Below are 222,814 nucleotides of genomic sequence, written 5' to 3' on the forward strand. Positions count from 1 at the left end.
GTTCACGCAACAGAGCTTTGTCGAGTTTCCGGATCTGTGGGCCAGCAACCTGCGCTTGCAGTCGCCACAAAAAATCAGCAATGCCAATCCGCAGCAGGCCCACTACAACTGGGGCAAGCAAGAGATGATTGAATATACCAGCCTGGATGGCAAGAAGCTGAAAGCCTTGCTGGCCAAACCTGAGAATTTTGATCCGGCAAAAAAATATCCGATGATGGTCTACATCTACGAAAACATGTCGGACAATCTGTATCGTTATGTCCCACCTGCACCGAGTCAAAATATCAATGTCAGCCGTTATCTGAGCAATGGCTATATCGTGCTGCGCCCGGATATCGTTTACAAGACCGGCCATCCAGGCAAGAGCGCCTATAACGCCGTGATACCGGCGGTACAAAAAGTGCTGGCGCAAGGCTATGTTGATCCCAAGCGTGTCGGCATACAGGGACATAGCTGGGGTGCTTACCAGATCAATTACCTGATCACGCAAACCACTATGTTCCGCGCGGTGGAAGCTGGTGCATCCATGGCAAACATGATCAGTGGTTATGGGGGCATACGCTGGGGTACCGGCATGAGCCGCGCCTTCCAGTATGAAAAGCAGCAAAGCCGCATGGGTGGTGCGCCCTGGAACAAGACCGCAGAATACATAGAAAATTCACCGATATTCCATATCGACAAAGTACAGACGCCGTATCTGACCATCCATAATGATGATGACGATGCAGTGCCGTGGTACCAGGCCATAGAATTTTTCACCGCCTTGCGTCAACTCGGCAAGGAAGCTTACTGGTTTAACTTCAACGGTGAAAAACATGGTTTGAAAGAGCGCGACAACATGAAATATTACACCGTGCACATGGCGGAATTCTTTGACCATTATTTGTTGGGTAGCCCGCGTCCGGAATGGATGGATAAACCAGTGCCTTATCTGGAGCGGGGGAAGAGGGATGTGATGGGGCAGTTCAAGCCTGTGGGGGCGAAGGCTGAGTAGTCAGCGTAGTGCGCTTATGCTGGCATTACCCGTTGCGATTGAAGTTGTGCAATGGATGCGTTGGATGTTTTAACCCCTTCCCCTTCAAGGGGAAGGTTGGGATGGGGATGGGGCTCAATCGATAAACGGCAATCAAATTATCGTCGCTCCACCGGGCTGGCGCTTCAGCGGCGTTTGTTGCATACCTTCGTCGTTAAATAAAACGATTGCCCTTCGTGGATACAAGCCGGGTCTCGGCCCGGCGGCCGAATTCCTTTCTTTGCTTCGCCAAAGAACGGAATCAAAGAAAGACGACCGCAGACTTGCCCTTCGGGTGCTTGCGCTACGCTCCAGCTGTAGGTTGGGCTACGCTTTATCAGCCCAACACTGTGCTTATCAAACACGTATTCGTCATTTTCTCTCTCCTGCGTATGGGCAGGAGGCCACCGGGCTGCGCTCCAGCGGCATTCGTTGCATGTCGTACTTTGATTAAGAAATTGCCCTTCGTGGAACCAGGCCGGGTCTCGGCCCGGCGGCCGAATTCCTTTCTTTGCTTCGCCAAAGAACGGAATCAAAGAAAGGCGACCGCAGACTCGCCCTTCGGGTGCTTACGCTGCGCTTCAGCATAATTTGTGCGTCACAAAAAATGGGAAGATCCGCAACTCGCTTCGCTCAAACATCGGATCTTCTTTTTCCATTTTCTGTGACGCACAAATTACATCGTCCCAAGCGGATTAAAGTCCAAAGCAACAGCAACAGCAGCAGCTTCCTTGCCATGACATTAAACGTCAGTGCAAGCACCATCCTTCTTGATCACATACCGACGCAATAATCCAATTTGAGCAGTATGGATTTCCAGCAAAAATCTTGCAAATAAAATACTGACTCCTAAAAAAGTCGAAAAATGTCGTAAACGTACAATACATCCGACAATGAAGCGGGTAGCATCCACAGCATGCATAAAACTGACATGAATCCCCAAGCGCAAACGCATATCTGGCCGGCCAGTGGGCAGGTGGCTGAGCATGTGTTGATGTATGTGGTGCGGGATACCCGTGGTTGTGGTTTGGATGAACAAGATCAGTTGAATCGCTTCCCTGCCTCGCCGTTTTGTTGCATCACCTGGATGCTGGAAGGTGAGCTTTGCCTCATGCAGCAAGGCAAAGCCAAGCGTGATCAGCGTTTGCCGCAACTATTCCTGGCTGGCTGCCAAAGCCAGTATGGGGTTTCCATGAATATCGGTGAGCGGCATAGTTTTATGGCGGTGTTTTATGCAGATGCCTTTCATGCCTTGTTTGAACTGGATTTGTCGACAGTGCAAGACCGTTTTGTCGATGCCCGGGCAAGTATGAATTCGCAAGGCCTGGCTTTGCTGGAAGCGGTTGCCTTGGCAAGCGATGATGCAGAGCGGCGTCAGCTTATTGAATGTCATGTGATGCAATATGCCAGCCCTTTGTATGCCAACCCATGGTCGCGCTTGCGCAAAATGGGCCAGAATCTGAGCCTGCGCCTGAGTTGCAGTTTGTTTGGTGTAGGTGCGCGTCAGGTACAAAGACGGGCCAGAAAGGAAGCGGGTTTGCCTTTATTGGGTTTATCCCGATTATGGCGCGCCAAACGCAGCCATCACCAGGTCTTGCTTGGCCTGGCGCAGGGGCATGCACCGAATTGGGCTGAACATGCAAGTACCCAGGGGTATGCCGATCAATCTCACCTGATACGGGATTGCAAAGATATTTCAGGACGCAGCCCACAACAATTGCTGAACGATGCCAGGAACAGTGAGAGTGACTGGATGTATCGTTTACAACAGCCCCTAAGCCTTGAGAGCAGAAAACTATGAATACAAATCAACGTCTGCATTCTCTCGATAATCTCAGAGCCATCATGATGTGGCTGGGCATTGTGGTACATGTGTCGGTCAATTACATGGAGAGTCCCGCACCTACCCCATGGCGTGATAGTCAGACCAGTTTGCTGGCAGATTTGTTGATTGTTTTTATCCACGCGTTTCGCATGCCGGTGTTTTTCATATTGGCAGGTTTTTTTGTGGCCATGCTGGTTGCCAGACGTGGAATCGCCGCTATGTTGCAGCAACGGGTGCGCAAGCTGGTGTGGCCTTTTATGTTGTTCTGGCCTGTGCTGTTTATTGGCATGGCTTTGCTGATGGCAGTGTATGCACATTTGAATGCGTATGGAACAATAGGTGTGGACTTTAGCCTGATCCCGCAAATTCCGGGCCGGGCCAAAGTATCGCTGCTGCATTTGTGGTTCATCTATTATTTGTTTTTGTATTGCCTGGTGTATGCCTTGTTGCTGCGCTTGTCTGCCAATATACCTTCGGGCTGGCAGGAAGGCTTGGCCAGGAGCTGGAAAATACTTGGCACGAACTGGTGGGGCATACTCTTGCTGAGCTTGCCACTGGCTGTGGCGGGCGGTTTTTATCGAAACGGTATGGTGATACCGCTGGGCTCGTTCTTGCCTGACATTGCAGAGTTTATACATAGCGGCCTGTTTTTCACATTTGGAATTTTCCTCGATCGTTATCAGAGCGAGATACTGGAAAATTTTACGCGTAAGAGCTGGCTTTATCTGATTGCCGGCCTGCCTGTATTCTTCCTGTTTTTGAAACTGAGTAAAAGTTTTGGCAGTGCAGAGTCGACCGGCTATGGTCTGCAGTGGGCGATGGCGTATTTATATAATGGCGTCAGCTGGCTCTGGAGTTTTGCCCTGATTGGTTTATTCCTGCGCTATCTGCCAGGCCGGAATCGCGTGCTCACTTACATGGCCGACAGTTCTTACTGGGTCTATCTGGTACATATGCTGGGAACGATGGGATTTGGTATTTTGTTATATCACAGCCCGTTTGGCGCCATTGGAAGAATGATTTGCAATATCTTGCTGACGACATTGTTTTGTTTGCTCAGTTATCATTTGCTTATTCGTCACCGTTTTATGGGACGTTTTTTAAATGGTAGTACGAAAAAAACCACCGCTGGTCCGGACGCCGAAGCAATGCATTCAAACCTGGGAGCTCAATAAGAGTCCCCATGCCCCATTCATCCAGCCTCGCGTTATGAGGTAAACGCATGTGCTTCTATTACGAAATGAGTTCTAATAGCAGCGGCTTTGGTGCATGATGTAGTCATCAATATACAAGCTTGGAAGGGTAGGTAATAAGGATATGCAATCTTCAACTAACAAGACCGCTACACCGACATTACCCAGTGGGCATGGCGCGCGCTGGTGGAAATCTTTTGGGCCGCAGATCGTGGTTGGCCTGGTCGCCGGGATAGTGGTTGGCCTGGTGGCGCGTAACATGGGAACACAAGGGGCGGAAGCGAACTGGTTACAGGTTGCGCTGGGGGCGGTCGGCAATGCCTATGTCGGCTTGTTGAAGCTGATGATTCCCCCCTTGATTCTGACGGCAGTAGTCAGCAGTATCGCCAATCTGCGCCGCTTGCAAAATGCGGCACAACTGGCAACACAAACCTTGATCTGGTTTGCCATTACGGCTTTTATTGCGGTTGCCATCGGTCTGGCGATTGGCCTGCTGGCTAACCCTGGTGCCGGTGCCGTGGTCGATGCAGCCAAGGCCGGTGCGCCAGCCCGAACAGGTTCCTGGTGGGCCTTTTTAAATCAACTGTTGCCAGGGAATATCCTGGGTATGACAGCCAGTAGTTCAGTCAAGCTGGTGGGTGAGAAGGCGGTCGCCAGCACACAGCTTGGTTTCAACGTCTTGCAGTTACTGGTGATTTCCATTGCCGTGGGTATTGCGGCAATCAAGATTGGTGAGCGTGCAGAACCCTTGCTGCGTCTGGTGGATGCAGTTGGTGGTGTGGTGCAGAAAATATTATGGTGGATCATACGCCTGGCGCCGATAGGCACACTGGCATTGTTGGGGGATGCAGTCGCCAGTTACGGCTGGGATGCGCTGGGTTCACTCGCCAGTTTCAGTGCATCTGTGTATGTCGGTTTGCTGCTGGTACTGTTTATTGTGTATCCGGTGCTGGTGCGCCTGCATGGGCTGTCAGTGCGCCAGTATTTCAGTGGTGTCTGGCCGGCAGTGCAACTGGGATTTGTTTCTCGTTCATCCATGGGCACCATGCCGCTGACTGAACGTGTCACCGAGCGTTATCTGGGCGTGCCGCGTGAATACGCAGCTTTTGCGGTACCCTTGGGGGCGACCACCAAGATGGATGGCTGTGCCTCGATTTATCCGGCGATCTCGGCTATTTTTATTGCGCAATTTTATGGCTTGCATCTCGATGTTACGCAATTGGGATTGATTGCCCTGGTGTCCGTACTTGGCTCTACCGCAACTGCGGGCACGACCGGTGCAACCGTGATGTTGACGCTGACTCTGTCTACCGTTGGCTTGCCGCTTGAAGGCGTGGGCCTGCTGCTTGCCGTGGAACCGATCATCGATATGGGGCGTACCGCCGTCAATGTCGCCGGTCAGGCCCTGGTGCCGACCATCGTCGCCAAGCGCCTGGGTTTGCTGAACCTGGAACTTTACAATGCTGAGCGCACGGCAGAGGCGCTGGAGGCAGAACCGGCAGCACTGGCCGCACATTAATCCCGTTTGCCTGAGCAGGGGGGCACTTCTTCCCCCGCCTGATGGCAGCGGAGATGCAAGACGGTGGCCATAGCTGCAAACATATTGTCGATCAAAGAAAATGATTGATTTGGTATGTCAGAGTAGTAATATTTTATGCAGAAATTGCTGCTCTGCATCTGCACTGCAACATTTTCTCAAGTAGGGCTTGTCAGTCGCCAGGTATTGTTAAATACTGAAACTGAGCTGGTTTCATAATCTCCGTCTTTATCTTTATAGAATTCATTCCAGACATGGAATGAATTCTATAAACTCTTGATATACCAGACGAAGTGCCAGGTTTCATTTGAAAGCCGTCGATCGTGCGTGCAATTCTTTTGTTGCTTTTGTTTTTTGCCTGTACTGATGTGCGTTCCCGCCAGCAGACCAGGGAGCGCGAGGTTTTGCATTTTTCTTCTTCTCTTAGCGAAGCCGGTGAAGCCTTTGCAGATAGCAAGCGCCTGTTGGAAAAACTCTGTCATCAACATGGCTTGGTGTGCAGCCTGGCAGCTTATCCATCCGGTCGGGCCATCAAGATGTTGCAGGATGGTGAAACCGCCGGCGAATTGCCACGGTTTGAAGAATTTCAAAATATGGCACCTACGGCGATTCGCGTGCCTACAGCTTTGGGGCAACTGAGCTTTAGTGTGCTGACCCACGATAAGACACTCATCGTCAAATCCCTGAATGACCTGAGCAGGCACAAAGTATTTTATGTGCGCGGCAATGCTGCTATTGCAGCACACAAGGAAGTGGAACAATTGATCGCAGTCAACTCGGAACAGGATTGTGCCACCATGGTGTTGAGAAAATTGGGTGATGCCTGCATCATGACCAAGTCCATGGCGCGCAAGGTTCTTGAAGACTACCATCAGGCGGCAGAGAGTTATTTTCTGCAAGACCTGTTTATGAAGCCGGTTTATATTTACCTGTCGCCACGTTATAAGTATTTGCAAGATATCTTTGATCAAAGCCTGAAGCATTTGCGGCCGGAAGAAAAAATCGCACAATAAGTCAAATTCAATACAAAGGTATTTACCTAAGTATTAATCTGGGCTATATTGATGAGCATGTCTGCTCATCCTATGTAACCCGACATGCAAATCAACACGCAACTCGACCAACTATTTTCTGCCCTCGGTGATACTACCCGGCGCGCCGTACTGGCACGTCTGTGCCGTGGGCCGGCCGCGGTGAGCGAACTGGCGCAGAATTTCGACATGGCGTTGCCATCGTTTACCCAGCATTTGCGGGTACTTGAAGATTCTGGTCTGGTGATGTCGGAAAAAAAAGGCAGGGTCAGAACGTATCAACTGGCACCACAGACTTTGAAAGAGGCCGAGATTTGGCTATCCCAACAGCGTAGCGATTGGGAAAGCCGCTTTAATCAACTTGATCACTATCTGAACAAGATAAAGGAGAAACACGATGTCTGAAGTCATTACAGAAGAAAACAAATTCGATCTGGTGCTGGAAAGAATAGTCGATATCCCGCCATCGCTGGTCTGGGCTGCCTGGACTACCCCTGCGCATTTGCTTGAATGGTTCACGCCAGCACCCTGGAAAACCGTAGACTGTGAAATTGAACTGAAAGCTGGCGGCATCTTTCGTACGGTAATGCGTTCACCCGAAGGTGTTGATCATGACAATACGGGCTGTTACCTCGAAGTCATTCCTGGTCAGAAGCTGGTATTCACCGATACCCTGGGCCCTGGTTTTCGTCCTACCGGTAATTCCTTCATGACGGCTATCATCACATTTGAAGCGCATGATGCGGGTACCAAATACAGGGCGGTCGTCCTGCATAAAAATGCAGAAGACAAACAAAAACATATGGACATGGGATTTCATCAGGGGTGGGGAACCGCGCTCGATCAACTGGTCGCCCACATGAAAAAACTCAATTGATGGAAACCGGCTGTATGCAGCACGAGCTCGCTTTTTTACATACCTCGCCAGTGCATGGTGCCAGCTTTGAAGCCCTGGTGCAGGAAATGGCACCGGGACTGAAGGTGCATCATCAGGTAATCCCATCCTTGTTGACAGCTGCCCAGCAACTGGGGCTTGCAGATGTGAGTGTGATCAGGGATGTAGAGCATGCGATGCAAGAGGCCGCTGCCAGTGGTGCACGCATGGTCGTGTGTACATGTTCTAGCATAGGTGCTGTGGCAGAGCGTATGGCCGGGCATACGGGTTTTCAGACCGCCAGAATAGATCGTGCCATGGCTGACAGTGCCGCCACATTGGGGCCGCGTATTTTACTGGTAGCTGCACTGGAAACCAGCTTGTTACCAAGCACCGAATTGCTGATGGAGTCAGCCCATGTTCTGGGTAAGCCTGTCAGCATCAGCAACTTGCTGGTCAGTGATGCATGGGCGCATTTTCTGCAAGGGGACAGCGATGCCTATGTGCAGGCAATCAGCAAGGCAGTCAGGATTAAAATGCTTGAGCAGGCTGCCGATGTGGATGTCATCGTCCTGGCACAGGCATCCATGGCAGCGGCAGCACTGGCATTGTCTGACATAGACAAGCCAGTCTTGTCCAGCCCCAGACTGGGCGTGGCACGCGCCATCGGTTTTTTGCAACACCGTTAAGCTTGCGAAGCTGGGGTATCATTCCTGGGGCTGCATCTGTTTTTTATGCGACTAGCTTTGCTGATAAATCGCAAACACAGCACCTTGCGGGTCAGCCAGGACCGCAAAACGACCAGTATTGGGAATATCTGTGGGCGCTACATACGTGGCAGCACCTAGCGCCTGGGCTTTGGCGGCGGCGGCGTCACAGTCGTCCACGTTGAAATACGCCAGCCAGTGTGAGGGTGCCATGACGCCATCCGGCAAGGCCATCATGCCGCCTATGGGCGTGCCATTCTGCTGCCATTCCGTATAGGTCATGCCACCACCGGTACCAGTGCTGGCAACCCAGCCAAACAAGGCCGTGTAATACGCTTCTGCCTTTGCCGTATCACTGCTATTGAGCTGGCCCCAGCAAAAGGCTCCGGCCTCATTCTGCACGCCGATGCCGGTGTTTTTACCAGGCTGCCAGATATTATGAAATGCACCGGTGGGGTCTTTCAATACCGCCATGCGGCCCAGGTCAAATACATCAAATGCAGGCATGACGATTTCCCCACCCAGTTCTGCACAGCGTTTTGACGTTGCTTCCGCATCCTCGCTGGATATATAAATTATCCAGTGCGGTGGTATGCCAGCCTGGCGTTCAGCATGCAGGGTATAGGCAGCAGCAGCGTCATTTTCCTTGAGCTGGAAAATGGTGTACACGCCTTCCGGCCCCATGTCCTGGTCATTGGCAGTCCAGCCGAAAAGTTCGCCATAAAATGCCTTGGCGGCCTTTTGATCATTGGTAGCAAGTTCTACCCAGCAAAATGCACCGGGTTGGTGTGAAGTGATGATACTCATGCGGATATCTCCCTCAGGTTGGAAGCAGGATGTGGACACAGTTTCAGCGGCGCAGAAGCGCTGGTAGAGCTTACGGAATTATATGCTTCCAATGCAGGATTGGAATATTTATCTGTAGATTCCTGTCTGGAAATTTGATAGCTACACAAAGTGACAGCCTGGCTCACCATGCTGCCGTGTGCAACGTAAAAACCTGATGGTATGCTACGTCCTTGATCAGCACTTCAGATACGTCCATTCCAGATGAAATTATTCCGCCATTACCTCTCCGTGTTCAGTTATACCTGTGCGTCTGCACTCTTGCTTTTTGCTGGCAATGGCCATGCACAAACAGTCGCTTTCACTTTTGATGATGGCCCACAGTTGGAGCAAACACCTAAGCTCAGCCCCCAGCAACGCAATCAAGCCATGCTGGATGCTCTGACCAGGCATGGTGTCTCTGCAGCCTTGTTTGTGACCGCTGCAAATGGGGCGAATCAACCCGCCGGTTATGCGCTGGCCAAAGCCTGGTCCGATGCCGGACATGCGATAGGCAACCACAGCATGACGCATCCTGATCTGCATAGCGAAAAAGTCAGTCTGGCCCAATACCAGCAAGAGATACTCGATTGCGACAAGATCATCAGCACCTTGCCTGGCTACCAGAAGTGGTATCGCTATACTTATTTGCGTGAAGGCAACACACCAGAAAAACGTGATGGCATGCGCAGTTTTTTAAAACAGCACGATTACAGGAATGCCTATGTCAGCCTGGATACCAGCGACTGGCGTTTAAATGAAAAGCTGACAGCCGTGTTGAAGAAAAATCCGCAAGCTGATGTTAGTCCTATCAAGCGGGCTTATCTTGCCCATGTGCGGCAGCGAGCAGAAGCGTATCGTGCCTTATCCTGGCAATTGCAGGGGCGTGATATTGCGCAAGTCATGCTGATGCACCATAACCTCATCAACGCACTGTGGCTGGATGATGTGATTCAACAGTTCCGCGACATGGGTTGGTCCTTTATTACACCAACTGTCGCGTTGAATGATCCCGTGTACCAACTGATGCCAGAACGTGCGGCGGCAGGTCAGAGTCTGTTACTCTCCATGGCAAAAACCTTGGGACTGGGCAAGTTTGCCGGATGGGAAAGGCTGGTTGATGATGGCGATTTTGAAATTGAGGCTTTGAAGCAACAGGGTCTGTAGTGAGACAGGTGGAACTCAGGCATCATGTAAACTGACTTTGGTATATGATGGCTTGGCACAGTGCAACACACTGTTGTCACCATGCAATGTACTGTCAAGCCAGATTCTTGCAATGATGTTATTGCTTGGCAAAATATCTGCTTGTGCAGTGTATTTCTCACGATGGATGCCTGAGATTGATCAGCTTGGATACTTCGTTTGAAAGCCAGAATAACAAGCCACATGACAGCCAGCATGTGCTGGCGCTGTATCGTCTCATTTTGTCGGGCATTGCACGTAAAACCCCTTACGATGAACTATTGCAACAGTTGCTTGACAGTCTGGAACAGCAATATGCGGGTTGCATGGCGATCCTACTGTTGGCAGGCACCGGTGAAGACCAGCCTGCCGAATTGTTTGCTGCCAGCCTGTCCCCGGGTGAACTTTGCAACATTATTAATCACTCAACTGCGCAAGACATTCTGGCCTTTTTAGGGCAATCGGCAGAGGGCGTATTGGGGGCAGATGCCATGCTGGAAGCTGGCGTTTTTCAACAGACATGTTTGCATGGCGGCACCGTTACGCCGCAGTTATTGCCCGTAGCTTGCCTGTCTGTCCGCAGCGCCGGGCAAACCTTGTTGGGCGGGCTTATACTGCTGCAACAGGAAAATCATCAATTCACTGCATTGCCGGTACAAATCCTAGCCGAACTTCCTGGCATGATTGCCTCCATCGTTGAATATCGTGCCGACCAGAAAAAAATACAGGCTGCGCACGATGCTTCGCGCAAAAGCCACGCCAATATGATGCGCATGGCACTGGCGATAGAAGGCAGTGCAACCGGCATCTGGGACCGGGATGTCCAGTCTGGTGAAATTCATTATTCACCCGGCTGGAAAGCCATACTCGGTTATGCTGACAATGAAGTATCCAACCGCATAGAAGATAGTTATACGCGTCTGCATCCGGAAGACCAGGCCTATGTGCAAGCCAGCATGCAGGCGCATTTCGAAGGCGAGACAGAAAGCTATGCGGTTGAACACCGCGTGCGCTGCAAGGATGGCAGTTATAAATGGATATCCAGCCGTGGCAAAGTGGTCAGCCGGGCGGAAGATGGCAAGCCCTTGCGTATGCTGGGTACGACGACAGATATCACCGCCATGCGCACAATGTCAGAACGTCTGCAGCAAAGTGTAGACCTGGTGACCTGTCTGACCAATGAAGTACCTGGCCTGGCTTATCAATACCGTATGCTGCCGGATGGGGACGAATGTTTTTCCTATGTCAGCGAAGGCATACGCGATATCTATGAATTGACACCGGCGCAAATCAACGAATGCGTGGCCTTGATTCATGAGCGCATTCACCCTGACGATTTTCCGACTTACCGGGCGGCTATCCTGGCGTCGTCAAACCGGCTGGAACATTTGCATCACGAATACCGTGTTAACCTGCCGCAGCAAGGCATGCGCTGGCGTCAGATGGATGCGCGTCCACGGCGCTTGCCAGATGGCGAAACCTTATGGCACGGTTTTATTACCGACGTTACCGAACACAAGCGCATAGAGCAGGAATTGCAGGAACTGGCAACCATAGACTTCCTGACACAAATCCCTAACCGACGCAGTTTCATGGGACGCATGGAAGAAGAACTGGCCCGCATACACCGCGGTGCTGGCAACCCATCTGCGGTATTGATGTGTGACCTGGACAATTTTAAGATCATCAACGACACGCATGGCCATGCCGCAGGCGATCTGGTGCTAAGACATTTCGCCAATATCCTGCATGACGAACTGCGCAAGACAGATTACGCCGGTCGTGTCGGTGGCGAAGAATTCGCCGTTGTCCTGGCTGGGGCGAATGTGGCGGAAGCGACAGTGTTTGCGCAAAGGATACAAAAACAAATGCGCGAGACTCCTGTCAATGTAAATGGGCAAATTGTCCCTGTCACGGTCAGCATCGGCATCGCTGTCATGCAGGCCAGCGATATCGATGCCGACGTATCACTGTCACGCAGCGACATGGCCTTGTATCAGGCCAAGGAAAGTGGCCGCAACCGCATCATCGTTGCGGTAGATGGGTGATTTGGCTCCGTTAAATTTGGCTTGGTTAAATTTGTTTGTGAGTTGTTTGTGCGTCGGGCTTGAGTCAGTCATGAGTCAGCCATGAGTCAGACGCGATTCAGCCAGTCTTCACGACGCATCACATATACTGCCGTATCCATGTCGTACCAGCGTTCTATGCCGCGATACTGCATGCCCAGTTTTTTCATGACATGGGCTGATGCCAGGTTTTCCTGATGGCAGACCGCAAATAAGGAATCACCCTTGACGGTTTCAAAGGCAAATGCCGCCATCGCCTGTGCCGCTTCTGACGCATAACCCAGATTCCATTTATCCTTGCGCAAGCGCCAGCCTATTTCCAGCGGATTAGCCGGGTCGCGTCCCAGGTATTGTATGCAACCGGCACCGATGATTTCATTGGTGTCGAGTTCGATAAAGCTCCACCAGGAAAAGCCGAATTCTAACCAGCGCCCCTTGACGCGTTCTATGACCGCCAGGGTTTCTTCCGGTGTTTCCGGTTTGCCTGTGATGTAACGCATGACCTCAGGCTCACTGTTCATGCGCGACAGGCCCTCAAAATGGCTGTCAGTAAACGGTTCCAGGCGCAGGCGTGCAGTCGTGAGTATGGTCATGGTTTGATCAGTTCTGATGGACAGGCGATCAAGTGTAAACCTGAACGTCGGCGGTTTCAAGCGCCCGGATGTCCCTACATGCTTTACCAGGAAATAAGCAAATCCTCAGGCACGCAGCACATCCCTGACAAACACGGTAAGGTCGCTGGATTGCGGCATGACGCCAGCCTGGTACATCATGTCGCCGACAAAACCGCGGTGGTAAGTGGAATGATTGACGACGTGCAGCAGCATTTCCTGGCAACTCATGACACCCTGGCCACCACCGATAAAATTGAAATGGATGACGCGTTCCAGGTCAGCCTCACTAAGTTCTTGCGTAAAATCCCGGTACCACTGATCCATATTTTTTACGGCATTCCACAGCTCATGCAAGGGTGGGGTGCTGGCCGTATTGCGATCCTGATAGCCATGCTGCTGCCCCAGTAAATGCGCACGAAACACGTCATCGATCACATGGATGTGATTCATGGTGTGCAGCATATTGCCAAAGCGCGTCGCTCTGGGACGCAATAACTCTTCCTCTGGCAAGGCACTCAGCATGGAAAACATCTTGTCATCTGCCCAGGCTTTGTAGTGGGTCAGCATGCGACTATTCGATAATGCGGTCATTGCTTTGCTCCGTTTTTTTGAGTCAGCAACCAGAATAAGCTGTTTAAGACAAGGGAAATAGATACAGATCTTTGCAATTGAGAGAGATACACGGGGTGGTGTTATTTGTATGTGGGCAGCCATGGCCATCGCTATTGACCAGGCGCTACCATAGCTGAAAATAAAAAAACCACCTGATTTCAATCAGGTGGTTTTTTGTTTCGCCAAGCAGACAGTAAGCAGACAGTAAGCAGGCAATGAGCAGATAAGCTTTATTTCTTGAACTTCGCTTCCGCAATACGATCAGCAACAACGCTGGTGGGCAAGCCTTCGGCATCGGCGCGGGCAAATATTTCTGCCAGGGTGTCACCGATGCGGCGTACGTGCGCAACCATGCCGTCTTCCGGTGTGTTCAGGTATTCGTAGCACACCTTGATAATGCCACCGGCATTGATCACAAAGTCAGGTGCATACAGTATGCCTTTCTGGCGGCAGATTTCACCCATGTCGGCCGTGGCCAGTTGATTATTTGCACCACCGGCGACGATCCTGGTTTTCAGGCGTGACAGCGTGTCCGGGTTCAGGGTGGCACCCAGGGCGCAAGGGGCATAGATATCGGCTTCCACATCATAGATGGCATCAATGGCCACGACTTCTGCACCCAGTTCTTCCTGAGCGCGTTGCAGTGCTGTCTGATCAATGTCGGTGACGATGAGTCTGGCACCGGCTTCTTTCAACTGGCGTGCATAGTCATAACCGACATGCCCCAGGCCCTGCAGTGCCACGGTCAGGCCATCGAAGCTATCACGCTTGAAATGGTGTTTTACTGCAGCCTGGGCACCGACAAAGCAACCCAGTGCCGTAAACGGCGATGGATCACCACGGTCACCCAGACCGGCAACGTAATTGGTTTTGCTGGCGACATGGGCCATATCGACAGGGCTGGTGCCGACATCTTCTGCCGTCACATAACGGCCGCCCAGGCGCTCCAGGGCTTCACCCAGGGCTTCAAACAGGGCCGGGCTCTTGTCGGTTTTAGGATTGGCGATGATGACGCTCTTGCCGCCGCCGATAGGTAGGCCGGCAACTGCATTCTTGTAGGTCATGCCGCGCGACAGGCGCAAGACATCGCGTACAGCTTCTGCTTCATCTGCATAATTCCACATGCGGCAACCACCCATGGCAGGGCCGAGGTTGGTGTTGTGGACGGCGATGATGGCTTTCAGGCCGGATTTGGCATCGGATGCGAACACGACTTGTTCGTGGTCGTCAAAATTGATTTCATTGAATACAAAGGCGGTCATGCTTATGGCTCCGCGCGGATTAACCAGGCGATCTGCCTGATCAGGCAGATGCGGTCGTACCGCAAAAAAGTTAATAAATTGAGTAAGTTTTTGGTACTGGCCTGCAAATAAAAAGAACCTTTGATCACGGGTTGGTGTAAGCAAAAGCGTGGGGCGGTGATTGTGTCACGCGCTGCGCAGTATAGGGGAAGAGGGGTGGAAACTCAATCTTGCCAAGTGGCTATGGACTATGAACTATGGGTAGCGATTCAGGCAGCCGCACTGACGTGTGTCAGATCAAGCAACTCTTGCAGATAGTGTTCCTGGGTTTTCAGGCAAAAACCGCTGGAGTAGGGATTCATGAAGCCATGCTTGCTGCCTTTGACCAATTCTGCCACATGACCGCGCTGACGCAAGTCACTGACCAGTTCTGCCGGCTCAAAGGCCGCTTCCTGTTCGGCAAAAATCAGGCGCAGGGGGCAGGCGGGTTGTATATCACGGTGATCGCGTATGCGTGAACCATAAAACAGTATCGCCTGTTGCAGATTTGCCATGGCAGGATTCGCGCTATTGAGCCATAGCGCACTGGCACCAGCACTGAAGCCGATGGCATACCGCAGACTGGACTGATGATTCTGAATAAGCTGGGACAACCTGTCTGCATAGGCGGCAACCCCACCCCGGGCGATAAACGCATGATAGGCCAGGGTTTCTGCAGGGTACTGTATGGTTTCACCGCTAAACGGCGAGGCAATCAGGCAGGGTAAGGGAAATTGCCGTGCAAAGCTGGCAATCGCCGGGGTATTACCAAAAACATCCGTGACGATCAGTAAGACAGGTGCAGCAGCGGGTGATGCAGATACAGGCACAATAAGCAGCAGGATGAACGCGAAAGAGGGCGCAGCCTACCGGACTTGCGACAACATTGCAAGAAGTACCGGGCTCAGTTCCAAGTATTTCTTGCGGGAAATTCAGACGGTGATGCGTGATTGACATCGCATGGCCTGCTCATGGATACTGCGTAGCATATTGGAACTTTTTGTTACAAATCAGATTCCTACCGCCTTATTCCCATGATTATACGGAGATTCACCATGTTGCGACCCAGTCTTCTGCGACCCAGTCTTATGCGACCCAGTCTGATTGTCTTATCCCTGGCCCTGGCTTTGAGTGCCTGTAGCAAAGGGAATAAAGACAGCAAAGAATCAGATCAGGCAAAAGCTGCCAAAGCATTGGACAAACCCTTGCTGGTGACGGAAGAGGATTTGCAGCCTATACAAAACAGTGCCCTGTCTTCCGGCCCGGTGATTACCGGTTCGATACAGCCTGAACGCAAGGCAGATTTGCGCTCCGAATTATCGACCGTGGTCTTGCAGGTACTGAAAGAAAATGGCGAGACAGTCAAACGTGGTGATTTACTGGTGCGGCTGGATGATACTTCCATCCGCGACAGTCTGAATTCGGCGGAAGAAGCAGCGCGCGCATCGGCACAGACACTGGAACAGGCAGAACGTCAGTTCCAGCGCCTGAAAACCCTGCGCGCCTCGGGCATGACATCGACGCAATTACTGGAAGATGCAGAAATCCGTCGCAATAATACCCAGAGTGACCTGGTCGCGGCCAAGGCGCGTTCTGTGCAGGCCAGGCAGCAATTGCAACGTACCGAGGTCAGGGCACCGTTTGACGGTGTCGTCAGCGAACGCAAGGTGTCTGCCGGTGATACTGCCCAGATCGGCAAGGAACTGGTGAAAGTGATAGACCCGACCAGCATGCGTTTTGAAGGTTTGCTGTCTGCCGACAAGGTCAACAATGTCAAGATCGGGCAAATGGTCAGCTTCCGCGTCAATGGTTATGGTAATCAAGGTTTTACTGGCAAGGTCAAGCGTGTCGATATGGCGGCAAATGCCACCACCAGACAGGTTGAAGTGCTGGTAGCATTTGCTGACAGCAATCCACCACGCGTGTCTGGCCTGTATGCCGAAGGGCGGGTTGAGACTGGTACCAGCCAGACGCTGATGATCAAGAGTACCGCCCTGTTGCGGGATGGTGACAAGGCCTATGCCTGGCGCGTCAAGGATGGCTTGCTGAAGAAAGTCAGCCTGACCATTGGTGAGCGCGATCCGCGCCGTGGCGATTTTGAAGTCCGTAGCGGCTTGGTCAACGGTGACAAGGTGGTACGTAATCCGGTATCCACCCTGATAGACGGGCAAAAGGTGCAGATGATTGCATCCGTTGCTTCGAATGTCCCCACTGCAAGCGCTGCAACTGCTGCAACCGCAGCCCCCACGTCAGCTTCAGCCACAGCATCCACGCCACCAGCCGGGAAATAAGCCATGTTCCTCTCCGATTTCAGTATCAAGCGCCCGGTGGCGATGATCGTGATCATCATCACCCTGATGTGTTTGGGCTTGCTGGCACTCAAGAAACTCAAGGTTAACCAGATTCCCGATGTGGAAGAACCAGTGCTGTCCATAGGTATACCCTACCCGGGTGCATCACCGGAAACAGTGGAGCGCGAGATCATCAACCGCCTGGAAAAATCACTGCAAAGCATTACCGGCGTGTATCAGGTACGTTCCACCGCCAACGAAGGCAGCGCCAGCATCACCATCGTCTTCAACTTCAACAAGAACATGATTGAAGCCTCGGAAGAGGTCAGGAATGCGATTGCGTCGATACGCTACAAGATGCCGGTGGAAATGCGCGAGCCTGTGATTGAAAGACGTGATCCCTCGGCACAGCCCATCATGCAACTGGCACTGACTTCGGATGGCTTGACCCATGCAGAAATTTCACGCATGGCTGAAGATGAATTGTCCGACAAATTTCGTGCCATAGATGGGGTCGCAACAGTTTCCGTTGACGGTGCCCTGAAACGGGAACTGACCGTCTTGTTGCGTGCGCAAAAACTGCGTGAATACAATGTGTCAGTGGCAGAAGTAGTGACCGCCTTGCGCAACCAGAACACCACGGCACCGGTGGGCAAGGTCAAGGGGCGGCTGGATGAACAAAGCATACGCCTGATAGGACGCATAGAATCACCCGCCGAATTCCAGAACATCGTCATCAAGCGACGCGGTAATGAGCTGGTCAGGCTGGCACAGGTGGCCGATATTGCCGACAGCTTTGCTGAAATCAATGGCTTCAGCGTACGCAATGGCCAGCCGAATGTGGGTATCTCCATCACCCGCTCACGCGATGCCAGCACAGTCACGGTGGCCGGCAAGGTGCGTACCCTGGTTGCTGACATCAACAAGACTTTACCGGCTGGCACCAAGATGGAAGTCACCCAGGATGGCGGCAAGGATGCGCAAAGCAGCCTGAATAATGTGATCGAATCGTTGATGTTCGGTGCCGTGCTGACGATTTTTGTGGTGTATGTATTTTTGAATTCCTGGCGTTCCACACTGATTACCGCGATGAGCTTGCCAACCTCGGTGATCGCAGCCTTTATCGCGGTCTGGCTGTGCGGCTTTACGCTGAACTTCATGACTCTTCTGGGCTTGTCGCTGGCGATCGGTGTACTGATTGATGATGCGATTGTGGTGCGCGAAAATATCGTGCGGCATATGGAAATGGGGTCCGACCGGCGCACGGCTGCCAGCAACGGTACCAAGGAAATCGGACTGGCAGTGGCAGCCACGACCTTCTCCATCATTGCCGTGTTTATCCCTGTGGCTTTCATGCCAGGTGTGTCGGGTGAATGGTTCAGGCCCTTCGCGTTGACGGTGGCCAGTTCGGTGCTGGTCAGCCTGTTTATCTCGTTCACGCTGGACCCGATGTTGTCGGCTTATTGGGGCGACCCGATTGGGCATCATCTGGAGCCCAAACGTGGCATCAGCCGGATATTGGCTAAATTCAATACCTGGTTTGATCATCAGGCCGACCGCTACGGCAATGTGATTGCCTGGGCCTTGCATCACCGCGTCTGGATGGCCATCATTGCTGCGTTGAGTCTTGTGGGGGCACTGGCCTTGCACATAAGCAAAGGCGGTACCAGCTTCTTGCCGACGGCTGACAATGGCACCATCATGATTGATATCCGCACGCCATCCAGTTCCAGCCTGGAATATGGTCGCCTGAAAGTGGAAAAGGCTGCCGAGCTGGCACGTACCATCAAGGAAACCAAGGTCACCAACAGCATCATCAACAGTACCGGTGGCCGGGTGTACGTGGATATCGGCAAGAGCACCGAAAGAGCGCGTTCAGCGGTAGAGATCGCAGTCGAATTGCGCAAGAAAGTCGGTAGCATTATCGGTGCCGAATATGTTGTGCAGGACGATTTGCAAAACGGTGGCCGCAAGCCGGTACAGATACAGTTCTCTGGCCCTGATTCGCGCAAGCTGATGCAGATCGCCAATGATTTCATGGAAAAACTCAGCAAGGTCAATGGTGCCGTTGATGTCGGTTTGTCCGAGCAAGACCCGAAAGATGAATTACAGATAGAGATGGATCGTGGCCTGGCGAATTCCCTCGGTATTTCAGTCAATGATGCAGCGCAGGCTTTGCGCGTGGCGTTTGCCGGTGTCGAGATCGGTGACTGGGTTGACCCTACCGGGGAAGCACGGGATGTCGCAGTGCGTCTGCATCCGGAAGACCGCGTCAGTGCTGAAAACATAGAACGCCTGCCGATTGCCGTGGCTGGTAGTGACAAGATGGTGCCACTGGAGCAGATTGCCACCATCACCATGGGCAAGGGACCGGCCAAGATTCAGCATACCGATGGCAAGCGCATGATTGCCGTGTCCGCAAATGCTCAGGGCAGGTCGCCTGGTGAAGTGACGGCAGATGCCTTGAAGATCGCCAAGGCGATCAATTTCCCTACCGGTTTCGGTATCGAACTGGGTGGCGCTGCGCGCTCGCAAAAAGAACTGTTTACTGAAATGACGATTGCCCTGGTATCCGGTATCGGCCTGATGTACCTGATCCTGGTCATGCAGTTTGGTTCTTTCACGGCACCTATCGCCGTCATGCTGTCGCTGCCCCTGAGCTTGATTGGTGTGGTGGTGGCCTTGCTGCTAACGAACGGTACGTTGAACCTGATGAGCTTCATCGGCATTATCATGCTGATGGGGCTGGTGGCAAAAAATGCGATTCTCTTGCTGGATTGCGCCCGCAAACGGGAAGAAGAGGGTTTTGAACGTGAAGAGTCATTGATGTACGCTGGCCGCAAGCGCCTGCGCCCCATCCTGATGACCACCTTTGCCCTGATTGCCGGCATGCTGCCGGTGGCTATTGGTTTAGGTGAGGGCGGTGAATTCTACCGTCCACTGGCGATTGCGATTATTGGCGGCACCATCACGTCAACCTTTCTGACTTTGTTGGTCGTGCCGACTTTCTATGACAGCATAGAAATCAGCTTTGACCGCATGATGGCAAAATTCCGTCGCCGCGAAACGCGCTGGAATAGCCTGTTTGCCTTCGTGCTGACCTTCATCGAGGCTTTACTGACCTTGCTGATGATACGGTTTATTTACCGTCTGCCTTTCAAGGCCTGGCGTTTAATGAACGGACGCCCGGCAACGGCATAGTTGCCGCGTGGATTGCCTGAAGTAAATACCCATCTTGCTGGTGGGTATTTTTTAGCAATTCCAAAATCGCATGGCAAAATTTTTTAAAGATTTAAATTGTTTGGCAAAAACCATACACAACCATATTGTTTTACATCCATAAGTTTTTCGCATTTTGCGTGCCGCAGCATCAGTATCTGTGCGAGTTTTCACCCGATTGACCATTCTGCGGCTTAGCTATTTCAATAGCTATCTGCCATCATTTTTCTTCTGCTGAAAAGGACGCCGGGTGGTGCGCAACATGCTTCCTGATTTCATCCCATTTTCAGGCTTGACGGCATCCTCGCAAATACGGATACTTCGCCCACTGTTTTTCTGGTTGATCGTCACATGAACAGCCAGCAAAACCTGTCTACTTTCCATCGCAAATAAATCCAGCCTTTAAAAAAGGCGGTTTGTCATGGTGTGATAAAAACAATTGAACAGGAGAGACGAATGACTCAATCCGCGACTATGGACAGTGCCGACCAGGCGCGCATGCCAAAACAGATACCGTATATTATTGCTAACGAAGGCTGTGAACGTTTCAGCTTTTATGGCATGCGGAATATTCTGACCCCATTTCTGATTACCAGCCTGCTGTTGTCCATGCCGGAAAACATGCGTGCCGGTATGGCAAAAGAAGTTTTTCATACCTTTGTCATCGGCGTCTATTTTTTCCCATTGCTGGGTGGTTGGCTGGCTGACCGTTTCTTTGGCAAATACAATACGGTGTTCTGGCTGAGCCTGGTGTATTGCGGTGGCCATGCCTGTTTGGCGATCTTTGACGATAATCGGAACGGTTTTTATACAGGACTCTTCCTGATCGCACTGGGGTCGGGCGGTATCAAACCGCTGGTGACGTCCTTTGTCGGTGATCAGTTTGACCAGTCCAACCGGTCGCTGGCGCAAAAGGTATTTGACGGTTTCTACTGGATCATCAACTTCGGTTCTTTCTTTGCCTCTTTGCTGATGCCTATCTTCCTCAAGAAACTGGGTGCCAGTATTGCGTTCGGTATCCCCGGCTTGCTGATGTTGATTGCTACCATAATTTTCTGGTCTGGCCGCAACAGGTATGTGCATGTAAAACCGGCACCGCGTGATCCACATTCTTTCCTGAATGTCGTGCGTACTGCCTTGACCACCGATGTGCCGGGTCAGGCAAAGAGCGGTTATTACATGGCCGTGCTGGGTGCCTTGCTGGCAGTCGGCTCCCTGTTCCTGATTCCTAAAGTCGGCATCGTTGCTGCTTTGTGCCTGGCGCTGGTGCTGGTACTCGGTTTTGGTGGCATGGGTGCGTGGATGCAACTGGAGCGCGCACGTGGCATCCATCCGGATCATGCGGTCGATGGGGTACGTTCTGTATTGCGCATACTGGTGGTGTTTGCCCTGGTGACACCCTTCTGGTCCCTGTTTGATCAAAAGGCCTCAACCTGGGTATTGCAGGCAGACAAAATGACCAAGCCGGAATGGTTTGAACCGGCACAGATGCAGGCCCTGAATCCCTTGCTGGTGATGTTGCTGATTCCATTCAATAATCTGGTGCTGTACCCGCTGCTGAAACTCAGGGGTATGGAACTGACGGCCTTGCGTCGCATGGGCCTGGGGATTGCGTTTTCCGGCCTGGCCTGGATCGTCGTCGGCTTCATGCAATTGGCTATTGATGGCGGTAATGCGATCGAAATCACCTGGCAAATCCTGCCGTATGCCTTGCTGACTTTTGGTGAGGTACTGGTATCGACCACCGGTCTTGAATTTGCGTATAGCCAGGCACCGCTGGCGATGAAGGGTGTCATCATGAGCTTCTGGAATCTGTCAGTGACGATAGGTAACCTGTGGGTCTTGCTGGCCAATTCCAGCGTCAAGAGTGATGCCGTGACCGAACAGATCAAGAGCACGGGCATGAGTGTTACCGCCTTCCAGATGTTCTTTTTTGCTGGCTTTGCCTTGTTGGCGGCTTTCCTGTTTGCCCTGTATGCAAGGGGCTACAAGATGCAAAATAATTATCGACAAGCTGGTTGATGCCGTACTCCGGCTAGCCCGGTCAGGAAAAAGCCGCATGATCAATAATCATGCGGCTTTTTCTATGGGCAACCCGGTTGCGTTGACAGTCTTAACGCAGGGTTTCTGTCAGTACCCGGCCTTCTGAACCTGAAGGCGGACGTACTCTCAACAAATGCGCCAGAGTAGGGGCAATGTCCATGACTTCTGCATATTGACCATAAGCGCCCGGTTTGAACCATGGTTTGCCCATGAAGACCAGCGGCACATTGGTGTCATAGCTGTACGGCGAACCATGTGAAGTGCCATGTGCGCCGCTACCAAAATACCAGTAAGGTTTGGTGACCAGCATGATGTCGCCAGAACGCTGCCTGTTCCAGGCCCTTTGCATCAGTGTGCTCAGCCTGTTTTGGGGCAGGGTACCGTTTTCAAACTGGGTGCGGGTAAAGCTGTTGGCGATGCCGGGTACGGTCACAGCAAATCTGGCGGCTGCGGTTTCTACTTCTTCACGTTTCAAGCCTTTTTGGTCAATCAGTTTGTAGTCGAGCAGGATGCTGGGATTGCTCCAGGTCGTCGCCAGTTTGTCCTGGCCAAATTTCTCGGACAAATGCTTGTTCATGGCTTCCAATATTTTCTTGCCATCCAGTCTTTGCGCATCACGCTTGATCGCTTGTGAGAATTCAGGCACGTTGGGGAAACCATGGTCAGCCGTCAGCACCACCATGGTGTTGGCCAGACCTACTCGTTTATCCAGGTAACTGAAAAAACCTGCCAGCAAGCGATCCAGCCTTTGCAGGTGGTCATGTGACATGCGGCTTTCCGGACCAAAGCTGTGGTTCACATAATCATGGCTGGACAGGCTGATACCCAATACGTCAGGCACACCGGCACTGTTCTGTCCCAGTTTTTCACCTTCTACGGCGGCGCGGGCAAAATCCAGGGTCATTTCATCCAGGAAAGGACTTGTGTTCAGCTTGCCGTAATAGTCGGCATCGGGTTTGCCTGATTTGCTGGTGTAAGTGAAAGGGAAACGCTTGTCCTCGGCATCTGCATCACTTAACAGATTGTCGTTGGCGTCATTGGCATAGGCAGCATCTGCCAGCAAAGGACGCCATTCCTTGCCGTAGAAACGGTCTTGTGGCTTGCCCGCCTGGTATTGCTGTACCCATTCAGGATGGTTTTTCATGTAATAGGTGGAGCTGGCAAAATTACCGGTTTTTCCCATATACATATAGGCCGTGCCGGTCTTGCCTGCCAACAGGATCGCACCCCTGTCCTTGCCGGATACGGTGATGACTTTACTACGTTCACCGCTGGCATAACGCAATTCATCGCCCAGTGTGCTGACACGCAGATTGGCAGGGGAGGTACCGTCACTGGCCTTGGTTTCTTCACCTATATACGTGTATGCCGTATCTTCAGTGCAGTAGACGGATGCCAGCGTTACTGGGTCTGTCCAGGTGTTGGCAATGATGCCATGCTGGTAGGGATAGGCACCTGTCAGCACGGCCGAGTGCCCGACTGCGGTGACCGTGACGCCATGAGCCTGATGGGCATCGCTGAACCAGGCGCCCTGCTCCAGCAGACGGCGAAAGCCGCCCTGGCCGAATTGTTCACGGTAACGCACCACTTGTTCTTGTGGCAAGCCATCAACTACCAGCACCACCACCAGTTTTGGTTGGGCCGGCTTTTCAACTGCATACATCGGCGCGGCACACAGGGTGCTGGAGGCAGCAAGGCAAGTCAGTAAAAATAATCTACGCATGGGATGCGTGGCGCGCAAGGCGGCTGGCAATAGTGTCTTCATGATCGATGAGATAGCTTCCTGGTGGGTTACAAAATGAATTGCAAAATGAATCAAAAAATGTCTTGCAAAACGAGTCAATGAAACATGTCAGAGCAAGTAAATTGGCAAAAAAAAACCGACTATGGTTCTGGTCGGCATGGCAGGGGCGGTTGGCTACAGCGTACACTATGCAATGGTCGCGAAAGCAAAGCTACTGACTGGCTAACACTATCTTGCGTCAGCGCAAATCCAGCAATGACAATACAGTCTGGAATTGCCATAGCGACAGCTATTTGTGTTGCGAAGCAAAAACATTCAATCAAGATTTGTATTTTATTACTTTACACCCAGTTACCTGGCGGTAAAATGAATTTGCAAGCTTGATTTTGTAAAGCTTTAACATTGCCAGAAATCGAGTAATTCTTGAGCGACGATACTTCCGACACCTACCTGTTTGACATCACGCCGACTGCCATTGTAGTCATCATTAATGACAAGCTGGTGAAACTCAATCAGGCAGCGGTGTCTTTACTTGAAGCCAGCGATGAACAGAGTTTGTTAGGTCGCTCCATCAATGACTTTATTCATCCGCTGGACCAGCCGCGCTCTCAGGGACGCCTGAGGAAACAGGGCGAGGCCTGGACCAATGCACCCAGCAAGTTTCGCATACATACCAGCAAGGACAATTACCGCATGCTGCTGGTCAGCAGCCGCGCCATTCATTATGACGGCCAGGAAGCCGTCATGATCAGCGGCATGGATGTCACCGAACACAATGAGATGGAAGAACAGTTGCGCCTGAGCGAATTCAATTTCCGGCGTTTGTTTGAAAATATGCAAGATGTCTACTACCGCACCGATGTCAGGGGCATAGTCCAGAAAGTCAGTCCTGCCATACGCAAGGTACTGGGCTATGAGCCGGAAGAGATAGAAGGACACGAGGTGGAAGCCTTTTATCCAGCCACAACCGACCGCGATACCTTCATGAAGGCAATACTGGAATTCGGCATGGTGACCGATTTTCCTGGACGCATGCTGCGCAAGGATGGCACATTGATAGACATCTCCATCAGTAGTCAGGCGCTCTATGGTGATGAAGGAGAGTTTTCCGGCATTGAAGGTATATGCCGTGACGTTACTCAGCGCAAAATGCTGGAACGTGAACTGCAGCGACTGGCCACGACAGATTCGCTGACTGGCATTGCCAACCGGCGTGCCTTTCTTGAGTATGCCGAGCATACCTTCAAAAGTTGCCAGCGTTACCAGACACAAATGACCTTGCTGATGCTGGACCTGGATTTTTTCAAGAACATCAACGACCAGTACGGACATCAGTGTGGTGACCAGGTTTTGCTGCGCTTTGCTGAAACCGTCAAGGTGGAATTGCGCGAGTCTGACCTGTTCGGCAGGCTGGGAGGCGAAGAATTTTGTGTCATCCTGCAACAGGCCAGCCGCAGCGAAGCCATGCTGGTGGCCGAACGCATACGCAGCAATGTGCAGTCGCTGGTGCTGACATCGGCATCGGGTGACTTCATTCTGTTGACAGTCAGTATAGGTATCGCCACCTATAGAACCGAAGATGACCGTCTTGGCCGCTTGCTGGAACGATCCGACAAAGCCTTGTACCAGGCAAAAAGCAACGGCCGCAACCAGATCAAATGGGAAGCCTGACAGCCTGCGTATTAAACACTCATCGTCAATACCAGTACTGCATAGATGCACAGCGAGCATAAGGCAACAAATAACAGCGCGACAGTGCGCCACAGGCTGGCCCCCGTGCCCAGTTGATAGGCATGTTTAAGCTGGCTGAACATATGTAGGGGCGGCACAAAGACAAATACCAAGGCACCGATCATGCCAAAGCCGAATTTAGCCAAGATGGCCACGCTCATCAGCAATATACTCATGAAACACAATGAATACAAAGAAAACACGGCATGATCAAACATCACATATTTACGTTTGAAAATAAATAGCAGCCACAAGAAGGGCAGTGAAATCGGCATCAGCATGAAAGCGAATTTTGATGCATTGCTTTTCATCTTGTAGACGGTCAGCTCAGGGTTTTTGATCGCATGCTGGATCTGTTTTTCTATGCCTGGAATAATCGACGAAGACTTTCCTTCGGCGATTTTGCGGTCGATTTTCTTGAGGACGTCATTGACCTTGTCACCCTTTTTATTCACGTCTGGCGTGGTATTGCTTTCTTCGCTGGCTGCTGAAATAGCGGACGATGCAGGTACCTGGTCTTTGTTTTCTTTGCTCTCAAGTCGTTTCAGGGATGCTTCCAGTTCCGCGATATCGCTAGCCAGATCTTTGATTCCATCATTCATGTCTTCCCGCCCGTCGTCGCCAGCGGGCAGCAAAGCCTTCGCTGCTTCCAGTGTCGCCATTGCCTCGCGATTTTTCTGTAATGCCTTGGTGATTCCGGTTTTAGTCTGCGGCTTGTCTGAAATGCTGTCGACCGGGTTACTGGCTGTCAATGACAACACAAAGAACATCACGAAGATCAAAAACAAAAACAGCGCCAGTGGTGAAACATAGCGGGTGCGTTGTCCCTGAATATAATTGCGCGTCAATTGTCCTGGCTTGAAGATTAGTGCCGGTATGGTGCGCCATGCCTTGGTTTCGAAATGGAACAAGCCATGCAATAATTCTTCGGCCATATGCAAGAGCGAACGGTGGATGTGGGCAGCTTGTCCGCAGGCGTGACAATAGGCACCTGTCAGGCTGGTGCCGCAATTGGCACAACTGCCATGTGCATGGCTAGCATGGGAAGTGCCGGCTGTTTTTTCCACTTCATTGACCACCAGTGCCTCTGCTATGACATCTGTGGCGATTTCTATTTCCATACTCATGCCGCTTCTCTCCTCAAAGTATCGTGATTGTGCATGACAACGAAGTTTTCCCCAAGTCCGCTGATTTTTTTATTGCTTGAAACGCCACAGTACAGCGTGTTTGAATTTGGTACGCCAGAATTGCAAATGGTACTTGCCAGTATAAGGACTGCGACCATGCAGATTTTCTGGCGTGTATTCAGACCTCTAGAACAACCCATGCATAGGAATGCAATCAACAGTAAGTCGGACCAAGGTATTTTAAGTGATATTTCTGATAACTTGAAATTTGCTCTGAAAAAATTCCTGAAGTCATATCGCACCGCAAAAAAAAGCAAACGCGTCGTGGATGCGATGCGTTTGCTTTTACTGTAAAGCGACTGTGGCCGGGATTACTTCATACCTTGATACGCCCGCGTAATTCCTTTACGGCAGCCAGCCAATCCTTATAGTTGTTGCTGTCTTCCCATAGCTCTTTTAGTTCGGAAGGAGCGGTGACGATGCGGTCCAGCGCTTTCACGGCTTTTTCTGCCAGGGCTTTTGAGACTTTCAGTTTTGCCTTGCTTACCCATTCATCCAGCGATTCTGAATACACATCGCGCAAGCCGAAATGGCCTTGCAGGCGTGCTACGGCTTCGGCTGCAGCGATGGCTTCGGAGGCATCTCCGGCATCAACCTCCTCGTCACCGGCAGACAATACCGTATCCAGGGTATCTTCTATCAATCCCGGATCATCTTCCTCTTCCAGGCCATACAGCCAGTCGCAGGCTGTGTCATTACCAAATGATTCATGTGACCATGCACCCATTTGTTTTCTCCTTTGAGACTCAAGATCGCGAAAGCATGTAATTTTAGCAAAGCTACTGTACCTGATTTTCCAGAAATAGTGTAAGAACCTGTTTGCGATCTTACTGCGCGAGCGTGATCGGGACTCATGCGCTGCTCAAAATGCTCATGGTCTTAGTGTACATTCCGCTTTTTGCGCTGCTCTTCATCCCGCTGACGTTCGCTCGCTACAGATCGTAAACACGTTCTGATGATTAATGCAACGTCTATAACCAGCCCGTCTTGCGGAAGCGATAGTATAAATAGCCGCATACACCAAACATGACAAACAGCGCCATAGGATAGCCGTAATGCCATTCCAGCTCGGGCATGGCCTTGAAGTTCATGCCCCAGATGCCAGCAAACGCAGTGGCAACCGCAAAAATCGCAGCCCACGCAGCCAGACGCTTATTGACTTCACTTTCATCAATGGCAACCATGGACAGATTCACCTGTATTGCCGTGCTGATAGTGTCGCGTATGGTTTCTATGGATGTATTCAGGCGGTACAGATGGTCATACACGTCGCGGAAATATTCCTGGGTGTTCATGCAAAGACCCGGCACACGGCCACCAAACAGCTTGCTGCTGGCTTCCATTAATGGCGTCACCGCATGTTTGATCACCATGATCTTGCGTTTCAACTGGTACAGGCGCTGGATATTGGCACGTTCACTGCCTTTGGTGAAGATCTGTTCTTCTATCAGTTCCAACTCGTTTTCCAGGGCTTCAACTACCGGAAAGTAGCGGTCAACAACGGCATCAATCAAGGCATAAAAGACGAAGGAAGAACCATGCTTGAGCAGATGTGGTTCACGCTCACAGCGTTGGCGTACCCCCAGAAAATTCTGTTGGCAGCGGTTACGCACGGACAGTACATAATTTTCACCAACGAAGAGATTCAGTTCACCGATGTGCAACTCACCGTTGATCATTTCCACAGTGTGGATGACAGCGAACAGGGAATCCCCGTATTCTTCTATCTTCGGCCTTTGATAACCGTGCCGCGCATCTTCGACGGCCAGTTCATGCAAGTCAAATTCGACCTGCATTTCCTGCAATTCTTCATCCGAGGCATCCCGCAAGGCTACCCAGACGAACTGGTCCTTATGCTGTACATAGTCGCTGATTTCTGCCACGGATATATCGGACAGTTTGCGACCTTCCTGGTAAGTGACACAGTTGATTAACATAGATGGTGTAGCCTGGATTATCGGATTGACTGATACAGATTTTAATGTAGCGCCATCGTACTGGCAAAACTATATTTTCAGTACCTCTTAGAACCTGTTTACGATCTGTAGCGAGCGTCAGCGGGAGTAAAGGTAACAAAAACGCAGCGCAAAAAGCGGAATGTACACTAGTACATGAGCATTTTGAGCAGCACATGAGCCCCGCGTGGACTCCGATTACGCCCGCGCTTAAGATCTTAAACAGGTTCTTATGCGTCATACTGTTGGCTCAGCGTCAGGAACGGGTGGTAGCAGGCGCTGGTATTCTTTGCGGACCACTTCATAGCATTCACAGACGCGGGCTTCCATTGCAGGCCGGTCCATCACTTTGATATGACCACGCCTGACGGCAATCAATCCATCCTTTTGCAATAGGCCAATTGCTTGCGTCACGCTCTCGCGACGTACTCCCAATAAATGGGAAATCATTTCCTGGGTGATCACGATATCTTCCGAATGCAATCTGTCCATACTCATCAACAGCCAGCGGCACAGTTGCTGATCCAATAAATGGTGCTGATTGCAAACGGCGGTTTGTGAGGTCTGACAAATCAGCGCCTGCGTATACAGCAAAGCGTACTGCTGCAACTTGCCACCCAGGGCAAATTCTCTTTTCATGATCTTTCTGCTGAGCTTGTATGCCTTGCCCGTGCTTTGGACTTCCGTGCTGGATGGCATGCTATCGCCACCCATGAAAATGGAAATACCCACCATGCCTTCGTTGCCTACCAGTGCCACTTCACTGGATGAACCATCTTCCAGCGCGTAGATCAGCGAAACGATGCCAGAGATAGGAAAATATAAAAAGTGTACATGGTCACCAGATTCCAGCATGGTCCACTTTAAAGGAAGAGGAACCAATTCCAGATCGGGCAATATGCGTTCAAAATCTGCCGCCGGTAGTGCTGCCAATATGCTGTTTTGCTTTGGATTTTCAGACCATGCTGCCTTGCTGTTTTTTTTCATACGCGCCTTGAGTTTGGTTGTTCTTTCTATCGCAGGCCTGTCTAGTCTGTAACATCGAGTGACTTTACATGGTTTTTCTTCCAAACAACAGGCGATATTGCCGGGATGGGAGAAATAAGGCCGCTGTTTTTCAAATATTACTATGCGCTGCCCATGTGTATCTATTTGCCAAGAACTGAATCCAGCGATGAGTGCTGTGTAGATCGGTAAAGAGCGTGCCCTAGCACGACAACAGTGCGTCATAGATGATCAAAAATGGGACCAAGTCATAATTCCTGAAGAGGTGCATGCTAGCTAGACCAGAACCAAGTCAAGGCAGTGATCGAGATGCTGTCGAGATGCTGTCGAGATGTATATAAATGAATTCGACTCAAGCAGATGCATCACTCGCCAGGGCCTGTACCAGGGCTGCTTTGAGGGCATTGGCAGCAAGCGGTTTGTGCAATAAGAGGGCGGCATGCCCCTGGGCTTCGCGCAGGCGTTCTGGATGGGTGTCGCCAGTGACGATGATGGCTGGCAAGACCAGTTTTTTGTCTGGCGTATTGTGGCTGATAGCCTGGCGTACGGCACGGATGATGTCACCGCCGGTGACGCCGCCGCGCAGGCGATAGTCGGTGAGCAAGACATCAGGCAGCTTTTCTGCGGTTCTTGTCAGAGCGGCTTGCATGTCCTCCGCCAGGCTGACCTGGCAACCCCAGCTTTGCAATACGGCATGCAGGCCGGCTCTGACGGCTTCATCATCGTCTACCACCAGCACGGCAATGCCTTGCAAGAGCAAGCAGTCTGGCTCGGTATCGGCATCGATGCAGGTCTGATCATCCGGGCTGGCATGACGTTCCATCTTGCGCATGCCTTGCAGCGGCAGCACCAGCGAAAACACTGAGCCCTTGCCGGGCCGGGAGGCGACTTCTATGCTGGCTCCCAGATTGCGGGCCAGGCCCTCGGCTATGGCAAGCCCCATGCCCAGACCCTTGCGGTGATCCCTTTCCACATTCCCCAATTGATGAAACTCTCGAAAGATTTCTTCATGCTTATCCGCTGCTATACCTATGCCCGTGTCCCACACTTGCAGCAGGACATGCTGTTGCCTGCGGCGTGCAGCGACCAGTACGCCACCGCTGTGCGTGTAACGCAAGGCATTGCTGACCAGGTTGCGCATGACCAGTGCGATCAGTTGCGGATCGCTTTCTATCCAGATGTCGCTGGACCGACTGCGGTAGAGCAGGTTTTTCTTGTAGGCTTGCGGGCCAAATTCTTCACCCAGTTTATCCAGTATGCTCATCAAGTCCATCCGTCTTTGCTGGGGATTCAGGACACCCGCTTCTATGCGTGAAAAATCAAGCAGGGTTTGCAGCATTTCACTGGCGGCAAGATTGGCTGCACTGGCATGCTGCACCATGGTGGCCTGCCTGGTATTGAGGCCAGAGCTTGCCAGCGCATCAAGGAACAGACTCAATGCATATACCGGCTGGCGCAGGTCATGACTGGCCGCTGCCAAAAATCGGGTCTTGGCCATATTGGCCGATATGGCCAACGCTGTCTTTTCTTCCAGTTGCTGCACCAGCAAGGTATTTTGCAAACCCAGGCGGATGGAAGCAATGATGGTTTTATGGTGGTTGCGAGCAAATACCAGTTGGCTCATCAATAAAATCAGCATGCCAAAACCTATCCCCCAGTAATAGGGCCCGCCCCCGCGCAGCCAATACAGACTGATCTGGGTCAGGAAGGGCGGGGTGATCCAAAGCCAGTACAAAGGCAGTGATGCCGACAGGATAGGTACAGAAGCTGCCGCCAGGCCGCCAAAAATGGTCAGCATGAACATCGAAAAAGCAAAATTTTGCGGATCAAAAAACAGCACAGGCACAGCTACCCACAGCAAACTGAAACCGCAGACAGAGAGCGCGTAAATGCGTTCCAGTACCCGATAACCGGCAGCAGCATAGCGGCGTCGCACCAGCAGGAAAAGCAGCGAGTAAGCCGAGCCAGTCGCCGCCCATTGCCATGCCAGGCTTTGCTGCGAGGGCAGCATCAGGCTGATGGTCAGGCTCATCAGCATCATGGTGACCCAGTTGCAGCCCATGAGCCAGTTGATGCTGGGGGCAGCATGGGCATGCAAGGCCTTTCTCACACTGCCTGGTGGCAGCCTTGGCGTGGCGCTGATGGCGGTGCTCATGAGCGGCCGCTTACTTCAACAGGCCCAGATCGCGTGCCCGCCGTATGGCTTGCAAGCGATTGACCACACCCAGGCCGTTGAGGAGGGCTGTCACGTGATTCTTGACGGTTTTTTCTGCCAGGCCCAATTGCAGGGCGATATCGCGGTTTGTCATTCCTTTTTCCAGCATCAGCAGTACGTCGAGTTGCCTTGCCGTTAGCTGGCTTAATGCTGCTGATGTGTCTGCGCCAACCTGGCGGGCGCTAGCCGGTGCACCGCCAGTCAGTGCCAGCTTGATGGCATTGATCACCTCGGACGAAGTCCTGCTTTTTGGCACGAAAGCTGCTGCACCCAGCGTCATCACACGCTGTATGGTGGCATCGGATTCATCGGCTGATACCACGACCACGGGGGCGCGGCCACTGCGTTGCGACAGGGCGCGAATCAGGCTGCCACCGTCGGCATCGGGCAGGCCACAGTCGAGCAGGACCACGTCCAGCGGTGCATGGTATTCGGCCTGTTCCAGTGCTTCGGTAGCCGTGCCCGCCATGAAGATACTGGCACCGCCAGGCAGGGCCGAGACCAGCATGGCCAGACCTGCGCGCACCAGGGCATGGTCATCAACGATCAGGATTTTGTAAGGCATGGCAGGCTTTCATGAAGACCTACAAAGTGCTCTGGCGCACAGGCAACAAATGCATGCTTTTCATTCCGGGCCAGTTCAGTTTTCATCATAAGGCAAGGACTCCTTGCGCCACCTAAAGCAGGACTTTGGTCCCGGTCACATGGCAAGGGAAGGCGCCGGTTCTACTATTCACCCTGCGTCATCAAGTGCTCACGCCGTTTTTTCGGTCCGGCTTTGGGCAAGATGCTCTGACGCATTATAGGCGATTCTATATCTGGCTATTTCAAGAAAATTCCTTAATGGGGGCACATTATGAGTACACAAACACACAGCACTTTTACACAGCAAGATTGCCAGTTGCAACTGCAATCCTCGCTGGAGCCATTGCTGGACGCAGGCTTTATATCCCACGATTGCTATGCAAAAGTCTATGCCGAGCTTGATCAGTTTTATGCACTACTGCGCGCAGAAGATACCGATGATGACGAATACTGGAAAGAATTCCAGCGACAGTTTGATTTCGTCGATGAAAGCTTCGGCCCTGTCAAGGTGCCGATGAATGCCGCCAATCTTTGCCCTGAGCCACGTCACCTGTTGATTGCTGCCAGTAATCTGAGGTTTGAACTCAACCGCAATGTCGCGCAACAGACCCGGATGCGCGGTGGCCTGCGTGCCCGGCAGTTTGAACAGACCCGTAAAGCACTGGCTGATAGCCTTGGTATCAAGGATGCCAAAAACCTTGCCATCGTTCGCAATGCCAGTGAAGCCAACAATGCCATTAATGGCGGCTACCGTAATTGGAACAAGCTGGGTAATGACAGCGCAATAGACAATATCGTCTTGTGGGACCAGAATCATCCAACCAATCTTGCTGCTTGGCAATTGCGTGGCGGCAGAATAGTAAAGGAACCCACTCACGCTTCAGGCGGGGACGGGCATGTGTTTAATATCCACATGGTCAGCTTGCCTGACAAGATAGCGCCAGAGCAGGTGGCGGAGCATTTCATCAAGCATATTAATGCACGTACCCGCTTCGTTTCTTTCTCTGAAACATCCAATGGCAACGGGATGCGTATCCCTGAAGTGGCGATACAGCGTATCTGGAACCATGTACAGAACAATACAGCGCTGCACAACTGCCATATACACATAGATGGCACCATGGCTTTTGGCGCACGCCAACTCGACTTTTCCAAACCCTTCTGTCATAGCTTCGTATCCAGCTGTCATAAATGGTTTCTGGGGCCGAAAGAAACCGGCATCCTGTATGTGGATCCGACCAAGGCAAAAAATTTTGAACCCAATATCTTTGCCTATGACTACAAGATAGACATACTGAAATGGAACGAGTTGCCTCACACTGCTGAGCGCTTTGAACTGCTGGGCCAGCGCGATGACGTCAACATCATCACCTTGTACTGGACAGAATTAATGTGGAAGAACATAGGATACCCACGCGCATACAGACGGGTAAAACAGCTGGCGGATGCACTGATGACTGGCCTGAAAGAAAAGAAATGGAAAGTCACTACCCCGGATAACTCTGACATGAGCCTGGGTGTGGTGTGGGTTGAGGTGCCGCCAGGGCGGCAAATCAAAAAACTCAGCGACGAGCTTTACGAGCAAGGTATTGCGGCTTCATTTTCTCCATCAACAGATCGTCATAGTGAAACCAGAGTCAGGCTGTGCCCACATATTTACAACACCATGGGGGACATCCAGACTGCTATCAATATCATGACTAAATGGCGTGGCCCTGTTGCTTGATCATGCGCATAATCAGGGTTGGGTTCCAGCGGTAAAAAACGCGCTTAGGTATGGCTCACTATGGCTCACTTATGGCTCGCTTGATGAAGGCGAGCCATATCCGAATATCGAGAAAATTGAACGTCTGTTAATCGAGGACAGTCCCCAAAGGATATGACAGATCAAGCTTTCTTATGCGCCGACTTATCCACTTTTCTCTGCAAGACAAAAATAGGCTGCGCCCATTCGGTATCCTTTTTCTTCTTGCTGGTGATCAGCGTCAGTTCAGACGGGTCGTAGACGTCGGTATTGTGTGTCAGCGGTGTGGTCATCAGGTACTGGGCATCTGTATTTTTCAGGAACTCACCGACCAGTTGAATATTGCGTATATCCAGATGGGCGAAGGGTTCATCGATGAAGACAAAGCCACCAGAGCCATCGTCAGATTTCAGCAAGCCTATCAGCAAGATCAGTGACTTCATGACTTGCTGGCCACCGGATGCTTCACCATCATTCATGCCTATCGGGCCTTTGCCATCAAACTTGAAGCGCACGTGCAAGCCAGCCTGGGCCAGTTGTATGTCGTCATTCTCCAGCTTGACTGGATCGGTGTGCACTTCTATGCCTGCCAGCTCACCCAGTTGCTTGATGTTCTTGCTGTACGACTTGATCGTGAAGCGCAGCCTGTCCATATACGCAGCACGGGCATTCACCGTGGCTTCTATGGCCCGGTTATTCTGGTAGCGACGTTCATCGGTTTCTGCCTGGCGGCCTTGCAGCAGGGCATTCAGGCGGGTGTACTGATCGACCACGGTGGAATCAGTTTCCCAGTCATCACGCCCCAGGTTATTCGTCAGGCTGCGTATGCGCAGTTCGATCTGGTGGACATTTTCATGCTCGGCCACCAGTTCCTTGCGGTGCGAGGCACGCTTCCAGTTGTGCGGCAGGGTATGCCAGGTATCGCGCATGGCGCGCAGCGTTTCAAACTGGGCTTTGCGCTCATCGGCATGGCGTTTTTCTGATGCACGTAGCTGGGCTTCAGCATCGGCAATTGCGGCTTTGGCCTGCTCCCATTTCAGATGGGCTACGGAACGTTGTTCGGTGGCGGCTTTCAGCAAAGGCGCGATTTCACCCAGACGGCCACCGACTTCCATACGCTGTTGTTTCAGTGGCTGGGTATTGCGGCTGGCTTCTTCAAATTCGGCATGACGGGCACTCAGTTCCTTGGCAGCATCGACACCTGCCAGACGCGCTTTGTAGGCGCTGATTTCACCTGCCAGTTTGCTGATTTGCATGGTCAGCACATCTTCCTGTGATTGCAGGCGAGGCAATGATTTCAGCAAGGCTTCCAGGCGCTGGGTGCGGCCAGCATTACCAAAGCGATAGCGCGATACTTCGACAAATAGGGAACGGCCACCACGACGCTCGAAATGATAGGCGTCAGGTGTAATCCATTCCTGGTTCTTCGACAACTTCATACCCAGCTCAATCGAGCCTACCGTATCGATGCGCTGCAATTGCTCGATCAGCCAGCCCGGTGCCTGGCCAGTGAAGTTGACGACAGACAGCAGGCTCTGGTCTTTGACCACGGGCGCGCTGATGCGGTCTGGCACGATGAAGTGGCTGTAGCGCTGCTTTTCACCGATGCGGTAAGCGGCTGCTGCATCAGTCGCCTTGTCCAGCAGGATGACTGAAGTATAGCCACGCAACACGCCTTCTACCGCCGCCTGCCATTTGGGGTCAGTGACTTCGACGATCTCTGGCAACATGCAATGCGGGATATTTGCATCTGTCAGCGCACGGCGCATCTGGCGCACGTTTTCCGGGTCTGGCAGGGCAGACTTGCCTTGCAGGGCAGCGATGGTTTCCATCTCACCGGCAATACGCTGGGTCAGCGCATCACGTTCCAGTTTTTGGCGTGACAGCTCGGCTTCTTTTTTCTCCAGATCGTCGGCGATATTGGCGACATCGGCGTCAGCTTCAGCGGCCAGTTTTTGCAAACGGGCTTTTTGTTCCAGCAGGCTTTCTTGTGGCTTGAGTTTGCTGTTGATCTGCTGCAGTTTTTCACGCAGTGATGATTCTTCGGTTTCCAGTGCGGCTTCAGCCTGCTTGGCATCTGTGACTTGCTGCGCCTGTTGCGCCAGATGCTGGCGACGATCAGACAGCGCATGATCTTGCGTTTTCAGGAAGCGTTTGCTGGCGCGCAGAGCCTGGCTGGTGCTGCCTGCCTGTTCCAGTGCTTCATGGTATTGCAGGGTCGGCAGTATTTCTTCCTGCAAATCGCGTTTTTCCTTGTTCAGGCTTTCGTACTGGTGATAATTGGCAACGCGCAGCCGCAAGCCTTCCAGATTGGTTTTTGCACCTTCGAGTTCGGTTTCAAAACGCTGCAATTCGGTTTCGGTATCACGCTGATGGCGTTTCGCGTCATCGTAGGCGTCCAGCACTTCCTTGTCGCCAAACACCTGGAACACCAGGTCCAGCAACTGGCGTGGCGCGTATTCACACAGCTTGTCGGTTTCGCCCTGTTCCAGTGCCAGCACCTTGCCCATGGCATTCGATAAACCGGCATGTGACAGGCGCTTGCGATAGCTTTCCACACCCAGCCAGTCATTGGCTTCCTGCACTTCTTCTATCTCGGTTTTGCCGCTGCGCATCAGGTATTGCCGCTTCCAGTCGCCGCCGTTTTTTTCTATCTTGCAAAACAGCGTGACTTCATCTTCATACAGGCCAGACATGCGGAAAGGCCGGTTGGAAATCTGCGGCCCGACGGCACTGTTATCGACCACTGCACGTATCCATGCCGTTTGCTGGCCAGAGTGGCGGGCATAATGTTTATACGAACGCCCCATCGAACATTCCAGGCCAAACAGGGTGCGCAAGGCATCCAGCAGCGTGGTTTTACCCGAGCCATTTTGCCCGGCGATGGTGATGATCTTGGCATCCAGCGGGATGTTCTTGATGCGTTGCCAATAATCCCAATGCACAAGTTCCAGCGATTTGATATGAAACATGGTTCTTATTCTTTTCCGGTATGGGTGTTGAGATCAGCATTGCTGTCTGCAATGGTATCGGCTGTGGCGTCATCTTTGGCATCAGCTTCTGCATCAGTGGCAGTTTCTACTGCATCGGCTTCGCTTGCTGCGACAGCGTGTATGGCTTCTGCAGGTTCGATGATGGCCGGTGTACGCGGTGCCGGGATCTGGAAGATGTCCGACAGCGCGCCATTGATGATGCGGTCTTTCAGGGTATCAGTATCCATCAGCAAATCCAGCAGCGGGCCTTCCAGAATCAGGTCTGCCTTGCGTTCGATAAAACCGACACGTGCCAACTGACCCAGGTTCATGTCCATACGGGTTTTCTTGCCCAGCTTTTCACCAAAGTCAGCCAGCAGGGCGCGGTAAGAAATACCTATCGAGGTATCTTCTGCGCGCGGCATCGGTTTATCTTTACCGAACATATCATTCTGGTTTTCTTCAGCCAGTTGATGGGCTTCCTGGCGTTCACGCTTGGGCAGGATAATCAGCGACCACAACACCACCAGCAAGGCCACACCGTCACGTGCCAGGCCAAAATTATTGTTTTGCCAGGTTTCCTTGGTACCGAATACTTTGGATTCACTATCGCGTGTCAGCGCCAGGGTGACATAGTCGGCATACACGTTATCGACAAACTTCATGCCACAGGCTTTCAGGCGGGTGTCGATTTCTGTGCGGAATATTTCATCTGACAGCGCGCGTTTGACCAGTTTGTCTTCGCGGCGCAGGGTCTGGTGCGCCAGCAAACGGGCGATCAGGATTTGTGCATCTTCGGTCATGGTGTTTCTCTCGTTGGTGCTGAGGTGGCAGAAGGCAATGGCTGTTCCGGGGCAGTAGCCACTTTTACCCTGGCAGGCGGTGTGCTGGCCGCAAGCGGTATGGCGCTCAGGCTGGCGATGGAAATCGCAGCTACATGGTCATCATGTACCTTTTGCATTTTGTCTTTGGAATTGAACACCAGCGGCAGGCGGGCCAGGATAGCCGTGGCACCCTGCAAGGAAGATTCATTGGCATCCCCCAGCAACGGCAGCATGGAGGCGCGATAAGAAGCAATCGCAAAGCTGGATGGCAGCAAGATATCCTGCAAGGCTATCGGCTTGTCGCTGGCATCGGCTGCAGTCAGCAAGGCCAGCCAGTGATCCAGTTCATGCAGGGCATCGCTATCTTCATTGGCGACCGATGGTGCATTTTCACCAGCAGGCAAGGCACCCACCAAGGCCGATACGCGGTGGCTAAGCAATTCACTTTCTGCCACGTCTATCATTTCTGATGGGGTAATAAACATCGGCGTCACCGGTTTTGCCAGAGCATCGTCGGCCAGCGCTGCCAAGTCTTCTTTTTGCAAGAGCCAGGTCTTGATATCTGTCGTCGACAGGCCAGACTGCCCCAGATGCACGCGCTGGCGTTCGATCTGGTTCAGGGCCCGCGAAAACATGCCCTGCATGTTCAGCAGCGCACTCTGGGCGCGTCCTATCGCCTGTGCCGCTTTGTGGGTGGCAGAATCGGCCCGGCTGTCATTGGTGATGGCATGAATGATCTGCGAGCCTTTTTCTACCCAGTCGCAGGCGGTATGCCATTTTTGCTGGGCCGTGCGCAACTGGAATTCCGAACCCGAGGCAATCGCATCTGAAAATTCTTCCGTCAGCTCTATCAGCCTTCCCAGCAGATGATGCAACTGCTCTACCGACACGCCACCCACCGCCTGTGCACCGGCGACCTGGGTCAGCATGTAACTCATTTCGGCCTGGTCATTATGCTCTTCGATATGCAGCAGCGATTCCAGCGCCGCCAGCACATTCCTGGCGGTCGGGGTGATGCGATACACAGACTGGCTGGCATCCCAGATCAGCAAACCGGTGGTGCGCAGGCGCGACAGCACAGTCTCCAGCGCATCCGGTTCCAGATAGGCCAGTTTGGTATTGATATCAGCACGGCTGAGCGACGGTGTTTCCACGTCGGCGGTCAGTTCACGCAAGACCAGCAGGCGCAACAATACACCGTTGAACCCGCCATGAAACAGCGCCGTGAATGCCTGCAATACAGGCTGGGCACGTCTCAGGGGGAATACAGCGGAAACGTCGTCAGGAGTGATGCCAGTTTTGAAATACGTCTGCAGAGCGAGGTCTTCCCCGGTCTGGACGTGAGCGTCGTCACTAAAATTTTGCATGCGGCATTTTAACCGCTTGCAGCTTACTTGAGTATTGTCAGGATTTTAATTTTTGACGTCTGCAACAGTCGGGCAGTATCAGAAAATAAACTTGTCGGCGTGGCGCAGCAGATCGGGCGCTGATAGTAACTGTATGCTTGATGTGAGAAAGATAAGTATCCCTGTCATGAAATTCAACATGACAGCGAAAATACCTAGATAAAACAGTTCAGTGCAGACGTTTGTTATCGTAGCGAAATTCCACGATTTGCTGATGCAAAGCTTCGCGGTCATCCGGTTTGGCGTGCAATAGCCTGGTAACGGCCTTTCTTTGCACCCGGAAGTAACGACGGCGATTCTGCCGCATGTCCAGGGTGCGCCAGCCTTTTTCGGTCAGCCAGTCCCATTGCTCATAGTCGATGGAAACGATCAATTGCATTTTCAGGCGTTCGAGCACGATGGTGCTGCCAAACGGAGGTTTGGGTCCAGGAGGTGTCACGGCACGCTGGTTGCGTACCCTGAAAATATTTCTGAGACCGTTTTTTATGACGTCGATTAGCATGGCGTTTTAATTCAATAACAGAAAATTGATCAATACTGCGCAAGCAGCAAACTTTGTACTGAACTCGTACTTCATGAATATGCGCTTTTTCAAGAGAAAATACGAGGAATTTTTGCCGAAAAGCAAGAAAATAGGGTTCAATATTCTATGCGTATATTAAATTTAACCCTATAAAGGGTGGTGTAATTTTTTGTAAGTTGGCGGTATTGAGGTTACATTTCCGGCACTGATGGTTCCGCGCCACAGACCAGACTGGCTTCAGGCCGCATTGGGTGCCAGAAAACTTCCCAGCGCCTCTATCGCGGCTTGTACTTTTTGGGGTTGCAGGCCACGTTTGAGGGTGACGGCATAAATCCCGGCGAGCGGCAGTGTCCAGTCTGTCAGTACCGTAATCAAGCTGCCTTCGCGCAAAGCTTTGTCGATTGCATGGCTGGGCAAGCGCGCCAGACCAAAGCCGCTGATCGCCATTTCTGACGACAATCGCACGCTGTCTGTCATGGCGGCAGCAGGCAGACTGATTTTGACCGTATCGTCCGCGGCATTTTTCAAGCTCAAGGTGCAGGGGTCATTCAGTCTTGTCATGGCAATGATGCGATGCTTCAGTAAATCATCTGGTGTCTGCGGAGTACCCAGTTTTTGCAGATAGGACGGGGCTGCCACCAGTACCTCGTGCAAGTCTGCCAGCTTGCGAGCCACCAGTGAAGAATCCCGCATCCAGCCCGAACGTATCGATAAATCGATTTGCTGTGCCGCCATGTCCACGATATTGTCGGCTACCTGTATATCCAGCAAAAGCTTGGGATGTTTCAGCGTCAAGGGCGCCAGCGCCGGCAGCAAAATATGGTCGGCAACATCTGACGCCGCAGAAATGCGCAGCCTGCCAGCAATTTCGCCAGAGCTTTCTGCGATCAGGCTTTGTGCGGCTTCGGCAGACGCCAGCATATCGGTGCAGCGGCTATAAAAATCCTGGCCCAACTCTGTCAGAGACAGGCGGCGGGTGGTCCGGTGCAGCAGGCGCACGCCCAATTCGTCTTCCAGTTGTGAAACTGCGGTACTGAGGACCGAGGTGGCAATATCCATTGCCCTGGCAGCGGCCGAAAAAGAGCCGTGCCGCACAACCTGGGCAAACAGGGCCATGCGACGTAGTTGATCAAAATGCATTGTACGAAGAATTCACGATGATTGTTCTGTTTTTCAGAAAAATGATTTTTATCATACGCGCTTTTTCTGGTATCTGGTAATGTATACAATAGCAACATCATTTAAATTAAGAGGACACCGGCATGGGAGCCAGATTACATATCGTGTTTGATCCACTGTGTGGCTGGTGTTATGCCGCCAGCCCCTTACTGCGACAATCGCAAACACATTTTGGCGAGCGCCTGCCCATGGTGCTTCACCCAGGTTTGCTGTTTCCTGAAATCAATATCATCCCTGCGGCATATCGCGAACATATTATTTCTGCCGACCAACATATCGCCAAGCTGTCTGGTGTGCTGTTTGGTTCTGCTTACCTGAACAAGGTAAAAACCATTGCTTCACTTAGTTATTATTCCGTACCGGCAGCTACTGCCGTAAGCGGTGTGGCTGCCCTGGCTGCTGTCGGTGAAATCGCGGCGGATGCAGGGCTTGGCATGCTGGAAAAAATTCAACATGCCCATTATGTGGATGCCGCCGATGTCAGCGACCTGTGGTTGCTGAGTCAACTGGCAGCCGGGCTGGAGGTTACGGCAGAGATGTTCAAGGATTGCTATGCCAAGGCGCAGGCAGATCTGCCCGGGCAGACCAGGCTTGCCCATCAATTGTTGCGCCAGGTGGGCGCGCAGGGTTTCCCTACATTCATACTGGAAGCCAACGGACAATTCCGCCGGCTCGATCACAGTGTCGCCTACCAGGACAGCGGACTTTTTATCACGCAGATAGAACAGGCGCTTGCCTGACCGTATCAACGCGGGCCAAAGTGCAGACCAAAAAGCCAGGGTGACGGCGGCAGACTTCCTGTAAGAACCTGTTTACGATCTGTAGCGAGCGTGCGTCAGCGGGAGTAAGGGTAACAAAAAACGCAGCGCAAAAAGCGGAATGTACTTAAGACCATGAGCATTTTGAGCAGCACATGAGCCCCGATCACGCCCGCGCAGTAAGATCGCAAACAGGTTCTAAGTGTAAGAAAATGATGTTCATGACGACTAATCAGTCTTGACAGGGAGAACGTAATGAATGCGACATCAACTGAATTTGCCACATTGGGCGGCGGCTGTTTCTGGTGTACCGAGGCGGTATTCCAGCAAATCCGTGGCGTATCGAAAGTGGAATCCGGCTACGCTGGTGGCAGCGTGCACCAGCCCAGCTATGAACAGATCTGCACCGGCAGGACCGGTCACGCCGAAGTCGTGCGTCTGACTTTTGACCCGGCTGTCGTCAGTTACCATGATTTGTTGCAAATATTCTTTACCATTCATGACCCGACGACGCTGAATCGTCAGGGCAATGATGCCGGTACCCAGTATCGCTCAGTCATTTTCTTCCATGATGAACAGCAACAGGCAATGGCTAAACAGGTTGTGGCAGACATGACCAAGGTCTGGGACGACCCCATCGTGACAGAAATCAGCCCGGCACCGGTGTTTTACCTGGCAGAAGCGTATCACCAGAATTATTTTCGCCAGAACCCGCAACAAGGCTATTGCTCATTCGTGGTGGCCCCCAAGGTGGCAAAGGCCAGGAAACTGTTTGCCAGCAAGCTGATCGCCTGAACATCGCCATGCTGACGCCGACGATATTTGAAAGACTGATGTTGGGCGACTTACCCTGCGCCATTGTGTATGAAGATGAACTGGTGTTTGCCTTCATGGATGCAGGGCAAGTCAACCCCGGGCATGTGCTGGTCGCCACGCGCCAGCCCTACCAGACACTGATGGATGCCGACCACTGACAGCAACAGCAGATCGCTGAAACCATCACCATACATGCCCGGCATGGGTTTGCCTGACTACATGAGTATTCATGTGCGTATTGCTGCAAGCAGCTTAAAAAATTGTCATACTGGTTTGTTTATTTGATATGATTCTCACAGTCTGTGCATAGGTGCTGAATACCTGTAGCTGAATAGCGGTCTTAGAACGTGTTTATGATCTTACTGGGCGAGCGTCAGCGGGGTAAGGGTAACAAAAGCGCAGCGCAAAAAGCGGAATGTACTTAAGTACATGAGCATTTTGAGCAGCGCATGAGCCCCGATCACGCTCGCCCAGTAAGATCGTAAACAGGTTCTGAGGACGCAATTCACGCTGCCTTTCGTCCCTGCATGGCTCACCCATGCCAATGCCAATAACAGGGAGAAAAAAATGGCGCTTCGTGACGTGAATCCGGCAACCGTCGATCTGGTCAAGCAATTTGAAGGCATACCAGACGGCAATCCTGCCACCAGCAATATCGACCCCTATCTGGACCCCGTCAGTATCTGGACCATAGGCTGGGGCCATGCCATTACCTATCAGGGCCGTTTCCTGAAGGGGCAGGCAGACAGCCTGCAAGTAAAGGCCTTGTATCCGAACGGCATTACCCTGGCTCAGGCAACCAGTTTGTTGCAGGCTGATCTGATGAATGCCGGTCGTGATGTGCTGTCGGTGGTGACGGTTCCCCTGAACGATAATGAATACGGGGCATTGACCAGTTTTACCTTTAATCTGGGCATAGGCAATTTGCGCAGCTCCACGCTCCTGAAAAAACTCAATGCCAATGATAGGGCAGGGGCTGCTGACCAGTTTGGTCGCTGGACCATGGCTGACGGCAAACCCTTACCGGGATTGGTCAAGCGCCGCGCGGCAGAACGCGCTTTGTTTGTATTGCCAGTAGCAAACTGAAGGAGAACAAGATGCCGCTGATGTTTAAAAAAATACTGCTTGGTATGCTGCTCTTGGGTATTGGTCTGGCACAGGCAAGTGATGTCATCAAACCGGGTGGACCGATAGACATCAACTTGAGTGTTGATGTCGACATCCCTGCCCCTGGCGTGTGTGCGTCACTGGCAACGGATCAGTTTGATCTGGTTGAATTGCGTATCAATGGCGTACTCAGTCAACGGAAATTGAAAGACTGTGATCCTGACCCTGTCATGAACAAGCTGGTCTTTCATTTGCCACAATCTGATATTGACAATTCTGCGTTGGAGCGTGAGTCGTTGATGGGCTCCCCTTGGCAAGAGCTGCGGCACAACTACCACCGTGACCTGCCGTTTAACGTCAGCTTCAAAAATGGTGGGGGCACGAGCATATTGGTGAGTGGTATCCTGCGTTTTCAAATTTTGAAACCGGGTTATGTCGTGTTTGGTTTCGGGTTTATCGCTGTAGTTGGGTACGCATTATTCCGTCTCGGAAGAGATTCGGGTTTGCTGCGTGATAGTTCGACCTCAGCGATCAATGAACGCACTTTCAGCCTTGCACGGGTACAAATGGCCTGGTGGTTTTTCATTGTGCTGGTGTCGTATATCTGGCTGTGGATAGTCGCTGAAGGCATTCCCACCGTTTCACCCCAGGCCCTGGGCCTGCTTGGTATAGGCAGCGCTACTTACCTGACAGCTGCGGGCGTGGATGCCAGCAAACAGAACCAGTTTGGCGAAAGCAAGGGCTTCTTTAAAGATATCCTCAGTGATTCCCAGGGCCTTACCTTGCATCGTTTTCAAATGCTGGTTTTCAATGTGCTGATCGGTGTGTTGTTCCTGGTCTACGTAATACAGCATTTCAGCATGCCTGTATTTGATGGCAATATCCTGACACTGCTGGGTATGAGCGCCGGTACTTATGCAGGCTTCAAAATTCCTGAGCAACAGAGTAAGGACGCGCCAGAGGATCCCAAGGCTGCGTATGGTGTAGAGACGTAAGGTCTGCAAAAATATACATCAGATGTCAAATCAGATGTCAAAACGGGGAATCGCAGATTCCCCGTTTTTGTTATTGCCAGCAATTCCCCGCTATCCGCTATCAACTATCAGCGCAGCTTGTTTCTTAATGCATCCATCATCTTGGGTATGCTGTCCTTGCTCATGCTGTCAACGATCCAGCCCAGCCCCATGGGAACTGGCCCCGGATCGGTAAACACCTGATATTTGACGATGGTTTTATTCGGGTTGCCAGCCAGCGTACTCAAATCCCAATACCCGGCGGTATCTGCAATGGTTTCTTCCTGTTTCAAGCCTTCCCATGGCTGCAGTTTCCAGCTTAGATAGCAAGTGCCGGGGCCAGCCTTGGGGATCATTTTCAGGCGGTATTTCTTCACTTTGCCCAGCGGCAGGTTCAGTGTGAAATCCACCAGCGCAGATTCATCCGGCTGGCGTGCTGCTTTGGCTCTGGTGGTATTCGGCATGAAGCTGGGGTAGTCTTCATATGCCTGCAGGGTTGCACACACCTTGCTGACAGGCGCATTGAGTATGGTGCCGGCGACAAAGGTTTTGCCATTGCTGTCTGGCTTGCTTTGGTCCAGCATTTGCACTTCGGTGTCGTTGAATTTGCTGACATCCAATTGTGCTGCCCCAGCCTGAGCATTTGCCAGCAGGCTGATGATGAATAGTTGTCTTGTGAATTTCGTGGCGAATGTCTTGGCTAATATCATGGCTGAACCACACCTTGTCGAATTTTTTCTATATCCACTTTACGCAGATATTCGGGAATGTTTTTCCACAGGCTGTGGTAGCCATAACCACCCTTGGTCAATTCTTCCAGTGCCTGATCCTTGCTCCAGCCCTGGTTCAGGATGCGGTACATGGCCGTCACCAATCCGGTGCGGTCGGCACCATGCAGACAGTGTAAAAGTACCGGGCCTTGTTGCTCGGCTGCCTGCAATGCGCGCAGGGCGGCAATCACATTCTTGTCGTTGATGTCCCAGGTATTGATACCTATGCGTTGTAGTTTGATGCCGGAATTTTTCAGTATCTGATCATCAGAATGGAAGGAACGCAGACTGACCACCGTCTTGATGCCCAACGACTGCAACAGCACCAGGTCTTGGCTTTGTAATTGGGCGCTACGATAAAACGTCGGTGTCACGCGAAACAGATTCTGCGTGCTGGCTACCGGGCTGGCCCATTCAGCTGGGCGGGCTTCTTCGGCGGTGACTGTGGATGGCAGCAGCGGCAGGCTGATGCTGAGTGCCGCCATGCATGCCAGCAGTGGCGACAGCGGTTTTTCCGGTGGCTTAGAGTTGTACTTGCGCATGGGTCTTGTAAGAAAAACGGTAGAGAAAAAATCCGGCGATCAGGCCTACCCAGTAATCCACCGGGAAGCCCATTAACCAGTGGACATGCCACTTTACTTCCTCAGGCGTAAAGCGGGCAAATCCGTAGGCCGGATTCAGGATGAACCACATGAAATCTTCGACTATCCAGAAAGTAATGATACTGGCAATGGCGCGACATTCGAGCTTGGCCGTCCATTGCTGTATCATCACAAACGGAAAATGGAAGAACAGGGCGATGAAGGGAAACACCCAGGCGTGGTAACCCGTCATGGCGCGTCCACCCCAAAAAATATCCAGCAGCCAGTGTTTTTCTATGCGCCAGGTCGGCAGGTTGGCAGCCCAGCCTGCGCTACCTTCTATCTGTATTTCTACCTGGGCAAAAAACACCGCCAGCAAAGAAGCATAGGCGAATGCCAGCAAAAAAGATTTAATTGAAGATTTCATCATCCAACCTTGGCTTATGAAGGCTGGCCGAGAATCCGCTGCAAGACCTGGCTGGCGGCATGGGGTTTGCCCAGTGCCATGGCCTTGTCATGCATATCCCTGAGCTTATCCGGATGCTGCAACAGATAATTGACCCGGTAAGTCAGGCTGACATCATCATAAGCCTTCATTGCCACGCCCTGTTCCAGCAAGAAATCGGCATTGCGTTCTTCCTGTCCGGGTATCGGTGAATTCACGATCATGGGCAAGCCCATGGCCAGGCATTCTGAAGTGGTCAAGCCTCCTGGTTTGGTAATCACCAGATCAGAGCAGGCCATAAGGCGCTCTACCTTGTCTGTAAAACCCTGGGGTAAAAGACGACCGGGGTAGCGCTGCGCCAGTTGTTGCAAGGCTTGCAGTGCAGGCGCGTTATTACCGGCCAGTACGATCAGTTGGAAGTTATCCGGCAACGACAACAGGCGCTCAGCCACCTTGTCCAGCCCGCCCAGGCCGGCACCGCCACCCATCAGCATGAAGGTCTGGCATGCCGGGTCCAGGCCAAATTCCTGGGCGCAGGCAGTCCGGTCAAGTTGCTGGGTAAAGGCGGGCATGATGGGGATGCCGGTCACATGAATGTGTTCGGCGGCGATGCCATTCGCCCGCATGCGGTCAGCGACTTCTTCGCTGGCGGCAAAATAGCCGGCCATGTGTTCATGTACCCACATGCGGTGCAAATCAAAATCGGTGACCTGTACCCACACCGGACAATGCAGTCTTTCCTTGCGCAACAGGCGCGACAGCATTTCTGCCGGCAAAAAATGCGTGCAGATGATCACATCTGGCTGGAAATCGGCAATCGCCTGCAACAGTGGCCGTGCATTCAGGCGCTCTATGCCACGCCTGAGTTTTTCCATGGTGCCGTCGGCCTGTGCTTCATTCGACGCATGGTACAGATAGCCCCACAAGGTCGGGGCCTTGTTGACCAGTTTGATATAAAAATCGGTATACACTTTACGAAAACCGGCTGTCACAAAATCCATCACATCAAGGTGACTGACTTCCAGTTCATCTGACTGCTGCAACGCAGTTGCCCGTATTGCTTCAGCGGCCCGCTTGTGACCGGCACCAGCGGAAACGCTTAATAACAAGATCTTTTTCTTCTGCATGGACATCGGCGTTATGGTGAAAAAACACCGAGAATACCATGCTCCGCAAGACACCCGACAAAATCGGGGCCCTGCAGACAAACATCGTTATGGCTGCAGGCGCACAATGCGCCAGTTATCGTTGGTAGTGCTGGTATTGCGGGTATCGCGGGTGTACACGATGCGATCATGCAGGCGCGAGCTGCGGCCTTGCCAGAATTCGATTTTTTCCGGCAGCAGACGGTAGCCCCCCCAATGCGCCGGTCTTGGCGGCGCATCCCCGAACTGGCTTACCACGGCAGCCAGTTGTTGTTCCAGTATTTCCCGGCTGGCAATCGGCTGGCTTTGTTGTGACGCATGCGCGCCCTGCTGGCTACCCAACGGGCGGCTGAAGAAATAGGCATCGTTTTCTGCATCCGTCAGTTTTTCTATGCGGCCCTCTATGCGCACCTGTCTTTCCAGTGCAGACCAGAAAAACAGCAAGGCCGCATAAGGGTTCTGTGCCATGTCCTGGCCCTTGGCACTCTCGTAATTGGTGAACCATGAAAAACCGCGCTGATCAAATTCCTTGATCAGTACAATCCGTGAACTGGGGCGACCATCTGCATTTACTGTAGACAAAGTCATGGCATTCGGTTCGGCGACATCGGCTTTTAAAGCCTGGTCGAACCAGTTGGCAAACTGGGTAAAGGGGTCGGCGCTCACATCCGACTCGGACAGGCTGGCCTGGCGATAGTCGGTGCGTATATCGGCGATGGACATGTTTTTCCTTGATCAATGAGAAAATTTAAACTTTGATGCCACGGCGTGCCTGCATGGCAGCACCCAGGGTGCTCATCTGCGCATCAGAAAACAAGCGTTTTGCCATGGGGGCAATCTGTGTTTCTTCGATCTGCATGTGTTCGTCGTACAAGGCATTGAAGGCCTGTACATCGGCAGTAGAAAGGCTGGCCGGCGCACGGTCAGCGGCGGCGACGATGGCCTGTAATTGTTTTTCCAGTTGCTGCCATTGCACTGCCATGATTTCATGCTGAGCAAGAATTTTAGGTAGCAAGCCAGCCAGCAGATCTGCATCGCCACCATCAGCAGTCTGCTTTAATTCCGGCAGCAGATTCAGTTCTTCATCTTCATGATGCAAGGGGGCGGCTTTGGTGAAATAGTTCAATACCGCCTGTGCCGCCTGTTTTGCATCCTGATCCGCGCCATGCTCTGGCAAATGCACCAGCATTTTGTTTAGCGTAGTCAACTGCTTGCGTATGCGGTCATGGCAGTGCTTCAGAACTGCCAGAGGCTGATCAAATCCCGGTGCGCTGTCGAATAAGTTGTTCATGCTGTGTTGTCCGTGTTGGGTGGCAGGGATACGGCTTGCGCTTCCTGCCCTCATTATGCAATAGACACGGTGTACGCGCTTGCGACATATCAAGAGGGGACGCAAAGACGCTGATAGACATTTCATTTCAGGCAACAACAGCAAGTTCGCTTATTATCCGGGTGACGGTAACAGTCTACTGATATGAGATGTGAAACCAGCTGCAGGCTGCTTCAAGTAAAATAGCGCCTGCTCTTACTGTCAGCCTTACCGGCCAGATCTTCACCATGCAACAAGAAACAGATATTGATTTTGATCGCCGCTTTGGTGGTATTGCCCGCCTGTATGGCGCTGCTGCGCTGGAACGTTTCAGGCAGGCCCATGTTTGTGTCATCGGGGTTGGTGGAGTTGGTTCCTGGGTGGTGGAAGCGCTGGCGCGCAGTGCCATAGGCCAGATCAGCATGATCGATCTCGACAACGTTGCCGAATCGAATATCAACCGCCAGATACAGGCCAATACCGATACCGTAGGCAAGGCCAAAGTCACAGCCCTGGCAGAACGCATAGCCCTGATCAATCCGTATTGCCAGGTCAATCAGGTGGAAGATTTTGTTACGCCTGACAACCTCGACGACATGCTGGGCAAGCCCGGTTTCGATTACGTGATCGATGCCATAGACAACGTCAAAGCCAAAACTGCCCTGATCGCCTATTGCCGTCAGCATGCCATCCCGCTCATCACCATTGGCGCGGCCGGTGGCCAGACTGATCCGGGGAAAATCGAAATCCGTGATTTGTCGCGTACCGAACAGGAACCCTTGCTGGCCCTGGTGCGCAAGCGCCTGCGCCAGAATTACGGTTTTCCGCGCGGGGCAAAAAGCAAGTTCGGGATCGATGCCGTATTTTCCATGGAAGTGCTGAGCATGCCGGAAACTGCAGAAGCTTGTGAAGTCGGGGCCGATGCTGATGCCAATACCAACGCCGGCGTTAGCGGCCTCAACTGTGCCGGTTTTGGTTCTTCCATCGTCGTGACCGCTTCTTTCGGCCTGATGGCCGCAGCCCAGGTCTTACGCAAGCTGGCAACCGTCGATTGAGGGCAGAATTCTGAAGGCAGAATGAAAAATCACCCCGGTCAGGGGCGATTACAGTAAGAAAAACTGCAGCACAAACAGCATGCAAACTTACAGACCTGATGCATCAGGCCTGAAGCATGATTATCTTGCGCTTAGTTATCCAGCTTGAAATTAAATTCCAGCATGGTGGTTTGCGGTTTGGAGATAGGTGCATATTTCCATTGAGACGCAGCGGCAATCACTTCCTTGTCAAAATGTTTGGGTGGATTTGCCTTCACAATATCCACTTGTGACACCTTGCCATCGGCGTCGATATGAACGCGCGCACTCACCACCCCCGAAGTGACACCGGCACGTACGGCACCGTTAGGGTATTTGGGCTGAACGCTGGAAACGACTTTCAAGACGTTATTTTCTGTTGCTGCCGCCGCTACTGGTGCCGGTGTCGGGGCTGCCTTGGAGGCGGCCGCTGCGACCACTGGTGGCGGGATATCAACAGGCTTGGTCGCAACCGGTGCTGCAACCACAGCAGGTGCCACTTTCACAGGCTCACGCGCTTTGGATGCCAGTAACTTGGCATCTGCCGCCGCTTTCGCGTCTGCTAAGGCTTTTGCATCCGCTGCTGCTTTCGCGTCTTTGGCCTCTTTCGCTGCTTTTTCTTCTTTGGCTATTTGCGCTGCTGTCTTGTTTGACGCCATGTCCATCCACTTGGTGACGTCCGCCGTGTCAGAGTGTTTCACCGGGTTTTTTACCAGGCCCGTAGGCATGGGCGCATTGGAAGCGGGCGTTTCTGGCGTACTCGCTGCTGTCTCTGAAGGGCTTTTTTGACATGCTGTATTCAGCAGCACGCAAGCCAGCATACTCAAAGTCAGAATTGATAACTTCCCTCTTTTATTATGGACAACTGTTTTCATATCACTCCAGACAACACGATTTTAAAGCTTAAGTTAAAAGAGCACTTCAGAGCACCTGCCGACCCAATTTGCTTGCAATGAAACGGTGCATGGCAGATATTCTTGCCATTTTTCAGTGCAAAGCCAATTGGCCAGGTACCAAGAAAATTCTCACTATTGTGAGAGACTATGCTGCCATGGATGTAACCGCAAGGCAATAATCAAATCACTGAAGTGATTAGAAAATGTGAAAATACTGGCGTTAATTTCACAATTTTGTTGGTTTCCATGCAGGAACTATGCCAAAACCCGCGTAAATTGTTTTAACTGCATAATAGGAAGCTAACTAGGAAGCTAACGCGTTACGGGAAGAGATGTGAAAAAGCCAAGCTTTATTCAGCCTGGCTTCCATGTCTATGAAATGAGAGGAAATGCGAAGAAATGCGATGAAAGATTCAGCGCAGAGTGGGGGTAAAAAACCGGGGCATCAAGATTTTCCGAACACTTCATTCAATTGCTGGGTCACGCGTATGAAGGTGGTGCGCTTGGTCAGTTCCTTCAATTTATGCGCGCCCACATAGGTGCAGGCAGAACGTACACCGCCCAGAATATCCTGTAACGTTGCTTCAACCGGACCGCGATAAGGGATCAGCACTTCCTTGCCTTCCGACGCGCGGTATTTGGCAACGCCACCCGCATACTTATCCATGGCAGCACGGCTGCTCATGCCGTAAAAGCGCTTGAACTGCTGGCCATCGCGCTCGACCAGATCACCGGCACATTCATCATGCCCCGCCAGCATACCGCCCAGCATGATGAAGTCGGCACCGGCACCATAGGCCTTGGCCAGGTCACCTGGCACCACACAACCACCGTCGGCGCAAATCTGCCCGCCCAGGCCATGTGCTGCATCGGCGCATTCTATAACAGCGGACAACTGCGGGTAACCCACGCCCGTCATCTTGCGCGTGGTACAGACCGAACCCGGACCTATGCCCACCTTGACGATATCGGCACCGGCCAGTATCAGTTCTTCAGTAATGTCACCAGTCACCACATTGCCAGCCATGATGGTCAGGTGCGGGTAGGTGGTGCGGACTTTCTTGACGAAATTGATAAAGCCTTCCGTGTAGCCATTCGCCACGTCTATGCAGACGTATTCGATGGCGTTGTGCGCCCTTGCCATCACAGCCGAAAATTTTTCAAAATCGGATTGCGTGATACCCATGGAATAAAAAGCAGTAGATTTCTTTTGCAAGGCAGAAAAATAATCAACCAGCACATCTTCATCATAATGCTTGTGCAAGGCCACCGATAGCTGGTGCTGTTCCAACGCCGCCGCCATTTCCATGGTACCGGTGGAATCCATGTTTGCAGCAATGATGGGAATACCGTGATAAGTCTTGCGGGAATGATGGAAAATAAATTCGCGCTCCAGATTGACCTGGGAACGGGAAGTAAGGGTGGAACGTTTGGGACGTATCAACACATCCTTGAAATCCAGCCTGAGTGTTTCTTCTATATGCATGACGACCCCTGTATGCGTCTGGCGGACGCGGGAAATGACGACTTGTCGCAGCCAGGCAATCAAGTCGTTGAGCCGTACTTGAGTATAGTCGAAAAATTTTCTTTAGCCTGATCCGATTCGTAAATGAGGCTTATCACAGCGGACGTATACTGACACCAGTCAGTAATTCCTTTATTCCATCAATGGCAGCTACCCTTGCCCTTGTCGGTAAAACTCTCTCCGGGTACCGGTAAAAACTCCCATTCGTAGGATTTGTCATGCAGGCTCAGCTTCAATACGCCATGGGTGGAATTGTCGCGGATTTCAGTTGATTCCTTGGGTAAAAACATGGGCGTCAGTTTGGCGCCACCCGTACCAACCACAAAGCTGCGTATGCCTTGCTTGTCATCACGGTCGCCATTGGCGTCCAGCGGGGCAAAGCGTTCGTAATCATTGTCATGCGAAGTCAGCACGATATCGGCCTTGGCTTCAACCAGCATTTTCCAGGCAGCCTGCATGTTTTCATTGTTGCCATGGCCGCCCGAGCTATAGACCGGGTGATGCCAGAACGCCAGTGTGCAGCTTTGTTTGTGGTCGGCCAGTTCACCCTTCAGCCAGTTCAGTTGGGCCTGCATCTGTGGCTGATCCAGATTGCTGTTGAGCGACAGGACCTGCCATTTACCCAGTTGCGTCGCATAGTAGCCACGCCGCTCGGGCCCGGCCAGGTCACCGAAATAATTGAAATAGCCTAAAGCCTTGGGCATGCCGTAGTCATGGTTGCCGGGTGAGGGCAAGGTCTTGTCCTTGAAACGGCCCCAGGTAGGGTCATAACATTTGGTGAATTCAGTAGGGCTACCGACCGAGTAAGTGTTATCACCCAGGGTGATGGCGCGGGCGGTCTTATCCTTGTCCAGCCCGGCAGCGACCAACTCCGCCGTTCTTGCCGCCATACTTTCTTCAGCAGGATTTTTTCTGCAATCAGCAATATCACCGGCCACATACACCGTCACACTGACAGGTTTTGCCAGCGGCTTTTTGCCAGCTTGCCTGGTATTCCCGGTGGCGTGGGCAGGGTAAAGGAAGAGGGCAGAGAGACAAAAAACCAGTATGGAAAGACGCATGAATTTTTCTTGTTAGGTAGGCAATAGCAGAGACAGGCGCGTATTTTACCTGTTCCTGCTGCAAGGCTCGATTTGTCGCAAAAAATAACAGGATTCCTGCATCGCCCCCCCAATATCCACTATCGGCTATCCTCTCAAGCTGGCTATAGTTTCGCCTTCCGCAAACGTAGTGCATTGCTGATCACCGATACCGAACTCAGGCTCATCGCCGCACTGGCAATCATGGGGCTGAGCAAAATGCCGAACCACGGATACAAGAGACCAGCAGCCACTGGCACACCGACAAAATTATAGATAAAGGCAAAGAACAGGTTTTGCCGTATATTTTTCATGGCTTGCTGGCTGAGGGAGCGTGCTTTCACGATGCCGCGTAAATCACCTTTCACCAGCACCACATGGGCGCTATGCATGGCAACATCGGTGCCACTGCCCATGGCAATGCCGACATCGGCCTGTGCCAATGCCGGGGCATCGTTGATACCGTCACCGGCCATGGCAACCACCCGACCTTGTTTCTGCAATTCCTGCACGATGCGGAACTTGTCTGCTGGCAGCAGGTCAGCGCGGACGTCGTCCAGCCCCAGTTGCTTTGCCACAGCCTGTGCCGTGATGGCATTGTCACCCGTCAGTACGATGACATGCATGCCCTGTTGCTGCAATTGCGCTATCGCTTCCTTGCTGTTGGTCTTGATCTTGTCCGCCACACTCAGAATGGTCACGGCTTTTTGATCGACCGCCATCAGCATCACGGTATGGCCCAGTGCCTGCCATTCTGCGACTTGTGGTTCAAAATCTTGCATGGCTACCGCATGTTCTTTCAGCAGTGCCGGATTGCCCAGCAATACTGGCTTGCCATCCACTGTGGCACTGACACCCTTGCCGGTGATGGAAGTAAAATCACTGATGCTGACCGGCTGGCTGCCATGTGCTTGTGCATAGGCGACGATAGCATGGGCGACCGGATGTTCACTGCGCTGTTCCAGCGCCATTGCCAGGGCCAGCAAATCGGCCTCCGATTCGCCAGCAGCAAGTTTAAAGTTTTGCATGCTGGGCTTGCCCTCGGTCAGGGTACCGGTTTTGTCTATGAGCAGGGTGTCAATTTTTTCCAGTCTCTCCAGCGCTTCGGCATTCTTGATCAGTACACCGTCATGCGCACCCCGACCTATGCCTACCGTCACCGATATCGGTGTCGCCAACCCCAGTGCGCAGGGGCAGGCAATGATCAATACCGATACCGCAGCCATCAGGCCGTTGGCCAGGCCTGGTGCTGGTCCCCATACTGCCCAGCCTATAAAAGCCAGCACGGCAACAGCAATCACACCGGGTACAAACCAGCCAGATACCTGGTCTGCCAGCTTTTGTATTGGTGCGCGTGAACGCCCGGCCTGGTTGACCAGATCGATAATGCTGGCCAGTAAAGTATCCTTGCCTATGCGCTGTGCCTGCATGCTGAAACTGCCTTGCTGATTGATGGTGCCAGCGCTGACCTTGTCACCTGCCTGCTTGCTGACGGGCAGTGGTTCACCTGTCAGCATGGCTTCATCAACATTGCTGTGGCCGTCCAGCAGCACTCCATCAACCGGGATATGCGCCCCCGGTTTCACACGCAAGTGATCACTGACCAATACCTGGTCAAGAGTGATTTCAGCCTCGCTACCATCGGCAGCAATCCGTATCGCTGTGGCGGGCGTTAAACCCAGCAAGGCTTTGATCGCTGTATTGGTTTGTGAACGCGCACGTAACTCAAGTACCTGACCCAGCAAGACCAGGGTGATGATGACGGCAGCCGCCTCAAAATACAGCGGTGGCATACCGCCCATCTTGAAAGCGGTGGGCAACACATCCGGCAATAACAGGGCCACCAGACTGAACAGGTAAGCTGCAGCGGTACCAATGCCAATCAGGCTGAACATGTTCAGGTGCATGCTCTTGAAGGATGCCAGCGCGCGTTCAAAGAATGGTAGCCCACCCCATAGTACGACCGGTGTTGCCAGTATGAATTGCAGCCAGTTGTAGATCGTCATACCCAGCAGGCTGTGAAAAGATACGCCCGGCAGCATGTCGCCCATGGTCATGACCAACAGCGGCAAACTCAGTACCAGACTGATTTTGAAGCGGCGCAGCATATCGTCAAGCTCGCTGGTGTCTTCTTCCATGCTGGCTTCTTTCGGTTCCAGCGCCATGCCACACAAGGGGCAGGTGCCAGGACCGACTTGCTCAATCTGCGGATGCATGGGGCAGGTAAAAATCGTATCCTTGGCCACAGTCTTGGGAGCGGGGCGTTTGGCCGGGTCCAGCCAGACAGCAGGGTCTTTGCGGAATTTTTCCAGGCAGGTATTGCAGCAAAAATAATAGCTTTGACCTTCGTGCACCAACTGGTGCTGGCTGTCAGCATTGACGCGCATGCCGCACACCGGGTCCTTGTGCTCACCATTGGCATCACTTTGCATGGCGTCGCTGCCGCCACAGCAAGATGCTGCTGTGGCGCTTGCCGATGGTGTGGTAGTGGCAGTGGTAGTAAGTGTGCCTACGCTACCCAGCCCGATGACTTTTTTTGCCTTGACATAATTTTCAGGCGCAGCATTGAACTTGCTGACGCAGGAATTGCTGCAAAAATAGTAGGCAATGCCCTGGAAATGGGCCATTTTCTCTGGATTTTTGCTGACTTGCATGCCGCAGACCGGGTCGGTGTATTTCTTGTCCTGTGCTGGTGCTGGTTGTGAGTCATGCTTGTGTCCGCAGCAACTGTCACCCTGCTGGTGGTTTTGATGGTCTTGAGTCATTTTCATTCCTCCGCTACATAAATCGTTTGATTGCCTTATCATAGGTTCCGTACCCAAGAACAGAGTCAAGGACTTTTTAACGATGTCTGATACAGATCATGATCCAGATCAATATACGATAGGGCAATTGGCCAAGGCAGCCGGGGTTGGCGTCGAAACCATACGTTATTACCAGCGACGTGATTTGCTGCCTGTACCCGAGGTTGCTACTGGCTTCCGGACTTATCCAGCCAAGCTGGTTGAGCGCATACGGTTTATCAAGCGGGCGCAGGAGCTGGGCTTCAGTCTGGATGAAATCGCCAATCTGCTGATGCTGGAAGATAGTAATGACAAGCAAGCCATACGTGATGTAGCACAGGAACGTTTGACGCAGGTGCAGGCCAAATTGACTGACTTGCACCGCATGGAAGCTATGTTGACGGGTCTGATACAGCAATGTGCATCATCTGAGCAGTTGGCGCAGTGCCCCATCATACAGGCGCTGGCAAGCAGCAAGCCAACTGACGGTAAGGCATGCCATAGCTAAGGCCTCTGAGTAATTACTCTCCGCCGGCGACCCAATCTGGTTTTTCCGTGCCTATATAGTGTATCAAGGCTTCCACCACTACCGGATCAAACTGCGTGCCGCTGCGGGCCTTGATGTAGTCGATGGTGTCCTTCAGTGACCACGGTTCCTTGTAAGGGCGGCGGTGCAGCAGTGCATCAAACACATCCACCACGGCAACAATCCGGGCTGACAGCGGGATATCCGTGCCTTTCAGGTGGCGCGGATATCCTTGGCCATCAAAGTGCTCATGATGGCTGCCGGCGATCTGGGAACCATAAGTCAGGTAACTGACGCCGTCCACCATGGTGGCGGCGCGTGCCAGCACGGTTTCGCCAGCCAGTGCATGGTATTCCATGATCTTCCGTTCGGTGCTGTCATGGCTGCCAGCTTTCAGCAACACAGCGTCCGGCGTCGCCACCTTGCCGACATCATGCAGGATGCTGGCGATGCCCACCATCTCCATGAACTGCGGTGTCAGGTCAGAAGGGAAACTGTCACGCCGTTTCAGCTCTGCCGCAATGGCATTGGTCAGCTTGCAGACGCGCTGCACATGGCCACCGGTATCGGTATCGCGTGATTCAGCCAGATCGGTCAGGGCCACCACCGAGGCTTCCTGGGCTCTTTGCAATTGCTCGTTCAGGTAGCGATTATCAAAGGCGGCGGCAATGCGGTCGCAGAATAATTCCAGCAAGTCACGCTGCATTTGCCCCAGCGGCCAGGGTGGCGTCACCAGGATGGCAAATTCATGCCCCTGCCGGGTATGGATGAACAGCACGTCAACCGGATGCTGGAACTGGCTTTTCTTTTCGACAAAGGCTTTTTCAACGATGGCCGTCCATTCACAATCAGGTGGCAACTGATCCAGGCCGGCCCAGTCACTGTAGCTGCCGGTGGCGGCAATGATGCTGGTGTTGAGGGCCCCGCCGTTGCTGCCGGCTGGAATGCTGCCTGGGGCAGCACAGGCCGAATTGCGGGACAGGCACAACACCCCGTCTGCCCCCACATCAAGAATGGCACCGATCTGGTTCAACACACCAGACGCAAATTCCTTCAGTGATTTCAATTCATACAGATTGGCCGAGGCCTGCAGGATGCGGGTCAGGCCCACGCGGCTGCGTTCTATCGACAACAGGCCCTCATAGGCACGCAGCGAAGCAATCACAGTGGTAAACAGGCGCTGTGTTGTCAGCTCGGTCTTGGTTTTATAGTCGTTGATATCGTAATCGACGATGACACTTTTTTCTGGCGCCTGGCCCGGCTGGCCGGTGCGCAGCACGATGCGCACCATCTGGTTCTTGAGTTCTTCGCGTATGCGTTTCACCAGGCGCAGACCGGCATCTTCGGTTTCCATCACCACATCCAGCAATATCAGGTTGATGTCGGTTTCCCGGTTGAGGATTTCAAAGGCTTGTGCCGCGCTATGCGCAGACAGAATATCAAGATGACGTCCCTTGAAGACGATATTGTTCAGTGCCAGGCGGGTGACGGCATGGATGTCTTCTTCATCGTCAACAATCAGCAGGCGCCAGGGGCGGGTTTCAAAAGAAGCATCAAGCTGTTCTTGCGACTTGTCATGCACGTCATCTTCAATGATCCAGTCTTCTTCTGATGCCTGTTCGTGATTCATACACTCCCCCGGTCATGGTTCGTTGCCTGCTGCTGAGTTTGCTAGTCTGAATCTGTGCTGAATGCGTGTCTGGAGGCTTTGCCAGCCATGTGGGCCTGCAGATGGCAAAGGTGACTGTAGGTGTTACTAACATCCTGCCACTCTTGTTGATGGCTGGCAAGTCTTGTTCACAATTGTTGACCGTGTTGCAAATATCTCTTATTAAAATAAAAATATCTGCTTCGATAGAGCAGACATCAGAGCAGACATTTGTATATGGAAAATGCAATTTTTCAAAATCAGCAAACGTGATTGATCACCATTTCCACGATCATTTTTTCTGCTTCCTGAAAATCATTTTCATTCAAGGGGCTGTGGCCCAGTACCAGACTCATCTGGGCGGAAAAATCGGCATACGATTGTGTCATGGCCCAGATGGCAAACAACAGGTGCGTGGTATTGACGGCGGCGATCTTGCCAGCCGCCATCCAGGCTTCAAACACTGCAATATCTTTTTGCAGTAGCGGCAAAATCTTGTTACGCATGGTTTCTGCATACACCGGTGCACCACTGATGACTTCCATCGCATACACGCGCGAAGCCTGCGGCTGTTCACGCGAAAAACGTAGCTTGGCACCGATATAACTGCGCAATAGTTGCGCCGGGTCCTGGTCCGGGTCGGCCAGGATATTCATGCGTTCCAGCCACTGGTCCAGCACCTGGTCCAACACCTTTTCATACAGGATCTGCTTGGTAGAAAAGTAATACAGCAAATTCTGTTTGGAGATACCCGCCCGTTCAGCGATGGATGCCAGCGAGCTACCTGCATAACCGGCTTCGGCAAACACCTCCACCGCTGCCTGCAGTATGCGCGCTTCCAGGGCGTCGCGCGAGCGCGTCAGTTTGTCTGGTGCTCTATCCATGGCGCTGCTTCATCAAAAAGTTTTTCAGTACATCCGCATCGCTATACGCGATATTGAAACGGAACCACGGGTGTTCACTTGCATGCAGGCTAAAGAATTCATCTGGTGCCAGCAAAATACCTACCTGCAAAGCCTGGCGTGCGATATCGCTGGCATTCGCCTTGCTGTCCAGCCAGCCGGCACTGATGAACATGCCGCCACGCGGCACGGCCAAAGGCGTCAAACCTGCCGCCAATAACATGTCCATGCTGGCATTGCGTGATGTTTCCAACTGGCGTTTGAGTTTTTCCAGCATGCGCCGGTACAGGCGTGAACTGATCGCATGCAGCACGGCGCGCTCATTGATTTCGGAAGTGGTCAGGCCCGCCAGCATTTTCACCCTCAGCAATTCACCTATCAGCGAATGCGATGCACAGACCGAACCAACGCGCAGCGTAGGTGACAGGGTTTTGGAAAAACTGCCAACACGTATCACTCGACGCAAGCCATCCAGCGCCGCCAGCGAAGGTTCCGGCCGGGGGCAGAGTTCACGATAAATATCATCTTCCACCAGCCAGAAATCAAACTGTTCCGCCAGCGCCAGCAAACGGTGTGCCTGGTTCGGCGTCAGGCTGGTACCCAGAGGGTTTTGCAGCACCGTGTTGACAAACATCAGCTTGGGCTGGTGCAGCAGGGCTTTTTCCATCAGGCTGTCGAGATCCAGGCCTTTTTCATCCCGTGCGATGCCTATCGGTATGCAACCGTGATGGCGTATCAGTGACAACAGATTGCTGTAACCGGGGTCTTCAACCAGTACCGTGTCACCGGGTTTGCATAGCGTGCGCAAGATCAGGTCAAAACCATGGGTGGCACCATGGGTCAGCAAAATCTGTTCTGAATCAACACTGAACAATTCTTGCGACAGGCTGCTGGCCAGGTGCTGGCGCAGGCTGGGGAAACCCAGTGGGTTGCCATAGCCACGCAGGCGTTGGGTAGGGATGCGCATCGATTGCTTCAGGGCGTCCAGCAAAATATCATCGCCATACCATTCTGGCGGCAACCAGCCTGACCCAACGGGCAGGGCGCTGGACACGCCTGAATACAGATCAGGGCTCAGCGCATCCAAAGCGCTGGGTGCCGCCACATGCGCTAGCGGCTGTGGCGCGCAGGCCGGTTTGGTGACAAAATAACCAGAACCACGGCGTGAACTGAGCAGGCCCAGGGTGATCAGGCGTTCGTAAGATTCCACAACTGTAAAGGTACTGACGGCATTGCATTTGGCAAACTGACGTACCGAAGGCATCTTGCTGCCCTGTGGCAAGTCATTCAGGCGCACCAGACGTGTTACCTCCTGCACAATCTGGTCGACCAGACTGGCCTGGCGGCTACGCTCCAGCGCCAGTTGCGGCCAGACAGGGCTGTGTTCTACTGCCTGCACTTCTTTTACGACGTCCATGCCTTGCTCCTCGCTGAACTGTGCTGTTCTGGTCACCAATACGGTTGGATGAAATTAAACTGGCTGTATATGTCATTACTGCATATGCTTATTTAGCATTTCAGCATATTTTTACCACTTGGTAAATTGTTTTCAGGAGAAGCCCATGCTCAACAAACAACAACTGAATTCCTATTGGATGCCTTTCACGGCTAACCGTGACTATAAAGAGGCCCCGCGCCTGGTGGCATCTGCCTCTGGCATGTATTACCGCGACCAGAACGGCCGCGAGATACTCGATGGTACGGCAGGTTTGTGGTGCGTGCCACTGGGCCATTCTCATCCCACTGTGGTGAAAGCGGTACAAGATGCCGTGGCCACCCTGGATTACGCCCCGGCTTTCCAGATGGCGCACCCGGACGCGTTCGAGCTGGCTGCACAGTTGATTGACTATACCGGCAACAAATTCGGTCAGGTGTTTTATACCAATTCCGGCTCGGAAGCAGTCGATACTGCCATGAAAATGGTCCTGGCCTACCACCGCAGCCGTGGCGAAGCCCAGCGCACCCGCTTTATCAGCCGCGAACGGGCTTACCACGGTGTCGGTTTTGGCGGTATGTCGCTCGGCGGCTTGCCTGCTAACCGTAAACAGTTTGGTACTTTGCTGGCGGGTGTTGATTACCTGCCGCATACGCATAACCTGGAAAAAAATGCCTTTACCCGTGGCTTGCCAGAATACGGCACCCATCTGGCGGATGAACTTGAACGCCTGATCGCGCTGCATGATATTTCCACCATCGCTGCGGTCATCGTTGAACCGCTGGCCGGTTCTGCCGGCGTCATCCTGCCATCAAAAGGCTATCTGAAGCGCCTGCGTGAACTGTGTGACAAACATGGCATCTTGCTGATATTTGATGAAGTCATCACCGGCTTTGGCCGCATGGGTACCCCGTTTGCATCTGACTATTTTGATGTCACACCAGACCTGATGACCACTGCCAAGGGCCTGACCAATGGTGTCGTGCCCATGGGCGCCGTATTCAGCAATCAAAAGATTTACGACGCCTTGATGGATGGCCCGGCAGGCATAGAACTGTTCCACGGCTATACCTATTCCGGCCACCCGCTGGCCTGCGCTGCTGGCCTGGCTTCCCTGAAAGTCTTTAAGGAAGAAAAAGTGCTGGAACATGCACAAAGCATGACCGCCTATTGGGAAGATGCCCTGCATTCATTGAAAGGCCTGCCGCACGTCATCGACTTGCGCAATGTCGGCCTGATCGGCGCGATCGAACTCGAATCCATGCCAGGTAAAGTCGGCGCACGTGCCATGGCGGCCTACAAGAAAGCCTTTGCCGAAGGTGTACTGGTGCGCACGACAGGCGACATCATCGCCATGTCACCGCCATTGATTCTGGAGAAAAAACATATAGACCAACTGTTCGGCAAACTGACCGACATTCTGAAACACCTGGATTAACTGGCGACCATCATGACCCACTATCAAGTAAATCATTTCATCAACGGCGAACTGCATCAAAGCGTGCAGCCACGCTATGCCGACATCTATAATCCGGCCCTGGGTTCCGTGCAGGGGCAAGTGGCACTGGGTACGACACAAGACGTGGACATTGCCGTGGCCGCTGCCAGCAAGGCATTCCCATCCTGGTCAAATACACCTGCATTGTCACGCGCCCGCGTGCTCATGGCTTATTTGAATTTGCTACAGCAGCACACGGATGAATTCGCCAATTTGCTGACGCAGGAACACGGCAAGACCCTGGCTGACGCCAAGGGTGAAGTCGCACGTGGCATAGAAGTGGTGGAATTTGCGATAGGTATTCCACAGCTATTGAAGGGTGAATATTCCGAACAGATCGCCCGTGGCATCGATGCTTGCAGCATGCGCCAGCCGCTGGGTGTCGTCGCCGGTATCACGCCATTCAACTTCCCCGTCATGGTGCCGATGTGGATGTTCCCTATCGCTATCGCCTGCGGCAATACCTTTATCTTGAAACCGTCTGAACGGGATCCTTCTGCATCTTTGCTGCATGCAAAATTGCTCAAGCAGGCGGGTTTGCCAAATGGCGTTTTCAACGTCGTACAAGGCGATAAAACTGTGGTCGATGCGCTGCTTGATCATCCAGAAGTACAAGCCATCAGCTTCGTTGGTTCTACCCCGATTGCACAGGCAATTTATGCACGCGGTTGTGCCAATGGCAAACGCGTACAGGCACTCGGTGGCGCAAAAAATCACATGGTCGTCATGCCAGATGCGGATCTGGAAATGGCAGTCGATGCCCTGATGGGCGCAGCCTATGGTTCTGCTGGCGAACGCTGCATGGCCATCTCGGTCGCGGTTGCCGTTGGTTCTGCTGCTGATGCTTTGGTCGATGCCATGGCGGCACGTGTTAAATCTCTCAAGATCAATAACGGCCTGGCACCAGATGCTGAAATGGGTCCGGTTATTACCCATGCTGCCAAACAACGCATAGAAAGCCTGATCGGCGACGGCGTGGCAGAAGGTGCCAAACTGGTGGTAGATGGCCGCAATTTCAGCGTGCCTGGTCACGAAGAGGGCTTCTTCTGCGGCGGTAGCCTGTTCGATCACGTGACGCCAGAAATGACGGTCTACAAACAAGAAATTTTTGGCCCGGTCTTGTGCGTGGTGCGTGTGCCGGATATGGCAGCGGCAGCAGACCTGATCAACAAACATGAATACGGCAATGGCGTCGCCGTCTTCACCCGCGATGGCGGCACAGCGCGTGAATTCGTGCGCATGATACAAGTCGGCATGGTCGGCGTGAACGTACCTTTGCCTGTACCCATGGCCTTCCATAGTTTTGGTGGCTGGAAGCGCAGCCTGTTTGGTGATCATCACATCTATGGCCCGGAAGGCGTGCGTTTTTATACACGCGTCAAGGCAGTCATGCAGCGTTGGCCGGATAGCATTTCTAAGGGGGCGGAGTTCTCTTTCCCTCAAAATAAATAGAGATGAACTTGCGCAAATCTGCACCAATTGCGTAAGGTTTTTGAGAGGTTTAGCTGTCACGAAACTTGCTTAGATAAATGCAGTAAAAACGAATTTAGTAATTAGAGATCGATTGGAGCCACCATGTTGGAAGCCCTTAAGCATTTACCTCAGGCAGAAGAAAGTCAGGAAACGCTGCGTTTGCATTTCACTGATTTGAATCCGGCACTGAACCAGCGCCAGGCAGCGATAGAAAGTGATCGCTGCCTCTATTGTTACGACGCTCCCTGCACACGCATCTGCCCGTCAGAAATTGATGTGCCCAGCTTTATCCAGAATATTGCTGTTGGCAATATCAATGGTGCGGCCAAAGTCATCCTTGATCAAAACATCCTCGGTGCCAGTTGCTCGCGCGTTTGCCCGACCGAGATTTTGTGTGAACATGCCTGCGTGCGCAATCATGATGCAGAAGGTGCACCAGTCAAGATCGGCCTGCTGCAACGCTATGCACTCGATAATGCAAAATTTGAACAGCATCCTTTCCAGCGTGCTGCCAGTACTGGTAAAAAAATAGCCATCGTCGGTGGTGGCCCTGCAGGTTTATCCTGTGCGCACAGACTCGCTACCCTGGGCCATGATGTCGTGATTTTTGAAGCCAAACAAAAATCCGGTGGTTTGAACGAATACGGCATTGCCAAATACAAACTGACTGAAGACAGCGCCCAGCGTGAAGTTGAATTCCTGCTGCAAATCGGCGGTATCACCGTCAAACATGAACAAGTCCTGGGCAAGAATCTGCATCTGGTAGATTTGCGCCGTGATTATGATGCAGTCTTCCTTGGCATTGGCCTGGGTGCCAGCCGCCAGTTGGGCCTGACAGGTGAAGATGCACCCGGCCTGATGGCAGCGGTCGATTACATTGCTGAACTGCGCCAGGCAACAGACCTGAGCAAATTGCCTGTACCGAAACAATGTGTGGTCATCGGTGCCGGGAATACCGCCATCGATATGGCAGTGCAAATCGCTCGCCTTGGTGCAGAACAAGTCACCCTGGTGTATCGCCGTGGTGCAGAACATATGTCTGCCACCCATCATGAGCAAGACATCGCCAAAGCCAACCAGGTACGCATCGTCACCTGGGCGCAACCGCAAGAAATCTTGCGCGATGCTGAAGGCAAGGTCAGCGGCATGCGCTTTGCCCGTACCAAAGAGGTAGGTGGCAAATTACAGGCCAGCGGCACAACGATAGACATCCCGGCACAAGCCGTCTTCAAGGCCATCGGCCAAAGTATGGACAGTAGCAGCCTGTCGGATGACCTGGCAAAAGACCTGCAAAAGCAGAATGACAAAATCCATGTTGATGCGCAATACCGTACCAGCGTATCCGGCATTTATGCAGGTGGCGATTGTATCGCCGATGGGCAGGATTTGACGGTACAGGCAGTCCAACATGGCAAGCTGGCAGCGCTGGCGATTGATAATGATTTGAAAGCGAAGGTGTAATATGGCTGACCTCTCGATTAATTTTGCTGGCATCAAGGCCCCCAACCCGTTCTGGCTGGCTTCTGCACCGCCGACAGACAAGGCGTATAACGTCATCCGCGCTTTCGAAGCAGGCTGGGGCGGCGTGGTCTGGAAAACCCTGGGTGAAGATCCACCGCCGGTCAACGTCTCTTCGCGTTACTCTGCCCATTTCGGTAAAAACCGTGAAGTACTGGGTTTCAATAACATAGAACTGATCACCGACCGCAGCCTGGAAATCAACCTGCGTGAAATCACGCAAGTCAAAAAAGACTGGCCAGACCGCGCCATGATCGTGTCCCTGATGTACCCCTGTGAAGAAGAAAGCTGGGCCCGCATCCTGCCACTGGTTGAAGCCACAGGCGCAGACGGCATAGAACTCAACTTTGGCTGCCCACACGGCATGCCAGAACGCGGCATGGGTGCAGCCGTAGGGCAAGTGCCAGAATACGTGGAAATGATTACGCGCTGGTGCAAAAAATATTGCTCACTGCCCGTCATCGTCAAGCTCACACCCAACATCACCGATGTACGCATACCAGCCCGCGCCGCCTTCAACGGCGGTGCCGATGCTGTGTCGCTGATTAACACCATCAACTCCATTACCTCTATCGATCTCGACCAGATGATCGCCCGCCCCATCGTCGGCACACAAAGCACGCATGGTGGTTATTGCGGCAGCGCCGTCAAGCCGATTGCCCTCAACATGGTGGCAGAAATTGCGCGTGACCCGGCCACCAAGGGTTTGCCTATCTCTGGCATAGGCGGTATAGGCAACTGGCGTGACGCGGCAGAATTCCTGGCGCTGGGCGCAGGTTCGGTGCAGGTATGTACCGCCGCCATGCTGCATGGCTTTCGCATCGTCAAGGAAATGACAGACGGCCTGTCACGCTGGATGGATGAAAAAGGCTACGAACGCATCAGCGACTTTTCCGGTAAGGCAGTGGCCAACACCACAGACTGGAAATACCTGGACATGAACTATGCCGTCATTGCCGAAATCGACCAGGACAAATGCATACAATGCGGCCGCTGCTACATCGCCTGCGAAGACACATCGCACCAGTCAATCGCCCAACTGATCGCCGACAATGGCACGCGTAAATACGAAGTCATCAAGGAAGAATGCGTAGGCTGCAACCTGTGCCAGATCACCTGCCCGGTAGAACAGTGCATCACCATGGTGCCCCAGGCAACAGGCAAGCCATATATGAACTGGACCCAGGACCCACGCAACCCGCGTGCAGTGTTGAAATAATTGCTTGTACTTGTAGGGGAGTGGGGGTATAAATTCTGTTAATTTAGCGGAAATTAAAAACCTTAAGACCATTAACCACAGAGGCACAGAGACACAGAGAAAAGCAAAAGAGAGTATTTGTTTTTCTTATGGTTTTCTCTGTGTCTCTGTGCCTCTGTGTTGAGAGGTCTTTACGATGTACCCCTTGGAATAAAGTTTGCTTCAGCTTTTGTACCTGAAATTTTTTCGAATATTCCACCTGGAGAAGAGTATATGCAGACACAAAGCGGGCAACTTTGGAATGAAGATTTAGCACCTACTTCAGAAGCACAGCGTACCTGGCGCTGGTATCACTTTGCCGCTTTGTGGGTAGGTATGGTCATGTGTATCCCGGCTTATACCCTGGCTGCCAGCCTGATTGAAGGTGGCATGTCCGGTTATCAGGCGGTCTGGACCGTGTTTCTGGCGAATGCCATCGTGCTTGTCCCCATGTTGCTGATAGGCCATGCCGGTGCCAAATACGGCATACCTTATGCCGTGCTGGCGCGCACTTCCTTTGGTGTCCGCGGTGCCCGTTTGCCAGCACTCATGCGTGCCATTGTCGCTTGCGGCTGGTATGGCATACAAACCTGGTTTGGCGGGCAAATGATTTATACCCTGGGTGGGGTGTTACTTGGCCATCCTCTGGGTGGTGAGAATATTGCCGGTCTGGGCATCAATGCTGCACAACTGATCTGCTTCCTGATTTTTTGGGCCATACAATTCTGGTACATCTTCCACGGCATGGATGCCATCCGCAAGCTGGAAACCTATACCGCACCGCTGAAAATCATTATTTGTTTCGTCTTGCTGGGCTGGGTCTATAACAAGGCTGGCAGCTTTGGCCCCATCCTTGATCAACCGTCGCAATTCGTTGAAGGCGGTAAAAAAGCCGGGCAGTTCTGGACCACCTTCTGGCCTTCACTGACTGCCATGGTCGGCTTTTGGGCCACGCTGGCGCTGAATATTCCTGACTTTACCCGCTTCGCCAAATCGCAAAAAGACCAGATACTTGGCCAGACCATAGGCTTGCCTGCACCCATGGGCTTGCTGGCCCTGCTGGCGGTGATTGTCACCTCTGCCACGGTAGTTTTGTACGGCAAAGCCCTGTGGGATCCGGTAGACCTGGCCAGCCGTATGACGGGCGTTGCCGTATTGATCGCCTTGCTGATCTTGCTGATAGACACGGTATCCGTCAACCTGGCCGCCAACTTGGTTGGCCCGGCTTATGATTTCTCGGCCCTGAACCCCAAGCTGATTTCGTATAAAACCGGTGGCTATATCACCGCCTCCATCGCCCTGATCATGATGCCGTGGAAGATACTGGAATCTACCCAGGGCTATATCTTCACCTGGCTGATCGGCTATTCGGCCTTGCTTGGCCCTATCGCCGGTATCCTGATTATTGATTATTACTTCATCCGCAAGACAGAAATTGATGTCAATGCCCTGTATCAGGATGAAGGCAAGTACAGCTATAAAAATGGCTGGAACATGGCCGCCGTGATCGCTTTCGTGATCGGCGTCTTGCCGAATATCCCGGGTTTTTTGAACGCGGCTTTCCCTGCCAGCTTCCCGGCTATTCCAGAAGTATTAAAAATCATCTACACCTACGCCTGGTTCGTCGGCCTAGCCCTGTCCGGTGTGGTGTATATGGGTTTGATGAGTGGTAAAAAAGCTTGAATTTTGAATGTGCAAAATCATGGAGCAGGTTGCAAGAACGTAGGTTGGGCATCGCTTTATCTGCCCAACATTGGGCCTCAATTAACGTATACGTTGGTTAAGGCTGAGTGTTGGGCTGGTGAAGCGTAGCCCAACCTACGATGCTTCGACCAACCTACGAGAAGCGACCTCCCTGATCTCGCACACCCAATGAATTAATGAAGGAACTGCCATGACCATCCTGATACGCGGCGGCACTGTCGTCAATGCAGACCGCGAATTTAAAGCCGATGTCCTTTGCGACAACGGCAAAATCCTCGCCGTAGGCGACAAGCTGCAAGCCCCGGCTGGCGCTGAAATCATCGACGCCGGTGGCCTCTACGTCATGCCCGGCGGTATAGATCCGCATACCCACATGCAATTGCCTTTCATGGGCACGGTCACGCAAGATGATTTCTTTACCGGCACTGCCGCTGGCTTGGCTGGCGGTACCACCAGCATCATCGACTTCGTCATCCCCAACCCGCAACAAAGCCTGATGGAAGCCTTCAACACCTGGCGCGGCTGGGCAGAAAAATCTGCCGGTGACTATTCCTTCCACGTCGCTGTCACCTGGTGGGATGACACCGTCCATGCCGACATGGGCAAACTCGTCAACGAACACGGCGTCAACAGCTTCAAGCATTTCATGGCCTATAAAAATGCCATCATGGCCGATGATGAAGTATTAGTAAAAAGTTTCACTCGCGCGCTGGAACTGGGTGCCATGCCCACCGTGCATGCAGAAAACGGTGAACTGGTCTACATGCTGCAGCAAGAAATGCTCAAGCAAGGCAAGACCGGGCCAGAAGCCCACCCGCTGTCACGCCCACCGGTGGTCGAAGGCGAAGCCGCACAGCGCGCCATCGCCATCGCCAATGTACTCAACACCCCGTTATACATCGTCCACGTATCCTGCATAGAATCACTGGATGCCATCACCCGTGCTCGTGCTCACGGCCAGCGCGTGTTTGGTGAAGTGCTGGCAGGCCATCTGGTCGTCAATGACAGCGTTTACAAGAACAAAGATTTCGTCCAGGCCGCAGGCCATGTGATGAGCCCACCTTTCCGCAGCAGCCAGCATCAAGAAGCCTTGTGGCAAGGCCTGCAAGGCGGCAACCTGCATACCACCGCCACCGATCACTGCACCTTCTGCGCTGCCCAAAAAGCCGCAGGCAAGGACGACTTCACCAAGATACCAAATGGCTGCGGCGGCATAGAAGAACGCATGATGGTCTTATGGGATGCAGGCGTCAACACTGGCCGCCTGACGCCATCAGAATTCGTCAAGGTCACCTCCGCCAACTGCGCGCAGATTTTCAATATCTACCCACGCAAAGGCGTGATTGCCGAAGGCGCAGATGCCGACATCGTCTTGTGGGATGCCGCAGGTACCAAGACCCTGTCCGCCAAAACACAATTTTCCAAAGGCGACTTCAATGTCTTTGAAGGCCGCCAGGTCAAGGGCATACCAACGCACACCATCAGCGGTGGCAAACTGGTTTTCAAACAAGGTGAATTAATGGCAGAGATGGGGGCAGGGCGCTATATCAAACGTCCATCCTTCTCGCCCATGTTTCATGCGCTGAACAAAATGCGAGCCTAAGAATTAAGATGAAAAGCAAGATGAGGAGTAAAAAATGAGTACAGAAAATTTACGCATCAATGGTGACCGCCTCTGGGCCTCATTGATGGAACTGGCACAAATCGGTGCCACACAAAAGGGTGGCGTCAAACGCCTGGCCCTGACTGATCTCGACAAACAAGGCCGCGACCTCGTCGTCTCCTGGGCCAAACAGGCTGGCCTCACCGTCACCATAGACCAGATAGGCAATGTGTTCATGCGCAGGGCAGGCAAGAACCCGGCCCTGCCACCCATCATGTCCGGCAGCCATATCGACACCCAGCCCACCGGCGGCAAGTTCGACGGCAACTACGGCGTGCTGGCCGCGCTGGAAGTCGTACGCACCCTCAACGACCACAACATCCAGACCGAAGCCCCGATAGAAGTCGCCTTCTGGACCAATGAAGAAGGCTCGCGCTTCGTCCCCGTCATGATGGGCTCAGGCGTATTCTGCGGCGCATTCACGCTGGAGACAGCCTATGCCGCCAAAGACACCGAAGGCAAAACCGTAGGCGATGAACTCGCACGCATAGGCTACAAAGGCACAGAAGTGCCAGGCCAGCACCCTATCGGCGCCTACTTTGAAACCCATATAGAACAAGGTCCGGTACTCGAAGATGCCGACAAGGTCATTGGCGTTGTCCCCGGTGTGCTTGGTCTGTCCTGGTACGACTGCATTGTCACCGGCATGGAAGCCCACGCCGGCCCCACCCCCATGGCCCTGCGCAAAGACGCCCTGCAAATCTCCACCAAAATCATGCAAGAAGTCGTCAACATCGGCAACCGCTACCCGCCCTATGGCCGTGGCACCGTCGGCATGGTCCAGGTATTCCCCAATAGCCGCAACGTCATCCCCGGCGAAGTCAAATTCAGCATAGACCTGCGCAATGTGTCGTCCGAATTGCTCGACACCATGCACAATGAAATCCTCGCCTTCGTCGATAAAACCAGCAAGGACAGTGGCCTCAGCATCAGCGTAGAACGCGTCTCCTACTACCCCCCATGCCCCTTCCACCCAGACTGCGTCAACGCCGTACGCGAAGCCACAGCCACCCTGGGCTACAGCACCATGGACGTAGTCTCCGGCGCAGGCCACGACGCCATCTACACCGCCAGACTGGCCCCATCCGGCATGATCTTCGTGCCCTGCAAGGATGGCATCAGCCATAACGAAATTGAAGATGCGAAGTCAGAACACCTGGAGGCGGGGTGCAATGTGCTGTTGCATGCGATGTTGGGGAGGGCTGGGGTGGGGGTGTAATCGATATTTGTTGTCAACATTTTTTATATATTACATATAGCTGGGAAGTAATATATCCAAATCCGATTATGAACTCAGAACTTCGAAATCTCCTTGATCGTATGACGGTCAAGGAGACCGTAACAAATTCAGATCAATCACAGTCATGGCATGCACATCGTGAGGCCGAACGCCTCGTTGATAATACGTATATAGAGGAACTTGATGTGCTCCTTTCTGTCAGTAAATCTAAAGATGAACGCCGGGCCGCCTATTTTATACTTGGGGCTATTGGTGCAAATACTGGTGCCGTTCGATGTGCCGAGATACTCTTGAAACGTGTGGACTTTGAGAAAGACAAGTATGTTCTCAGTAGCTTGCTTGATAGTTTTTCTAAAATTGATAAACCCGCGGATATTTCACTTGACGCAATATTTCGCTTGCTAGACGAACCCAGATGGCTAGTACGCCATTCCGCGATTAGGTCATTGCGGAATACAAACTCGCCTGCGGCTGAAGATTACATCTTGGCACACTTGCTCAAGACAGATTCACCTTTCGACGTGACCTACTGTCACTCAACTCTTAATCAGATTGGAAGCTTACGATCTATTCCGCAGATAAGTAAGAGTGTTGGCTCACGAAAGCGCGACGTAAAAATATCCGCTGAAGCAGCAATACGTTCAATTCAAATGCGCAATGATAAAAGTTCAAACGAGTTGTGATTTATTGCTGGACGAACTATGTTCCGATTTTCTGCAATGCTGTCAATTAACGAATGGAACTATGGCATTTGGTAATAGTTCGTATGCTTCTGTTTAACATAATGAATTGAGCAATATCTTTTAGTTTTCAATAGCATTATTTATGCAATCCATACCGCTGCTTTTTTTTCTATAGCAAGATCACAGGCGCGGATAATATTACCCAGCCGATGGCTGTACGGGTAGGCATTATCTAAAGCATGCAGTAATATAGTGACCTCTTTCTTCAATGCAATAACGTCGCTACCTTGCACCAGGATATCTTCATTTTTGAGCGAACATAATAGAGAAAGCCCAAGCTTTGTGCTTTCGGGGGAGCCATATACTGAGTTCCGCCACCGTTCGGGACCAGCTAAATCGTCACCTTGCGATAGAGGGATTTCATCTAATAATTTCCCTGTCAACTCATCCACATATACTACAGAAACAGTAAGAGTCATTTTGGCCGATATTATAAATTTTCGTACATTGTGTTGTCTGCGGGTTTACAAGAGTAAGTTAAATACGAAACCCCAACCGCGTCCACATCACCCCAATATGCCGGTTCGATTCCTGAACAGACTCAGTCCGCACATTCAGTATCGACTCCAGTCCTCCGGCGGCTGCGAGCCGTATAGTCTCCACCGCAGACACCTCAAACATGCGCCGCCCATGTGGAACGGGGCCGTGTCTGAGGGACATGATCAACAAGCCGGATTCAGTTAATAGCGATGCCAGCCTGGGCATGGCCTGTGTCCGGTGTTGTTCATCCAGATGCATCCAGACTGCGCTGAGCATGATCAGGTCGAAGCGCTCATCTCTGCTATGCAGCACAGATAAATCAGGCAGGCTGTCATCCAGCCAATCGATATGGTCTGAGTCGTGCAGGGCGATGGCTGCTGTGCGGAATTCTTTTATTGGTTCAACGGCGATGACCGTGTGGCCCATGGCGGCAAGTGCGGCAGCGTCGGTTCCTATGCCTGCGCCGATATCAAGAACCTTGCATGGCTTTACCGGTATCAGATGCATGACCGGTGCATGCTGATCTGCAAAAGAAATTACCTGCCATTTATCGATCAGGACGTCGGCGGCTTCTGCATAGCCTTCGATTCCACTTACCTGTGACATATCCATGCTGCTAGCGGTTGTAGGTTTTACCACCGGTAGATATGCTGTACAGCCATGGGCTGTAAGGCAGGCGCAAGAGGATTTTGGAATTTTTGATGACGCTACCCATCATCATGCCGCGACAAAACAGGCTGACGCCATCCTGTATTCTTTCGCACATGGCATCGGGGCTGTCAATGAATGCGGTTTTTTCAAAGCGGGTGATGATGACGGTCTTCCCTTCAGGCAGCAAGCCTATCGGGGGAACGACAAAGATGGTGATTTGTGTGTAGATGGTGATTGCCAGGATGACTACTACGGCGAGGCTGATTTTTATGCTTTTTTTCATGGTTGTATTGAAGAGTATGAAATACGTTCTAGTGACTGAGTTCTAGCGACTAAGTTCTAATGACTGAGTTCTGGTGATGATGGCTGTGCATCTGCCTGGCTAAGGTATTTTTCGATAATTTGTTTGCGCAATTTTTCCAGCTCGCCACTGGCTTGCATGCTTCTGATGACTTGTTCGACTTTGGGTATCAAGTCTTTGTGCTTTTCATTTAGAAAATGATAAATCTCGGTTCTTTGTAGAGGTGGCGTCAGTAATCTGATTTTGTTTTCCAGTCCCAATTTTTTGATGGCTACCATACCACTAAATGCGTCTGACACGGCAACATCCATGCGATTTTCTGACAGCATGATCATGAGTTGCTCCAGGTTGTTTGCCGTGTACACGGTCTTCATGCCTTTGGTACCGTCTTCTGATGTGCCAACGCCCCGCACGATGCCGATACTATAGTCTTTGATGTCGTCCCAGGCTTTGATTTCGAATTGATATTTCGCAGAGAATACCGAGGGCTCAATATAATTGATGGCGGGGCGCACTATCTTTAGCGTGGGGTACTGGCTTTCGACATGGATGTTTCTTTGTACCTCGCCATCCAGCACACCGGCACTTGATTCCATGAGCGCTCGCTTTGCCGGGCGATCAACCAGTTCAATCGGAATATTCAAGCGTTTGTAGACGACTTTGAGGATTTCGCCACCGACGAACTGATCCGGAATTTTTTCAATACGGGCAATATGCAGCGGGGTTTGGGCCCTGGCAGTCAGGCACAAGGCAAGTGTCAGCAAGATTGCCCAATTGGTAAACATTGCTTTCACTCCAATTCCTTCACATCGAATGGTTGAGGAACGGGCATCGTATCGATTATTTGTGACAAAACTTTGATTGCGGCTTGTATTCAAGCCAGTATTCGAGCTTGTATTTAGCTTGTCTCTAAGTTCGTCTCTAAGAACGTGTTTACGATCTGTAGCGAGCGAGCGTCAGCGGGAGTGAAGAGCAGCGCAAAAAGCGGAATGTACTGTAGTACATGAGCATTTTGAGCAGCACATGAGCCCCGATCACGCTCGCGCAGTAAGATCGTAAGCAGGTTCTAAGTCTCCATATGTCTTGATTCTAGAACTGATTGACGTGCATTGCGTGGTTTATTTAAGTAAAGGCTTAAGCCAGGTCAATATTTTTGTTTTCATGTTCACTCAGATAAGAAGAACGTATAGTCTGAACAATACATATATTTATAGCAAGTAATGATGGCCAGACTTAAAAAATTCTGGTTTCCGGTATTGCTATTCCAAATTCATATACTTCTGCGTAGTTAATTCATTTTTTTAATCAGAACTGCCGTCCTACACTCATGACTTCACTTATTACGCCATTGCGTCATGAAAATCACAAAATTGACTACGTATCGACTGCCTCCAAGATGGATGCTGCTGAAGATTGAGACCGACGAAGGGGTAGTTGGCTGGGGCGAACCGGTTATTGAAGGGCGCGCCCGTACTGTTGAAACGGCGGTCCAGGAATTTGCCCATTTCTTGATCGGCCAGGATCCGGCGCGCATCAACGATTTGTGGCAGGTCATGTACCGTGGCAGTTTTTATCGTGGGGGCGCAATTTTGATGAGTGCCATGGCCGGTATTGACCAGGCTTTGTGGGACATCAAAGGTAAAGTGCTGGGTGTGCCGGTCTATCAATTGCTGGGTGGCCTGGTGCGTGACCGCATGAAAACCTATAGCTGGGTGGGCGGTGACCGTCCTGCAGATGTGATTGCCGACATTCGCCGTCTGCGCGAAGCCGGTTTTGACACCTTCAAAATGAATGGTACGGAAGAATTTGGCATCATTGACAGTGCTGCGGCAGTCGATGCTGCCGTTGGCCGGATTGCAGAAATTCGTGAAGCGTTTGGTAGCCAGATTGAATTCGGCATTGATTTTCATGGCCGGGTTGCTGCGCCCATGGCCAAGGTCTTGCTGCGTGCGCTTGAGCCGTATCGGCCTTTGTTTGTGGAAGAGCCAGTATTGGCCGAACAGGCAGAATACTATCCACGCTTGGCAGAAAGCACTTCTATTCCGCTGGCTGCCGGCGAACGCATGTATTCGCGTTTTGAGTTCAAGCGCGTGTTCGAACAAGGTGGGATTGCCATTGTGCAACCTGACCTGTCGCATGCTGGTGGTATTTCTGAATGCCACAAAATCGCTGCAATGGCAGAAGCCTATGATATTGCATTGGCACCGCATTGCCCGCTGGGGCCGATTGCACTGGCAGCCTGCCTGCAACTTGATTTTGTAGCCCATAATGCTGTCTTGCAAGAACAAAGCATGGGGATTCATTACAACAAGGATGCAGAATTGCTGGATTATGTCATCAATCGCGAAGATTTGCGCATTACCGACGGCTATATCAAAGCCTTGCCGAAACCTGGTCTGGGTGTGGAAATTGATGAAGAGCGTGTGATCGAGGCCAGTCGTAATGCGCCTGACTGGCGTAACCCCTTGTGGCGTCATCCTGATGGCAGCGTTGCAGAATGGTAAGCATGAACACCCCGGTTGCGAATAGCGATGTATCGGTTGCTTCCCTGTTGCTGCCTTAATTGATGTGGGTTTAATCGGCATCATCGCCGCACAGCGTGCAAGAAATATTCTGAATAATGGAAACAATCAATGACAAATACCTCAGCAATTTTTGATCAGGCATTCGCAAAACTGCCCTTGATCGCTATTTTACGCGGCATTCGCCCTACAGAAATTGAAGCTGTCGCAAGCACACTTTACACAGAAGGATTTCGTATCATCGAAGTGCCACTGAATTCACCGTCGGCGCTGGAATCGATAGCGATACTCAGTCGCTGCCTGCCAGCCGATGCATTGATAGGCGCAGGCACTGTACTCAGCACGGATGCAGTACGCCAGGTGCGTGATGCAGGCGGGCAACTGATAGTGATGCCGCATGCCGACACTGCAGTCATCCGTGCCGCCAAACAGGAAGGTCTTATCTGTGTACCAGGCGTATGCACGCTGACAGAAGCATTTGCAGCGGTACATGCTGGTGCGGATGCGGTAAAACTATTCCCGGCTGAATTGATCACGCCACAGATTGTGCGTGCCATGCGTGCAGTGTTGCCGCCTTCATTACGACTGCTGCCTGTGGGCGGAATTACGCCTGACAATATGCATGACTATCTAAAGGCTGGCGTTGCCGGTTTTGGCCTGGGATCAGCTTTGTACACACCGGGGCTGGATGTCGCCGCCGTGGGCCAGCGGGCCCGGCAATTTGTCAGCGCACTGGCACTATCTTAAGTACCGACGGCTACAACCACGAAACGGCAATGCATAATAATATGAGACAAAACGTGAGACAAATCGTGAGACAGAACGCGAGACAAAACGGTATCAACAACACATCTGCTGCAACTGGTAAGCGTACAAAAATAGCGATTGCCTTATTCTCACTCTGGGTGGCATGCGCGCAGGCACAAGCGGCTAATGTGCTGACGATAGACGCCAGTGCCTTAACCCCGGACCCGGTATCTGGTCATCTGAAAATGGGTACTGCACTGTCACCCAAGGGTGAACGGCTGGGGGCAAATAACCAGTACCTGACGCGCAATGGACAAGCCTGGCTACCGGTGATGGGCGAGTTTCATTATTCACGCAGCCCGGCAGCCAGTTGGGAAGCCGAACTGCGCAAGATGAAGTCGTCCGGTATTGATATCGTCGCCAGCTATGTGATCTGGAATCATCATGAAGAACATGAAGGCCAGTTCAACTGGAAGGGCAATCGTGATTTGCGGCACTTTATTCAATTGTGCGGCAAAGTTGGCTTGAATGTGGTGGTGCGTGTTGGCCCCTGGGCGCATGCAGAAGCGCGCTTTGGTGGTGTGCCAGACTGGGTTGTGGATGCTATGCCAACGCGTGGCGATGATCCGCAATACATGCATTTTGTTGAACGCCTGTATGCCCAGATAGGGCAACAAATGCAGGGCCAGTTATGGAAAGACGGCGGCCCTGTCATTGGAGTCCAGTTAGAGAACGAATACAATTTGCGTGGGCCGGGCGAGGGCGAAGGGCATATCCTGGCGCTCAAACGCCTGGCGCTTAAAGCCGGGATGGATGTCCCTTTATATACGGTAACGGGCTGGGATGGTACTGTTTATCCGTCGGGTGAAGTAACGCCGGTATTTGGTGGTTACCCCGATGAACCCTGGGGTGTCAGCACCAAAGAATTGCCGCCCAAGGAAACGTATGCATTCCGTTTCGATAGCCGTGTCAGTGGCGACCTGGGCGCGCAAACCGCAGCCACTGCGCCTGGCACAGCAGAAACCGACATTGCACTCACCCCTTTCCTGGGTGCCGAATATGGCGCTGGCCTGCCCGCTATGTATCGTCGCCGTACCCTGGTATCGCCCGACGATATTGCATCCATGCTGCCTGTGCAGTTAGGTTCCGGCGTGAACCTGATGGGCTATTACATGTATCACGGCGGGCGCAACCCGGTCAGTCAGCCATCGATGGAAGAAAGCACACTCAGTGGCGGCTATAACGACACACCAAAGATTACCTATGACTTTAATGCCCCCCTGGGGCCTGACGGCCAGCAACGCCCTGTATTGACGCGCTTGCGTCCATTCCATTATTTCTTGCATGATTTTGGACCACGCCTGGCACCGATGACAGTGCGCAAGCCAGAACTGGTACCGGCATCAGCGCAAGAATTGAGCACCCCGCGTTTCTCGGTAAGAAGCAAGGGTGACAGCGCGTTCTTGTTCGTGAACAACCACGTGCGCCAATATGCAATGCCTTTGCAATCCGGCTTGCAGTTTTCCGTTAAATTGCCGCATGAAACGCTGGTTTTCCCGCAGCAGCCGATTGATGTTGCGGATGGCAGTTATTTCATATGGCCGATTAATTTGGATCTTGACGGTACTTTGTTGAACTACGCCACAGCACAGCCGGTAGCCCGCCTGGATAATGGCAAAGACGGCGTGCTGTATGTGTTTTCTGCCGCCAGGGGCATACCTGTAGAACTGGCGTTTAATGCCGATGTAGCGCAGTATGTGCAGGCACCCTCTGCCACACTGAGCAAGCAAGCTAATCGCCTTATTGTAGATAAAATCACCCCGGGAACATCGGCAACACTGACAATCAATCGTCCCGGATCGAAGCCAGTGACGATTCTGGTACTGACGCCAGAGCAGGTACAGCAATTGAGTATCGGCGTGCTGGGTGGCCAGCGTCGCCTGGTCATGAGTGAACAAGATGCGTATTTTGATGCGGGCAGCTTGCAATTGCGATCTGCAGGGCAAGAAAATTTCAGGGTAGCGATTTATCCTGCCCTTGTCAGCAAACCTGCAGCCAATCAGGCGCTGACTGCGGCAGCGAATGACGGTGTGTTTCAAGTGTTTGAAGCACACTTTTCAAAATTGAATGTTGACGTCAGCATCAAGCAGACCAGGGCCGCACGCAAAATGCCTGCGGTAATGATAGGTGGCCTGGCCAAGGCGGCAATGCAGCCAATACCAGAAAACTTCAGCCATGCTGCGACCTGGCAAATAGCGGCACCCAAAGCACAGTTGAAGGGCTTGGACGATGCCTTGCTGGAAATCGATTTTGTGGGCGACATCGGACGATTGTTTGCTGGCACACGCATGCTGGATGACTGGTATTACAACGGTCAGAAATGGCAAATCAACTTGAAGTCGCTCGGTGCGTCCCTGGATCAGGGCTTGACCTTAAACGTACTGCCATTGCGTTCTGATGCGCCAATTTATTTACCGAAAGAGCATCGTCCTCAATTTGATGGACAGGCACAAATCGCCAGCTTGCGCAATTTGCGTGTTATTCCCGTCTATCAGTTGCGTTTGAGCGCGAAGTAATGAACTGGCTTGGTTGGTAACTATCTTCATTAGCGTACCTGACACGCCTTTGAAGATAGTGATGATGGTAATGTAGAAGTGGTTGAAATTTTTCCCTCAAAACAAATAAGAGACAATGATGAAAACAAGCATGGTACGAACTATCTGGTCCCGCCTGGTTGCCAGCACGCTGACTGCCGCATTTTGCACTCTTGCTGTGAATTCGCCGGCACTGGCTGCTGATCCAGTGAAAATCGGTTTCCTGGTCAAGCAGGCAGAAGAACCATGGTTTCAGGATGAATGGCACTATGCAGAGCAGGCAGCCCACGAAAAGGGTTTTACCCTGGTCAAGATAGGTGTTCCCAATGGTGAAAAAATGATGGCGGCGATTGACAATCTTGCCGCACAAAAAGCACAGGGCTTTGTGATTTGCGCACCCGATGTCAAGCTGGGTACTGCGGTGGAACGTACCGCCAAGCGCAATAACCTGAAAGTGATCTCTGTTGATGATCAACTCATAGACGGTAGTGGAAAAGCGATCAGCTCAATCCCGCACATGGGTATCTCTGGATATGACATAGGCAAGCAGGTCGGGCAAGGTTTGCTCAATGAAATCAAGGCGCGTGGCTGGGTGCTGTCTGAAGTCGGTGCGATGCGTCTGGCATTTGATCAATTACCGACTGCGCAACAGCGCACACAAGGTGCTGCAGATGCGCTGAAGGCGGCGGGTCTTCCGGCTGCCAATGTGTTCGACGCCGCGCAGGCAAAAACGGATACAGAAAGTGCCTTCAATGCCGCCAATATTGTGTTCACCAAACAAACCAAGTTCAAGCATTGGGTGGTCTTTGGCCTGAATGATGAAGCTGTGCTGGGAACAGTACGTGCAGCTGAAGGCCGCGGATTGCGCAACGATGCCGTGATTGGTATTGGCATTGGCGGCAGCAAGGCCGCACTCAATGAATTTGCCAAGCCTAACCCAACCGCGTTCTATGGCAGTGTCTTGATCAGTTCCAAGCGTCACGGCTATGAGACGACTATGAATATGTATAAGTGGATTACAGAAAACAAATTGCCAGCAGCAGTGACATTCACCAGCGGTGTTTTGATGACGCGCCAAAATCAGGCTGCTGTGCGCGCTGATTTTGGACTGTGAGATGGTAGCTGCCATGTCGCCTACGAAGCCAGCGTATCTGCAATTTAACAATGTATCCAAGTTTTTTCCGGGGGTAAAAGCACTTAATGGCGTCAGTTTTGACGCCCATGCCGGCACGGTGCATGGCCTGTTGGGTGAGAATGGCGCTGGCAAATCCACCTTGTTGAAAATACTCGGTGGACAATATCGGCCTGATGGTGGCCATCTGCTTGTTGATGGACGTCAACGCCATTTCACTTCCGCTGGTGATGCAATCGCGGCGGGCATTGCCGTGATTCATCAGGAATTACAGTACGTGCCGGAATTGACCGTTGCAGAAAACCTGTTGCTTGGTCGTTTGCCGCAGCGACTCGGTTTTGTCAATAAAGCCGAGGCCAGTCGCCTGGTGAAACAACGCCTGAGCCTGATGGGGGTGGACCTGAACCCGGAGGCCAAGTTGTGCGACCTGTCGATAGCCCAGCGCCAGATGGTAGAGATTTGCAAGGCCTTGCTGCAAGATGCACAGGTGATTGCATTCGACGAACCGACCAGCAGCTTGTCTCATCGCGAAAGTGAAATTCTGTTCCGCCTGATCCATGATCTCAGGGCAGCAGGCCGCACGATTATTTATATTTCACATCGACTTGAAGAGTTGTATGCCTTGTGTGATGCTTGCACCATTTTCCGTGATGGCTGCAAAATTGTGACGCATCCGGTGATGAGTGAAGTGCCGCGTGATGTATTGATCAAGGATATGGTGGGGCGCGACTTAAGTGATATTTATGATTATCGCACCCGGCCCCTGAGTGGCGAGCGCCTGATAGTAAAAGGATTGAAAGGCGCATCATTGACCGAGCCACAGGAATTCAGCGTTCGTGGCGGTGAAGTACTTGGTTTTTTTGGCCTGGTTGGTGCCGGGCGTAGCGAATTGATGCGCTTGCTGTATGGTGTCGATAAACGTACTGGTGGCGCACTGGTAACACTGGATGGCGTCGCCGTTTCTGACAAGGGACCATCAGCCGCAATCGATGCAGGTATTGTGTTGTGCCCGGAAGACCGTAAAGAACAAGGTATTTTGGCGCAGGCGTCAGTATCAGAAAATATTAATATCAGTTGCCGTCGTCATGATTTGTTGGGGGGATTATTTTTGCGTCACAAGCGTGAAGCAGAACTGGCAGACCAGTTTATAAAACGATTGAAAATAAAAACACCAAACCGTGACCAGGAAATTCGCCTGCTGTCAGGTGGCAATCAGCAAAAAGTCATCCTGGCCCGCTGGTTGGCAGAACCGCATTTGAAAGTGCTTATACTGGATGAGCCGACACGGGGGATCGACGTCGGGGCAAAAAATGAAATCTACCGCATCATCCATGAAGTTGCAGAACGCGGATGTTGTGTCATCGTCGTATCGAGTGAGTTACCCGAAGTCTTGGGGGTATCCGACCGTGTCATCGTCATGCGCGAAGGGCGCATCAGTGGACAGCTTGAACGCGCGCAGGCAAACGAGGCAGCGGTACTCAATCTGGCGCTGCCAGATAAATAATCAAATTAATTTTTACAGGAATATTCCATGACTTCCCTCAGTTCCACACCTGCTGAAGACACCGCAACAGCAGTAGTGCAAAACCATGCTGCCGGCGACAGTGCCCAGACGCGCAGAAACCGCTGGCTGGTAGATCAAAGCATGTCAATCGGGTATGCCATATTGTTTGTGTTACTGGCATTTACCGTGGAGAATTTTTTCTCGACAGCCAATATTGTCGGTCTGATGCTGTCCGTTGCGCAAATCGGCATGGTGGCATGCACCATGATGATGTGTCTGGCGTCGCGTGACTTTGATCTTTCGGTTGGCTCGACCATTGCGTTCTCTGGCGTGCTGGGTGCCATTATCCTCGAGCATACCCAAAGTGTGACGCTGGCCGTCGGCGGTGGCTTGTTGGCCGGTGCGCTGATTGGCGCGGGCAATGGCGTCCTGATTGCCTATATGCGCGTGAATGCGCTTATCGCGACATTGGCCACCATGCTGATGGTGCGTGGCCTGGCATTTATTGTTTCAAAAGGGCAGGCAGTGGGCATTGCAAATGACAGCTTCATCAGTTTTGGTGATGGACGCCTGTTTGGCTTGCCGTATCCGGTCCTGGTGGTGGCGATTTGTTTCATTGTGTTTGGGGTCTTGCTCAATCACACAGTCTTTGGCCGCAATACATTGGCGATAGGCGGTAATCCGGATGCCGCGCGACTGGCAGGTATCAAGGTGGAACGTTTGCGTGTCTGGATTTTTTTGCTGCAGGGTTTGGTCACTGCTGTCGCAGGTTTGATCCTGGCGTCGCGCATTACTAGCGGCCAACCTAATTCTGCGCAAGGTTTTGAACTCGACGTTATTTCTGCCTGTGTTTTGGGCGGGGTGTCTTTGCAAGGTGGTAAGGCACGTATTTTCGGTGTCCTGATCGGTGTATTGATCATGGGTACGGTTGAAAACGTGATGAACCTGATGAATGTTGATGCCTTTTATCAGTATCTGATGCGTGGTTTCATTTTGCTGGCTGCTGTCTTGCTGGACCAATTAAAAAGCCGCAGTACGCGCGGTTAAAAAAACATATCCGGAGCAGAATCCCAGACGCAAGCGTGTTTGGGATTCTGGTTTGCTGACACTGTTTCCATGTGAATTAGATTTACGCATGGATACGCCGGACAATAAAGCCAGAAAACAACAGCGGCTGTTTCCAGGCGCACAGACCAGGTTCTATATTTTGCGTGATTTACGTTGAAAGCTCGTGCAAAGTAATTGGCGGTAGCACTAATTATTGCATCCATCCTCATTCGGTTTTGTTGCTCGTCATCGCCTTGAAATTAAAAAAGGTGTATTTTTCCACGCGCACAAAACCAACTGTCTGAATCAACTCCCCCATAGCTAGTCATTCAAAAAAAAGTAAATCATTCGACGTTTGAATGACTTTGCTTTTTCACTTTCCCTTCATTCACTTCTATCGTTTTTTGACATCGAAAAATAAAAATGAGATTTGATGTGAATCATTTTCTCAACGGTGGTCAGACAACAGTTCTCTGTCGCATATATCGCCAACATATTAACTATATGAAATTCGTATATTGTTTGCGAAATAATTCATTGGAATGCAATAGTGTCAATCAATAAGATGATTAGAACTCATCCCGATATATGAAATGAGTGCTAAAGCTCTGGAGTTAGAAAGAGTTAGTCGCTGGCCTTATTCCGGCAGCGCTTCAAAATATTAATGGAGACAAAATGAAACAAAAGAAAATCAGCTGGCTTATCCATGCCTTGTACGTGATGCCAGCAATCAGCGCGACCGCCTTTGCCCAGGAAAAGCCGGCAGTGCCAGCTACAAACGAAGTACAACTAGTTACAGTGAGTGGTATTCGTGCGTCCCTCAGCTCTTCCCTGGTGACCAAACGTGTGCAAGATGGGGTGGTTGACGCGGTGTCTGCTGAGGATGCAGGTAAATTCCCTGATACGAATATCGCTGAATCCCTGCAGCGCGTCACCGGTGTGCAAATTCAGCGCAACAACGGCGAAGGCCGCTACATCTCTGTGCGCGGCTTGGGGCCTGAGTTCAACAATGTGCTCGTCAATGGTCGCACCATGACCAGTGACACCGGCGGTCGCGAGTTCTCCTTCGACCTGCTGTCTCCCGACCTGATCTCGAAAGCGCTGGTCTACAAGACGTCGCAGGCCTTCTTGCCAGAGGGGGGTATCGGTTCAACGGTGGATATCCAGACCGCGCGGCCGTTATCGGGCAAACTGGGTCATACCTCGGTGGTCAATGTCTCGGACTCCTACGATTCGAATTCCAAAAAGAATACACCCAATATCAGCGGCATGTATTCGTTTGCCAATGACGACCGGACCTTTGGCGTCACCGGCTCGCTGTCCTACAGTGACCGCGCGTCCAAGCAAAACAAGGCTATCACGGACGCCTGGAACTACCGAGATGTTTCTATGATCAACGGCAATCTCAACTCCAAGGGGTTGACGATGGCTGATGTGACTACCAAAAAGCTCTATATGCCGCAGAGCTATGGCTTTCAGCAGGAGAATGAAAGTCGCAAGCGACTGGTTGGCAATCTGACGGTGCAATACAGTCCATCCCCGACCTGGAAGCTGACCGCCGACGCCCTGTATTCGCGTCTCGATCAAAAGAATGACGTGATCGCGTTCAGCGATTGGAATAACCCCGTGCAGCTCGGCGTCAAGTACGACACTAACAACCAAGTCACCAGCTTTCTGCGGCCTGGCTCGACCTTCTATGCAAATAATCCGGCGCTGGCCGGTAGCGGTCAACTGCTGGGCGAAGCCAATTCGAACGACATGATCGTCAAAGGTGGCGATCGCCTGTCTACCACGCAGGCGTTTGGCCTGAACTCGAAATGGGCACTGGCACCAGAGTTGAAACTGGAAGGCGATATTTCCAGCTCCCGCACTAACTCCAAATCTCCGAATATGTGGATTGTGGCCGGCATGGTGCCGAAGAATGGCGATGTGCTGACCTTTGGCAGCAGCCCCGGTCTGGTGTTCGGCGATGGCATTGCTGATCCGACCGCAGTGCGTGCCCACGCCGTATCATATGGCGATATCCGCAATCTCGATGACCTGCAGGAAGGGCGGGTCAATTTATCGTGGAATCACGAGATCGGCTACTTCAAGGGGATCGATTCCGGCATGGGTTACTCGCAGCGTGATGTGGAACGGAGGCAGTGGAACAACGATGCCTGGAATGCCTTCAGTGGATATCACGTTGCCTTGCCATCGTCCTTGTTCACCGTAACGCCTATGGATAACTTCATGGGCAATGGCGCACAGATTCCGAGCGCCTATCTCCGCTTCGATCCGTATGCCTACATGAATTACTTGAACCAGCCTTCGCTGTTGGCGCAATCTAATGATCCTGCACTGTATCTGGATAAAACCAAGTATCCGAATGGTCCGATGGCGATTGATTACACTAAACCGGATATGTGGGGTGTCAAGGAGAAAGTATCGAGCTTCTTCCTGAACTCCAAATGGGAAGGCGCGGGATGGTCGGCGGATGCTGGCATGCGTGTGGTGCACGTGAACTCGGCTTCGACTGGCATCAGCCGCATTTTGCTGTCGGCGGTGAAAAGCCCTAACGACACGACCTATATACTGAACTGGGGGGCAGCCAGCACAAACACCGTCAGCAACAGCTACAACAGCTTCCTGCCATCTGCCAATCTGAAGTTCGACCTGACTGCCGACATGCTGCTGCGTTTGGGTGTGTCCAAGACCGAGACACGTCCGACCTTGAACCAGATGGGTGTGAACAATTCTTACGGGGGGCGTTTTGGCGATGTACAAACCGGCGGCGGCAATCCCTATCTGAAACCTATGCAGTCGAAGAACTTCGATTTGTCGTATGAATGGTATATGTCGAAGACCAACTACGTCAGCGTAGCCGTGTTCCTCAAGGATGTCTCCGACTTTCTGGAGACCAGGATGGTGGATATAAAAATTCCCCAGTATGTTGAAGTGGTCCACGACACGCGCGTTCGTAACGGGCAGAAAGGCAAGATCAGGGGCATGGAATTGGCAGGGCAGTATGCCTTCGACAATGGCATCTCCTGGCTGAAGGGATTCGGCGTGGCCGCCAACTATACCTATGTGGACGCGAGTGCGACCCGCGATACCGTTACCGATAGCAGCGTGCCGACCTGCGGTTATCCTGGCTTGTCGCCGCAATCCTATAACGGCTCGGTTTTCTACGAAAATGACAAACTACAGGCACGGATGAGTTATAACTGGCGTAACAGCTTCTCGGTCGATTGTGGTGGCGGCAGCACCTTGCCGCGCAACCGTGCGGCCTATGGCCAGACCGATGCTAGCCTGCGTTACAACCTGACGCCGAAGATGGCTTTGTACGCAGACTTCATTAACCTGAGCAACTCCAAGATGCACGAATATGCCAGCAACGAGTCGCAATTCCTTACCTTGGAAGATGTTGGTCGCCGGGTTAACCTTGGCCTGCGGATAGCGTTCTAAATGATGCGCGCGAACCTGCCTCGCCGTCGTCTGCTGCAAGGTGCCGCTGCCGTTGCCGGCGGCATCTTGTTGCCTAACCATGCTGGCGCTCAAGCCAAGTCGCGCTTTGCTGTCGGTGCCAGTGATTTTCTCATCGACGGCAAACCGTTCCAGATCCGTTGCGGCGAAATGCACTTCGCCAGGGTGCCACGCGAGTACTGGTCCCATCGCCTGAAAGCCATTAAGGCGATGGGTTTGAACACGGTGTGCGCCTACCTGTTCTGGAATTATCACGAATGGAGAGAAGGGAAATTTGACTGGAGCGATCAGCGCGACGCGGTGGAGTTCTGCCGTTTGGCGCAAAAGGAAGGGTTATGGGTGATCCTGCGCCCCGGTCCTTACGCCTGTGCCGAATGGGAGATGGGCGGCCTGCCGTGGTGGCTACTCAAGAAGCATCCCGGCGACGCTTTCCTGCGTACGCGCGATCCTGCGTTTGTCGATCCGGCGCGGCGCTATCTGCGTGAAGTCGGTCGTGTGCTCGGGCCGATGCAGGTGACCCAGGGTGGCCCTATCCTGATGGTCCAGGTGGAAAATGAGTATGGCTTCTTCGGTGAAGACCTGGACTACATGCGCGTGCTGCGCCAAACGCTGCTCGATGCCGGTTTCGACGTGCCGCTATTCCAGTGCAACCCCACCAATGCGGTTGCCAAGACCCATCTGGCCGGTATGCTTTCGGTGGCCAATTTCGGTAGCGACCCGGCGGGCGGCTTCAAGGCGCTCGCCGCAGTTCAGGAAGCACCGCTGATGTGCGGTGAATACTACTCGGGCTGGTTTGACACGTGGGGCAATCCTCACCGCCGGGGGGACAATATGTCTGCTGTCGTCGACATCCAGGCCATGCTCAAGGCGAATGGCTCGTTCAGCCTTTACATGGCGCACGGTGGTACCACCTTCGGCCTGTGGGGCGGCTGCGACCGTCCCTTCCGGCCGGACACCACCAGCTACGACTACGACGCACCGATCAGCGAAGCGGGGTGGACTGGTGCTAAGTTCAATGCTTACCGCGAAGGCATGCGTCCCTTCCTGGCATCGGGCGAAGTGCTGCCCGAGCCGCCATCACGCCTTCCGGTCATGCACATCGACGCGTTTGTGCTGACCGAGACGGCACCGGTACTGCTCAATCTGCCGCAGCGAGCGATCAAGGCCGTATCGCCGGCGCCGATCGAACAGTACGACATCAGTCGCGGTCTGGTTTCCTATCGTGTGCAATTGCCGGCCGGGCCGACGGGGCTGTTGGCCGCCGCCAAAGTGCGCGACCTGGCCTGGGTGTATGTCGACGGCAAGCAAGTGGGAACAATGGATACACGCCATCGCCGTTTTTCGGTCGTGGTACCCGCGCGCAGCAAGACCGTGACGGTGGAAATTCTGTTGTATACCATCGCACGGGTTAACTTCGGGCTCGAAGTTCACGACCGCAAAGGCCTGCATGGACCGGTGACGTTCACGGCAAAGGGCAGCGCCGCGCGGACGTTGGAGAACTGGGAAATCCGCGCCATCGATTTTGATGCCGACGGCGTGCTGCCGCCTCTGTCGTTCAAGCGCGGACGCGCCAAAGGTCCCGCCTTCTGGCGTGGCGGCTTCGAGGCCAGCAGGCAGGCAGATACCTTCCTCAATATGTCCAGTTGGGGACAGGGCATCGTGTGGATCAATGGTCGTTGCCTTGGCCGCTATTGGAGCATTGGACCGACGCAAACCATGTACCTGCCTGGTCCATGGATCAGGACGGGCCGCAACGAAGTCGTGGTGCTCGACCTCACCGGCCCACGCAGCGCCCGTATTGCCGGGCTCACCGAACCGATACTCGACCAGCTCAATCCGGAGCTGGACCTGGTGCGTCCACCCAGCACGGTCAAGCCGGCGCTGGAAGGCGTTATGTTGGCACAGGAGGGCGAATTTGCAGCAGGAAGCGCGACCCAGGATGTGCTGTTCGCCGCACCGGTCAAAGGCCGCCAGTTCTGCCTGGAGTCGCTGAGCGCCTTCGACGGCAAACAGTACGCGGCGGTTGCCGAGATTTCGCTACTGGGCAAGGACGGCAAGACCATCAACCAGCAATCGTGGACCATCGCCTACGTCAGCAGCGAGGAGTTGAAGAAGGAGGACGGCTCGGCGCTCAATGCGATCAACGGACAAGCGTCGGATCACTGGCACACCGCGTTTTCTGGTGGGGCAGGCCACCCGCACCAGTTGATCATCGATCTGGGTCAGCAGGTGGAGGCGGCGGGAGTGCGCTACATGCCACGCCAGGGGCCTGACACCGTTACCGGGCGTATCAAGCAATACCGCATGTATGTCGCTGATAAATTGGTCAGGGAATAATAAAATAACAGCTTAAAATAACAGTTTTTTTTAGGACTTACGCAAAATTGTTCCAGCAAGGTCTCAGCGACGAAGACAGTACTTTAGTACATGGTCTTAGTAAATGCGGGGGCTGCAAGGCTTTGGGGCGATTTTGCGTAAGTCCTATTTTTTTGATGTTGAAAAATAAAACTAGATTTGTTGATAATTATTTTTTCTCAATAGTGGTCGGACAACAGTTTTCCGACGGATATATAGCCACCCAATTAGCTATATGAAATTCGCATAGTATTCGCGAAATAAGACATTTGAATACATTTGCTTTAATCAATAGGATGATTGGAACTCATCGCGATTAATGAAATGAGTTCTTAAACTCTGGAGTTAAAAAGAGTTACTCGCTGGCGTTAATACGGCAGCGCTTTAAAAAAATACAGGAGATAAAATGAAACAAAAGAAAATCAGCTGGCTTATTCATGCCTTGTTCATGATGCCAGCAATCAGTGCGACCGCCTTTGCCCAGGAAAAGCCAGCAGCGCCAGCGACTGACGAAGTGCAACAGGTGACAGTGAGTGGTATTCGTGCTTCGGTACGCAATGCCCTTGCCAGCAAAGAAGCATCCAACAGCATGATCGAAGCGATTGCTTCGGAAGATATTGGCAAGTTGCCGGATACCACCATCGCAGAATCCCTGGCACGACTGCCAGGACTGTCGTCAGGATTGGATCGCGGTAATGCAAGCCAGATTGTGGCGCGCGGTATGGGCCCACGCTTTATTGGTGCGACCCTCAATGGTCGTGAATTGGCGTCGACTGAACCCAGCCGTGCAGTGCGCTTTGAACAATTCCCTTCAGAATCTTTAAGCGGGGCAACGGTATACAAAACACAATCTGCTGAAATTACAGAAGGCGGGATTGCGACGACCATAGATTTGCAGACAGTACAGCCACTCAAATTCAAGGAACGCCAGATTTCCCTGAAGGCAGATGCCTTGTATTATCCGATGGGAGATCAAATTCCGGGTGCTAAAAGCAGGACACCACGTCTTGGCGGCATCTACATCGACCAATTCAATAATAATACCTTGGGTGTCGCACTGGCTTTCAGTTATCAGGACCAGCCTTCACTCCAAAAGAATATAAGACACTGGGGTTTTAACGAAGACCATTCAGCCGATTTGAATGGTGACGGCAAGATTGATAAAACGCCATGGGGCTTTGGTGATGATGTCAAACGCGGTACTGATAAACGCACCAGCCTGCTTGGCAAAGTCGAATGGAAAGCCAGTCCCAATGCCTTGATTACTGGTGATGTTTATTATGCAAAAGCGGCCATCGATGAGCCTGGTTTGCAACACTGGACGGGTGATGTCGGTAACTGGGATGGCTGGCAAAAAGCCAACTACAGTAATCTCGATATCCGCAATGGCTATGTGGTGGGCGCTACTGTAAAAGACGTGGGCCTGACCACCAATGATTATAAGTGGGTGCAAGACAATACCAATGTGGCCGGTGGTCTCAACGGCAAGTTTACGATAGGCGATTGGAAGGTCGAGACCGACTTGTCCACTTCGCGTGCGAAACGTGACAGCCAATGGCGTGACTTGCGCCTGTTTGCAAAAAACAACGGCACACTCACCTGGTCGTTTACCGGGGATGATCGCCAGGTATACACCTTGGGTCAGGATTCGGGAAATCCGGCAGCGTTTGGCGCACCAACCATGTATGTTGATACTGATGGCCACTTAAAAGATGAATTGAATGGCTTCCATGTGAACGCATCCCGTGGTGTTGACTGGGGTGCTGTAAGTCGTGTCAAGTTTGGTGCCCGCTTCACCGACCGCGAAAAATCGTATAGCCAAACGACATGGAGTGTGTCCCCAACAGGAACGATACCTGATTCGGCCTATGAAACCATACGCGTTGACGGCTTTGCTCCATTTATTGCGCTGAAAAATTTTGATGCATCTTCTTTCGCTGCCTTTGGCGCCAATGTATTCAGTTCTAACGGTCGTCCACAAACGCAGAATGATTTACTGTCCGGCTGGAAAGTAAAAGAACGTAGTTCATCACTCTATGCGCAAGCTGACCTCGATGGCACTTTCCTGGGAACAGGATATCGCGGCAACGCAGGTGTGCGCGTGGTCCATACCAGCCAAACTGGCGAAGGCATGCAATCATTGAGTGACGCGAAACCGACACCAGTGCAGGGCGGAACTTCGTATACAGAGGTCTTGCCTAGCCTGAATTTGATATTTGCGATGGACGACAAGCAAGAAAAGCAGGTGCGTTTCAGTTTGGCGCGCGCCATGTCACGTGCCCCACTGGATGAAATGCGTGCTTCACGTAATTTGTATGTTGATCCCAATCCTGTACAGCCGTTGACAGGTAGTGCCGGAAACCCGGAATTGAAACCAATGATGTCGAATCAAATGGATCTGGCTTATCAATGGTATTTCGCCAAAGGTGGATTGGCATCGGCTGGCGTGTTCTATAAACAAGTTTCACGCTACATAGGAATCACGCAGGACAAGACCAGCATCAATGGCCGCACTGCACTGATCACACGTTCGGTGAATGGTGGCGGTGGCAATGTCAAAGGACTGGAGCTGGTGTATCAGCAAGCATTTACTGGTTTGCCTGCACCATTCGATGGTTTGGGTGTGTACAGTAATTATGCTTATACAGAAAGTGACATCAAGGAAAATATGCCTTCTGTCAATCCTTTCCCTATCGAAGGTTTGATGAAACACAATGGCGGTCTCACTGTCTGGTACGAAAAAGCTGGTTATGAAGCACGGCTTTCTGCTAACTACCATAGTGCCTTCGTACGTAATCCTACCTGGGCCGCAGGGCAGTTGATACTGAATGGTGCAGAGACTTACCTGACCTTGAATCTGTCCAAACAAATTACACCACAGTTGCAAGTGCGATTTGGTATCGACAACATGACTAACCAAAAAGTGGTTTATACGAGTGCAAATAATCCATATCAACAAGAAGTGACTGAGTTTGGCCGTCGCTTTAATTTGGGGTTGACTTATAAGATGTAATTTCTTAAGAACAGGGGCGATGCAAATCGCCCCTGTTTTTTGACGAATTTACCTCCTCAACCATTTTATCAAGTCATGAAATCTCTCCCCTTTTTTTCAGCGATGTGTCTGGTGCTGATGAGCTGTGCCAACGCCAGCGCACAAAATGTGCCAGATGCGACACCGATGAAAACCTCATCCGGTGATCCGGCACAAGTAAAAACGGAAAAAGCCTTTGCCAAAGGATCGGACATTAGCTGGCTATCAGAGATGGAAGCATCCGGCTATCCATTTTTCAATAAGGCAGGTATCAGGCAAGATATTTTCCTGACTTTAAAAGAACAGGGCATGAACGCTGTGCGTTTGCGGGTGTGGGTGAATCCTGCAGATGGCTGGAATGGTTTGCAAGATGTATTGGCCAAGGCGCAACGGGCAAAACAGGCAGGCATGCGCATCATGATCGATTTTCACTACAGTGACACCTGGGCTGACCCCGCACACCAGACCAAGCCAGCCGCATGGAGTCAACACAGTATTACTGAATTGCGCACCGACATCGCGCAACATACCTCTGCGACCTTGCTGGCGCTGCGTGATGCAGGCATTGCACCTGAATGGGTACAAGTTGGTAATGAAACCAATGACGGTATGCTGTGGGATAGTGCACGGCCTTCCAAGGCGGCCAGCAACATGAAAAATTATGCAGAATTGACGACTGCTGCCTACGACGCAGTCAAGCAGGTTTTCCCCACGGCCCTGGTTATAGTGCATCTTGCCAATTGCCATAATAACGAAGGGTTTCGCTGGATTTTTGATGGTTTGAAAAGCAATGGTGGCAAGTTTGATGTCATTGGTGCCTCATCGTATCCACTTGAAGCCGTTGGCCATACATGGCAATCGGCAAACAACGCCTGTCTTGCGAATTTGAATGATATGACAGACCGTTATCAAGTACCCGTCATGGTGACAGAAGTCGGCGTACCCTGGGACCATCCACAAGCGAAAACTATTCTGAGCGATGTGATTACCAAGGTCCGTTCGGTCAACCGTCAGCTTGGCCTGGGAGTGATCTATTGGGAAGCGCAATCCTACAAAAACTGGAAAGGCTATAGCTTCGGTGCTTTTGATAATACAGGGAGACCGACAGAGGCACTGGATGCCTTTCTTGACTAGAACCTGTTTGAGATCTTATTGCGCGTGCGCAATTGGAGTCCACGTGGGGCTTATGCGCTGCTCAAAATGCGCATGGTCTAGGTATCGGCTACCTGGTTCAAACATAGTGCGCGACATCCACCACATCAATTTGCTCTGCTTGCATAAACATCTTCGCGTATTCCAGATACACGCCTGATTTCAGGAATAGCCCAAATAATTCGGCATCGATATGCTGGTCCTTTTTCATGAAACTCATGATCTTGATGGTTTCTGACAGGGTCTTGCCTTTTTTGTAGGGGCGGTCGGCGGCGGTCAGGGCTTCGAAGATATCGGCTATTGCCATCATGCGGGCGGGGATGCTCATGTCGGCAGCGGTCAGGCGTTTGGGATAGCCGGTGCCGTCCATTTTTTCATGATGGCCACCAGCGATTTCTGGCACTTTGGCCAGGTGACGCGGGAAGGGTAGTTTTTCCAGCATCATGATGGTTTGTATCATGTGCTCATTGATCTTGTAGCGTTCTTCTTCTGACAGGGTGCCGCGGGCTACGCTCAGGTTATATACTTCGCCACGGTTATACAGGTGTTCGGGTACATTGATCCTGAAGCCCCAGGGGTTGTCGGGTGTGATGGTGTCGCGGGCGGAACGGGGAAAGATGTGTTCGGCCTTGTCGTTCAGCAGGTGTTCTGTGGTCGGCAGTAGCGCTTCTGGCGTGCGGTCTTTGCGTTTTTTTTCCTCGTGTGAAATGCCGATGCGGTCCGGTAATGTCCTGGTCCAGCTGCGTTCGGCGATGCGCTGTATGCGGGCGATTTTGTCGGATTCCATGAATTCGCCGCCTTCATTACATTCGGCAATGAAGGCAAAATCGCTGTCCAGTCCGGCGATATCTTTATCACGTTTTTCTTTCAGCTCTGCGGCATGTTCACCAATCGCACCATTGGCGATGGCTTGCCAGTAATCGATCTGGGCGTCGCGTTTCAAGACTTCAAAGCGCATGCGTATTTCATGGATGCGGTCGTACAGGGTTTCCAGTTTGGTCGCCTTGTCGACGATGTATTCGGGCGTGGTGACCTTGCCGCAGTCATGCAGCCAGGCGGCAATATGCAGTTCTTCCCATTCGACATCGCTAAGCTGGAAGCCGGCAAACGGGCCTTCGGTTTCCTTGCAGGCAGCCTGGGCCAATAACCTGGTCAGTACCGGCACGCGCTGGCAGTGGCCGCCAGTGTAGGGACTCTTGGCGTCGATGGCGCTGGCGATCAACTGGATGAAGGCTTCCAGCAAGGCTTTCTGTTCCTGTATCAGGCGCTGGTTTTCTATGGCGACAGCGGCGGCACCGGATACGGCTTCGGCCATGGCTTGCCTGCCGGGGTCAATATCGGCATCATCAATCATCAGGGCAATCGCGCCGACCAGGGTGTTGTTGCGGTCCCTTAAGGGGATCGCAATCAGGGTGGTGACATGGTTGGTGCTGGGCAGCGCGCTGAAAAGGCGCGGCAGGTCCGCTGCCTGTAACTGGCAGATACTACTGCCTGATTTGCATGCCTGGATCACGGGGTGGCCTTCATCGCTCATGGCAATGCGTTGCGCATCGCTTTCCAGTACCTGGTGGTCGACGTAGACTTGCACCACTTGCATGGATTGGTCTTGCGGCTGGTACAGGTAAAGGATGCCGGATTTGGCGTCGGTGATTTCCGACATTTCCTTCAATACCCGTGCCAGTAATTTGTCGTAATTGGTTTCTGATGCCAGGCTGCTGGCGATATCAAGGAAGGAACGTATGGTCGCTTTCATGCCGCCCATGGAATGCGCGAGGTCGGCAATTTCCTTGATGCGTGACTGGATGTTGATGGGGCTTTGGAAATCGAAACGGGCGATCTTGCTGGCTTCGTCATTCAATTGTTTCAGTGGTTTGGATGCCAGGCGTGAAAAATAAATAGTCACGCCTATGCCTATCACCAGCATCACGATAAATAGCATGATGGTTTGCTGACGCATCTTGATAATGTCGGCCAGCAATTCATCATGCGGGCTGGCGATCAGTATGCGCAAGTCCTGGCCACCGGGGATTTGTATATTGGCCCGGTAGCTGGCCCAGGTTTGCCCCAGGACATCCAGCGCCTGGCTGGAATTGCTGTCAGTGACATCCAGTTCCAGCAGCTTGTTCAGTACCGGTGCATCTTGCTCTGCCAGCGTGGGCATGCTTTGCGTGCCATCCAGTTTGGTGATGATTTGTGGTCTGTAGGCAGCTTGCTGAGCGTTTTGCCAGGCCAGCAATTGGCCTTTACGGTCTATCAGGGCGATGCTGGTTGATGGCGTGACGCTACTGTTCTTGATGGTTTCATGGATGGTTGGCAGTTCTATGTCGATGCCGACAACAGCGTCGGCATCGACGATTTTTTGCGCATAGGTGACACCGATCTGTCCGGTAGTAAAGAAGTAATATGGTTCGGATACATTCGCCTTGCTGGGGTTTTTCATGGCGTTTTCATACCAGCCACGCAAGCGCGGATCATAGTTGCGCAGGGGGATTTGCTGGCGACTGATTTCATTCAGTCTGTCGTCCAGGTACACCACATGTTCGACCATCTTGTCCGCATCCAGGCTGGTGCTTTGCACTATCCATGCCGTTTTTTCCGGTGCCTTGAAGATACCTTTATTGCCATTCGATTTGGCGTATTGACGCAACAGAAAAAATTCACCATCGGCAAAGCCTACATAGGCTGAGGTTGCATATTTGACGCTGATGATGGCCTTGGCCAGGTAAGTGACGTGGGTCAGGCGTTGATTCAGGTTTCGGCCAGAGATGGGGAGGGATTGTGCCAATATTTCGGTCTGGCTTTTTACTGGCTCATAAATGTCTTTGACATTGCTGGCGACTTCATTGCCTATCAGGGTATAGCTGCTGGCAGCCTGCGCCAGGATGATTTTACTCATGCGGGTGAACTGCACGGTACCCATGGCAATGGCGAATAATAATATCAGGCCGGTAAAAAAATACGCGATATAGATATAAAATCGGACGTTTTTTTTGATGCTCATCGACAGACCCGTCCAGAATAAAGTCACGCCACCATGGAACATTCGCTTTTACTTGCAGGCTCAGATACTTAAGATGCGAATTCTATGGTAGTGGTTTATCTGGTATCGCGCAAATGAAAACTTTTTGCATTGATGCCATAGCGACGCTTATTGCTAGCGATACATGGTATTCAGGGCAGGGGGAGCTAGTGCTCGCATCCTTTTAGTGCAGCATTGACTCTTGCACAGGTACAGTTCACGAGGTAGCTGGCTCTTTGGGTGAGATAGGCAGGTCGATATAGAACTTGGCTCCGCGCCCCGGGCGCGATTCAAAACCGATATTGCCATCCATTCTTTCGACCAGTTCCCGGGTAATTGCCAGTCCCAGCCCGGTACCCCCGTTCTGTCGGGTATCCGATGAATCTGCCTGGGCAAACTTTTGAAATATCCTGTCCCTGAATTCATTCGGCACACCCGCACCATGGTCGATCACATTGATGCGCACGCGGCGTTCATTGGCTGTGGCGGTGATCTCCACCGTACCATTTTCTGGCGAATATTTGATGGCGTTCGACAGCAGGTTGGACAACACCTGCATGAATCTTTGCGTATCTACCGACACACTGACAGCCGGAACCGAACGTGCCAGGTACAGTGATACGTGGCGTTGCGCGCCGAAAGTCTGATTCGATTCTATGGCCTGCATCAAGATCTCGGATAGCGCTACGGTCTGGAAATGGAATACCATTTTACCTGCCGACAGTTTTTCCATATCCAGCAAATCATTGATGAGGAAGGTCAGGCGCAGGCAATTTTTAATGGCAATGTCCAGCATCTGCTGGATGCGATCCGGAAATTTGCCAAGCACACCACCCGATATCAAACCCAGTGCGCCAGAGATGGATGTCAGCGGCGTGCGCAGCTCATGGCTGACGGTAGATATAAATTCATTCTTGATCTGTTCGATACGTTTGCGTTCTGTGATGTCGCGTATCAAGCCTATGTACAGGGGTTTTCCCTGGCGTTTGACGGCCGACATGGATACATCAAGCGGGAACAGGCTGCCATCTTTTTTGCGGCCCGTGATTTCGCGTCCTATGCCGATCATATCCTTGACGCTGCTTGCATTGGCCTGCTGTTCTTCTTGATCTTGCTTGCTGTCAGTGACTGCGGCATCTTCAACTGCCGGGGCGGCGTATACCTGCGGCATCAACTGGCGTATGTGCTGGCCGGGCAGGTCATCAATGTCATACCCAAAAATATTGGCTGCAGCATTATTGACGCTGAGTATATATTCATCTTCATTCAGGGTGATGATGCCATCCAGCACATTGTCAACGATGGTGCTGGTATGGGCCGCGTGATCCCGCAGGGATTCTTCGGCCGCTTTTCTTTCACTGATGTCCTGAAAGGTACCGTACAGACGCAGACAGACATTGTCTTCAAACTGCGGGAAGCCGATGACATGCACGCAGCGCTCATTGCCGCGTGCGGTGACGATGCACAGTTCGGTATCAAAGGCTTTGCCTTCGCGCAGGGCATCACCCACCATCTGGGTTATTTTTTTCTGGTAGCTTTCATCCTTGTAGAAACTGATGGCATGTTCTACCGTGCAACTGAAATCGTCATCCACTTCATGGATTTGCCGGGTGACTTTACTCCAGTGTAATTCCCGGGTTTGCGCATCCAGTTCCCAGGTGCCTATGCGGGCAGCAGCATTTGATTTTTCCAGTAGCTCGTAGGCGTGTTCCAGTTCTGCTTCGGCTTCTTTTTGCGTGGTGATGTCGGCATGGCTGCCCGACATGATCAGTGGTTGCCCATCAGGACTCCAACTGACCACGCAACCGCGATCATGTATCCAGATCCAGCGTCCATCTTTGTGTCGCATGCGGCTTTTCAGATCAAAATATTCGATCTCGCCACGGAAGTGCTGTTCGATCAGCGCACTGGTCACTTTCAGGTCTTCCGGGTGACACAGGTTCAGCCAGGTATTTACCGTGGTGGGGCTGAGTTCAGCCAGGGTATAGCCCAGCATTTCTGCCCAGCGCTCGTTGTAGATGGTTTCACCGGTGAGGATATTGCATTCCCAGGTCCCGATATTGGTACCCTTGATGACATTCGCCAACTGACGTTCGGTTTCATACCTGTGCTTTTGTACGCGGGCAGCACTGATCAATTGACCCAGTGTGCTGAACAGGGGGTTGAGAAAAGCGATCAATGCATCATCTGCATACTTATCCGCCGCTTCAGCGTCGGCATCGACCTTGGCATCATGCTGGCGATTGGCAATGCCGACGATGGCAATCAGTTCGCCATCGTAATGGACGGGGATGCCCAGGAAGTTGTTAAGTGGTCTCAGGTGTTCTGGAAAAATGATATCCAGTTTTGCCAGTTCCGGCGTTAGCAACAACGGCGTCTGGGCGGCATTTTCCTGGGCAGCAAACAGTGTTGTCAGATGCTGTGACAACTGGTCTTGCACTTCCTGCACCAGCGGCGTACCTACAGTCAGTTCGTCATTGGTGTTCCAGGCCAGCACGGTCGATTTCAGGACGAGTTCACCCTGCTTGTCGTGAAAAACTTCGCTGATGAAACCGCATTCACTGGCGCTCAGGTTGAGGGTGGCAGTCAGCAGGGATTCGAAGCCTTTTTCCTGATCGCTTTCGCTGATGAATAGCACCTGGGTTTTGGCGATGGCATCACTCAGCAAGCGCTGCTGTTGCAACTGCCGGTCCAGTTCCTGGCGTTTCAGGACACCGCTAACCCAGTCACCCAGTAAACGCACGAATTCAATTTCCACATCCGAAAACGGAAACAGGCGCGCATGCACATCAGAAAAATTCAGGGTGCCGTATTGGCGTTCATTCATGTACAGCGTGACCGAGATATAGCAGACCACACCCAGTTGTGTATAACCCGGGTGACGCAGATAGGGACTGTCAAATACGTCTGCAATGTGAAAGACGGTATTGCTGGCCAGGGTGAGTGCGGCAAACGACTTGGTCAGCGGGATTTTTTCGCCTTCATGGAAACGATCATCACCGGATTGTCGCAGGATGATTTCACACATCCCGTCTTCTATCTTGACGATGTGTCCGGTACTGATGCCCAGATAATCACAGGCCATTTCCAGGGCCTGTCGCAACAGGTTTTCTGGGTCTTGATACGACAGCGAGGTAATCTCGGTCAATGCCAGCAAGGCATGGTGCTGGCGTTGCTGTTCTTCTCGGGAAAATTCGTGTTCCACGCAATCGGCCAGGTCGCGCAAGGCAGTGAGGTCATCCTGGCTCAGGGTTCTGGGTACATTGTCCATGATGCACAGCGTGCCCAGTCGCTGGCCATTCCTGGCCCGCAGCGGTGCGCCGGCGTAGAAACGTATATGGGGGGCATCAGTGACCAGCGGGTTGTCAGAGAAACGCAAATCCAGTCTGGTGTCTGGCACATACAACACGTCGTGTGACAGGATGGCATGGCCGCAAAACGAGATATCCCTTGGCACATGCACGGCATCCATCCCCTGGTGTGACTTGAACCACAGGCGGTCAGTGTCGATCAGCGACACCAGGGCCATGGGGGTCTGAAACAGATGTCTTGCCAGTCGTGTCAGCCTGTCAAAGCGCTCTTCTGCCGGGGTATCAAGGATGGCACATGCCTGCAGCGTCTGCAGGCGTATGGTTTCATCGTTTGGGAGTGCGGGTGCTTGCATGAAAAATTGTTCAGTTCACCGGTAAATTGCTCAACCATGTTTGCAGGGCTGCGCCATGCAGTGGTTTGCTGGCAAAATAGCCCTGCATGGAATCACAGCCCAACAGACGCAAGGTTTCGCGTTCTGCGGCAGTTTCTATACCTTCTGCAATGACACTGAGCCCTAGCCCATGGCCCATCGCGATGATGGCCCTGACCAGGCTCTGGGTGCTGGGCTGGGCATCGATATGCGTCACAAAGCTGCGGTCTATTTTCAATTCGCTGACAGGCAGGCGCTGCAAATACGATAGCGAAGAATAACCCGTACCAAAATCATCAATCGACAGATCCAGCCCGATATCACGCAAGCGCTTGAGCAAGAGTATCGTGCTGTCAGGGTCTTCCATGATACCGCTTTCAGTGATTTCCAGTTTCAGCAGGGCCGGGTTGACGGCATGGCGTTGTAGCAGGGCGGCGATCTGGTCTGGAAAACTGTCATCCCGCAAATCATGGGTGCTGACATTGACGGCGATGGTTTGCTGAGGATACGCGTGTTGCCAGCCAAGCAGGGTGGTGATGGCTTGTTCCAGCATCCACATGGTCAGCATGCTGATATAGCCGGTACGTTCGGCAAAGGGGACAAATTCTGCCGGTGAAATAAAGCCACGGGTTGGATGCTGCCAGCGTACCAGGGCTTCAAAACCATAGGCTTTGCCATCGTCCAGATGCAGCTTGGGTTGCAGCCACATTTGCAGCTCTGAATCCCTGACGGCAGAACGCAGATCGGACAGCAGGCTTAAATGACTGAGACGTGAAGCCTCTTGTGCATCGGTATACCAGGCTGCTGCACTGGCGCTGCGCTTGGCAGCATACAGGGCCACTTCGGCATTGCGTATCAGGGTCATCAATGGCAGTGCAGTGTCGATGGTGATGGCCAGGCCATACACCAGGCTGACATCGACAGAATGCTGGGCACACTTGACCGGTTCAGCCAAGACGGCATCTATGCGCTGATGCAGGCTTTCCATGGCGGTTTTGCTGGTGTTGAAACACAGTATGGCAAAGGCACCACCAGCCAGTCTTGCCAGCCATGGTTTTCGCTCGCCCTGGTCCTGGCTGACTACCGATTTGAGACGGCTGGCCACGTCGTAGATGACGGTATCGCCGGTATCAAAACCCAGGGTTTCATTGATGATTTTAAGGCGTGCCAGGTCCATCAGTACCAAGCCCTGATGCGGTTCACCTTGGCCATCATGGGTTTTCAGCATGAAGGTGCGGTTGGGCAAGTCGGTCAGGGGATCATAGTAAGCCAGGTGCTCGACCGTTTGTTCGCGTATGCCGATGGCGGTGGCCATGGCATTCAGGGCTTCGCCTACCCGTGCCACTTCTTCTGTCTTGCTGGGAGTGACGCGCGTCTGGTAGTCACCGTTGGCGATTTGCAGGGCGCTGGCCTGCAGCCGTGCCAGTGGCCGGACCACGCTGCGGGTCGTCAGCCAGGCCAGAACGGCAGCCACCAGCACCGCAACGCCTGACAGCAGGGCCACCATCACGCCGGTGCGTTCAAAGTCTTGCTGGGCTTCGGCCTGGTGTTGTTGTATCAATTTCTGTTCACGGTTCAGAAAGGTTTTTGATTCCTGCAACAAATCGCCCAGTGCCGGCTGCACCTGTTTAAGAAAGGTGGATTTGGCGGCTTCCTGTCCTTCATCTTCCAACTGGTTGACGGTGACAATATAGTTTTGCTGGTAGATATTGCGTTTTTCTTTCAGGGTTTTCAGGTTCTGCAATTGCTCGTCGTCGCTCAGCGAGGCTTCGAGAGCAGTGATGAGTTTGTCGATCTGGCGATTTTTTTCGTCGACGGCAGCATATTCATGTATGCGTTGTTCATACGGTACGGTCAGCAATTGCAACAGGGCGCGTCCGACATTTTCTGTGGATAAACTTAATTCCTGTACATACAGCAGGCTTTGTATTTCCTTGCTTGCAAATTTTTCACTCTGCACCGTCATCTTGCGAATTTGCGAGATTGGCAACAACAGGACGATGGTGAACAGCCCCAGCAACAAGGCGTAGCTAAGCGCCAGCCTTACCCCTATGCGGCGCAGGCCCAGTACATGTATCAGGTGGTCAAAGCTGTTACGCATGGCAAGCTCAGTCTACAAGTGAATATCTGCCCAATGTTAATACACTATTAATTATGAGGGCAATATCGTTGTTCACACTCTGCCTTATTTATGGACTGAGTTTCAACAAACAGTTGCAGTATGCATCATGCAGCAGCGTATGCACATAAGCACATAAGCGCGAATGGTGTTTTGTTTAACGTGCGATCAGCAGATACGCCAGCAAGAGATTGGCAACGATGGAGATGATAGCCAGGGTACGCCAGAGCGACAGCGGGTCGCGTTGGGCCAGCGGCTTGATACTAGGGGCGGGCAGGGGATGGGCGGCGCCACGTTCCAGCGCCAGCAGAAATTCTTCTGCGGTTTCAAAGCGGTCTTGCGGATCGCGGTCAATCGCTTTCAGCAAAACATTTTCCAGCCAGTGCGGCAAGTCAGGGCGGTAACGCCCCGGTGTTACCGGATCACCGAATTTGGGTCGCTGGAAAGGCTCGACTTCGCCATACGGATAATGCCGCGTCAGCAGATAATACAGGGTGACGCCGGTAGCATAGATATCGGTTGCCCGGGATGGTGGTTCACCCTGGAATTGTTCCGGGGCCAGAAAAGAAGGTGTGCCGGCCAGATTGAAATTGCTGGCCTGCGAGCTATCCTTGCTGTCAAAGCCGGACTGCGCCACGCCCAGATCAAGGATGCGGATTTCATCATCGTCACCCAGATGCACATTGGCCGGTTTGATGTCCCTATGCAATATGCTGCGCCGGTGCAGGGCACCGACGGCGCGCACCAGTTTGCCACCGTATACGACGGCTTCGGGTACGGTAAAGTGCTGCCCGGCATCCAGCCGCCTTTGCAGTGAATCGCCGGCATGCCAGGTGGACAGGTAATACAGGTAATTTCTTTGTTCAGGTGTGATCACCTGCGGGAAAAAGCGGGCGACCACGCGTTTCGCCAGCCAGGCTTCATGCGCAAAGGCTGAGCGCTCCTGGGCATCTGTGGCACGGTCAGGGTGCAGGGTCTTCAACACCAGCTTGCGATGATGTACCGGATCGGTCACGCGGTATAGCAGGGTGGTCTGCGAGGTATGCATGATTTCATCAATCACATACCCATCCAGCATCTGGCCGGGCTTCATGCGGGGCGGTACCGGCAAGACATGCAATTCGGTAATGGCATCCCGCAAGTCACCTTCCGGCAGTTCTTGCACACGCACCACCAGGGCGCTGCAATTATCTTGTGAGCCGGCCTTCATCGCGGCTTCGCATAATGCGGTGCAGGCTAGTTCCGGGCTCAGGCTTTGGGCGCTGACCTGGCGCAGGAAATCGCTCAGGTCATATTCACTGATGGCTGCCCAGACGCCGTCACTGGCCAGCAGGAATACGTCGCCGGCACGCAATTCACCCATGCCATGGTCGATCACCAGATGTGAATCCAGGCCGATTGCGCGCGTCAGTACATGCTGCATTTCTGGCCTGTCCCAGACATGGTCCTGCGTCAGTTTCTGCAAGTGGTCATTACGCAGCAGATAGCAGCGGGTATCGCCGACATGGGCGCTGTAATACATGCGTCCGCGCAAGACCAGGGTGGTCAGGGTGGTGGCCATGCCTGCCAGCTCGCGCCTGACCGAGCCTTGCTGCTGCACCCAGCTATTCATGGCGACCACGACTTTTTCCAGTGCCGTGGTCACTTCCCAGGTGTCCGGGGTGGCGTAGTAATCGGTCAGCAAACCGCGTACCACATATTCAGCCGCTTCACGCCCGCCTTCACTGCCGGATACGCCATCGGCGACGGCCAGTATCATGCCCTTGCTTGACAGTTCCGGCTCACCCGGCGTCACCATGCCGACAAAATCTTCATTACGACTGCGTATACCTGCGACAGACTGATAGCCGGTGGTGACGATAAGAGGCATGGTGTGGGATGACCTTCAGGTGATCAGATTTTTGCAGTGGTCATGGCGGCAGAACCCCATGTGGTGCGCCAGCGTTTCTTGACCAATGATAAACCGAGCAGGGCGACGATGGCCAGGCCGGCAAAAATCGACAGGCCCAGTTGATAACTGCCGGTGATCTGGCGTGAGTAACCCATGCTGGCCGCCAGGTAAAAACCACCTATGCCGCCGGCCATGCCAACCAGGCCGGTCATGACGCCCATCTCTTTACGGAAGCGTTGTGGTACCAGCTGGAACACTGCACCATTGCCGGTACCCAGTGCCAGCATGGCGATCACAAAGACAATCACAGCCGCCACGGATGACTGCAAGCCAGTCGCAGCAATAAACAGGAAGGCTGCAGCAATGGTGTACATCACCGACAGCGTCTTGATACCGCCGATGCGGTCAGCAATGCGGCCACCAAACGGGCGCACCAGTGAACCGGCAAAAACGCAGGCAGCCGTGAAATAACCGGCCTGTACCGGTGACAAACCATATTGGGTATTGAAATAAATGGTCAGTGACGATGCCAGGCCAGAAAAACCACCAAAGGTCACGCTATAAAAGAACATGAACCACCAGGCATCCTTGTCTTTCAGCACCGCCAGGTATTCACCCAGTGATTTGCTGGCTGTGTCACCCGGCGCGTCCTTGGCAAACACCAGGTAGACAATCAGTGCCACCAATAACGGGATCAGGGCTAGTCCAAACACATTCGACCAGCCGTAAGCGATGGCCAGTGCCGGCGCAAACAGTGCAGCAAAAGCAGTACCGGAATTGCCCGCGCCGGCAATGCCCAGCGCCGTACCCTGATGTTCTGGCGGATACCAGCGTGACGCCAGCGGCAGCGCAACGGCAAAGGCAGAACCGGCCACGCCCAGGATCACACCCAGGAACAGCAACTGTTCATAACTGTGTATATTGCCCAGCCAGGCCCAGCACAGACCAACCAGCACCACGACCTGACCTATCAGGCCAGCTTTTTTAGGTTTCAGATGATCAACCAGAATACCCATCACGATACGTAACAGTGCACCAGCCAGCAAAGGCGTGGCAACGATCAGGCCTTTTTGTGCCGCTGTCAACCCCAGGTCTTTGGATATCTGTATCGCCAAGGGGCCTAACAGAACCCAGACCATGAAACTCAGGTCAAAGTAAAAGAAAGACGCTAACAGGGTTGGCGGATGGCCAGCTTTCCAGAATGATGTTTTTTGCATGATCGCTCCAATGATGAACGATCATGCCACTTGCAAGTGCCGTGCCATCAAATTGTGCAGGATATGCAGCGACCAATGATTAAATCCGGCACAAAATGCGCGAAAAACGTGCGTTGCGTAAATTAAATGGTGCAGTGCACTAGTTTGGCCTGCTCATTTTGTGTAAAACCAGGGTTTTTTATGCTGCGCTTCAGTAAGTGGCATTACTTATCACGGGATTGAGTAATTGTTGGTTTTCCCTGTGCAAAGCTATTTTATATATGGTTATATTGGTGCGCACTGAATAAAGCGGGAAAAGTTGTTTTCCCGGAAATTTCGAACTGGCATTGCTCTTGCTTATAGATCGCGGAGACATGTAAAGGAGCAGCCATGAAGAAATTAAAGCTAGTGATGGTCGGGAATGGTATGGCAGGTGTGCGTACCCTTGAAGAGTTGATCAAGATTGCCCCGGATTTGTACGACATTACCGTTTTTGGTGCAGAACCCTATGCCAATTACAACCGCATCCTGTTATCACCGGTGCTGGCGGGTGAGCAAACTATCAAGGACATCATGCTCAATGATGTCGATTGGTATGAAGAAAATAATATCACCCTGCACCTCGGTAAAAAAATCACCAAAATCGATCGTCACAAACGCATCGTGATTGCCGAAGATGGCACCCAGACCGAATACGACCGCCTGCTGCTGGCGACTGGTTCCACTCCTTTCATGCTGCCGGTACCTGGCAAAGACCTCAAGGGCGTGATCGCCTACCGCGATATTCATGACACCAATGCCATGATAGACGCAGCCGAAAAACATACGCACGCCGTCGTCATTGGTGGCGGCCTGCTGGGGCTGGAAGCTGCCAATGGTCTTAAAATGCGCGGCATGAGTGTCTCTGTCGTGCATCTGCCTGGCTGGTTGATGGAACGTCAGTTGGACCCTGTTGCCGGCAAGATGCTGCAAAAATCCCTGGAAGACCGTGGCCTGAATTTCCTGCTTGAAAAAAATACCGAAGCCATTACCGGTGACGAGAATGGCCATGTGAAATCCATACGTTTTACCGATGGCCTGGAAATCCCGGCGCAACTGATCGTCATGGCTGTCGGCATACGCCCGAACACAGCCCTGGCAGAATCTGCCGGCCTGTACTGCAACCGCGGCATCATCGTCAATGACACCATGCAGACCTATGACCCGCGTATTTATTCTGTCGGTGAATGCGTCAATCATCGCGGCACAGTGTACGGTCTGGTTGCACCTTTGTTTGAAATGGCCAAGGTCTGCGCCAATCACCTGGCGAATTTTGGTATTGGTCGTTATCAGGGCTCAGTCACATCCACCAAACTGAAAGTGACAGGCATCGACCTGTTTTCTGCCGGTGAATTCATGGGTGGTAAAGATACCGAAGAAATCATCTTGTCTGACCCCATAGGTGGCGTCTACAAGAAGCTGGTGGTGAAAGACGACAAGCTCATCGGTGCCTGCCTGTATGGCGACACCGTGGATGGCAGCTGGTATTTCAAATTGCTGCGCGAAGGCAAGAACATTTCCGAAATCCGCGATTCCCTGATGTTTGGTGAATCGAATACCGGTGACGTCGGCCATGAAGGCCATACCAAGGCTGCGGCCATGCCGGATGAGGCCGAGGTCTGTGGCTGTAACGGTGTCTGCAAGGGCACCATCGTCAAGGCCATCAAGGAAAAAGGTTTGTTCACGCTGGATGATGTGCGCAAGCATACCAAGGCATCGGCATCCTGCGGTTCCTGTACCGGCCTGGTCGAGCAGATCATCATGTTTACTGCCGGTGGTGATTATTCGACTGCGTCGAAAGTCAAACCCATGTGCTCTTGTACTGATCATAGCCATCAGCAAGTGCGTGATGCCATCAAGGCCAACAAGCTGTTGACCGTCGCTGGCGTACAGGAATTCATGGATTGGCGCACACCTAACGGTTGCTCCAGTTGCCGTCCTGCCCTCAATTATTATTTGATTTCTACATGGCCGCGTGAAGCCAAGGATGATCCGCAATCGCGTTTCATCAATGAACGTTCACACGCGAATATCCAGAAGGATGGTACTTACTCCGTCATCCCGCGCATGTGGGGCGGTGAAACCAATGCCAGCGAATTGCGCAGGATTGCCGATGTCGTTGATAAGTTCAAGATACCGACCGTCAAGGTCACCGGCGGTCAGCGTATCGACTTGCTGGGCGTAAAGAAAGAAGACTTGCGCGCCGTGTGGCAAGATCTGGGCATGCCATCCGGCCTGGCGTATGCCAAGGGCCTGCGCACCGTAAAAACTTGTGTGGGCAGTGAATGGTGCCGCTTCGGTACCCAAAATTCCACCCTCATGGGGCAGCAACTGGAGCGCGAACTGGCACGCATGTATTCGCCACACAAGGTCAAGCTGGCTGTATCCGGTTGCCCGCGTAATTGCGCCGAAGCTGGTATCAAAGACGTCGGTGTCATCGGTGTTGATTCCGGTTGGGAAATTTATGTAGGCGGCAATGGAGGTATCAAAACCGAAGTTGCAGAATTCCTGGTCAAACTGAAAACCCATGAAGAAGTCATGGAATATACAGGCGCTTTCTTGCAGTTGTATCGTGAAGAAGGCTGGTATCTGGAACGTACCGTGCATTACCTCGCCCGCGTTGGTCTTGACTATGTGAAGAAAATCATACTGGAAGACGACGAGCGTCGCAAAGACCTGTATCAGCGTCTGCTGTTTGCACTGGAAGGTGAGTCTGACCCATGGCATGAGCCAGAAAAAGCCCAGGTCGATACACGTCAGTTTGAACGCTTGCCAGCATAACGCCGTTTTAGTTGAGAGGAAAAGAAACATGAGTCAGGATTGGCAAGTAATTTGTCGTGTTGAAGATATACCCGTACTGGGTGCACGGGTAGTTGCCCGTGCCGCCAAACCGGATGTGGCCATTTTCAGGAATAGTGAAAACAAGGTTTTTGCTTTGCTGGACAAGTGTCCACACAAGGGTGGGCCCTTGTCACAAGGTATCGTCTTTGGTGAAAAAGTGGCTTGCCCACTGCACAACTGGAATATTGAATTACCCACTGGCTGTGCAATTGCACCGGATGAAGGCTGCACGCAAAAATTCAGTTTGAAAGTGGATGCAGATCAGGTATATCTGGATGCAAATGAGTTGCGCACGCTCGCAGTAGAGGCTTAGGAAAAATGCGCTGCATCACCTATGTTGGTGATGCAGCGAGCACTTAAAGGCGTTTATGACTGAAACCAAATCTACCTGTTGTTATTGCGGCGTTGGTTGCGGTGTAGTGATTGAAAGCGAAGGCGGGCAGGTTGTGGGGGTACGTGGTGACCCGGATCACCCAGCCAATTTTGGCCGCCTGTGCAGCAAAGGCAGCACCCTGCATCTGTCGGCAGATGCCATGATACAGCAACAGGTCAGGGCACTTTATCCCGAAATGCGGGCGCCATCTTCTGGGCGGGATCAGACACGCCAGCGCAGTGACTGGGATACTGTCATCGCCAGCATGGCCGGCAAGTTTGCCGACACCATCAAGGCGCACGGCCCCGACAGTGTGGCTTTTTATATTTCCGGCCAGTTGCTGACCGAAGACTATTACGTCTTCAACAAACTCGCCAAGGGCCTGATAGGCACCAATAATATCGACAGCAATTCACGCCTGTGCATGTCCAGTGCCGTAGCTGGTTACAAACAGACGCTGGGTGCTGATGCACCGCCTGCCTGTTACGAAGATATAGACTTGGCTGAAGTGATTTTCATCGTTGGCTCCAATACGGCTTATGCCCATCCTATCTTGTATCGCCGCCTGGAACAGGCCAGGGAAAAAAATCCAGCCCTGAAAGTGATTGTTGCTGATCCGCGCCGTACCGATACTGCTCGCGAAGCCGATTTGTTCCTGCCGATTTTGCCCGGTACCGATGTTGCCCTGTTCAACGGTATGCTGCATCTGTGCCTGTGGGAAGACCTGATCGATATCGACTACATCCAGGCGCATACCGAAGGCTTTGCCGAACTCAAGCAAACCGTGCGTGACTACACGCCGGCAGCCGTGGCCAAGACCTGTGGCATCAAGGAAGCCGATCTGGTACAGGCAGCACGCTGGTTTGGCCAGTCCAAAGCCAGCCTGTCGTTGTATTGCCAGGGCTTGAATCAATCTTCGTCGGGTACTGCAAAAAATGCGGCCCTGATCAATCTGCATCTGGCTACCCATCAAATCGGCAAGCCAGGCGCGGGGCCGTTTTCCCTGACCGGGCAGCCAAACGCCATGGGGGGACGCGAAGTCGGCGGCATGGCCAACCTGATGTCTGGCCACCGCGATCTTGGCAATGCGGCGCATCGCGCAGAAATAGCTGCCTACTGGGGCGTCGATGACGTACCAGCCACACCCGGTAAAACCGCAGTGGAAATGTTTGAAGCGGTCAGGCAGGGTGAAATCAAGGTTATCTGGATAGTCTGTACCAATCCGGCGCAATCCATGCCTGAGCAAAACCTGATACGCGAAGCCTTGCAAAAAGCCGAACTGGTCATCGTGCAGGAAGCCTATGCCAGCACCGCCACCGTGCCGTATGCCGACATCCTTTTGCCAGCCAGCACCTGGGCCGAAAAGACCGGCACCGTCACCAATTCAGAACGTCGCATATCGCGTGTGCGCCCTGTCATACCCGCACCAGGCGAAGCCAGGCACGACTGGCAAATTGCCAGCCAGTTTGCGCAAGCTTTGGCGCCCTTGCTGGACAAGTCCCCGGCAAACTTTGCTTATGACAGCGACGAACAGGTCTGGAATGAACACCGCGACAGCACCCGTGGCCGTGATCTCGACATCACCGGCCTGTCGTATGCCATACTTGAACAGCAGGGGCCACAGCAATGGCCTTACCCGGCTGGTGCCAGCATGGGCAAGCAGCGTTTGTATGAAGACGGTATCTTCCCTACCGCCAGCGGTCGCGCACGTTTCGTCAATACCGTGTATCAGCCGGTCAAGGATGCTGTTGATGCGCGTTATCCATTCTCATTGAACACCGGCCGCCTGCGTGATCAATGGCATGGCATGAGCCGCACCGGCACCGTGGCGCAACTGTTTGCCCACGTGGCCGAACCTGGCATTAGCATGGAAGCCACGGACATGCAAAGACGCTTCCTGAAGACTGGCGATCTGGTACACGTCAGCAGCCGTCGTGGCACCGTTATTTTGCCCATCGTTGAAAGTGACGAGCAGCGTGCCGGTCAGGTTTTCATCGCCATGCACTGGGGTGAAGAATATGTATCCGGTCGTGGCCATGCACAGCATGCCAGCTATGGCGTGAATGCCCTGACCTCACCGGCAATCGACCCCAGTTCCAAACAGCCGGAACTGAAAGCCGCTGCCGTCAAGATACTGAAGGCCGAATTGCCCTGGCGTTTCGTGGTATTTGCCTGGCTCGATAGTGAAGATGCATACCAGGTACAGACTGCCTTGCGACCGTATATGCGCGAATTTGCCTATGCGTCGTGCACCCCGTTTGGCCGCGACAAAGTCGGCGTTATTTTCCGCGCTGCCAATGAAGAAGCCGTGGCCGGTGACGTGCTGGAAAAAATCGAACACTTGTTCGGCATCCTTGGCACTGATGTTTTGCGCTATGACGACAAACGACGCAGCGTGTCGCGTCATATCCTGGTGAAAGACGGTAGCCTGGCTGCCGTGGCGCTGGCCGGTGATGTCACTGCTGAAAGCTGGCTCAAGGATTTCCTGCAGGCGCAGGAACCCGTCGCCAGGTTGGGACGCTTGTTGCTGATGCCAAGCACCACGCCACCGCAGGGCTTTGCTGCACGCGGCAAAGTGATTTGCAGTTGCCTGAACGTGACCGATACAGAAATCAATGCAGCGCTGAGCGGCATGGACGGCTTGCCAGCCGACGTATTGACTGCCTTGCAGGGCAAACTGAAGTGCGGTACCAACTGTGGCTCTTGTGTACCTGAACTGAAGAAGATAATCAGCATCGGTGTCCAGCAAAAGGCGGCATGACATGTGGAACCCTGGTCGAACAAACCCTGACAGAAAATGAAGGTAGAAAGACTGGACCCGGCATCAGACGCGGCTGGCAGGTTGATCGCCCTGTCTGATGCTTATATGGCTGCGCTCTATCCGGCCGAAAGCAATCACCTCGAAAGCGTCACCGCACTGGCGCAAGACAATGTGATGTTTTTCGGCTGCCACATCGATGAAGAACTGGCTGCATGCGGTGCTGTCAAGATACTGTTTGATGACGATGCCCAATTGAGCTATGGCGAAATCAAACGTCTGTTTGTGCCGGATGAATTTCGTGGCAAGGGTTTATCCAAGCTCATCATGCGGGCGCTGGAAGATTATTTGCTGGCCCATGATATACGCGTCGCCAGGCTGGAAACCGGCATCAAGCAACCCGAGGCCCTGGGCCTGTACTTCCGCCTTGGTTATGCCGAACGGGCCGCTTTTGGTGATTATGAAGAAGACCCCTTGAGTATCTTCATGGAAAAAAATCTGCTGGCCTGAATCAGAATCTGAATCGTCATTGCCCCACCCGCAACTGACAGTCGGGCAGCCTGCATGCTCGCCTGAGCTCCGCGACATTGCCCCAAATGAAAGCATGGTTAAAATCCTGCATTGCTGATAAAACGGCATCGCCTTATAGCATGGCCGCACCGGTCGCCTGCCGTACCGGGATACCCGCCGGGTCAAAATTCTCCAGGCAGTACACATTGATGCCAAAATTGTCCGGCGTGACACGCTTGCGATGAAAAGGATAAATGCCGCAAGTCTTACAAAAATAATGGCGTGCCGTATGGCTGTGGAACTGGTATTCGCTCAGGGATTCTGCACCTGCCAGCAGCTTGAAGCGGCTTTCATGCACCTTGACCATCAAGGCATTTTTGCGACGGCACATTGAACAGTCGCACATGGTCAGTTCAGGGAAATCCGTTTCGATCTCAAAACGCACGGCACCGCAGTGGCAACTGCCCCGATAGCTTTGCATGGGGCGGTGGCCCGCTTGTTGATCTTGCATCCTGTGTTCCTTTATCCCCTGACTGATAGCTTCATAGTAACGACACTGGATATTGTATGCCGCCACGCTGCAAGGCAAGCGCACTTATGTCGAATCCCGGCTGGTCTGGCAATCCATCGCCAGACAGCGGCCAGACCTGGCACGCTTTGCAGAAGGTGGGCAGCAGGCGAATTTGTTGTGACGTATTCAGGCCGATGCGCTCATGCCGGTATCCAGAAAATCGACATGAAAATCAACAATCACCTGGCCCGCGATACGCTGTACCGAGCCATCCTTGTGCATGCGACTGACCATCTTGTCTTCGCGTGAACGCACATCGATCTGGAATTCAGGGTGGTGCTTGCCAAAGGTATCGACGATGGTTTCCCTGACTTGTGCCAGCATGGCAGTTTCAGCAGCTGTCACGGTTTCGATGGCATCCTGATTCGCTGCTTCCAGGTGGGTGACGGCGTTCTCGCTGTCGCCAAAGAATTGATCCACAGTCTGTTTGAACTCGCGTTGTGTGGTCACACAATACTGTATCTTCGCAATCGGGAACAGGCTATGAGCTATGCGCGATGCCATTACGCGTTCCGGGTCGGTGGTCATGATGACCAGGCTGTCAGCGCTTTCTTCCAGGACGATCCAGTGATGGTCTTCAACATAGGCACGCTTGAAGTTTTTCAAGGCATCCGGACGCACGCGGTCGGTCTTGTAAGGCTGGTACCCGCACTCAAAATAAGCCGCCAGTGACTGGCCGATATCGGCAGGCTTGACCTCGAATTCATCAACCAGTATATCTTCCACATCCACACCCTTGCGTCGCGCTGCGCGTGCAGCCAGGCCCAGTTCAGGAATCGACAGTATCGAAGATTTGATCAGGCTGTCAAACTTGGTATGAATCACCTGTGGCGACATCAGGCGCTGGGAAAATGCCACTGCCAGGGTATTGCGCAGATAACGGAATCCCTCTTCCAGCAATTGCGGGAACTGACAGTCATTGCGGTAATTGATCAACTGCAGTACCCCCAGCAATTCATTGCTTTGTTCATGCACCAGCGGGCCAACCAGCATTTGCTTGGTGCGGAAACCGGTGCGCTGGTCTACTCTGCGCAAAAATTCCAGATTTGGCGAATGGGTTTTTAACTCGGTTTCGTCGTAGACATTGATCAGATTGATGGTTTTCTTGGTCATGGCCACATAACCGGCAACACTTTTTTCCGAGATCGGCAGGGCAAAATCCTTGAAGGAAATCAGGCCGGTCTTGACCTTGGATTCAATCGTATTTTTCTTGTAATTGACGGAATACAGCGTCAGGCGTTCACATTCAAACAGCTCGCAAATACTCTGCGACATATCGAGCATGATCTGTTCGATATTGCTGGTCGAATGGATGGCATTCGTGATGGTTTGCAGGTGCTTGAAAAAGTGTAAGCGAGCATGCACGTCGTCGTTGTCATGGACATCATACTGATCTTGTTGGATACGGCGCACAAAACTCATAAATGGACTTTCAAGAATTAAGGATTCCAGAACTTATTCTGCCACAGCTGGATGTTTCAGTCGTTGTGACAATGATAAGCTTGATATGGCTTGCTTAAAAAATGACCCGCTTCCAAACCTAGTGCTGGAATGGAAAGGTTTTCAGTAGGGTTTGTGCGTGAATGGGCCGGGCCTGATGCAGGGATATATCCTGCATCAGGCCCGGCAGCGCAGCAGCTTGGCTGCTACCGGGCTTACCAGATGGTGATGCGCTTGTCTGGCGCTACATACATCTTGTCACCTTCCTTGACGCCGAAGGCGGAATAGAATGCGGGCAAATTCGTCAGTGGACCATTGCCCCGGAAGGCGGCAGGCGAGTGCGTGTCGGTATTGATTCTGAGGATGGATTCACCGTCGCGTGACTTGCTGCGCCAAACCTGTGCCCAGCCCATGAACACACGCTGGTTGCCGGTAAAGCCGTCAATCACCGGTGCTGGTTTGCCACCCAGGGAAATCTGGTAAGCCTTGTACGCAATCGACAGGCCAGAGTTATCGGCGATATTTTCACCCAGGGTCAAGGCACCATTCACATGGTAGCCAGGCAGTGGACTATAGGCGTTGTACTGGCTGATCATGGCCGTAGTCAGTTTGCCGAAGTTGGCCTTGTCTTCCTTGGTCCACCAGTCGCGCAAATTGCCGTCGCCGTCAGACTGGCGGCCGGAGTCATCAAAGCCATGGCTGATTTCATGCCCAATGACAGCACCGATACCGCCATAGTTGACGGCATCGTCCGCCGCCGGATTGAAGAATGGTGGCTGCAATATCGCCGCCGGGAACACAATCTCGTTCAGGCGTGGATTGTAATAGGCGTTGACCGTCTGCGGGCTCATATTCCATTCTGTGCGGCTGACCGGCTGGCCCAGCTTGCTCAACTGGCGCCGGGATTCATATTCCCGCCCACGAATGACATTGCCGACCAGATCATCCTTGACGATATTCAGCTTGCCATAATCGCGCCACTGGTCAGGGTAAGCAATCTTGAGATTGAATTTAGCCAGTTTCGCCAGTGCTTCCTTCTTGGTTTCCGGGCTCATCCAGCTCAGGGTTTGTATGCTTTGTTTGTAAGCCTGCAGCAGGTTATTCACCAGCGTCAGCATGCGCGCCTTGTCTTCTTGCGGGAAGTATCTTTCCACATACAATTGGCCCAGCGCTTCCGACATGGCGTCTTCTACCCGGGCGACACCACGTTTCCAGCGGACCTGATTGGCAGGCACGCCGCGCAGGGTCTTGTGACTGAACTCAAAATCCTGGTCGACAAAACGCTGACTGAGGAAGGGTGCATAGGCATTCAGGACTTGCCATTTCAAATAGGTTTTCCAGGTATCCAGTGGCGTCGCATCGACTAATTTTGCCAGTTCGCTGAAAAAATCAGGCTGACGCACGATCACATAATCGACCTTGCCAGCCACGTTACCGGCGGTGAAGTAGGCAGTCCAGTCAAAGCCTGGCATCAGTTGCGCCAGTTGCTTCAGGTCGGTCTTGTTATAAGTCTTGATGGGATCACGATTGGCTACCTTGGTCCACTGTATTCTGGCGATCTGTGTTTCCAGTGCCAGGATGGCGGCTGCACTTTTCTCCGGGGCGGCCTGGCCGCTCATGCCCAGCATTTTCTCCAGATGCGTGAGATAGGCATCACGAAAACCCTTGAGCTTGGCATCGTCGTCCTTCAGGTAATAATCGCGGTCTGGCATGGTCAGGCCATTCTGGCTCAGGTACAGCGCGTAACGACTGGAGTCACGTGCGTCCAGGCTGATGCCCGCCGCTACCGGCAGGTTGACACCCAGTTTGCTGAGGTCTGCCATCAGCGCAGCAAGTTTGCTCTTGTCATTCAATGCATCTATACGCGCGAATTCAGTCTGCAAGGGTTTGATATCCAGCGCATTGGCGCGGGCTTCATCCATGAAGCTATTGTACAAATCAGCAATTTTCTTCTGATTCGACCCGGCGACCAGTTGATTATCATTGGCCAGTGCCTGAATGATGTCGTAAGACCTTTGCTCTGACAGTTCACGCAATTGGTCAAACGAACCAAAGCGCCCACGGTCTGCCGGAATTTCTGCCGTTGCCAGCCACTTGCCTGACATGAACTGGAAAAAATCATCTTGCGGCCGCACGCTTTTATCCAGCCATTGCAGATCAATGCCGGAAACCAGTTTGTGGCTGGCTGCTGTGGCGGGCGCAGCATTGTCAGCAAAGGCTGTAGCCATGCCGGCATTGGCAAACAGGCCAGCCAGTGCGAGGGAAATCAGGGTGCGCGACATAATATTTCCTGTATATGGAGGTTAGATCAGGAAATGTAGATGCTTTAACTTGCGCAAAGTTCAGCCATTTTAAAGAAACTTTATGCTGCACCCCGGCAAAAATGGGCGTATGCCGGAGTGCTTGGCGCCGCAATATTGAAGATTTGTTATCAACCGTGATCAGGTGTCCAGATCGACCTGGGGTACAGGCTGAATTGCAGGCTAGCTAGACTCAGTGGACTGTAACAATTGAAAACAGAGTGCCTTCCGCTTGCGCGACGACCATGGCTGCGTTGCATATGCTCGCGATAGTTCACTATCGCTGTGCATAAGTGTTAACCTTGCCTTGCCCTGATCGCCGGGCAAGCGTCTTTCACTTCTGTTTCAAAGTTACAGTCCACTAGGTCAGGCTCTTGCGGTAGACAATAAAACCGGACCGGTCGGCCACCTGATTATAGAGTCGCTGGGCAGTGGTGTTGGTTTCATGGGTTTGCCAGTACACCACGGTGCTCCCGTCCAGGTTTGCCTGTTCATAGACGGCCGCTATCAGCGCCCGTCCCACACCCTGGCCGCGCGCTTCCGGTGCCGTGAACAAATCGTTCAGATAACAACTGGCTTCAATGCGGCTGGTGGTCCGGTGGAACAGGTAATGTGCCAGCCCCAGCAACTGCCCATCCTGTTCTGCCACCAGTGCGTGCAGCGGTTCATAGCCATCAAAAAACCGCGACCAGGTCATCTGCGTGACGGCATCCGGCAGCGCATTCGGGCCTGTGCGTTCATAGAAACGGTTATAGCCATCCCACAGGACAGACCAGGCGGCAAAGTCTTCTTTTTTTACAGGTCTGACCAGAATGTTTTTGTTCATAAAACAGGTTCCCAAAGGTTTTAAATAAACAGCTGTTGTTCCATGATGCTTGCCATATCCGCCACTTCAGAATGACCGCTTTCGCGCAAGCCGTTCGCAATCGTCATGCGGTCACCGGTGGTTTTATTCTGACTGGTTTTCCATTTGCCGCAGATGCGTTGTATGGGTATTTCTATACCGACGATCAGGTCCATCATCCGGTCTATGTATTCTGCCGGCGCATCGCTGACTTTCCATGGCTGATCCAGCTTGTGTTCAAAATGTGCGCTGAGTTGCGTCAGCAAGGCCAGAAATTGCTGGCGATCTTCGATGATGCGCAGGGGGCCATGGGCATGCACGACCACATAGTTATACGTAGGTACGACGGCGCCGCTATGTTTTTTTTCTGCATACCAGCGCGGGCTGATGTACGCATGTGCACCCTGGAAAATCACTAGCAAGTTTTTGCCCGTAGCCGCTTTTTGCCATACCGGGTTGCTGCGGGCAACGTGGCCGCGCAAGACACCATAAGGGACATCCGCAGTCGGTGGCGTCACCAGAAAAGGCAGATGATTGGCATCCAGGCCATCCTCATTGTGTGTGACCATGGCGGCCAGAGGATGTGCCTGTATCAGGGCATGCAATACATCCAGGCGCTGTTCGGAAAAATGATCTGGTAAATACATGCTTATTCGATTTCTATGATGACTTCTGCGTGAATGGAATTGGCGATATAGCATTGCTCATGCGCCCTATGATGTAGTTCTTCGCGTTCCTGCAAGTCAGGTTGCCGGGCACCGGTATAGCTTTCGTGCGGGCGCAAATGGATGCGGGTGATAGCGCGCTTGCCTTGCGCATTGTTATCCATGATGCCGACGGCCAGGTCTTGATACCGGTCCAGTACATAACCGCGTTGCGCCACGAAGGACAGATAGAACAGCATATGGCAGGATGCCAGCGCAGCAACTAGCGCTTCTTCCGGGTCGACATTACCGGGTTCTGACATCGGCAATGGCACAGACAGCGGCGACGATGAGGCGGGCACGCGCAATCCGCCATCAAATTCCCACTGATGGGCACGGCTGTATTGGTTGTCAGTAAATACCTGCTGGCCACGTTCCCAAGCAATGTTTGCCTGATATTGATGCATTTTTTACTCCGGGTAGAAGAAATTAAGTTAATCTTAGTTTTAGTATTGGCTATTTAAAAGTACCAATTTTGAATAAAATAAGAATACCAATTTACCTGAGTAAGTTTTAATCTCATGCATGTATCTTCATTGATAGCCAGAATTACGCTGGACCGACAACATGGCTTGCCCTTGTACCGGCAGTTATATGGCGAAATCAGAAAGGCCATACTCGGTGGCCAGATGCTGCCGGGCATGCAATTGCCGCCCAGCCGTGAATTTTGCGTGGCCCTGGGTATCTCCAGGCAAACCGTGCTGAACGCCTATGATCAATTGTTGGCGGAAGGTTACCTGCGCGGCACGGTCGGGCAGGGCACCTTTGTGAATGAAGACTTGCCGGCATTGGTGGAACAGGGCAAATCCACTGACCTGCAACTGGCGGACAGCGTGACGGCTGACAATGGTAAGTGCATTTCGTCACGAGGCCGGCATTATATTGACCCGCGCGGCCTGACCCGTTTCCATCAGGGGCAGGTGCGCGCCTTCAGAGTCAGCATGCCCGACCTTGGCCTGTTCCCTTTTGAAGTATGGGCCAGACTGGAAGCGCGGCATTACCGTCATCACAAAGGGCAGCTCGGTTACGGCGATCCTGCCGGTTATCTGCCCCTGCGCGAATTGCTGGCAGTGAATCTGAAAGCCGCACGTGGCGTTAATTGCACACCAGAGCAAATCCTGATCACGTCGGGCTCGCAACAGGCACTCTACCTGCTTGCTACCATGTTGCTGGATGTCGGCGAACAGGCTTGGGTAGAGGCACCCTGTTATCGCGGCACCACTGCAGCCCTGCATGCAGCACAGGCGCAGATGTGCCCAGTGCCGGTGGATGCAGAAGGCATGGATGTCGCCTATGCTGCCACTCATTTTCCTGCAGCGAAACTGGCCTTCGTCACTCCCTCGCACCAGATGCCCCTGGGGATGACCATGAGCCTGCAAAGACGCATGGCCTTGCTGGATTGGGCGCAACAAAATGCGGCCTGGATAGTGGAAGATGACTACGATAGTGAATACCGTTTCGGTAGTTCACCGCTGGCATCCCTGCAAAGCCTGGACACCCGGCAATGCGTGATTTATGTCGGTACCTTGTCCAAGGTATTGTTTCCCAGTTTGCGTCTTGGTTATATGGTCCTGCCAGAGAAATTGCGCGAGTCGCTGATACAGGGCAAATCCGTGATCGACAAGCTGACTGCCGTTATGCCACAAATGGTATTGACTGACTTTATTGCAGAAGGCCATTTTGGCAGGCACATCAAACGCACGCGCAAAATCTATGCCGAACGGCAGGCCTGCCTGGTCAACTGCATACGGCATGTATTGAATGATGAACTGGAATGTGGGGCGCAAGACGGCGGGCTGGATCTGGCCGTGTATTTCAAAAAAAACCGCGACGAAGAACGCATCATCCAGGCCGGGCTGGCGCTCGGTCTGGAGTTGCGCGGCTTGTCGCATTATGTCGGCATACCGGGGCAGGCTGGCCAGGCAGGACAGTTTGGCAGCCATCCCCCCGGCTTGTTACTGGGCTTTGCTGCACTGGATATCGCTGAGATAGAACGCAGTGTGATGCTGCTGGCCAGTCTTTTCAATCAAGACCCGCACACAGCACACACAGCGCACGCTGCATGAAATCATGGAATTTCTGTTCAGGCAGCCAGCATGTCAGGCTCTGCCGGGGTCAGCAGCGCATGTCGGTTGATGGCACTGATGATGGCCTTGATGCTGGCCGTCGTTGCATCATCAGCGATGGCTGCACCATGCTGGCTGACACCATCATTGATGCGTGCTTCGATGATGCAGACTGATTGTTGTTTACCATTGCGCATGACCTGTTGCTCGCTCCTGTCCATGATATTGATGCTAAAGCCCATGGCCTGGAATGCCTGTATCTGTGCGTCAAAAATACCATGACCTGTACCATGAACAGCTTGTGGCTGTTGCTGGTACAGCAAATCCATGCACAGGGATATGTGTGCTGAATCAGATGGCGTGGTCCCGTGATGCGGGACAGGGTTTGCATGATGTGCCTGATAACTTAAAGGGTTTGCCAGTTGCAGATAGGTGTCACTGAAAATCTGGTGTATCTGCTGAGCATGCATTTCTTTACCACTTTGATCGGCAAAGGCTTGCACCACCCGGCTGAATTCGATTTGCAGGCGACGTGGCAGGCTGATGCCATATTCCTGCTCCAGCAAAAATGCCATGCCACCTTTGCCTGACTGGCTGTTGACGCGTATCACCGCATCGTAGTTGCGGCCCAGGTCTGCCGGGTCTATCGGCAAATATGGGACTTCCCAGATACCATCCGTACTTTGCTGGGCAAAGCCCTTCTTGATGGCATCCTGGTGCGAGCCAGAAAAGGCAGTAAACACCAGGTCACCCACATACGGGTGACGCGGATGGACCGGCAACTGGTTGCACTCTTCCACGCACTGACGCACGCTGTCGATGTCGGAAAAATCCAGGCCAGGATGTATACCCTGGGTGTACAGATTCAAGGCCAGCGTCACCAGGTCTACATTGCCAGTGCGTTCACCATTGCCGAACAGGCAGCCTTCGACACGATCGGCACCTGCCATCAGCGCCAGTTCGGCAGAGGCAACGGCAGTACCCCGGTCATTATGCGGATGTACGCTGAGGATGATGGCATCGCGCTGTGCCAGATGTCGGTGCATCCATTCAATCTGGTCGGCATACACATTCGGTGTCGCGCATTCAACCGTCGTCGGCAAGTTGATGATCATCTTGCGCTCTGGTGTCGGCTTCCAGATGGCAAGCACGGCGTCGCATACTTCTTTCGAGAAATCCAGTTCAGCCATGCTGAAGGTTTCAGGTGAATATTCAAATACCCATTCCGTTTCTGGCATTGCATCTGTCAATTGTTTGATGAGGCGGGTGCCATCGATGGCGATCTGTTTGATTTCTTCACGCGATTTACCAAACACGATACGGCGAAACGCCGGCGCAATCGGATTGTACAAATGCACGATGGCGCGCCTTGCACCTCTGACCGATTCAACGGTGCGACGGATCAGGTCTTCACGTGATTGTGTCAATACTTCGATGGTGACATCGGCCGGGATGCGCTGTTCTTCTATCAGTTTTCGCACAAAGGCAAAATCGGTTTCCGAGGCGGAAGGGAAGGCGACTTCAATTTCCTTCAAACCGATCTCCACCAGCATCTCAAAGAAACGCAGCTTTTTTGTCGCATCCATGGGTTCGATCAGAGCCTGATTGCCATCACGCAAATCGGTACTCATCCAGATCGGTGTCTGCTGTATGCGGCGGCTGGGCCATTGCCTGTCTGCCAGATCAACGGTAGGGAAGGCTTGATATTTTTTACTCGGGTCGATGATCATCTTGTTCTCTTTGTAAAGGGCAGTAAGGGCAGAAGGGTAGCAATGAGCAGCAATGGGCAGCAAAGCGCCTCAGCAATGCACTGATTTCTGTTTTGATTGCAAGGGAAAGAGTGGCTTCAGGCTAACCGGCGGCCACGGAAAAATACGAGGCCGGTTAACCGATCAGTAGTCGTAGCGCAGGGTGGCGCAGCATGCATGCAGCAGGGACGATCGCTATCACGGTGAACTGGTCACCGGCAGAAATCCTTGCTGAGTTGATCAAATGTGTCATGCTGTTTTTTTTCCTGGATACAGGAAATCGCTAAAGGTACTGCTAAACAAACTGTGGAAGTGAAACTGGAGGTACAACTGAAAGACGAAGCTAAGAAAACTTATAAAGTTTATAGTAGCGCGCCAGATAGTGCAGGTAGTAGAGATAGTGTTACCGACATAGACATCTGTACCGCTGGCAAGAGCTTGCCAGTAGTCGCGGTGTGCGCATCAGATGTGTAGGTAAGAAAGTTCATGTGCTTAATGTAAAAGATATCCGGCACTTTCGTCAAGCAGAATTTGCCGGCATCTCAAACTGCATTCAGGAATGGGCACAGGAATCTGTTCTGAGCACCCATCCCACATTTGTTTTATGCCTGTTCCAGATCAGGGTTTGCGTACCGGTTTGGCAGCAAATTTGTAGGAAAAAAACAGCAATAACAAGCCAACCAGTATCATCGGCAGCGACAACATCTGTCCTGCCGATATCGTGAACCCAAGGAAGTCAACTTCATAATCCGGCGTGCGGAAATATTCAGTAAAAAAGCGCGTGCAGCCATACAGGGTCACGTACAAGGCGCCTACGGCCAGGCGCGGTCTTGGTCGCATGGCAAACAGCCAGAGGATGATGAAAACCAGGACGCCATCCACCAGCGCCTGGTAAATCGGCGAAGGGTGGACCGGGTAAGTGATGCCCGGCCACATCATCGCCCAGGGCAAGTCCGCAGACGCCACACGTCCTGGCAATTCATGATTGATGAAGTTGCCGATACGGCCAGCGGCATAACCCAGCGGCACCAGCGGCGCAATAAAGTCATACACATCGGCCAGGTGGAACCTGGCTTTGCGCGCCCAAAAGTACATGGCGACCAGCACCCCCAGGAAACCGCCGTGAAAAGACATGCCCCCTTTCCACACCGCGAAAATTTCCAGCGGATGGGAGACATAGTAAGAAAAGCCATAGAACAGGACTTCGCCCAGGCGACCTCCTATGATGACGCCCAATACCCCAAAAAACAGCATGTCGTCGATATGCTCGCGGGTCCATCCTTTGGCCGCAATATGCGGTTGTCGTAGCCTGACGCGGCCAAGGATAATGAACTGGACAAACGCCACCAGATACATGATGCCGTACCAGTGGACAGAAACCGGGCCTAAGGAAAATGCAATGGGGTCAGGATTTGGATGAATGAGCATGAAATTCAATTATTGGTTAAACAGATGCACAAAGGCATCAAGTACTGCTGAATGATTGTTTTTGCGCCAGGCCAGGCCAATTTCCACCACAGCCGTGCTGTCCGGTAAATCAAAGTACAGAACGCCGGGGCGTTGCAGGTTCGACACGGATTGTGGCACAAGTGCGATTCCCATGCCAGCCGATACCAGGCCAACGATGGTCTGCATCTGTATGGCCTCCTGGCCGATCTCGGGGGTCAGGCCGACGCTATGAAAGCAGCCCAGTATGGCATCGTGCAATGCAGGAGCAATTTTTCGCGGAAACAGGATCAGGGGCATGTTTTCGCATTCTGCCAGGCCCATGCTGCTGCGTCCTTTGGCAAAGCTTTCCGGTACCGCCAGCATCAGCGGTTCCGACAAGACTTTTTGGTAGCTCAACAGATGTTGCAGCTTTTCCGGAATCGGGGGAATCAGGAAGCCGGCATCGATTTCGGCTTTTTCCAGCGCATCCAGTTGCACGTCTGTGGTTGCTTCGCGCAGTTCTATGTGCACCGCCTGATGTTGCTGGCGAAACTCGCGCAGCGCGGGCGGCAAGATGCTGTAGTCGGCAATCGACACAAAGGCCAGCGACAACTGGCCACTGGCACCACTGGCGGCCAGCTGTGCCAGTTGTGGCAGGGCTTGTGCTTGTTGTATGAGTCGCCTGGCTTCGGGCAATAGTGCCAATCCGGCAGAAGACAAGGCGATATTGCGGGTATTCCGGATGAACAGGTCTGCGCCCAGTATACTTTCGAGTACCTGTATCGCCTGTGACAGCGGTGGTTGGGTCATGTGCAATCGCGCTGCAGCTTTGCCGAAATGCATTTCTTCGGCAACAGCAAGAAAATAGCGCAACTGACGCAATTCAAGATGTCTTGTTTCTGGTATCGACATGGAGTGTTTCAGGCGGATTTGCGCCGAGTGGTGGTTAACCTCATGGTCAACCTCGTGATCAACCGGCCGGTTTTGCTGGCCTGGTCAGCGTCTGCCACTTTTTTTCTCGAAAGCGCGTTTGACCCGCTCTTTCTGGATTTTCTCGTAATGTGCATGGTCTTTGCGTTTGTCCAGTCCGAACACGCGTTCAAAGACTTCAAACCATAGAAAAGCGGCAAAAGCACCACCGACTATCCACCACCAGGACAAATTGGCAAAAATGGATATTTCTGCGAGTTTCAAGACCAGCAGTAAAAACAGGACAATGATGGCAAACATGGCTAACTTCCTTTTTGTATAGGACTTGTGCAGAATTGGTCCAGACAGAGGATGCTATCTTACTTAGGCAAAAAAGTCCTTGTCTTCAACTCTGACTACAGTATAAGAGCTGAAATTTGCGTAATTCCATTATACCTCCCTATCCCAAACCTGCTTCAGGTCAACCTTTGGTTTGCCGAGAACGTTAGATGTTGGAAAAAGCGGTAAAATGGCGGATAGTTTTTAACCTGGAGAAAGCAATGAAATATTCTTTGTTGGTAGGTTCTGTGTTGGCGGTCATGGCTTCTGGTTCAGCAATGGCAAATATGGATTTGGCGAAAGCAAAAAACTGCATGGCTTGCCACTCGGTGGATACCAAGATTGTTGGTCCCGCCTATAAGGATGTGACCAAGAAATACGCTGGCAACAAGAAAGCTGAAGACATGCTGGTGCAAAAGGTATTGAAGGGCGGTACCGGTACTTGGGGTGCGATTCCCATGCCAGCAAATGCACAGGTAACTGAAGCCGAAGCAAGGACGCTGGTGAAATGGATTTTGAACTTGAAGTAAGGGTCTGCTTCTTGCCAGCCCTGAGGCAAGCCCTGACCTGCTTGCCATACTTATCTTATTGATAAGTGTGGAATTTCAAGGCGTGCCAGGCAGCAGCACAAAAAAACCAGGATATCTGTCCTGGTTTTTTTATGTTTGACGGATTTGGGCTGCGGATACAAAAACAGCCAGCTTGCGCTGGCTGTTTTTAGAACCTGTTTCACGTTCTTACAAGCATGGAGAAGTGATTACTTCACAACTTGCAGCAATTCACGAGTGCCGCCTTTGTATGTGTACAAAGTCAGAGTACCGTCTTTGATGTCGCCTTTGGCATCAAATGCGATATCGCCGGTCACACCTTTGTGTTTGATTTTAGCCAGGAATGGCAGGTATTTTGCTGGTTCAGCAGATTTTGCCTGTACCATCGCGTCAACCATCGTCATGACTGCATCGTAAACATACGGTGCGTAGATCTGTACGTCGATACCAAATTTCTTTTTGTAAGCAGCTTTCCAGTCATCATTGACTTTCTTCTGTCCTTCCAGAACACCGCCAGCTTCAGCGCAGACAACCTGGCCTTCGCCGATTGCATCGCCAGCCAGTTTGGTCAGATCCGTAGTACAGATACCATCACCGCCCATAAACTTGGCAGTAATGCCCAGTGCTTTCATCTGACGCAGCATAGGACCGGCAACTGCATCCATACCGCCGAAGAAGATGACATCAGGTTTTTTCGCTTTGATGGTGGTCAGAATCGCGTTGAAATCTGTGGATTTGTCTGTCGTATGTTCCTGAACAACGATTTCAGCACCCTTACCTTTGGCACCTTTGATAAATTCAGCAGCTACACCTTCACCGTAGGCTGTTTTGTCATCGATGACAGCGACTTTTTTCGCTTTATTGATCTGAACCGCGAAACGGCCCAGTGTGCCACCCAACTGGCCGTCATTCGCAACTACGCGGAATGCGCCTTTGAAACCTTGTTGTGTGTATTTTGGATTGGTTGCAGATGGGGAAATCTGAACGATGCCGGCAGCATTGTAGATGCTGGAAGCAGGGATGGTAGTACCAGAGTTCAAGTGACCGATAACGCCATTTACTTTCGCGTCAACCAGTTTTTGTGCTACGGTTGTGCCTTGCTTTGGATCGCCTGCGTCATCTTCAGCCAGCAGTTCGAATTTTGCTTTTTTGCCGCCGATCATGACACCTTTGGCGTTCAGTTCTTCGATCGCCATTTTGGCGCCGTTTTCATTATCTTTACCCAAGTGGGCGATCGCGCCGGAGATCGGACCAACGTGACCAATTTTAACAACCAGATCTTGAGCTGCCGCAGCACCAGCGAAAGCGAATGCAATTGCGCCAGCCAGTGGAATCATTTTAGTTTTGAACGACATGAACATACTCCTAAGGAATAAAAAAAGTAGGATAACAACACTGCATCTCTGACTTATTCAGATAACTGAACAGCAAGAAGGTACAACAGAAAAAATATTTCGCAAAGCTATTTTGTGTGGTTTTTTCTCCAAACTGACGTTTTTTATATGCCCCAATATCGCACCCTCGACAAGCTGGATCGCAAGCTTTTGAACCTGCTCCAGAAAGACAACCAAATCCCTACCAGAGTCCTGGCCGACAAGCTGCATATCTCGCAGCCGACCTGCCTGCGACGTATTCGCGAGCTGCGTGAAGCCGGGGTCATCAGCGCCGAAGTGGCCATGGTCGACAGCTTTGCGCTGGGCTATGGCATGCTGGCCTTTCTGGAGGTGTCCCTGACCAATCAAGCAGACGAATACATGCGTGAATTTGAAGCCCGCATGAACAAGGAAGCCGAAGTCATGCAATGCTATTTTGTGTCTGGGGAGTATGATTATTTCCTGGTGGTGCATGTGATCGACATGGACGCTTACTACCAGTTTGTGCGGCGCGCGATTTCGGGGTCTGGCAATGTCCGTCATTTCCATTCGCGTTTCCCTATGAAGAGAGCTAAATTCACCACCCGTATCGCATTTGATGAAAAGGCAGCCGAGTTGCCCGTGCGCGCAGGTAAATAATTTACTCTATAAACGCGGTGGACAGACACCTGGATGACAAAAGAACGCAAGTTGCTGCATCTTGTGATGCTGAATAGCAACTGGCGTGCGGGTTTAAGCTGCGTTTGGGCAACTGGTAGGGCACGGTTTGGTGTGGTTTGGTGCGGTTTGACATATACAGCCATCAGGCAGGCTGCAGCAGGTTTTTTTGTTGGTTCCGGGCAATGCCGGTAAAGGCAAAATCGACTTCGGGCGTCAGGCCGGAGACAATATCTGCGATAGCGCGGCCAGAGCCTGCGCCCATAGTCCAGCCCAGCGTGCCGTGACCGGTATTGAGGAACAGATTGTCAAACCGGGTTTTGCCTATGTAGGGCACATTCGATGGCGTCAGCGGACGCAAGCCGGTCCAGTAAACGGGATTTTCATAATCGCAGGCATCCGGGAACAGTTCACGTGTGCGGCGGGTGATGGCTGCGCAAAGGGCCGTGTTCAGGTCACGGCCATAACCATTGATTTCACAGGTGCCAGCCACCCGCAGGCGATCACCCAGCCGTGATACCACCAGCTTATAACCGTCATCCGTGAGTGACACTGTCGGTGCCAGTTCCGGCCGGGTAATGCGATAGGTGGCGGAATAGCCTTTGCCTGGATAAATCATCAGCGAAATGCCCACAGGTTTCAGCAAGGCTTGCGCATGGCTGCCCATGGCCATGACAAAGGCATCGGCCTTCAGGACACTGTGGCGGCCAGCCGCGTCGATGATTTCCACGCCAGTGATTTTGGCGGCTGCACCTGTACCTTCGGTCAGCAAGCGAGTGATCGTGGTGTTGAACTGGAACTGCACGCCTGCTGCCCTCGCCCGGTCTGCCAGGCCGGTGGTGAATTGGTAGACGTCGCCGGATTCATCGGTGTCGGTATAGTCACCGCCGACGATCTTGTCGCGTATGCCTGCCAGTGCCGGTTCCCGCCTGACGACCTCATCTGCCGCGATGGATTCGCGTGGGCAACCCAGGTCGCGCATCAGTTTGGCGGCCGGCAGGGAATTATCGAATTCTTTTTGGTCGGTATAAAAATGCAGTATGCCCTTGGTCAGGCAATCATACTGTATGCCGGTCTCTGCACGCAGGGCGCGCAGGGTTTGCCGGCTGTATTCTGAAATGGCGACAATTTGCCGGATATTGTTTGCGGTACGGGCCGGCGTGCATTCGCGCAAGAACTGCAAGCCCCACAGCCATTGCAGCAATTCGGCGCGGGGACGGAACAATAAGGGCGCATCCTCCTTGCCCAGCCACTTCAATACCTTCAAGGGGGCCGAGGGATTGGCCCACGGTTCTGCATGGGATACTGAAATCTGGCAGCCGTTGGCGAAACTGGTTTCCTGTGCGGGGCCAGGCTGACGGTCTATGACCGTGACGTCATGACCCTGTTTTTTCAGGAACCAGGCCGAAGACGTACCAATAATGCCGCAACCGAGAACGATGACTTTCATTGCCGAAATCTCCTAGAGTAAGCATGATGCTGATTGTTACAGTAGGGAGATTGTAGAAATACTTTGCTTTTCCAGGTAATCATAAGTGATAGCCTGATTTTTATTTTTGAAAGCGAAATTGAGTTTCGTGTTTAAAAATAAAAATAATGTGCAGATTTCTGATTATTTTGAGGACTTTGCCTTGGTGATTTCCTGGGTGATGGCGCGGGTGACGACTTCTTCCAGGGTTTTATGTAATCCTGTGCGTATTTCCACCGCCAGACTGGCGACGGCAATTTGCAGCACATCAGCCAGGCTGTCCCTGACCCTGTGTTCAAGCACGAAATCAATGCGTGACAGAACCTGGCGCAAGACGTTTTCGCGCAAGGTCTGCTCCAGTGCCTGCCAGTCTTCTTCGCTGCGGCCAGCCGTGTCGATGGCGATTGTGGTGGTTGCCGTTGCCGGACTGGCTGCCCCAATTGCATTTTCCTTGGTTGCAGATATCTCTTCCGGGGGGATGACTTCAGTCAAGACCGGGATGCTGGCATCAATTTGATTTTTCATTTTATTTTGCCACCGAGTGAGTAAGTGGATAGCCTTGCTGCTGATACTGTCGATAGCGCTCGCGTCCGGCCAGCTTGTCGGCATCTTCAGCGGAGATCACTTCTATCATGCGCTGAAACTGGGTGAAATTGGCAGGTGTTTCAGCGGTCAGGTTGATCAGTACGTCGTAATGTGGACAGGCCGCCCTGTCGTCATAGCTGAGCACGATGGGTGTGCAAGCCGACAAGGGGTCGGTCAGCATAACATGCGGCAAGAAATCAGCCTCGGTGAGTGTCCATAAGGCCATGCTCAGTCTTTGCAGGAAAACCCGGTCATGATGAAACACGACCATCTTGTTTTTGGCCGTATGTGCTTTGCGTATCAGCCGGCAAGTGTAGTTCAGCTTGTCGGCCACGTTACTATGAAAATCGATCCGTGTCATGCGAGATTAAAAGCGTATGCCATTGTCCTGGGTCGGTCTTTGCGGTGGCAAGGGTGCCGCCGGCTTCTTTGCCACATCGGCATCCTTGTCGGCAGTCGCTACCACCGGTGCCGCCGGTTCTGCTGCCGGATAGCGGTAATCCTTGGGTAATTTGCTGGTCGCAGGGTAGCCGGCACTGTCCAGCGCTTTTCTCCATTCTTCGGTATTGAAGCCCTGGAATTTGACTTTGGAAATCAACATGAACGGCAATTGCGTATCACCACTGACTTGCTTGAGTTTGTCCAGGTCAGCGTTATTGCTGATCGTCTTTTCATTAAACGGGACGCCGTTGGTTTTCAAGAAGTTACGCGAATCATTACAAGGTGAGCAATTGCTGGTGCTGTACAGGATGACCGGGTTTTTGGTTACGACCGCAGCCAGTTCGGGCGGCAGGTTACCAAGGTCCGGGCCTTCGGAATAACTTTTCTTTTCCACTTTTATCTTGCCTGGAGGCGGCGGCTGATCGCTGTAAGTGACTTTGCCATCCGGGCCTACCCATTTATACATTTGCGCTTGCGCATTGGCGCTAAAAAATAGTGTAGACAACAGTGCCGGTAACAGCACTGGCAGCATTGAACGGGCCAGGATTGTTTTACTTGATTTCATCGTTTTCTCCGGGTAAAAAAAATTATGCACTCATGCCATTATGACGCAACAGGGCGTCGATGACGGGTTCGCGTCCGCGAAATGCCTTGAATGAAGCAAGCGCTGGGCGCGAGCCACCGGCTTCCAGCACAGCAGTCTGGAAGCGTTCTCCCACTGCGCGTGACAGGGTACTGCCAGCTTCTTTGGCATGCTCTTCAAATGCGGCATAGGCATCGGCCGACAAGACTTCTGCCCATTTGTAGCTGTAATAACCTGCTGCATAACCACCCGAAAAAATATGGCTGAAAGAATGCTGGAAGCGGTTGAATTCCGGTGGATGCAGTACGGAGACCTGAGCTCTGACCATGTGCAGTATGTCCTGCACGGTTTGCGTGCCCTGCGGATCAAAGGCATCATGCAGGCGCATGTCAAACAGTGAAAATTCAACCTGGCGCAAAGTCTGCAGGCCAGACTGGAAATTTTTCGCGGCGATCATCTTGTCAAACAGGGTACGCGGCAAGGCGGCACCGGTATCAACATGGGCCGTCATGTGTTGCAGTACATCCCATTCCCAGCAAAAATTTTCCATGAATTGCGAAGGCAGTTCCACCGCATCCCATTCCACACCCGAAATGCCGGAGACCGACAGATCATCCACCCGGGTCAGCAAATGATGCAGGCCATGGCCAAATTCATGGAACAGGGTGATCACTTCATCGTGGCTGAACAGGGCGGGTTTGCTGACGCCATTCATACTGACCGGTGCACTGAAGTTGCAGGTCAGGTAAGCCACCGGTGTCTGTATGCCTTTGCTGGTGAGTCTGCGGCCACGCGCATCATCCATCCAGGCACCACCACGCTTGCCATGGCGTGCGTACAGGTCCAGATAAAACTGGCCTATCAGTTCGCCATTTCTTTCCAGGCGATAAAATTTGACATCCTTGTGCCAGGTGGTCGCCTGGTCAGTCTTGATTTCAACCGCAAACAGGGTCTGGATGACGCGGAACAGGCCTTCCACCACCTTGTGTTCCGGGAAGTATTCTTTCACTTCCTGCTCTGAAAACGCATAGCGTTGCTGGCGCAGTTTTTCTGAAGCGTAGGCATAGTCCCATGCCTGCAGCTCAGTAATGCCCAATTGTTCTGCTGCAAAAGCACGTAGTTCTGCCAGGTCTTTTTCTGCATAGGGGCGGGCACGGCTGGCCAGGTCTTCAAGAAACTGGCTGACCTGTGCCGGCGACTCGGCCATCTTGCTGACCAGCGATACTTCGGCGAAATTTTTATAACCCAGCAACCCGGCTTCTTCCTTACGCAGGCGCAGCAGATCGCGCATGATATTGCTGTTGTCCCATTCTGTCCTGGCACCCAGTTCGGAAGCCTTGGTCACGCTGGCACGATAAATCGTTTCGCGGATGCTGCGGTTTTCTGAATATTGCAGCAAGGGATAATACGAAGGGAAATGCAGGGTAAATTTATAGCCGGTTTTTTCATCGGCCTCTGCGGCCGTTTTAGCCGCTTGCAGGACATCTTCGGGCAAGCCTTTCAGTTCACCTGCATCTTCGATCAACAAGCCGTAATCATTGGTGGCATCCAGCAGGTTTTCCGAGAATTTTGTCGACAGGGCAGCCTGTTCTTCCTGGATTTCGGCATAGCGCTGTTTTTCTGCTTCCGGCAGTTCGGCTCCGCCCAGGCGAAAATCACGCAGGGCGTTCTGGATGATGGTTTGCCTGGCTTGCGGCAAACCGTCAAAGCCAGCCGCATTTCTTAATGCCTTGTAGCTGGCGAACAGGGACAGGTTTTGTCCCAGTTCGGTCCAGAATTCGGTAATCGCAGGCTGGTTTTCGTTATACGCAGCCCGCATTTCCGGGGTATCGACCACCGCGTTCAAATGGCCAACGATACCCCAGGCACGGCCCAGTTTTTCGGTGGCATTTTCCAGGGGTTCGACAAAGTTGTCCCAGCTTACCGGGGCGGCATTTTTTTCGAGTTCAGCGATGACTGCACGATTCTCCTCCAGCAAGGCGGCAATGGCAGGGCCAACATGCTCGGCCCGGATATTGGCAAAACGTGGCAGATCACTAAAGTCAAGCAGGGGATTATCTTGGGTCATATTAAATTCTTTCAGCAGCTTCTATGGTATTGACCAGCAGCATGGTGATGGTCATCGGGCCGACGCCGCCTGGCACAGGCGTAATATAGCCTGCTACTTCCTTGCTTGGCAGATAATCAACGTCACCGCACAATTTACCTTCATCGTCGCGGTTCATGCCGACATCAATCACGACGGCACCAGGTTTGATCATGTCTGCGGTGACAATATTGCGCTTACCTGTCGCGACTACCAGAATATCGGCATTGCGGGTATGGGCTGCCAGGTCACGGGTCTTGGAATTGCAGATGGTGACGGTTGCGCCTGCTTGCAAGAGCAACATGGCCTGTGGCTTGCCGACGATGTTGGAAGCACCGACCACGACCGCATTCGCACCCCGCACAGGATAATCGATTGATTCCAGCATCTTCATCACGCCATACGGGGTACAGGGGCGGAACAGTGGTTGTCCTGTCATCAACAGACCTGCATTGCTGATATGAAAACCATCCACATCCTTTTCGGCAGCAATCGCTTCTATGACCTTATTGGCATTGATATGCGCGGGCAGCGGCAATTGCACCAGGATGCCATTGATCTTTGCGTCCTTATTCAGTCTGTCTATATGGGTCAGCAGAGCTTGCTCGCTCAAATCGGCCTCGTATTTTTCCATGACAGAATAAAAACCGCAGTCTTCGCAAGCTTTCACCTTGTTGCGCACATAGACCTGGGAGGCAGGATTTTCGCCCACCAGGATGACTGCCAGGCCAGGTTGATGCCCTTTGGCAGTCAGTGCGGCTGCGCGCCGGGTCACATCGGCACGTATTTGTTGAGAAAGCTGGGTTCCGCTGATAATTTGAGCAGTCATGATTAGGCGATCAAGTAAAAATTGGGGTGGGAAATAAGTAGAAATCAGCCTCGATTATAAATGATGCGCGCTGAATGACTCCCCAGAGCGAGCGTGGCTGGTTTTTTTAAGAATTACTGGATGACAAAAATTGTTTTAAAAATAATGAATTTATGTCCAGCGATTACTTCTTTGTAAAAAATTTTTCTCATTTGGTTATGGTTTGCCGCAGGTCTGTTGTTTTCTCACCGCATTCGCAGACTTGTAATTGACTTCACATTTTAAGAATGGCTTCATACCATCTGTGAAAATTAATTTTCAAAAAGTTTTTCATCGCGACCTGGATTTGACGTCGCAATGCCCAGAATCAATTAAAAGGAGAAATATATGCTGAAGGAAAAAGTAATTTCGAGATCGCTGCGCATTATGTTTTCTGGCGGTTTGGTGGTCACAGCCGGTTTGCTGGCACAACCTGCAATTGCGCAGGATGATGCCAAAGTTCAACGGGTAGAGGTAACAGGTTCCAGCATCAAGCGTGCTGAAGCTGAATCTGCCTCCCCGATACAGATCATCACCCGTGCCGATATCGACAAGGCTGGTAAGACAACGGTCGCTGAATACCTGCAAACCCTGACTGCTGACGGTGCCGGTTCTTTGCCTACCAGCTTCGGTAATGGTTTTGCTGCCGGTTCCACCGCAATCTCCTTGCGTGGTCTGGGCGCCACTTCCACACTGGTATTGCTGAACGGTCGCCGCATGGCACAGTTTGGTCGTGCTGATGATGGTCAAAAAGCATTTACAGATATCTCCACTATCCCTATGGAAGTGGTGGAACGTATTGAAATCCTGAAAGATGGCGCTTCTTCCATCTACGGTGCCGATGCGATCGCCGGTGTGGTCAATATCATCCTGAAAAAGAACTATGAAGGCGTGACTGTCAGCGCCACCGCCGGTACTTCAGGTTCACGTGATGCCAACCAGGCAAAAGCCTCGATTACTGCCGGTTTTGGTAATCTGGAAAAAGACAAATACAACATCATCATCAATGCTGAGGCTTACAAGTCCAATGAATTGATGAATTCCCAGCGTTCTGACCGTGACTGGATTGGTACAGGCGACTGGCGTCGCTGGGGTTACCCGATGAACACGGTTGGTTCTTTCACCAACGGTTACATTGCCGGCAATAACAGTGCATCCCCTAGCCCTACAGGTTCCTTGCGCGATCCTAAGACACTGAATTATGTATCCCTGCCAGGTTGTGCGACATTGTCTACAACCAAAGTACAAGATGTAGGCGGTGGTTGCTTGTGGTATGCCGATCAGTTCCGTTCCATGCTGCCACAAATCGACGGCGTGAATCTGTTCAGCCGTGGCACATTCCAGATCAATGAAGATCTGCAAGCCTATGCAGAATTTGGTTACTCTCAACGTAAGGCCGCCTTCACGGTAACGCCTCCGTCGACATCATCCAACGTCTTCTTCCCGCCGAATGCAGCCAGCCCGACTGGTAACATCAATTACGGTACTGTCATCGTGATGGCGGCCGAGCATCCGCAAAACCCGTATGGCGCACCGATTCGCCTGCGTTATTCCATGTTTGACGTTGGTGCCAATCGCCGTATTGCAGACAACTCCTTCTATCGCGCTGTCGCCGGTTTGAAAGGCACCATGGCTGGTTGGGAATTCGATACAGCGATTCTGCATTCCGAATCCAAGCTGCACCTCGATTACACCAACATGATCAACATGAACGTGTTGAAGGCAGCCCTGGGTGATCCTAAGAGCCCATACTTCCCGTACTACATAGGCACACAGGCAAGCAAAAACAATCCTGCCCTGTATGCAGCCATGGTCAAGACAGCGACTCTGGAAGCACCTACCAAGATGGATATCATCGACTTCAAGGCCTCTCGTGAGCTGATGAATTTGCCTGGCGGTATGATGGGTCTGGCGGTCGGTGCTGAATACCGCAGAGAGTCTTACAACATGCCATCCCTGGATGGTAGTAAAGACGGTTCCATCAACAGCAGCTATGTTGCTGCCAAAGGTGATGAAACAGTTTCTGCCCTGTATGCTGAATTGCTGGCTCCTGTGATCAAGACAGTGGAATTGTCTGGCGCGCTGCGTTACGACAAATATTCCCACTTCTCTTCCGTGACACCAAAAGTCGGTGCCAAATGGACACCGGTTAAAACTTTTGCTCTGCGTGGTACTTACTCTGAAGGTTTCCGTGCACCAAGTGCACCTGAATCCGGTTCAGAAAGCTTCAGTGCTGGTACAGCAACCGTCAGGGATCCAGTGCGTTGCCCGAACGGCACGGCACTGCCAGGTGCACAGGCTTCTGATTGCGCAACGACTTTCACAGGCTTCAAAGTCGGCAATCCTAACCTGCAACCAGAAACTTCCAAAGGTTACACTCTGGGCGTAGTCTGGGATCCGCTGCCTGACACCGGTCTGGCTGTGGATGGCTGGTTGATTCGTCGTAACAACGAAATCAACTCCATGTCCTTCCAGACAGCAGCTGGCTTGCCAGGTGTGTTGCGTCAGGATAATAACCTGACCATCAACGGCGTGGTGACACCGAATACAGGTACCATCATCGGTGGTGCAGCTCCTTATGCCAACTCCAGCTACACTGAAGTCAAAGGTGTCGATTTCAATGCGAAACAACGTATCAACCTGGGTGAATACGGCAAGCTGAATGCAGATCTGAACTGGACACACGTTATTTCATGGTTGCGTGTTGACGGTGCAGTCCAGCATCAATATGCAGGCACACATGGTAACTGCGATACCTCCAACTGTATTGGTACACCAAAAGACAAAGTTAACTTTGTACTGGCGTGGGACAAGGGCGACTGGAACGTGACTGGCATCATCAGCTATCGTGGTTCCCTGAAAAACATCTCTGAAGAAGGTCAGCCATGCGCTAACAAGTTTGCTGACGGTACAGATGCCCCAGCAGGTTGCACACTGGCATCCTTCACTACGCTGGATATGTCTTTCCGCTACAAAGCAATGAAAAACCTGGAAGTCTTCGGTTCCGTCTCTAACCTGTTTGACAAAGTTGCTCCATTGGATCCTTTGACTTACGGTGCCATGGGTTTCAATCCTATGGATTCTAGCGGCGCACTGGGTCGTTACTTCAAAGTTGGTCTGAAATATCAATTCAAATAATAGCTGGATAACCAGGTTCAATTCGACGCAAGCCGAATTGCGCTGATGAAGCGATAAAGAGCGATGAGAAATCATCGCTCTTTTTTTATCGCCATGCCCGCCGTCACTGATGAGTTTGACGGTGGACATTTTTTGACTGGCTTTATGTTCAGGCAATGCCGTTAGCTAAAAAACGGCCCAACCCGTAGAATGCAGTCTTTTTAACGCACCTGTTGGCGACTGCGCGGAAAGTTTTCATGCGCATCACATGACTTTTAAGGAAACATCTATGCAATTCAGCGAAATTCTGCCCACCCTGCCTGTCATTGATCACCTGGCTGCCATTCAATTATTTGATGGCGTAACACTGGTCGCACAAATAGATAACAAGCCGGGCTCGGCTGGTAGCGTACGTGTCTATCATGCCCTGTTACAGGAATTTGCCGAAATAAATACCGCAGCCGCTGCAAAGGGTCTGCAGTTGTATGCTGAACATACGACAGATGCCAGGGCTTTCCCGGGCAAGCACCCGAATATTGATCGCCTGCTGGTATTGCTGGCAGATGCATCCGGCAGCAAGAAACTGACCGGGAAATTAATCGTTCATTGATTGTGTATTGATGGGCAATAAAAGGGACGGATCTGTCCTGATTGGCAAGGCTGGATTTTCCCGCAGATTCCTCGCCAGTAAACCACATGATTTCATTTGCTTTCATGAGCGGTAAATTTTCTCAATCTTTATGAAAAACATCAAAAAACTTACATCCTTTCTGTTGCTGTCTTTGCTTTTGACGGGCTGTGGCGGTGGTTCCGGTGGCGGTGCCGGGACAGGTACGAATACAAGTACAAATACGGGCACAAGTACAGGTACATCGACCACCAATTCAGGTAATCCGGTTGACACGCTGCCGGTAGTATCCAACGATGGTGGCTTGAGCTTTACGCCATCCAGTTTGACGGCGACTATTCTGCCTTACGAAAATAAAACCTTGTCGCTTGATATACGCGCGAACCGCAATTTCCCGGATGTGGTGAATGTCGCGATAATCGACACAACAGGTGTTATTACCGACGATATCAGGATCAAGGCGTTTGATAAATATAATTACCAGGCAAGTGTCACGACAAGAAGCCTCAAGCCGGGCAGATATAGCGGCATACTAGAGGTGAGATTATGCAAGGACAGTCCCTATAGTTGCGCGCAGCCGCATGAAGGCTCACCCTGGAAGCTGCCATACAGCTTTGAAGTAAGAGCGCCAAGTATTACGATCAGCCCAGCGGAGATCACGGCATCATTTGTCCCTGCCGAAGAAAAGTCATTTGAGCTTGAAATCAGAAGTGAAGCAGGCATCGATTTCATCAATCGTGTCGGTGTCAGCGTCACCGATCCAGCCGGTTTGCTGACCAACGGTAATGCAGTGACCAAGATCGATAAAAACACCATACGCACCACCATAAGGATGACTTCAAAACCGCCAGTGGGCAAATATGTTGGGGCGCTGGAAGTACGCTTGTGCGGAGGGAATATTAATTCATGTGATTTCCCCTATCAAATCAACCCCTGGAAAATACCCTACAACCTGGAAGTAAAAACGAATACCAGCACACTGTCACCAACGCCGGGCGCGGCCGACTGGAATGGCTACCAGGGCAATGTGGCACATACAGGTTACGTGCCGGTAACGCTGAATGTGAATGCCTTCTCGCCGCGATTCCTGTTTGAGATCGACAGCAAATACATGGCGCAGGGGCAAATCACTACGCAGGGTGATACAGTCTATTTCTCAGCACCAGCAGCAAATGGTGGGATTGGTGGAGCGGTATTCGCTGTTAATGAATCTGATGGCAAGGTCAAATGGACGTTTCCGGTTGCGGATGGTTGGGTGAACCCACCTGCTGCGCAAAACGGTAAAGTCTATTTCATGAATACTGGCACGCAAAGCTCGGGCTTGTGGGTGCTGGATCAATCCAATGGCAATAGATTGGGTAAAACGAACGTCATCACAACAAGCAGCTATTTTTATGCGCCGGTGGTCGATGGGCAAACTGTTTTCAGCCGAAATGGGCCACAGAATCAGTTCCTGTCCAGTTCGTCGGCGGATACACTGAGCAGCAACTGGAATTTTGCATCCGATAATATGGATGCACTCTGGTCACCAGCGGTAGATACCAATTACGTCTATATGTTTGTCACCAAGGGAAATACTGGCGGGCCAGGCGGATTGGCGATGATTAATCGTCAATCCGGCAAGCAGACGACGCTGATCGCTGCTCCTGATATCCAGGCATCAATGACCAGGGTAGAGCCTACGCTGTGTGATGGTGTGAATTTATTGATTGCAAGTAATGGATTGAGTCTGGTGAACTTTGATCTGGCTTCGCAAAAAATTAAATGGACCGTCAAAGACACGTTTTATAGTAATCCTGTTTGTGCTGGTTCCACCCTGTACATCCTCAATGGATATGGCGTTGATGCCCGCTCACTCAGCACCGGGGCCTTACTGTGGCAGTGGAAATTTCCGGACGGCGTTTACTATGACCAAAAGCCGATTGGTGCCAATGGCTATCTGCAAAACATGATTGTCACCAATAATGTTTTATTGGTTGGTTCTTTTAGTGCCGTATTTGCTGTCGATTTGAGTAGCCATCAGACGGTATGGTCTTATCCACGAGGTGGCGATCTGGCCTTGTCTAAAAATGGCATTCTTTATGTGAACAAAGGCACCAGCGGTTATGGCAGCTTTATGGCGTTCAATACCAAATAGCCTGGAATTGGCGGGTGCCTGTGCGCACCTGTCTTTAAGAACCTGCTTATGATATTGCTGCGGACTTACTGCGCGGCCATAATCGGGCCTCAAGAGCTTAAGATCGTAGACAGAATCCAAGAATTAGATGAGTGTACTGGTGTGGGACAAGGGTGACTGGAACGTGACTGGCATCATCAGTGATCGCGGCTCCCTGAAAAACATCTCTGAAGAAGGTCAGTCATGTGCTAACAAGTTTGCTGACGGTTCAGATGCGCCAGCAGGTTGCACACGGGCATCCTTCACTACGCTGGATATGTCTTTCCGCTACAAAGCAATGAAAAACCTGGAAGTATTCGGTTCCGTTTCTAACCTGTTTGACAAAGTTGCTCCTTTGGATCCTTTGACTTACGGTGCCATGGGTTTCAATCCTATGGATTCTAGCGGCGCATTGGGTCGTTACTTCAAAGTTGGTCTGAAATATCAGTTCAAATAATAAATCGCGCTGAACCAGCGCTTTCTAAGGGAGATGATTCATTCAGAGCCCTTTTTTTTTGCGTCCCCAAAACCCGCTTGTTTCTCTTATTTCTCCATGTCCGGGTAGTTGCCAGGTTCAGCGGCACCAATCTTGTTGCAGTGCGGCTAATGCGCTCGCTATTTATTGATAAGGGTATTGCTTTTAAATCAGCTTTAAATTGCTGCGTTGCGACCTAAATTTCATAATATGAAATCACATACCGCTATTTGAAAAATTAAAAACTCCTGTTAGAATGCTTGCGAAAACAAAATTCAAGCCGTAATTTGTCGATTCGCCCACGCGCGTTTCACCCAAACGTGCAATAACAGGAGACCACTCTATGTCACCCCAGATAGACCAGGTGCTGGCCCAGGCCGCCAATGATCCCGATGTAGTTGAAACCAATGAATGGCTGGACGCGCTGGAAGCCGTTATCGAAACGGAAGGGCCAGAACGTGCCCATTACCTGATGGAGCGCATGGTTGACCTGGCGCGTCGTCGTGGTGCCCATATCCCATTCTCCAGCAATACAGCTTACGTGAATACCATTCCTGCTGACCAGGGCGAACATTGCCCGGGCAATCTGGAAATCGAAGAGCGCCTGCGCTCTTATATGCGCTGGAATGCGATGGCCATGGTGGTCAAGGCTAATCGCGTAGATGGCGACCTTGGCGGTCACCTGTCCAGTTTTGCTTCACTGGCGAACATGCTGGGCATAGGTTTCAACCATTTCTGGCATGCACCGACTGAAGAGCATGGCGGCGACCTGTTGTACATCCAGGGCCATTCATCACCAGGTATCTATGCACGTGCCTTCCTCGAAGGTCGTCTGACTGAAGACCAGTTGTTGCATTTCCGCCGCGAAGTCGATGGCAAGGGCCTGTCTTCTTATCCGCACCCGAAACTGATGCCGGATTTCTGGCAATTTCCTACCGTCTCCATGGGCCTGGGGCCTTTGATGGCGATTTATCAGGCGCGTTTCCTGAAGTATCTGCATGCACGTGGCATTGCCGACACCGAGAAGCGTAAAGTCTGGGCCTTCTGCGGCGACGGTGAGATGGATGAGCCGGAATCCATGGGCGCTATCGGCATGGCTGGGCGTGAACAGCTGGACAATCTGGTCATCGTCGTCAACTGTAACCTGCAACGCCTGGATGGCCCGGTACGTGGTAATGGGAAGATCATTCAGGAACTGGAATCTGATTTCCGTGGCGCCGGCTGGAATGTTGTCAAAGTCATCTGGGGTAGTGGCTGGGATGAATTGCTGGCCAAAGACAAGGACGGCATCCTGCAAAAAGTCATGATGGAAACCGTCGATGGCGAATACCAGAACTACAAAGCCAAGGATGGCGCCTATGTACGCAGCCACTTCTTTGGCAAGCATCCAAAATTGCTGGAAATGGTCAGCAAAATGTCGGATGACGACATCTGGCGTCTGACCCGTGGTGGTCATGACCCGCACAAGATTTATGCTGCATTCAAAGTCGCCCAGGAAAACAAGGGCCAGCCTACCGTCATCCTGGCGAAAAGTATCAAGGGCTTTGGCTTTGGTAAATCCGGCGAGGCCCGCAATACTGCACACAATACCAAGAAGCTCGACGATGAAGCCATCAAGGCCATGCGTGACCGCTTCCAGTTGCCGATTGCTGATGCCGAACTGCCTAACATTCCTTTCTTCAAACCAGCCGACGACACCCCGGAAATGCAGTACCTGCATGCACGCCGTAAAGAACTCGGTGGCTACCTGCCACAACGTCGTCAAAAAGCCGATGAAGCACTGGTGGTGCCAGAACTGACGGCCTTCCAGGCCATGCTGGAACCGACTGCAGAAGGCCGTGAAATTTCCACGACTGCGGCATATGTCCGCATCCTGACGGCCTTGTTGCGCGATGCCAGCCTGGGGCAGCGGGTAGTACCTATCATGGTTGATGAATCGCGTACCTTTGGTATGGAAGGTCTGTTCCGTCAGATCGGTATTTTCAGCCAGGTAGGTCAGTTGTATGAACCGGTCGATAAAGACCAGGTCATGTATTACCGCGAAGATAAAGCCGGTCAGATTTTGCAAGAGGGTATCAACGAAGCCGGTGGTATGAGTTCATGGATCGCTGCGGCGACGTCCTACTCGACCAATAACCGCGTCATGATCCCGTTCTATACCTATTACTCAATGTTCGGTCTGCAGCGTATTGGCGATCTGGCCTGGGCCGCTGGTGACATGCGTGCCCGTGGTTTCCTGCTCGGTGGTACTGCCGGTCGCACCACACTGAATGGTGAAGGCTTGCAGCATGAAGATGGTCATAGCCATGTACTGGCTTCCACTATTCCTAACTGTATTCCTTACGATCCGACCTTTGCGCATGAAGTGGCAGTCATCATGCATGATGGCTTGCGCCGTATGGTGACTGACCAGGAAGATGTGTTCTATTACATCACCCTGATGAATGAAAACTATAGCCACCCAGGTCTGAAAGCGGGCCAGGAAGAAGGCATCATCAAGGGCCTGTACCAGTTGCAAAAATCTGAACAGACCACCAAGCACCGCGTACAACTGATGGGCTCCGGCACCATCCTACGTGAAGTGATTGCCGGTGCCGAACTGCTGCAAAATGACTGGGGTATTGCCGCCGATGTCTGGTCTGCACCATCCTTCACTTTGCTGGCACGTGATGGCCAGGATGCAGAACGCTGGAACATGCTGCACCCGACGGCAGAACCACGCGTGCCGTATATCGCCCAGTGCCTGAAAGACACGACTGGTCCTATCGTCGTGGCGACAGACTATATGCGTACCTTTGCTGAACAAGTGCGTGCTTTCGTTCCCAAAAACCGTAGCTATAAAGTTTTGGGTACGGATGGTTTTGGTCGCTCTGATTCACGCGCCAAATTGCGTGAATTCTTTGAGGTCAATCGCTACTTCGTGGTGATTGCTGCATTGAAGACGCTGGCAGATGAAGGTGCACTGTCGGCTTCCGTCGTTGCTCAGGCGATTGCAAAATATGGCATCAATGCTGATAAACCAAATCCGGTGACTGTGTAATTTTGACGTTTGACACCCACTGACATGTCCTCCCTCTGGCATCTTGCCTGAGGGCGGATAAGAATCCATCCCCACACTAACCCTCCTCTCGAAAAAGAGGGTGTAAATGGAGAAAATTATGAGTAGCGTAGAAGTCAAAGTGCCGGACATCGGTGATTTCAAGGAAGTGGAAGTCATTGAGCTGATGGTCAAAGTCGGCGACACCATCAAGGTCGATCAGTCACTGATCACCGTAGAATCAGATAAAGCCAGCATGGAAATTCCATCAAGCCATGCCGGCGTGGTGACTGAAATTAAAGTCAAAGTAGGCGACAAGGTGGCTGAAGGTTCCTTGCTGGTGGTCGTGGATGCTGCTGCAAGTGCCGCTGCTGCTCCTGCGGCAGCACCCGCTGCGGCTGTTGCTGCACCGACAGTCCCAGCGCCAGCTCCTGTGGTTGCTGCTCCTGCTCCAGCCGCTGCTGCAGCACCGGCCGCGTCTGCGGCACCAGTCGCAACTGCCAGTGCAGGCAAGGCGCATGCTTCACCATCCATACGCAAATTTGCGCGTGAACTGGGTGTCGATCTGGGCCGCGTTGCCGGCTCCGGTCAAAAAGGCCGTATCACCCAGGAAGACGTACAAAACTTCGTCAAAGGCATCATGGCAGGCAGTACAGCTGTCTCTGCGGTTTCTGCTCCGGCAAAAAATGGCAGTGGTGTCGGGCTCGACTTGTTGCCATGGCCATCGCTGGATTTCAGCAAGTTTGGCGCGACCACGACTTCACCTTTGTCACGCATCAAAAAACTCAGTGGTCCAAACCTGCACCGCAACTGGGTAATGATCCCGCATGTCACACAGTTTGATGAAGCCGACATTACTGACCTCGAAGAATTCCGCAAATCCTCGAATGAAGCCCTGGTCAAATCCGGCGTCAAACTGACGATGCTGGCTTTTGTGATCAAGGCCAGTGTTGCCGCATTGAAGAAATTCCCGGCATTCAATTCGTCGCTTGATGCGGCGGGTGAAAACCTGATCCTCAAGCAGTATTACAACGTCGGCTTTGCAGCCGATACGCCGAATGGCCTGGTCGTACCTGTCATCAAAAACGCAGACCAGAAAACCCTGTCGCAAATTGCGGTCGAAATGGGTGAATTGTCTGCCCAGGCACGCGACGGCAAACTGAAACCTGCTGACATGCAGGGCGCAACCTTCACGATATCTTCACTTGGTGGCATCGGTGGCACGGCGTTCACGCCTATCATCAATGCGCCTGAAGTGGCGATCATGGGTTTGTCCAAATCCAGTATCAAACCGGTATGGGATGGCAAGCAATTCCAGCCACGCCTGATGCTGCCTTTGTCGCTGTCTTACGATCATCGTGTCATTGACGGTGCCATGGCTGCCAAGTTCACCGCCTATCTGGCTGATGTGCTGGCTGATCTGCGTAAAACCCTGCTGTGAACGGAGACAGACCATGAGCACAATCGAAGTCAAAGTACCCGATATCGGTGATTTCAAGGAAGTTGAAGTCATAGAATTGCTGGTCAAGGTGGGCGATACCATCAAGGTCGATCAATCGTTGGTGACTGTCGAATCTGACAAGGCCAGCATGGAAATCCCATCCAGCCATGCCGGTGTCATCAAGGAATTGAAAGTCAAGCTGGGCGACAAAATTGCCGAAGGCAGTTTGTTGCTGGTGATTGAAGCGGAAGGTGCTGCGGCAAGTGCAGCGCCAGCGGCTCAGGCAGCTCCAGCAATTGCCGCTGCTCCTGCACCAGCTTCAGTACCTGCCGCAGCCCCTGTTGCAGCAACGCCCGCCGGGCCGGTAGGCATAGTCGAAGTTAAAGTGCCTGATATTGGTGATTTCAAGGAAGTTGAAGTCATCGAAGTCATGGTCAAGGTCGGCGACAGCATCAAGGTCGACCAGTCCCTGATCACCGTCGAATCGGACAAGGCCAGTATGGAAATTCCATCCAGCCACGCCGGTAAGGTAAAAGAAATCAAGGTCAAGGTTGGCGACAAGGTGGCCGAAGGCAGCTTGCTGTTGCTGGTTGAGGCGGCAGGTCAGGCTGCTCCGGCAGCAGCGTCGACTCCAGTTGCTGCAGCGCCAGCAGCACCTGCAGTACCTGTGGTGCCAGCCCCAATCGCTTCCGGGTACACCGGCAAAGTTGATATCGAATGCGACATGATGGTGCTGGGCGCTGGTCCTGGTGGTTATTCAGCAGCTTTCCGGTCTGCTGACCTGGGCATGAATACCGTGCTGGTGGAGCGTTATTCCACCCTCGGTGGGGTTTGCCTGAATGTAGGTTGTATTCCATCCAAGGCGCTGTTGCATGTCGCAGCGGTGATTGATGAAACTGCATCCATGGGGGCACACGGCGTGACGTTTGCCAAGCCGGAAATTGACATCGACAAATTGCGCAGCTACAAGGAAGGCGTCATCAAGAAAATGACGACCGGCCTGACAGGTATGGCAAAGGCCCGCAAGGTCAATGTCGTGCAGGGTGTAGGCCAGTTCCTTAGCCCTTACCATATTGAAGTCACCGCGGCTGATGGCAGCAAGAAAACCGTACAGTTCAAGCAAGCAATTATCGCTGCGGGTTCTTCTGTGGTGAATCTGCCTTTCGTACCGGCTGATCCGCGTATCGTTGACAGTACCGGCGCGCTGGAATTGCGCCAGGTACCTAAGCGCATGCTGGTTATCGGTGGTGGCATTATCGGTCTGGAAATGGCGACCGTGTATTCAACCCTGGGTGCCCGCATCGATGTCGTCGAAATGCTGGATGGTCTGATGCAGGGCGCGGACCGTGACATGGTCAAGGTCTGGCAAAAATTCAATGAAAAACGTTTTGACAACATCATGTTGAAAACCAAAACGGTTGCCGTTGAAGCACTACCTGAAGGTATCAAGGTCACATTTGAAGCTGCCGAAGCAGGTGCAACTGCGCCCGCGCCCCACGTCTATGACCTGGTGCTGGTGGCAGTAGGCCGCAGCCCTAACGGCAAGAAGATTGCTGCCGACAAGGCTGGCGTCGCCGTGACTGAGCGTGGCTTCATCAATGTTGACAAGCAAATGCGTACCAATGTGCCGCATATCTTTGCGATTGGCGACCTGGTAGGCCAACCCATGCTGGCACACAAGGCCGTGCATGAAGCCCATGTGGCAGCCGAAGCCGCAAGGGGTGAAAAAGCTTACTTTGATGCCAGCGTGATTCCATCGGTTGCTTACACCGACCCTGAAGTCGCATGGGTAGGTATGACCGAAGATGAAGCCAAGGCCAAGGGTGTCAAGCTGGAAAAAGGTCATTTCCCATGGGCGGCTTCTGGTCGTGCAGTGGCGAACGGGCGTGATGAAGGCTTCACCAAGTTGCTGTTCGATGCTGAAACCAAACGCATCGTCGGTGGCGGCATGGTCGGCACGCACGCCGGTGACATGATAGGTGAGATCGCCCTGGCAATCGAGATGGGTGCGGATGCAGTCGATATCGGCAAGACCATCCATCCCCATCCTACCCTGGGTGAATCGATAGGCATGGCGGCAGAAGTGTATAAAGGTGTCTGTACTGACTTGCCACCCCAGCGCAAGAAATAAGGCGTCTTGACGGTAAATAGTAAGATGGCAATCAAAACCCCCGTTTCAGGAAACTGCAGCGGGGGTTTTGCTTTTGTGGCGCTGTCCAAGGGACTGCGCATTTGCTGAACTTGTTCTTGCATTTGCAGTCTTATGACGACAATATCATCTACCTCAATGATTTCCTTATCCGGAGAAAAAATGAAAAACATGCTACCTGCCATGCCGGTTTCACCCCTTGCTTTGACCCTGACTCTGGCACTGACTGGCCTTGCCCTACCCCTGCAAGCGCAAGATTCAGGCACCAGTGGCGTCAGGCCTGCAAACAAATCTGTCAAGGAAGCAGCGGGCAGCAAAGATGTATTGCCATTCCAGGCGACGGAAAAGCTGTTGCCAAATGGTTTGAAAATCATCATCGTGCCTACCGGTTTACCGAATATCGTATCGGTACAGATTCCGGTACAGACTGGTTCACGCAATGAGGTAGAACCTGGCAAATCCGGTTTCGCGCATTTCTTTGAACATATGATGTTTCGTGGTACCAGGGAAATCCCGGCAGACAAGTACAAGGATATCCTGACCGCCACTGGCGCACGTCAGAATGCCTATACCAGCGATGACCTGACGAATTACCACACGACCTTTTCCAAGGAAGACCTGGAAACGGTATTGAGAATTGAAGCAGATCGTTTCCAGCATCTGTCCTATAGCGAAAGCGACTTCAAAACCGAATCACGCGCCGTGCTGGGTGAATACAATAAAAACAGCGCCAATCCCATCAGCAAATTGCTGGAAGTGATGCGTGATACGGCTTTCCAGAAACATACTTATAAACATACGACCATGGGCTTCCTCAAGGATATTGAGGACATGCCGAATCAATATGCGTATTCCAAGACCTTTTTTGATCGCTGGTACCGGCCGGAATACACCACCATCATCGTGGCCGGTGATGTCGAACCCAAATCCGCCATTGCCCTGATAGAAAAATACTGGGGCCAGTGGCAGCGCGGTAAAGCGCAGGCACCAGTGCCGGCCGAACCGCCAGCCACGGGTGCCCTGTACAAGCATGTGCCGTGGCCTAGCCCGACCTTGCCGTATGTCGCTGTTTCTTTCCATGCACCGGCTTTTTCCGTGACGAACAAGGAACACGCAGCATTGAGCATGTTGCTGTCTTTGTCCTTCGGCAGTACTTCGGATATCTATAAGCGCTTGCAGCAGGATGAACAAAAGGTCGATCAGTTATTTGATTTCACACCTCCCAGTGTAGATCCCGGCCTGGCGACCATAGGTGCGCGCGTCAAGAAGGCAGAAGATACCGTGTATGTGCGTGACGCCATCCTGCAAAAAATCGCCCGCATTGTCCAGACACCTTTATCCGGGCAGGAACTGGCCGACGCCAAGTCCGCACTCAAATATGGCCTGATACGCAGCCTCGATAACACCGACCAGATCGCTGGTACCCTGGCACGCTTTGTCCATTACAAACGCTCTTACGCCACCATCAATCAGTTTTATCAAGTGATTGATAGCCTGACGCCTGCAGATTTACAGGCGGTCGCCAAAAAATACCTGATTGACGATGGCATGGTCGTCACCAGCCTGTCCAATACTGCCTTGCCAACGGAGTTGAGCAGCTTGCCGAAACTGGCGAGTTTCAATGACCAGCCTGTGGATAGCAAGTTTGACGTACTGGTGCAGGCATCGAAGTTGCCGCAAATCCGCTTCAAGCTGGTGTTTGCTGCCGGTTCGGCACAAGACCCGACAGGCAAGGAAGGGCTGGCCAGAATGACGGCGGCGATGATAGACAGTGCTGGTTCCAAAGAGCGCAAGATCGATGAAGTCAAGAAAATTCTGTTCCCGCTGGCAGCCAGTTTCTCGGCCCAGACGGATAAGGAAATGACCAGCTTCAGCGGTTCCGTGCACAAGGAAAAATGGAAGGAATTCATCCAGATCGCTTTGCCGCAATTACTGGAACCCGGCTTCCGTGAAGAAGACTTCCGCCGTATCAAGGATGAACAGAAAAATGCCTTGTTGCTGGACCTGAAAGACAATAACGAAGAAGAATTTGCCAAAGAACGTTTGCAGACCAATGTATTTGCTGGTTCTGCCTACGCTCACCCGGTGCTGGGAACGGTCAAAGGTATAGACGCCATTACCCTGGATGATGTCAAACAATTCTGGAAAAAAGCGTATACCACAGGTGCACTGAAGGTAGGTATTTCTGGTGACGTATCTGACGCCATGGTGACCAGCCTGAAGCAAGCCCTGAGCAAATTGCCCGATGGTGCTGGCGTGGCTGCGATTGCTGCACCGGTTGGCAAAGTCAGCCAGGGCATGGAAGTTGAAATCATAGAAAAGAATACCCGGGCAACAGCGATTTCCATGGGCTTTCCGATTGCGGTCACCCGTTCACATCCTGATTTTGCGGCACTGTGGCTGGCGAAAACCTGGCTGGGTGAGCATCGTTCCAGTTCTTCCCACCTGTATCAGCGCATACGCGAAATACGTGGGATGAATTACGGTGATTATGCGTATATCGAGGCCTTCCCGGGTGGTATGTTCTTGTCTTTCCCGACGCCAAATCGTGCCCGTCAGTCGCAGTTGTTTGAAATCTGGATACGCCCGGTAGCGCCTGAAAATGCCCACATGGCCCTGCGTGTCGCCGTCGCTGAACTCGACAAGATGGTGAACCAGGGATTGAGCAAAGAACAGTTTGAAATCACCCGTACTTACCTGATGAAGAATGTCTTCATGATGACGGCAACGCAAGACCAGCAACTGGGTTATGCCTTGGATGCGCAATGGTATCGCACGCCAGAGTTCACGAAAATGATGCGCGATAATTTGTCTAAACTCAGTCTTGCCGATGTCAATGCTGCCATGAAAAAACACCTGTCGGCACAAAACATGTCGGTGGTCATGATCGCCAAAGATGCGGCGGGCCTGAAAGACAAACTGGTATCCGATGGTTTTTCTGCGATCAAATACAATTCGGAAAAACCCAGGGAATTGCTGGATGAAGACCTCGTCATTGGTAACCGCAAGTTGAACATCAAGGCGGAAGCCGTCAGTATCACTCCTGCGACCAGGGTGTTTGCTGAATAAGAGATGGTAGTTGAATTAAAAAAATCCTGAAACCAACAAGGTTTCAGGATTTTTTTTTCATCATTTTTAAAGCGCTTTTTGTACGATCAAACCGATCGACGTCACCACATATTTTTCTATCTGCAGGCGTAAATGGGTATCTTGTATGTAGGGTGCAAGATCAACATGGCCGTCAGCGTAACCATCACCCTCATCCCAGTCTATGTCTATCTGGTGGCCCTGTGCCTGCAAGGTGCTGATGATTTCTTCAATATCACGCTTGCGGAACAGTACGGTTGCGCCACTGTCTACCGTGTCGTCATTGGATGACATATTAAACTCGGTCGTATGGATGGCAAACCCGCCTGGCTTCAGGCAATGCATGGCATTGTAGACAAAATTCTTGCCATGTTCGATAGAACCCAGATGTTCAAATGCGCATGAAGACCAGAGGAAATCGAATTTGCCATGCAGTTCTTCACTGATATTGTTCATATCGGCAAACTTGAATTCGACCAGCCTGTGCAACTCTTTTTCATCACACAGATTTCTCTGATTGATGGCTTCAAAGCCATTCGCGTGCTGGGTCGATTCTACCCAACCCTTGGCCTGCGCTTCTTCTGTGAACAGATCGGTCGCCACGATACTGGCACCGTGGGCGGCGAACAGGGCAGTCAGTGGTTCAGTGCCCACTGCAAAACCCAGCCCCAGTTGCCCGGCCTGAAGCATGCCGCGTTCTTTCAGGGCCTGGGTAATAAACGCCCATTCCCAAATTTTCCTGTGCATATGCCCTGGACGGTCGCCCATGCGCACGGTCCAGTACTGGAAGGTTTCAGAACGCATGACCTGCTCTGTACACATCGACGATTTTAGCAAGCTGGAAAGAGGAAGAGGAAGGGCGGGATCTTGCAGATAATCATGCCTGGCAGTCAAACGGTCTTGCCATGCCTGAATGAATTCGATAGTGTTTGGCGCGTCTGCTACGGGTGTTTCTGCAGGTAACTCAAGTACGGGTTCTGGTATGACTGGTATCAGTTCAGGCTCGGGGGCCGGTATGAATTGCTGTCGTATTCGTGCTGCCAAACCGGTTTCCCGGAACTGTCTGGGAAGCATATGCCACACCGGGGTGGCGATTTTCAGTATTTTGGTTTTCATGATAAGTCGATATGGATTATCTGTTCAGATCCGAATGCTTTACTGTATGAGTGAGTGGTATACATGCAAAAAATTCATTATTAGTGTTTATTTTAGCAAATTATTTGCAATTCAGTTAATGTTTCTTTGGGTAAATTTTTGACTCCTATGACACGACAGGCAAAACTGCCACTACACTTCAGGAATTAATAGTAATTAACATTTTGACTGACGCAGGACAACCAGGAACGCTCCACAATGAATACACCGCACGGCGCCGATACTTTTACCTGTCCGGAATTTCTGGCCATGGAACGCACTGTCATTGACGATTTTGTCGATTGCACACGTGAGGCATGTGAAGAAGCCGAGGCTTGCGTCAAGGAACTCAATAGTGGCGGCGGTACGGCCTTTATCCACCGCCTGTTCCGTGCCATGCATTCGCTCAAGGGTAATTGCCAGATGGTGGGACTGGGGCCTTTCACCGATTTACTGCACCGTATAGAGGAAATCGTCGCCAGAGTTCGCGCGAACCAGGATCCTTATTTCCGCGAACTGGGTGAATTCCTGTTGCTGGCGACCGATGAAGTCGAAGATTTATTGAATGATTTGATTTCCCGTGGCTTTACCAGCGACATACGGCGTAAACAGTTGTATGACTTGTGTGATGCACTGCAAAAAAACAGTATCTATGGTTTCCAGTCTCAGCACTTCACGGACGCCATTGCCTTGCTGGATGGCAAGGCTGAAAACAATGACAGCGCGTCAAAAAACCCGAAGGTAGGGCTGGATTTACCGGCTGACATGGACCTGATGCGCAAATTTGCGGCGCATATCGATAATCTCAGTATCTATCGCAAGAACCGCACTGACCAGGTAGCGCAATTGACAGAATCACTGAATGAGGCGCTGAATTTTTGTGTCGACGCGCAGCAACTGAAAGTCGCTTCCCTCATGCATGATGTGGGTATGAGCTTCATTCCACATAGCATCTTTAACAAGGAAGGTATACTGTCCAAGGAAGAAGTCAAAAAAATCCAGGAACATGTGGTTACCAGCAGCCAGATACTGTTGCGCTTTGGTGGCTGGGATGAGGCGGCACGCATGGTGCTGGATCATCATGAGCGTTTTGATGGTTCCGGGTATCCGAATAGCTTGCAGGGTGAGCAGATTCACCCTGGTGCCCGCATATTATCCATCGTTGATACCTTTTGCTCGGTCACCAACGAACGTTCAGACCGCAGTTACAAGCGTAGCCTGCTGAGTGCCATTTCAGAAATCAATGCCAATAGCGACAGCCAGTTCGATCCGCACATGGTTGAAGTATTCAATTCGGTGGTACGCAAGCTGATCGCCAAACAATAAATTTGCTTGTACTTTTTGATAGCCAATATCTGATATCCAATATCCTGTATGCAGATAACAAACATCCCCGATCCGGGTTTTGACGATTTAACGCTGCGCAATATACGTGTCGGTGATGTAGCAGCATGGTATGCCTACCTGAAGAACCCAAACGCCATCCGCCATACCAGCTGGAATCTGGAGTCGGCAGATGACTTGCTGCCCCAACTTGCCATTTATGAAACCGACGCTGTCAATTCACCGATACGGCTGGCTATCGTCAGAAAGGCCGATGATGTGCTGATAGGGACAGTCGGCTTCCATACCATGTCTGATCTCAATCGCAGTGCAGAACTGGCCTATGACCTGGCTCCCGCATACTGGGGCCGGCGCATCATGCCCGCCGCCGCCCGCGCCCTGTGTGAATGGGGCTTCGGCGAGGGCAGGTTGAATCGCATACAGGCCACGGTACTGGAAGGCAATGCCAATTCTGTCAGGGTACTGGAGCGACTGGGTTTTCAGCGCGAGGGGTACTTGAGGGCATTCCGCATGGTACGTGGCAAGCCCGGCAATTTCTGGATGTATGCATTGCTGCATCCGCATATTACTGACTGAATGGCAACTGGTGCTTCACTGAATTCTGAATTAATATTCTTCAAAGCTGTTTTTTTCATGCCAACACTATCGTTTTGTGTTGGACATATGCATCCTGCTTGAGTTAGTCTGGAAACGGACAGACTTAATGTTGAACTCAAGCTTGACTATGCCGAAGTGAAATGTCTGATTGCTCGCCAGCATAGCTGCCAGGGAAATTCAGTATGTTTTTAAAACGCTCAAAAGAAGAAATCATCCTGCTGATGCTCTGCGGCCTGAGCATACCCAGCATACTTCCTTTCGGCATTATCCGTATCCTCCAGAATAACTGGCTGCTGGCAACAGTTGATCTGTTGATTGTTGCCGGCATGCTGTGCATTATGCTGTTTGTCTGGCGTACCCGGCGTGTGCGCTTTGCAGGCATTGCCGTCACGGTGTTTTATTCCCTGGGTATGCTGGCCGCCGTCTATATCAAAGGGCTGGCCATCGTGTATTGGGTCTACCCCACCATGATTGCCGCATTCTTCATTTTGCGCGCGAATGAAGCCCTGATGATCAACTCAGTTTCCCTGGTGTGCCTGATTGGTATTTTGTTCAGATCGATGTCGGTACTGGATCTGTCCAGCATAGTCGTGACGCTGGTACTGATCAATCTGTTTGCCGCCATTTTTTCCCATAGAACTAACCTGCAGCATTCCGAACTGAACCAGCAGGCAGAAAAAGACTTCCTGACCGGGGTCGGCAATCGTCGCGCCTTTGACCGCAAGTTGCACGAAATTTGCGCCGACGATCATTCCGACGTGAATGCCTGTCTGCTGATCCTGGATCTTGATCATTTCAAGAAGGTGAATGATCAGTTCGGCCACCCGGTAGGGGATCAGGTGTTGATCAATTTCTGCTCGCTGCTGCGTGGGCGTATTCGTGCCATTGACAGCCTGTTTCGCTACGGTGGTGAAGAATTTGTGGTGCTCGCGATGGGTGCTGACCACATCAACGGGGCCCGTTTTGCCGAAGAATTACGTGCACTGGTAGAAAAAACAGAATTGCTGCGTGATTACCCGGTAACGGTTTCCATCGGTATCGCCAAAAAACTGCCGGGTGAAGACACCGATACCTGGTTCCAGCGTGCCGATAGCATGCTGTATGCGGCAAAACTCTCAGGACGCAATGCGGTGCGTATGGATCAGTCGCCTCACGCAGATTCTGCCGGGGGCGCTGGCGTATCGCCCTTGCTGGCCGGTTCATCATCTGGCTGATAACTCCAGGCTGGCATGAAAAGTAAAACAAACAGTGACAGCAGGGCGGTGATGGCACCGATCCAGAGAACGAACTGATTCGCCGCAATACGCTCCGGGTAAATATGCACGACCGCCCCCAGACCTATTGCATTTGCTGCAGCAACCAGTACCGCGCAGGCATAATCCTGAAAGCGCCTGGCCTTGTTGGCTGTCCTGGCCCAGCGCGGGTCAGTGTTATAACTGGGCAGATGCAGGTGGGCGTTTTCCAATCTTTCCAGGGTAGCAAGGAAATGACGCAGATTGGTGATTGAACGTTCGGCCTTGTAATTCAAGAATGCCAGGCAGATCGACGCCACCGGAAAACCCAGTACCAGCCATTCTATCGGCAATTTACTGGTCGCCTCGCCCGGTTTCAAGGCCACCAGCGCCGCCAGCAGACTCACTACCAGGGTCACATACAGCGTCAGTGCCTGATGTCTTTGGGCGATACGGGTATTCACTTCCTGATTGGCGGCAATGAAACGGTAGTTCGCATCAACATAGGATTTCGACATAAGGCGGCTTTCAGTAATCATGGCACAAGCCGCTATTATCGCTTAGAACGTGTTTACGATCTGTAGCGAGCGAATGTGCTTGCATCAGCGGGGTGAAGAGCCGCGCAAAAAGCGGAATGTACTCTAAGTACATGAGCATTTTGAGCAGCGCATGAGTTCCGATCACGCCCGCGCAGTAAGATCGTAAACCCGTTCTTAAACACAGGCTTGCGGCTTCAAAAAGCCCAGGTGGCAGACACATAGGCCATCCTGCTGTCCGGCAATTGCGCCAGTATCGCCCTGGCAGGGCCGCCATACAGGCGCAAGCCAGTGTTGATACTGATGCGGTCGCCTTGCCAGCCCATGGCTGCCGTGATGATGCGGCCATGGTCTTCCGGCGTCCACAAGATATCCAGTGAAGGTTGCCAGTTGTTTTCTTGCCAGCTCCAGCGTGCAAAAACATTCTTGCGACGGATATTGCCCGATGCCGACAGCGCCTGATTTTGCCAGGCCAGGTTATAGCCAATCACCTGGCGCATTGGCGGCAGGTGATTCACGCTGGTCGCACTGTTCTGCAAAGCCTGGTTGCGCGTGTTCCAGTCTTGCCATTCCCGCCCGGACAAGGCAGTACCGTCCCACCAGACTTCCAGGAAAAAACTGTGCTGCGATGCGGTCGTGTAATTGGCACCCAGCATGGCTTGCACGATGTTATTTTGCGTACTGTTTTGCCAGGGTGTATTGCGTTGCAACAGCGTGTTGTCGGCATTCATACGCAGGCCGGTGTCGTGCCGCATATAGCGCAGGGATGCATGCATTTCCATTTCATCGGTCGCCACCCATGATGCAGCGGCACCGACACTGCCGCCATTGTTTTGCCCGTAACGGGCAAAGCCATGCAAATCGACACCGCCGACATGATGATAAAGCCGGGCGGCGAGCGCTTGTTCATCCGCGACATCGGTAGTCGCGGCGTGACCAGGGTTGACCCATACCGCCGACACGGAAGTATGCGCGTCGAAGTATTCAGCACTGAGCAAAGGCTTGCCTATGATGGTATTGCTGATTAGTGAGCGGCGCTTTTCCTGCGCTACCACATCGTTCGGCCTGAAGCCATAGCCGACATCCCAGGCGATGGTTTTTTTACCAGCGCTGAATTGCCAGGCACCCTCTCCCATGCTGCCATACAATTCATTCAGCCAGGCCGTGGCCTGGGTACGCCCGCCATCATTCAGTTGCCCTTGCACCGTGGCGACCGCATTGATACCTTTGGCATTGGCACGCAACTCGGTTTCCATGACAGCCAACTGCGTATGACTGTTGGTCAGGCCAGGAACCAATTGATTCGCAATGGCGAGCTGGCTGGAACTGTTGCTGCTGATGTTGTTGACCAAGCCCCGGACCTGGCCGCTGAAGTCGGCCTCTTCAGCCATGGCAACCGCTGGGATGCAGAACAGCACAGCCAGCACACTGCCACGTGCATGATGTGTCAAGTCAGACATGCTTACTCCAGGCTAGGGTTTTTCGCCAAAAACATGGGATTCAGCCATTGTTCAGGCACGGTTTTTTGCTTGCGGCTGATATAGCGCACCCGCGTCTCTTTATGGCTGCTCAACTGGTCCAGCAACAGCATTTCGGCGACGGCAGTCGGTGCTTGCGGCTTGTCGAGAATGAAGCTGGCTTGCTTGGCGAGTTTTTCTGATTGCACATACAAATCTGCTTTCACAGGTTCATGCCGGCTTTTGCCCAGCCACAGTTCTATGCGCTGGTAAGCCACGGATTTGCGCACGGCATTCAGGCTCAAATGCAGGCAGGGTTTGTCATTGCATTTTTCTTCGCCGATAATCTTGCCGGTGTAATCCTGGGCCCAGCTCATGGTGGCAATGTCACCGATGGAGGCATCACCCAGCAATTTTTGCATAGGCGTAATGCGCAGCGGGCGCTGGCTGCCAGGTAACAGCATCCAGAAATCATCACCCAGCATCAAGACCTTTTGGCCTTTTTCTGCCGGGCTTTTCATCAACACCAGTGATTGATGATTGGTTTGGGAAAACACCAGATAATTTCTTTCCTTTTCCTTGCTGCCATCTTTGGCGTAAGTAGTGATCTCGGTTTCCACCTGCATGTTTTCTGTGCCTACGCGAAACTGGTCGGCGGTTTTCAACAAATCACTGACTTCATCTGCGCTGGCCAGACCAGCGGTGCTTGCCAGCAGCAGGATGGCGATGCGTGTATAGGTTTTCATGGTAGCTTCCGGTTTTTAGTTATGGGCCAGTGCATCAACAATCGCTTGGCGCAGTGTCTTGCGAGCGATCACGGCAGAAGACAGCATCGACAAGGCAATCATCGTGAAAATGGTGATCGCATACATCGCCGCATCAATACTGATCAATAATGGATAGCCGCTGGAACGTCCGGGCGGCGGTGGCATCTGCACCGGGAACACCGTCAACAGCAAAGCCACACTGATTGCCAGTACCGCACCCAGTACTGCACCTGCGCCACCCAGCAACATGCCTTCGTAAGAAAAACTGCGTGTCAGTTGCCCCGGTAAAGTACCCATGGCACGCAGGGTGCCGATTTCGCGGGTACGCTCGATAATTGCCATGGCCATGGCATTCGCCACCACAAACACCACGATAAAGCTGATGATGGCACCCAGTGCACCAAAGATACGGTTATACAAATCGCGTACTGACTTGTAAAAGAAAGCCTGTTCCAGCCAGTTTTGCACCGTCAACCCGGGCAGAGCTTGTGCCAGCCTGGCCTGGGCCGGCATGGTTGCATCCATGGAATTCAGGAACACCCCAAGGCTGGAAACCCGCTGCGTATTCAGCAATTTTTGTGCCGTCTTGATATTCGAATACACCAGACGCTTGTCCAGATCCGGTACCCCGGTTGAGACCAGGCCTTTGACCGTGACATCCACCGCATTCAGCGCACCGTCGGTGGTGCTGGCCATCAAGGTCAGGCTGCTGCCCGGCCTGGCTTTCAGACTGCGTGCCAGGGCTTCGCCCAGGACGATTTCCGCTTCTGTCGAATCCGTCTGTATCAGCTCGCCTTCCTTGACTGTCAGGGTCGGGCCTTTGACAGAAAATTCGGCATCGGGGTCTATGCCTACCGCCAGCATGATGGTGGATTTATCGCCATTGCTGATCAGGCCGCTGTATTCAATCCGGGGCAATACATAGCGCACGGCAGGGTCTGCCAGTATTTTGTTTTTCAAGTCGCCGGCATTGTCCAGTCCATACTGCAAAGGCACATCCTGGTCACTGGTGAAATGCTGGGGTTTGCCTATGATCAGGTGGCCGGTACTGCGGGCCGATATCTGGGCCAGGCCTTCATAGGTCGAATACGCAAAGCCACCTGCCAGCAAAATGGCTGCTGTACCCAGGGCGGCCACGGCAACAGTAATCGTGGAGCGGCGGCGATTGCGCAGGGTGTTATAAAACGCAAATTTGATCCAGCTCTGTTTCATTGCAGTCTCCCGTCCAGCAAGGACACGATACGATCGCTGCGGCTAGTCAAGCGGTTGTCATGGCTGGCGATGACAAAAGCCACGCCTTCGGCATGGCCGCGTTCACGCATCAGGTCCAGCACCTGATCAGCAGTGTGGGAATCCAGGCTGGCCGTTGGTTCATCAGCGATCACCAGGCTGGGTCGTTTGATCAGCGCACGGGCAATCGCCACCCGTTGCCGCTGGCCTCCCGACAAGGCATCCGGCAAATGCTGTGCATGTTCATACAGGCCGACAGCCTTCAATTGTGCGGCAACACGTTCGCGTCGTTCTGCCAGCGGCACACCGGTCAGGAACAGCGGGTAATCGACGTTTTCAGCCACCGTCATGACCGGTACCAGGTTAAAGCTCTGGAAGATAAAGCCTATGGTGTCGCGTCTTTGCAGTGTTTTTTGTGTTTCGCTGTATTGGTCGATGTTGACGCCGTTCAGCAAGATGTCACCGGCATCCGCATCGTCGATCAATCCGCACAGATTCAATATCGTGCTCTTGCCGCTGCCTGAAGGACCAGTCAGTGCCAGCAGCTCACCACGGGCCAGTGACAGGTCTACCCCTTGCAAGGCTTTGACCACATGGGCGCCCAGGCGATAGGTTTTGTGAACTGCATGCAGTTCAATCGCAGGTGCCAGGCTCATGATGGAATCCCTTTCAGCATGGCTTTGGCGGCTTCTGCCTGTGGCAGGTTTTGTTTGACGGCTTCATCCAGGTAGCGCTTGGCATCTTCAGGCCGTTTTTGCTCATTGGCCAAGGCTGCGGCACGCATCAGTACCGAACTACGGAAACCCGGTTCGGCCTTCTCGAATTGTTTGTGTTCCAGTACCTCGTTGAGCAATTTGATACCACGCGGGCCGCGGTTCATGAAGGCGGGTACGGCTAAGAACGTGGTTGCCGACACAAATTTGACTTCCAGTATGACCGGCGTGCTGCCATGTCCCTGCGCATTCTCATTGTTGGCTGCCAGTTGCAGGGCTTTTTCCAGCATGGCCAGACCTTCTTCTGCATAGGCCATTTTTTTCCACGGGAACATCGTTGTGGTTGCCAGTTTGCTGGTGCTGGCACCGGCATAGGCCATCAGCAGCGGACTGGCCGGATCTTGCTTCAGCAATTCATTGAAGGCAGTCGCGGTACTTTCTTCATTGCCCTTGGCGGGTTGTATGAACTGCTGGAAAGCAGTCTGGAACTGGGTAGTTGAAAACGCCAGTGCCTGGGTGGACAGGACAAAGAACAGGCTGCTGGCCAGCATAAATTTTTTACCGGCGGTGGTGTGAATGAGTGACATATGAGGCTCCTGTGCAGATGGAAGAGATGAATGTGGTGTGGCTTGTGCGACAGATGGAGCCTAAACAGGCCGCTGCCAGCTCTCAACGGCTATGCGACCGGTTGCAGAAGTTTGGTGTGAGCGGTGTTGAAAACGGCGCGAAGCGTGATGCGCGCAAGTGGAGGGAAATATTGTGTTTCTGGAAATTTAAAATGAAACTGAAGACGCAGAAAAAATAGCAAAATCATGTAATACTTAATTTTTTTAAAAAAACAGATAACGAGACCATGACCATCCAGCCCAAAGAATTCATCGTAAATAAAGGCAATTTGCCGGACGCCAGATTTGTAGCGCTACAGGTGCCAGAACCGGCTGATCTGAAAGACGGACAGGTGCTGCTGCAGATAGACCGCTTTGCCTTTACCTCCAACAATGTCACTTACGCCGCTTTTGGCAAGGCCATGCAATACTGGAATTTCTTTCCTACGGAAGAGGGCTGGGGCAATATCCCGGTCTGGGGATTTGCCGATGTGCTGGCCTCAAAGGCCGATGGTGTAGGTGTGGGTGAACGTTTCTATGGTTATTACCCGATGGCGACCCATCTGACGGTGAATGCCACCAGGGTGTCGGATGCCGGTTTTACTGATGGGGCGGAACATCGCCAGGCCATGCATGGCTTGTATAACCACTACGTCAGGACCACGACCGATCCGGGCTACACCAAAGAATCAGAAGATGTGCAGGTCTTGCTGCGACCGCTGTTTATCACCTCCTTCATGATCGATGATTTTCTCGATGACAATCAGTTCTTTGGTGCGCAATCTGTGCTGATATCCAGCGCTTCCAGCAAAACTGCGTATGGCCTGGCATTCATGCTGTCGTTACGCAAAGACAAGGCTTGCAAGATCATCGGCCTGACCTCGGCGGCGAACCTCGAATTTGTACGCAATATGGGTATCTATGACCAGGTGATCAGTTACGATCAGGTCGCCACGCTGGCAGCCGGCCAGCCAGTAGTCTATGTGGACATGGCAGGCAACGGACAATTACGCAGCCAGTTGCATCATCATTTTGGCGACAATATGAAATACAGTTGTGCCGTGGGTGGCACCCACTGGGACGAACTGAGTGGTGCATCCGATTTACCGGGCGCCAGGTCGACCCTGTTTTTTGCCCCGGCACAAATTAAAAAACGCATGACAGACTGGGGCCCGGGTGGTGTACAGACCCGGTTGGCACACGCATGGCAAGCCTTTATGCAGCCAGTCATGGCCGCTGAAAAACCATGGATGCAAGTCACCCACGGTTATGGCGAAGCCGATGTGCGTCAGGTCTACGAAACCATGCTGAGCGGTGCCGCGCGCCCGGACCAGGGGAGCGTGCTGTCACTGTGCCGGGTACTTGACTAGGTCAACACATTCTGATCAGTGATCTTGTTCCTGGATGCCTGTTGATTCCGTCTTGTTGCTAAAGCTGAAATTATTTTCAATAATTTGATAAAATGGTAATACTCATTCCAATACAGGGAATGAGCTGCCTCAGCTTAAGGCCAGCCGGGCGACGTTACACCACATCCTGCGTCGTCTTGCTTGCCACAATTTGCGTGGAAAGGAGACATCATGCCCTTAGTCACAATCACCGTCTGCAAACCCAAATCCCTGCTTTTCAAAGAAACCGTATTGAATGCCGTGCATGCCGCACTGGTTGAAGCGGGTGTGCCGGAGACGGACAAGTTTCAACGCATCCTGGAACTGGATACAGAAAATTTTCGTTTCGATCCGCATTATCCTGATTTGCATAAAAACCGTAACCAGGACTTTGTCTTGATAGAGATACTCTGGTCGGTAGGCCGTAGTGTCAATGTCAAGAAAAAATTACTGGATAGCCTGATGAAGCGACTCTGCGACAAGAGCATGAATCCGGAAAACATCATGGTCTGTTTCAGGGAAACTGCCTGGGAAAACTGGTCATTTGCAGGCGGGCGATTGCTGCATACCTGAGAGTCAGGGTGTAAGGCTGTCTGATGAAATGCACTTTGGAATCGGCGCTGACCGGTATACCATGGCGACTGACGCAGCACATCCTGGTTCCTCACGAACACCGTAGCAGTTTGCTGCTGGCGGTAGAAGTGTATATCCGATCACACACACAAAACCAAAGGATGAGGTAGTTAATAATGGGAAAAACCAGACTGGAAGCATTCAGCGACGGCGTTATCGCTATCCTGCTCACCATCATGGTGCTGGAAATGAAGGTGCCGCATGGCGGTACGCTGGATACCTTGCTGCAGGTCTGGCCTGTATTCTTCAGTTATGTACTGAGCTTTATCTACGTCGGCATCTACTGGAATAACCACCACCACATGCTGCATACCTGCCACCGGGTCACCGGCGGCATTCTGTGGGCGAACCTGCATTTGCTGTTCTGGCTATCCTTGATTCCTTTTGCATCTGGCTGGGTAGGTGAAAACCATTTCGCCTCTGCCCCGGTGGCGTTGTATGGCCTGGTCTTGCTGTTGGCTGCCATCGCCTATTTTATTTTGCAGCAGCAGATCATTGCGACCCAGGGACCGGATTCGATTTTGAAAAAAGCCGTCGGCACCGACTGGAAGGGCAAGCTATCGCCGATTACCTATGCAACAGGAATTCCCCTGGCGTTCTGGTATCCGCTGGTTTCCATGGCCTTATACGTCAGCATGGCCATGATCTGGCTGATACCTGATCGCCGCATCGAAAGAGCCTTGAGAAATCATGACGCTTGAAGCGCCGGTGCCTGATTCCACTACCATGTAATTTATCTATCCTATAAAACCATGCGCCTCATTTTATCTGCTGTATTAAGTATTGGTATTGCCAGTTTGAGTTTCTGTGCTGTCGGTGTGGCCGCTGACCTGCCAGTTCAGCTTGCTCCGTCCGTGACTGAACAAGATATGGTCCTTGCGACCGACACCGGCAAGATCGCCGGCAGCCTGCTTTTGCCTGCTGGTCAGGGTAAAGTACCAGTGGTACTGATCATTGCCGGGTCCGGGCCGACAGACAGGGATGGCAATTCCGCAGGCATGAAGGGTAAAAACAATTCCCTGAAAATGCTGGCGCAAGATATGGCCGCAACCGGGTTTGCGTCTCTGCGTTTTGACAAGCGCGGTATTGCAGCCAGCGCTGCGGCGGCCACCAGCGAATCGGCCCTGCGTTTTGAAACCTATGTCCAGGATGCGGTTGCCTGGCTGAAGTTGCTGAAAGCCGACGCCCGTTTTTCTGGGGTGGCCATGCTCGGTCATAGCGAGGGATCACTGATTGCCATCCTGTCGGCACAGCAGGAACAGGTGAGGGCAGTGATATCGATTGCTGGCCCGGCAAAAAATGCAGGCGACATATTGCGTCAGCAATTCCAGGGCAAATTGCCGCCTTTGCTGGCACAAAAAAATGAAGAGATCATCAGCGCCCTGCAAGCCGGGAAACTGGTCAGTGATGTACCGCCAGAACTGAAAGCTTTATATCGTGACAGCGTACAACCCTATCTGATTTCCTGGTTTCGCTATACCCCGGAAAACGAAATCGGCAAGCTGAATTGCCCGGTCTTGCTGTTGCAAGGTGACAATGACATACAGGTCGACGCAAAACAATTGACTGCCCTGAAAGCTGCCAAACCAGACGCTACGCAACTGCTGGTACACAATATGAATCATGTACTGAAGATTGTGACTGGCGACATGAGTCAGCAAATAGCTTCCTATGGTGACCCAAGCCTGCCACCGGCCCCCGAATTGTCGTCTGCCCTGACAAGTTTTTTGCACGACAAATTGAAATGAGTCAGGCTTAAGTATTGGCGACAAGCATTGCCATGCTACCCATCCTGACTTAGGATATCAGTCAAACGATCATAATAAGTGGGGACAGCTAATGAGCAATCAAGGCAGGGACGAAGATAGCGCTCCACCCGATATCAAGACCGTGATCGACAACGAGGCAGTTTTCCCACCCTTGCGGCGGGTGGGAATATGGCGTCCTTTCGCCTGGCTGAAAATGGGCTGGCAAGATTTTCGTGCATCCGGTGGCGCCAGCTTATTCTATGGCGTCTGCTTTGCTGCCATGGGCTTGGTATTGAAACTGATATTGAATAATGCACCTGAATATCTGTCTGCCCTGACCTGTGGTTTCCTGCTGGTAGGCCCTTTGCTGGCGCTGGGTTTATACGATATCAGCCGCCGCCTGGAAAATATTCGTTCGGGTTTGTTGGGCAGCGTGTTTTCCATGCGCGGGCGCTGGAGCAATATCGGTGTACTGGCGCTGGTATTGGCCGTCATCATGATGGTGTGGGCGCGCGCTTCGCTGGTGATCTTTGCTTTGTTCTATAACAAGGGCATGCCCACCATGCATGGTTTTCTGGCGCAGCTTTTTTCCCTGAATAACCTGGAATTCCTGGGTGTCTACCTGTGTATAGGTTTTATTTTCGCCAGCCTGGTATTTGCGATTAGCTGGGTATCCATACCGCTGATGCTGGACAGGGACACCGATGCCATCACGTCCATGATCATCAGCTGCGTGGCCCTGTTCGTCAATGTGCCAGTGACGCTGGTATGGGCGTCACTCATTATCGCCAGTGTGGTACTGGGTTTCATGACCTGGAACCTCGGTTTCCTGATCATCATGCCCATCATTGGCCATGCAACCTGGCATGCGTATAAGGAAGTTGTTGGCACAACCGCAGATCGCAGTGAATAAATACGTCAGATCCAGGTCCGCACGACCTGAGATCGTAAATAGGTTCTAAGCGTTAAGATTGATGATGCTTGCGGTGTTGCCCTTTTTTCCTGGCTGTCCCAGGTCTTCTGCCAGATGATAGGCATGCTCTGCTGCTGTATCATGCTGCTGATTGTATGGGCGCTCGTGCAAGTCCAGTTTGACTGGTTGCACTGCCGTTACCTCTTCTGGTGCTGTCACCGCATCGGTGTCTGGCATCCCCCATCTTTTTGTCAGCTTTTGTTCAATTCCATCTCCCATTCGAAAAGCTGCTATTGCTGCAGCAATCAGGGGATTGACGGCTGTTGGTGCTCCTGTTTGTACTCCAGTTTGTACTCCATTAACGCTGGTAGCCGTAGTGGTCACCGCATTCTCAAGCATTGCTGAGCTTGGCTGAATACTGGTATTGGTTGTTGGTGTTGGGATGGATGCGGGGATTGATGCAGTAATGTTTGTTGCAGCAGGCAAGCTTACCAGCGGAAGTGAGCTATCGATCCTGGTATTGTTCGCGCCTGATGCCGCATTGGCCAGGTCAACTTTAGCTTGCAGTGCTTCGGAAAAGCGGATTGCCTGATTGGCTGTGATCTGGTCTTCGACGACAATCTGCTCTGGGACGACAATATTGTTCAATTTTACGGGAACAGTTACCACGTCATTTTCTGGCAAGCTGTTTACTGACGGTGACGATACTGACAGGGGGGGCGCAGGAGGCTCGCTCAGCGATGCCTGGTTTGCTTGCAAGTTGCTTGTGTTATCCAGTGTGACTGTATCTAGGGCGGGCGTGTTCAATACATTTGACTGAGCTTGATTAACCGTACCCGTACTACCCGTACTTTCCCTGCCTGCCGTGGTAGCAGGGAGATTCCCGGTTTCTGCTGTAGGTGAAGATACCGCGGCTGGTGAGACTATATTCGGCTCTGTTATGGCAGGCGTATTAGTTTGATCCAGTATTGCTACATCATTTGTCACTGGCAATTCTGCTGAAGTGGCCTGGCTTGCTGGTGAAATGCTGCTGGCAGCTTTAGTCTGATCAATGACAACATTGGAATTTGATGCAACACTGGGATTCAAAATTTCAGCAGGGGGATTGTTAGTGCTGGCTATTGCTGACAAGAGTGCCTCTGTCGTCAATACCTGATTGAGAAGAATCTCCGCGTTGCCAGGAACTAGCTCATTTGTATTCGTCACGCTTGAAGGGCTGGTGTTGCCAGTCGCGTCCGTGGCACTGGTGCTGGTAGTGGCAAGGGCTGTCTTTTGGGTGCTTGCGGTAGTGAAAATATTACCTGAAGAAAATTCTTGATTTTGGATAATCAGGGTGGTCTCTGCATTTCCCAGGAGTTGTAAAGATTGTGTCAATAAGGATATTGTCGCGGACGGGTCTTTCGTCAGTGCGTTTTGAAATGTTGCCACATCCAGGGTCAATAGCGTGTCATTACCCGGGAGGGCGGTATTTTGTAAGCTGATACCTATTTTCGCCAGTTGCTCAAATAAAGTTTCGCCAGCCGCGTTCAAGGTACCGGCATTCATGGCTTGTAGCAAGCTGTCGTTGCTAGTCGGTATCAAAGGATACGCTGCAGGACTGGAATTGCTTGCCTGGAAGCGGTTAAAGCTGTCTACCAATAGTTCTGCAATCAGCGTGAGTTGAGCCATATCCAGCTTAGTCTGCTTGGTCTGGTTCGTATCGGCCTGAATAACTGCATCGTTTACCGCCACTGGCGCCGTGTTTTTGCTCTGCAGGCGAGTCGTGCTGGCAAGCAATTCACCCAAAGTAGAAACGTCGACGATAATACTATTGCTTTGGATTGCATCCAGGAAACTCTGATGAGCGCTCGCTCCCGACGACAGTGCATTGACTGTATTCAGGCTGAAGTCTGATGCAGTTTGTAGTGCCGGTATCGATACGGAAGCGACTGGCGAGATGTTCATGTTGTGCCTGCTTTCTATGCGGCATATTCTGATTGATGCCCAAGACATGAGTCTCTTCGGTCATTGGCAGTACGTCCGTACGCTGACACACTTTGTCTACGGTACTTTTGGCTTGTTGGAAATAAAAAAATCCTCGTAGCGATTGCTACGGGGATTTTTCATGTTGGCTTTCAGTACTTATTTTAAGGACGGAATAGCTTGCGGTAGCAGCGCTTTGACCGGTTGTTCCTTGAGTTTCTTTTCCAGTAACTGTATGGCGGTTTCCAGTTGCTGGTCCTTGCCGTTGAAGGTGGCATGCGGCAGATTGTCAACTTCGACATCCGGGATCACGCCTACGCCTTCCACCAGCCAGCGGCCATCCGCGCCAAATTGCGCATTTTCAGCAGCCCTGATCATGCCATTGTCGGACAGGGTATTTCCGTCCGACAGCCAGACGCCGGCACCCGCAGTACGTTTGCCGACCAGTGGGCCGAGTTTCAATGCCTTGACGCCAGCGGCAAAGGTTTCGCCGTCAGAGTAAGTCAGTTCATCCACCAGTACCACCAGATGGCCACGGAAGGTTTGCTGCATGTTGACATACGGCGCAGACGTTGGTGTGGACCAGAATGCCCAGGCCTTGCGCAAGAGTTTTTCTATGATCCAGCTGTCGATATTGCCACCGCGATTGCGTCGTACGTCGATGATCAGGCCATCACGGTCGATATTGCTGTAAAAATCACGGGCAAAGCTATTGATGTCTTGCACTCCCATGGCACGCAGATGCAGATAGCCGATGCGGCCCTGGGTCAGCTTGTTGACCCGTTCGCTACGGCTTTGTTCCCAGTCGCTGTAACGCAGATTCGCGTGTTTCATCATATTCACCGGCGTGACAATAACGGCACGGACTGCCTGGTCGCCACGCCTGACATGCATCAATACCTGCTTGTCGGCCTGGTTGGTCAACAGGTCCGAGATATCGCGCGCTTCCAGCACGGGCTGGCCATTGATGGCGGTGATGATGTCGCCTTCCCTGACATCCAGGTCCGGTTGCGACAGCGGGGTGCGTTCGGATGGCAATTCCGGTTCGGTATGATAAATATGATCAATGCGATAGCCCGCATTGGTACGGCTTAATACGGCACCGAGCGAAGCAGCCTGGCCTTCTGCCGCCACGCGGCGGACATCGCCCGGGCGGGTTTGTGAATGCAGGGTGCTGACTTCACTGGCCATCAGTCCCAGTACGTCATTCAATTCGGCGCGGTCGGTCACGCGCTCGACCAGCGGTGCATATTTGCTGCGCACCTTGTTCCAGTCGACGCCGCGCATTTTATCGTCGAACAAAAAGTCGCGGTGCATGCGCCAGGCATCGGCATACATTTGCTGCCATTCGAGTTTGGGGCTGAGGAAGAAACTCCAGTCACTGATGTTGACCTTGGCCTTGCTGATGTCGGACGGTTGTCTGGCACCGGCTTCAACGATGATGAAATCACCCGGGCCAGTGGTGCTGTGCACACGATAAAACACATGCTTTTTGTCGGCAGACAAATCAAACTGACGTATATTGCCCGCAAAAATGTCCGGTTGCGGCGCAGTTTTGCTGATGGCCAGGGTTTTCAGTGTGGCCTTGCCATCGGTGCCGTCGAGCTCGGTAAAATACAGGCGCTTGTCATCCAACGCCAGTTCACGATAATTGCCATAGGCCAGTGGCACCTGGTACAGCCGGTCTGCCAGACCGCTGTATTGAATCGCGGGCAGGACAGGTTTTGCCGGCTTCTTGCTATCCTCGGTTTTGTCTGTGGCCTTGTCAGCAGTTTTTTCAGCCACCTTATCATTTGATTTATCGTTTGACTTATCGTTTAATTTTTCGCTGGGCTTGTCAGTCGATTTGTCAGTCGATTTGTCAGTTGATTTGTCGACGGCTTTATCAGTGCTCTTGTCTGTGGCTTTGTCTGCCGGTTTGTCTGGCGTCTTGTTCAGTTCATCATCTGCCTTGAACGGGAAGCGGGTGCCAGTCTGCAGGGCCAGTGCGTAAATGCCGGTGCGTTTTTCAAAATGCGGCCCCATGTTGCGGTCACCCCAGGGCGCGCGATTGCTGACCTGGAAGTTGCGTTCAGAGTAGAAGTACAGCCAGTGACCATCCGGTGAAAACACAGGGTTGTGCGAGTTGTATCTGTCGCTGGTGACGAAGTGCAATTGCTTGCTGTCCAGCGCATACAGACCTATCTGCGGTCTTTGCATTTTATTGTCGGCTCTGACGATGGCGATGGTCTTGCTGTCTGGCGACCAGACGACTTCCTCCTGTCTTTCAGCCCCGATTTTGCCGGCATCATCAATCACCTGATTGGTTTTTGTCGCCAGATCCAGCAGCCACAGTTTGCCGCGTTTGTCGGTATGTGCCAGCCACTTACCGTCGGGGGAAGGGAAGATGTGGTAGCGATAGACGCTGCCATTGGTGGTAAGCATTTCTGGCTTGCCTACGCCATTGGCCGGGAATTTCCATATTTCATTTTCACCACTGGTATCGACAATCGCAAATACCGACTTGTCATCGTGCGAAAAAATGGCTTCGCGGGCGCGTGCATTTTCTGGAATCGGTAAGTCGATGCGGCGTTGCGGGCCGGTGCTGGCTATCGTTACGCGACCGCGGGCGGTGAACAGCAGGCGTTCTTCCTTGCCGGATATTTCTACATTCGTCAGGTATTCCAGTGGCGTCTTGATCTGGCGTTTGCGCTGCTGGTCAAAATCAGATACCAGGTCAATGTTGATGAGTTCGTCCTTGGCAGTGGCGATATCCAGCACGCGCAGGTCGGCCCCCAGTTGATAGGCGATCTTGCCATCGCCCAGGCTGGCGTTGCGTACTTCCCATTCCTTGTGCTGGGTCAGCATACGGGCATCGCTGCCATCGGGACTGGCGCTCCAGATATTGAAAGCACCGTTGCGGTCGCTGACGAAATACAGGCGGCCTTTCCACCACATGGGGCGGCGGTTATTGCTGGTGTCGCCGCTAAACAGCTGGGTGGCTTCGGTCTTGGCCTGGATGTCATAACGCCAGACTTGTGCCGTGGCACCACCACGATACTGTTTGACATTGTCATTCGTCATTTGCAGGCCAAAGCGGGTGAAGTACAGGTATTTGCCGCTATCGTCGAGCACCGCTTCATTCGCATCGGCCACCGGGAAGACACGGCGCAACATGGTCTGCGGGTTGATGGCAGCGACCACGCGATGGGAAGAGGGGCCAGTGCTGTTCAGCGTGCTGACCAGGACTTCGCCACCGGTGGTCCAGCCCAATACGTTTACCTGGTCATTTTCAAAACTGATGCGCTTGGGCACACCGCCACTCATGGGCATGACGTAGGCTTCAGTCGGTCCTTCATAGGCGGCTGAAAATGCCAGCCATTTGCCGTCATGCGAGATGGCAGGCAAGATCTCTGCCGCCGGGTGCGTGGTCAGCCTTTGTGCCTGCCCGCCGCTACTTGCCACTTTCCATAAATCGCCTTCCGCAGTAAATACCACTGCGTCTGCGCGTATGCTGGGGAAACGATAATAGGCCGGCGCGGCCAGTGCCTGCAGGGATGTCGAAGTGATCAGGCCGGCCAGGCTGAGGGTAAGCGCAAGTGTCGAAAGTCTCATTTTTGTCTGGTAGTTGTCTGGAATTTGTCTGGATATAAGAGAACGGGAGTGGTTTTGAGTTTTTGTATCAAATATGCCGCAAATCTGGTTAATAAAACGGCAAAAATTGCGCCAATTGTTAAACAATATGAGTTTTTTGCCGATGGCGGGCGGCAAACTTCTGGCATACTTTGGCTTTAATATTTCCAATTGGAAATGGTGCGGTGGCAGGCCAGGAGTCATGATGAGACAAGTCAATGTTTGCAAAGTTCTTGCAATTCTTTTTATTTCGGCAGAATTTTCGACATCCTCGGCACAGAATGTCACGTTTTCTATCGACACCCAGGCTGAGCGCAAAGCCATCAGTCCGCTGATTTATGGATATAACGCTTATGCCGACGGTAGCAACCGTGCAGGCCTGGCAAATCAGGGTGGTTTGGCTAGTCTGCAAGGCTTGAACTTGCGCTCGCGCCGTCTTGGCGGCAACAATATGACCAGCTATAACTGGGAAAATGGTGTCAGCAATTCAGGCGCTGACTGGTGCAATTCATCCAATGCTGGCGTGAGCGCCATGACCGGTGCCGGTGACCCCAACCAGGCTGCCGGGCTGGCTTATTATGTGCCTGGCGCTGCCCTCAAGAGTTTTCATGACCAGTCACTGGTGCTGGGTACGTATTCCCTGTTGCAGTTGCCTGCCGCTGGCAAGCTGCCAAAAGATATCGTTAATTTAAATCCACCTTCTACCTGCAATAATTCCCAGTTATGGCAAAACACGGCTGGGCCGGCCAATCTGGATGCTGCGCGCTGGGTAGACATTGTCAATGACAAGCCCGCTGCCGCTGGTGCCCTGAGCCTGACACCAGGCCTGACGGATGGGGTGGTGTATATCGATGAAGAAATCAATTTCCTGGTGCAGCAGTACGGTGCCGCAGCGACTGCCAGCGGCATCAAGGGTTACGAACTCGACAATGAGCCAGACCTGTGGCATCACTGGGCCACCAGCAGTGGCGACAGCGGCACCCACGCCAATCTGTATCCCCAGGTGACCACGGTCAGCGATGTGCTGCAAAAGAATATCGCCCTGGCAAATACCATCAAACGCATGGATGGCGGGGCTGAAACCTATGGCCCGGCCATTAGCGGCTACCTGGGACTGTTCAGCTTGTGGGCAATCTGGGATGGTTCGCAATCACACCAGCCGGCGGACTGGGCACAATACAATGTCGAACCCTATGTCAGCAATGGTAGTGGTGACCGTTATCGCTACAACGGCATGACCATGGCAACTGCCTATCTGGCGAAGATGCGGCAGGCTTCCCAATCGGCAGGCAAGCGCTTGCTGGATGTGTTTTCATTCCATTATTATCCACAGGCTTCAAGCAGCACTACCGATAGGGTGCAGGCTGCACGCAGTCTGTGGGATGCGACTTATGTGGAATCGACCTGGATCACTCAGTCGGGCAATGGCTTTACTGATGGTCGCGGCTTGCAAATGCTGCCCAAGTTGCAACAGGCCATCACGGATTTTTATCCAGGTACCAAACTGGCGGTTACCGAATATGATTTTGGTGGCAAGTCAGATATTACCGGGGCCATTGCACAGGCTGATGCCCTGGGCAGTTTCGGCAGGCAGGGCGTGTACCTCGCCACCTATTTTGGTGATGCCGAAGGCTTTATTGCCTCCGGCTTCAAGATCTATAGAAATTACGATGGCAATAAATCGGTCTTTCCTGCCACCTCGATCAAGGCTGTTGCCAGCAACAATGCCAATGCAGCGGTGTATGCGGCAGTCGATACCAGTGACCCGAATGTCATCCATGTGATTGCCATCAACCGCCTGGCCAGTGCACTCAGCAGCAGTTTCCAGCTCAGCCATCCGGTGACGCTGAAATCTGCCCAGGTCTGGGGTGTCAGCGGCAGCAATACTGCCGTGACTGCCAGAAGCGGCCTGAACAATATTGCGCAAAACAAGTTCAGCTATAGTCTGCCAGCACGGTCAGTGTTGCACTTTGTGCTGAAGCCCTGATCAGATCGTAAACACGTTCTGAGGAATTCAGCTTTGCAGCACTTTAAGAATCAGCTTGCCATTGTTTTCACCGGTGAATAATTTCTGGAAAGTTTCAGGAAATTTTTCCAGTCCCTCGACAATATCTTCACGGCTTTTCAGTTTGCCAGAGCTGATCCAGCCACCCATGACCATGGCAGCTTCCATGGCGCGTGGGTAAAAGTCGGACACCATCACACCTTTCATCGTTGCCCGTTTCACCATCAGGTTCAGGTAATTCGATGGCCCTTTGATCGGGGTGGTGTTGTTGTATTGTGAAATCGCTCCGCAGATGACGACGCGGGCACCAAAGGCCAGCTGTGCCAGAGCCACATCGAGAATGTCGCCACCGACATTGTCGAAATACACGTCTATGCCATTCGGGCAGTGCTGGCGCAAAGCGGCGCTCACATCTTCCGTCTTGTAATCGATGGCAGCATCAAAGCCCAGTTCTTCAGTCAGGTAACTGCATTTATCGGCACCACCGGCAATACCGACCACGCGCGCACCCTTGATTTTGGCAATCTGGCCGACGACGGTACCGACGGCACCGGCAGCACCCGATACCACCACTGTATTGCCCTCCTTGGGTTGCCCGACTTCAAGCAGACCAAAATAAGCCGTCATGCCCGGCATGCCCAGCGTACTCAGGTACAGGGGCAGGGGGGCCAGTTTGGCATCCACCTTGGTGATGCCCTTGCCATCGGAATACGCATATTCCTGCATGCCCAGTATGCCGCTGACATGGTCACCGGCGACAAATTTGGGATTCTTGCTGGTGACGACCTGGCCGACTGCCAGGGCGCGCATGACTTCGCCGATGGCGACTGGTGGCATGTAAGAGTTTTTGCTTTCATTCATCCAGCCACGCATGGCCGGGTCAAGCGAGATATACAGGTTCTTGATCAAGACTTCACCGTCCTGCAAATCGCGCAGTTGCTCGGTGACATAGTTGAAATCGCTGGCTTTGACACTGCCCTGAGGGCGGCTGGCAAGCTGAAACTGGTAGTTGATGGTGTTCATTCTATTTTCCCTGGCGGTTATTGTTAGGCAGCAACGTGTTAGGCAGCAACGTGTGAGGCAGCAAAGCGCTGACCATGAAGAACAGTATAGGCAGGATATTGTTGCCTGATAAGGTAGAGATATCGCATAATATTGTTGCTTATAACAGGACAATAAATAGGGTAATTTCATGCTGAATCCACAACACCTGGCTGTGTTTGCCACCATCGTGCGTACTGGCAGCATCAGCAAGGCAGCCATACAACTGGGCTGCGGCAAGTCGCTGCTGTCGCGGCAATTGGCAGCCCTGGAACAAAATTTGGGCGCACGCTTGCTACAGCGCTCCACCCGCAAGCTGACGCTGACAGAGATCGGTGAGCAGGTCTTGCATGAAGCGCAGCGCATCGAGACAGCGCTGGCAAATATTGAACAAATGGCCGGGCAGCACCAGCAAGAAGTCAGGGGGCGTTTGCGTGTTACTTGCCCAATGCCTGCCGTTGCCAGGCTGGTGCCGGTCATGACCGAGTTTTGCCGCCGCTATCCGCACATTGATTTTGCGCTGCAAGTTGAAGACAGACTGGTAGATTTGATAGCAGAACAAATTGATGTCGCCATTCGCGTCGCCCATCTGGATGACTCCAACCTGATCGCGCGCAAGCTGGTGGATAGTCAGCGCATACTTTGCGCGGCCCCTGCCTATCTGGCAAGCGCGGGCCATCCGCTTGTGGCCGAGGATTTGAGTCGGCATGCCTGCCTGCTGTATATCAACGCTGGCAGGGCAAATGATGAATGGACTTTGCTACAGCACGGTGAAACCAGGAAAGTCAGAGTGAGCAGCCACTTTCAATCCAACAATGGCATGGCCCTGGTGGCTGCCGCTTGTTCTGGTGCCGGTATTTTGCTGATAGACAGGTTGATAGTCAGCAAGCACTTGCAAAGCGGAGAATTGGTGCCTGTGCTGGACAATTATCAATTGCCCAGTGGTTCACCGGTGTATGCGGTTTATCCGGCGCGTGACTGGCTGGCATTGAAGACGGCCACTTTCGTGGCCTTCTTGCAAGAGCGATTATTTAGCAGTGTCTGATGCTGCCAGTGGCTGGCCTTTGCCAATGTTTTGCTCAAGGAATTTCTCTACCCGTCCCCAAAAATCGATATTGTTTTTGAGCAGGAAAAAACCGTGACCTTCTTCAGGGTATTCCACCCATTCCACATTGGCATTTTTTTCCTTGATCGCCTTATAGAATTTGGTGCCATGATCTATCGGCACGCGGTGGTCACGTTTGCCATAAGCCATCAGTAAAGGGCGGGTCAGCTTGTCGGTATTTTGCAAAGGCGAAGTGGCTTTCAGTTGGGCTGCATCCTTGACCTGGTCACCGATCAGTACAGGCATGCCGAACCATTTCCACTCATCTGAAAAATCACTCCAGTGGATGTCGTACAGCAGGTTGATATCCGTCACACCTACCCACTCTATGCCACAGCGGAAAATGTCCGGGTCTTTGATCAGGCCCATCAGCGTGGCATAACCGCCATAACTGGCACCAGCAATGCAAATACGCTTGGGATCGACGTAGCCTTGGGCAATCGCCCATTTGGCCGCATCGGCTACGTCATCCTGCATAGCAAGTCCCCATTGCTTGATGCCGGCGCGGAAATGTTTTGTGCCATAACCGACGCTGCCACGATAATCAGGTTCTATGACTGCATAACCGCGTGAAGCGAGGAATTGAGCTTGTGGATTCCAACTCCAGTGGTTGCCGCGTAAATAAGGGCCGCCATGCACTAACACTACGGCTGGCAGGTTTTTGCCAGCACTGTTTTTCGGCAGGGTCAGATTAACTGGTATCTGCATGCCATCGCGGGCCGTGTAGTTCAGCATTTCTTTTTCAGCCATTTGCTCGGGCTTGATGTCTGGCTTGCTGACGCCCAGGCGTACCAATTTACCAGTGCTGAAATCAAACAATTGCCATACACCTGGTGCGATATCTGAATAAGAATGGACCAGCGCAATATTGGTTTTCAGGTCAGATGGGAAATGCAGGGAGTTAAACGTGTCGGGCAGCAGCGCATCAATTTGTTTTTGTTTCTCTGCGATGGAATCATCAAACCATAGTGTGGCTGGCCGGCTCATTTCGTAACGCAGGCCCAATACTTTCTTTTGCGGCCCGTTGTAGACCAGTTGGCCGGAAAAATCATAGCCTTTCAGTGAAATCACAGGCTCTGATTCCAATTGATTCTTTTCCAGATCAAAACGATATAGTGAACTCAGATCTTTACCATTGTTGGCCCGCACGTATAAATCACCTTCCGGGCTAAAAAAAACAGGGGTAATTCTGTCGTTCGATGCCCAGGTTGAGGTGGCCAGTGTGCGCCAGGCATTTGTTTTCGGATCTTTATAATTAATGATAGATTTTTCGTTCTCGGTCGTGACCGCAATACGTGGTACGCCAGCTTTGTCTATCAGCCACGTATTTACCTTGCCGGGACGGGGGACCAGTTCAGTATTGCCCGTCATGGTGTTCAGGCGATACAGATCAAACACGTCGGAGCCAGCTTCTACTGCCTGGATCACATAGACATCCGGCGAAGCAGAACCATGGGCAATATCAAGGAAATGGGTGTACCAGGGTAATTCATTACCGACTACCTTGGTATGCCTGCCAGTGAATTCATGTGTTACCAGGCGCAGGCGTTTGCTGCGGTCTTTGTTGACGGCATACAGGCCATGGCCAAAAAAGCGTTGGGCTTCCTTGTATTGCAAATCCGTCAGGTCATAGACCAGCCTGTCATTATTAATCCAATGGAAAGTCCTGACATCCTTGTCTTCATAATTCGCAATAATTTCAGGGCGCAGTTTGCCGACTTCCAGTATGGCCAGTACCATGCGGTCATTGACACCCTTCATGATCATGGCAATGTTTTTGCCATCGGGTGACAGGCGGGCATCGCTGAACTGGGATTCTTTGAAAAAGCTGGCGATAGGGATGGGCTCAGCTGCCGCATACGATATCGGGGCGTGGAGTAGAAACAGGCTGCTAAAAATGCTGAATGCGATTTTGCAGGCCACTGGCTTATAAAAATTGTGCATGTGCGCTTTGATTGCGTAAATGGAATTGTGCATTATATACACTTTTAAAAAAGACAAAAATGCTTTTTAGATAGTATTTTTACTGCAATAAAAAAGGTCTGCACGACTCTCGCCGCGCAGACCGATTTCTTAGAACGTAAACAGGTTCTTAAAGCTGAAGGTGAAACTTAGTTTTTGACTTGCTGTATCAGCACACGCAGCATGCTGATCAACTGATCAATTTCTTCCTTCGTCACATTCAGTGCCGGCATGAAGCGCAACAGGTCAGGGCGGGGTGAATTGAGCAGCAAGCCTACCGGTTCCATATCGCGTGCGGCCTCCACCAGTTTGCCACCGATGTTGTCACCCAGCTTCAGGGCGCGCAGCAAGCCAAAGCCGCGTTCACCCTGCATGCCGAATTCGGCAGACAATTGCTCCAGTTGCTGGCTCAGGTACTCGCCTTTTTCCTTGACCGCTGCCAGGAAGCCGGGCTTGGTTAGTTCCTTGAACACGGCAATGCCGACGGCGGTCATCAACGGTGCGCCGTTGTAGGTGCCGCCCTGGTCGCCAGGAACGAAGCAGGCCACTTCTTCACGGCACAGCAAGGCACCCAGCGGTACGCCACCACCGATGCCTTTGGCCAGCGTCATGATGTCTGGTTCTATATTCGATAACTGATAGCCGAACAGTTCACCGGTACGCCCCATGCCGGATTGCACTTCATCCACGATCAGCAGGATGCCGTGTTTCTTGGTCAGGGCGCGCAAGGCTTGCATGAATTCCGGGCTGGCAGGAATGACACCGCCTTCACCTTGTACCGGCTCCAGCATGATGCCGACGGTTTTGTCGGTGATCAGTTTTTCTACCGAAGCGATATCGTTCAGATCGGCCTTGGGAAAGCCGCTGACTTGCGGGGCAAAAATCGTGTCCCAGCCTGGTTTGCCCGACGCCGACATCATCGCCAGGGTACGCCCATGGAAGCCATGGTCAAAGGTAATGATTTCAAACGCGCCATTCTTGTTCAACTGCCCCCACTTGCGTGCCAGTTTGACGGCACCTTCATTGGCTTCGGCACCGCTGTTGGTGAAAAACACGCGGTCAAAGCAAGAATTTTTAGTCAACAGATCGGCAAACTCCAGCATCGGTGCGTTATAGAACGCCGGGGAAGGGTTCAGCAGTTTTTTGGATTGGCTGACCAGGGCTTCATGGATGACGTCGGGGCAGTGGCCCAGGCAATTGACGGCCCAACCTTGCAGATAGTCCAGATATCGCTTGCCCTTGTGATCAGTCAGCCACATGCCCTTGCCTTCGACGAACACGAGTTCGGGGCGCGGTGTGATGTACATCAGGGAATTTACGTTGTACTGACTGAATTCCATTTCAAGACTCCTAAGGTCGTTACAGTGGGGGAAGGACAAAAAAGCAGGATAAAAAAAAGCCACAGGATGGAACCTGTGGCTGGATATTCGTGGTGTCGCTTTTTACGCGCACGCTCACTCTTACATCGGCCCAGGCTCGCTTGGCGAGACGCGACGTCGTGCAATATTTGGTGAAGACATGTCAGTAAAAATTTTCATAAAATGGATAGTAGGACTTTTTGCGCACTGCGTCAAAATAAATTTGCGGGACTTACGAAAAACCGCCCCAACTGCGTTGCAGCTCCTCGCCGTACTATTCGTACTGTCTTCGTCACTGGCGGTGTAGTTGGGGTTTCAGACAACATGTTGTCTGCCAACGAAACGAACCTCCCCTGCAAGGGAGGTTTCCTTAAGCGATAGCCTTGTTGGGACGATTTTGCGTAAGTCCCGTTTAAGGTGATTTCCTTATCATGCTTTTATGACATGCGGCAGGCCGACAGGGTCAATTCGCCAGATCTGCCTCTGAGGTAAAGGAATCTGCGTAGAACTCGTCCGCAGGTAACTGGCACTGTGCCGTGAAGTCACGTTTGGCGGATTCCACCACGACCGGTGCACCGCAGGCATACACCTGGTAGCCCGACAGGTCGGCATGATCTGCCATGACCGCCTGATGTACAAAGCCTTGACGGCCAGTCCAGCCATCTTGCGGCAGGGCATCAGAGATCACCGGGATATAACTGAAGCCAGGCAATCGTGCGGCCCAGTCCTTGCACAAGGTATCCATGTACAGGTCGGCCGGTCGGCGGCCACCCCAATACAGGCTGACAGGGCGCCTGGATTCGATATGGATCAGGTGCTCCACCAGTGCCTTGATCGGGGCGAAACCGGTACCGGACGCTAGCAGGATAATGGGCTTTTCTGTATCTTCACGCAGGAAGAAGGTGCCTTGCGGGCCTTCAAAACGCAGGATGTCGCGTTCCTTCAGTGTGGAAAAGACCTGGTCGGTGAACAGTCCGCCCGGCATGTGGCGCACATGCAAGCTGATATGTTCATCCAGGTGAGGGGCATTTGCCATGCTGTAGCTGCGGCGCTTGCCATCCCGCAGCATGAATTCTATGTACTGGCCGGCGCGGTATTGCAGGCGCTCGTTGGCAGGTAATTGCAGGGCGATGAGCATGACATCGTCAGACAGTTTTTCAAGTTTGGCAATGCGGCTAGGCATTTTCTTGACAGGATAATCACAGTCAGCAACGATTTCGCGTGCTTCTATGGTCAGGTCGGATTGCGGCCTGGCACAGCAGAACAGGGACATGCCCTGTGCCTCTTCAGCTTCGGGCAGGGCACGCACCTGATGCGGGCCGTGTTTGACCGTACCGCTGGCTACCTTGCCTTTGCACGAGCCACAGGCACCATTTTTACAGCCGTAGGGCAATACTATGCCAGCGCGCAGGGCTGCTGACAGCACGGTTTCATCTTCGTCACAGCTGAATTGACGACCACTAGGGGTGACAGTTACTTGAAAAGTCATCGGGTATGTTTTGAAATAATTAGGGTCTGTTCTGGACACCGCAACGCTTACGCCGGGTTTGCTCTGCCAAACGAGGGGCAGACAGGAATCAAACGGGAGCACATGATAGCGTAAATCCGGCAAGACCAAAAGCGTGCATGCTGATAGCACTTGGGGGACAGACGGTTATTGGCAGGAAGGCATGAAAATAGGGTGCGTTACGGTATATTATCGGCTGAGTACGATCAGTATCTCAGTATAAATGAGGAGGGGGCGGACCTTGCCATTTTTGCGGGGTATTTAACTTATGTTAATTATTTCCTCCAGGGAACCCAGTACAATTGTCATATTGAGTGCATTCGTGGCTCAAGTGCCGGTTTTCTTGTTTGCAGAATGCGTTCTGACGAAGAAAATGGTACTTCGCAATAGAAACATGACGGCAGTGTCGTCGTAAAAGCTTTAAAGGAGTTGATATGAGCTGGTTCCTGAATTTGAAGATCGCCTACAAATTGTTGCTTTCTTTTTTGGTGGCCTTGAGCCTGACGTTAGCCACGGGCATTTTTGGAATCGTGCAAATCTCGCGCCTGAATGTGGCTTCCACCGGTGTTCTTACCGACACCTTGCCCAGCGTGCGTTATGCCTTGCTGATGAAGGCAACCCTCAACCGCATGCGCGTGTCCGAACTGCAGCACATCCTTTCCAGTGAAGAGGCGGATCATAGCTACTACGAGAAAAGCATAGAATCCCGCACCACGGAATTCATGGGCTATGAATCCAAGTACCGCTTGCTGGTCAGTTCGCCGGAAGAAAAACAGATATTTGATTCTCTGGCACAGTCCTTCACCTTGTATGGAAATGCCAGCAAAAAAATGCTGGCCCTGTCGCGGGCAGGGAATACTGAAGAAGCCCGCAAGGCGATCCGCGGTGATTCCGTCAAATTATTCCGTGGCGTGAATGATCTGGTTGATAAACTGGTGGAACTGAGCCAGGCGGAAAGTGAACGTGCCCTGGTGACCAATGACAGCCTGTTTTCATCGTCCCGTTTATGGATAGCCGGCATCCTGGCGGTTGCCATGGTACTCAGCGTGATCCTGGCGCTGTGGATTGCACGCCTGATCAGCCGGCCATTGCGTGCTGCGGTCAGCATTGCTGAAAGCGCTGCCAGCGGCGACCTGACGGTATCGATTGAAGCCGGTTCTGAAGATGAAATCGGTCAGTTGCTGCGTGCCATGCAAACGATGAATACCAGCTTGCAGAAACTGGTAGGCCAGGTACGCGAAGGGACCGATGCCATCGGCACGGCGTCGCAAGAAATTGCTAGCGGCAATCTTGATTTATCCGCCAGGACCGAACAACAGGCGGCATCGCTGGAAGAGACCGCATCGGCGATGGAAGAACTGACTTCCACCGTCAAGCAGAATGCAGATAATGCACGTCATGCCAATAGCCTGGCTGCGTCCGCCACCACGGTGGCGGGCAAGGGTGGTCAAGTGGTCAATGAAGTGATCGCGACCATGAGTTCCATCAATGATTCGTCCCGCAAGATTGTGGACATCATCAGCGTCATTGACGGCATCGCCTTCCAGACCAATATTCTCGCGCTGAATGCCGCCGTCGAAGCAGCCCGTGCCGGCGAACAGGGACGCGGCTTTGCCGTGGTCGCCAGCGAAGTGCGTAACCTGGCGCAACGCAGTGCCTCCGCTGCCAAGGAAATCAAGGAATTGATCAATGACTCGGTAGAAAAAGTCGGGGCCGGCAGCAAGCTGGTGACCCAGGCCGGCAGCACCATGGAAGAGGTGGTCGACAGCGTGCGTAAAGTCAGTGACATCGTCAACGAGATCAGCTCTGCCACGATGGAGCAAAGCAGCGGCATAGAAGAAGTCAACATCGCTATCATCAAGATGGATGAAGTCACGCAGCAAAACGCCGCATTGGTGGAAGAAGCCGCTGCTGCCGCGCAATCCATGCAAGACCAGGCCGTGCAACTGACCAATGCCGTCAGCGTATTCAGGCTGGATGCAACTACTGTGCGCAGGGCTACGCCGAGGTAGGTCGAGGTGGGTCGAGCTTAAGCGGCGCTGGTCAGTTGCAGTTTTTTATGCTCAGTGTCGCTGGAGTGCTGTCTTTTTTAAGCAGATCGGATTCCGCCATTTTCGTCAATCGCTGCAATTCGCCATTGGCTGTGAATTGGCTGATGGTGCCAGCGATAGTCGCCGCCAGCGATTTGTGCCTGATATTCAGGTAATGATGGGCGGGCTGGACCAGCAAGACCATTTTTTCTGATATGGCGTCAGCCCCCGCTATCTTGTTCATGGCCCGGTAGGCGCTATACCGGGAATCCACGGCCACATCGATACGGCCAGCCACCAGCATCTTGAAAAGACTTTCCGAGGTATCTGCAAACGTGATCCCGGACAGGCCTTCGGTAGCATTCTGGGCATTCATGATACCACGGACCACACCTACTTTCAGCGTCTGTAAATCACTTTTCTTGTTGATGCTGAGATCGCGGCTTTTTATCGCATATGCCAGTGTTTCAACCACGATATAGGCCGGGTCTATGCGCAAGAGTTCCGGGTGTGCTGCGGCATAATTGGGTGGGCGCAGGGCTTCGCCGTCAATATGCCCGGCCTTGGCTTCTTTGGTGGCACGCAGGGGCGGCAGGTTGATAACGCAAAAACGCAGCCCTGCCTGTTTGTATACTTCACTCAGTATGGACGCGCCAACAAGCCCGGTGGCAGAGTCGACATTGACTGAAATCTGCAGGGGTGCAGGCGTTTCTGCGACAAGATTTGTCGCTAGTAGCAAGGCCATCATATTCATTGATTGTTCCTTGTTTGTCCCTTGTTTGTTCCTTGTGCCGGTCCCTTGCCTGTCTCCAGGCATCTGTACCCGTCAACATCAGGAGTGCAATGCAGTCCCACTGCCGGATGTAAGAACGGGTTTACGATCTGTAGCGAGCGTCAGCGGGGTAAGGGTAACAAAAACGCAGCGCAAAAAGCGGAATGGTCTTAAGACCATGAGCATTTTGAGCAGCGCATGAGCCCCGATCACGCTCGCTCGCTACAGATCGTAAGGTTCTAAGCGATGTAGCAACAAATAGTGCCATATTCTTTGTAACTTGGCTGTGGTAAAAGCGCAAATCTTTTACTGCGCTATCGTGCCGACACCGGGTCTACGGATGGCGTTTGATCGGTCAAGAAAATGTGTCCATGGCTGCCGTAAAAATCACAAAGCGGGACTTTGGCATACAATCCTGAACATGACAAAACAATGTATGCAAATCGGCAAGCCGCGCTTGCTTATCGTGGGTTGTGGTGATGTCGGCATGCGCCTGCTGCCTTTGTTGCAGACGCACTTCCGGGTATTTGCCCTGACCAGCCAGGCGGCCCGCTGCTCCGAATTGCGGGCAGCAGGGGCGGTGCCCATCCTGGCCAATCTGGACCAGCCGCATAGTCTGGCCCGGCTGGCCGGTTTGGCAAAGCGGGTCGTGCATCTGGCACCGCCGCGCAGTGAAGGTGATACCGACATCCGTACCCAAAACCTGATTGCGGTATTGGCTGACCAGAGCCAACTGGTCTATGTGAGTACCACCGGTGTGTATGGTGATTGTGGCGGTACCGAGTTTGATGAAACCAGAAGCGTGAAACCGCAGAATGCCCGGGCAACACGGCGGGTAGCGGCAGAGCGCAGCTTGCGTGCCTGGGCCAGGCGCAGCCAGTCGTGTCTGGCCATCTTGCGCGTGCCCGGTATTTATGCGGCAGAGCGCCTGCCACTGGAACGCTTGCACAAGGGGACACCAGCCCTGAACGAGGCTGATGACGTGTACACCAATCATATCCATGCCGATGACCTGGCACAGTTGATACGGCTGGCGCTGTTTCGCGCTTCACCTAACCGTGTTTATCATGCGGTGGACGACAGTGATATGAAGATGGCGGCCTATTTTGACCTGGTAGCGGATAGCTTTGAACTGCCACGCCCGCCGCGCCTGCCACGGGCAGAACTGGCACAACAGGTCAGTCCGGTATTGCTGTCTTTCATGTCGGAATCGCGGCGTTTGCGCAATCAGCGCATCAAGCTGGAACTGGGTGCTCGCCTGCGTTATGCCTCGGTCAGGGAAGGCGTGCTGGCTGCGCTGGAATCCAGTGGGAGGACGACAAAGAAGACCGAACCCTGACCTTCTTCACTGTGGAAGCCGATTTCGCCACCCATTTTTTCTATCATGGTCTTGCTCAGGCTGAGGCCTAGCCCGGTCCCCGCATATTTGCGGGCAGCCTTGGCATCTTCCTGGGTAAATTTTTGGAAAATGCTACTTTTGAATGCTTCTGAAATACCGATGCCATAGTCCTGCACTTCAATCCGGGCATGATTTACATTGGCAATGATGGTGACATCAACCCGCCCGTTCTCACGCGAAAACTTGATGGCGTTGGACAGTAAATTCGACAAAACCTGGGTAAAACGCTGTGAATCCACCCTGACCGGCAAGGCCCGTTCTGCCAGCAGCTTGCAGCGTATGTCCACGCCAAAATTTTGGGCATAACCCAGGTTTGACTGTATGGTGTTTTGCACCAATTCGTCCAGCAACAGGCTTTCAAAATGAAATTGCATGTTGCCATATTCGAGTTTCTCAAAATCCAGCAAGTCATTGATCAGCTTGGTCAGGCGTGTGGCATTGTCGTTTGCCATGAGCAGCATGCTGCGTGCCTTATCAGGGATTTCCCCGGCGACGCCACCCACCAGCAAGCCCAGTGCCCCGCGTATGGAAGTCAGCGGTGTGCGCAATTCATGCGAAACGGCAGATACAAATTCAGACTTCAGTTTTTCAACCCGTTTTTTCTCTGACAGGTCATGCATGATGATGACTAGCAGCACTTTCTGCCCCAGCTTGACGCGGGTGATGGCCAGTTCTACTGGGACTTCCTGGCCGTCTTTTTTGATGGCCATGACTTCTTCGCGGTCGCTTTTCCCGGTTTCTTCAAATGGCATGCCAGTGGGTGAACTGGTCAAATGGCGTACCAGTAACTGGCACGAACCGGGATCGGGAAACAGGGTCAGCAAGTTCAGCCCAGGCAGGCTGCCATGTGTATAGGTGAGCAGAATTTCCGCCGATTGATTGGCTGATTCGATGACGCCATATTCATCGGTAGTGAGTATGCCTTCTGCAGCATTGTCGAGTATGGTGCGCATTCTTTCTTCACTGTCGTGCAGTTGCGTGGTTCTTTGCGCGACCAGGTTTTCCACGCCATAGGTGTGTGCCGTGGCGACCAGCAGATAGGTACCCAGCAGGCCGGTGAACAGCAGGCCACCTATCATGGTGATCCAGGTGATCCAGGCGACATGGGATTTCCAGTATGCGGATGAAGGCTGGGCCAGGAAGGCATATTGCCTGCCGCCGAAATTGATGCTGGCCTGGAACAGGTAACGATTATCGATTTCTGCGATGTCGTCAAGGAAGATGCCTTTTTTCCCGGGATAAGACAGGTCATAAAATTTGACCATGACATTTTTCAAGTCTTCAGACGTGAGGTTATCCTTGACCAGCTCCGCCATGCGTAACTTGCTGACGGCAGTACCGGAAAATGCGGCTTTTCTTTGGTCGATATTATCCAGCGGCTTGCCATGTTCATATACCGGGGCGAACAGCAGCACATGCAGTTGCTGATCGCCAGCTTCCAGCGATGTCAGCGGGTCGGTGACGGTCAGGCTGCCACTGTCACGCGCATCTTCGATGGCGTTCCTGCGCAATACGCTGGAACCCATGTCATAACCGAAGAATGCTTGATTGCTGACAAATGGTTCTATGTATTTGACCGGATAATACTCATCCCTGACTTTTGCTTCTTCCAGAGACTGGTGTTCATTCATTTCCAGTATCTGGAAATTGGCAAAGCCTTCCCGCAGCACCGAGACTTCAAAATTTTCCCGTTGCGCCAGCGTGACTTTGGGTACCCAGGCCAAAAAGGAAATCGCTTTTTGATGGGCTAAGGTGTGATTGACGAAAGTGCCGAATTCACCCCTGTTTACCTGGTTGGAACTGGCATATAGACGTTCGATATTGCGCATGATGTCGGAATGATTGTCCAGCCGGTTTTGCAGGCTTTGCCCGACGCGCTCTGCCTTCAGGCGAAATTCAAGTTGCTGTTTTTGCTCTTCGCGATAGCGGGTAAAAGCGAATGCCGTGACCACCAATAGCAGGCAGACAAACAGCGGCAGCATGACACTCCACCTTCTGGCACGCCAGATGGCGCGCGGTTTGCCATACAGGACCATGACGATGGGCGTAATCGTCAGTACCCCAAAGGTGTCGCCGGTCCACCAGGCTATCCAGTTGTTGATGAATTCTGGCCAGGGGATGATATTCAGGGCTGCCAGGGTGGTCACACCGATGCTGGCATTGATCAGGCAGGCGACCAGGGCACCGTAAAAAAAGAACTGGAAGATGCGCTTGTCGGTGCCAAGTGACAGGTCATTCTGCAAGAAATGGCGCACCATGCGGCCGCCAGCAGCGGCTTGCAGTACGGCACCGGTAGCGACGATGGAAGAGGCGATCCAGGCACTGGCATCCAGTCTGCCACCAATGGCAAAATTGATGAGCAGATTGGCAATCAGCGCACCGGCGGCCACCCCGGGCAAGAGCCGGTAACCACAGGTTAACACCACGCCCAGGGCAATACCGGCGGGTGGGAAAATGGCGATCGAGTAGCCGGGTGGGATGGCCAGCAGCAGCGAAAACCGTCCTAACACCGCATAGACCAGGGCGACTGCCAGGATGTGTGGTAGCAGTTGCCGGGTTGTGATGGAGGTGCTGGACGGAGCTGGCTGCATTCCTGCGTACCCTGAAAACTGCGCTAAATCAGTGATGAAGTCACTTTCAACACTTCATCGGCGGTGGTGACACCTTCTATGATCTTATAGGCGCCCGCAATGCGCAAGGGTTTCATATCATCCTTGACACTTTGTGCGCGCAGGGCGTGGATATCGGCTGCTTCAGTAATGAGCTTGCTGAACGGCAGGGTGACGGTCAATAGTTCATACAGGCCGGTACGTCCCAGGAAGCCGGTTTGCCGGCATTCCGGACAGCCGACCGGGCGATAAATGGCTTGTGGCTTGGGAATACCCCAGTCTTCTACCAGCGATGACCAGACCGCATCCTGCATTTCCCCGTCCGGGGATTTGCAGTGTATGCACAGGGTACGTACCAGCCTTTGCGCCAGGATGCCGATGATGGTTGCTTCCAGTAAATAATACGGTACGCCCAGTTCGAGCAGGCGCATGATGGCAGAGGGCGCATCATTGGTATGCAGGGTGGACAAGACCAGATGGCCGGTCAGCGCTGCCTGTATCGCCATTTCTGCAGTGGGCAAATCACGAATCTCACCCACCATGATGATGTCCGGATCCTGACGCATCAGTGCCCGGATACCGTCGGCAAAGCCGAGGTCGATGGAAGCCTGCACCTGCATCTGATTGAACGAACCTTCCACCATCTCGATAGGGTCTTCGACCGTACAGACGTTGACGTCTGGTGTCGCCAGCGCTTTCAGTGTGGTGTACAGGGTCGTGGTCTTGCCGGAACCGGTAGGCCCGGTCACCAGGATGATGCCATGCGGCTTGCTGGTCAGGTGATCCCAGCGTTTCGCGTCATTGATGGGGAAACCCAGTTCGGGCAGGGTCTTGACCACGACTTCAGGATCGAAAATACGCATGACCATTTTTTCGCCAAAGACGGTAGGCAGGGTGGATAAACGCAATTCCACTTCCTGGCCATCATTGGTCCTGGTCTTGATACGGCCATCCTGTGGACGTCGTTTTTCGATCACGTCCATGCGGCCCAGCAATTTGATACGCGCCGTCATGGCGATCATGACCGTGGCCGGCACCTGGTAGACCTGATGCAGCACACCGTCGATACGGAAACGGATGATGGAAATATCGCGTTTCGGTTCCAGGTGGATATCCGAGGCGCGCTGGTCAAAGGCAAACTGCCACAACCAGTCCACGATGTTGATGACGTGCTGGTCGTTGGCGTCTACCTGCTTGTTGGTTTTGCCGAGTTCAACCAGTTGTTCAAAGTTCTGGCGCAGGGCGGCATCATTCTTGTTGGACTTGCGTGCATCCTTGATCGATTTCGCCAGCGAGAAAAACTGGACGATGTATTGCGAAATTTCCAGTGGATTCGCCAATACCAGGCGGATTTCCTTGCGCGTGAATTTCAGGATTTCCTGTTGCCATTCAAGATTGAAAGGCTCGGTGGTGGCAATGACGACTGTGGTAGACGTGGATTCTACCGGCAGGATGTTGAAGCGGGTCGCATACGAAGACGACATCACGTCCGAGACATTGGTAAAGTCAATTTTCAGCGGGTCTATGCGGTAGAACGGCATGCTGACCTTGCCCGCAGCCCATTCTGTCAGCCAGTCCAGCGTCAATAAGATATGTGGGGCAATGGCGGAATGTAGTTTAGCCTGTGCCACTGCTGTCAGCGGATGCATGGACGCCGGGCCATTTTTCAGAAATGCCTGGGTCGCATTAAAATGCGCTTTTGCTTCTTCTTTGGGGACGACGCCATCTGCCATCAGCCAGGTAAAAATCTGCTGAAGATTCAGGCTGCGGTGTACGGGTTTATTCATATTGTTTTGGTATGTCAAATAATCAGTTGGGATTGCAGGCTGCTTTCAGCCCGTTGACCCAGGTTTTGGCTGGAAGTTTGGTGCTGGCCTTGATTTTCTCTGCGCGTTCATACAGGCTGTCGAAATCCAGTGATGGTCTTTGCTTGAAGGCGATCGCCACCACATTGCCATCATGCACTTCGGGCAGGCACAACACCTGCTCAAAGGCGAAGCGCAGGGCTTTCACATTGCGGGTGTAGCTGGGGTGGTCACCAAACAGGTTGACGGTCAGTATGCCATCATCTTTCAGGCAGGCAGCGCAGGCCTGGTAAAACTCGGCACTGTCCAGTACCGGGCCACGTGCGGTGGCGTCATACAGGTCCACCTGCATGGCATCAATGCTGCCATGGTTGTTTTCATCATTGACGTAATCCAGGGCATCCATTTCCAGCACTTGCAGACGTTCATCGTTGGCCGGCAGTTTAAACATGCTTTCACAGATGGCAATGACTGAGGGATTCAGTTCCACTGCTGTCACGCGGGCATCTACAAACTGGCGGTAGCTGAATTTGCTCAGGGCACCGGTGCCCAGACCCAGTTGTACCAGATGAACGGGCGTATCGATGAACAGCATCCAGGCCATCATCTGTTGAGCGTATTCCAATTCTATGGCATCCGGTTTGCGCAGGCGCATGGCACCTTGTACCCATTCAGTACCAAAATGGAGAAAGCGTACGCCATCGAATTCGGACAGGGTAACCGGGGCAAATTTGGGTTTGCGGTTGGCTTTTTTGATAACCGCAGCTTTGGGGCCGGAACGATGATTTGCTTCGGCTTCTATGGATTTTCGTTTGATTAGCATGGGCTTATTTTAACCAGTCACCTGGCGCTTAAAAAGGAAATTTACATGATTCCTGTTGCCAGTGATGATTTTCACCTGAAAATGCCTCATTTGAGCAGATTTCCAGACATAAACCAGTTATTTGACAAAAATCCAGCCTTGTCATCCGCGACATCGGTGTCAGGGTGTTAAGCATGAGCTTACATTTCAGTCTTGAGGCCGGTTTGAAATTCTGCCTTCCATTCCCGCAACTTGTCTTCAAAAGAACGCATGGCATAAGCCGGGGAAGAGGAGGGCAGGATGGCGGTCTGGTAGCCACGTTCACTGAAATAGCCAGCCATTTTCCCTGCGGTCTGGCCGTTGAAGCAGAGTTTCCGCAATTGTGGATGGCGTGCCTGCAAGCTGCTGAAATCATTCAGCTCGCCCTGGCGTATGGCCGAATCCAGACTGCCGGATCGCAGGCAGGAATGAAAGATATCCCACAAGCCGACGCCATGCGCCAGCAAACAATCCAGCCGCTGCGGATAATCCAGGGCCAGCATATCGGTTTCCAGCGAGGCTGACATCAGGCGCCAGAACTGGTTTTGCTTATACGCATAGTATTGAACGGCATGCAGTGAGGCTTCGCCGGGGAAACTACCAAGTACCAGCGTATGGGTGCGCTGATCGATGACAGGGGGAAAGCCTTGTAATAGTGGCAAAGTAGTGTCGGCCTGCATGCCTGCTTCTTTCAGAGATGTCTATTTGAATGCGGGAGCTTAGCAAGCATTTGTCAATTTCGCTTGCGCGTGAAAATTAAAACGGGAAACTTAGCTTTGCCAATGCCGGTCAACCGTATTAACAGTCGTGCGTTTTATGCTAATTGAAATGACAAAGGAGTGTATTTTGAAACGTCTTATTATTCTGCTTGCGGTAGCCAGCCTGAGTGCCTGTGCGGTTACGTCGCACAATTCGGGTAGCGTGTATAACTCCAGACAGACTCAGAATGAACAAAGTGTACGTATGGGTTATGTAGAATCCATACGCGACGTCACCATAGACCGTGGCCAGAGTGGTGTCGGTACTGCTGCAGGTGCAGCATTGGGCGGGATTGCTGCCGGATCATCCATAGGCAAGGGCAATGGTGCCCTGGCGGCCGGCATTGTCGGCGCGATTGCTGGTGGCATGATAGGACAGAATGTAGAAAAGAATGCGACTCAGGTGCGTGGTCTGGAAATTACGGTCAAGCTGGACAACGGTGAATTGCGCGCCGTTACCCAGGATGCGGATGAACCCTTCCGTGCTGGTGACAGGGTACGTCTGCTGTCGAATGGCAGGACCACCCGCGTAACACATTGATTCGGGCATGAATTCGGGCATGAATTCCGGCATGAATTTGGGTAATAAGTAGCCTGCTTACCCTGGCAAATTAATGCCAGCGGCTGAAAAGTCTTGTCACAAATTTGATTCCCGGAAACGACCAGCCAGTCTGGTCGTTTTTGTTTTCATCGACTATGCTTGAAGAGCAAAGCGGCCAGGTTTTTTTGTGCTTGCTCCCGCCACAGGCGATCGGTCGACCATAGCGGGAATTCAAGTATAGTAAGATCGTAAACAGGTTCCAAGTAAACAGGTTCTAAGGGCTCAGATGCGCCTATGCATCATCAGTGAGCAGGTAAAAGGAGGTCAAAGTGAAAAAGATTTGTACCCTAATGTTGCTGGCCACCGTCATGGCAGCCCCTGCCTATGCCGGTAGCGCCAAGGTCAGTTGGCAAGAACCGGAGAAATTTACCGATATTCGCCCCACCAATGAAAGCAAGATCGGTTTTCAGGAAAGAGTTATCAAGGAATTTGACCGGATGTTTGCAGACCTGGCAAAAAAACTGCCAGAGGGCTATGAATGGGACATCACGGTAACGGATGTCGATCTGGCTGGTGATGTCAGACCCTTCTTCAGCCCTATGGTGAATGATATTCGTGTGATCAAGGAGCTATACTGGCCACGCATGAGTTTCCGCTTTGACCTCAAGGATGAGCAGGGCAAGACCGTGGCATCTGGCACCGAGGATGTGAAGGACATGAATTTTCTGATGCGCATGGGCGTTGCCAGCGGCCATACCAGTTTTCAGTATGAAGAACAGATGCTGCGCGACTGGTTCAGCAAGCAGCAAAAGCAAAAGATTTTTCCTACCCGCTGACTTTGATTGGGTATAAAAAAACGGACTCAGTGTTTGAACTGAGTCCGTTTTTTTTTGAGTGAATTGTTTATTTGTCCAACAACAATTCATTCAGGCGTTTCACGAAACCGCTAGGATCGCTCAGGTTGCCGCCTTCGGCCAGCAGGGCCTGGTCAAACAGGATGTGTGACCAGTCACTGAATTTTGCTTCTTCATATTTCAATTTCTGAACCAGCGGATGCTCAGGATTGATTTCCAGAATAGGCTTGGATTCTGGCGCGCTTTGGCCTGCAGCTTTCAACATGCGTGCCAGATTGCCAGACAAATCATGTTCATCTGCGACCAGGCAGGCTGGTGAATCAGTCAGGCGGAACGTCACGCGTACATCCTTGGCTTTGTCGGCCAGCGCTGTTTTCATTTTTTCGACCAGGTCTTTGAACTCGGTCTGCGTTTCTTCATGCTGTTTCTTTTCAGCTTCATCTTCCAGTTGGCCCAGATCCAGGCCACCTTTGGCGACTGATGCCAGTTCCTTGCCTTCGAAGTCGTTGAGGAAGGACAACATCCATTCATCCACGCGATCAGTCAGCAACAAGACTTCGACACCTTTTTTGCGGAAGATTTCCAGGTGCGGGCTGTTCTTGGCTGTGGCATAGCTTTCTGCCGTCACATAGTAAATCTTGTCCTGGCCTTCTTTGGCGCGCGCCAGGTAATCTTGCAGTGAGACATTCTGCACATCGCTGTCATTGTGGGTGGACGCAAAGCGCAGCAGTTTGGCGACGCGTTCCTTGTTGGCGCTGTCTTCGCCTACGCCTTCTTTCAGCACCTGACCGAATTCTTTCCAGAAGGTCGCGTACTTGTCTTTCCTGGCCTGTGCATCGTCATCACCATCGGCATTTGCCAGGTCTTCCAGCATGCCCAGTACGCGTTTTGTCGAGCCTTCGCGAATCGCCTTGATGTCGCGGCTTTCCTGCAAGATTTCGCGGGAGACATTCAAAGGCAGGTCATTCGAATCAATGACACCTTTGACAAAGCGCAGATAGACCGGCATCAGTTGTTCGGCATCATCCATGATGAAGACGCGCTTCACATACAGTTTGATGCCACCACGCTTGTTGCGGTCCCACATGTCAAACGGCGCACGTGCCGGGATATACAGCAATTGTGTATATTCGCTGCGGCCTTCAACACGGTTATGCGTATGCGTCAGCGGAGCAGTGTAGTCATGCGAGACATGCTTGTAGAACTCGTCATACTGCTCAGGCGTGATGTCGGACTTGCTGCGGGCCCACAAGGCGCTGGCCTGGTTGATGGTTTCCAGCTCATCTTTCAATACCTGTTCTTTTTTCTCTTCATCCCATTCTTCTTTCTGCATTTTGATAGGCAGTGAGATATGGTCGGAATAGGTACGGATCACGGATTTCAGTTTCCATGCCGACAAAAACTCATCTTCGCCTTCACGCAGGTGCAGGGTGATGCTGGTGCCACGAGCTTCTTTAACGATGTCTTCGACACTGAAGTCGCCCGCGCCTTCGGATTCCCAGCGTACGGCCTGGTCTGCAGGCAGACCGGCGCGACGGGTTTCTACGGTAATGCGGTCGGCAACGATAAAGCCAGAGTAAAAGCCAACGCCGAACTGGCCTATCATGGCCGCGTCTTTTTGCTGGTCACCCGACAGTTTGCCGAAAAATTCCTTGGTGCCGGATTTGGCGATGGTGCCCAGATGTTCAATGGTATCGGCCTTGCTCATGCCTATGCCATTGTCGGTGATGGTGATGGTACGTGCGTCCTTGTTGAAGCTGACCTGGATCTGCAGATCTGGGTCACTTTCAAACAGGCTGGCATCATTGATGGCTTCAAAGCGCAGTTTGTCTGCCGCATCGGAAGCGTTAGAGATCAGTTCACGCAAAAAGATTTCCTTGTTTGAATACAAGGAATGGATCATCAACTGCAAGAGTTGTTTGACTTCGGCCTGAAAGCCCAGGGTTTGCTTTTCTGACATGGTTTCCCTCAAAGATTTCATTGATGTTTTATGGGTATTTCGCTTGCCGCTTTTTATTGCAACATTGATTTTGCAGACGGTAGGTGAGGCCGCTTTAGTGGATTTCAAGATCGTTGTAGAAAAAACATGAAATATTTATTCTTTCCGCACAGACATTGATTGCAGATATATGGATATTTGTGTTTTTTGCAAAAAATTACTAAACTTTCATCAATGGCTGACTAGCTTTTTGCTATTGCCAAGTTCATGGAGTGACTGAATGTTGCTTAAGGTGTTGCTTAAGGCAGTGAATGTGTTTGGTTTTTTTCTGCTGTGCGGATATGCCCCGCTTGTCGTGGCGGCAAACCTGTACCTGACAGAAGTGGCACCTTTTGCCTTTGCCAGGGATAGCAAGGATGGCAAGAACGTTTATGATGGTATCAATGTGCGCATAGTGAACGAATTGCGCAGGCGGTCAGGCGTGTCCATAGAGTTGCAGATCGTGCCCAGTTCCCGTCATGTGGCGATGTTTCCGGCTGACAAAGAAGCGTATAGCATTTCCCAGGCTGAAAATTTTTCTGACCTGGATGGCGTTATCTTGTCAGAGGTAACGCAATATCCCATCGTCGTTGTCGCGCAACGTGGTGCAACTCTGAAAAATTTCGATGACCTGATTGCCCTGTCTGCAGAAAAAGGCATAGGCATGATGCGCAGGCTGAGTTATGGCAGCTTCGGGCAGGACGAGCGAATCAGAAAGGTTGAAATCAATACCCTGGAAAATGGCTTGCGCATGCTGGAAGCTGGCCGCATTTCCGGCATCGTCGGCAGCCAGCCGGCCATTATGGCTGCCGTAGAAAGAAATGCGTCGACCCAGTTATTGGGATTGGGGCCTAGCCTGGTGATTGCCTATGGTTCCCATGTGATGCGGGTGCGGCCGGAATTTGCTTCCAGCACCACCTCAAAAGTATTGAGCGCAAACCTGCTGGCGATGAAGAATGATGGCAGCATCGCCCGCATCGTCGATGAGTTTTTGAAATACACCAAATCAGGATTGCTGCCAGCAAAATAGCTGCCCGGTCACTTCTTGCTCAGTCACCTCTTGCTTAGTCAGGTCTGCTTCATCACTTCAATATGGGCTTTGGTCACACGCTGATTTTGCTATTGTTTTGCTCACTTCATAATCCCTGCTGTTTCCCCGGTTTCTCTGTCGAAGCTGGCCCTCACATTATTTCTGTCCCACCTGATCATCGCCATGTCCAAGTTTGTTTCAAGTCGTCCCGTTTCGTGTCTTCCATCACGCACCTCTTGCCTGTATTGCAGAGCATGCATCAAGACCGGAATCACTGCCGGAATCACCGGCCTCGGAAGCGCGATTCTGTTCTGGAGTGCCCATCTTCACGCTGCGGATGTGCCAGCTAAAAAAGACGATGTAGTGCAAACGGTGGAGGTGGCTGGACCAGGTGCAAGCACCCAAAGAAAAAACGATACCGCCGCCAAAATCATCATTAATGCAGCGGAATTATTGCAGTATGGTGATGCGCAACTGTCTTCAGTTCTGAAGCGCCAGCCCGGTATTTCCGTGGTCGGAAATGAACTGCGCATGCGTGGCCTGGGTTCTGGCTACACGCAGATATTACTGAATGGTGATGCGGTCGCCCCCGGGTTTTCCATAGACAGCATTGCACCCGAGTTGATAGAACGGGTAGAAATCTTGCGAACGACGACTGCAGAATTCAGTGCCCAGGCAGTGGCCGGTACTATCAACATCATTCTGAAAAAAGGTGTGAGCAGTGCCAGGAAAGAATTCAAGTTCAGCCTTGCCCGTAGCGAACATAACTGGAACCCTGCGCTGGCTCTGGAAGTGGCCGACAAGAATGCAGGTTTTTCTTATGCCGTCACCGGCACTTTGTCAAAAACTGGCTACGAGAATGCACGGGTAGTGACTGAGAGTATCGATGGCACCGCTAGCCAGGCCAAGACCCTGCGTTTCATACAGCAAAAAAATTGGGCTGATTTCTGGCGTCTGGGGCTCACGCCACGTCTGAACTGGAACCTGGACAATGGCGATACATTGAGCTGGCAAAGCCTGATTGATTATTATCGCAATGTGAACTGGGGGCGTGATCATGAAACCCTGCAGGAGGGAGAGCACACGCTGTACCCGGACAATAATTACCGTGCTTCTTCACATACTGGTCTGTTACGGTCTGACCTCAACTGGGCGCACAGAATCAATGCAGACAGCAAGCTGAATGCGAAGCTGGGCCTGAGTTATAACAAGCGCGAGACGGATTACAACTTCTATGGTTACCCCGAGAAGCAGGAACTGCCTTTCAATCGTCATGTAGTCTCGAATGCGATAGACAGCAGTGTCAGCACCAGCGGCAAATACCTGAGCCGCTTTCGCGATGACCATAGCCTGGCCCTTGGGTGGGATGCAGCACTGACGCAACGTAGCGAAGCACGTCTGCAATTTGACCGCCAGCCGGGCAGCAAGGTGGTGGACGAATTGAATGAAGATTACAAGGCCCATGTACGCCGCCTGGCCTTGTTTGCCCAGGATGAATGGGATGTAACAAATCGCCTGCAAGCCTATCTGGGGTTGCGCTGGGAAGGTCTGAATACCGAAACCGCAGGGCGGCTGATGTCGGCAGTGCAGACCAGGTCCAGTGTCTGGAGCCCGGTCATGCAATTATTGTGGAAGCTGCCAGAGCAGGAAAAAGACCAGTTGCGCTTTGCGCTGTCCCGTACCTACAAGGCACCGACACCGCGCAGCCTGGTACCGCGTCGCTATACCGCGAATAATGATAATGGCCCGAACAATCCTGACTACCAGGGCAATCCCCAGCTCTTGCCGGAACTGGCCTGGGGCGCAGATCTGGCGTATGAATCCTATTTTGCCAAAAACAGCATGTTCAGCCTGTCTGCCTATGCCAAACAGGTGCAGGATGTGACGGTGCAAAACCTGTATGAAAAAGATAAAGTCTGGATTACCTCTCCCTATAATCACGGTACAGCCAAAGTGATGGGCATAGAGTTTGACGCAAAAGTAGCGCTGCAGAATTGGCTGGCTGCTGCGCCACCGCTAGAAGTGCGCCTGAATGCGGCACGCAACTGGTCCAGGCTGGATGCGATACCTGGCCCGGATAATCGCCTGACTGACCAGGTGCCCCTGACTGCTAATTGGGGGATGGACTACAAGCGTAGCGAGCAGCAATCATTTGGTTTCAATTTTAATCTGCAGACAGGTGGCAATGTGCAAGTCACGTCTGGTTTGCGCAACTATACCGGCGTCAGTCGTAATCTGGACTTGTACGCTGTGTGGAAGCTGGAAAATAAAATGCACCTGCGCCTGTCAGTAAGCAATCTCTTGCATCAGGATGTGCTGCAGGCTTCGCAATATAGTGATCAGGATGGCCGCAAGCTGCGTAGCGCGGTGACACCGGGCAGTACCACGATACGCCTGCAGTTTGAAAAGGGTTTGTAAAAAAATGGGGAAACGATGGTTTCCCCAGGTGGTGTATGACTGTTAAGCTTTATAGCGCCTTGATCTGCATGCCCTCGGTTTTATCCTCGACTTCATAGCCTAGTGCATGCAGCTCGCCACGCAGGCGATCTGCCTCGGCCCAGTTCTTGGCCTTGCGCGCAGCCTGGCGTTGTTCTGCCAGGTTTTGCACTTCCGCCGGAATTGCCAGCACGGCGGGTTGCCATTGCGCCAGACCCAGGCCAAACACTTGGTCGAATGCTGTCAGCGTAGCTTTTTTGTCGGCATCAGGCAAATCAGCTTTCAGCATTTCCCAAACCAGTGCCAAAGCACGCGGGACATTCAGATCTTCATTGATGAAGGCAGTGAATTTCTCGCGGTATTCGGCACTGACATTGCCGCCTTCTGGCCACGCGTGGTAAGTTTCGCGCAAGCGTTGCAAGGCGGTTTGTGCCGACAGCAGGGCTTCAAAGCTGAACTGCATCTGGCTGCGGTAATGTGCAGTCAGGCACAGGTAGCGATATGCCAGCGGATCGATATGTTGATCGAGCAGGGTTTGCAGGCGCAAAAATTCACCGCTGGATTTGGACATCTTGCCAGAATCGATTTGCAGGAAATAACCATGCATCCAGAAGTTGGCCAGGCGGGTACCATGGCAAGCCTGGTTTTGCGCTATCTCATTGCTATGATGAATGGCGATATGGTCTTCACCACCGCAATGGATGTCAAACCAGGGCGTCAGGTACTTGGCCGACATGGCGGAGCATTCTATATGCCAGCCGGGGAACCCACGGCCCCAGGGGCTATCCCATTCCATTTGACGGTGTTCATCCGGTGGGCTGAATTTCCACAGGGCGAAGTCGGTGGCATGCAGTTTTTCACCCAGGTCAACACGGCTACCAGCCTTGATGGCATCGCGCTTGATGCGCGCCAGGAAACCATAGTCATCCTGCTTGCTGGTGTCAAAATAAATGCCATCGCTGGTGCGATAGGTATAGCCATTTTTTTCTATGGCTGCGATGAAATCGATTTGTTCAGCGATATGGTCGGTGGCCTTGCACCAGATGGCTGGTTCCAGGATGTGCAGGCGCTGCAAGTCATCCTTGAAGGCAGCTGTAAAGCGGTCTGCAATCTGCCAGGCAGATTCACCGGCTTTGCGGCTGCCTTTTTCCATCTTGTCTTCACCATCATCACCGTCGGACACCAGATGACCCACATCGGTGATGTTGATGACATGACGCACGGTGTAGTTATTCCATTCCAGGACCCGACGCAGCAAGTCTTCAAACAGATAGGTGCGCAGGTTGCCGATGTGGGCATAGTCATACACGGTAGGACCGCAGCAATACAGGCCCACCCAGTCTTTGTTCAATGGGCTGAAGGGGCGCAGGCGGCGTTCCCAATTGTCGTAGAGAAGTATGTCCATCTTGTTATAAAAATATGAAATTGAAAATGTGGTGGGTGAGGCCTGGAGCATCGCAGAGTCGGACCAGGCCTGTCTGCGTTAATTGTGCAGACTCAACAACAAGGACAGCTAGCTTGGAAGACCGGTGCGCTGATTGCTGCGGTGGTCGGCGTGACGATGTTTGCGCGCGCACACATGGCTGACACAGGCGCGTCGCCTATGCAATGTTTAACATGTTGCTGCGGCAAGTGGGGCATATAATTAAGTAAGACTTTATCTGGCTGATCTGAAGCGATGGAAATTCAGAGTGAGAATGTAGCATAGATATGCGCAGATGGCCAAATGCAGTATCAAATGAGTAATTTTGGTCTGGAAATTAACATCATTAAAATTCAGTTTGTGGAATCTAAATGAACTACAAAGATGTCAGCGAAGAGAATTATCGTTCTCAATATACGAAGCAAGACCGGGCGCAGGTACGCCGGGTGGTACGCATCATGTTGTGGGCATTCTTGCCGCTGGCACTGGTGGATATATTGTTTCATGATGTCGGCTGGACGCTGGCTGCTCTGTTGTTGCTGCGCTTGTCGGTGCTGGCGTATTCGCTGTGGCTGATCAGACAATATGCGCGGGTGGAAAATGTACCTGTGCTGGATCGCTATGCCCTGCACTGGATAGTGATGGTATTGCTGACACAATTCATCAGCAATGCCTGTCTGCCGCGTGATTATTTCGGGCATTACATGGTGGATGCCTGGTTGCTGCTGATGGCCTTTATTTCCTTGCCGCTGGCCTTGAACCAGTTGCGTGTTCCCTTGTTTGCATTTGCAGCAGCATCCTGTTTCTTGCTGCTGTATAAGCAAGCCAGCACGTTTTCCCTGGCGGCCAGCGTGGTGCTGATCTTGCCCGCCGTTGCCATTACCGGCCATGCGGTTGCCACCTATGTGCATAGATACAGAAGAAAATTGCTGAGTGCCGAAGAGGAACTGGAAAGACAGGCCAACACCGACCCGGTCACTGGGGTAGCCAACTGGCGCGAGTTCATGCGTGTTTCCGATGTTGAGCTGCAGCGCCATACACGTCTTGGCAAGCAGTTATCGGTTCTGGTGCTGGATCTGAGTGATTTCAAACATATCAATGACGTCCATGGACCACAGGTGGGCGATGTCATCCTGGTCGAGGTTAGCCGGCGTGTCAAACGTGCCATGCGTTCCTATGACTGCATTGCCCGTTATAGCGGGGAAGAATTCTGCGTCCTGTTGCCGGAAGCATCAGCCGAAGATGCCGATAGAATTGCTGACCGCGCACATGCCACCGTGGTGGCCATGCCTATTTCTGTATCCGGCAGGGAAATGAAGATCAGCGCGACAGTACGCACGGCAACCCTGCGTGAAGGGGATACTGCCCTTAGCCTGATGCGCAGGGCTGGTGAGGCTTTGGTCCGGCACGAGCAGGAAGCAAGACAAACTGTTAATCTTGAGGCTGTATCCGTATAAGTGGTAGCAAACATACGGCATCGTTCAGCTATCTGTGAGGGCAGGAAAAAATGAGTTTTTATGGCGTAACCGATTTGTGGACGTATGTGCTGGGGGCATTGGGTATCGTCTTGTTGCCAGGACCGAATTCCATCTATGTACTGGCAGTTGCTACCGCACGTGGTGTGCGTGAGGGTTATAAAGGGGCCATGGGTATTTTTGTCGGTGACAGCGTCTTGCTGATGCTGACTGCGCTGGGGGCCGCAGGTATCTTGCGTACTTACCCGGCCTTATTCCTGGTGGTGAAATATGCAGGTGCGGCTTACCTGGCCTGGGTGGGTATCAATCTGATCTGGGCGGCTGTCCAAAAGTGGCGCAACAAAACCGCAACGGTGACTGAAAGCCAGGCGGTTGCGGTGAATATGCAAAACCCGTTCAAACGCGCACTGGTGATCAGTTTGCTGAACCCCAAGGCGATTTTGTTCCTGCTGTCTTTCTTTGTGCAATTCATTGATCCGAACTACCCGACACCGGCGATTCCCTTTCTTATCCTCAGCGCGGTGGTGATGGTGTTCAGTTCATTGTATTTGTCGGTATTGATTTTTCTGGGTGCACGCCTGGCACGCGGTTTTAGCCAGCGTCGTCGTTTGTCGGCCAGCCTGTCCAGTGGTGTTGGTAGCCTGTTTGTCTGGTTTGGCGTCAAGCTGGCGAATGCCAGCCTGCATTGAAATTTGCTTGAAATTTGCCTCACAAAAGCGCGAATACACAGCGATCAACCCACTTCGCGTTTCAAAAATTCCCACACACCAGGATCGGACATTGCGGCGATATTGATGCGCATCCTGGTGGACGGTAACTGGTTAGGTGAAAACAGGCTGCCGGGTGCCAGCAAGTAACCTTGCTCCATGGCTTTCTCTGTCAGTTTGTTGGTGTCGCAGCCAGTCTCTGTCCACAAGAACATGCCTGCCGGCGTGCGGTAGTCCACCTTCATTCCCAGTTGTTCAATGCGCTTGGTGATGTCGTCACGCACGCCATCGAGTTTGACGCGTATGCGGTCGACATGCTTGCGGTAATGTCCTTCTGACAGGATTTTGTAGACGACCCGTTCACCAATTTCGGTCGTGGTCAGGGTTGACAGCATTTTGCGGTCAGCCAGGCGTATCGCCAGTTCAGGCGAGGTGGCGATGAAGCCGACGCGCAGATTTGCCGCCAGTGTCTTGGAAAAACCACCCAGATAGATCACCCTGTGCAACTGGTCCAGTGCGGCGATGCGCGTCGCTGCCTGCACCGCCGCGCCGGGATGCATGTCGCAGTACACATCATCCTCAACCACGATGAAATCATGCTCTTCTGCGGTTTTCAAGACCTGGAAAGCCTTGGCGGCGGACAGGGAAGTCGAGGTCGGATTGTGCAAAACCGAGTTGATGATATACAGCTTGGGCTTGTGCAAGGCGGCCAGTTCTGCCAGTTTGGCCACATCCGGACCATCATGCAGACGTGGTATGCCGATCACCTTGGTGCCAAGGATGGCGAAAGAACCAAACATCAGAAACCAGGCAGGATCATCCACGAAGATGGTGTCGCCGGGCTGGGTGAATTCGCGCGCTACCAGGTCCAGCGCCTGGGTGACGCCACTGGTCATGACGATCTGTTCAGGTGAAGCGGCAATTTCCAGTTCGGCCAGTTTCAATTGCAACTGCTGACGCAGCGGCAAGAAACCTTGTGGGGTGCCGTAATGCAGTAACAGGTTCTGGTTCAGGCGGCTGATAGCCCGCAGGCCATTGGCCACCAGTTCACCATCCAGCCAGTCATGCGGCAAGACGCCTGATCCCGGCATTTTTTGCGGTGGTAACTGGCGAAACATATTGCGTACCAGCCATACCACGTCAAGTTGCTGGGTGGGTGCGATCGTCTGCGTTGTGCTTGGCACATTGTTGAGCATGGAAGCACGTTCGCGCACAAAAAAACCTGCCCCGCGACGCGACTCCAGATAACCCTTGGCAACCAGCCTGTCATAGGCTTCCACCACGGTAAAACGCGACACCACCTGCTCATCGGCAAACTGGCGTATCGACGGCATGCGTGCCCCTGTGCGCAACAATTTGTCGTCGATGCGATTCGCCACCGCATTGACGATTTGTTCTACCAGTGAGCCGCCAGAGTCGCGCGAGATATAAAAGGTCGGTGTCAGCATGCCATGTCTCCGTGCTGTAATGGATGAAGGACCATTACAGTATGAATATTATTGGTTGTAGTGTATTGGTACTGTATTGGTTTTTGCGTTTAGGATAGCACAACACCAAAACAAAAAACGGAGAATCACGATGGGCGAGACACATACATGCTGCCGGTATTCAAGCCTGACTACAAGCCTGCCCCGTACGACAGGGAGGGCTTGATATGGCGTTCGATACCCTGATGGCATTTGCCCTGTTTGCCCTGGTTTCTTCCATCACCCCTGGCCCGAATAACCTGATGTTGCTGGCTTCAGGCGTGAATTTCGGTTTTCGTGCCACTTTGCCACATATGATGGGCATCAACATGGGTTTCATGATCTTGGTGCTGGCCGTGGGCGTGGGCCTGGCCGGCCTGTTTGCGGTTTTCCCCTGGCTGTATGTCGTCTTGAAATGGGTTGGCGCAGCTTACCTGCTGTATTTGGCCTGGAATATCGCCAATGCCGGGCCGCTGGAAAACAAGACGCAGGAAGAGGCACATACAGCGAGCCCCATGAGTTTCCTGGGTGCGGCTGCGTTTCAATGGATCAATCCCAAAGCCTGGATCATGGCACTGGGTGCTTTCAGTACGTATGTCCCTGCCGCCAGCGGTTTTTGGATAGTCGCTTTGGCAGCAGGCCTGTTTGCCCTGATCAATTTACCGAGTATCAGCTTGTGGGTGCTGTTTGGTGCCAAAGTCAGGCATTTGCTGAAGGTGGAACGTAATCTGCGTATCTTCAACTATGGCATGGCCTTGCTGCTGGTGTTGTCGCTGTACCCCATGCTGGTGACTGCATAATTATGGATAACACCGCACGCAACAACTTATTTACTAAACAAGCAGGCGCGCTATGGTGATACAGGAAAACAAGGGCATGGTATTGGGCCTGGTCGGGGTCGTCATCTTCAGCCTGACCCTGCCGTTTACCCGCATGGCAGTGGCAGAACTGAACCCGGTGTTCGTGGCGCTGGGGCGGGCCGTGGTGGCCGCCTGTTGTTCCGGCATATTGTTATGGATGCAGGGCGGCAAGTGGCCGCAACGTGCGCAAATGAAACCACTGCTGATTACGGCACTGGGTGTGGTGGTGGGTTTCCCCTTGTTCAGTTCTATCGCGATGGCCCATGTGCCCGCTTCACACGGGGCTATCGTGCTGGGCATCCTGCCACTGGCAACGGCCTTGTTTGCGGCACTGCGCTTTAATGAAAAACCATCTACGGGCTTTTGGCTGATGGCCTTGCTGGGTAGCTGCCTGGTGATTGTGTTTGCCCTGATGCAGGGGGGCGGCTCTTTCCAGATGGCTGACCTGGCCTTGTTCGTGGCCGTGATCGCCGCTGCCATGGGTTATGCCGAAGGCGGGCGCCTGTCGCAAAGCATGGGCGGACAACAGGTGATTTCCTGGGCTCTGCTGCTGGCGATGCCGGTATTGTTGCCCATAACACTGTGGCTGGGCTGGCACTATGGGGTACAGGCGTCGGGCCGGGCCTGGGCCGGGTTTGCCTACGTATCTGTATTTTCCATGTTTATCGGTTTTTTCTTTTGGTATAAGGCGCTGGCGCTGGGGGGGATTGCCCGGGTCGGGCAAGTGCAATTGCTGCAACCTTTTTTGAGCTTGCTTGGCGCCGCCCTGATACTGGGCGAGACCCTGAGTGGCAGGGAAATCCTGTTCGCCCTGGCGGTGATCGTGGTGGTGGGCTTTGGCAGGCGCATGAATATTCAGCGCTGAAACGACTTGAAAAAATGCCATGACCAAATTTAATCTGCCTCCAGTGCCAGCTTTGGGGGTGTCAATCGGGGTGGCAGGGGCTTACAATAGAGGTCTGATAAAGAAGATTTCTACTGTCCCTTGGCCGGTGAGCGAGATTCTTCATTTTGCAAAAGTAGATTTTTTTGCAAAAAACAATAATTTAATTTAATCAAGTAGGCCAGTGCGGGCTGTCCAACTTTTCCTGGAAAAACACATGTCATTTTATGCAAAGCTTCAAGCACTGAACATTGAACTGCCAGCAGTAGCCGCACCGGCTGCCGCTTATGTGATGTATGCACAAACCGGAAATACGGTTTTCCTCTCTGGTCATATTGCCAAAAAAGAGGGCAAGCCATGGGTAGGTCAACTAGGTAAAAACATTACGACTGAAGAAGGCAAGCTGGCAGCACGTGCCGTGGCGATTGACCTGATCGCCACCTTGCAGGCTGCTTGCGGCGGCGACCTGAACCGCGTCAAACGCATCGTCAAAGTCATGAGCCTGGTGAATTCCACGCCTGACTATATCGAGCAACATCTGGTGACCAATGGGGCATCCGAATTGATAGGCGAAATTTTTGGTGAGCAGGGCAAGCATGCGCGCTCAGCATTCGGTGTGGCGCAAATCCCTCTGGGTGCGTGCGTGGAAATCGAATTGATCGCCGAAATCGACTGAATTTTATAAAACGATAACCTGCCTGTGATGGCAATCCTTATATAGTGAGACCAGCATGAAACTTGAGAATCCCAGCCCGATAGATTGGAAATTTTCCCAACGTGCAGAGCAGTTGCAAAGCTCGGCCATCCGCGAAATTCTGAAAGTGACCATGCGTCCTGAAGTCATTTCTTTCGCTGGTGGATTGCCATCCCCTGAAACTTTCCCGGTAGAGCGCATGCGCGCTGCCTTTGACAAAGTATTGTCACAACAGGGTAAGTCGGCCCTGCAATACGGCCCTACCGATGGCTATGCACCGCTGCGCGAATTTCTGGCTGATTCTTTGTCCACCAGTGATTCCAAAATCCTGCCCGATCAATTGCTGATGGTATCCGGCTCGCAACAGGGCCTGGACCTGATCGGCAAAGTACTGGTCGATGAAGGCAGTAAAGTACTGGTGGAAACGCCCAGCTACCTGGGTGCCTTGCAGGCATTTTCTGTGTATCGTCCTGAATTTGAATCGGTGGATACCGATGAGCACGGCGTTGTACCGGCATCTGTCGCCGCCAAGGGTGCCGGCGCGCGCCTGATGTATGCCTTGCCGAATTTCCAGAACCCTACTGGCCGCACCCTGTCCGTGGAACGTCGCTTTGAACTGGTGGAAACTTGCGCACGCATGGGTATACCGCTGATCGAAGACAATCCTTACGGTGATCTTTGCTATAGCGGCGAACCTTTGCCCAAGATGCTGAACATGAATCCGGGTGGTGTGATCTATATGGGTTCCTTCTCCAAGGTGCTGACACCCGGCATACGGCTTGGTTATGTGGTTGGCCCTACACCCCTGATACGCAAGCTGGAACAAGCCAAGCAGGCGGCAGATTTGCATACAGCGCAATTGACACAGATGGTAGTGCATGAAGTCATCAAGGATGGTTTCCTGACCGAGCATATTCCTACCATCCGTGCTTTGTATGCCAAGCAATGCAATGCCATGCTGGAAGCCATGAGCAAACATTTTCCTGAAAGCGTGCAGTGGACCCGGCCAGAAGGCGGTATGTTCATCTGGGTCACCCTGCCTGCGCATATGGACAGCAAGCAATTGCTGGATGAAGCGATTCTGCAAAACGTGGCCTTTGTTCCAGGCGGCCCTTTCTATGCCAATAACCCGGCCCCGAATACCTTCCGCCTGTCGTTCGTGACCGTGTCGCCAGAACGTATCAATGAAGGCGTGGAAAAACTCGGCAAGCTGATCAAGGCAAAACTGTAAGCGTCCCTGTTGCCCTCAGTACAGACCCGCCAGATGGCGGGTTTTTTTTAACTGTGACGTTCGCGCCGAATGCGGCTGATCGGGGGTGTAGTGCTACCGGCCTTCACGCGTTGACGTCCACGACCGTGCGGCCACGCACCTGGCCTTGGAGTACCGGGCCTGCAAGGCCGGGCACTTCGGCCAGGCCGACCACCTGCGTAGCGCGTGCCAGCTTGCCCAAGTCCAGATCGGTGGCCAGACGTGCCCATGCCTGCAGCCGCACGTCCTGCGGCGCATTGACCGAGTCGATACCGGCCAGGGTCACGTTGCGCAAAATGAAGGGCAGCACCGAGCCGGGCAGGTCTGCACCCTGTGCCAGCCCGAAGGCCGCCACCGCACCGCGGTAGCGGGTTTGCGCCAACACGTTGACCAGTGTGTGGCTGCCCACCGAGTCAATCGCGCCGGCCCAGCGTTCCTTGGCGATCGGCGTGCCCGGTTCGGACAGCGTGCGGCGGTCGATGATCTCAGCCGCACCCAGCTCGCGCAGGTAGTCAGACTCCTCCAGCCGCCCGGTCGAGGCGAGCACCCGATAACCCAGCCTGGACAGCAAAGCGATAGCGATGGACCCGGATCCACCACCGGCCCCAGTCACCAGCACATCGCCTTTGTCCGGCGTCACTCCTGCATGTTCCAGCGCGAGCACTGACAGCATCGCGGTGTACCCTGCCGTGCCGATGGCCATGGCATCGCGGGTTGAAAACACCTCAGGCAGTTTGACCAGCCAGTCGCCGCTGACACGCGCCTTCTGCGCGAAACCGCCATGGTGGGTTTGGCTCAGGCCCCAGCCGTTGGCGACAACGCGGTCACCCACCGCGAATCCTGCGTGCGACGAGGCTTCCACGGTGCCCGAGAAGTCAATGCCCGGAATCAGCGGAAACTGGCGTATCACCGGCGAGCGGCCACTGACCGCCATCGCGTCCTTGTAGTTCACTGTCGAATAGTCGATTGCGACAGTGACGTCGCCCGGCATCAGGTCAGCTTCATCGAAGTCGACCAGGGTGGTGGAAATCACATCGCCCGTCTTGGTGGTAAGCAGCGCCTTGAATGTCATGGTCATTTCTCCTTTGGGGGGTACAGGGTTGGTATGTTAAGCATCATTCAGGATAGCAAAAAAAGATGAAAGCTCAGTTCGCCAGGAATGCCAGCACTTTGGGTACGAAGTCCTCGTGGTACTGGAACACTCCACCATGGCCAGCATCAGGGTAGATGATCAACTGGCTATGCAGCAGGCGCTTGGCGAGGTCATATGAATTGCTGGTCGGAACCATCCGATCGTCATCGCCATTGACCACAAGAACTGGTTGCCTGACGACCGAGAGATCGGCTGGCTGCTTCTGCCCCCACGCGCCGAGCGCCTGAAGCTGCGCCACGTAGGCCCGCACTGTGATTTCCTTGTCGCGGTTATCGCTGCGCTCTTGCAAGCGCTTCAGGAAGAATTTCCCTGCCTCGATACCGTTCGGCGTGCGCGTGAAAAAGAGATACTGCTTAGGATCCTGGCCGGTGAAGGTCGCACGGAGCAAGTCGTAGTTCGCCACACCCGCTACATTGCTGATACCCGGACCACCCGCAGGTCCGGTGCCGGCCAGGATCAGTTTTCGTACCAGATTGGGCTCCTTCAGCACAATCTCCTGCGCGATCATTCCTCCCATCGAGAAGCCGAACAGATCGACCTGTTTGAATCCCTTGGCCTTGATGAAAGTGATGGCGTCGTCCGCCATTTGTTCAATCGTGTTTGCAGGCGTGCCTGTGGATGCACCGACGCCCCGATTGTCGAATGCAACGACGTGATGCTTTGTGGAAAACCCATCAAGCATTCGGGGATCCCAGTTGTCCAGGACGGCGGCCAGGTGGACCAGAAACACCACCGGAGTGCCGCCGTTGTGTTGCCCGAGTTCACGGTACGCGAAGTCCACGCCACCGGCAGACAGGCTCTGCGTAGGCACATCCTTCCACGTCATCCCCTGCGGCGTGGCCGCAGTGGCCGCTGTGGTCACATTGACGTCCGCCGCAATCGCATCGCTGGCAACAGCAAGCGGTGAAAAAAGCGGTGAAACCAGCGCTGCGGTCAGCGCAAGGAGGCAAAGGGTAGTTTTTAGTAGTGACGGCATGGCGTGGATCTGCGGGTAAGGTTGGGGTGAAAACGGTCGGGGTCAGGCTTATGGCCGATAGCGCTCGGCCACCTTCGCTTGTTGAAGATCCGAAAGCAGCGCCTGCCGCGCGGTATCGAGAGCGTCCCAGCGTGCAGCGGTTTGCAGCGGCGGAATGGTGACGAGTTCACGGCGATCAAAGCCGACCAGCGCAGCGTCAACCAGGTCGTCTACTTTCATCATTTCGGCGTAGGCACTGATGTCGATGCCCGCACGGTCCCAAATCTCAGTGTAGGTGCCTGCGGGAAGCACGGCTTGGACATACACGCCTTTGGGTGAGAGTTCCAGGTGCAGGCCCTGCGAAAGAAACAGTACGAAGGCCTTGGTTGCGCCATAGACCGACATGTTGAATTCAGGTGCCAGGCCAACGACTGAGCTGATGTTGATGATTGCACCTTTACCAGCACCTGCCAAGCGCGGAGCAACTGCGTTTGAGAGCCGCGCCAGTGCCGTGATGTTGAGCGCAATGACCCGCTCGACCTGATCGGGGGTCTGTTCGATGAAGCTGCCAGACTGTGCCATCCCCGCATTATTGATCAGTGTTGCTATGCGTTCGTCATCACGCAGACGTGCTTCGACGAGGAGCAGGTCACTGGATTTGGTAAGGTCAGCAGGCAAGACATCGACGGCAACGGCATGTTCCAGGCGCAGGCGGGCCGCCAGGGCATCCAGTCGCACTTTGTCGCGTGCCACTAGCACGAGGTCGTGGCCGCGCCGCGCGAAACGCTCGGCGTAGGTGGCACCAATGCCGGTGGAGGCACCTGTAATAAGAACGGAGGTAGATGTAGTCATGTGTTTTCTCTCTGGGTGATGAGGGGGTAATGCCCCCTATGGGTGATATCTAAATTGAGGCTGCAACTACGCGCGGCCCCGCTGACCTTACTGGGCGTTAGCGTCTGCAAGGCTTGGGTAGTCGACATGGCCTTTACCGCCACCGCCCAGCTTGTAAGCATCGAAAAGTGTGTTCTTGGTCATGTCGTTTCAGCCTCAGGTGTTGGGAATTTCTGCAATGATGACGATCATAATCTAATTTGTCAAGGCTTTGATTACGATTGACATCAATATATAATGAGGCCTTCATGCATGCATAAACCCACCGAGGACGAGAAATGAAGATCACCAGGGCCCAGGCGCAAGCCAACCGGGCGCATGTTGTCGAGACGGCATCCACCCTGTTTCGGGAGCGCGGCTACGATGGGGTTGGCGTTGCCGATCTGATGGCTGCTGCTGGCTTTACCCACGGCGGTTTCTACAAGCACTTCCGCTCCAAGGCCGACCTGATGGCGGAATCGGCAGCCTGCGCCATCACACAAGCTGCGGCGCAGACCGCTGGGGTGGATATGTCGGAGTTCGTGCGGATTTATCTGTCGCGCACGCACCGCGACGGCCGTGGGACCGGCTGTACGATGGCTGCGTTGTGCGGGGATGCCGTGCGTCAACCGGAAGCTGTCCGGACCACGTTTGCAGTCGGCATTGAGAGCCTGCTGGCTGCACTGAGCCAGCAAGACATTTCGCTGGAGGGGGCAGACGCAGGCCAGGCGCGAGCCAGATCCCTCGACATACTGGCGCACGCGGTCGGTGCCATTGTCATGTCGCGCGCCTGCCCGGACGATGCGCCCCTGGCCGACGAAATCCTGTCCATCTGCCGCGACAAGATACTGGCGTCACTGAGCCCATCCGCTACAACGAGCACGCCTGTGGGTGCGCGCGCCACCAGTTAAGCTCTGGTTTAATGTAGGACAGGAACTGTCAATTATTGTAATTTAAGTCATCAATTTTCCTTTATCGACGTTATGGGTAATATATTTCACCCCGTTATACCAATTTTGATTAATTAAGGAGCTTTACATGAACAAGAAAGTGCTGATAGCCAGCCTGATGTTGACTGCAGTGACTGGCGCATTTGCGCAAAATCCTACAGCCAAGCAACGTTATGCCGAAGAAAGCAAACGCGCTTCTGTCCGCTATAACGATGATAAAAAACTGTGCGCTGACGCTTCCACTTCATCGGCCAGAATGCAATGCCTGCGTGATGCCAGGGCTGAATACAATGCCGCACTGGCCCAGGCCAAACAAAACATGAGCAAGCCCCTGCCGGTATCGGCTGCCAGGGCAGAACCGATATGCCCTGAATGTGGCAAAGTGGTGGCGGTAGAGATGGCCGAGAAGGAAGGCGAGGGCGGTGCACTGGGTGTGATTGCCGGTGGTGTCGCCGGTGCCTTGCTGGGTAACCAGGTAGGTGGTGGTACTGGACGTGACCTGGCCACTATTGCCGGTGCCGCAGGTGGTGCCCTGGCTGGCCACAAAATTGAGCAAAAAGTAAAAACGACCAAGGTCTGGAATGTTACGGTCGTGTTTGAAGGTGGTAACAGGCAGACCTATAGTTTTGAGCATGACCCCGGCATGGTTTCCGGTGATCTGGTGAGAACTAACGGCAACAGTATCGCCAGACGTTAAACCGGGCATATCCGGCCTGGAAACGCATGCTTGTGGTGCGTGACGACGGGCAAATTGACCGGTAAAAGCCGGTCAATTATTTTCTTTTTGGAAACCGTTCCTTAAGCACAACTACATTCTTGCCAAGCCTAATTCCAGCAGTTAGACTTAATCGACTATTCACCCCATTCTTGCTGAGAAGGTTGTGCTATGAAGCGGTACTCTTGCAACGCTACGCCTTCCAATAGTGCTGCGCGGCAACTGATGCGCTGGATGCTACTGGCAGCATTGATGACAGTAGGTTTTTCTGCCCACGCGAATGAATCCTGCAAGGGCTTGCTGGCAACCGGCAATCCTGAATATCCTCCCTATCTGTGGCGTGACCCTGAAGATGAAAATCGTCTGATAGGTGCCAATGCCGAATGGATGCAACTGCTGTCCAAGGAAATCGGTGTGCCCATTGATGTGAAATATGTCGGCCCCTGGGGCAGGGTGCAGGAAGAAGCAAAATTGGGCCGTGTCGATTTGTTGGCCGGTGCATTCTTTACCCAGCCACGGCTGGAATACATGGATTATTTCTATCCGGCTTTTCGTGAAACCCGCACCGTGATCTGGACGCGCAGCAATTTCAATCTGCCTTACAAGAAATGGGCAGATCTGGCTGGCAAACAGGGTGTGACGGTGATCAATAATAGTTTTGGTGAAGAGTTCGACCGCTATGCCAAGGAATCACTGAAAATTTCCATGGTGCCCAGCCTGGAACAGGCCTTGAAGATGTTGAGCCTGTCGCGTGCCGATTATCTGATCTATGAAGAAGACCCTGGCCTGGCCTATGTAGCCAAGCTGAATATTACGGGACTGAAAACGGTCTCACCGCCCATCACGAATGAAAATCTGTATCTGACTCTGTCGCATAAATCACCCTGCAATACACCAGAAATGCGCGGGCGAATTGCCAAGGCCGTATATAAACTGGATAAACAGAACGTGATGAATAAATTGATAGTGTCGAATATACAGTTATGGCGCAAGCAGCAATCGAAGTAGCTGCCGCTGACAACAGGTAATCCATTGCGTACGCTTTCTCTCAGACAAATTCTTATTCTTGGTGTTGTAGTGGGGATAGTGTTGCCAGCGACCGTGCTGGGGCGTTTTCTGGTGCAAGACCGCTATGAGCGTGAGTTGCAATTACGTGTACGTAATCCGATGTCGCAATATGCCGACATGTTGTCCAGGGCCATGGCGGTACCCGTCTGGACGCTGGACAAGGCAGTGGCGAATCAATTTATCCAGGCCGTCATGCGCAATCCCGAAGTGGTCAGCGTTGAAGTATTTGACGAATCCAAATCCATCTTTGCGCGTAGCGCCAAATTCAAAAAAGCGGATGCCAAATTCCTGCACGAGGAAAGACCCATCCTGCTGGAAGGCAAAGTGATCGGCACGGTCATGCTGGAACTGACCACAGAACACATAGAAAAAGAATTGTGGACCGACTTTCTCAAACTGGGGCTGGCCTTGGTGGTGCAGGTGGTGTTTTCATTCATCCTGATCTGGTTTCTGTTCGAGCGGCGTATCGTCAGGCCGATACAGGAATTGCAACTGGCGACGGGCCGGCTGGCACGCGGCAAACTGGATCAACCGCTGGAATGGCTGCGGCAGGATGAAATCGGTAACCTGGCGCAGGGGCTGGATAAAATGCGCCTGAACCTGGGGCGTTTAATCACAGAACGCGAAGCCCAAAACATTGTCTTGCAACAGGAATTGAATGAGCGCTTGCGTGCCGAGCAGGCACTGAAGATTACCGAAGAAAAATTCATCGGCATCTTCCAGGCATCCCCGGTCGCCATGACAGTCTTGCGCAAGGCACAGCACTACAGCATGATCGACGTCAATGATGCATGGGTCAGGCAGTTTTTGTGGTCACATGATGAAATTCTGGGTGATGCCGACACCCAGCAAGCTTTATGGCGCAGTGAAAATGATTTCTTTGAAATTCTGCGTATTGTTGAGCGCGATGGCGAAATCCACGATTACGAAGCCTGGCTGACTTGTGGCCGGCAAGAAAAAATCATTCTCTGCCAGGTATCGGGGCGCATGATACGGCTGGGAAATGAGCCTCTGATCATCCTGGTGCAGGAAGACATTACCGAAAAACGCCAGAACGAACAAGAAATCCGGAACATGAATACGACGCTGGAAAGACGGGTATCAGAAAGAACCCAGGCACTGGAAGCAGCCAATAGCGAATTGACAGTGGTGCTGGAAAACCTGCAGCGCGCCCAGCGCGAGCTGTTGCGTACCGAAAAAATGGCGGCACTCGGTTCGCTGGTGGCAGGCATTGCGCATGAACTAAATACCCCTATCGGTACCAGTGTCACGGTGGCCAGTACGCTGGCACAGCATACCGATGATGTCCTGCTCGAATTTGACAAGGGCATGCGCCGCTCGGTACTGGAAGAATATCTAAGGAATGCCAAGACCGGGGCTGACTTGCTGTTACGTAACTTGAGCAAGGCATCAGAATTGGTGATCAGCTTCAAGCAGGTAGCGGTAGACCGCACCAGTGCCAACCGTCGCCTGTTTGCCCTGGATGAAATGTTGTCTGAACTGATCGTCACGCTGGGGCCGACTATACGCAAGACACGTCACGATATCATCCTCAAGGTGCCACCCAAACTGATGATGGACAGTTATCCCGGACCTTTGGGGCAGGTGCTCACTAACTTGATCAACAATGCCTTCATCCATGCGTTTGAAGGTGATTATCGCGGGACTGTGTCTATCACAGCACGGGTAGTCGATGAGAAATTTGCAGAAATCGTCGTCAGCGATGATGGCAAGGGGATACTGGAAGCAAATCTTGGCCGCATTTTTGACCCCTTCTTTACCACCAGACTGGGGCAAGGTGGTAGCGGTCTGGGTTTGAATATTGCCTATAACCTGGTTAGCGAAGTGCTATGTGGCAATATCGTGGTGGAAAGTGCGCTGAATAAGGGAACCAGTTTCAGAATCACCCTGCCGCTGTCACCAAAACTGAATGACGATGAGCAAGACAGCGCCGAATGAAAGCCGGGACCGGCTAGCGTGGTAGTGGCTACATCTGATAAAGTCGCGTCATGACAAAATTAAGCTTAGATAAAATCTTGCAGTCGCAAGGATTTGGAACCCGGAAATACTGTCGCGATCTGGTGGAAGACGGCGAAGTGAGCGTGAATGGCGAAGTGGTACGCAGTACCAAGATGAGCTTTGAAACCAGTGAGCTGGAATTCCATATTTTTGATGAAGACTGGAAATACCGTGAACGCGTGTATATCGTGCTCAATAAACCGCCGAATTTTGAATGCTCGCGCAAGCCCAGTCATCACCCCGGCGTGTTGACGCTGTTGCCCGAACAATTTAGCTGGCGTGACGTACAGCCGGTTGGACGTCTGGACCATGACACGACCGGCATGTTGCTGATGTCGGATGACGGACCGTTTATTCATACGCAATCTTCACCCAAACGGCATGTGCCCAAGGTGTACCAGGCAACTACCGCAGAGCCGGTGACAGAGGAACTGGTCAAGTTGTTGTTGCAAGGCGTTAAACTGCATGATGAACCTGCTCCACTGGCAGCAGTGCATTGCCAGAAGCTGGATGAGTATCTGATAGAAATCGTGCTGGAACAGGGCAAGTATCACCAGGTCAAGCGCATGCTGGCAGCAGCAGGCAACCATTGCGCCGCCTTGCAGCGCACCGCTTTAGGCAAGCTGACGCTGGCTTCGCTGGGCATTGCGGAAGGTGAATGGTGTTACTTGACACCCGAACAACTGGGCTTGCTGGTACCATAAGGATAGTAAAGACAATAAGTCAGTATCGCTGTAGATGGTTTGCTTGTAGTTTGTTGGTTTCAACCATGAAATCGGGAAGCACAACTGCTGTTTGGCAGGTATCGCTTCCGTGAATTGAATAAAGGAACGCACATGCCAGTCATTGCCATTGTCAATCCCAAGGGCGGGGTAGGAAAAAGCACGGTTGCTACCAATCTGGCGGGTTATTTTGCTGCGCAGGGGCACAAGGTGATGCTGGGCGATACCGATATACAGCAATCATCGCGTACCTGGCTGTCTTTACGCCCCGCCAACCTGGCTGTTATCCATCCCTGGGATATTGCCGACGGCAATGTGTTGAAACCACCCAAAGGAACCACCCATGTGGTGCTGGATACCCCGGCCGGCTTGAAGGGTAGCAAGCTGGAAGCGGTGCTGAAACTGGCTGACAAGGTCATCGTCCCTTTGCAGGCGTCGATTTTTGATATTCTGGCGACCGAGGATTTTTTGAAATCCCTGTCCAAAATGAAGCTGAACGGCCAGATAGGCATACTAGGCATGCGGGTGAATACCCGCAGCCGTGCCGCCGATCAGTTGGACCATTATGTTGGCCAACTGGGTTTGCCGGTGCTGGGATTTTTGCGCGATACCCAGAACTACATACAACTGGCCGCCCATGGCGCCACACTGTGGGATGTGGCTCCATCCCGCGTCGAGAAGGACTTGCCGCAGTGGGAAGAAGTCTTGAAGTGGCTGAAGAATAGTTAGTGTTGATTGTTCTGGTGCCTGGGAAATGCGTATGACAACTTCGTGAAATTTGGAAAAACTTCCCGATTTACTCCCCTCTATTTGCCGTAGATCACTATAATGCCGCTTGCTTGAAGAGAAGGCAAAATTCTCTTTTGTGATCAAAGACTTACGGCATGCATCTTACTATTTTTGAAACTCCCCTCATCAATGCGTTCGTGCGCTATCTGTCTCTCTTGGGTTTGCGCCTGGCAGGATGGAAAGTCGAGGGCATCGTCCCGACAGAGCAGAAATATGTATTGATCGCGGCACCGCATACCAGCAACTGGGATTTCCCGGTCACGCTGGCAGTCTGTTTTGCCTTGCGCCTGCGTGTGTACTGGATGGGCAAGTCCAGCCTGTTTCCACCTGTCATAGGCGGCATCATGCGCTGGCTCGGCGGGATTGCGGTAGACCGTAGCAAATCCGGCAATCTGGTACAGGGTACGGTGGATGCCTTCAATGAGAATCAGCGATTGACGGTGATCGTGCCGCCAGAAGGAACCCGGGACAAGGTAACGCACTGGAAAACCGGCTTTTATTACATCGCCGTGGGCGCGGGCGTTCCTATCGCACTGGGATACCTGGATTTCAAGCGTAAAGCTGGTGGCATAGGCAAGATGTTTGTGCCTACAGGGGATATCGCGGTCGACATGGCGCAGATTCAAGAGTTCTATTGCGGTATTTCAGGCAAGAACCCCCAGCAGTTTGATAGCGAAACGATACAGACTGGCAAGCAGAATCAGCGCAGGGATTAAAAGCAGCTTGGCCATGTCAGTGCATGGCCATTGCTTGCTGCCTCTAAGGTTCCTGCAAGGCTTTTTCAGCCGGTTCCGGCGTGGCCGCAGTCTCAGGGGCCAGTTTGCCGCTGTTGTTCTGGGCTGTCAGCAGCCAGCTCATGGGGTTCAGAATAAAGCGTTTGGTCAGCGCTTCGCATTTTTCATGCGCGCACAGCCAGACGATGGCCATCGATACCAGAGCAGAAATCAGCAGTGCCAGTCCGTTGTCAAGCTTGAAGATATGCCGCAAGACGCCTGTTTCCTGCAAGATGATCAGCGCCATGCCATGCCATACCAGCACATAAATCGAGCGTTGACCGATGCCGGACAGACGCAAATTCTTTTGTGCCAGCAAATACAGGACAGACAGGCCAATGACGGTTGAAACCGCATATTGCAGTAACTGGTATGCCGAACCGGCCAGCGTCGCCATTTCCAGCCTGTGCAGGGAATAACTGCCATAGAACCAGCGATAATCAAAATCGCTTTGCAGCATGAAAGAACCGATGAAGGCGGCCATTACCACGATGGCGCTGAAGATCAGCTTGCCTTTTTTCTTGTCTGACAGCCCACGATGACCAAGTTGCCAACCCAATAAAAAATACGGGAAGAAGACCAGCGTCCTTGATGCACCAAGGAAATAACCCGCATGTTCAGAATAGCTACCCACCAAAGACAACGCCAGTGCCAGCATGACCGGGAACTGTATGCGCGCAAATAGCGGCAATAGCAAACGCCAGCACAGCAAACTCAGCAGATACCAAAGCATCCAGTAAGGTGCCACCAGATTGGCATACACGCTGACGCTACCCCTGAGGGCAAATTCTGTCAGCTCATAAATGATTTCAAAGGCCAGCAAGGGCGCGAGTACGCCAGAAATCAGCTGGCTGGCACTTTTTTCATTCCATTGTGCTTTGGAAAACATGCCAGACATGAGTGCAAACATCGGCATGTGAAAGGCGTAAACAAAAATCCAGATGGAACGCAAAACATGATCTTCACCGACATATATTTCAATCAGATGGCCAAAAACCACCAGAAATATCAAAACGGCTTTGATATTGTCTATGCTGGAATTTCGGTCGGAAAGAGTGGGGGAACTTGACATGCGATTAATACAAATGCTTGAAATGTCGTCATGATAGCGAAATCAGCTAGTGTTTTACACTCTTAGTTTGTAACCAAATTTGATTTTAAGTTACCGGATATCATTTTTTTGGACAAAATTACCACCCCGGTTTTATCAAACGGTCACTTAATTTAAGTAAAATACAGGGAACTTATGCGGGATTATCTTCTCAAAAAGTTTCCACATGGAAAATTTCATGGAAAGTTGTATTGAAAGTTATGTAGCAGTTAAACGCAGAATGTTTGCCAGATAAGGTAGGTATGCCGAAAGACAGGTCAAAGGCGAGCTTGCTAAGTGAGCAACTGGATTTTGAATCGATCAATGGCGAATCCGGGGCGCCAGAGCCTGGTGCGCTGGAATTCGAATTGGAGCCACCGGCATCTGCTGCCAAATCTGCATCGTCGGCTACTCAAAGACCGGCCACGGCGGGCAAGCGCCCGGCACCCAAGAAACCGGCCTTGGAAAGAAAACCTGTAAAAGCAACAAAAGCGTCTGAACCCGATCATTTTGGCCGTTATGCTGCCCTGATTATTTTGTGTGGATTTGCTATTTTATTGGCAATTTTCTTTTACTTTCGCACCCCAACTGGCAATGCGGCCGGCCTTAGCTATATCGAACTACCGCAACAGGTGGCGTATGTGGAGGGGCAGGTGGTACGTATGAAGGTCACCATACAGGTGAGGGACGAAGACAGGGAATGGCTATTTGAAAACAAAAAGACCCTTGCCACTTATTACCAGATCGAGCTGGCCAAGGTGAATCCCGACGACCTGCATTCGGAAGCGGGGTTTGAACTGGTCAGGGTACAATTGAAGGATGGTCTGAACAAGGCCCTGCAAACCGACAAGATAGAGTCGGTATTGATTAATGAGCTGCTCATGCAAAACCGCGACCCTGACTAGTGGACTGTTACAGTCCACTAGTCAACACGCCCTGGATCGCTGTGTAAAAAAGCCCGGATGGTCTTCAATGACTATCCGGGCTTTTTGTTTTCTAAAACCTGCTGACTGAGGCATCAGCGCGCCAGTGCCATATCAATCCATTCAATCCATTCAATCCATTCAATCCATTCAGGCAGTGACTGACAGGCCCTGAGTCTGGTCTTGTGGTGGAACGGCATAGGCGCGCAGCAGTTGCAGGGCCTTTTTGAAGATGGCCGCATCACTGGTGCTGTCCGTGCCAGAACTTGCTGTCGTGCTGCTGGTGCCCGAGGTAGTGCTGGTGCCGCTGGTGTCAGTACTGTCGCTGCTGGCGGTGGTACTGGAAGAACTGCTGGCCGTGCCAGTACCAGTGCTTGCCGTGCTGCTGGTGGAGGTAGTCTTTTCAAGATAGGCAATCGATTCCTGTATGCTGACCTTGCCATCCTGATTGGTATCCGCTGCCTCAAAGTTCTGTGCCACCTGTGTCAGGGCTGCGCCCGCGCTGCTATTGCTTTCGCCGACTTTCGAGGCAAGATCTGTCAACTGGGTTTTGTCCAGGCCGCCGTCTTCACCTGGTCCGCCTCCTCCATCGGGGGGCGGTGGCGGACGCGAGCCGCTGGTGCGACGTGCATTGAACTGGCTTTCCAGCTCATCACTTAATTTTTTGATGCCGCTGCTGAATTCATCCTTGGTGACCTTGCCATCGCCATCACTGTCGAGTTTCTTGAACAAGTCATTGACGGTGGAGGAACTGGACGTGCTGCTCGTACCGGCACTGGCCGTGCTGCTGCTGGCCGTACTGGTCGTGCTTGAGCTGGTCGTGCTGGATGAAGTATCTGAGATGTTTCCAAATGCTGTTTCCAGATCCGAGATTTCCAGGTAACCCTGGTTTTTCGTATCCAGCTTGGAAAATACACTGTCCGCTATTTTGGCCGGATCGCCGCGCCCATGTCTTTGAACACCACTGCTGGCCTGGGAAAAATAATTGCTACTGCCGCTAACGCCACTTACGCTTGTCATCGCATTCTCCTGGAAGTCAAACCACTATCAGTCAGATGTCAGTGTGACATCACGATGTTGCCTGCTTGTGTCGGCTTTGTATCGGTGCTGATACAAAATCGGGGGAAATGTAAAGATGCATGGTGATGATGCGCGGGTTGTAACAAATGAACTTGAATTTTAATGACGTGGCAAATGCAGTTCTGCTACCAGGCCAGTCCCTTCCGTGCGATTGCTGAGTACCAGTGAGCCACGGTGTCGTCTGGCTATTTCCCTGGCGATACTCAGGCCCAGACCTACGCCGCCGCTGTTTTTATTCCGCGATGTGGCCAGGCGGACAAAAGGTGAAAATACGTTTTCCAGTTCCTGCTCAGGAATACCCGGCCCCTGGTCTGTAATGCGTATAACCAGTTCGGCATCGCTATCCTGCAGGCAGATATCGGCAGACGTGCCGTAAAAAATGGCATTCTCCAGCACATTGCACAGGCAGCGCCTGAGTTCGTTCGGGAATGCCAGCAATGGCTTGGCCGTGCCCTGCATGCTGACGGCTTTACCTTCATCCTGCATATTGTCGACAATGGCAGTGACGAGGGAACTGACATCCAGCATTTGCAGGGTTTCTTCGCTGCCGCGCAGATATTCCAGGGTGGCGTCCAGCATGAGACGCATTTCCTCTACATCCTGCAAGAGCTTTTCGCCGTTACCATCTTCATGCAACTGGACAAGGCGCAATTTCATGCGTGTCAATGGTGTCCGCAGATCATGCGAAACCGCAACCAGAAAGCGTTCTCTTTCTTCCATTTGCTGATACAGGCGTTGCTGCATCTGGTTGAATACCAGTGCGCTTTGCCGGGCTTCTTCCGGACCTGTCTCAGATATGAGCGTGGGTTTTTTTGCATCCCCCAACGTGCTGGCAGCGGCAGCCAGGTCTTGCATGGGGCGGGCCAGGCTGCGTGAGCCTATCCATGCGGCAATTGCCAACACCAGCAGTTGCAGCAGCATGCTCAGGGTAAAGCCCATCAAAGGGCCATCCAGCAAGCCGGGTGCCTGATGATGGTGCAGATGCGGGCCGGGCCGGGGTGGCTGCCGGTGATCACCCAGAAATACAAACATCAATATAAAGGTGGCGATATGGCTGACTATAACGGCGGCCATGGCCAGACCAAACAGGCGGCTGAAAATGGTGTCGCGAAACAGTCGTTTCATTTCAGGCTGGCGCTGAACATATAGCCTTCACCACGTATGGTTTTCAGCATGCTGGGATGACGTGGATCATCCCCCAGTTTTTGCCGCAATCTGGATACCAGCAAGTCTATGCTGCGATCAAATACTTCGCTGGACTTATTGCGGGCAATGTCCAGTAGCTGATCCCGGCTAAGTACTTGGCCAGGCCGGCGGATGAATGCATGCAGCAGGCGAAATTCGGCATTTGACAATGGGATCACCAATTTGTCCGGACTGCGCAACTGGCGGGTCGCCAGATGCAGGGTCCAGGATGCAAAACGCAGTTCCGCTGGCTGGTTTTCTGCCGTTTCATGGGTTTGCCTTACCGCCGTGCTGCAGCGCCTGACCACGCTTTGTATGCGCGCCACCAGTTCACGTGCATCCAGCGGTTTGATCAGATAATCGTCGGCACCGGATTCCAGCCCAAGTATCTTGTCGGCGAATTCGCCTCTTGCCGTCAGCATGATGACTGGTGTCGTTGCATGGTGGCGCAGCTTACGCAGCAAAGTCAGTCCATCATCGCCCGGCAACATCAAATCGAGCAAAATGACATCGAAATCCTGCGCCTGGATTGCTGCCTGCATCGCTACGCCATCCTGTACGGCAACACAACTGATATCGAATTTTTCCAGGTAATTGCTCAGCAATTGACCTATGTCAGTATCATCATCCACCAGCAATACCTGGAGACGTCCTGTGTTTACTGGCAAATCACAACTCCCTGACAAACCTGAGCAGTTTGTCGAGCGCATGCACTACGGTTTGCTCGCGTACTGCCTGGCGGTCGCCGGCAAAGACCAGCCTTTCTGTATGCGTGATGCCCCCAACATGCCAGCCAAAACAGATGGTGCCTACAGGTTTGCCCGGCATCGCACCGGTAGGGCCGGCAATGCCGGTGGTGGAAAGGGAAATATGTGCTTCTGAATTGGCAATCGCACCTTGGGCCATGGCTGCTGCGATTTCTTCGCTGACGGCACCATTCTGCGCAATCAGTGCCGCAGGAATATCCAGCAACTCAATCTTCGATGAATTGGAATAAGTGACAAAACCACAGTCAAACCATTCTGAAGAACCGGCAATTTCTGTAATTGCGTGGGCGACCCCACCGCCGGTACATGATTCTGCAATGGTAAGTATCAGCTTTCTGGATTTGAGTTCTTCACCGACTTGTGCTGCGAGTTCAAGGGCATTTTTCATGATTTGTCTCCTGTCTGGTTACTACGGCATGACGTGTATAAACTTACTTTACCACCATGTCTGGCAGGAAGTGAAGCAAAGACAGCATAGTGTTTGTAAATCATCTGGAATTGATGAGACAAGAAAGGAAAGCCAGTCTACATTTGCTATTGGATACTGGTGAAGACGAATTCATGAAAAATCTTCAAAATTTACGACACATGCAAAATAATAGGACTGCCTGAAAGCAGCTTGATTTAAATTGAGGCGACAAGCACCTTCACACACTTACACACCGTAAGTCTTAAATAAGTGCCTTGTGTCAATTGTGCCTTAGAACGTGTTTGCGATCTTAAGCGCGGGCGCAATCGTAGTCCAAGCGGGGCTCATGCGCTGCTCAAAATGCTCATGTACTTAGTGTACATTCCGCTTTTTGCGCTGCGTTTTTGTTACCCTGACCCCGCTGACGCACGCTCGCTACAGATCGTAAACAAGTTCTTCTGTTTAAATCACGACTGATATCAAAAAAAACATTTCTGAAAAACGCATATCAGAGTATGATTTTTTATAGCAATTATTAATGCTCTTGCATTATTAGGATGCGTTCATGCTGTTCATGAAATGCGTTCTGGGCAATTTGCTGACTGGCGTATCAATTTCCAGACATAAAAAGAGAGACATGTAGTCGCTGTCCCCTCATCTAAAGGAGATGCCCTATGAAAATCGAGACTCTGTTCCAGCAACAAAATGCTTTGCCTTCCATTCCCAAGGTTGTGCAGGAAGTGATAGACAGTTTTAATAACGATGATGTGTCTATCGACGAAATTGCCAGGAAACTCTCGGCAGACCAGGTACTTAGTGCCAAGTTGTTGCGTCTGGCAAATTCATCCTATTACCATGCGTCAAGAACCGTGGGTTCTGTCGATGATGCGGTATTGATGCTGGGCTTTATGACGGTACGTACGCTGGTCGTCAGCAGCGGCCTGACCAGCGGTTTCAAATCCATGCCGGGTGTCGATCTCAAGCAATTCTGGCGTTACAGCCTGCATACTGCGGTAGTGGCAAAATGGCTGGCAAAAAAAGCTCGTGCCAATTCAGACTTTGCCTTTACCGTTGGTTTGATGCATGCCATTGGGCAATTGGTTATGCATGCAGGCATGCCTGAACAAATGCTGCAGGTCGATAAAATAGCCGGCCCCCTTGATGTCCGCAGGCCAGATGTGGAACGCACCTCGTTTGGGTATGATTTTTTTGATGTCGGTGCCGAACTGTCAAAGCGCTGGCGTTTCCCTGACAGCTTTGCGACGGCGATCAAGGCTTGTGCCGAACCTTTGCAGCAGGCCGAGTTTGATCAGATCGGTGCCGTGGTTCATGTGGCATCCTGGTGTGCTCGCGGTGAAGAAAATCATTATTCGAAAGAGGAACAAGAGGCAACCTTCCCTGTCGATGTAGCGCAGAAATTGGGACTCAAACCCGAAGTGATCACTGTTGACATGCCGCCTTTGAGTGAACTGAGCGCCGGTCTTGAAGACTTGCTGGGCTAATCCAGCCGCAGGAAAGACTGAAGCAGGGCAGATAAGCCTGGCGCTTTCTGCCCTGTTGCTACTTGCTTACTTACTGGGCTTGAATGCCCTGTATATCCATGGCGACTGCTTCGGCAACCCGGATGCCATCGACGGCAGCAGATAAAATCCCGCCCGCATAGCCGGCACCTTCACCCGCCGGGAACAAGCCACGGGTGTTCAGACTCTGCAAATCACCGTCATTGCGTTTGATGCGGATGGGTGATGAAGTCCGTGTTTCGACGCCAGTCAGTATCGCGTCCTTCATGGCAAAGCCCTTGATCTTCTTGTCAAATTCCGGGATCGCTTCGCGCATGGCCTGTATGGCGAAGTCGGGCAGCGCTTCGGCCAGATCGCACAGGGTGATTCCCGGTTTGTAGGAGGGCTCCACGCTGCCAAGTTCAGTCGACGCACGTGCCGCCAGAAAATCACCAATCAACTGGCCGGGGGCATTGTAATTGCTGCCACCCATGGCATACGCCTTTTCTTCCAGCTTCTTTTGTAAATCAATGCCGGCCAGCGGATCGCCAGGGTAATCCGCTGGCGTAATGCCGACCACGATGGCGCTGTTGGCATTGCGTTCATTGCGTGAATATTGACTCATGCCATTCGTGACTACCCGGCCTGGTTCCGATGTGGCAGCCACGACAGTGCCGCCCGGGCACATGCAAAAACTGTAGACGGAGCGGCCATTCCTGGCATGGTGAACCAACTTGTAATCGGCGGCTCCCAAAATCTCGTTGCCCGCATTCGGCCCAAAACGCGCCTTGTCAATGACAGATTGCGGGTGCTCAATACGAAAACCGATGGAAAATGGTTTGGCTTCCACATAGATGCCGCGCTCCGCAATCATCTTGAAGGTATCTCTGGCGCTATGACCTATGGCCAGTACCACATGCGATGTGGCGATATATTCGCTGTCGTTCAGGCGCACGCCCTGGACTTTGCCATCCACCACATCGATATCCGTCACTTTTTGCTGGAAACGTATTTCCCCGCCCATGGCTTCTATATTGTGGCGCATTTCCTCTATCATCTTGACCAGACGGAAGGTGCCGATATGGGGTTTGCTCACATACAGTATCTCTTCCGGCGCACCAGCCTTGACAAATTCTGTCAATACCTTGCGGCCATAATGTTTGGGATCTTTGATCTGGCTGTATAACTTGCCGTCAGAGAAAGTGCCGGCACCGCCCTCGCCAAACTGTACATTTGATTCCGGGTGCAGTTCACGCTTACGCCACAGGCCCCAGGTATCCTTGGTTCGTTCCCTGACAGGTTTCCCGCGTTCCAATACGATAGGGCGAAAACCCATTTCCGCAAGCAACAGCGCGACAAACAGCCCACAGGGGCCAAAGCCTATGACGACCGGGCGCTGAAATGCCGCATCCCCGACGCGGGTGACATATTTGTATGCCGTATCCGGGGTGGGGGACAGGCGAGTGCGATTCTTGTGGCGACGCAATAACTCTTCATCCAGCGTAGTGACGACATCTATCGTATAAATAAGGATGATCGCAGTCTTTTTGCGGGCATCATAACCACGGCGGAAAATGGAAAAGCTGACGAGCTCCTGGTCATCGATACCCAGCTCAGTCAATACAGCGGTCCTCAGTTCGGCTTCGGTATGGTCCAGCGGGAGTTGTAAATCGGTAATGCGCAACATAAATTCGGTCCGGATAACACTAAGCGCCCATTGCTCTTAGCTCTTAAATAGCGACGGGCTGGATTAATGGTTTGATGAATCCCGTATTTTAACCGCATGTGACAGGGGTATCAGGATTTCCTTGGGAGTAGATAATGTGTGAAGAATAGTAGGGTGCGTTGCGCCCTTTCGATTAACCGCGTGCAAGCCAAGAAGCATAGTAGGGTGCGCCGCGCGCACCGCCCCCTACAAAACCCGCCAACGCCGCCCCACCAAAGAACCCGCTAAATAATTTCCCCAAGGTACTTGCAAAGTGAGTGGAAGGTTTGCTATAGTTCGCCTCCCGCTGAGAAGCGGGGATGAGAGAAGAGAAGCAAGGCCAGAGATTGAGCAGAGAAGTAGAGGCTGCGGAAAGATCTGGTCGCTGTGAATACCGTGCAACAGTTTAAGTCGTTCGCAAGAGCGAAGAGAAACGAAAAGAGCAGCGGGTGTTGACAGGTAAGAAGAAGTGCTTCATAATCTCGTTTCTCTGCTGCTGACGCACACAACGCTGCGCTGCAAAACTGGATGAATAAGTAGTCTGGTGAGGCAGAAAAGATTTTGGTTCTTTAACAATTAACAGTCAATAAATGTGGGCACTTTGCGAAGCGCACCAGTCAATTTAGGTTGATTGGAAATGCTTAAATAATATAGCAAGTGTTCACAAGAAGTATAAAGCAAGACGGTTTTTTAGAAATAAGAAACTGAACTGTCAGTATTTTGAGTGAGCGACATGTCACTACGGTGACATAGACAAGAAATTGTCGAAAAACAGAG

The 222,814-nt window shown here is 52.4% G+C and carries 177 protein-coding genes and 2 pseudogenes (1 of these 179 running past the window's edge); 91 read left to right on the plus strand and 88 right to left on the minus strand.

Annotated features, from left to right (window positions below; translation table 11 throughout):
- The 8 genes from ACO0LM_RS09470 to ACO0LM_RS09505 all read left to right on the plus strand — a co-directional run.
- Positions 1 to 994: the final stretch of a prolyl oligopeptidase family serine peptidase gene (locus ACO0LM_RS09470; RefSeq protein ID WP_423036451.1), read on the plus strand. 2,111 nt of this gene lie to the left of the window's left edge; only the last 994 of its 3,105 coding nucleotides appear in the window; the start codon falls outside the window, past its left edge; the stop codon is at positions 992 to 994.
- Between the two features lie 949 nt (positions 995 to 1,943).
- Positions 1,944 to 2,813, plus strand: a complete 870-nt coding sequence (locus ACO0LM_RS09475) for a hypothetical protein (RefSeq protein ID WP_423036453.1) — start codon at positions 1,944 to 1,946, stop codon at positions 2,811 to 2,813.
- Entirely contained in the window at positions 2,810 to 4,012 is a 1,203-nt protein-coding gene (locus ACO0LM_RS09480; RefSeq protein ID WP_423036455.1) for an acyltransferase family protein, read from the plus strand. Before ACO0LM_RS09475 ends, ACO0LM_RS09480 begins: the two co-directional genes overlap by 4 nt.
- A gap of 142 nt (positions 4,013 to 4,154) precedes the next feature.
- The gene (locus tag ACO0LM_RS09485) at positions 4,155 to 5,549 is read left to right on the plus strand and encodes a dicarboxylate/amino acid:cation symporter (RefSeq protein WP_423036457.1); all 1,395 of its coding nucleotides are present in this window, start codon (positions 4,155 to 4,157) and stop codon (positions 5,547 to 5,549) included.
- 341 nt (positions 5,550 to 5,890) lie between these two features.
- Entirely contained in the window at positions 5,891 to 6,580 is a 690-nt protein-coding gene (locus tag ACO0LM_RS09490; RefSeq protein WP_423036459.1) for a hypothetical protein, read from the plus strand.
- A gap of 84 nt (positions 6,581 to 6,664) precedes the next feature.
- The gene (locus ACO0LM_RS09495) at positions 6,665 to 7,003 is read left to right on the plus strand and encodes an ArsR/SmtB family transcription factor (protein ID WP_423036461.1); all 339 of its coding nucleotides are present in this window, start codon (positions 6,665 to 6,667) and stop codon (positions 7,001 to 7,003) included.
- Positions 6,996 to 7,475: an SRPBCC family protein gene (locus ACO0LM_RS09500; protein ID WP_423036463.1), complete on the plus strand. Its 480-nt coding sequence runs from the start codon at positions 6,996 to 6,998 to the stop codon at positions 7,473 to 7,475. The genes ACO0LM_RS09495 and ACO0LM_RS09500 overlap by 8 nt, the downstream gene beginning before the upstream one ends.
- Before the next feature lie 14 nt (positions 7,476 to 7,489).
- A complete protein-coding gene (locus ACO0LM_RS09505) occupies positions 7,490 to 8,161 on the plus strand; it encodes an aspartate/glutamate racemase family protein (RefSeq protein WP_423036465.1) in 672 nt (223 codons plus the stop codon).
- Positions 8,162 to 8,212: 51 nt separating this feature from the next.
- On the opposite strand, the gene ACO0LM_RS09510 is transcribed toward ACO0LM_RS09505, so the two are convergent.
- Positions 8,213 to 8,986, minus strand: coding sequence for a VOC family protein (locus ACO0LM_RS09510; protein WP_423036467.1), 774 nt, complete (start codon positions 8,984 to 8,986; stop codon positions 8,213 to 8,215).
- 243 nt (positions 8,987 to 9,229) lie between these two features.
- Between ACO0LM_RS09510 and ACO0LM_RS09515 the strand changes: the two genes are divergently transcribed.
- On the plus strand, positions 9,230 to 10,171 hold the full coding sequence (locus ACO0LM_RS09515; protein ID WP_423036469.1) for a polysaccharide deacetylase family protein: 942 nt from the start codon (positions 9,230 to 9,232) through the stop codon (positions 10,169 to 10,171).
- 185 nt (positions 10,172 to 10,356) lie between these two features.
- Positions 10,357 to 12,237: a sensor domain-containing diguanylate cyclase gene (locus ACO0LM_RS09520; protein ID WP_423036471.1), complete on the plus strand. Its 1,881-nt coding sequence runs from the start codon at positions 10,357 to 10,359 to the stop codon at positions 12,235 to 12,237.
- Between the two features lie 86 nt (positions 12,238 to 12,323).
- Here the strand turns inward: ACO0LM_RS09520 and ACO0LM_RS09525 are convergent, their stop codons facing one another.
- The 4 genes from ACO0LM_RS09525 to ACO0LM_RS09540 form a co-directional block, all read right to left on the minus strand.
- A complete protein-coding gene (locus tag ACO0LM_RS09525; protein ID WP_422985335.1) occupies positions 12,324 to 12,848 on the minus strand; it encodes a GNAT family N-acetyltransferase in 525 nt (174 codons plus the stop codon).
- Positions 12,849 to 12,953: 105 nt separating this feature from the next.
- A complete protein-coding gene (locus tag ACO0LM_RS09530) occupies positions 12,954 to 13,460 on the minus strand; it encodes a DinB family protein (protein WP_423036473.1) in 507 nt (168 codons plus the stop codon).
- 251 nt (positions 13,461 to 13,711) lie between these two features.
- Complete coding sequence (locus ACO0LM_RS09535) at positions 13,712 to 14,743, minus strand: Leu/Phe/Val dehydrogenase (protein WP_423036475.1); 1,032 nt, start codon at positions 14,741 to 14,743, stop codon at positions 13,712 to 13,714.
- Positions 14,744 to 14,991: 248 nt separating this feature from the next.
- A complete protein-coding gene (locus ACO0LM_RS09540) occupies positions 14,992 to 15,591 on the minus strand; it encodes a hypothetical protein (RefSeq protein ID WP_423036477.1) in 600 nt (199 codons plus the stop codon).
- Positions 15,592 to 15,816: 225 nt separating this feature from the next.
- On the opposite strand from ACO0LM_RS09540, the gene ACO0LM_RS09545 reads away from it, so the two are divergent.
- The 3 genes from ACO0LM_RS09545 to ACO0LM_RS09555 all read left to right on the plus strand — a co-directional run bounded on the left by ACO0LM_RS09545 (position 15,817) and on the right by ACO0LM_RS09555 (position 22,293).
- Entirely contained in the window at positions 15,817 to 17,052 is a 1,236-nt protein-coding gene (locus ACO0LM_RS09545) for an efflux RND transporter periplasmic adaptor subunit (RefSeq protein ID WP_423036479.1), read from the plus strand.
- Between the two features lie 3 nt (positions 17,053 to 17,055).
- Positions 17,056 to 20,253, plus strand: coding sequence for an efflux RND transporter permease subunit (locus tag ACO0LM_RS09550; RefSeq protein ID WP_423036481.1), 3,198 nt, complete (start codon positions 17,056 to 17,058; stop codon positions 20,251 to 20,253).
- A 474-nt stretch (positions 20,254 to 20,727) separates the two neighbouring features.
- Positions 20,728 to 22,293, plus strand: a complete 1,566-nt coding sequence (locus tag ACO0LM_RS09555; RefSeq protein WP_423036483.1) for an oligopeptide:H+ symporter — start codon at positions 20,728 to 20,730, stop codon at positions 22,291 to 22,293.
- Positions 22,294 to 22,384: 91 nt separating this feature from the next.
- Here the strand turns inward: ACO0LM_RS09555 and ACO0LM_RS09560 are convergent, their stop codons facing one another.
- Positions 22,385 to 24,079: an alkaline phosphatase family protein gene (locus ACO0LM_RS09560; RefSeq protein WP_423036485.1), complete on the minus strand. Its 1,695-nt coding sequence runs from the start codon at positions 24,077 to 24,079 to the stop codon at positions 22,385 to 22,387.
- 84 nt (positions 24,080 to 24,163) lie between these two features.
- On the opposite strand from ACO0LM_RS09560, the gene ACO0LM_RS09565 reads away from it, so the two are divergent.
- Together ACO0LM_RS09565 and ACO0LM_RS09570 are read left to right on the plus strand one after the other, a co-directional pair.
- Entirely contained in the window at positions 24,164 to 24,442 is a 279-nt protein-coding gene (locus tag ACO0LM_RS09565) for a hypothetical protein (protein WP_423036487.1), read from the plus strand.
- Between the two features lie 39 nt (positions 24,443 to 24,481).
- Positions 24,482 to 25,729, plus strand: a complete 1,248-nt coding sequence (locus ACO0LM_RS09570) for a sensor domain-containing diguanylate cyclase (RefSeq protein WP_423036489.1) — start codon at positions 24,482 to 24,484, stop codon at positions 25,727 to 25,729.
- An 11-nt stretch (positions 25,730 to 25,740) separates the two neighbouring features.
- On the opposite strand, the gene ACO0LM_RS09575 is transcribed toward ACO0LM_RS09570, so the two are convergent.
- A complete protein-coding gene (locus tag ACO0LM_RS09575) occupies positions 25,741 to 26,916 on the minus strand; it encodes a DUF3667 domain-containing protein (RefSeq protein ID WP_423036491.1) in 1,176 nt (391 codons plus the stop codon).
- A gap of 33 nt (positions 26,917 to 26,949) precedes the next feature.
- Between ACO0LM_RS09575 and ACO0LM_RS09580 the strand changes: the two genes are divergently transcribed.
- Positions 26,950 to 27,270 carry a hypothetical protein gene (locus tag ACO0LM_RS09580; RefSeq protein ID WP_423036493.1) on the plus strand — a complete coding sequence of 107 codons (321 nt, stop codon included), beginning with the start codon at positions 26,950 to 26,952 and terminating at the stop codon, positions 27,268 to 27,270.
- A gap of 22 nt (positions 27,271 to 27,292) precedes the next feature.
- On the opposite strand, the gene ACO0LM_RS09585 is transcribed toward ACO0LM_RS09580, so the two are convergent.
- From ACO0LM_RS09585 to ACO0LM_RS09605, 5 genes are all read right to left on the minus strand, one after another.
- Positions 27,293 to 27,703 (minus strand): DUF4259 domain-containing protein, encoded by a 411-nt coding sequence (locus ACO0LM_RS09585; protein ID WP_423036495.1) that lies wholly within the window; start codon positions 27,701 to 27,703, stop codon positions 27,293 to 27,295.
- A 244-nt stretch (positions 27,704 to 27,947) separates the two neighbouring features.
- Complete coding sequence (gene corA / locus ACO0LM_RS09590) at positions 27,948 to 28,913, minus strand: magnesium/cobalt transporter CorA (protein WP_423036497.1); 966 nt, start codon at positions 28,911 to 28,913, stop codon at positions 27,948 to 27,950.
- 255 nt (positions 28,914 to 29,168) lie between these two features.
- The gene (locus tag ACO0LM_RS09595; protein ID WP_423036499.1) at positions 29,169 to 29,918 is read right to left on the minus strand and encodes a Crp/Fnr family transcriptional regulator; all 750 of its coding nucleotides are present in this window, start codon (positions 29,916 to 29,918) and stop codon (positions 29,169 to 29,171) included.
- A gap of 370 nt (positions 29,919 to 30,288) precedes the next feature.
- The gene (locus ACO0LM_RS09600) at positions 30,289 to 32,091 is read right to left on the minus strand and encodes a hybrid sensor histidine kinase/response regulator (RefSeq protein WP_423036501.1); all 1,803 of its coding nucleotides are present in this window, start codon (positions 32,089 to 32,091) and stop codon (positions 30,289 to 30,291) included.
- Positions 32,092 to 32,101: 10 nt separating this feature from the next.
- Positions 32,102 to 32,716 carry a response regulator gene (locus ACO0LM_RS09605; protein ID WP_423036503.1) on the minus strand — a complete coding sequence of 205 codons (615 nt, stop codon included), beginning with the start codon at positions 32,714 to 32,716 and terminating at the stop codon, positions 32,102 to 32,104.
- A 291-nt stretch (positions 32,717 to 33,007) separates the two neighbouring features.
- Between ACO0LM_RS09605 and ACO0LM_RS09610 the strand changes: the two genes are divergently transcribed.
- Positions 33,008 to 34,462, plus strand: coding sequence for an aminotransferase class V-fold PLP-dependent enzyme (locus ACO0LM_RS09610; protein WP_423036505.1), 1,455 nt, complete (start codon positions 33,008 to 33,010; stop codon positions 34,460 to 34,462).
- A gap of 161 nt (positions 34,463 to 34,623) precedes the next feature.
- Here the strand turns inward: ACO0LM_RS09610 and ACO0LM_RS09615 are convergent, their stop codons facing one another.
- The 5 genes from ACO0LM_RS09615 to ACO0LM_RS09635 form a co-directional block, all read right to left on the minus strand.
- Positions 34,624 to 37,452 carry an ATP-binding protein gene (locus ACO0LM_RS09615; protein ID WP_423036507.1) on the minus strand — a complete coding sequence of 943 codons (2,829 nt, stop codon included), beginning with the start codon at positions 37,450 to 37,452 and terminating at the stop codon, positions 34,624 to 34,626.
- A gap of 5 nt (positions 37,453 to 37,457) precedes the next feature.
- On the minus strand, positions 37,458 to 38,255 hold the full coding sequence (locus tag ACO0LM_RS09620; protein ID WP_423036509.1) for a hypothetical protein: 798 nt from the start codon (positions 38,253 to 38,255) through the stop codon (positions 37,458 to 37,460).
- Positions 38,252 to 39,643: a hypothetical protein gene (locus tag ACO0LM_RS09625; RefSeq protein WP_423036511.1), complete on the minus strand. Its 1,392-nt coding sequence runs from the start codon at positions 39,641 to 39,643 to the stop codon at positions 38,252 to 38,254. The genes ACO0LM_RS09620 and ACO0LM_RS09625 overlap by 4 nt, the downstream gene beginning before the upstream one ends.
- Before the next feature lie 208 nt (positions 39,644 to 39,851).
- On the minus strand, positions 39,852 to 40,184 hold the full coding sequence (locus ACO0LM_RS09630; RefSeq protein WP_422985297.1) for a hypothetical protein: 333 nt from the start codon (positions 40,182 to 40,184) through the stop codon (positions 39,852 to 39,854).
- Between the two features lie 258 nt (positions 40,185 to 40,442).
- Positions 40,443 to 41,345 carry a LysR family transcriptional regulator gene (locus ACO0LM_RS09635; RefSeq protein ID WP_423036513.1) on the minus strand — a complete coding sequence of 301 codons (903 nt, stop codon included), beginning with the start codon at positions 41,343 to 41,345 and terminating at the stop codon, positions 40,443 to 40,445.
- 122 nt (positions 41,346 to 41,467) lie between these two features.
- Here ACO0LM_RS09635 and ACO0LM_RS09640 point away from each other — a divergent pair, with 122 nt between their 5' ends.
- From ACO0LM_RS09640 to ACO0LM_RS09660, 5 genes are all read left to right on the plus strand, one after another.
- Positions 41,468 to 42,124: a DsbA family protein gene (locus ACO0LM_RS09640; RefSeq protein ID WP_423036515.1), complete on the plus strand. Its 657-nt coding sequence runs from the start codon at positions 41,468 to 41,470 to the stop codon at positions 42,122 to 42,124.
- A 273-nt stretch (positions 42,125 to 42,397) separates the two neighbouring features.
- A complete protein-coding gene (msrA, locus tag ACO0LM_RS09645) occupies positions 42,398 to 42,937 on the plus strand; it encodes a peptide-methionine (S)-S-oxide reductase MsrA (RefSeq protein ID WP_423036517.1) in 540 nt (179 codons plus the stop codon).
- 8 nt (positions 42,938 to 42,945) lie between these two features.
- Entirely contained in the window at positions 42,946 to 43,116 is a 171-nt protein-coding gene (locus ACO0LM_RS09650; RefSeq protein WP_423036519.1) for an HIT family protein, read from the plus strand.
- Positions 43,117 to 43,525: 409 nt separating this feature from the next.
- The gene (locus ACO0LM_RS09655; RefSeq protein ID WP_423036524.1) at positions 43,526 to 44,044 is read left to right on the plus strand and encodes a lysozyme; all 519 of its coding nucleotides are present in this window, start codon (positions 43,526 to 43,528) and stop codon (positions 44,042 to 44,044) included.
- Positions 44,045 to 44,064: 20 nt separating this feature from the next.
- Positions 44,065 to 45,060, plus strand: coding sequence for a hypothetical protein (locus ACO0LM_RS09660; RefSeq protein ID WP_423036526.1), 996 nt, complete (start codon positions 44,065 to 44,067; stop codon positions 45,058 to 45,060).
- Between the two features lie 107 nt (positions 45,061 to 45,167).
- Here the strand turns inward: ACO0LM_RS09660 and ACO0LM_RS09665 are convergent, their stop codons facing one another.
- The 6 genes from ACO0LM_RS09665 to ACO0LM_RS09690 all read right to left on the minus strand — a co-directional run bounded on the left by ACO0LM_RS09665 (position 45,168) and on the right by ACO0LM_RS09690 (position 49,310).
- The gene (locus ACO0LM_RS09665) at positions 45,168 to 45,788 is read right to left on the minus strand and encodes a hypothetical protein (protein WP_423036528.1); all 621 of its coding nucleotides are present in this window, start codon (positions 45,786 to 45,788) and stop codon (positions 45,168 to 45,170) included.
- A complete protein-coding gene (locus ACO0LM_RS09670; protein ID WP_423036530.1) occupies positions 45,785 to 46,390 on the minus strand; it encodes a dual specificity protein phosphatase family protein in 606 nt (201 codons plus the stop codon). The genes ACO0LM_RS09665 and ACO0LM_RS09670 overlap by 4 nt, the downstream gene beginning before the upstream one ends.
- Positions 46,371 to 46,859 carry a hypothetical protein gene (locus ACO0LM_RS09675; protein WP_423036531.1) on the minus strand — a complete coding sequence of 163 codons (489 nt, stop codon included), beginning with the start codon at positions 46,857 to 46,859 and terminating at the stop codon, positions 46,371 to 46,373. Before ACO0LM_RS09675 ends, ACO0LM_RS09670 begins: the two co-directional genes overlap by 20 nt.
- An 11-nt stretch (positions 46,860 to 46,870) precedes the next feature.
- Complete coding sequence (locus ACO0LM_RS09680) at positions 46,871 to 48,007, minus strand: MGDG synthase family glycosyltransferase (RefSeq protein WP_423036533.1); 1,137 nt, start codon at positions 48,005 to 48,007, stop codon at positions 46,871 to 46,873.
- A gap of 81 nt (positions 48,008 to 48,088) precedes the next feature.
- A complete protein-coding gene (gene pdxH / locus ACO0LM_RS09685; RefSeq protein WP_423036535.1) occupies positions 48,089 to 48,742 on the minus strand; it encodes a pyridoxamine 5'-phosphate oxidase in 654 nt (217 codons plus the stop codon).
- A gap of 25 nt (positions 48,743 to 48,767) precedes the next feature.
- Positions 48,768 to 49,310 (minus strand): hemerythrin domain-containing protein, encoded by a 543-nt coding sequence (locus tag ACO0LM_RS09690; RefSeq protein WP_423036537.1) that lies wholly within the window; start codon positions 49,308 to 49,310, stop codon positions 48,768 to 48,770.
- 266 nt (positions 49,311 to 49,576) lie between these two features.
- On the opposite strand from ACO0LM_RS09690, the gene tcdA reads away from it, so the two are divergent.
- Entirely contained in the window at positions 49,577 to 50,383 is an 807-nt protein-coding gene (tcdA, locus tag ACO0LM_RS09695) for a tRNA cyclic N6-threonylcarbamoyladenosine(37) synthase TcdA (protein WP_423036539.1), read from the plus strand.
- A gap of 131 nt (positions 50,384 to 50,514) precedes the next feature.
- On the opposite strand, the gene ACO0LM_RS09700 is transcribed toward tcdA, so the two are convergent.
- The 4 genes from ACO0LM_RS09700 to ACO0LM_RS09715 all read right to left on the minus strand — a co-directional run bounded on the left by ACO0LM_RS09700 (position 50,515) and on the right by ACO0LM_RS09715 (position 56,666).
- Positions 50,515 to 51,276 carry an energy transducer TonB gene (locus ACO0LM_RS09700; RefSeq protein WP_423036541.1) on the minus strand — a complete coding sequence of 254 codons (762 nt, stop codon included), beginning with the start codon at positions 51,274 to 51,276 and terminating at the stop codon, positions 50,515 to 50,517.
- A gap of 466 nt (positions 51,277 to 51,742) precedes the next feature.
- Positions 51,743 to 52,783, minus strand: coding sequence for a GMP reductase (locus tag ACO0LM_RS09705; protein ID WP_422987006.1), 1,041 nt, complete (start codon positions 52,781 to 52,783; stop codon positions 51,743 to 51,745).
- A 179-nt stretch (positions 52,784 to 52,962) separates the two neighbouring features.
- A complete protein-coding gene (locus ACO0LM_RS09710; RefSeq protein WP_423036543.1) occupies positions 52,963 to 53,883 on the minus strand; it encodes a metallophosphoesterase family protein in 921 nt (306 codons plus the stop codon).
- 143 nt (positions 53,884 to 54,026) lie between these two features.
- Positions 54,027 to 56,666 (minus strand): heavy metal translocating P-type ATPase, encoded by a 2,640-nt coding sequence (locus ACO0LM_RS09715; RefSeq protein ID WP_423036545.1) that lies wholly within the window; start codon positions 56,664 to 56,666, stop codon positions 54,027 to 54,029.
- A gap of 82 nt (positions 56,667 to 56,748) precedes the next feature.
- On the opposite strand from ACO0LM_RS09715, the gene ACO0LM_RS09720 reads away from it, so the two are divergent.
- Entirely contained in the window at positions 56,749 to 57,192 is a 444-nt protein-coding gene (locus tag ACO0LM_RS09720) for a MerR family transcriptional regulator (RefSeq protein ID WP_423036547.1), read from the plus strand.
- Between the two features lie 13 nt (positions 57,193 to 57,205).
- On the opposite strand, the gene ACO0LM_RS09725 is transcribed toward ACO0LM_RS09720, so the two are convergent.
- From ACO0LM_RS09725 to ACO0LM_RS09735, 3 genes are all read right to left on the minus strand, one after another.
- A complete protein-coding gene (locus tag ACO0LM_RS09725) occupies positions 57,206 to 58,840 on the minus strand; it encodes a DUF3369 domain-containing protein (RefSeq protein ID WP_423036549.1) in 1,635 nt (544 codons plus the stop codon).
- 278 nt (positions 58,841 to 59,118) lie between these two features.
- Positions 59,119 to 59,742: a TetR family transcriptional regulator C-terminal domain-containing protein gene (locus ACO0LM_RS09730; RefSeq protein ID WP_422987016.1), complete on the minus strand. Its 624-nt coding sequence runs from the start codon at positions 59,740 to 59,742 to the stop codon at positions 59,119 to 59,121.
- Positions 59,735 to 61,177 carry a PLP-dependent aminotransferase family protein gene (locus ACO0LM_RS09735; protein ID WP_423036551.1) on the minus strand — a complete coding sequence of 481 codons (1,443 nt, stop codon included), beginning with the start codon at positions 61,175 to 61,177 and terminating at the stop codon, positions 59,735 to 59,737. The genes ACO0LM_RS09730 and ACO0LM_RS09735 overlap by 8 nt, the downstream gene beginning before the upstream one ends.
- 145 nt (positions 61,178 to 61,322) lie before the next feature.
- Between ACO0LM_RS09735 and ACO0LM_RS09740 the strand changes: the two genes are divergently transcribed.
- The 8 genes from ACO0LM_RS09740 (at position 61,323) to ACO0LM_RS09775 (ending at position 72,211) form a co-directional block, all read left to right on the plus strand.
- Positions 61,323 to 62,633 (plus strand): aspartate aminotransferase family protein, encoded by a 1,311-nt coding sequence (locus tag ACO0LM_RS09740; RefSeq protein WP_423036553.1) that lies wholly within the window; start codon positions 61,323 to 61,325, stop codon positions 62,631 to 62,633.
- Between the two features lie 12 nt (positions 62,634 to 62,645).
- Positions 62,646 to 64,145 carry a CoA-acylating methylmalonate-semialdehyde dehydrogenase gene (locus ACO0LM_RS09745; protein WP_423036555.1) on the plus strand — a complete coding sequence of 500 codons (1,500 nt, stop codon included), beginning with the start codon at positions 62,646 to 62,648 and terminating at the stop codon, positions 64,143 to 64,145.
- 123 nt (positions 64,146 to 64,268) lie between these two features.
- Positions 64,269 to 65,627 (plus strand): NAD(P)-dependent oxidoreductase, encoded by a 1,359-nt coding sequence (locus ACO0LM_RS09750; protein ID WP_423036557.1) that lies wholly within the window; start codon positions 64,269 to 64,271, stop codon positions 65,625 to 65,627.
- Between the two features lies 1 nt (position 65,628).
- Entirely contained in the window at positions 65,629 to 66,903 is a 1,275-nt protein-coding gene (gene preA, locus ACO0LM_RS09755; protein ID WP_423036559.1) for an NAD-dependent dihydropyrimidine dehydrogenase subunit PreA, read from the plus strand.
- 252 nt (positions 66,904 to 67,155) lie between these two features.
- Complete coding sequence (locus ACO0LM_RS09760; protein WP_422987028.1) at positions 67,156 to 68,604, plus strand: NCS1 family nucleobase:cation symporter-1; 1,449 nt, start codon at positions 67,156 to 67,158, stop codon at positions 68,602 to 68,604.
- A gap of 211 nt (positions 68,605 to 68,815) precedes the next feature.
- Entirely contained in the window at positions 68,816 to 70,228 is a 1,413-nt protein-coding gene (gene hydA, locus ACO0LM_RS09765) for a dihydropyrimidinase (RefSeq protein ID WP_423036561.1), read from the plus strand.
- 34 nt (positions 70,229 to 70,262) lie between these two features.
- Positions 70,263 to 71,507: a Zn-dependent hydrolase gene (locus ACO0LM_RS09770; protein ID WP_423036563.1), complete on the plus strand. Its 1,245-nt coding sequence runs from the start codon at positions 70,263 to 70,265 to the stop codon at positions 71,505 to 71,507.
- A gap of 68 nt (positions 71,508 to 71,575) precedes the next feature.
- Complete coding sequence (locus tag ACO0LM_RS09775; RefSeq protein WP_423036565.1) at positions 71,576 to 72,211, plus strand: HEAT repeat domain-containing protein; 636 nt, start codon at positions 71,576 to 71,578, stop codon at positions 72,209 to 72,211.
- A gap of 140 nt (positions 72,212 to 72,351) precedes the next feature.
- Here ACO0LM_RS09775 and ACO0LM_RS09780 read toward each other — a convergent pair whose 3' ends face one another.
- Genes ACO0LM_RS09780 through ACO0LM_RS09795 form a run of 4 tightly spaced genes read right to left on the minus strand, consistent with a single transcriptional unit; the run spans position 72,352 to position 74,488 of the window.
- Entirely contained in the window at positions 72,352 to 72,690 is a 339-nt protein-coding gene (locus ACO0LM_RS09780) for a hypothetical protein (RefSeq protein WP_423036567.1), read from the minus strand.
- Positions 72,691 to 72,748: 58 nt separating this feature from the next.
- Positions 72,749 to 73,357 carry a class I SAM-dependent methyltransferase gene (locus ACO0LM_RS09785; protein ID WP_423036569.1) on the minus strand — a complete coding sequence of 203 codons (609 nt, stop codon included), beginning with the start codon at positions 73,355 to 73,357 and terminating at the stop codon, positions 72,749 to 72,751.
- Positions 73,358 to 73,367: 10 nt separating this feature from the next.
- Complete coding sequence (locus ACO0LM_RS09790; RefSeq protein ID WP_423036571.1) at positions 73,368 to 73,685, minus strand: hypothetical protein; 318 nt, start codon at positions 73,683 to 73,685, stop codon at positions 73,368 to 73,370.
- Between the two features lie 56 nt (positions 73,686 to 73,741).
- The gene (locus tag ACO0LM_RS09795) at positions 73,742 to 74,488 is read right to left on the minus strand and encodes a substrate-binding periplasmic protein (protein WP_423036573.1); all 747 of its coding nucleotides are present in this window, start codon (positions 74,486 to 74,488) and stop codon (positions 73,742 to 73,744) included.
- Between the two features lie 570 nt (positions 74,489 to 75,058).
- Between ACO0LM_RS09795 and dgoD the strand changes: the two genes are divergently transcribed.
- The 10 genes from dgoD to ACO0LM_RS09845 all read left to right on the plus strand — a co-directional run bounded on the left by dgoD (position 75,059) and on the right by ACO0LM_RS09845 (position 93,234).
- On the plus strand, positions 75,059 to 76,207 hold the full coding sequence (gene dgoD, locus ACO0LM_RS09800) for a galactonate dehydratase (RefSeq protein WP_423036575.1): 1,149 nt from the start codon (positions 75,059 to 75,061) through the stop codon (positions 76,205 to 76,207).
- A gap of 129 nt (positions 76,208 to 76,336) precedes the next feature.
- A complete protein-coding gene (locus ACO0LM_RS09805; RefSeq protein WP_423036577.1) occupies positions 76,337 to 76,972 on the plus strand; it encodes a 2-dehydro-3-deoxy-6-phosphogalactonate aldolase in 636 nt (211 codons plus the stop codon).
- Between the two features lie 65 nt (positions 76,973 to 77,037).
- Positions 77,038 to 79,548 (plus strand): beta-galactosidase, encoded by a 2,511-nt coding sequence (locus tag ACO0LM_RS09810; protein ID WP_423036579.1) that lies wholly within the window; start codon positions 77,038 to 77,040, stop codon positions 79,546 to 79,548.
- Between the two features lie 130 nt (positions 79,549 to 79,678).
- Complete coding sequence (locus ACO0LM_RS09815) at positions 79,679 to 80,680, plus strand: arabinose ABC transporter substrate-binding protein (protein ID WP_423036581.1); 1,002 nt, start codon at positions 79,679 to 79,681, stop codon at positions 80,678 to 80,680.
- Between the two features lie 13 nt (positions 80,681 to 80,693).
- Positions 80,694 to 82,202: an L-arabinose ABC transporter ATP-binding protein AraG gene (araG, locus tag ACO0LM_RS09820; RefSeq protein WP_423036583.1), complete on the plus strand. Its 1,509-nt coding sequence runs from the start codon at positions 80,694 to 80,696 to the stop codon at positions 82,200 to 82,202.
- 27 nt (positions 82,203 to 82,229) lie between these two features.
- The gene (gene araH, locus ACO0LM_RS09825; RefSeq protein ID WP_423036585.1) at positions 82,230 to 83,249 is read left to right on the plus strand and encodes an L-arabinose ABC transporter permease AraH; all 1,020 of its coding nucleotides are present in this window, start codon (positions 82,230 to 82,232) and stop codon (positions 83,247 to 83,249) included.
- A 675-nt stretch (positions 83,250 to 83,924) separates the two neighbouring features.
- The gene (locus tag ACO0LM_RS09830) at positions 83,925 to 86,696 is read left to right on the plus strand and encodes a TonB-dependent receptor (protein WP_423036587.1); all 2,772 of its coding nucleotides are present in this window, start codon (positions 83,925 to 83,927) and stop codon (positions 86,694 to 86,696) included.
- Positions 86,697 to 89,051, plus strand: coding sequence for a beta-galactosidase (locus tag ACO0LM_RS09835; RefSeq protein WP_423036589.1), 2,355 nt, complete (start codon positions 86,697 to 86,699; stop codon positions 89,049 to 89,051).
- A 424-nt stretch (positions 89,052 to 89,475) separates the two neighbouring features.
- A complete protein-coding gene (locus tag ACO0LM_RS09840) occupies positions 89,476 to 92,082 on the plus strand; it encodes a TonB-dependent receptor (RefSeq protein ID WP_423036591.1) in 2,607 nt (868 codons plus the stop codon).
- A 75-nt stretch (positions 92,083 to 92,157) separates the two neighbouring features.
- The gene (locus ACO0LM_RS09845) at positions 92,158 to 93,234 is read left to right on the plus strand and encodes a glycoside hydrolase family 53 protein (RefSeq protein WP_423036593.1); all 1,077 of its coding nucleotides are present in this window, start codon (positions 92,158 to 92,160) and stop codon (positions 93,232 to 93,234) included.
- Positions 93,235 to 93,331: 97 nt separating this feature from the next.
- Here the strand turns inward: ACO0LM_RS09845 and ACO0LM_RS09850 are convergent, their stop codons facing one another.
- The 5 genes from ACO0LM_RS09850 to ACO0LM_RS09870 form a co-directional block, all read right to left on the minus strand.
- Positions 93,332 to 96,253, minus strand: a complete 2,922-nt coding sequence (locus ACO0LM_RS09850) for an HD domain-containing phosphohydrolase (RefSeq protein WP_423036595.1) — start codon at positions 96,251 to 96,253, stop codon at positions 93,332 to 93,334.
- Positions 96,254 to 96,488: 235 nt separating this feature from the next.
- The gene (locus ACO0LM_RS09855; protein WP_423036597.1) at positions 96,489 to 99,935 is read right to left on the minus strand and encodes a PAS domain S-box protein; all 3,447 of its coding nucleotides are present in this window, start codon (positions 99,933 to 99,935) and stop codon (positions 96,489 to 96,491) included.
- A gap of 10 nt (positions 99,936 to 99,945) precedes the next feature.
- The gene (locus tag ACO0LM_RS09860; protein WP_423036599.1) at positions 99,946 to 102,054 is read right to left on the minus strand and encodes an EAL domain-containing protein; all 2,109 of its coding nucleotides are present in this window, start codon (positions 102,052 to 102,054) and stop codon (positions 99,946 to 99,948) included.
- A gap of 175 nt (positions 102,055 to 102,229) precedes the next feature.
- Entirely contained in the window at positions 102,230 to 103,942 is a 1,713-nt protein-coding gene (locus ACO0LM_RS09865) for a protein kinase domain-containing protein (protein WP_423036601.1), read from the minus strand.
- A 23-nt stretch (positions 103,943 to 103,965) separates the two neighbouring features.
- Positions 103,966 to 105,180: a nitrate/nitrite transporter gene (locus ACO0LM_RS09870; RefSeq protein WP_423036603.1), complete on the minus strand. Its 1,215-nt coding sequence runs from the start codon at positions 105,178 to 105,180 to the stop codon at positions 103,966 to 103,968.
- Between the two features lie 369 nt (positions 105,181 to 105,549).
- Here ACO0LM_RS09870 and nirB point away from each other — a divergent pair, with 369 nt between their 5' ends.
- From nirB to ACO0LM_RS09890, 4 genes are read left to right on the plus strand one after another with little or no spacing between them, the layout of a single operon-like run.
- Entirely contained in the window at positions 105,550 to 107,979 is a 2,430-nt protein-coding gene (gene nirB / locus ACO0LM_RS09875; protein ID WP_423036605.1) for a nitrite reductase large subunit NirB, read from the plus strand.
- Positions 107,980 to 108,007: 28 nt separating this feature from the next.
- Positions 108,008 to 108,352, plus strand: coding sequence for a nitrite reductase small subunit NirD (gene nirD, locus ACO0LM_RS09880; protein WP_423036607.1), 345 nt, complete (start codon positions 108,008 to 108,010; stop codon positions 108,350 to 108,352).
- Positions 108,353 to 108,407: 55 nt separating this feature from the next.
- The gene (locus tag ACO0LM_RS09885) at positions 108,408 to 111,173 is read left to right on the plus strand and encodes a molybdopterin-dependent oxidoreductase (RefSeq protein WP_423036609.1); all 2,766 of its coding nucleotides are present in this window, start codon (positions 108,408 to 108,410) and stop codon (positions 111,171 to 111,173) included.
- A gap of 36 nt (positions 111,174 to 111,209) precedes the next feature.
- Positions 111,210 to 111,680, plus strand: coding sequence for a GNAT family N-acetyltransferase (locus tag ACO0LM_RS09890; protein ID WP_423036611.1), 471 nt, complete (start codon positions 111,210 to 111,212; stop codon positions 111,678 to 111,680).
- 133 nt (positions 111,681 to 111,813) lie between these two features.
- Here ACO0LM_RS09890 and ACO0LM_RS09895 read toward each other — a convergent pair whose 3' ends face one another.
- The gene (locus tag ACO0LM_RS09895; protein ID WP_422987079.1) at positions 111,814 to 112,191 is read right to left on the minus strand and encodes a GFA family protein; all 378 of its coding nucleotides are present in this window, start codon (positions 112,189 to 112,191) and stop codon (positions 111,814 to 111,816) included.
- Positions 112,192 to 112,243: 52 nt separating this feature from the next.
- Between ACO0LM_RS09895 and ACO0LM_RS09900 the strand changes: the two genes are divergently transcribed.
- Positions 112,244 to 112,372, plus strand: coding sequence for a hypothetical protein (locus ACO0LM_RS09900; protein ID WP_423036613.1), 129 nt, complete (start codon positions 112,244 to 112,246; stop codon positions 112,370 to 112,372).
- Between the two features lie 5 nt (positions 112,373 to 112,377).
- Here ACO0LM_RS09900 and ACO0LM_RS09905 read toward each other — a convergent pair whose 3' ends face one another.
- The 5 genes from ACO0LM_RS09905 to ACO0LM_RS09925 form a co-directional block, all read right to left on the minus strand.
- Positions 112,378 to 113,673: a GAF domain-containing protein gene (locus ACO0LM_RS09905; protein WP_423036615.1), complete on the minus strand. Its 1,296-nt coding sequence runs from the start codon at positions 113,671 to 113,673 to the stop codon at positions 112,378 to 112,380.
- Positions 113,674 to 113,906: 233 nt separating this feature from the next.
- Complete coding sequence (locus ACO0LM_RS09910; protein ID WP_423036617.1) at positions 113,907 to 115,973, minus strand: M13 family metallopeptidase; 2,067 nt, start codon at positions 115,971 to 115,973, stop codon at positions 113,907 to 113,909.
- A gap of 379 nt (positions 115,974 to 116,352) precedes the next feature.
- Positions 116,353 to 116,817, minus strand: coding sequence for a GNAT family N-acetyltransferase (locus ACO0LM_RS09915; RefSeq protein WP_423036619.1), 465 nt, complete (start codon positions 116,815 to 116,817; stop codon positions 116,353 to 116,355).
- A gap of 20 nt (positions 116,818 to 116,837) precedes the next feature.
- Complete coding sequence (locus ACO0LM_RS09920; protein ID WP_423036621.1) at positions 116,838 to 117,482, minus strand: FMN-binding negative transcriptional regulator; 645 nt, start codon at positions 117,480 to 117,482, stop codon at positions 116,838 to 116,840.
- Between the two features lie 2 nt (positions 117,483 to 117,484).
- Positions 117,485 to 117,946, minus strand: coding sequence for an OsmC family protein (locus ACO0LM_RS09925; RefSeq protein WP_423036623.1), 462 nt, complete (start codon positions 117,944 to 117,946; stop codon positions 117,485 to 117,487).
- A gap of 114 nt (positions 117,947 to 118,060) precedes the next feature.
- On the opposite strand from ACO0LM_RS09925, the gene ACO0LM_RS09930 reads away from it, so the two are divergent.
- Positions 118,061 to 119,605, plus strand: a complete 1,545-nt coding sequence (locus ACO0LM_RS09930; RefSeq protein WP_423036625.1) for a PLP-dependent aminotransferase family protein — start codon at positions 118,061 to 118,063, stop codon at positions 119,603 to 119,605.
- A 17-nt stretch (positions 119,606 to 119,622) separates the two neighbouring features.
- Here the strand turns inward: ACO0LM_RS09930 and leuA are convergent, their stop codons facing one another.
- From leuA to ACO0LM_RS09950, 4 genes are all read right to left on the minus strand, one after another.
- A complete protein-coding gene (leuA, locus tag ACO0LM_RS09935) occupies positions 119,623 to 121,335 on the minus strand; it encodes a 2-isopropylmalate synthase (RefSeq protein ID WP_423036627.1) in 1,713 nt (570 codons plus the stop codon).
- Positions 121,336 to 121,971: 636 nt separating this feature from the next.
- Positions 121,972 to 122,781, minus strand: a complete 810-nt coding sequence (lgt, locus tag ACO0LM_RS09940) for a prolipoprotein diacylglyceryl transferase (RefSeq protein WP_423036629.1) — start codon at positions 122,779 to 122,781, stop codon at positions 121,972 to 121,974.
- A 9-nt stretch (positions 122,782 to 122,790) separates the two neighbouring features.
- Positions 122,791 to 123,693, minus strand: coding sequence for a LysR family transcriptional regulator (locus ACO0LM_RS09945; RefSeq protein ID WP_423036631.1), 903 nt, complete (start codon positions 123,691 to 123,693; stop codon positions 122,791 to 122,793).
- Positions 123,694 to 123,777: 84 nt separating this feature from the next.
- Positions 123,778 to 124,011, minus strand: coding sequence for a TIGR04438 family Trp-rich protein (locus ACO0LM_RS09950; protein WP_423036633.1), 234 nt, complete (start codon positions 124,009 to 124,011; stop codon positions 123,778 to 123,780).
- Between the two features lie 239 nt (positions 124,012 to 124,250).
- Between ACO0LM_RS09950 and ACO0LM_RS09955 the strand changes: the two genes are divergently transcribed.
- Positions 124,251 to 124,559 carry a c-type cytochrome gene (locus ACO0LM_RS09955; protein WP_423036783.1) on the plus strand — a complete coding sequence of 103 codons (309 nt, stop codon included), beginning with the start codon at positions 124,251 to 124,253 and terminating at the stop codon, positions 124,557 to 124,559.
- A gap of 227 nt (positions 124,560 to 124,786) precedes the next feature.
- Here ACO0LM_RS09955 and ACO0LM_RS09960 read toward each other — a convergent pair whose 3' ends face one another.
- Positions 124,787 to 125,932 (minus strand): branched-chain amino acid ABC transporter substrate-binding protein, encoded by a 1,146-nt coding sequence (locus ACO0LM_RS09960; protein ID WP_423036635.1) that lies wholly within the window; start codon positions 125,930 to 125,932, stop codon positions 124,787 to 124,789.
- A gap of 147 nt (positions 125,933 to 126,079) precedes the next feature.
- Between ACO0LM_RS09960 and ACO0LM_RS09965 the strand changes: the two genes are divergently transcribed.
- Positions 126,080 to 126,589 carry an Lrp/AsnC family transcriptional regulator gene (locus ACO0LM_RS09965; protein ID WP_423036637.1) on the plus strand — a complete coding sequence of 170 codons (510 nt, stop codon included), beginning with the start codon at positions 126,080 to 126,082 and terminating at the stop codon, positions 126,587 to 126,589.
- Positions 126,590 to 126,752: 163 nt separating this feature from the next.
- Here the strand turns inward: ACO0LM_RS09965 and ACO0LM_RS09970 are convergent, their stop codons facing one another.
- The 6 genes from ACO0LM_RS09970 to folD all read right to left on the minus strand — a co-directional run bounded on the left by ACO0LM_RS09970 (position 126,753) and on the right by folD (position 132,599).
- Positions 126,753 to 128,057, minus strand: a complete 1,305-nt coding sequence (locus ACO0LM_RS09970; protein ID WP_423036639.1) for a D-amino acid dehydrogenase — start codon at positions 128,055 to 128,057, stop codon at positions 126,753 to 126,755.
- 162 nt (positions 128,058 to 128,219) lie between these two features.
- Positions 128,220 to 128,600 carry a hypothetical protein gene (locus tag ACO0LM_RS09975; protein WP_423036641.1) on the minus strand — a complete coding sequence of 127 codons (381 nt, stop codon included), beginning with the start codon at positions 128,598 to 128,600 and terminating at the stop codon, positions 128,220 to 128,222.
- A 1-nt stretch (position 128,601) separates the two neighbouring features.
- Complete coding sequence (locus ACO0LM_RS09980) at positions 128,602 to 129,021, minus strand: DNA polymerase III subunit chi (RefSeq protein ID WP_423036643.1); 420 nt, start codon at positions 129,019 to 129,021, stop codon at positions 128,602 to 128,604.
- 6 nt (positions 129,022 to 129,027) lie between these two features.
- On the minus strand, positions 129,028 to 129,666 hold the full coding sequence (locus ACO0LM_RS09985) for a glutaredoxin family protein (protein WP_423036644.1): 639 nt from the start codon (positions 129,664 to 129,666) through the stop codon (positions 129,028 to 129,030).
- 22 nt (positions 129,667 to 129,688) lie between these two features.
- Positions 129,689 to 131,752, minus strand: a complete 2,064-nt coding sequence (locus tag ACO0LM_RS09990; protein WP_423036646.1) for a M3 family metallopeptidase — start codon at positions 131,750 to 131,752, stop codon at positions 129,689 to 129,691.
- 1 nt (position 131,753) lies between these two features.
- The gene (gene folD / locus ACO0LM_RS09995; RefSeq protein ID WP_423036648.1) at positions 131,754 to 132,599 is read right to left on the minus strand and encodes a bifunctional methylenetetrahydrofolate dehydrogenase/methenyltetrahydrofolate cyclohydrolase FolD; all 846 of its coding nucleotides are present in this window, start codon (positions 132,597 to 132,599) and stop codon (positions 131,754 to 131,756) included.
- Positions 132,600 to 132,965: 366 nt separating this feature from the next.
- Between folD and ACO0LM_RS10000 the strand changes: the two genes are divergently transcribed.
- From ACO0LM_RS10000 to ACO0LM_RS10035, 8 genes are all read left to right on the plus strand, one after another.
- Positions 132,966 to 135,755 carry a TonB-dependent receptor gene (locus ACO0LM_RS10000; protein ID WP_423036650.1) on the plus strand — a complete coding sequence of 930 codons (2,790 nt, stop codon included), beginning with the start codon at positions 132,966 to 132,968 and terminating at the stop codon, positions 135,753 to 135,755.
- A gap of 268 nt (positions 135,756 to 136,023) precedes the next feature.
- Complete coding sequence (locus ACO0LM_RS10005) at positions 136,024 to 136,344, plus strand: DUF2322 family protein (RefSeq protein ID WP_423036652.1); 321 nt, start codon at positions 136,024 to 136,026, stop codon at positions 136,342 to 136,344.
- 130 nt (positions 136,345 to 136,474) lie between these two features.
- Positions 136,475 to 138,499 (plus strand): PQQ-binding-like beta-propeller repeat protein, encoded by a 2,025-nt coding sequence (locus ACO0LM_RS10010; protein ID WP_423036654.1) that lies wholly within the window; start codon positions 136,475 to 136,477, stop codon positions 138,497 to 138,499.
- Positions 138,500 to 138,626: 127 nt separating this feature from the next.
- The gene (locus ACO0LM_RS10015; protein WP_423036656.1) at positions 138,627 to 138,974 is read left to right on the plus strand and encodes a hypothetical protein; all 348 of its coding nucleotides are present in this window, start codon (positions 138,627 to 138,629) and stop codon (positions 138,972 to 138,974) included.
- A gap of 361 nt (positions 138,975 to 139,335) precedes the next feature.
- On the plus strand, positions 139,336 to 142,032 hold the full coding sequence (gene aceE / locus ACO0LM_RS10020) for a pyruvate dehydrogenase (acetyl-transferring), homodimeric type (RefSeq protein ID WP_423036658.1): 2,697 nt from the start codon (positions 139,336 to 139,338) through the stop codon (positions 142,030 to 142,032).
- Between the two features lie 118 nt (positions 142,033 to 142,150).
- Positions 142,151 to 143,470 carry a dihydrolipoyllysine-residue acetyltransferase gene (aceF, locus tag ACO0LM_RS10025; RefSeq protein ID WP_423036660.1) on the plus strand — a complete coding sequence of 440 codons (1,320 nt, stop codon included), beginning with the start codon at positions 142,151 to 142,153 and terminating at the stop codon, positions 143,468 to 143,470.
- A 13-nt stretch (positions 143,471 to 143,483) separates the two neighbouring features.
- Positions 143,484 to 145,601 (plus strand): dihydrolipoyl dehydrogenase, encoded by a 2,118-nt coding sequence (lpdA, locus tag ACO0LM_RS10030; protein WP_423036662.1) that lies wholly within the window; start codon positions 143,484 to 143,486, stop codon positions 145,599 to 145,601.
- A 180-nt stretch (positions 145,602 to 145,781) separates the two neighbouring features.
- Positions 145,782 to 148,688 (plus strand): M16 family metallopeptidase, encoded by a 2,907-nt coding sequence (locus tag ACO0LM_RS10035; RefSeq protein WP_423036664.1) that lies wholly within the window; start codon positions 145,782 to 145,784, stop codon positions 148,686 to 148,688.
- A gap of 66 nt (positions 148,689 to 148,754) precedes the next feature.
- Here ACO0LM_RS10035 and ACO0LM_RS10040 read toward each other — a convergent pair whose 3' ends face one another.
- Entirely contained in the window at positions 148,755 to 149,822 is a 1,068-nt protein-coding gene (locus ACO0LM_RS10040; RefSeq protein WP_423036666.1) for an SAM-dependent methyltransferase, read from the minus strand.
- A gap of 237 nt (positions 149,823 to 150,059) precedes the next feature.
- On the opposite strand from ACO0LM_RS10040, the gene ACO0LM_RS10045 reads away from it, so the two are divergent.
- From ACO0LM_RS10045 to ACO0LM_RS10055, 3 genes are all read left to right on the plus strand, one after another.
- On the plus strand, positions 150,060 to 151,166 hold the full coding sequence (locus tag ACO0LM_RS10045; protein WP_423036668.1) for an HD-GYP domain-containing protein: 1,107 nt from the start codon (positions 150,060 to 150,062) through the stop codon (positions 151,164 to 151,166).
- A gap of 48 nt (positions 151,167 to 151,214) precedes the next feature.
- The gene (locus ACO0LM_RS10050) at positions 151,215 to 151,760 is read left to right on the plus strand and encodes a GNAT family N-acetyltransferase (protein WP_423036670.1); all 546 of its coding nucleotides are present in this window, start codon (positions 151,215 to 151,217) and stop codon (positions 151,758 to 151,760) included.
- A 203-nt stretch (positions 151,761 to 151,963) separates the two neighbouring features.
- The gene (locus ACO0LM_RS10055) at positions 151,964 to 152,995 is read left to right on the plus strand and encodes a GGDEF domain-containing protein (protein WP_423036672.1); all 1,032 of its coding nucleotides are present in this window, start codon (positions 151,964 to 151,966) and stop codon (positions 152,993 to 152,995) included.
- Here ACO0LM_RS10055 and ACO0LM_RS10060 read toward each other — a convergent pair.
- The 6 genes from ACO0LM_RS10060 to ACO0LM_RS10085 all read right to left on the minus strand — a co-directional run bounded on the left by ACO0LM_RS10060 (position 152,932) and on the right by ACO0LM_RS10085 (position 158,303).
- Positions 152,932 to 153,531 (minus strand): hypothetical protein, encoded by a 600-nt coding sequence (locus ACO0LM_RS10060; protein ID WP_422987139.1) that lies wholly within the window; start codon positions 153,529 to 153,531, stop codon positions 152,932 to 152,934. The two genes, ACO0LM_RS10055 and ACO0LM_RS10060, sit on opposite strands and share 64 nt — an antisense overlap.
- Before the next feature lie 215 nt (positions 153,532 to 153,746).
- Positions 153,747 to 155,009 carry a hypothetical protein gene (locus ACO0LM_RS10065; RefSeq protein WP_423036674.1) on the minus strand — a complete coding sequence of 421 codons (1,263 nt, stop codon included), beginning with the start codon at positions 155,007 to 155,009 and terminating at the stop codon, positions 153,747 to 153,749.
- Positions 155,010 to 155,011: 2 nt separating this feature from the next.
- On the minus strand, positions 155,012 to 155,752 hold the full coding sequence (locus ACO0LM_RS10070) for an outer membrane lipoprotein-sorting protein (protein WP_423036676.1): 741 nt from the start codon (positions 155,750 to 155,752) through the stop codon (positions 155,012 to 155,014).
- 15 nt (positions 155,753 to 155,767) lie between these two features.
- Positions 155,768 to 156,985 carry an ABC transporter permease gene (locus ACO0LM_RS10075; protein WP_423036678.1) on the minus strand — a complete coding sequence of 406 codons (1,218 nt, stop codon included), beginning with the start codon at positions 156,983 to 156,985 and terminating at the stop codon, positions 155,768 to 155,770.
- Entirely contained in the window at positions 156,982 to 157,659 is a 678-nt protein-coding gene (locus tag ACO0LM_RS10080; RefSeq protein ID WP_423036680.1) for an ABC transporter ATP-binding protein, read from the minus strand. The genes ACO0LM_RS10075 and ACO0LM_RS10080 overlap by 4 nt, the downstream gene beginning before the upstream one ends.
- Positions 157,656 to 158,303 (minus strand): hypothetical protein, encoded by a 648-nt coding sequence (locus ACO0LM_RS10085; RefSeq protein ID WP_423036682.1) that lies wholly within the window; start codon positions 158,301 to 158,303, stop codon positions 157,656 to 157,658. Before ACO0LM_RS10085 ends, ACO0LM_RS10080 begins: the two co-directional genes overlap by 4 nt.
- Positions 158,304 to 158,314: 11 nt before the next feature.
- Between ACO0LM_RS10085 and ACO0LM_RS10090 the strand changes: the two genes are divergently transcribed.
- The 6 genes from ACO0LM_RS10090 (at position 158,315) to ACO0LM_RS10115 (ending at position 163,003) form a co-directional block, all read left to right on the plus strand.
- Entirely contained in the window at positions 158,315 to 158,521 is a 207-nt protein-coding gene (locus ACO0LM_RS10090) for a hypothetical protein (RefSeq protein WP_423036684.1), read from the plus strand.
- 48 nt (positions 158,522 to 158,569) lie between these two features.
- Complete coding sequence (locus ACO0LM_RS10095; RefSeq protein WP_423036686.1) at positions 158,570 to 159,691, plus strand: DUF2855 family protein; 1,122 nt, start codon at positions 158,570 to 158,572, stop codon at positions 159,689 to 159,691.
- A 210-nt stretch (positions 159,692 to 159,901) separates the two neighbouring features.
- Entirely contained in the window at positions 159,902 to 160,282 is a 381-nt protein-coding gene (locus ACO0LM_RS10100) for a tautomerase family protein (protein ID WP_422987153.1), read from the plus strand.
- 176 nt (positions 160,283 to 160,458) lie between these two features.
- Positions 160,459 to 161,043 (plus strand): TMEM175 family protein, encoded by a 585-nt coding sequence (locus ACO0LM_RS10105; protein WP_423036688.1) that lies wholly within the window; start codon positions 160,459 to 160,461, stop codon positions 161,041 to 161,043.
- A gap of 51 nt (positions 161,044 to 161,094) precedes the next feature.
- Positions 161,095 to 162,090, plus strand: coding sequence for an alpha/beta hydrolase family protein (locus tag ACO0LM_RS10110; RefSeq protein ID WP_423036690.1), 996 nt, complete (start codon positions 161,095 to 161,097; stop codon positions 162,088 to 162,090).
- Positions 162,091 to 162,181: 91 nt separating this feature from the next.
- Complete coding sequence (locus tag ACO0LM_RS10115) at positions 162,182 to 163,003, plus strand: DUF2189 domain-containing protein (protein ID WP_423036692.1); 822 nt, start codon at positions 162,182 to 162,184, stop codon at positions 163,001 to 163,003.
- Between the two features lie 45 nt (positions 163,004 to 163,048).
- On the opposite strand, the gene ACO0LM_RS10120 is transcribed toward ACO0LM_RS10115, so the two are convergent.
- Together ACO0LM_RS10120 and ACO0LM_RS10125 are read right to left on the minus strand one after the other, a co-directional pair.
- Entirely contained in the window at positions 163,049 to 164,947 is a 1,899-nt protein-coding gene (locus tag ACO0LM_RS10120) for a hypothetical protein (RefSeq protein WP_423036694.1), read from the minus strand.
- Between the two features lie 177 nt (positions 164,948 to 165,124).
- Positions 165,125 to 168,559 (minus strand): S41 family peptidase, encoded by a 3,435-nt coding sequence (locus tag ACO0LM_RS10125; RefSeq protein ID WP_423036696.1) that lies wholly within the window; start codon positions 168,557 to 168,559, stop codon positions 165,125 to 165,127.
- A gap of 220 nt (positions 168,560 to 168,779) precedes the next feature.
- On the opposite strand from ACO0LM_RS10125, the gene ACO0LM_RS10130 reads away from it, so the two are divergent.
- Complete coding sequence (locus ACO0LM_RS10130) at positions 168,780 to 170,564, plus strand: glycoside hydrolase family 44 protein (RefSeq protein ID WP_423036698.1); 1,785 nt, start codon at positions 168,780 to 168,782, stop codon at positions 170,562 to 170,564.
- A 27-nt stretch (positions 170,565 to 170,591) separates the two neighbouring features.
- Here the strand turns inward: ACO0LM_RS10130 and ACO0LM_RS10135 are convergent, their stop codons facing one another.
- Entirely contained in the window at positions 170,592 to 171,605 is a 1,014-nt protein-coding gene (locus ACO0LM_RS10135; protein WP_423036700.1) for an NADP-dependent oxidoreductase, read from the minus strand.
- A 169-nt stretch (positions 171,606 to 171,774) separates the two neighbouring features.
- Between ACO0LM_RS10135 and ACO0LM_RS10140 the strand changes: the two genes are divergently transcribed.
- Positions 171,775 to 172,668, plus strand: a complete 894-nt coding sequence (locus ACO0LM_RS10140; RefSeq protein WP_423036702.1) for a LysR family transcriptional regulator — start codon at positions 171,775 to 171,777, stop codon at positions 172,666 to 172,668.
- Here the strand turns inward: ACO0LM_RS10140 and ACO0LM_RS10145 are convergent.
- The 3 genes from ACO0LM_RS10145 to ACO0LM_RS10155 form a co-directional block, all read right to left on the minus strand.
- Positions 172,651 to 174,672, minus strand: a complete 2,022-nt coding sequence (locus tag ACO0LM_RS10145; protein WP_423036704.1) for an alpha/beta hydrolase family protein — start codon at positions 174,670 to 174,672, stop codon at positions 172,651 to 172,653. The two genes, ACO0LM_RS10140 and ACO0LM_RS10145, sit on opposite strands and share 18 nt — an antisense overlap.
- Positions 174,673 to 174,839: 167 nt before the next feature.
- On the minus strand, positions 174,840 to 176,030 hold the full coding sequence (locus ACO0LM_RS10150) for an acetylornithine transaminase (RefSeq protein WP_423036706.1): 1,191 nt from the start codon (positions 176,028 to 176,030) through the stop codon (positions 174,840 to 174,842).
- Between the two features lie 481 nt (positions 176,031 to 176,511).
- Positions 176,512 to 177,537, minus strand: a complete 1,026-nt coding sequence (locus tag ACO0LM_RS10155) for a CDP-6-deoxy-delta-3,4-glucoseen reductase (protein ID WP_423036708.1) — start codon at positions 177,535 to 177,537, stop codon at positions 176,512 to 176,514.
- Between the two features lie 452 nt (positions 177,538 to 177,989).
- Between ACO0LM_RS10155 and ACO0LM_RS10160 the strand changes: the two genes are divergently transcribed.
- Positions 177,990 to 179,567: a methyl-accepting chemotaxis protein gene (locus ACO0LM_RS10160; RefSeq protein ID WP_423036710.1), complete on the plus strand. Its 1,578-nt coding sequence runs from the start codon at positions 177,990 to 177,992 to the stop codon at positions 179,565 to 179,567.
- 31 nt (positions 179,568 to 179,598) lie between these two features.
- Here the strand turns inward: ACO0LM_RS10160 and ACO0LM_RS10165 are convergent, their stop codons facing one another.
- Complete coding sequence (locus ACO0LM_RS10165; RefSeq protein ID WP_423036712.1) at positions 179,599 to 180,339, minus strand: substrate-binding periplasmic protein; 741 nt, start codon at positions 180,337 to 180,339, stop codon at positions 179,599 to 179,601.
- Between the two features lie 439 nt (positions 180,340 to 180,778).
- Between ACO0LM_RS10165 and ACO0LM_RS10170 the strand changes: the two genes are divergently transcribed.
- Complete coding sequence (locus ACO0LM_RS10170) at positions 180,779 to 181,696, plus strand: SDR family oxidoreductase (RefSeq protein WP_423036714.1); 918 nt, start codon at positions 180,779 to 180,781, stop codon at positions 181,694 to 181,696.
- On the opposite strand, the gene ACO0LM_RS10175 is transcribed toward ACO0LM_RS10170, so the two are convergent.
- The 6 genes and pseudogenes from ACO0LM_RS10175 to ACO0LM_RS10200 form a co-directional block, all read right to left on the minus strand.
- Positions 181,621 to 182,130, minus strand: coding sequence for a sensor histidine kinase (locus ACO0LM_RS10175; protein ID WP_423036785.1), 510 nt, complete (start codon positions 182,128 to 182,130; stop codon positions 181,621 to 181,623). The two genes, ACO0LM_RS10170 and ACO0LM_RS10175, sit on opposite strands and share 76 nt — an antisense overlap.
- A 15-nt stretch (positions 182,131 to 182,145) precedes the next feature.
- Positions 182,146 to 183,021, minus strand: a pseudogene (locus tag ACO0LM_RS10180) (histidine kinase dimerization/phospho-acceptor domain-containing protein); the annotation flags it as partial.
- Positions 183,007 to 184,347 (minus strand): annotated as a pseudogene (locus ACO0LM_RS10185) (CHASE domain-containing protein); the annotation flags it as partial. The pseudogenes ACO0LM_RS10180 and ACO0LM_RS10185, both read right to left, overlap by 15 nt.
- Positions 184,348 to 184,370: 23 nt before the next feature.
- Positions 184,371 to 186,152 (minus strand): GspE/PulE family protein, encoded by a 1,782-nt coding sequence (locus ACO0LM_RS10190; RefSeq protein WP_423036716.1) that lies wholly within the window; start codon positions 186,150 to 186,152, stop codon positions 184,371 to 184,373.
- A gap of 22 nt (positions 186,153 to 186,174) precedes the next feature.
- Positions 186,175 to 186,993, minus strand: a complete 819-nt coding sequence (locus ACO0LM_RS10195; RefSeq protein WP_423036718.1) for a spermidine synthase — start codon at positions 186,991 to 186,993, stop codon at positions 186,175 to 186,177.
- Positions 186,994 to 187,172: 179 nt separating this feature from the next.
- Positions 187,173 to 187,691, minus strand: a complete 519-nt coding sequence (locus tag ACO0LM_RS10200; protein ID WP_423036720.1) for a DNA-deoxyinosine glycosylase — start codon at positions 187,689 to 187,691, stop codon at positions 187,173 to 187,175.
- Between the two features lie 148 nt (positions 187,692 to 187,839).
- Between ACO0LM_RS10200 and ACO0LM_RS10205 the strand changes: the two genes are divergently transcribed.
- Complete coding sequence (locus ACO0LM_RS10205) at positions 187,840 to 188,310, plus strand: glycine zipper 2TM domain-containing protein (protein ID WP_423036722.1); 471 nt, start codon at positions 187,840 to 187,842, stop codon at positions 188,308 to 188,310.
- A 329-nt stretch (positions 188,311 to 188,639) separates the two neighbouring features.
- Complete coding sequence (locus tag ACO0LM_RS10210) at positions 188,640 to 189,146, plus strand: DUF3016 domain-containing protein (protein ID WP_423036724.1); 507 nt, start codon at positions 188,640 to 188,642, stop codon at positions 189,144 to 189,146.
- A gap of 67 nt (positions 189,147 to 189,213) precedes the next feature.
- Here ACO0LM_RS10210 and htpG read toward each other — a convergent pair whose 3' ends face one another.
- Complete coding sequence (gene htpG, locus ACO0LM_RS10215) at positions 189,214 to 191,124, minus strand: molecular chaperone HtpG (protein WP_423036726.1); 1,911 nt, start codon at positions 191,122 to 191,124, stop codon at positions 189,214 to 189,216.
- Positions 191,125 to 191,383: 259 nt separating this feature from the next.
- On the opposite strand from htpG, the gene ACO0LM_RS10220 reads away from it, so the two are divergent.
- A complete protein-coding gene (locus tag ACO0LM_RS10220) occupies positions 191,384 to 192,172 on the plus strand; it encodes a substrate-binding periplasmic protein (RefSeq protein WP_423036728.1) in 789 nt (262 codons plus the stop codon).
- A gap of 339 nt (positions 192,173 to 192,511) precedes the next feature.
- Positions 192,512 to 194,590, plus strand: coding sequence for a TonB-dependent receptor plug domain-containing protein (locus tag ACO0LM_RS10225; RefSeq protein ID WP_423036730.1), 2,079 nt, complete (start codon positions 192,512 to 192,514; stop codon positions 194,588 to 194,590).
- A gap of 49 nt (positions 194,591 to 194,639) precedes the next feature.
- Here the strand turns inward: ACO0LM_RS10225 and cysS are convergent, their stop codons facing one another.
- Positions 194,640 to 196,013, minus strand: a complete 1,374-nt coding sequence (cysS, locus tag ACO0LM_RS10230; RefSeq protein WP_423036732.1) for a cysteine--tRNA ligase — start codon at positions 196,011 to 196,013, stop codon at positions 194,640 to 194,642.
- A 389-nt stretch (positions 196,014 to 196,402) separates the two neighbouring features.
- Between cysS and ACO0LM_RS10235 the strand changes: the two genes are divergently transcribed.
- Positions 196,403 to 197,488, plus strand: coding sequence for a GGDEF domain-containing protein (locus ACO0LM_RS10235; RefSeq protein WP_423036734.1), 1,086 nt, complete (start codon positions 196,403 to 196,405; stop codon positions 197,486 to 197,488).
- A gap of 50 nt (positions 197,489 to 197,538) precedes the next feature.
- Positions 197,539 to 198,195, plus strand: a complete 657-nt coding sequence (gene leuE, locus ACO0LM_RS10240; RefSeq protein ID WP_423036737.1) for a leucine efflux protein LeuE — start codon at positions 197,539 to 197,541, stop codon at positions 198,193 to 198,195.
- Between the two features lie 44 nt (positions 198,196 to 198,239).
- Here leuE and ACO0LM_RS10245 read toward each other — a convergent pair whose 3' ends face one another.
- Positions 198,240 to 199,661 (minus strand): PLP-dependent aminotransferase family protein, encoded by a 1,422-nt coding sequence (locus tag ACO0LM_RS10245; protein ID WP_423036739.1) that lies wholly within the window; start codon positions 199,659 to 199,661, stop codon positions 198,240 to 198,242.
- 206 nt (positions 199,662 to 199,867) lie between these two features.
- Here ACO0LM_RS10245 and ACO0LM_RS10250 point away from each other — a divergent pair, with 206 nt between their 5' ends.
- From ACO0LM_RS10250 to ACO0LM_RS10270, 5 genes are read left to right on the plus strand one after another with little or no spacing between them, the layout of a single operon-like run.
- Positions 199,868 to 200,479: a LysE family translocator gene (locus tag ACO0LM_RS10250; RefSeq protein WP_423036741.1), complete on the plus strand. Its 612-nt coding sequence runs from the start codon at positions 199,868 to 199,870 to the stop codon at positions 200,477 to 200,479.
- Between the two features lie 52 nt (positions 200,480 to 200,531).
- On the plus strand, positions 200,532 to 201,404 hold the full coding sequence (locus ACO0LM_RS10255) for a DMT family transporter (protein WP_423036743.1): 873 nt from the start codon (positions 200,532 to 200,534) through the stop codon (positions 201,402 to 201,404).
- Positions 201,405 to 201,423: 19 nt separating this feature from the next.
- Complete coding sequence (locus ACO0LM_RS10260) at positions 201,424 to 201,594, plus strand: hypothetical protein (RefSeq protein WP_423036745.1); 171 nt, start codon at positions 201,424 to 201,426, stop codon at positions 201,592 to 201,594.
- A 45-nt stretch (positions 201,595 to 201,639) separates the two neighbouring features.
- Complete coding sequence (locus ACO0LM_RS10265; protein ID WP_423036747.1) at positions 201,640 to 202,098, plus strand: RidA family protein; 459 nt, start codon at positions 201,640 to 201,642, stop codon at positions 202,096 to 202,098.
- A 55-nt stretch (positions 202,099 to 202,153) separates the two neighbouring features.
- The gene (locus ACO0LM_RS10270) at positions 202,154 to 203,347 is read left to right on the plus strand and encodes a PLP-dependent aminotransferase family protein (protein WP_422987211.1); all 1,194 of its coding nucleotides are present in this window, start codon (positions 202,154 to 202,156) and stop codon (positions 203,345 to 203,347) included.
- 103 nt (positions 203,348 to 203,450) lie between these two features.
- Here ACO0LM_RS10270 and ACO0LM_RS10275 read toward each other — a convergent pair whose 3' ends face one another.
- The 3 genes from ACO0LM_RS10275 to ACO0LM_RS10285 form a co-directional block, all read right to left on the minus strand.
- Positions 203,451 to 204,437 carry an MDR family oxidoreductase gene (locus tag ACO0LM_RS10275; RefSeq protein ID WP_423036749.1) on the minus strand — a complete coding sequence of 329 codons (987 nt, stop codon included), beginning with the start codon at positions 204,435 to 204,437 and terminating at the stop codon, positions 203,451 to 203,453.
- Between the two features lie 73 nt (positions 204,438 to 204,510).
- A complete protein-coding gene (locus tag ACO0LM_RS10280; RefSeq protein WP_423036787.1) occupies positions 204,511 to 205,344 on the minus strand; it encodes an alpha/beta fold hydrolase in 834 nt (277 codons plus the stop codon).
- Between the two features lie 198 nt (positions 205,345 to 205,542).
- On the minus strand, positions 205,543 to 206,325 hold the full coding sequence (locus ACO0LM_RS10285; RefSeq protein WP_423036751.1) for an SDR family NAD(P)-dependent oxidoreductase: 783 nt from the start codon (positions 206,323 to 206,325) through the stop codon (positions 205,543 to 205,545).
- Between the two features lie 317 nt (positions 206,326 to 206,642).
- Between ACO0LM_RS10285 and ACO0LM_RS10290 the strand changes: the two genes are divergently transcribed.
- From ACO0LM_RS10290 to ACO0LM_RS10320, 7 genes are all read left to right on the plus strand, one after another.
- Positions 206,643 to 207,254, plus strand: a complete 612-nt coding sequence (locus ACO0LM_RS10290; protein ID WP_423036753.1) for a TetR/AcrR family transcriptional regulator — start codon at positions 206,643 to 206,645, stop codon at positions 207,252 to 207,254.
- Positions 207,255 to 207,381: 127 nt separating this feature from the next.
- Complete coding sequence (locus ACO0LM_RS10295; RefSeq protein ID WP_423036755.1) at positions 207,382 to 207,990, plus strand: glycine zipper 2TM domain-containing protein; 609 nt, start codon at positions 207,382 to 207,384, stop codon at positions 207,988 to 207,990.
- 189 nt (positions 207,991 to 208,179) lie between these two features.
- On the plus strand, positions 208,180 to 209,016 hold the full coding sequence (locus ACO0LM_RS10300) for a substrate-binding periplasmic protein (protein WP_423036757.1): 837 nt from the start codon (positions 208,180 to 208,182) through the stop codon (positions 209,014 to 209,016).
- Positions 209,017 to 209,097: 81 nt separating this feature from the next.
- Positions 209,098 to 211,035 carry an ATP-binding protein gene (locus ACO0LM_RS10305; RefSeq protein WP_423036759.1) on the plus strand — a complete coding sequence of 646 codons (1,938 nt, stop codon included), beginning with the start codon at positions 209,098 to 209,100 and terminating at the stop codon, positions 211,033 to 211,035.
- 50 nt (positions 211,036 to 211,085) lie between these two features.
- Positions 211,086 to 211,799, plus strand: a complete 714-nt coding sequence (locus ACO0LM_RS10310; protein WP_423036761.1) for a pseudouridine synthase — start codon at positions 211,086 to 211,088, stop codon at positions 211,797 to 211,799.
- 132 nt (positions 211,800 to 211,931) lie between these two features.
- Positions 211,932 to 212,546 (plus strand): ParA family protein, encoded by a 615-nt coding sequence (locus ACO0LM_RS10315; protein WP_423036763.1) that lies wholly within the window; start codon positions 211,932 to 211,934, stop codon positions 212,544 to 212,546.
- A 155-nt stretch (positions 212,547 to 212,701) separates the two neighbouring features.
- Complete coding sequence (locus ACO0LM_RS10320; RefSeq protein ID WP_423036765.1) at positions 212,702 to 213,322, plus strand: lysophospholipid acyltransferase family protein; 621 nt, start codon at positions 212,702 to 212,704, stop codon at positions 213,320 to 213,322.
- 43 nt (positions 213,323 to 213,365) lie between these two features.
- Here the strand turns inward: ACO0LM_RS10320 and ACO0LM_RS10325 are convergent, their stop codons facing one another.
- On the minus strand, positions 213,366 to 214,451 hold the full coding sequence (locus ACO0LM_RS10325; RefSeq protein ID WP_423036767.1) for an acyltransferase family protein: 1,086 nt from the start codon (positions 214,449 to 214,451) through the stop codon (positions 213,366 to 213,368).
- 263 nt (positions 214,452 to 214,714) lie between these two features.
- Between ACO0LM_RS10325 and ACO0LM_RS10330 the strand changes: the two genes are divergently transcribed.
- Positions 214,715 to 215,374 (plus strand): flagellar basal body-associated FliL family protein, encoded by a 660-nt coding sequence (locus tag ACO0LM_RS10330; protein WP_423036769.1) that lies wholly within the window; start codon positions 214,715 to 214,717, stop codon positions 215,372 to 215,374.
- A 168-nt stretch (positions 215,375 to 215,542) separates the two neighbouring features.
- On the opposite strand, the gene ACO0LM_RS10335 is transcribed toward ACO0LM_RS10330, so the two are convergent.
- The 4 genes from ACO0LM_RS10335 to ACO0LM_RS10350 all read right to left on the minus strand — a co-directional run bounded on the left by ACO0LM_RS10335 (position 215,543) and on the right by ACO0LM_RS10350 (position 218,812).
- Positions 215,543 to 216,412: an EF-hand domain-containing protein gene (locus ACO0LM_RS10335; protein WP_423036771.1), complete on the minus strand. Its 870-nt coding sequence runs from the start codon at positions 216,410 to 216,412 to the stop codon at positions 215,543 to 215,545.
- A 159-nt stretch (positions 216,413 to 216,571) separates the two neighbouring features.
- On the minus strand, positions 216,572 to 217,597 hold the full coding sequence (locus tag ACO0LM_RS10340) for an ATP-binding protein (RefSeq protein WP_423036773.1): 1,026 nt from the start codon (positions 217,595 to 217,597) through the stop codon (positions 216,572 to 216,574).
- Positions 217,594 to 218,325 carry a response regulator gene (locus ACO0LM_RS10345; RefSeq protein ID WP_423036775.1) on the minus strand — a complete coding sequence of 244 codons (732 nt, stop codon included), beginning with the start codon at positions 218,323 to 218,325 and terminating at the stop codon, positions 217,594 to 217,596. Before ACO0LM_RS10345 ends, ACO0LM_RS10340 begins: the two co-directional genes overlap by 4 nt.
- 1 nt (position 218,326) lies before the next feature.
- Complete coding sequence (locus tag ACO0LM_RS10350; protein ID WP_422987241.1) at positions 218,327 to 218,812, minus strand: CinA family protein; 486 nt, start codon at positions 218,810 to 218,812, stop codon at positions 218,327 to 218,329.
- A 695-nt stretch (positions 218,813 to 219,507) separates the two neighbouring features.
- On the opposite strand from ACO0LM_RS10350, the gene ACO0LM_RS10355 reads away from it, so the two are divergent.
- Positions 219,508 to 220,335 carry an HDOD domain-containing protein gene (locus tag ACO0LM_RS10355; RefSeq protein ID WP_423036777.1) on the plus strand — a complete coding sequence of 276 codons (828 nt, stop codon included), beginning with the start codon at positions 219,508 to 219,510 and terminating at the stop codon, positions 220,333 to 220,335.
- A 70-nt stretch (positions 220,336 to 220,405) separates the two neighbouring features.
- On the opposite strand, the gene ACO0LM_RS10360 is transcribed toward ACO0LM_RS10355, so the two are convergent.
- Positions 220,406 to 222,019 (minus strand): NAD(P)/FAD-dependent oxidoreductase, encoded by a 1,614-nt coding sequence (locus ACO0LM_RS10360; RefSeq protein ID WP_423036779.1) that lies wholly within the window; start codon positions 222,017 to 222,019, stop codon positions 220,406 to 220,408.
- Positions 222,020 to 222,814: the final 795 nt, after the last annotated feature.

Source organism: Undibacterium sp. Di26W (assembly GCF_049340265.1).
Lineage (GTDB): Bacteria > Pseudomonadota > Gammaproteobacteria > Burkholderiales > Burkholderiaceae_D > Undibacterium.

Coding starts and splice junctions, on each gene's coding strand:
- ACO0LM_RS10205 (WP_423036722.1), top strand. CDS start 187,840: ATGACAAAGGAGTGTATTTTGAAACGTCTTATTATTCTGCTTGCGGTA.
- ACO0LM_RS10315 (WP_423036763.1), top strand. CDS start 211,932: ATGCCAGTCATTGCCATTGTCAATCCCAAGGGCGGGGTAGGAAAAAGC.
- ACO0LM_RS10250 (WP_423036741.1), top strand. CDS start 199,868: ATGGCGTTCGATACCCTGATGGCATTTGCCCTGTTTGCCCTGGTTTCT.
- ACO0LM_RS09550 (WP_423036481.1), top strand. CDS start 17,056: ATGTTCCTCTCCGATTTCAGTATCAAGCGCCCGGTGGCGATGATCGTG.
- ACO0LM_RS09850 (WP_423036595.1), bottom strand. CDS start 96,253: ATGAGCATCAAAAAAAACGTCCGATTTTATATCTATATCGCGTATTTT.
- ACO0LM_RS10260 (WP_423036745.1), top strand. CDS start 201,424: ATGACCAAATTTAATCTGCCTCCAGTGCCAGCTTTGGGGGTGTCAATC.
- ACO0LM_RS09990 (WP_423036646.1), bottom strand. CDS start 131,752: ATGACCCAAGATAATCCCCTGCTTGACTTTAGTGATCTGCCACGTTTT.
- ACO0LM_RS10085 (WP_423036682.1), bottom strand. CDS start 158,303: ATGTCACTCATTCACACCACCGCCGGTAAAAAATTTATGCTGGCCAGC.
- ACO0LM_RS09665 (WP_423036528.1), bottom strand. CDS start 45,788: ATGATATTAGCCAAGACATTCGCCACGAAATTCACAAGACAACTATTC.
- corA (WP_423036497.1), bottom strand. CDS start 28,913: ATGTTAATCAACTGTGTCACTTACCAGGAAGGTCGCAAACTGTCCGAT.
- ACO0LM_RS09495 (WP_423036461.1), top strand. CDS start 6,665: ATGCAAATCAACACGCAACTCGACCAACTATTTTCTGCCCTCGGTGAT.
- ACO0LM_RS09515 (WP_423036469.1), top strand. CDS start 9,230: ATGAAATTATTCCGCCATTACCTCTCCGTGTTCAGTTATACCTGTGCG.
- ACO0LM_RS10055 (WP_423036672.1), top strand. CDS start 151,964: ATGTTTTTAAAACGCTCAAAAGAAGAAATCATCCTGCTGATGCTCTGC.
- ACO0LM_RS10300 (WP_423036757.1), top strand. CDS start 208,180: ATGAAGCGGTACTCTTGCAACGCTACGCCTTCCAATAGTGCTGCGCGG.
- ACO0LM_RS09690 (WP_423036537.1), bottom strand. CDS start 49,310: ATGAACAACTTATTCGACAGCGCACCGGGATTTGATCAGCCTCTGGCA.
- ACO0LM_RS09620 (WP_423036509.1), bottom strand. CDS start 38,255: ATGACCGAAGATGCACAAATCCTGATCGCCCGTTTGCTGGCGCACCAG.
- ACO0LM_RS10200 (WP_423036720.1), bottom strand. CDS start 187,691: ATGCAGGCCGACACTACTTTGCCACTATTACAAGGCTTTCCCCCTGTC.
- ACO0LM_RS09870 (WP_423036603.1), bottom strand. CDS start 105,180: ATGCAAAAAACATCATTCTGGAAAGCTGGCCATCCGCCAACCCTGTTA.
- ACO0LM_RS09860 (WP_423036599.1), bottom strand. CDS start 102,054: ATGCGTAACAGCTTTGACCACCTGATACATGTACTGGGCCTGCGCCGC.
- ACO0LM_RS09480 (WP_423036455.1), top strand. CDS start 2,810: ATGAATACAAATCAACGTCTGCATTCTCTCGATAATCTCAGAGCCATC.
- lgt (WP_423036629.1), bottom strand. CDS start 122,781: ATGCTCATTCATCCAAATCCTGACCCCATTGCATTTTCCTTAGGCCCG.
- ACO0LM_RS09610 (WP_423036505.1), top strand. CDS start 33,008: ATGAGTACACAAACACACAGCACTTTTACACAGCAAGATTGCCAGTTG.
- ACO0LM_RS09500 (WP_423036463.1), top strand. CDS start 6,996: ATGTCTGAAGTCATTACAGAAGAAAACAAATTCGATCTGGTGCTGGAA.
- ACO0LM_RS10355 (WP_423036777.1), top strand. CDS start 219,508: ATGAAAATCGAGACTCTGTTCCAGCAACAAAATGCTTTGCCTTCCATT.
- ACO0LM_RS10095 (WP_423036686.1), top strand. CDS start 158,570: ATGACCATCCAGCCCAAAGAATTCATCGTAAATAAAGGCAATTTGCCG.
- ACO0LM_RS09985 (WP_423036644.1), bottom strand. CDS start 129,666: ATGAAATCAAGTAAAACAATCCTGGCCCGTTCAATGCTGCCAGTGCTG.
- ACO0LM_RS09785 (WP_423036569.1), bottom strand. CDS start 73,357: ATGTCACAGGTAAGTGGAATCGAAGGCTATGCAGAAGCCGCCGACGTC.
- ACO0LM_RS09915 (WP_423036619.1), bottom strand. CDS start 116,817: ATGAACAAAAACATTCTGGTCAGACCTGTAAAAAAAGAAGACTTTGCC.
- ACO0LM_RS09600 (WP_423036501.1), bottom strand. CDS start 32,091: ATGAGCACCGCCATCAGCGCCACGCCAAGGCTGCCACCAGGCAGTGTG.
- ACO0LM_RS10010 (WP_423036654.1), top strand. CDS start 136,475: ATGAAAAACATCAAAAAACTTACATCCTTTCTGTTGCTGTCTTTGCTT.
- ACO0LM_RS09705 (WP_422987006.1), bottom strand. CDS start 52,783: ATGCATATAGAAGAAACACTCAGGCTGGATTTCAAGGATGTGTTGATA.
- ACO0LM_RS09770 (WP_423036563.1), top strand. CDS start 70,263: ATGAGTACAGAAAATTTACGCATCAATGGTGACCGCCTCTGGGCCTCA.
- ACO0LM_RS10175 (WP_423036785.1), bottom strand. CDS start 182,130: ATGCAATTTCATTTTGAAAGCCTGTTGCTGGACGAATTGGTGCAAAAC.
- ACO0LM_RS09775 (WP_423036565.1), top strand. CDS start 71,576: ATGAACTCAGAACTTCGAAATCTCCTTGATCGTATGACGGTCAAGGAG.
- pdxH (WP_423036535.1), bottom strand. CDS start 48,742: ATGTCCATCGCCGATATACGCACCGACTATCGCCAGGCCAGCCTGTCC.
- tcdA (WP_423036539.1), top strand. CDS start 49,577: ATGCAACAAGAAACAGATATTGATTTTGATCGCCGCTTTGGTGGTATT.
- ACO0LM_RS10070 (WP_423036676.1), bottom strand. CDS start 155,752: ATGAAAACCTATACACGCATCGCCATCCTGCTGCTGGCAAGCACCGCT.
- ACO0LM_RS09630 (WP_422985297.1), bottom strand. CDS start 40,184: ATGCTAATCGACGTCATAAAAAACGGTCTCAGAAATATTTTCAGGGTA.
- ACO0LM_RS10130 (WP_423036698.1), top strand. CDS start 168,780: ATGATGAGACAAGTCAATGTTTGCAAAGTTCTTGCAATTCTTTTTATT.
- ACO0LM_RS10100 (WP_422987153.1), top strand. CDS start 159,902: ATGCCCTTAGTCACAATCACCGTCTGCAAACCCAAATCCCTGCTTTTC.
- ACO0LM_RS09965 (WP_423036637.1), top strand. CDS start 126,080: ATGCCCCAATATCGCACCCTCGACAAGCTGGATCGCAAGCTTTTGAAC.
- leuE (WP_423036737.1), top strand. CDS start 197,539: ATGAGTTTTTATGGCGTAACCGATTTGTGGACGTATGTGCTGGGGGCA.
- ACO0LM_RS09980 (WP_423036643.1), bottom strand. CDS start 129,021: ATGACACGGATCGATTTTCATAGTAACGTGGCCGACAAGCTGAACTAC.
- ACO0LM_RS09535 (WP_423036475.1), bottom strand. CDS start 14,743: ATGACCGCCTTTGTATTCAATGAAATCAATTTTGACGACCACGAACAA.
- ACO0LM_RS10075 (WP_423036678.1), bottom strand. CDS start 156,985: ATGAAACAGAGCTGGATCAAATTTGCGTTTTATAACACCCTGCGCAAT.
- ACO0LM_RS09650 (WP_423036519.1), top strand. CDS start 42,946: ATGCTGACGCCGACGATATTTGAAAGACTGATGTTGGGCGACTTACCC.
- ACO0LM_RS10360 (WP_423036779.1), bottom strand. CDS start 222,019: ATGTTGCGCATTACCGATTTACAACTCCCGCTGGACCATACCGAAGCC.
- ACO0LM_RS10220 (WP_423036728.1), top strand. CDS start 191,384: ATGTTGCTTAAGGTGTTGCTTAAGGCAGTGAATGTGTTTGGTTTTTTT.
- ACO0LM_RS10155 (WP_423036708.1), bottom strand. CDS start 177,537: ATGACTTTTCAAGTAACTGTCACCCCTAGTGGTCGTCAATTCAGCTGT.
- ACO0LM_RS10120 (WP_423036694.1), bottom strand. CDS start 164,947: ATGAACATCTCGCCAGTCGCTTCCGTATCGATACCGGCACTACAAACT.
- ACO0LM_RS09655 (WP_423036524.1), top strand. CDS start 43,526: ATGGCGCTTCGTGACGTGAATCCGGCAACCGTCGATCTGGTCAAGCAA.
- ACO0LM_RS09675 (WP_423036531.1), bottom strand. CDS start 46,859: ATGATGAAATCTTCAATTAAATCTTTTTTGCTGGCATTCGCCTATGCT.
- ACO0LM_RS09485 (WP_423036457.1), top strand. CDS start 4,155: ATGCAATCTTCAACTAACAAGACCGCTACACCGACATTACCCAGTGGG.
- ACO0LM_RS09945 (WP_423036631.1), bottom strand. CDS start 123,693: ATGTCGATACCAGAAACAAGACATCTTGAATTGCGTCAGTTGCGCTAT.
- ACO0LM_RS09790 (WP_423036571.1), bottom strand. CDS start 73,685: ATGAAAAAAAGCATAAAAATCAGCCTCGCCGTAGTAGTCATCCTGGCA.
- ACO0LM_RS09615 (WP_423036507.1), bottom strand. CDS start 37,452: ATGTTTCATATCAAATCGCTGGAACTTGTGCATTGGGATTATTGGCAA.
- ACO0LM_RS09725 (WP_423036549.1), bottom strand. CDS start 58,840: ATGAATCACGAACAGGCATCAGAAGAAGACTGGATCATTGAAGATGAC.
- ACO0LM_RS10295 (WP_423036755.1), top strand. CDS start 207,382: ATGAACAAGAAAGTGCTGATAGCCAGCCTGATGTTGACTGCAGTGACT.
- cysS (WP_423036732.1), bottom strand. CDS start 196,013: ATGGACATACTTCTCTACGACAATTGGGAACGCCGCCTGCGCCCCTTC.
- ACO0LM_RS10035 (WP_423036664.1), top strand. CDS start 145,782: ATGAAAAACATGCTACCTGCCATGCCGGTTTCACCCCTTGCTTTGACC.
- ACO0LM_RS10060 (WP_422987139.1), bottom strand. CDS start 153,531: ATGTCGAAATCCTATGTTGATGCGAACTACCGTTTCATTGCCGCCAAT.
- ACO0LM_RS10145 (WP_423036704.1), bottom strand. CDS start 174,672: ATGCACAATTTTTATAAGCCAGTGGCCTGCAAAATCGCATTCAGCATT.
- ACO0LM_RS10170 (WP_423036714.1), top strand. CDS start 180,779: ATGACAAAACAATGTATGCAAATCGGCAAGCCGCGCTTGCTTATCGTG.
- aceF (WP_423036660.1), top strand. CDS start 142,151: ATGAGTAGCGTAGAAGTCAAAGTGCCGGACATCGGTGATTTCAAGGAA.
- ACO0LM_RS09565 (WP_423036487.1), top strand. CDS start 24,164: ATGTCAGAGCAAGTAAATTGGCAAAAAAAAACCGACTATGGTTCTGGT.
- ACO0LM_RS09555 (WP_423036483.1), top strand. CDS start 20,728: ATGACTCAATCCGCGACTATGGACAGTGCCGACCAGGCGCGCATGCCA.
- ACO0LM_RS10050 (WP_423036670.1), top strand. CDS start 151,215: ATGCAGATAACAAACATCCCCGATCCGGGTTTTGACGATTTAACGCTG.
- ACO0LM_RS09865 (WP_423036601.1), bottom strand. CDS start 103,942: ATGCCTCTTATCGTCACCACCGGCTATCAGTCTGTCGCAGGTATACGC.
- htpG (WP_423036726.1), bottom strand. CDS start 191,124: ATGTCAGAAAAGCAAACCCTGGGCTTTCAGGCCGAAGTCAAACAACTC.
- ACO0LM_RS10135 (WP_423036700.1), bottom strand. CDS start 171,605: ATGAACACCATCAACTACCAGTTTCAGCTTGCCAGCCGCCCTCAGGGC.
- ACO0LM_RS10320 (WP_423036765.1), top strand. CDS start 212,702: ATGCATCTTACTATTTTTGAAACTCCCCTCATCAATGCGTTCGTGCGC.
- ACO0LM_RS09475 (WP_423036453.1), top strand. CDS start 1,944: ATGAATCCCCAAGCGCAAACGCATATCTGGCCGGCCAGTGGGCAGGTG.
- folD (WP_423036648.1), bottom strand. CDS start 132,599: ATGACTGCTCAAATTATCAGCGGAACCCAGCTTTCTCAACAAATACGT.
- ACO0LM_RS10165 (WP_423036712.1), bottom strand. CDS start 180,339: ATGAATATGATGGCCTTGCTACTAGCGACAAATCTTGTCGCAGAAACG.
- ACO0LM_RS10310 (WP_423036761.1), top strand. CDS start 211,086: ATGACAAAATTAAGCTTAGATAAAATCTTGCAGTCGCAAGGATTTGGA.
- ACO0LM_RS09530 (WP_423036473.1), bottom strand. CDS start 13,460: ATGACCGCATTATCGAATAGTCGCATGCTGACCCACTACAAAGCCTGG.
- ACO0LM_RS09580 (WP_423036493.1), top strand. CDS start 26,950: ATGACAACGAAGTTTTCCCCAAGTCCGCTGATTTTTTTATTGCTTGAA.
- ACO0LM_RS10270 (WP_422987211.1), top strand. CDS start 202,154: ATGAAACTTGAGAATCCCAGCCCGATAGATTGGAAATTTTCCCAACGT.
- ACO0LM_RS09585 (WP_423036495.1), bottom strand. CDS start 27,703: ATGGGTGCATGGTCACATGAATCATTTGGTAATGACACAGCCTGCGAC.
- ACO0LM_RS10280 (WP_423036787.1), bottom strand. CDS start 205,344: ATGACGTGGAAGGATGTGCCTACGCAGAGCCTGTCTGCCGGTGGCGTG.
- ACO0LM_RS10080 (WP_423036680.1), bottom strand. CDS start 157,659: ATGAGCCTGGCACCTGCGATTGAACTGCATGCAGTTCACAAAACCTAT.
- ACO0LM_RS09885 (WP_423036609.1), top strand. CDS start 108,408: ATGACTGAAACCAAATCTACCTGTTGTTATTGCGGCGTTGGTTGCGGT.
- ACO0LM_RS09835 (WP_423036589.1), top strand. CDS start 86,697: ATGATGCGCGCGAACCTGCCTCGCCGTCGTCTGCTGCAAGGTGCCGCT.
- ACO0LM_RS09960 (WP_423036635.1), bottom strand. CDS start 125,932: ATGTCGTTCAAAACTAAAATGATTCCACTGGCTGGCGCAATTGCATTC.
- ACO0LM_RS09700 (WP_423036541.1), bottom strand. CDS start 51,276: ATGAAAACAGTTGTCCATAATAAAAGAGGGAAGTTATCAATTCTGACT.
- ACO0LM_RS09970 (WP_423036639.1), bottom strand. CDS start 128,057: ATGAAAGTCATCGTTCTCGGTTGCGGCATTATTGGTACGTCTTCGGCC.
- ACO0LM_RS09750 (WP_423036557.1), top strand. CDS start 64,269: ATGTTGGAAGCCCTTAAGCATTTACCTCAGGCAGAAGAAAGTCAGGAA.
- ACO0LM_RS09710 (WP_423036543.1), bottom strand. CDS start 53,883: ATGCGTCTTTCCATACTGGTTTTTTGTCTCTCTGCCCTCTTCCTTTAC.
- ACO0LM_RS09745 (WP_423036555.1), top strand. CDS start 62,646: ATGACCCACTATCAAGTAAATCATTTCATCAACGGCGAACTGCATCAA.
- preA (WP_423036559.1), top strand. CDS start 65,629: ATGGCTGACCTCTCGATTAATTTTGCTGGCATCAAGGCCCCCAACCCG.
- ACO0LM_RS10040 (WP_423036666.1), bottom strand. CDS start 149,822: ATGAAAACCAAAATACTGAAAATCGCCACCCCGGTGTGGCATATGCTT.
- ACO0LM_RS10005 (WP_423036652.1), top strand. CDS start 136,024: ATGCAATTCAGCGAAATTCTGCCCACCCTGCCTGTCATTGATCACCTG.
- ACO0LM_RS09635 (WP_423036513.1), bottom strand. CDS start 41,345: ATGCATTTTGATCAACTACGTCGCATGGCCCTGTTTGCCCAGGTTGTG.
- ACO0LM_RS09720 (WP_423036547.1), top strand. CDS start 56,749: ATGTCTGATACAGATCATGATCCAGATCAATATACGATAGGGCAATTG.
- ACO0LM_RS09760 (WP_422987028.1), top strand. CDS start 67,156: ATGCAGACACAAAGCGGGCAACTTTGGAATGAAGATTTAGCACCTACT.
- ACO0LM_RS10290 (WP_423036753.1), top strand. CDS start 206,643: ATGAAGATCACCAGGGCCCAGGCGCAAGCCAACCGGGCGCATGTTGTC.
- lpdA (WP_423036662.1), top strand. CDS start 143,484: ATGAGCACAATCGAAGTCAAAGTACCCGATATCGGTGATTTCAAGGAA.
- ACO0LM_RS10190 (WP_423036716.1), bottom strand. CDS start 186,152: ATGAATAAACCCGTACACCGCAGCCTGAATCTTCAGCAGATTTTTACC.
- ACO0LM_RS10350 (WP_422987241.1), bottom strand. CDS start 218,812: ATGAAAAATGCCCTTGAACTCGCAGCACAAGTCGGTGAAGAACTCAAA.
- aceE (WP_423036658.1), top strand. CDS start 139,336: ATGTCACCCCAGATAGACCAGGTGCTGGCCCAGGCCGCCAATGATCCC.
- ACO0LM_RS09740 (WP_423036553.1), top strand. CDS start 61,323: ATGCTCAACAAACAACAACTGAATTCCTATTGGATGCCTTTCACGGCT.
- ACO0LM_RS10265 (WP_423036747.1), top strand. CDS start 201,640: ATGTCATTTTATGCAAAGCTTCAAGCACTGAACATTGAACTGCCAGCA.
- ACO0LM_RS09505 (WP_423036465.1), top strand. CDS start 7,490: ATGCAGCACGAGCTCGCTTTTTTACATACCTCGCCAGTGCATGGTGCC.
- ACO0LM_RS09975 (WP_423036641.1), bottom strand. CDS start 128,600: ATGAAAAATCAAATTGATGCCAGCATCCCGGTCTTGACTGAAGTCATC.
- ACO0LM_RS10340 (WP_423036773.1), bottom strand. CDS start 217,597: ATGAAACGACTGTTTCGCGACACCATTTTCAGCCGCCTGTTTGGTCTG.
- ACO0LM_RS09510 (WP_423036467.1), bottom strand. CDS start 8,986: ATGAGTATCATCACTTCACACCAACCCGGTGCATTTTGCTGGGTAGAA.
- dgoD (WP_423036575.1), top strand. CDS start 75,059: ATGAAAATCACAAAATTGACTACGTATCGACTGCCTCCAAGATGGATG.
- ACO0LM_RS10000 (WP_423036650.1), top strand. CDS start 132,966: ATGCTGAAGGAAAAAGTAATTTCGAGATCGCTGCGCATTATGTTTTCT.
- ACO0LM_RS09625 (WP_423036511.1), bottom strand. CDS start 39,643: ATGCAAAATTTTAGTGACGACGCTCACGTCCAGACCGGGGAAGACCTC.
- ACO0LM_RS09605 (WP_423036503.1), bottom strand. CDS start 32,716: ATGCCTTACAAAATCCTGATCGTTGATGACCATGCCCTGGTGCGCGCA.
- ACO0LM_RS09895 (WP_422987079.1), bottom strand. CDS start 112,191: ATGCAAGATCAACAAGCGGGCCACCGCCCCATGCAAAGCTATCGGGGC.
- ACO0LM_RS09735 (WP_423036551.1), bottom strand. CDS start 61,177: ATGGACGTCGTAAAAGAAGTGCAGGCAGTAGAACACAGCCCTGTCTGG.
- ACO0LM_RS09795 (WP_423036573.1), bottom strand. CDS start 74,488: ATGTTTACCAATTGGGCAATCTTGCTGACACTTGCCTTGTGCCTGACT.
- ACO0LM_RS10245 (WP_423036739.1), bottom strand. CDS start 199,661: ATGCTGACACCGACCTTTTATATCTCGCGCGACTCTGGCGGCTCACTG.
- araG (WP_423036583.1), top strand. CDS start 80,694: ATGTCGCCTACGAAGCCAGCGTATCTGCAATTTAACAATGTATCCAAG.
- ACO0LM_RS10125 (WP_423036696.1), bottom strand. CDS start 168,559: ATGAGACTTTCGACACTTGCGCTTACCCTCAGCCTGGCCGGCCTGATC.
- ACO0LM_RS10140 (WP_423036702.1), top strand. CDS start 171,775: ATGCTGAATCCACAACACCTGGCTGTGTTTGCCACCATCGTGCGTACT.
- ACO0LM_RS10065 (WP_423036674.1), bottom strand. CDS start 155,009: ATGTCTGACTTGACACATCATGCACGTGGCAGTGTGCTGGCTGTGCTG.
- ACO0LM_RS09595 (WP_423036499.1), bottom strand. CDS start 29,918: ATGAAAAAAAACAGCAAGGCAGCATGGTCTGAAAATCCAAAGCAAAAC.
- ACO0LM_RS10045 (WP_423036668.1), top strand. CDS start 150,060: ATGAATACACCGCACGGCGCCGATACTTTTACCTGTCCGGAATTTCTG.
- ACO0LM_RS10105 (WP_423036688.1), top strand. CDS start 160,459: ATGGGAAAAACCAGACTGGAAGCATTCAGCGACGGCGTTATCGCTATC.
- ACO0LM_RS10015 (WP_423036656.1), top strand. CDS start 138,627: ATGAGTGTACTGGTGTGGGACAAGGGTGACTGGAACGTGACTGGCATC.
- ACO0LM_RS10325 (WP_423036767.1), bottom strand. CDS start 214,451: ATGTCAAGTTCCCCCACTCTTTCCGACCGAAATTCCAGCATAGACAAT.
- ACO0LM_RS10150 (WP_423036706.1), bottom strand. CDS start 176,030: ATGGAATTCAGTCAGTACAACGTAAATTCCCTGATGTACATCACACCG.
- ACO0LM_RS09660 (WP_423036526.1), top strand. CDS start 44,065: ATGTTTAAAAAAATACTGCTTGGTATGCTGCTCTTGGGTATTGGTCTG.
- ACO0LM_RS10110 (WP_423036690.1), top strand. CDS start 161,095: ATGCGCCTCATTTTATCTGCTGTATTAAGTATTGGTATTGCCAGTTTG.
- ACO0LM_RS09830 (WP_423036587.1), top strand. CDS start 83,925: ATGAAACAAAAGAAAATCAGCTGGCTTATCCATGCCTTGTACGTGATG.
- leuA (WP_423036627.1), bottom strand. CDS start 121,335: ATGATCATCGACCCGAGTAAAAAATATCAAGCCTTCCCTACCGTTGAT.
- ACO0LM_RS09950 (WP_423036633.1), bottom strand. CDS start 124,011: ATGTTTGCCATCATTGTCCTGTTTTTACTGCTGGTCTTGAAACTCGCA.
- araH (WP_423036585.1), top strand. CDS start 82,230: ATGACTTCCCTCAGTTCCACACCTGCTGAAGACACCGCAACAGCAGTA.
- ACO0LM_RS09545 (WP_423036479.1), top strand. CDS start 15,817: ATGTTGCGACCCAGTCTTCTGCGACCCAGTCTTATGCGACCCAGTCTG.
- ACO0LM_RS10115 (WP_423036692.1), top strand. CDS start 162,182: ATGAGCAATCAAGGCAGGGACGAAGATAGCGCTCCACCCGATATCAAG.
- ACO0LM_RS09780 (WP_423036567.1), bottom strand. CDS start 72,690: ATGACTCTTACTGTTTCTGTAGTATATGTGGATGAGTTGACAGGGAAA.
- ACO0LM_RS10335 (WP_423036771.1), bottom strand. CDS start 216,412: ATGACAAGCGTAAGTGGCGTTAGCGGCAGTAGCAATTATTTTTCCCAG.
- ACO0LM_RS09575 (WP_423036491.1), bottom strand. CDS start 26,916: ATGAGTATGGAAATAGAAATCGCCACAGATGTCATAGCAGAGGCACTG.
- ACO0LM_RS09640 (WP_423036515.1), top strand. CDS start 41,468: ATGGGAGCCAGATTACATATCGTGTTTGATCCACTGTGTGGCTGGTGT.
- ACO0LM_RS09670 (WP_423036530.1), bottom strand. CDS start 46,390: ATGCGCAAGTACAACTCTAAGCCACCGGAAAAACCGCTGTCGCCACTG.
- ACO0LM_RS09560 (WP_423036485.1), bottom strand. CDS start 24,079: ATGAAGACACTATTGCCAGCCGCCTTGCGCGCCACGCATCCCATGCGT.
- nirB (WP_423036605.1), top strand. CDS start 105,550: ATGAAGAAATTAAAGCTAGTGATGGTCGGGAATGGTATGGCAGGTGTG.
- ACO0LM_RS10195 (WP_423036718.1), bottom strand. CDS start 186,993: ATGCTAATCAAACGAAAATCCATAGAAGCCGAAGCAAATCATCGTTCC.
- ACO0LM_RS09680 (WP_423036533.1), bottom strand. CDS start 48,007: ATGTCCATGCAGAAGAAAAAGATCTTGTTATTAAGCGTTTCCGCTGGT.
- ACO0LM_RS09845 (WP_423036593.1), top strand. CDS start 92,158: ATGAAATCTCTCCCCTTTTTTTCAGCGATGTGTCTGGTGCTGATGAGC.
- ACO0LM_RS09925 (WP_423036623.1), bottom strand. CDS start 117,946: ATGCATCAATATCAGGCAAACATTGCTTGGGAACGTGGCCAGCAGGTA.
- ACO0LM_RS09525 (WP_422985335.1), bottom strand. CDS start 12,848: ATGACCATACTCACGACTGCACGCCTGCGCCTGGAACCGTTTACTGAC.
- ACO0LM_RS10255 (WP_423036743.1), top strand. CDS start 200,532: ATGGTGATACAGGAAAACAAGGGCATGGTATTGGGCCTGGTCGGGGTC.
- hydA (WP_423036561.1), top strand. CDS start 68,816: ATGACCATCCTGATACGCGGCGGCACTGTCGTCAATGCAGACCGCGAA.
- ACO0LM_RS10235 (WP_423036734.1), top strand. CDS start 196,403: ATGAACTACAAAGATGTCAGCGAAGAGAATTATCGTTCTCAATATACG.
- ACO0LM_RS09855 (WP_423036597.1), bottom strand. CDS start 99,935: ATGCAAGCACCCGCACTCCCAAACGATGAAACCATACGCCTGCAGACG.
- nirD (WP_423036607.1), top strand. CDS start 108,008: ATGAGTCAGGATTGGCAAGTAATTTGTCGTGTTGAAGATATACCCGTA.
- ACO0LM_RS09840 (WP_423036591.1), top strand. CDS start 89,476: ATGAAACAAAAGAAAATCAGCTGGCTTATTCATGCCTTGTTCATGATG.
- ACO0LM_RS09955 (WP_423036783.1), top strand. CDS start 124,251: ATGAAATATTCTTTGTTGGTAGGTTCTGTGTTGGCGGTCATGGCTTCT.
- msrA (WP_423036517.1), top strand. CDS start 42,398: ATGAATGCGACATCAACTGAATTTGCCACATTGGGCGGCGGCTGTTTC.
- ACO0LM_RS09730 (WP_422987016.1), bottom strand. CDS start 59,742: ATGGATAGAGCACCAGACAAACTGACGCGCTCGCGCGACGCCCTGGAA.
- ACO0LM_RS09930 (WP_423036625.1), top strand. CDS start 118,061: ATGCATGTATCTTCATTGATAGCCAGAATTACGCTGGACCGACAACAT.
- ACO0LM_RS10160 (WP_423036710.1), top strand. CDS start 177,990: ATGAGCTGGTTCCTGAATTTGAAGATCGCCTACAAATTGTTGCTTTCT.
- ACO0LM_RS10275 (WP_423036749.1), bottom strand. CDS start 204,437: ATGACATTCAAGGCGCTGCTTACCACCAAGACGGGCGATGTGATTTCC.
- ACO0LM_RS09890 (WP_423036611.1), top strand. CDS start 111,210: ATGAAGGTAGAAAGACTGGACCCGGCATCAGACGCGGCTGGCAGGTTG.
- ACO0LM_RS09910 (WP_423036617.1), bottom strand. CDS start 115,973: ATGTCGCGCACCCTGATTTCCCTCGCACTGGCTGGCCTGTTTGCCAAT.
- ACO0LM_RS09805 (WP_423036577.1), top strand. CDS start 76,337: ATGACAAATACCTCAGCAATTTTTGATCAGGCATTCGCAAAACTGCCC.
- ACO0LM_RS10285 (WP_423036751.1), bottom strand. CDS start 206,325: ATGACTACATCTACCTCCGTTCTTATTACAGGTGCCTCCACCGGCATT.
- ACO0LM_RS09905 (WP_423036615.1), bottom strand. CDS start 113,673: ATGAGTTTTGTGCGCCGTATCCAACAAGATCAGTATGATGTCCATGAC.
- ACO0LM_RS09920 (WP_423036621.1), bottom strand. CDS start 117,482: ATGTATTTACCAGATCATTTTTCCGAACAGCGCCTGGATGTATTGCAT.
- ACO0LM_RS09815 (WP_423036581.1), top strand. CDS start 79,679: ATGGTACGAACTATCTGGTCCCGCCTGGTTGCCAGCACGCTGACTGCC.
- ACO0LM_RS09715 (WP_423036545.1), bottom strand. CDS start 56,666: ATGACTCAAGACCATCAAAACCACCAGCAGGGTGACAGTTGCTGCGGA.